The 223577-nt window shown below is 62.2% G+C and carries 214 protein-coding genes, 3 tRNA genes and 12 pseudogenes (2 of these 229 running past the window's edge); 104 read left to right on the forward strand and 125 right to left on the reverse strand.

The features are described 5' to 3' along the window. Together pgl and ACWNC0_RS16435 are read left to right on the forward strand one after the other, a co-directional pair. Positions 1–499 carry the 3' portion of a 6-phosphogluconolactonase gene (gene pgl, locus ACWNC0_RS16430; RefSeq protein WP_449473129.1) on the forward strand. Its footprint begins 191 nt before the window's first position, so only the last 499 of its 690 coding nucleotides appear in the window; its start codon lies beyond the left edge, outside the window; the stop codon is at positions 497–499. A 7-nt stretch (positions 500–506) separates the two neighbouring features. Then, positions 507–1646, forward strand: a complete 1140-nt coding sequence (locus ACWNC0_RS16435) for an aminotransferase class I/II-fold pyridoxal phosphate-dependent enzyme (protein WP_449473130.1) — start codon at positions 507–509, stop codon at positions 1644–1646. A 348-nt stretch (positions 1647–1994) separates the two neighbouring features. Here the strand turns inward: ACWNC0_RS16435 and ACWNC0_RS16440 are convergent. Next, positions 1995–2079, reverse strand: a tRNA-Leu gene (locus ACWNC0_RS16440). 198 nt (positions 2080–2277) lie between these two features. On the opposite strand from ACWNC0_RS16440, the gene zwf reads away from it, so the two are divergent. The 5 genes from zwf (at position 2278) to ACWNC0_RS16465 (ending at position 7831) form a co-directional block, all read left to right on the forward strand. Beyond that, complete coding sequence (zwf, locus tag ACWNC0_RS16445; RefSeq protein WP_449473131.1) at positions 2278–3753, forward strand: glucose-6-phosphate dehydrogenase; 1476 nt, start codon at positions 2278–2280, stop codon at positions 3751–3753. Further along, complete coding sequence (gene edd, locus ACWNC0_RS16450; protein WP_449473132.1) at positions 3746–5572, forward strand: phosphogluconate dehydratase; 1827 nt, start codon at positions 3746–3748, stop codon at positions 5570–5572. Before zwf ends, edd begins: the two co-directional genes overlap by 8 nt. 110 nt (positions 5573–5682) lie before the next feature. After that, entirely contained in the window at positions 5683–6648 is a 966-nt protein-coding gene (gene glk / locus ACWNC0_RS16455) for a glucokinase (protein ID WP_449473133.1), read from the forward strand. Further along, positions 6648–7265 (forward strand): bifunctional 4-hydroxy-2-oxoglutarate aldolase/2-dehydro-3-deoxy-phosphogluconate aldolase, encoded by a 618-nt coding sequence (eda, locus tag ACWNC0_RS16460; protein WP_449473134.1) that lies wholly within the window; start codon positions 6648–6650, stop codon positions 7263–7265. Before glk ends, eda begins: the two co-directional genes overlap by 1 nt. 53 nt (positions 7266–7318) lie before the next feature. Then, positions 7319–7831, forward strand: a complete 513-nt coding sequence (locus ACWNC0_RS16465; RefSeq protein WP_449473135.1) for a hypothetical protein — start codon at positions 7319–7321, stop codon at positions 7829–7831. A 122-nt stretch (positions 7832–7953) separates the two neighbouring features. Here the strand turns inward: ACWNC0_RS16465 and ACWNC0_RS16470 are convergent, their stop codons facing one another. The 4 genes from ACWNC0_RS16470 to ACWNC0_RS16485 are packed head-to-tail and all read right to left on the reverse strand — an operon-like array spanning position 7954 to position 10668. Beyond that, the gene (locus tag ACWNC0_RS16470) at positions 7954–8541 is read right to left on the reverse strand and encodes a gamma carbonic anhydrase family protein (RefSeq protein WP_449473136.1); all 588 of its coding nucleotides are present in this window, start codon (positions 8539–8541) and stop codon (positions 7954–7956) included. A gap of 4 nt (positions 8542–8545) precedes the next feature. Further along, positions 8546–9541, reverse strand: coding sequence for a porphobilinogen synthase (hemB, locus tag ACWNC0_RS16475; protein ID WP_449473137.1), 996 nt, complete (start codon positions 9539–9541; stop codon positions 8546–8548). 58 nt (positions 9542–9599) lie between these two features. Further along, positions 9600–10091, reverse strand: a complete 492-nt coding sequence (locus ACWNC0_RS16480) for a 2'-5' RNA ligase family protein (RefSeq protein ID WP_449473138.1) — start codon at positions 10089–10091, stop codon at positions 9600–9602. A 37-nt stretch (positions 10092–10128) separates the two neighbouring features. Next, entirely contained in the window at positions 10129–10668 is a 540-nt protein-coding gene (locus tag ACWNC0_RS16485) for a redoxin family protein (RefSeq protein ID WP_449473139.1), read from the reverse strand. A 96-nt stretch (positions 10669–10764) separates the two neighbouring features. On the opposite strand from ACWNC0_RS16485, the gene ACWNC0_RS16490 reads away from it, so the two are divergent. Then, the gene (locus tag ACWNC0_RS16490) at positions 10765–11184 is read left to right on the forward strand and encodes a sugar transporter (protein ID WP_449473141.1); all 420 of its coding nucleotides are present in this window, start codon (positions 10765–10767) and stop codon (positions 11182–11184) included. Between the two features lie 170 nt (positions 11185–11354). Here ACWNC0_RS16490 and mltG read toward each other — a convergent pair whose 3' ends face one another. From mltG to fabD, 5 genes are all read right to left on the reverse strand, one after another. After that, positions 11355–12326, reverse strand: coding sequence for an endolytic transglycosylase MltG (gene mltG / locus ACWNC0_RS16495; protein ID WP_449473143.1), 972 nt, complete (start codon positions 12324–12326; stop codon positions 11355–11357). 10 nt (positions 12327–12336) lie between these two features. After that, entirely contained in the window at positions 12337–13596 is a 1260-nt protein-coding gene (gene fabF / locus ACWNC0_RS16500; RefSeq protein ID WP_449473145.1) for a beta-ketoacyl-ACP synthase II, read from the reverse strand. Between the two features lie 174 nt (positions 13597–13770). Then, on the reverse strand, positions 13771–14004 hold the full coding sequence (locus ACWNC0_RS16505; protein ID WP_006950224.1) for an acyl carrier protein: 234 nt from the start codon (positions 14002–14004) through the stop codon (positions 13771–13773). 191 nt (positions 14005–14195) lie between these two features. Then, positions 14196–14936 carry a 3-oxoacyl-[acyl-carrier-protein] reductase gene (gene fabG / locus ACWNC0_RS16510; RefSeq protein WP_449473148.1) on the reverse strand — a complete coding sequence of 247 codons (741 nt, stop codon included), beginning with the start codon at positions 14934–14936 and terminating at the stop codon, positions 14196–14198. 18 nt (positions 14937–14954) lie between these two features. Continuing rightward, complete coding sequence (gene fabD / locus ACWNC0_RS16515; protein WP_449474640.1) at positions 14955–15890, reverse strand: ACP S-malonyltransferase; 936 nt, start codon at positions 15888–15890, stop codon at positions 14955–14957. A 171-nt stretch (positions 15891–16061) separates the two neighbouring features. Here fabD and ACWNC0_RS16520 point away from each other — a divergent pair, with 171 nt between their 5' ends. The 9 genes from ACWNC0_RS16520 (at position 16062) to rplI (ending at position 23508) form a co-directional block, all read left to right on the forward strand. Beyond that, positions 16062–17513, forward strand: coding sequence for an efflux transporter outer membrane subunit (locus ACWNC0_RS16520; protein WP_449473150.1), 1452 nt, complete (start codon positions 16062–16064; stop codon positions 17511–17513). Continuing rightward, complete coding sequence (locus ACWNC0_RS16525; RefSeq protein WP_449473152.1) at positions 17503–18930, forward strand: efflux RND transporter periplasmic adaptor subunit; 1428 nt, start codon at positions 17503–17505, stop codon at positions 18928–18930. Before ACWNC0_RS16520 ends, ACWNC0_RS16525 begins: the two co-directional genes overlap by 11 nt. Before the next feature lie 4 nt (positions 18931–18934). Next, positions 18935–19633 carry an ABC transporter ATP-binding protein gene (locus ACWNC0_RS16530; RefSeq protein WP_449474641.1) on the forward strand — a complete coding sequence of 233 codons (699 nt, stop codon included), beginning with the start codon at positions 18935–18937 and terminating at the stop codon, positions 19631–19633. Between the two features lie 181 nt (positions 19634–19814). Beyond that, entirely contained in the window at positions 19815–21020 is a 1206-nt protein-coding gene (locus ACWNC0_RS16535) for an ABC transporter permease (protein ID WP_449473154.1), read from the forward strand. 124 nt (positions 21021–21144) lie between these two features. Further along, positions 21145–21522, forward strand: a complete 378-nt coding sequence (locus ACWNC0_RS16540; protein WP_449473156.1) for an RcnB family protein — start codon at positions 21145–21147, stop codon at positions 21520–21522. Between the two features lie 144 nt (positions 21523–21666). Then, entirely contained in the window at positions 21667–22068 is a 402-nt protein-coding gene (locus ACWNC0_RS16545; RefSeq protein WP_449473158.1) for a BLUF domain-containing protein, read from the forward strand. A 160-nt stretch (positions 22069–22228) separates the two neighbouring features. Continuing rightward, positions 22229–22660 carry a 30S ribosomal protein S6 gene (gene rpsF, locus ACWNC0_RS16550; RefSeq protein WP_449473159.1) on the forward strand — a complete coding sequence of 144 codons (432 nt, stop codon included), beginning with the start codon at positions 22229–22231 and terminating at the stop codon, positions 22658–22660. 13 nt (positions 22661–22673) lie between these two features. Next, the gene (gene rpsR, locus ACWNC0_RS16555; protein ID WP_004212076.1) at positions 22674–22898 is read left to right on the forward strand and encodes a 30S ribosomal protein S18; all 225 of its coding nucleotides are present in this window, start codon (positions 22674–22676) and stop codon (positions 22896–22898) included. A 13-nt stretch (positions 22899–22911) separates the two neighbouring features. Next, the gene (gene rplI / locus ACWNC0_RS16560; protein ID WP_449473163.1) at positions 22912–23508 is read left to right on the forward strand and encodes a 50S ribosomal protein L9; all 597 of its coding nucleotides are present in this window, start codon (positions 22912–22914) and stop codon (positions 23506–23508) included. 243 nt (positions 23509–23751) lie between these two features. On the opposite strand, the gene ACWNC0_RS16565 is transcribed toward rplI, so the two are convergent. After that, positions 23752–24462 carry a helix-turn-helix domain-containing protein gene (locus tag ACWNC0_RS16565; RefSeq protein ID WP_449473164.1) on the reverse strand — a complete coding sequence of 237 codons (711 nt, stop codon included), beginning with the start codon at positions 24460–24462 and terminating at the stop codon, positions 23752–23754. 157 nt (positions 24463–24619) lie between these two features. Between ACWNC0_RS16565 and lgt the strand changes: the two genes are divergently transcribed. Both lgt and ACWNC0_RS16575 read left to right on the forward strand, forming a co-directional pair. Further along, the gene (gene lgt, locus ACWNC0_RS16570) at positions 24620–25522 is read left to right on the forward strand and encodes a prolipoprotein diacylglyceryl transferase (RefSeq protein ID WP_449473166.1); all 903 of its coding nucleotides are present in this window, start codon (positions 24620–24622) and stop codon (positions 25520–25522) included. Beyond that, the gene (locus ACWNC0_RS16575) at positions 25512–26582 is read left to right on the forward strand and encodes a class I SAM-dependent methyltransferase (RefSeq protein WP_449473167.1); all 1071 of its coding nucleotides are present in this window, start codon (positions 25512–25514) and stop codon (positions 26580–26582) included. The genes lgt and ACWNC0_RS16575 overlap by 11 nt, the downstream gene beginning before the upstream one ends. 54 nt (positions 26583–26636) lie before the next feature. Here the strand turns inward: ACWNC0_RS16575 and gmk are convergent, their stop codons facing one another. Next, on the reverse strand, positions 26637–27302 hold the full coding sequence (gene gmk / locus ACWNC0_RS16580; protein WP_196225878.1) for a guanylate kinase: 666 nt from the start codon (positions 27300–27302) through the stop codon (positions 26637–26639). Between the two features lie 54 nt (positions 27303–27356). Between gmk and ACWNC0_RS16585 the strand changes: the two genes are divergently transcribed. Continuing rightward, the gene (locus ACWNC0_RS16585; protein ID WP_449473169.1) at positions 27357–27929 is read left to right on the forward strand and encodes a DUF2585 domain-containing protein; all 573 of its coding nucleotides are present in this window, start codon (positions 27357–27359) and stop codon (positions 27927–27929) included. Here ACWNC0_RS16585 and ACWNC0_RS16590 read toward each other — a convergent pair. The 3 genes from ACWNC0_RS16590 to ACWNC0_RS16600 form a co-directional block, all read right to left on the reverse strand. After that, the gene (locus ACWNC0_RS16590) at positions 27926–28264 is read right to left on the reverse strand and encodes a hypothetical protein (protein WP_449473171.1); all 339 of its coding nucleotides are present in this window, start codon (positions 28262–28264) and stop codon (positions 27926–27928) included. The genes ACWNC0_RS16585 and ACWNC0_RS16590 overlap by 4 nt on opposite strands. A gap of 40 nt (positions 28265–28304) precedes the next feature. Beyond that, a complete protein-coding gene (gene fumC / locus ACWNC0_RS16595) occupies positions 28305–29687 on the reverse strand; it encodes a class II fumarate hydratase (protein WP_449473172.1) in 1383 nt (460 codons plus the stop codon). Between the two features lie 66 nt (positions 29688–29753). After that, positions 29754–30230 carry an SspB family protein gene (locus ACWNC0_RS16600; protein ID WP_449473174.1) on the reverse strand — a complete coding sequence of 159 codons (477 nt, stop codon included), beginning with the start codon at positions 30228–30230 and terminating at the stop codon, positions 29754–29756. 98 nt (positions 30231–30328) lie between these two features. Between ACWNC0_RS16600 and hisB the strand changes: the two genes are divergently transcribed. The 6 genes from hisB to ACWNC0_RS16630 all read left to right on the forward strand — a co-directional run bounded on the left by hisB (position 30329) and on the right by ACWNC0_RS16630 (position 34175). After that, positions 30329–30916, forward strand: coding sequence for an imidazoleglycerol-phosphate dehydratase HisB (gene hisB / locus ACWNC0_RS16605; RefSeq protein WP_196225873.1), 588 nt, complete (start codon positions 30329–30331; stop codon positions 30914–30916). Further along, positions 30913–31530, forward strand: a complete 618-nt coding sequence (gene hisH / locus ACWNC0_RS16610) for an imidazole glycerol phosphate synthase subunit HisH (RefSeq protein WP_449473176.1) — start codon at positions 30913–30915, stop codon at positions 31528–31530. The genes hisB and hisH overlap by 4 nt, the downstream gene beginning before the upstream one ends. Before the next feature lie 27 nt (positions 31531–31557). Further along, positions 31558–32295 (forward strand): 1-(5-phosphoribosyl)-5-[(5-phosphoribosylamino)methylideneamino]imidazole-4-carboxamide isomerase, encoded by a 738-nt coding sequence (gene hisA, locus ACWNC0_RS16615; RefSeq protein ID WP_449473178.1) that lies wholly within the window; start codon positions 31558–31560, stop codon positions 32293–32295. A 103-nt stretch (positions 32296–32398) separates the two neighbouring features. Then, positions 32399–33163: an imidazole glycerol phosphate synthase subunit HisF gene (hisF, locus tag ACWNC0_RS16620; protein WP_449473180.1), complete on the forward strand. Its 765-nt coding sequence runs from the start codon at positions 32399–32401 to the stop codon at positions 33161–33163. Between the two features lie 46 nt (positions 33164–33209). Continuing rightward, the gene (locus ACWNC0_RS16625; protein ID WP_449473182.1) at positions 33210–33530 is read left to right on the forward strand and encodes a phosphoribosyl-ATP diphosphatase; all 321 of its coding nucleotides are present in this window, start codon (positions 33210–33212) and stop codon (positions 33528–33530) included. Positions 33531–33602: 72 nt separating this feature from the next. Continuing rightward, positions 33603–34175: a hypothetical protein gene (locus ACWNC0_RS16630; RefSeq protein WP_449473184.1), complete on the forward strand. Its 573-nt coding sequence runs from the start codon at positions 33603–33605 to the stop codon at positions 34173–34175. On the opposite strand, the gene ACWNC0_RS16635 is transcribed toward ACWNC0_RS16630, so the two are convergent. After that, positions 34159–35076, reverse strand: a complete 918-nt coding sequence (locus tag ACWNC0_RS16635) for a histone deacetylase family protein (RefSeq protein WP_449474642.1) — start codon at positions 35074–35076, stop codon at positions 34159–34161. The genes ACWNC0_RS16630 and ACWNC0_RS16635 overlap by 17 nt on opposite strands. A gap of 59 nt (positions 35077–35135) precedes the next feature. On the opposite strand from ACWNC0_RS16635, the gene ACWNC0_RS16640 reads away from it, so the two are divergent. The 3 genes from ACWNC0_RS16640 (at position 35136) to ACWNC0_RS16650 (ending at position 37658) form a co-directional block, all read left to right on the forward strand. Then, a complete protein-coding gene (locus ACWNC0_RS16640) occupies positions 35136–36590 on the forward strand; it encodes a L,D-transpeptidase family protein (protein ID WP_449473186.1) in 1455 nt (484 codons plus the stop codon). Positions 36591–36596: 6 nt separating this feature from the next. Continuing rightward, positions 36597–36887, forward strand: a complete 291-nt coding sequence (locus ACWNC0_RS16645; protein ID WP_449473188.1) for a hypothetical protein — start codon at positions 36597–36599, stop codon at positions 36885–36887. A 90-nt stretch (positions 36888–36977) separates the two neighbouring features. Next, the gene (locus ACWNC0_RS16650; RefSeq protein WP_449473190.1) at positions 36978–37658 is read left to right on the forward strand and encodes a murein L,D-transpeptidase catalytic domain-containing protein; all 681 of its coding nucleotides are present in this window, start codon (positions 36978–36980) and stop codon (positions 37656–37658) included. Positions 37659–37834: 176 nt separating this feature from the next. Here the strand turns inward: ACWNC0_RS16650 and ACWNC0_RS16655 are convergent, their stop codons facing one another. The 6 genes from ACWNC0_RS16655 to ACWNC0_RS16680 form a co-directional block, all read right to left on the reverse strand. Then, positions 37835–38530, reverse strand: coding sequence for an ATP12 family chaperone protein (locus tag ACWNC0_RS16655; RefSeq protein WP_449473192.1), 696 nt, complete (start codon positions 38528–38530; stop codon positions 37835–37837). Then, positions 38527–38781: a hypothetical protein gene (locus ACWNC0_RS16660; RefSeq protein WP_449473194.1), complete on the reverse strand. Its 255-nt coding sequence runs from the start codon at positions 38779–38781 to the stop codon at positions 38527–38529. Before ACWNC0_RS16660 ends, ACWNC0_RS16655 begins: the two co-directional genes overlap by 4 nt. Next, the gene (locus ACWNC0_RS16665) at positions 38778–39437 is read right to left on the reverse strand and encodes an HAD-IA family hydrolase (RefSeq protein ID WP_449473196.1); all 660 of its coding nucleotides are present in this window, start codon (positions 39435–39437) and stop codon (positions 38778–38780) included. Before ACWNC0_RS16665 ends, ACWNC0_RS16660 begins: the two co-directional genes overlap by 4 nt. Then, positions 39434–40750 (reverse strand): RluA family pseudouridine synthase, encoded by a 1317-nt coding sequence (locus tag ACWNC0_RS16670; RefSeq protein WP_449473198.1) that lies wholly within the window; start codon positions 40748–40750, stop codon positions 39434–39436. Before ACWNC0_RS16670 ends, ACWNC0_RS16665 begins: the two co-directional genes overlap by 4 nt. Then, positions 40747–41130 carry a fluoride efflux transporter CrcB gene (gene crcB / locus ACWNC0_RS16675; protein ID WP_196225860.1) on the reverse strand — a complete coding sequence of 128 codons (384 nt, stop codon included), beginning with the start codon at positions 41128–41130 and terminating at the stop codon, positions 40747–40749. The genes ACWNC0_RS16670 and crcB overlap by 4 nt, the downstream gene beginning before the upstream one ends. A 61-nt stretch (positions 41131–41191) precedes the next feature. After that, positions 41192–41914: a hypothetical protein gene (locus ACWNC0_RS16680; protein ID WP_449473200.1), complete on the reverse strand. Its 723-nt coding sequence runs from the start codon at positions 41912–41914 to the stop codon at positions 41192–41194. A gap of 152 nt (positions 41915–42066) precedes the next feature. Between ACWNC0_RS16680 and ACWNC0_RS16685 the strand changes: the two genes are divergently transcribed. Continuing rightward, positions 42067–42288, forward strand: a complete 222-nt coding sequence (locus ACWNC0_RS16685; protein WP_196225858.1) for a hypothetical protein — start codon at positions 42067–42069, stop codon at positions 42286–42288. Beyond that, on the forward strand, positions 42285–43187 hold the full coding sequence (gene rarD / locus ACWNC0_RS16690; RefSeq protein WP_449474643.1) for an EamA family transporter RarD: 903 nt from the start codon (positions 42285–42287) through the stop codon (positions 43185–43187). The genes ACWNC0_RS16685 and rarD overlap by 4 nt, the downstream gene beginning before the upstream one ends. Positions 43188–43197: 10 nt before the next feature. On the opposite strand, the gene ACWNC0_RS16695 is transcribed toward rarD, so the two are convergent. Further along, positions 43198–44529, reverse strand: coding sequence for a dihydroorotase (locus ACWNC0_RS16695; protein ID WP_449473202.1), 1332 nt, complete (start codon positions 44527–44529; stop codon positions 43198–43200). A gap of 48 nt (positions 44530–44577) precedes the next feature. Here ACWNC0_RS16695 and ygfZ point away from each other — a divergent pair, with 48 nt between their 5' ends. Together ygfZ and ACWNC0_RS16705 are read left to right on the forward strand one after the other, a co-directional pair. Then, positions 44578–45315, forward strand: coding sequence for a CAF17-like 4Fe-4S cluster assembly/insertion protein YgfZ (ygfZ, locus tag ACWNC0_RS16700; RefSeq protein WP_449473204.1), 738 nt, complete (start codon positions 44578–44580; stop codon positions 45313–45315). Further along, entirely contained in the window at positions 45312–46073 is a 762-nt protein-coding gene (locus ACWNC0_RS16705; RefSeq protein ID WP_449473205.1) for a glutaminyl-peptide cyclotransferase, read from the forward strand. Before ygfZ ends, ACWNC0_RS16705 begins: the two co-directional genes overlap by 4 nt. Here ACWNC0_RS16705 and ACWNC0_RS16710 read toward each other — a convergent pair. Further along, positions 46070–46372: a plasmid stabilization protein gene (locus ACWNC0_RS16710; RefSeq protein WP_449473207.1), complete on the reverse strand. Its 303-nt coding sequence runs from the start codon at positions 46370–46372 to the stop codon at positions 46070–46072. The genes ACWNC0_RS16705 and ACWNC0_RS16710 overlap by 4 nt on opposite strands. A 125-nt stretch (positions 46373–46497) precedes the next feature. Between ACWNC0_RS16710 and ACWNC0_RS16715 the strand changes: the two genes are divergently transcribed. The 5 genes from ACWNC0_RS16715 (at position 46498) to ACWNC0_RS16735 (ending at position 49932) form a co-directional block, all read left to right on the forward strand. Beyond that, positions 46498–46830, forward strand: a complete 333-nt coding sequence (locus tag ACWNC0_RS16715) for a hypothetical protein (protein WP_449474644.1) — start codon at positions 46498–46500, stop codon at positions 46828–46830. Beyond that, entirely contained in the window at positions 46827–47072 is a 246-nt protein-coding gene (locus ACWNC0_RS16720) for a hypothetical protein (RefSeq protein WP_449473208.1), read from the forward strand. Before ACWNC0_RS16715 ends, ACWNC0_RS16720 begins: the two co-directional genes overlap by 4 nt. A gap of 106 nt (positions 47073–47178) precedes the next feature. Beyond that, complete coding sequence (locus ACWNC0_RS16725) at positions 47179–48108, forward strand: DUF808 domain-containing protein (RefSeq protein ID WP_449473210.1); 930 nt, start codon at positions 47179–47181, stop codon at positions 48106–48108. 43 nt (positions 48109–48151) lie between these two features. Beyond that, positions 48152–49528, forward strand: a complete 1377-nt coding sequence (locus ACWNC0_RS16730; RefSeq protein WP_449473212.1) for an MATE family efflux transporter — start codon at positions 48152–48154, stop codon at positions 49526–49528. An 83-nt stretch (positions 49529–49611) separates the two neighbouring features. Continuing rightward, complete coding sequence (locus tag ACWNC0_RS16735; RefSeq protein ID WP_449473214.1) at positions 49612–49932, forward strand: hypothetical protein; 321 nt, start codon at positions 49612–49614, stop codon at positions 49930–49932. A gap of 34 nt (positions 49933–49966) precedes the next feature. Here the strand turns inward: ACWNC0_RS16735 and ACWNC0_RS16740 are convergent, their stop codons facing one another. The 3 genes from ACWNC0_RS16740 to ACWNC0_RS16750 form a co-directional block, all read right to left on the reverse strand. Beyond that, positions 49967–50737 carry an ABC transporter permease gene (locus tag ACWNC0_RS16740; protein WP_449473216.1) on the reverse strand — a complete coding sequence of 257 codons (771 nt, stop codon included), beginning with the start codon at positions 50735–50737 and terminating at the stop codon, positions 49967–49969. Continuing rightward, complete coding sequence (locus ACWNC0_RS16745; protein ID WP_449473218.1) at positions 50734–51666, reverse strand: ABC transporter ATP-binding protein; 933 nt, start codon at positions 51664–51666, stop codon at positions 50734–50736. The genes ACWNC0_RS16740 and ACWNC0_RS16745 overlap by 4 nt, the downstream gene beginning before the upstream one ends. A gap of 64 nt (positions 51667–51730) precedes the next feature. Then, positions 51731–52360 carry a class I SAM-dependent methyltransferase gene (locus ACWNC0_RS16750; RefSeq protein ID WP_449473220.1) on the reverse strand — a complete coding sequence of 210 codons (630 nt, stop codon included), beginning with the start codon at positions 52358–52360 and terminating at the stop codon, positions 51731–51733. Positions 52361–52684: 324 nt separating this feature from the next. Here ACWNC0_RS16750 and ACWNC0_RS16755 point away from each other — a divergent pair, with 324 nt between their 5' ends. Beyond that, positions 52685–52987, forward strand: a complete 303-nt coding sequence (locus ACWNC0_RS16755; protein WP_449473222.1) for a glycine zipper 2TM domain-containing protein — start codon at positions 52685–52687, stop codon at positions 52985–52987. 69 nt (positions 52988–53056) lie between these two features. On the opposite strand, the gene ACWNC0_RS16760 is transcribed toward ACWNC0_RS16755, so the two are convergent. Both ACWNC0_RS16760 and ACWNC0_RS16765 read right to left on the reverse strand, forming a co-directional pair. Continuing rightward, a complete protein-coding gene (locus tag ACWNC0_RS16760) occupies positions 53057–53341 on the reverse strand; it encodes a hypothetical protein (protein WP_449473223.1) in 285 nt (94 codons plus the stop codon). A 134-nt stretch (positions 53342–53475) separates the two neighbouring features. Next, positions 53476–53883, reverse strand: coding sequence for an EVE domain-containing protein (locus ACWNC0_RS16765; protein ID WP_449473225.1), 408 nt, complete (start codon positions 53881–53883; stop codon positions 53476–53478). Positions 53884–53958: 75 nt separating this feature from the next. On the opposite strand from ACWNC0_RS16765, the gene ACWNC0_RS16770 reads away from it, so the two are divergent. After that, positions 53959–54903, forward strand: coding sequence for an isopenicillin N synthase family dioxygenase (locus ACWNC0_RS16770; protein ID WP_449473227.1), 945 nt, complete (start codon positions 53959–53961; stop codon positions 54901–54903). A 13-nt stretch (positions 54904–54916) separates the two neighbouring features. Here the strand turns inward: ACWNC0_RS16770 and ACWNC0_RS16775 are convergent, their stop codons facing one another. Further along, positions 54917–55300, reverse strand: coding sequence for a dihydroneopterin aldolase (locus ACWNC0_RS16775; RefSeq protein ID WP_449473229.1), 384 nt, complete (start codon positions 55298–55300; stop codon positions 54917–54919). Between the two features lie 110 nt (positions 55301–55410). Here ACWNC0_RS16775 and ACWNC0_RS16780 point away from each other — a divergent pair, with 110 nt between their 5' ends. The 4 genes from ACWNC0_RS16780 to ACWNC0_RS16795 are packed head-to-tail and all read left to right on the forward strand — an operon-like array spanning position 55411 to position 58339. Next, positions 55411–55929: a GNAT family N-acetyltransferase gene (locus ACWNC0_RS16780; protein ID WP_449473231.1), complete on the forward strand. Its 519-nt coding sequence runs from the start codon at positions 55411–55413 to the stop codon at positions 55927–55929. Positions 55930–55972: 43 nt separating this feature from the next. Next, entirely contained in the window at positions 55973–56539 is a 567-nt protein-coding gene (locus ACWNC0_RS16785) for a DUF1285 domain-containing protein (RefSeq protein ID WP_449474645.1), read from the forward strand. Beyond that, complete coding sequence (locus ACWNC0_RS16790; protein WP_449473233.1) at positions 56536–57147, forward strand: CoA pyrophosphatase; 612 nt, start codon at positions 56536–56538, stop codon at positions 57145–57147. The genes ACWNC0_RS16785 and ACWNC0_RS16790 overlap by 4 nt, the downstream gene beginning before the upstream one ends. Next, a complete protein-coding gene (locus ACWNC0_RS16795; protein ID WP_449473235.1) occupies positions 57128–58339 on the forward strand; it encodes a CCA tRNA nucleotidyltransferase in 1212 nt (403 codons plus the stop codon). The genes ACWNC0_RS16790 and ACWNC0_RS16795 overlap by 20 nt, the downstream gene beginning before the upstream one ends. Here the strand turns inward: ACWNC0_RS16795 and ACWNC0_RS16800 are convergent. After that, positions 58303–60054: a putative bifunctional diguanylate cyclase/phosphodiesterase gene (locus ACWNC0_RS16800; protein WP_449473237.1), complete on the reverse strand. Its 1752-nt coding sequence runs from the start codon at positions 60052–60054 to the stop codon at positions 58303–58305. The two genes, ACWNC0_RS16795 and ACWNC0_RS16800, sit on opposite strands and share 37 nt — an antisense overlap. An 84-nt stretch (positions 60055–60138) precedes the next feature. Beyond that, positions 60139–62427 carry a DNA topoisomerase IV subunit A gene (parC, locus tag ACWNC0_RS16805; protein ID WP_449473239.1) on the reverse strand — a complete coding sequence of 763 codons (2289 nt, stop codon included), beginning with the start codon at positions 62425–62427 and terminating at the stop codon, positions 60139–60141. A gap of 115 nt (positions 62428–62542) precedes the next feature. On the opposite strand from parC, the gene otsB reads away from it, so the two are divergent. From otsB to purC, 4 genes and pseudogenes are all read left to right on the forward strand, one after another. After that, positions 62543–63307: a trehalose-phosphatase gene (otsB, locus tag ACWNC0_RS16810; protein ID WP_449473241.1), complete on the forward strand. Its 765-nt coding sequence runs from the start codon at positions 62543–62545 to the stop codon at positions 63305–63307. Positions 63308–63459: 152 nt separating this feature from the next. Continuing rightward, positions 63460–65185: pseudogene (locus ACWNC0_RS16815) on the forward strand (glycoside hydrolase family 15 protein). After that, positions 65182–66588 carry an alpha,alpha-trehalose-phosphate synthase (UDP-forming) gene (otsA, locus tag ACWNC0_RS16820; RefSeq protein WP_449473243.1) on the forward strand — a complete coding sequence of 469 codons (1407 nt, stop codon included), beginning with the start codon at positions 65182–65184 and terminating at the stop codon, positions 66586–66588. Before ACWNC0_RS16815 ends, otsA begins: the two are co-directional and overlap by 4 nt. Before the next feature lie 148 nt (positions 66589–66736). Then, positions 66737–67519: a phosphoribosylaminoimidazolesuccinocarboxamide synthase gene (purC, locus tag ACWNC0_RS16825; RefSeq protein ID WP_449473245.1), complete on the forward strand. Its 783-nt coding sequence runs from the start codon at positions 66737–66739 to the stop codon at positions 67517–67519. A 79-nt stretch (positions 67520–67598) separates the two neighbouring features. Here purC and ACWNC0_RS16830 read toward each other — a convergent pair whose 3' ends face one another. Together ACWNC0_RS16830 and ACWNC0_RS16835 are read right to left on the reverse strand one after the other, a co-directional pair. After that, positions 67599–68351 carry a sulfite exporter TauE/SafE family protein gene (locus ACWNC0_RS16830; protein WP_449473247.1) on the reverse strand — a complete coding sequence of 251 codons (753 nt, stop codon included), beginning with the start codon at positions 68349–68351 and terminating at the stop codon, positions 67599–67601. Positions 68352–68404: 53 nt separating this feature from the next. Beyond that, positions 68405–68554 carry a hypothetical protein gene (locus tag ACWNC0_RS16835; protein ID WP_176502204.1) on the reverse strand — a complete coding sequence of 50 codons (150 nt, stop codon included), beginning with the start codon at positions 68552–68554 and terminating at the stop codon, positions 68405–68407. A gap of 126 nt (positions 68555–68680) precedes the next feature. Here ACWNC0_RS16835 and purS point away from each other — a divergent pair, with 126 nt between their 5' ends. Together purS and purQ are read left to right on the forward strand one after the other, a co-directional pair. After that, the gene (gene purS, locus ACWNC0_RS16840; RefSeq protein ID WP_449473249.1) at positions 68681–68914 is read left to right on the forward strand and encodes a phosphoribosylformylglycinamidine synthase subunit PurS; all 234 of its coding nucleotides are present in this window, start codon (positions 68681–68683) and stop codon (positions 68912–68914) included. Positions 68915–68917: 3 nt separating this feature from the next. Continuing rightward, entirely contained in the window at positions 68918–69592 is a 675-nt protein-coding gene (purQ, locus tag ACWNC0_RS16845) for a phosphoribosylformylglycinamidine synthase subunit PurQ (protein WP_449473250.1), read from the forward strand. Positions 69593–70165: 573 nt separating this feature from the next. On the opposite strand, the gene ACWNC0_RS16850 is transcribed toward purQ, so the two are convergent. The 27 genes from ACWNC0_RS16850 to ACWNC0_RS16980 all read right to left on the reverse strand — a co-directional run bounded on the left by ACWNC0_RS16850 (position 70166) and on the right by ACWNC0_RS16980 (position 96058). After that, positions 70166–70381 (reverse strand): hypothetical protein, encoded by a 216-nt coding sequence (locus tag ACWNC0_RS16850; protein ID WP_449473252.1) that lies wholly within the window; start codon positions 70379–70381, stop codon positions 70166–70168. 254 nt (positions 70382–70635) lie between these two features. After that, positions 70636–71160, reverse strand: a complete 525-nt coding sequence (locus tag ACWNC0_RS16855) for an A24 family peptidase (protein ID WP_449473254.1) — start codon at positions 71158–71160, stop codon at positions 70636–70638. After that, positions 71157–71984 (reverse strand): tetratricopeptide repeat protein, encoded by an 828-nt coding sequence (locus ACWNC0_RS16860; RefSeq protein WP_449473256.1) that lies wholly within the window; start codon positions 71982–71984, stop codon positions 71157–71159. Before ACWNC0_RS16860 ends, ACWNC0_RS16855 begins: the two co-directional genes overlap by 4 nt. Further along, the gene (locus ACWNC0_RS16865) at positions 71981–72814 is read right to left on the reverse strand and encodes a tetratricopeptide repeat protein (RefSeq protein ID WP_449473258.1); all 834 of its coding nucleotides are present in this window, start codon (positions 72812–72814) and stop codon (positions 71981–71983) included. The genes ACWNC0_RS16860 and ACWNC0_RS16865 overlap by 4 nt, the downstream gene beginning before the upstream one ends. A 25-nt stretch (positions 72815–72839) precedes the next feature. After that, complete coding sequence (locus ACWNC0_RS16870) at positions 72840–73811, reverse strand: type II secretion system F family protein (protein ID WP_449473259.1); 972 nt, start codon at positions 73809–73811, stop codon at positions 72840–72842. 4 nt (positions 73812–73815) lie between these two features. Further along, positions 73816–74820, reverse strand: a complete 1005-nt coding sequence (locus ACWNC0_RS16875; protein WP_449473261.1) for a type II secretion system F family protein — start codon at positions 74818–74820, stop codon at positions 73816–73818. Further along, complete coding sequence (locus ACWNC0_RS16880; RefSeq protein ID WP_449474646.1) at positions 74817–76178, reverse strand: CpaF family protein; 1362 nt, start codon at positions 76176–76178, stop codon at positions 74817–74819. Before ACWNC0_RS16880 ends, ACWNC0_RS16875 begins: the two co-directional genes overlap by 4 nt. Then, a complete protein-coding gene (locus ACWNC0_RS16885; RefSeq protein ID WP_449473263.1) occupies positions 76178–77389 on the reverse strand; it encodes an AAA family ATPase in 1212 nt (403 codons plus the stop codon). Before ACWNC0_RS16885 ends, ACWNC0_RS16880 begins: the two co-directional genes overlap by 1 nt. Positions 77390–77409: 20 nt before the next feature. Beyond that, a complete protein-coding gene (locus ACWNC0_RS16890) occupies positions 77410–78015 on the reverse strand; it encodes a TadE/TadG family type IV pilus assembly protein (RefSeq protein WP_449473265.1) in 606 nt (201 codons plus the stop codon). Positions 78016–78032: 17 nt separating this feature from the next. Then, the gene (locus ACWNC0_RS16895) at positions 78033–78560 is read right to left on the reverse strand and encodes a TadE/TadG family type IV pilus assembly protein (protein ID WP_449473267.1); all 528 of its coding nucleotides are present in this window, start codon (positions 78558–78560) and stop codon (positions 78033–78035) included. An 11-nt stretch (positions 78561–78571) separates the two neighbouring features. Next, complete coding sequence (locus ACWNC0_RS16900; RefSeq protein ID WP_449473268.1) at positions 78572–80140, reverse strand: pilus assembly protein TadG-related protein; 1569 nt, start codon at positions 80138–80140, stop codon at positions 78572–78574. Positions 80141–80159: 19 nt separating this feature from the next. Beyond that, on the reverse strand, positions 80160–80447 hold the full coding sequence (locus tag ACWNC0_RS16905; RefSeq protein ID WP_449473270.1) for a hypothetical protein: 288 nt from the start codon (positions 80445–80447) through the stop codon (positions 80160–80162). Between the two features lie 14 nt (positions 80448–80461). After that, entirely contained in the window at positions 80462–81847 is a 1386-nt protein-coding gene (locus ACWNC0_RS16910; protein WP_449473271.1) for a type II and III secretion system protein family protein, read from the reverse strand. 116 nt (positions 81848–81963) lie between these two features. Then, complete coding sequence (gene cpaB / locus ACWNC0_RS16915) at positions 81964–82890, reverse strand: Flp pilus assembly protein CpaB (RefSeq protein WP_449473273.1); 927 nt, start codon at positions 82888–82890, stop codon at positions 81964–81966. A 72-nt stretch (positions 82891–82962) separates the two neighbouring features. Next, positions 82963–83148 (reverse strand): Flp family type IVb pilin, encoded by a 186-nt coding sequence (locus ACWNC0_RS16920; RefSeq protein WP_449473275.1) that lies wholly within the window; start codon positions 83146–83148, stop codon positions 82963–82965. A gap of 895 nt (positions 83149–84043) precedes the next feature. Continuing rightward, complete coding sequence (locus ACWNC0_RS16925; RefSeq protein WP_449473277.1) at positions 84044–84826, reverse strand: DUF2569 domain-containing protein; 783 nt, start codon at positions 84824–84826, stop codon at positions 84044–84046. Positions 84827–85069: 243 nt separating this feature from the next. Next, positions 85070–85795: a sensor histidine kinase gene (locus tag ACWNC0_RS16930; RefSeq protein WP_449473279.1), complete on the reverse strand. Its 726-nt coding sequence runs from the start codon at positions 85793–85795 to the stop codon at positions 85070–85072. After that, positions 85795–86700 (reverse strand): hypothetical protein, encoded by a 906-nt coding sequence (locus tag ACWNC0_RS16935; RefSeq protein WP_449473280.1) that lies wholly within the window; start codon positions 86698–86700, stop codon positions 85795–85797. Before ACWNC0_RS16935 ends, ACWNC0_RS16930 begins: the two co-directional genes overlap by 1 nt. Positions 86701–87063: 363 nt before the next feature. Then, on the reverse strand, positions 87064–88980 hold the full coding sequence (gene uvrC, locus ACWNC0_RS16940; protein ID WP_449473282.1) for an excinuclease ABC subunit UvrC: 1917 nt from the start codon (positions 88978–88980) through the stop codon (positions 87064–87066). Between the two features lie 477 nt (positions 88981–89457). Beyond that, positions 89458–90072, reverse strand: a complete 615-nt coding sequence (locus ACWNC0_RS16945; RefSeq protein WP_449473284.1) for a F0F1 ATP synthase subunit B family protein — start codon at positions 90070–90072, stop codon at positions 89458–89460. Next, positions 90065–90559, reverse strand: a complete 495-nt coding sequence (locus tag ACWNC0_RS16950) for a F0F1 ATP synthase subunit B family protein (RefSeq protein ID WP_449473286.1) — start codon at positions 90557–90559, stop codon at positions 90065–90067. Before ACWNC0_RS16950 ends, ACWNC0_RS16945 begins: the two co-directional genes overlap by 8 nt. Before the next feature lie 85 nt (positions 90560–90644). Continuing rightward, the gene (locus ACWNC0_RS16955) at positions 90645–90872 is read right to left on the reverse strand and encodes a F0F1 ATP synthase subunit C (protein WP_021240110.1); all 228 of its coding nucleotides are present in this window, start codon (positions 90870–90872) and stop codon (positions 90645–90647) included. Between the two features lie 54 nt (positions 90873–90926). Next, the gene (locus ACWNC0_RS16960; RefSeq protein ID WP_196225809.1) at positions 90927–91712 is read right to left on the reverse strand and encodes a F0F1 ATP synthase subunit A; all 786 of its coding nucleotides are present in this window, start codon (positions 91710–91712) and stop codon (positions 90927–90929) included. Between the two features lie 46 nt (positions 91713–91758). Beyond that, on the reverse strand, positions 91759–92082 hold the full coding sequence (locus ACWNC0_RS16965; protein ID WP_449473288.1) for an AtpZ/AtpI family protein: 324 nt from the start codon (positions 92080–92082) through the stop codon (positions 91759–91761). Positions 92083–92256: 174 nt separating this feature from the next. Next, the gene (locus tag ACWNC0_RS16970; protein ID WP_449473290.1) at positions 92257–92658 is read right to left on the reverse strand and encodes a DUF1318 domain-containing protein; all 402 of its coding nucleotides are present in this window, start codon (positions 92656–92658) and stop codon (positions 92257–92259) included. Continuing rightward, positions 92655–92843, reverse strand: a complete 189-nt coding sequence (locus ACWNC0_RS16975; protein WP_196225806.1) for a YnbE family lipoprotein — start codon at positions 92841–92843, stop codon at positions 92655–92657. The genes ACWNC0_RS16970 and ACWNC0_RS16975 overlap by 4 nt, the downstream gene beginning before the upstream one ends. Beyond that, complete coding sequence (locus ACWNC0_RS16980) at positions 92840–96058, reverse strand: intermembrane phospholipid transport protein YdbH family protein (protein ID WP_449473292.1); 3219 nt, start codon at positions 96056–96058, stop codon at positions 92840–92842. The genes ACWNC0_RS16975 and ACWNC0_RS16980 overlap by 4 nt, the downstream gene beginning before the upstream one ends. Positions 96059–96188: 130 nt before the next feature. Between ACWNC0_RS16980 and radC the strand changes: the two genes are divergently transcribed. Beyond that, positions 96189–96884: a RadC family protein gene (radC, locus tag ACWNC0_RS16985; RefSeq protein ID WP_449473294.1), complete on the forward strand. Its 696-nt coding sequence runs from the start codon at positions 96189–96191 to the stop codon at positions 96882–96884. Positions 96885–96929: 45 nt separating this feature from the next. Here the strand turns inward: radC and ACWNC0_RS16990 are convergent, their stop codons facing one another. Continuing rightward, positions 96930–98276: a DEAD/DEAH box helicase gene (locus ACWNC0_RS16990; protein ID WP_449473296.1), complete on the reverse strand. Its 1347-nt coding sequence runs from the start codon at positions 98274–98276 to the stop codon at positions 96930–96932. A gap of 124 nt (positions 98277–98400) precedes the next feature. Then, positions 98401–98835: a hypothetical protein gene (locus tag ACWNC0_RS16995; RefSeq protein WP_449473298.1), complete on the reverse strand. Its 435-nt coding sequence runs from the start codon at positions 98833–98835 to the stop codon at positions 98401–98403. Positions 98836–98912: 77 nt separating this feature from the next. On the opposite strand from ACWNC0_RS16995, the pseudogene ACWNC0_RS17000 reads away from it, so the two are divergent. From ACWNC0_RS17000 to ACWNC0_RS17010, 3 genes and pseudogenes are all read left to right on the forward strand, one after another. After that, positions 98913–100351: pseudogene (locus ACWNC0_RS17000) on the forward strand (FAD-binding oxidoreductase). Positions 100352–100477: 126 nt separating this feature from the next. Beyond that, positions 100478–101266, forward strand: a complete 789-nt coding sequence (locus ACWNC0_RS17005) for a SapC family protein (RefSeq protein ID WP_449473299.1) — start codon at positions 100478–100480, stop codon at positions 101264–101266. Between the two features lie 287 nt (positions 101267–101553). Beyond that, positions 101554–101628: transfer RNA gene (locus ACWNC0_RS17010), tRNA-Glu, on the forward strand. 354 nt (positions 101629–101982) lie between these two features. Here the strand turns inward: ACWNC0_RS17010 and pobA are convergent. Beyond that, entirely contained in the window at positions 101983–103152 is a 1170-nt protein-coding gene (gene pobA / locus ACWNC0_RS17015; protein ID WP_449473300.1) for a 4-hydroxybenzoate 3-monooxygenase, read from the reverse strand. A 113-nt stretch (positions 103153–103265) separates the two neighbouring features. Between pobA and ACWNC0_RS17020 the strand changes: the two genes are divergently transcribed. Beyond that, on the forward strand, positions 103266–104153 hold the full coding sequence (locus ACWNC0_RS17020) for a helix-turn-helix domain-containing protein (RefSeq protein WP_449473301.1): 888 nt from the start codon (positions 103266–103268) through the stop codon (positions 104151–104153). On the opposite strand, the gene ACWNC0_RS17025 is transcribed toward ACWNC0_RS17020, so the two are convergent. The 7 genes from ACWNC0_RS17025 to ACWNC0_RS17055 all read right to left on the reverse strand — a co-directional run bounded on the left by ACWNC0_RS17025 (position 104114) and on the right by ACWNC0_RS17055 (position 110323). After that, positions 104114–105052: a Gfo/Idh/MocA family oxidoreductase gene (locus tag ACWNC0_RS17025; RefSeq protein ID WP_449473303.1), complete on the reverse strand. Its 939-nt coding sequence runs from the start codon at positions 105050–105052 to the stop codon at positions 104114–104116. The two genes, ACWNC0_RS17020 and ACWNC0_RS17025, sit on opposite strands and share 40 nt — an antisense overlap. 36 nt (positions 105053–105088) lie before the next feature. Beyond that, positions 105089–105454 carry a hypothetical protein gene (locus ACWNC0_RS17030; RefSeq protein ID WP_449473305.1) on the reverse strand — a complete coding sequence of 122 codons (366 nt, stop codon included), beginning with the start codon at positions 105452–105454 and terminating at the stop codon, positions 105089–105091. Between the two features lie 18 nt (positions 105455–105472). Further along, positions 105473–106321, reverse strand: a complete 849-nt coding sequence (locus ACWNC0_RS17035) for a class III extradiol dioxygenase subunit beta (RefSeq protein ID WP_449473307.1) — start codon at positions 106319–106321, stop codon at positions 105473–105475. Continuing rightward, the gene (ligA, locus tag ACWNC0_RS17040; RefSeq protein ID WP_404954720.1) at positions 106321–106725 is read right to left on the reverse strand and encodes a protocatechuate 4,5-dioxygenase subunit alpha; all 405 of its coding nucleotides are present in this window, start codon (positions 106723–106725) and stop codon (positions 106321–106323) included. The genes ACWNC0_RS17035 and ligA overlap by 1 nt, the downstream gene beginning before the upstream one ends. Positions 106726–106831: 106 nt before the next feature. Further along, complete coding sequence (locus tag ACWNC0_RS17045) at positions 106832–107857, reverse strand: amidohydrolase family protein (RefSeq protein WP_449473309.1); 1026 nt, start codon at positions 107855–107857, stop codon at positions 106832–106834. A gap of 347 nt (positions 107858–108204) precedes the next feature. Next, positions 108205–109107, reverse strand: a complete 903-nt coding sequence (locus tag ACWNC0_RS17050; protein ID WP_449473311.1) for a DUF1932 domain-containing protein — start codon at positions 109105–109107, stop codon at positions 108205–108207. Positions 109108–109171: 64 nt separating this feature from the next. Then, positions 109172–110323: a LysR substrate-binding domain-containing protein gene (locus ACWNC0_RS17055; protein WP_449473312.1), complete on the reverse strand. Its 1152-nt coding sequence runs from the start codon at positions 110321–110323 to the stop codon at positions 109172–109174. Positions 110324–110426: 103 nt separating this feature from the next. Between ACWNC0_RS17055 and ligK the strand changes: the two genes are divergently transcribed. The 6 genes from ligK to ACWNC0_RS17085 all read left to right on the forward strand — a co-directional run bounded on the left by ligK (position 110427) and on the right by ACWNC0_RS17085 (position 116340). Continuing rightward, on the forward strand, positions 110427–111101 hold the full coding sequence (gene ligK / locus ACWNC0_RS17060; RefSeq protein ID WP_449473314.1) for a 4-carboxy-4-hydroxy-2-oxoadipate aldolase/oxaloacetate decarboxylase: 675 nt from the start codon (positions 110427–110429) through the stop codon (positions 111099–111101). After that, positions 111094–112149 carry a 4-oxalomesaconate tautomerase gene (locus ACWNC0_RS17065; RefSeq protein WP_449473316.1) on the forward strand — a complete coding sequence of 352 codons (1056 nt, stop codon included), beginning with the start codon at positions 111094–111096 and terminating at the stop codon, positions 112147–112149. Before ligK ends, ACWNC0_RS17065 begins: the two co-directional genes overlap by 8 nt. Continuing rightward, positions 112146–113033, forward strand: coding sequence for an amidohydrolase family protein (locus ACWNC0_RS17070; RefSeq protein WP_449473318.1), 888 nt, complete (start codon positions 112146–112148; stop codon positions 113031–113033). Before ACWNC0_RS17065 ends, ACWNC0_RS17070 begins: the two co-directional genes overlap by 4 nt. A 201-nt stretch (positions 113034–113234) precedes the next feature. Then, positions 113235–114338 (forward strand): Rieske 2Fe-2S domain-containing protein, encoded by a 1104-nt coding sequence (locus ACWNC0_RS17075; protein ID WP_449473320.1) that lies wholly within the window; start codon positions 113235–113237, stop codon positions 114336–114338. A gap of 8 nt (positions 114339–114346) precedes the next feature. Continuing rightward, positions 114347–115309 carry a PDR/VanB family oxidoreductase gene (locus ACWNC0_RS17080; RefSeq protein ID WP_449473321.1) on the forward strand — a complete coding sequence of 321 codons (963 nt, stop codon included), beginning with the start codon at positions 114347–114349 and terminating at the stop codon, positions 115307–115309. A gap of 89 nt (positions 115310–115398) precedes the next feature. Further along, complete coding sequence (locus ACWNC0_RS17085) at positions 115399–116340, forward strand: helix-turn-helix domain-containing protein (RefSeq protein WP_449473323.1); 942 nt, start codon at positions 115399–115401, stop codon at positions 116338–116340. Positions 116341–116607: 267 nt separating this feature from the next. Here ACWNC0_RS17085 and ACWNC0_RS17090 read toward each other — a convergent pair. Continuing rightward, positions 116608–117630, reverse strand: a pseudogene (locus tag ACWNC0_RS17090) (IS110 family transposase). A 113-nt stretch (positions 117631–117743) separates the two neighbouring features. Continuing rightward, positions 117744–119039 carry a chloride channel protein gene (locus ACWNC0_RS17095; RefSeq protein ID WP_449474647.1) on the reverse strand — a complete coding sequence of 432 codons (1296 nt, stop codon included), beginning with the start codon at positions 119037–119039 and terminating at the stop codon, positions 117744–117746. A gap of 507 nt (positions 119040–119546) precedes the next feature. Between ACWNC0_RS17095 and ACWNC0_RS17100 the strand changes: the two genes are divergently transcribed. Then, positions 119547–119741, forward strand: a complete 195-nt coding sequence (locus ACWNC0_RS17100; protein ID WP_449473324.1) for a KTSC domain-containing protein — start codon at positions 119547–119549, stop codon at positions 119739–119741. On the opposite strand, the gene glmS is transcribed toward ACWNC0_RS17100, so the two are convergent. The 3 genes from glmS to glmU all read right to left on the reverse strand — a co-directional run bounded on the left by glmS (position 119728) and on the right by glmU (position 123790). Beyond that, the gene (gene glmS / locus ACWNC0_RS17105; protein WP_449473326.1) at positions 119728–121551 is read right to left on the reverse strand and encodes a glutamine--fructose-6-phosphate transaminase (isomerizing); all 1824 of its coding nucleotides are present in this window, start codon (positions 121549–121551) and stop codon (positions 119728–119730) included. The two genes, ACWNC0_RS17100 and glmS, sit on opposite strands and share 14 nt — an antisense overlap. A gap of 92 nt (positions 121552–121643) precedes the next feature. After that, the gene (locus ACWNC0_RS17110; protein ID WP_449473328.1) at positions 121644–122456 is read right to left on the reverse strand and encodes a metallophosphoesterase; all 813 of its coding nucleotides are present in this window, start codon (positions 122454–122456) and stop codon (positions 121644–121646) included. A gap of 41 nt (positions 122457–122497) precedes the next feature. Continuing rightward, complete coding sequence (gene glmU / locus ACWNC0_RS17115) at positions 122498–123790, reverse strand: bifunctional UDP-N-acetylglucosamine diphosphorylase/glucosamine-1-phosphate N-acetyltransferase GlmU (protein ID WP_449474648.1); 1293 nt, start codon at positions 123788–123790, stop codon at positions 122498–122500. Positions 123791–123945: 155 nt separating this feature from the next. Here glmU and ACWNC0_RS17120 point away from each other — a divergent pair, with 155 nt between their 5' ends. Then, on the forward strand, positions 123946–124614 hold the full coding sequence (locus tag ACWNC0_RS17120) for an HAD family hydrolase (protein ID WP_449473330.1): 669 nt from the start codon (positions 123946–123948) through the stop codon (positions 124612–124614). Positions 124615–124753: 139 nt separating this feature from the next. Then, positions 124754–125926, forward strand: coding sequence for a GGDEF domain-containing protein (locus ACWNC0_RS17125; protein WP_449473332.1), 1173 nt, complete (start codon positions 124754–124756; stop codon positions 125924–125926). Between the two features lie 54 nt (positions 125927–125980). On the opposite strand, the gene lpdA is transcribed toward ACWNC0_RS17125, so the two are convergent. The 10 genes from lpdA to ACWNC0_RS17175 all read right to left on the reverse strand — a co-directional run bounded on the left by lpdA (position 125981) and on the right by ACWNC0_RS17175 (position 138973). Further along, a complete protein-coding gene (lpdA, locus tag ACWNC0_RS17130; RefSeq protein ID WP_449473334.1) occupies positions 125981–127381 on the reverse strand; it encodes a dihydrolipoyl dehydrogenase in 1401 nt (466 codons plus the stop codon). Positions 127382–127514: 133 nt separating this feature from the next. Then, the gene (gene odhB / locus ACWNC0_RS17135) at positions 127515–128768 is read right to left on the reverse strand and encodes a 2-oxoglutarate dehydrogenase complex dihydrolipoyllysine-residue succinyltransferase (protein WP_449473336.1); all 1254 of its coding nucleotides are present in this window, start codon (positions 128766–128768) and stop codon (positions 127515–127517) included. A gap of 8 nt (positions 128769–128776) precedes the next feature. Continuing rightward, the gene (locus ACWNC0_RS17140; RefSeq protein WP_449473337.1) at positions 128777–131572 is read right to left on the reverse strand and encodes a 2-oxoglutarate dehydrogenase E1 component; all 2796 of its coding nucleotides are present in this window, start codon (positions 131570–131572) and stop codon (positions 128777–128779) included. A gap of 89 nt (positions 131573–131661) precedes the next feature. Continuing rightward, positions 131662–132546 (reverse strand): succinate--CoA ligase subunit alpha, encoded by an 885-nt coding sequence (gene sucD / locus ACWNC0_RS17145; protein WP_449473339.1) that lies wholly within the window; start codon positions 132544–132546, stop codon positions 131662–131664. Between the two features lie 98 nt (positions 132547–132644). Next, positions 132645–133607: a malate dehydrogenase gene (gene mdh, locus ACWNC0_RS17150; RefSeq protein WP_449473341.1), complete on the reverse strand. Its 963-nt coding sequence runs from the start codon at positions 133605–133607 to the stop codon at positions 132645–132647. Positions 133608–133879: 272 nt separating this feature from the next. After that, positions 133880–134992, reverse strand: a complete 1113-nt coding sequence (gene zapE / locus ACWNC0_RS17155; RefSeq protein ID WP_449473342.1) for a cell division protein ZapE — start codon at positions 134990–134992, stop codon at positions 133880–133882. Next, on the reverse strand, positions 134989–135450 hold the full coding sequence (locus ACWNC0_RS17160) for a PaaI family thioesterase (protein WP_449473344.1): 462 nt from the start codon (positions 135448–135450) through the stop codon (positions 134989–134991). The genes zapE and ACWNC0_RS17160 overlap by 4 nt, the downstream gene beginning before the upstream one ends. A 4-nt stretch (positions 135451–135454) precedes the next feature. Then, positions 135455–136243, reverse strand: coding sequence for a succinate dehydrogenase iron-sulfur subunit (locus ACWNC0_RS17165; protein WP_449473346.1), 789 nt, complete (start codon positions 136241–136243; stop codon positions 135455–135457). Between the two features lie 313 nt (positions 136244–136556). Further along, positions 136557–137339, reverse strand: a complete 783-nt coding sequence (locus tag ACWNC0_RS17170; RefSeq protein WP_449473347.1) for a nucleotidyltransferase family protein — start codon at positions 137337–137339, stop codon at positions 136557–136559. A gap of 47 nt (positions 137340–137386) precedes the next feature. Then, on the reverse strand, positions 137387–138973 hold the full coding sequence (locus ACWNC0_RS17175) for a peptidoglycan DD-metalloendopeptidase family protein (RefSeq protein ID WP_449473348.1): 1587 nt from the start codon (positions 138971–138973) through the stop codon (positions 137387–137389). 173 nt (positions 138974–139146) lie between these two features. Here ACWNC0_RS17175 and ACWNC0_RS17180 point away from each other — a divergent pair, with 173 nt between their 5' ends. From ACWNC0_RS17180 to ACWNC0_RS17195, 4 genes are all read left to right on the forward strand, one after another. Beyond that, entirely contained in the window at positions 139147–141750 is a 2604-nt protein-coding gene (locus ACWNC0_RS17180) for a helicase-related protein (RefSeq protein WP_449473350.1), read from the forward strand. Then, positions 141743–142039, forward strand: coding sequence for an RNA-binding S4 domain-containing protein (locus ACWNC0_RS17185; RefSeq protein WP_449473352.1), 297 nt, complete (start codon positions 141743–141745; stop codon positions 142037–142039). Before ACWNC0_RS17180 ends, ACWNC0_RS17185 begins: the two co-directional genes overlap by 8 nt. Positions 142040–142123: 84 nt before the next feature. Further along, the gene (fdxA, locus tag ACWNC0_RS17190; protein WP_375196194.1) at positions 142124–142462 is read left to right on the forward strand and encodes a ferredoxin FdxA; all 339 of its coding nucleotides are present in this window, start codon (positions 142124–142126) and stop codon (positions 142460–142462) included. 321 nt (positions 142463–142783) lie between these two features. Beyond that, complete coding sequence (locus ACWNC0_RS17195; RefSeq protein WP_097091261.1) at positions 142784–143311, forward strand: CarD family transcriptional regulator; 528 nt, start codon at positions 142784–142786, stop codon at positions 143309–143311. A gap of 121 nt (positions 143312–143432) precedes the next feature. On the opposite strand, the gene ACWNC0_RS17200 is transcribed toward ACWNC0_RS17195, so the two are convergent. The 8 genes from ACWNC0_RS17200 to ACWNC0_RS17235 form a co-directional block, all read right to left on the reverse strand. Further along, the gene (locus tag ACWNC0_RS17200; RefSeq protein WP_449473355.1) at positions 143433–143675 is read right to left on the reverse strand and encodes a hypothetical protein; all 243 of its coding nucleotides are present in this window, start codon (positions 143673–143675) and stop codon (positions 143433–143435) included. Between the two features lie 295 nt (positions 143676–143970). Continuing rightward, entirely contained in the window at positions 143971–144468 is a 498-nt protein-coding gene (locus ACWNC0_RS17205; RefSeq protein WP_449473356.1) for an asparaginase domain-containing protein, read from the reverse strand. A gap of 66 nt (positions 144469–144534) precedes the next feature. Beyond that, positions 144535–145347, reverse strand: coding sequence for a pyrroline-5-carboxylate reductase (gene proC / locus ACWNC0_RS17210; protein ID WP_449473358.1), 813 nt, complete (start codon positions 145345–145347; stop codon positions 144535–144537). A 9-nt stretch (positions 145348–145356) separates the two neighbouring features. Continuing rightward, the gene (locus ACWNC0_RS17215) at positions 145357–145863 is read right to left on the reverse strand and encodes a type III secretion system chaperone family protein (protein ID WP_196224098.1); all 507 of its coding nucleotides are present in this window, start codon (positions 145861–145863) and stop codon (positions 145357–145359) included. A 108-nt stretch (positions 145864–145971) separates the two neighbouring features. After that, positions 145972–146271 carry an accessory factor UbiK family protein gene (locus tag ACWNC0_RS17220; RefSeq protein ID WP_449473360.1) on the reverse strand — a complete coding sequence of 100 codons (300 nt, stop codon included), beginning with the start codon at positions 146269–146271 and terminating at the stop codon, positions 145972–145974. A 47-nt stretch (positions 146272–146318) separates the two neighbouring features. Continuing rightward, positions 146319–146867, reverse strand: a complete 549-nt coding sequence (locus tag ACWNC0_RS17225; protein WP_449473362.1) for a TspO/MBR family protein — start codon at positions 146865–146867, stop codon at positions 146319–146321. A gap of 178 nt (positions 146868–147045) precedes the next feature. Next, a complete protein-coding gene (locus ACWNC0_RS17230) occupies positions 147046–147783 on the reverse strand; it encodes a TlyA family RNA methyltransferase (RefSeq protein WP_449473363.1) in 738 nt (245 codons plus the stop codon). After that, positions 147783–149804, reverse strand: a complete 2022-nt coding sequence (locus ACWNC0_RS17235) for a protein-disulfide reductase DsbD family protein (RefSeq protein ID WP_449473365.1) — start codon at positions 149802–149804, stop codon at positions 147783–147785. The genes ACWNC0_RS17230 and ACWNC0_RS17235 overlap by 1 nt, the downstream gene beginning before the upstream one ends. Positions 149805–149882: 78 nt before the next feature. On the opposite strand from ACWNC0_RS17235, the gene ACWNC0_RS17240 reads away from it, so the two are divergent. After that, positions 149883–151529, forward strand: a complete 1647-nt coding sequence (locus tag ACWNC0_RS17240) for an alkaline phosphatase family protein (protein WP_449473367.1) — start codon at positions 149883–149885, stop codon at positions 151527–151529. Between the two features lie 264 nt (positions 151530–151793). On the opposite strand, the gene epsC is transcribed toward ACWNC0_RS17240, so the two are convergent. The 8 genes from epsC to ACWNC0_RS17280 form a co-directional block, all read right to left on the reverse strand. Next, entirely contained in the window at positions 151794–152804 is a 1011-nt protein-coding gene (gene epsC, locus ACWNC0_RS17245; RefSeq protein ID WP_449473369.1) for a serine O-acetyltransferase EpsC, read from the reverse strand. Between the two features lie 111 nt (positions 152805–152915). Then, on the reverse strand, positions 152916–154238 hold the full coding sequence (locus ACWNC0_RS17250; RefSeq protein ID WP_449473370.1) for an ATP-binding protein: 1323 nt from the start codon (positions 154236–154238) through the stop codon (positions 152916–152918). A gap of 8 nt (positions 154239–154246) precedes the next feature. After that, positions 154247–154957 carry a response regulator gene (locus tag ACWNC0_RS17255; protein WP_449474649.1) on the reverse strand — a complete coding sequence of 237 codons (711 nt, stop codon included), beginning with the start codon at positions 154955–154957 and terminating at the stop codon, positions 154247–154249. A gap of 194 nt (positions 154958–155151) precedes the next feature. After that, the gene (locus ACWNC0_RS17260) at positions 155152–156003 is read right to left on the reverse strand and encodes a TorF family putative porin (RefSeq protein ID WP_449473372.1); all 852 of its coding nucleotides are present in this window, start codon (positions 156001–156003) and stop codon (positions 155152–155154) included. A 289-nt stretch (positions 156004–156292) separates the two neighbouring features. Beyond that, complete coding sequence (locus ACWNC0_RS17265) at positions 156293–157789, reverse strand: SulP family inorganic anion transporter (protein WP_449473374.1); 1497 nt, start codon at positions 157787–157789, stop codon at positions 156293–156295. A 5-nt stretch (positions 157790–157794) separates the two neighbouring features. Further along, a complete protein-coding gene (locus tag ACWNC0_RS17270) occupies positions 157795–158493 on the reverse strand; it encodes a carbonic anhydrase (RefSeq protein WP_449473376.1) in 699 nt (232 codons plus the stop codon). 125 nt (positions 158494–158618) lie between these two features. After that, positions 158619–159329 carry a response regulator transcription factor gene (locus ACWNC0_RS17275; RefSeq protein WP_449473378.1) on the reverse strand — a complete coding sequence of 237 codons (711 nt, stop codon included), beginning with the start codon at positions 159327–159329 and terminating at the stop codon, positions 158619–158621. After that, positions 159326–159763, reverse strand: coding sequence for a hypothetical protein (locus ACWNC0_RS17280; RefSeq protein WP_449473380.1), 438 nt, complete (start codon positions 159761–159763; stop codon positions 159326–159328). The genes ACWNC0_RS17275 and ACWNC0_RS17280 overlap by 4 nt, the downstream gene beginning before the upstream one ends. Positions 159764–160014: 251 nt before the next feature. Here ACWNC0_RS17280 and ACWNC0_RS17285 point away from each other — a divergent pair. From ACWNC0_RS17285 to ACWNC0_RS17355, 15 genes and pseudogenes are all read left to right on the forward strand, one after another. Continuing rightward, positions 160015–161116: pseudogene (locus ACWNC0_RS17285) on the forward strand (glycosyltransferase family 4 protein). A 10-nt stretch (positions 161117–161126) separates the two neighbouring features. Then, entirely contained in the window at positions 161127–163346 is a 2220-nt protein-coding gene (locus ACWNC0_RS17290; protein ID WP_449474650.1) for an amylo-alpha-1,6-glucosidase, read from the forward strand. Positions 163347–163809: 463 nt separating this feature from the next. Further along, positions 163810–164178: a transposase gene (locus ACWNC0_RS17295; protein WP_449474651.1), complete on the forward strand. Its 369-nt coding sequence runs from the start codon at positions 163810–163812 to the stop codon at positions 164176–164178. 66 nt (positions 164179–164244) lie between these two features. Further along, the gene (locus ACWNC0_RS17300; RefSeq protein WP_449473382.1) at positions 164245–165135 is read left to right on the forward strand and encodes a LysR family transcriptional regulator; all 891 of its coding nucleotides are present in this window, start codon (positions 164245–164247) and stop codon (positions 165133–165135) included. A 90-nt stretch (positions 165136–165225) separates the two neighbouring features. Next, positions 165226–166455, forward strand: coding sequence for an amidohydrolase family protein (locus ACWNC0_RS17305; protein WP_449473384.1), 1230 nt, complete (start codon positions 165226–165228; stop codon positions 166453–166455). 18 nt (positions 166456–166473) lie between these two features. After that, positions 166474–167937, forward strand: a complete 1464-nt coding sequence (locus ACWNC0_RS17310; RefSeq protein ID WP_449473386.1) for a bifunctional 3-(3-hydroxy-phenyl)propionate/3-hydroxycinnamic acid hydroxylase — start codon at positions 166474–166476, stop codon at positions 167935–167937. After that, a pseudogene (locus ACWNC0_RS17315) lies at positions 167934–168366 on the forward strand (GlcG/HbpS family heme-binding protein). The gene ACWNC0_RS17310 and the pseudogene ACWNC0_RS17315 overlap by 4 nt, the downstream one beginning before the upstream one ends. Continuing rightward, a pseudogene (locus ACWNC0_RS17320) lies at positions 168363–169263 on the forward strand (VOC family protein). Before ACWNC0_RS17315 ends, ACWNC0_RS17320 begins: the two co-directional pseudogenes overlap by 4 nt. Then, positions 169263–170087 (forward strand): fumarylacetoacetate hydrolase family protein, encoded by an 825-nt coding sequence (locus ACWNC0_RS17325; RefSeq protein ID WP_449473388.1) that lies wholly within the window; start codon positions 169263–169265, stop codon positions 170085–170087. Before ACWNC0_RS17320 ends, ACWNC0_RS17325 begins: the two are co-directional and overlap by 1 nt. 25 nt (positions 170088–170112) lie before the next feature. Next, positions 170113–172458, forward strand: a complete 2346-nt coding sequence (locus tag ACWNC0_RS17330) for a TonB-dependent receptor (protein WP_449473390.1) — start codon at positions 170113–170115, stop codon at positions 172456–172458. Positions 172459–172522: 64 nt separating this feature from the next. After that, positions 172523–173362 carry an alpha/beta hydrolase gene (locus tag ACWNC0_RS17335; protein WP_449473391.1) on the forward strand — a complete coding sequence of 280 codons (840 nt, stop codon included), beginning with the start codon at positions 172523–172525 and terminating at the stop codon, positions 173360–173362. Positions 173363–173382: 20 nt separating this feature from the next. After that, positions 173383–174729: a family 1 glycosylhydrolase gene (locus ACWNC0_RS17340; protein ID WP_449473393.1), complete on the forward strand. Its 1347-nt coding sequence runs from the start codon at positions 173383–173385 to the stop codon at positions 174727–174729. After that, positions 174726–175667 carry an alpha/beta hydrolase gene (locus ACWNC0_RS17345; protein WP_449473395.1) on the forward strand — a complete coding sequence of 314 codons (942 nt, stop codon included), beginning with the start codon at positions 174726–174728 and terminating at the stop codon, positions 175665–175667. Before ACWNC0_RS17340 ends, ACWNC0_RS17345 begins: the two co-directional genes overlap by 4 nt. A 16-nt stretch (positions 175668–175683) precedes the next feature. Next, the gene (locus ACWNC0_RS17350; RefSeq protein ID WP_449473397.1) at positions 175684–179013 is read left to right on the forward strand and encodes a glycosyl hydrolase; all 3330 of its coding nucleotides are present in this window, start codon (positions 175684–175686) and stop codon (positions 179011–179013) included. A 74-nt stretch (positions 179014–179087) separates the two neighbouring features. After that, on the forward strand, positions 179088–180056 hold the full coding sequence (locus ACWNC0_RS17355; protein WP_449473399.1) for a nucleoside hydrolase: 969 nt from the start codon (positions 179088–179090) through the stop codon (positions 180054–180056). A gap of 81 nt (positions 180057–180137) precedes the next feature. Here the strand turns inward: ACWNC0_RS17355 and ACWNC0_RS17360 are convergent. Beyond that, a pseudogene (locus tag ACWNC0_RS17360) lies at positions 180138–180269 on the reverse strand (4-hydroxybenzoate 3-monooxygenase); the annotation flags it as partial. Here ACWNC0_RS17360 and ACWNC0_RS17365 point away from each other — a divergent pair. After that, positions 180255–180386 (forward strand): annotated as a pseudogene (locus tag ACWNC0_RS17365) (2-pyrone-4,6-dicarboxylate hydrolase); the annotation flags it as partial. The pseudogenes ACWNC0_RS17360 and ACWNC0_RS17365 sit on opposite strands and share 15 nt — an antisense overlap. A gap of 150 nt (positions 180387–180536) precedes the next feature. Here the strand turns inward: ACWNC0_RS17365 and ACWNC0_RS17370 are convergent. From ACWNC0_RS17370 to ACWNC0_RS17395, 6 genes and pseudogenes are all read right to left on the reverse strand, one after another. Continuing rightward, positions 180537–180918, reverse strand: a pseudogene (locus tag ACWNC0_RS17370) (tyrosine-type recombinase/integrase); the annotation flags it as partial. Between the two features lie 270 nt (positions 180919–181188). Then, complete coding sequence (locus ACWNC0_RS17375; protein WP_449473401.1) at positions 181189–182496, reverse strand: Hsp70 family protein; 1308 nt, start codon at positions 182494–182496, stop codon at positions 181189–181191. A gap of 105 nt (positions 182497–182601) precedes the next feature. Beyond that, complete coding sequence (locus tag ACWNC0_RS17380) at positions 182602–183078, reverse strand: YaiI/YqxD family protein (RefSeq protein ID WP_449473402.1); 477 nt, start codon at positions 183076–183078, stop codon at positions 182602–182604. A 19-nt stretch (positions 183079–183097) separates the two neighbouring features. Next, positions 183098–183781 carry a CDP-alcohol phosphatidyltransferase family protein gene (locus tag ACWNC0_RS17385; RefSeq protein ID WP_449473404.1) on the reverse strand — a complete coding sequence of 228 codons (684 nt, stop codon included), beginning with the start codon at positions 183779–183781 and terminating at the stop codon, positions 183098–183100. A gap of 216 nt (positions 183782–183997) precedes the next feature. Continuing rightward, complete coding sequence (locus tag ACWNC0_RS17390; RefSeq protein ID WP_449473406.1) at positions 183998–184294, reverse strand: hypothetical protein; 297 nt, start codon at positions 184292–184294, stop codon at positions 183998–184000. Positions 184295–184379: 85 nt separating this feature from the next. Beyond that, positions 184380–185201 (reverse strand): DUF1206 domain-containing protein, encoded by an 822-nt coding sequence (locus ACWNC0_RS17395; RefSeq protein WP_449473408.1) that lies wholly within the window; start codon positions 185199–185201, stop codon positions 184380–184382. Positions 185202–185394: 193 nt separating this feature from the next. Here ACWNC0_RS17395 and ACWNC0_RS17400 point away from each other — a divergent pair, with 193 nt between their 5' ends. After that, positions 185395–186177: an SIMPL domain-containing protein gene (locus ACWNC0_RS17400; protein ID WP_449473409.1), complete on the forward strand. Its 783-nt coding sequence runs from the start codon at positions 185395–185397 to the stop codon at positions 186175–186177. Positions 186178–186179: 2 nt separating this feature from the next. Further along, positions 186180–186521: a hypothetical protein gene (locus tag ACWNC0_RS17405; protein ID WP_449473410.1), complete on the forward strand. Its 342-nt coding sequence runs from the start codon at positions 186180–186182 to the stop codon at positions 186519–186521. A 169-nt stretch (positions 186522–186690) separates the two neighbouring features. Here the strand turns inward: ACWNC0_RS17405 and ACWNC0_RS17410 are convergent, their stop codons facing one another. Both ACWNC0_RS17410 and ACWNC0_RS17415 read right to left on the reverse strand, forming a co-directional pair. Continuing rightward, a complete protein-coding gene (locus ACWNC0_RS17410) occupies positions 186691–187353 on the reverse strand; it encodes a glutathione S-transferase family protein (protein WP_449473411.1) in 663 nt (220 codons plus the stop codon). Further along, positions 187350–188051, reverse strand: a complete 702-nt coding sequence (locus ACWNC0_RS17415) for a glutathione S-transferase family protein (RefSeq protein ID WP_449473413.1) — start codon at positions 188049–188051, stop codon at positions 187350–187352. Before ACWNC0_RS17415 ends, ACWNC0_RS17410 begins: the two co-directional genes overlap by 4 nt. A gap of 239 nt (positions 188052–188290) precedes the next feature. On the opposite strand from ACWNC0_RS17415, the gene ACWNC0_RS17420 reads away from it, so the two are divergent. The 5 genes from ACWNC0_RS17420 (at position 188291) to ACWNC0_RS17440 (ending at position 193592) form a co-directional block, all read left to right on the forward strand. Beyond that, the gene (locus ACWNC0_RS17420) at positions 188291–190492 is read left to right on the forward strand and encodes a TonB-dependent receptor (RefSeq protein ID WP_449473415.1); all 2202 of its coding nucleotides are present in this window, start codon (positions 188291–188293) and stop codon (positions 190490–190492) included. Beyond that, positions 190489–191595 carry a PepSY-associated TM helix domain-containing protein gene (locus tag ACWNC0_RS17425; RefSeq protein WP_449473417.1) on the forward strand — a complete coding sequence of 369 codons (1107 nt, stop codon included), beginning with the start codon at positions 190489–190491 and terminating at the stop codon, positions 191593–191595. Before ACWNC0_RS17420 ends, ACWNC0_RS17425 begins: the two co-directional genes overlap by 4 nt. After that, positions 191576–191710, forward strand: a complete 135-nt coding sequence (locus tag ACWNC0_RS17430; protein ID WP_449473419.1) for an ATP-binding protein — start codon at positions 191576–191578, stop codon at positions 191708–191710. The genes ACWNC0_RS17425 and ACWNC0_RS17430 overlap by 20 nt, the downstream gene beginning before the upstream one ends. A 9-nt stretch (positions 191711–191719) precedes the next feature. Continuing rightward, the gene (locus tag ACWNC0_RS17435; RefSeq protein WP_449473421.1) at positions 191720–191959 is read left to right on the forward strand and encodes a hypothetical protein; all 240 of its coding nucleotides are present in this window, start codon (positions 191720–191722) and stop codon (positions 191957–191959) included. Positions 191960–192554: 595 nt separating this feature from the next. Then, positions 192555–193592, forward strand: a complete 1038-nt coding sequence (locus ACWNC0_RS17440) for a helix-turn-helix transcriptional regulator (RefSeq protein ID WP_449473423.1) — start codon at positions 192555–192557, stop codon at positions 193590–193592. Here ACWNC0_RS17440 and ACWNC0_RS17445 read toward each other — a convergent pair. After that, positions 193584–195308, reverse strand: coding sequence for an N-acyl-D-amino-acid deacylase family protein (locus tag ACWNC0_RS17445; protein WP_449473425.1), 1725 nt, complete (start codon positions 195306–195308; stop codon positions 193584–193586). The genes ACWNC0_RS17440 and ACWNC0_RS17445 overlap by 9 nt on opposite strands. 275 nt (positions 195309–195583) lie before the next feature. On the opposite strand from ACWNC0_RS17445, the gene ACWNC0_RS17450 reads away from it, so the two are divergent. Beyond that, positions 195584–196486: a TauD/TfdA dioxygenase family protein gene (locus ACWNC0_RS17450; RefSeq protein WP_449473427.1), complete on the forward strand. Its 903-nt coding sequence runs from the start codon at positions 195584–195586 to the stop codon at positions 196484–196486. A 588-nt stretch (positions 196487–197074) separates the two neighbouring features. Here the strand turns inward: ACWNC0_RS17450 and ACWNC0_RS17455 are convergent. Both ACWNC0_RS17455 and ACWNC0_RS17460 read right to left on the reverse strand, forming a co-directional pair. Further along, entirely contained in the window at positions 197075–199219 is a 2145-nt protein-coding gene (locus ACWNC0_RS17455; protein WP_449473429.1) for a TonB-dependent receptor, read from the reverse strand. Positions 199220–199258: 39 nt separating this feature from the next. Then, positions 199259–201025 (reverse strand): alkyl sulfatase dimerization domain-containing protein, encoded by a 1767-nt coding sequence (locus ACWNC0_RS17460; RefSeq protein WP_449473431.1) that lies wholly within the window; start codon positions 201023–201025, stop codon positions 199259–199261. 172 nt (positions 201026–201197) lie between these two features. Between ACWNC0_RS17460 and ACWNC0_RS17465 the strand changes: the two genes are divergently transcribed. The 7 genes from ACWNC0_RS17465 to katE all read left to right on the forward strand — a co-directional run bounded on the left by ACWNC0_RS17465 (position 201198) and on the right by katE (position 211155). Beyond that, the gene (locus tag ACWNC0_RS17465) at positions 201198–203540 is read left to right on the forward strand and encodes an arylsulfatase (RefSeq protein ID WP_449473432.1); all 2343 of its coding nucleotides are present in this window, start codon (positions 201198–201200) and stop codon (positions 203538–203540) included. 5 nt (positions 203541–203545) lie between these two features. Further along, positions 203546–205285, forward strand: coding sequence for an arylsulfatase (locus ACWNC0_RS17470; RefSeq protein ID WP_449473434.1), 1740 nt, complete (start codon positions 203546–203548; stop codon positions 205283–205285). Positions 205286–205397: 112 nt separating this feature from the next. Then, the gene (locus ACWNC0_RS17475) at positions 205398–205868 is read left to right on the forward strand and encodes a hypothetical protein (RefSeq protein ID WP_449473436.1); all 471 of its coding nucleotides are present in this window, start codon (positions 205398–205400) and stop codon (positions 205866–205868) included. Between the two features lie 109 nt (positions 205869–205977). Beyond that, complete coding sequence (locus tag ACWNC0_RS17480; protein ID WP_449473437.1) at positions 205978–207264, forward strand: TetR/AcrR family transcriptional regulator; 1287 nt, start codon at positions 205978–205980, stop codon at positions 207262–207264. 80 nt (positions 207265–207344) lie between these two features. Further along, positions 207345–208268 (forward strand): formylglycine-generating enzyme family protein, encoded by a 924-nt coding sequence (locus ACWNC0_RS17485; RefSeq protein ID WP_449474652.1) that lies wholly within the window; start codon positions 207345–207347, stop codon positions 208266–208268. A 257-nt stretch (positions 208269–208525) separates the two neighbouring features. Then, positions 208526–208792, forward strand: a complete 267-nt coding sequence (locus tag ACWNC0_RS17490) for a hypothetical protein (RefSeq protein WP_449473439.1) — start codon at positions 208526–208528, stop codon at positions 208790–208792. Positions 208793–208920: 128 nt separating this feature from the next. After that, complete coding sequence (gene katE, locus ACWNC0_RS17495; protein ID WP_449473441.1) at positions 208921–211155, forward strand: catalase; 2235 nt, start codon at positions 208921–208923, stop codon at positions 211153–211155. 75 nt (positions 211156–211230) lie between these two features. Here the strand turns inward: katE and ACWNC0_RS17500 are convergent, their stop codons facing one another. The 8 genes and pseudogenes from ACWNC0_RS17500 to ACWNC0_RS17535 form a co-directional block, all read right to left on the reverse strand. After that, a complete protein-coding gene (locus ACWNC0_RS17500; RefSeq protein ID WP_449473442.1) occupies positions 211231–211908 on the reverse strand; it encodes a TadE/TadG family type IV pilus assembly protein in 678 nt (225 codons plus the stop codon). A gap of 11 nt (positions 211909–211919) precedes the next feature. Next, positions 211920–212252 carry a hypothetical protein gene (locus ACWNC0_RS17505; RefSeq protein ID WP_449473444.1) on the reverse strand — a complete coding sequence of 111 codons (333 nt, stop codon included), beginning with the start codon at positions 212250–212252 and terminating at the stop codon, positions 211920–211922. Positions 212253–212397: 145 nt separating this feature from the next. After that, positions 212398–213544 (reverse strand): annotated as a pseudogene (locus tag ACWNC0_RS17510) (IS3 family transposase). A gap of 389 nt (positions 213545–213933) precedes the next feature. Further along, positions 213934–214010, reverse strand: a tRNA-Arg gene (locus ACWNC0_RS17515). Positions 214011–214044: 34 nt separating this feature from the next. Then, positions 214045–214518 carry a DUF1178 family protein gene (locus ACWNC0_RS17520; RefSeq protein WP_449473445.1) on the reverse strand — a complete coding sequence of 158 codons (474 nt, stop codon included), beginning with the start codon at positions 214516–214518 and terminating at the stop codon, positions 214045–214047. After that, positions 214515–215344, reverse strand: a pseudogene (locus tag ACWNC0_RS17525) (carbon-nitrogen hydrolase family protein). The gene ACWNC0_RS17520 and the pseudogene ACWNC0_RS17525 overlap by 4 nt, the downstream one beginning before the upstream one ends. Before the next feature lie 5 nt (positions 215345–215349). After that, positions 215350–215607, reverse strand: coding sequence for a glutaredoxin 3 (gene grxC / locus ACWNC0_RS17530; protein ID WP_449473447.1), 258 nt, complete (start codon positions 215605–215607; stop codon positions 215350–215352). 44 nt (positions 215608–215651) lie between these two features. After that, positions 215652–216400: pseudogene (locus ACWNC0_RS17535) on the reverse strand (double zinc ribbon domain-containing protein). Positions 216401–216444: 44 nt separating this feature from the next. Here ACWNC0_RS17535 and ACWNC0_RS17540 point away from each other — a divergent pair. Further along, entirely contained in the window at positions 216445–217293 is an 849-nt protein-coding gene (locus ACWNC0_RS17540) for a class I SAM-dependent methyltransferase (protein WP_449473448.1), read from the forward strand. Between the two features lie 103 nt (positions 217294–217396). Here the strand turns inward: ACWNC0_RS17540 and ACWNC0_RS17545 are convergent, their stop codons facing one another. Continuing rightward, positions 217397–218365 (reverse strand): acylglycerol kinase family protein, encoded by a 969-nt coding sequence (locus ACWNC0_RS17545; protein WP_449473449.1) that lies wholly within the window; start codon positions 218363–218365, stop codon positions 217397–217399. A gap of 6 nt (positions 218366–218371) precedes the next feature. Then, positions 218372–218866, reverse strand: a complete 495-nt coding sequence (locus ACWNC0_RS17550; RefSeq protein WP_196224118.1) for a DUF2141 domain-containing protein — start codon at positions 218864–218866, stop codon at positions 218372–218374. A gap of 136 nt (positions 218867–219002) precedes the next feature. Here ACWNC0_RS17550 and lptF point away from each other — a divergent pair, with 136 nt between their 5' ends. Next, positions 219003–220214, forward strand: a complete 1212-nt coding sequence (gene lptF, locus ACWNC0_RS17555; protein WP_449473450.1) for an LPS export ABC transporter permease LptF — start codon at positions 219003–219005, stop codon at positions 220212–220214. Positions 220215–220217: 3 nt separating this feature from the next. After that, the gene (gene lptG / locus ACWNC0_RS17560; RefSeq protein ID WP_449473452.1) at positions 220218–221318 is read left to right on the forward strand and encodes an LPS export ABC transporter permease LptG; all 1101 of its coding nucleotides are present in this window, start codon (positions 220218–220220) and stop codon (positions 221316–221318) included. 83 nt (positions 221319–221401) lie between these two features. On the opposite strand, the gene ACWNC0_RS17565 is transcribed toward lptG, so the two are convergent. After that, complete coding sequence (locus tag ACWNC0_RS17565) at positions 221402–222469, reverse strand: fatty acid desaturase family protein (RefSeq protein ID WP_449473453.1); 1068 nt, start codon at positions 222467–222469, stop codon at positions 221402–221404. A 142-nt stretch (positions 222470–222611) separates the two neighbouring features. On the opposite strand from ACWNC0_RS17565, the gene ACWNC0_RS17570 reads away from it, so the two are divergent. Beyond that, a protein-coding gene (locus ACWNC0_RS17570; RefSeq protein ID WP_449473455.1) for an N-acetyltransferase crosses the window boundary here: on the forward strand, positions 222612–223577 show its 5' portion. Its footprint extends 195 nt past the window's final position; 966 of the gene's 1161 nt are visible here — the first part of the coding sequence; its start codon is at positions 222612–222614; its stop codon lies beyond the right edge, outside the window.

A 223577-nucleotide genomic window follows, 5' to 3' on the forward strand; every position in this document is an offset into this window, starting at 1 on the left:
GACGCTGGTCGATGAGCGATGGGTCGCACCCGATCATGCGGACAGCAACGAGCGGCTGGTTCGCGAGACGCTGTTGCAAGGCGCAGCGGCGAAGGCGCGGTTTGTGGGCATGAAGAATGACGCTGCGGATGCCTTTGCGGGGCAGGCTGCGTGTGAAGCGGCACTGGCGGAGCTGCCTTGGCCGCTCGACATCGTGCTGCTCGGCATGGGCGAGGATGGGCATACGGCTTCGCTGTTCCCGGAGGCGAAGGAGCTGGCCGAGGGGCTGGCTACGAGCGCGCTGACGCTGGCCGTGACGCCGCCTGCCGCGCCGCATCAGCGCATGTCGCTTAGCGCCAAGGCCATCCTGAAGAGTCGGCATATCTTCCTGCAAATCGGTGGCGCGGCGAAGAAGGCGGTTTATGACCGCGCGCTGGCTGGCGGGCCAGTTGAGGAGCTGCCGATCCGGGTGGCGCTGTGCCAGCATGGCGTGTCGGTCGAGGTCTGGATTTCGGAGTAAGGCGCGCATGATTGCGCAGATTGATCCTTTTCATGCCATCGCCATTGGGGTGGAGGCGCATCGGCTGGAGGCCGAGGGGCGGTCGATCCTGCATATGGAGTTCGGCCAGCCTTCGACCGGCGCGCCTGCCGCTGCGATTGCCGAGGCGCATCGGGTGCTGGACAGCGATCCGATGGGCTATTGGGAGAGCCCGGCGCTGAAGGAGCGGATCGCGCTGCTGTATCGGGAACGCTATGGCGTTGCGGTGGCCGCGGAGCAGATATTGCTGACCTGCGGCGCTTCGCCCGGCTTGGTGCTGGCGCTCAGTTGCCTGTTCGCGCCGGGCGCGCGCGTTGCGACAGCGCGGCCGGGCTATGTCGCTTATCGCAATACGCTGAAGGCGCTCTATCTCGAACCGGTCGAAGTGGATTGCGGGCCTGCCGAGCGATACCAGATCAGCGCGGTGGCGCTGGAGGCGATGGAGCCTGCGCCCGATGGCGTGATCATCGCGAGCCCGGCCAATCCGACGGGCACGATCATTCCTGCTGACGAAATGGCGCGAATCGCAGAGGTTTGTGCGCGGCGCGGGATCAGAATCGTGTCGGACGAGATTTATCACGGCCTCTCCTATGGCGAGGCGGCGCATTCGATGCTGGAGTTCGCGCCCGACACGGTGGTCGTGAACAGCTTTTCGAAATATTTTTCCATGGCCGGGTGGCGGCTTGGTTGGGTGGTGTTTCCGCAGGCGCTGGTCGAGGCGGCGCGGGCGCGGATGGGGAATTTGTTCCTGACGCCCCCTTCCCTCGCCCAGCATGCGGGGTTGAAGGCGTTCGATTGCCTCGACGAGCTTGAGGGGCATGTCGCGAATTATCGGCGGAACCGGGAGTTGCTGCTGGCGGCGCTGCCTTCGCTGGGGTTGAAGGAGATCGCGCCGCCGGATGGGGCCTTCTACATCTATGCCGATGTGGGGCATTTGACGGATGACAGCCTCGGCTTTTGCCAGCGGTTGCTGGAGGAGACCGGGGTGGCGACGGCGCCGGGTATCGATTTCGATCCGGTGGATGGGCACCGGCATATCCGCATCAGCTTTGCCGTGTCGACGGACAGGGTGGAGGAAGCGATCAGGCGGCTGGTGCCATGGTTTGGGGCGCAGCGGCAGCGGGTTTAGTTTTTTCCACTCGGAGGCGCGGAGGAAGTTCGGAAAGGTCTATGTCATCCCAACGAAGGTGGGGATATCGTGAGGCTAAGCCGTGCCGTATCGCCCGAGATGCCAGCTTTCGCTGGCATGACGTAAAGTTGTTTATGACGTGAAGCTGTGGGGGTCTCTGCTCACGAATACGGCTGGGTGAATGTTGACTCGCTGTTTGATCCATTATGGATGGACCGCTGCCGATTAACTGGAATTGTCATCTTTTTGCGCTAGGGAAGCCCCGCGACCCGAGGCTTTTACCTGGTAAAAGTCCCCTTGGCCCGGCGGCTTCGTGCTGCCGGGTCATTCTTTTGTCGGTGGGGAGGATGGTGCGGGCGGTCGGAATCGAACCGACACTCCTTTCGGAACCGGATTTTGAGTCCGGCGCGTCTACCAGTTTCACCACGCCCGCATGCATGGCCTGCCCGCGCCAAATGGCAAAATCAGCTGCCAGCGTCCAGACAAAAATCAGATCGCGTGCATGATAAGGCTGTCGGGCGGTTGCAGGGGCGGCTGTGCGCCGATAGCCTGCTTGCGTAACGAAACCGTACCGCTATAGGACCGTTTCGTGCAGACCTGAAAAATTCCTCCCAACGGAAAAGGGCATCCTTTGACCGATCCGTCTGCCACATTCCTGCTTTTCGGTGCCACCGGCGATCTGGCGCACCGCATGATCTTTCCGTCGCTCTACAATCTGCTTAGCGACGGTCTGCTGCCCGATGACTTCATGATCGTGGCGTCGGGGCGTACGGAGATGGATGACGAGGCGTTTCGCGCCGACATCGACAAGGCGCTGCAAAAGTTCGTCGGCGCTGATCGCTATGATGCGGAAGTCGCGGCGCGGCTGAAGGCGATGATCGGGTATGAGCCGGTCGAAGCGGGGAACCCGGAGCAATTCAAGAAGCTGGCGAAGCGGCTCGATGGACGGGCGGAGCGCGGGCTGTCGGTCTATCTTTCGACGCCCCCTTCCCTCTTCGCGCCCACGGCGCAGGGGCTGGCCGAGGCGGGACTGATTACGCCGACGACGCGGATCGCGATGGAAAAGCCGATCGGCAAGGACCTCGCTTCTTCGAAGGAGGTCAACAACGGCATCGGCGCGCTGTTCGACGAAAGCCAGATTTTCCGGGTCGACCATTATCTGGGCAAGGAGACGGTGCAGAATTTGCTCGCCTTGCGCTTTGGCAATGTGATGTTCGAGCCGCTGTGGAACGCCACGGCGATCGACCATGTGCAGATCACGGTCGGCGAGACGGTCGGGCTGGAAGGCCGGGTTTCCTATTATGACGGCGTCGGCGCGCTGCGCGACATGGTGCAGAACCATGTGTTGCAGATCCTGTCGATCATCGCGATGGAACCCCCTGCCCGCATGGACCCCACCGCCGTGCGCGACGAGAAGGTGAAGGTGCTGCGATCACTGCGCCCGATGACGGCGGAGACGGTGAAGACCAACAGCGTGCGCGGCCAATATACGCCGGGCGCGGTCGGCGGTGAGATCGTCACCGGCTATAGTGACGAATTGGGCAAGGCTTCCGACACCGAAACCTTTGTCGCGTTGAAAGCCCATATCGACAATTGGCGCTGGCAGGGCGTGCCTTTCTATCTGCGGACGGGCAAGCGGATGCCGACGCGCCAGTCGGAAATCCAGATTCAATTCAAGCCTGTGCGGCATTCGATATTCGGCCGCGACGGGCAACATTCGGGCGGCGGTTCGGGGCTAGAGCCCAACACGCTGATCATCCGGCTTCAGCCCGACGAATATATCCGCCTGCTGATCATGAGCAAAAGGCCGGGGCTGGAGCGAGACGTCCATCTGGAAGAGGTGACGCTGGACGTGTCGCTGACCGCCGCCTTTGCCGGGCAGCGGCGGCGGATTGCCTATGAACGGTTGATCCTGGATCTGCTGGCGGGCGACCAGACTTTGTTCGTGCGCCGGGACGAGGTCGAGGCGCAATGGACATGGATCGATTCCATCATCGACGGCTGGAAAGAAGCGGGGGTGAAGCCTTCGCCCTATGCTTCGGGGAACTGGGGGCCGTCTTCGGCCATTGCCCTGATTGAACGAGACGGAGCCAGCTGGCATGACTGATCTTCATCCGGTGATCGCGAAGGTCACCGAACGCATCGTAAAGCGGAGCGCGCCGCGCCGCCGCCAATATCTGGACCTGATCGAGCGGGGCCGCGACGCCGGGACCAACCGCGCGCAACTGTCCTGCGGCAACCTCGCCCATGGCTTTGCGGCGAGCGGCGAGGACAAGCCGGTGATCCGCACGGGCGGCGCGATGAATATCGGCATCGTCACCGCCTATAATGATATGCTGTCGGCGCATCAGCCCTATGGCCGCTACCCCGAAGCGATCAAGATCGCCGCGCGTGAGGTGGGCGCCACGGCGCAGGTCGCGGGTGGTGTCCCGGCGATGTGCGACGGCGTAACGCAGGGTCAGGCGGGCATGGACCTGTCGCTCTTTTCTCGCGACACGATCGCGCTGGCGACGGCGGTGTCGCTCAGCCATGCGATGTTCGAGGGTGCGGCGCTGCTGGGCATATGCGACAAGATCGTGCCGGGGCTGCTGATCGGCGCGCTGCGGTTCGGGCATCTGCCGACGATCCTGATCCCCGCCGGGCCGATGCCGTCGGGCCTCGCCAACAAGGAAAAGGTCCGCATCCGCCAGCTTTATGCCGAGGGGAAGGTCGGCAAGGATGAGCTGCTGGAGTCCGAAAGCGCCAGCTACCATGGCGCGGGGACCTGCACTTTCTACGGCACGGCGAACAGCAACCAGATGATGATGGAAGTGATGGGCCTGCACATGCCCTGCGCGTCCTTCGTCAATCCGGGTACAAAGTTGCGCAGCGAACTAACGCGGGCGGCGGTGCATCGGCTGGCCAGCATCGGTTGGGACGGCGATGATTACCGGCCGCTCGGCCATTGCATCGATGAGAAGGCGATCGTCAACGCCATCATCGGCCTGATGGCCACCGGCGGATCGACCAACCATGCGATCCATGTGCCAGCGATAGCGCGGGCGGCAGGGATCAGCGTCGATTGGACCGACTTTGCGGAAATTTCCGATGTCGTGCCGCTGCTGGCGCGGGTCTATCCCAACGGCGCGGGCGATGTGAATAATTTCCACATGGCTGGCGGCATGTCCTTCGTCATCCGCGAGCTGCTGGACAACGGACTGCTGCACCGGGACATCATGACGGTCGCTCGGGCCGACCTGACCGATTATGGCAAGGAGCCGGTGCTGGAGGATGAAGCGCTGCAATGGCGCGACGTTCCGGTATCGCGCGATGACGCCATCCTGCGGCCGGTGACGAGCGCCTTCAGCCCTGATGGCGGCATGCGCCTGCTAGCGGGCAATCTGGGCCGCTGCGTCATGAAGGTGAGCGCGGTCGAGAAGGAACGCTGGACCATCGAGGCTCCGGCGGCTGTGTTCCACGATCAGGACGATGTCCTGCGCGCCTTCAAGGCGGGCGAGTTGGAACGCGATGTCGTCGTGGTGGTCCGTTTCCAAGGGCCGCGCGCGAACGGGATGCCGGAATTGCACAAGCTGACCCCCGCGCTGGGCGTATTGCAGGATCGCGGGTTCCGCGTGGCGCTGGTGACGGACGGGCGCATGTCGGGGGCTTCGGGCAAGGTGCCCGCTGCCATTCACCTGTCGCCCGAAGCTTTGGGCGGCGGGCCGATCGCCAAGCTGCGCGATGGCGACATGGTGCGGGTCTGTGCTGACAAGGGCTTGATCGGGGCGCTGGTCGATGCGGCGGAGTGGGACGCGCGCGAGATGCCCGTGCCGCCGCCGCCGCCCTATGACACGGGCCGCGAACTATTTGCGCTTTTCCGCCATCATAGTGATCTGGCGGAAAGCGGCGCGTCGCCGATTCTGGCTGCGATGGAAGCTGAATTATAATCCCCCACCCGTCATGCCAGCGCATTGCTGGCATCTCCGGCGAGAGGGCACGGCCCGGCCTTACGAGAACCCAGCTTGCGCTGGGATGACGCCATGATTGGAGTGGTCCTATGACCGACATCATCGCTGCCGACATTGGCGGTACAAATGCCCGCTTTGCTCGCGCCAAACTGAGCGCGCGGAACGTGCCCACATTGGGCAAGGTGCGGAAATACAAGGTTGCGGACTTTCCCAACCTGCAAGCCTGCTGGGCCGCTTTCGCGCATGATGAAGGCGGCAATCTGCCCAAGGCGGCATCGATCGCCTTTGCCACCGCGATCGGGCGCGATGTTATCAAGCTGACCAACAGCAGCTGGATGATCAGGCCCGACACGCTGGACGAGGAACTGGGCCTGAAGCAGATGCGGCTGGTCAATGATTTCGAAGCGGTAGCGCATGCCGTCGCGCGCCTGCCGGACGACAATCTGCCGCTGCTGTTCGGGCAAGACCGGCCTTTCCCCCGCGACGGCGGCGTTACGGTGGTGGGTCCAGGCACGGGCCTTGGCGTCGCGATGATCGCGTTCGACGACGGCGAGCCGCATGTGATCGCGACCGAAGGCGGACATATCGACTTCGCGCCGCTTGATACGCTGGAGGAAAAGATCCTCGCCTATCTGCGCGACAAATTCCTGCGCGTGTCTACCGAGCGGGTCGTGTCGGGGCCGGGCCTCAACAATATCTACAAGGCAATGGCGACCATCGGTCATGACCGCGTCATCCTGATGGAAGATGCCGAATTGTGGCAGGCAGCCATTGACGGCACGGACGAGTTCGCCCGGGCGGCGTTCGATCGCTTGTGCCTTTGCTATGGATCGGTCGTGGGCGACCTGGCGCTGGCGCAGGGACCGAACGCAGTCGTGCTGGCGGGCGGACTGACGCAGCGGATGCGCGGCTTGCTGCCACAGAGCGGCTTTCATCGGCGCTTCGTCGCCAAGGGGCGGTTTGAAAGCCTGATGGCGACGGTGCCCATCCGCCTTGCCGTGCATGAAGAGATTGGACTTTACGGGGCGGCCGCCGCCTTTCGGGAGAAGAAATAATGTCGCTCAGCGTTGAACAGGTGATGGAGCTGGCGCCGGTCATCCCGGTGCTGGTGGTGGATCGGGTGGAAGACGCGCTGCCCATCGCGCAGGCTCTGGTGAAGGGCGGCTTGCCTGCGCTGGAAGTCACGCTGCGCACGCCCGCTGCGCTGGACGTGATCCGCGAGATGGCGAAGGTCGAGGGCGCGGTGGTCGGCGCTGGCACCGTGCTGAACCCGTCGCAGCTGGACGCGGCAATGGAGGCAGGCGCGCGGTTCATCGTCAGCCCTGGCCTGACCGAACCGCTGGGCAAGGCGGCGATCGCGGCGCGGGTGCCGTTCCTTCCCGGAACGGCCACGGCGGGCGACATCATGCGCGGGCTGGACCTGGGCCTTACCCATTTCAAATTTTTCCCGGCGGAGACTTCGGGCGGGCTGCCCGCTTTGAAGGCGCTGGCCGCGCCCCTTCATGTCGCGCGCTTTTGCCCGACGGGCGGGATTACGGCGGAAAGCGCGCCGAAATGGCTGGCCGAACCCTTTGTGAAGTGCGTCGGCGGTAGCTGGGTCGTGCCCAAGGGGCCGGTCGATGCCGCGAAGATCGAGGCTTTGGCGCGTGAGGCTGCGGCGCTGCCGCGCTGACGTTTCGCGCTGCCGCCATTGCGCAGCGGGATTTCCCGCCCTAGATCAGCGCCATGATCCTGCGTAGGCTGCTCCCTTCCATCGCCCTTTTCCTTTCTGGCTGTGCCGGGACGCTGACGGGCTATCCTTCACTCGCCAAGCGGGCGGTGGAGAATGCGCCGGTGGGAGAAGCTCCGGCTGCTCCGGTGCCGGTTGAGGCCGATCCGGCTTTGCGGGCGCAGGTTGACCGATTTGCGGCGCAGGCGCAGGCGGGCAGTGCGGCGTTCGACAAGGCATGGCCCGGCGCGGATCGGGCAACGCGAGCTGCTGCGGGCGCGGCGGTGTCCAGCGAATCCTGGGTCGCGGCGCAGCTTGCTATCAGCGCGCTGGAGGCGGCGAGAAACGATAGCGTTTCGGCGCTCGCGAGCCTCGACACGCTTTATGTCGAGCGCAGCAATGCGCTGGCGGAGGGAAAAGCTGGGGGCGGCGTCGAGCAGATCGATGCAGCGCGCAAGGTGGCGCTGGCGATCGTGGATGCGCAGAATGACCGGATCGATGCAGTGAAGGGGCGGTTGGCTCAGCCTTGAGTTTTAAGGGCTATGCGAACGTAAGATTTCCGTTCGGGCTGAGCTTGTCGAAACCCTTTTCTGTTGTTCAAGAAAGTGAGACCCTTCGACAAGCTCAGGGCGAACGGATGCAAGTATGTGGTTCAGGCGTCCGCCTTCAATGCGCCCTTGTGCGCTTTCGCATTGTGGACATAGCGGTCAACGCCTTCGCGCATATTGATCAGCGCTTCGTCGGTGAGGTCACGAACATATTTGGCCGGGCGACCGGTCCAGAGCTGACGGTGCGGGACCGTGCGGTTTGGCGCTAACAGCGCTCCGGCGGCCAGCATTGCATCGCTTTCGATGACGCAGCCGTTCATCACCACCGCGCCAAGGCCGACGAACGCCCGGTCCTTGAGTTCGCAGCCGTGGATCATCGCCATATGGCCGATCAGGACATCATCGCCGATGATCGTGGGCCAGCCGTCCGGCCTGGCGGGATCGGGGCCGTCGCAGTGGATGACGCTGCCATCCTGGATGTTCGTGCGCGCGCCGATGCGGATCGCGTTCACGTCGCCGCGGACGACGCAATTATACCAGATGCTGCTGTCGGGGCCGATCTCCACATCGCCTATGATGCGCGCGCCGGGCGCGATGAAGGCGCTGGGGTGGATGACCGGGGTCTTGCCGCCAAAGGTCAGGATGGTAGCGCCGGGATGATCGGCATGGGCGGCGTGCGGATGATCGGGCATGGCGTCAGGCTCCCAGCAGCCGCGCGGCGTGGAGCGCGTGATAGGTCAGAACGCCCGAGCAACCGGCGCGCTTGAACGCTAGCAGCGTTTCCAGCACCAGCGCGTCGCGATTGCCCACTCCCGCAGCGACGGCGGCTTCGATCATCGCATATTCGCCCGACACCTGATAGGCGAATACGGGCACCTCGAACCGGTCCTTCACCCGGGCGATGATGTCGAGATAGGGCAGGCCCGGCTTCACCATGACGCTGTCGGCGCCCTCCGCGAGGTCTAGCGCGACTTCGCGCAACGCTTCCTCGCTGTTGGCCGGGTCCATCTGGTAGCTTTTCTTGTCGCCCTTCAGCAGGCCGCTGGAGCCGACGGCGTCGCGGAATGGGCCGTAAAAGGCGCTCGCATATTTGGCGGCATAGGCCATGATCTGGACATTGGCGTGGCCTTCTTCCTCCAGCGCCTCGCGGATCGCGCCGACGCGGCCGTCCATCATGTCGCTGGGCGCGATGATGTCCGCGCCCGCCGCCGCCTGATTGAGCGACTGGCCGATCAGCACATCGATCGTGGCGTCGTTGATCACATAGCCCTGCTCGTCGAGCAGGCCGTCCTGACCGTGGGCGGTATAGGGATCGAGCGCGACATCGGTGAGGATGCCGATGTCCGGCACCGCATCCTTGATCGCGCGGATGGCGCGGCACATCAGGTTGTCGGGGTTAAGCGCTTCTTCCCCATCATCACTACGGCGGTCAGCCTGCGTGTTGGGGAACAGCGCGAGACAGGGAATGCCAGCGTCGCGGGCTTCCCGCGCGCGGGCCACCATGCCATCGACCGACCAGCGCGAGACGCCCGGAAGGGACGCGATCGGTTCCTCCACCCCCTGCCCTTCCGTGACGAAGAGCGGCCAGATGAGGTCGCTCGGGTGCAGGCGATTTTCGGCGTGCAGCGCGCGGGTCCAGGCGGCGGCGCGGGTGCGGCGCAGGCGGAGCGCCGGATAAGAAGCGTGGGTCATCGGCGGGGTTTAGGCCGCCCGGACCACCCGATCAAGGTTCCGCTGTGCCATGTCGGAGCTATGTAAGGATGCGCGCGGAACGAAAGCTCACCTTCTTGGCGAGATCCCACGATCCATCGCTGCGATAATACCAGGCCGCTAGACCCGCGATGCGGAGCGGGCGGGGACGAAACTCTGCCTTCAACTGATCAGCAAGTGCGCGAGCGAGCGATGGCTCCACCTTATTTTGGACGGTGATGTGCAGGCGGGGACGCGCTTGATCCTGCGGGGTGAGCAGGCCGCGAAAAGCTTCGGCCAGTTCGTCCCGAATGGCGAGCAGGCCGTCACTATTAAGGCCGAACGCGACGCCCCGGCCGAGTAACATGACGCCGGTTATCATCGCGAGCGGCGACGGCGCGGCGCAAAGCCCCTTCATCCGGTCGCTCAATTCCGGCAGCAGCGTCGGCGGCAGATGATGGAACAGCGAAATATGCGCAGGCACCTTGTTGCGTTCCGGCGGGAAATGGGCGCGGCGGAGGCCATCCGCCCAGGCGAAATCCTCCGCTCCCATAAGCGCCGTCAATAGGATCGGCGCGGTGCCCGTGCCTTCAGCCAGCCGGATGTTCCTTTAGCCATTGCAGCACCGGTTCCGGGCTTGTCTGGCCATAGGGATCGTCATCCTCTCCGATATCGTTGATGCCAGGCTCCTCGAACCAGGCGACCACCTGGCCGTCATCGACCACCATGGCGTAGCGCCAGCTCCGGTCACCAAAGCCCAGATGATCCTTCTTCACCAGCATGCCCATGCGGCGCGTGAAGTCGCCCGATCCGTCGGGCAGCAGCTTCACATTCTTGATGCCGAGATGCTTGCCCCATTGGTACATGACAAAGGAATCATTGACCGAAATGCAGTAGACATCGTCCACTCCCAGCGCCCTGAAATCGTCGTAGAAGCGTTCGAAAGCAGGGCATTGTTCGGTCGAACAGGTCGGGGTGAAGGCACCCGGCAGCGAAAATACGACCACCCGCTTACCCTTGAACAGGTCGCCCGTCTGGACATCCTGCCAGCGGAAAGGATTGGGGCCGCCAACGCTTTCGTCGCGCACGCGGGTCTTCAGCGTTACATCAGGTATGGAACGTCCGAGCATTTCATCATCTCCCGGTCAGCATCGCTTTCACGCGGTGAAACGCATCTATATGATGGTCGGCTACGTGGGCAAAGGCTTCAGGGAGGGGAAACTCATATGAGCACGTCACGATCCTTCAAATTCATCGCAATCGGCCTGCTGATCTGGAATTTGATCGGCGTGGCGGCCTTTGCCATGCAATATGGCGCTGATCTGGCGACGCTGGCGGAAAGCGATCCCTACACCGCTCGCATCTTTGCAGAGATGCCGGATTGGGCTTGGGCGGCCTATGCTGTTGCGGTGGGCGCAGGGACGGCTGGAGCCATGCTATTGTTGCTGCGGAAGGCGGCGGCAGTGGCGTTGTTTGCGCTGTCGATGGTCGCTGTCGTGGTGCAGTTTGGCTACAGCTTTTTGGGCACCGATTTGTGGACGGTGAAGGCCGCGGCGGCGGCGGTGTTTCCGGCGGTGATATTCGCCATTGCGGTTGGGCAGTGGCTTTATTCGATTCGGTTGAGGGCGCAGGGTGTGCTGCGGTGAACTGAGCAGAGTAGGCGCTATTTCGGCCCCACCATCGTTCCGCGGCGGTCGTTCAGTCGCTTCATCCTTCCGTCATGCCAGCGGAGGCTGGCATCTCTCTCGATTGCTCTCGCCCTAGCCGGGGAGATCAGAGCGTTCGCTGGGATGACGAAAGAAATCGTTAGCGTTGCTCAAAGCTCTCCGCGCGCCCGACGGATTTCGAACCATTTGCGGACATTCTCATTATGCTGCTGGAGCGTGTCGGCAAAGATATGGCCGCCCTTTCCGTCAGCGACGAAATAGAGCGCCTTTGTTTCGGCGGGATGCAGCACGGCCAGGATCGACAGCTTGCCGGGATTGGCAATCGGCCCCTTGGGCAGGCCTGTCATCGCGTAGGTGTTATAGTCGTTAACCGCAGCGATCTCCGACTTCTTGATCCGGCGGCCGAGCGGCTTGCCCTTGGTGATCGGGTAGATGATCGTCGGGTCGGCCTGAAGCATCATCCCGGCCTTCAGACGGTTGCCATAAACGCCCGCGACGGTGGGCCGCTCAGACGGGACGGCGGTTTCCTTTTCGACGATGCTCGCGAGGATGATCGCCTCTTTGGGCGATTTCGCCACGCTATTGGGCGCGCGCTCGGTCCATAGCTTGGCGAGAGTGCGCGTCATCGCGTCCTGCATGCGTTTGAGCACAGCGACGCGGCTTTCACCCTTGTCGAACGCATAGCTGTCGGGAAGCACGCTGCCCTCGGCGGGGACCGAGACATCCCCGGTCAACTCGTCATTCGCCATCAGCCGTTCATGGACCATTATGGAAGGCATGCCCTCCGGAATGGTGACGAGGCGGGTCAACGTCTTGCCGCCTTGAAGGATCGAGAAAATGTCGGCGTTGCTGGCGCCCTTGGGGATCAGGAATTCGCCCGCCTTGATCGACTTTCCACGCCCGAACACCTTGGTCCGGGTGAGGAATGCGTCGGCGGAGCGCACCGCGCCCGCCTGTTTCAGAAGGACTGCGGCGTCCGCTACGGTCGCTCCATCAGGTACGATGACGGTGACGTCGCGCGGCGCAGGCCCCGCTTCGGTCCAGCCATAAACGAAGCGGAATGCCACGAAGGCAGCGACGGCCAGGCCGATCGCAAGGATAACCAGCCCGAACCGCCGCATGGCTCTATCCTCAGATCGCCTTCATGATGAGCGACGCATTGGTGCCGCCGAAGCCGAAGCTGTTGTTGAGGACGGCGCGCACCTTCCGCTCCTTGGCCACGTGCGGGACAAGATCGACGCCCGCGCAGCTTTCGCTCGGCTCATCAAGGTTGAGCGTGGGCGGTACGATCTGGTCGCGCATGGCGAGAATGCAGAAGATGCTTTCCACCGCGCCCGCACCACCCAGAAGGTGACCAATCGCCGACTTGGTGCTGCTCATCGACATGGTCGAGATATTGTCACCGAACAGCCGCTTGACCGCGCCCAACTCCAGCTCGTCACCGAGCGGGGTCGAAGTGCCGTGCGCGTTCACATAGTCGATGTCCGCGAGGCTGAGGCCCGACTTCCTGAGCGCCATTTCCATCGAACGGTAGCCACCACTGCCCTCTGGATGCGGCGCCGTGACGTGATAGGCGTCGCCGGACAGGCCATAGCCGATCACTTCGGCATAGATGTGAGCGCCGCGCTTCTTGGCATGCTCATATTCTTCGAGCACGACAACGCCCGCGCCTTCGCCCATGACGAAGCCGTCGCGGTTGACGTCATAAGGGCGGCTCGCCTTTTCCGGCGTGTCGTTGAAGGCGGTCGAAAGAGCACGCGCCTGGGCGAAACCGGCAATACCGATCGGGCAAATCGCGCTTTCCGCACCACCCGCCAGCATGACGTCGGCGTCATCCATCGCGATCATGCGCGCGGCGTCGCCGATCGAATGCGCGCCGGTCGAGCAGGCAGTGACCACCGCATGGTTGGGACCCATGAGGCCATATTTGATCGAGACCTGACCGGAAATCAGGTTGATGAGGCGGCCATGGACGAAGTGCGGGCTAACGCGGCTCGGCCCTTTGTTGGCCAGCACCAGCGATTCGCTTTCGATGCCCGGCAGGCCACCGATGCCCGAACCGATCGAGCAACCGGCGCGCAGGCGCTCCTCCTCGCTCATATTGTCGAGGCCCGCATCGCGCAGCGCCTGGCTGGCGGCGGAAATGCCATAGACGATGAAAGGATCGACCTGACGCTGGATCTTGTGATCGACATCCAGGCTCGGATCATAGCCATATTCATGGTCTGCGGGCTTCACTTCGCAGGCGATGCGGCACTTATATTCGCTGGCGTCAAAACGCGCGATCGTCGCAGCGCCGGACTTCGAAGCAAGGATGTTCTTCCAGGTAGTTTCGACATTCCCGCCAAGCGGGCTCACCATGCCGAGGCCGGTTACGACAACGCGACGCATATATCTGCTCCGAAAATCTTCATAGGTTTGGGCCGCTCCTTAGCTGCTTCGAGAGCGCTTGTGAACGGTGCACCAGATACGAAAAGGCTCCCCGAGACCGGATTCGCCGGACAGGAGGAGCCATTTCCTTCAAAAAACGCAGGCAGCCGACCCCCGGTCAGCCGCACAACATTCTTACTGCTTGCTGTCGATATAATCGATCGCGTCCTTGACGGTGCCGATCTTCTCAGCTGCGTCGTCGGGGATTTCCACGCCGAATTCTTCTTCGAACGCCATCACCAGCTCAACGATGTCGAGGCTGTCTGCGCCCAGATCATCGATGAAGCTTGCATCCTCGGTCACCTTTTCGGCTTCGACGCCCAGATGTTCGACGACGATTTTCTTAACGCGATCCGCGGTCTCACTCATGAGTGGTCCTTTTTACTGGGTATCGTTGAGGTTGTGAATATTTGTTAAGGCATGCCCTAGAGGCAAGCCCCGACGGAGGCAAGAGGCAAGAAAAGATCGAAACGCATGATTCCCGCCCTTCCATGCGCCTGAATGGCACAAGGCCGTCCAATTGCGATGGATGAGTGGCCGCTTTCTGCCTCTTTCAAGGTTCAGATCATCGCCATGCCGCCATTAACATGCAGAGTCTGGCCAGTGACGTAGCCTGCCTCACGGCTGGCGAGATAGACAACCGCAGCACCGATATCCTCGCCTGTGCCGAGGTCGCCTGCGGGGATCTTCTGAAGGATGGCGCCCTTTTGTGCATCATTGAGCGCGTCGGTCATTGCCGAGCGGATGAAGCCGGGCGCGACGCAGTTGACGGTGATGCCCCGGCTCGCCAGTTCCTGGCCCAGCGACTTGGACATGCCGATAATGCCAGCCTTTGACGCGGCATAATTGGCCTGACCGGGATTGCCGGTGACACCGACGATCGAGGTGATCGAGATGATGCGGCCGAAGCGCGCCTTCATCATCGGCTTGGCAGCGGCACGGGCAAGGCGGAAGGCGGCTTCCAGATTGACCGAGATGACATCGGACCATTCCTCATCCTTCATCCGCATGATGAGGTTGTCGCGGGTGATGCCAGCATTGTTGACTAGAATGTCGATCTTGCCGCCGAGCGCTTCCACGGCCTGAGCCACGAGGCCGTCGACTGCTGCGGGATCGGACAGGTTGCAGACCAGCGTCTTGTGATCACCGCCCAACTCCGCCGCGAAGGCCTTGAGCTTTTCTTCATTGCTGCCCGAAAGCGCGAGCGTCGCCCCCTGCGCCGCCAGCGACCGGGCAATCGCTGAACCGATACCACCGGAAGCGCCGGTCACCAGCGCGGTCATGCCTGTCAGATCGAACATAGCTTTTTTATCCTTATCTTAGAGAGCGGCGAGCGCCGCCTCGATGTCGTCCATGGTGACGACGCTGCGGACGGTGGCGTCGGGGGCGATGCGCTTGACCATGGGGCCGAGCACCTTGCCGCCCAGTTCGACGAACTCGGTCACGCCCGCGTCCCACATGGCAGCGACGGATTCGCGCCAGCGGACGCGGCCGGTCACCTGTTCGACCAGGCGGCGCTTGATTTCCTCGGGGTCTGCGATCGGTGCGGCGAGGACGTTGGCATAGACGGGGAGCAGCGGGGTGTTGATGGCGGCCTTAGCCAGTGCCTCGTCCATCGCTTCCGCAGCGGGCTGCATCAACGGGCAATGGAAGGGCGCCGAAACGGGGAGCAGCACGCCGCGCTTGATGCCATGGTCCTTCACCAGAGCAACGGCGCGCTCGATTGCGCCGCGATGGCCGGAAATCACCACCTGGCTCGGATCATTGTCGTTCGCGACGGTGCAGACTTCGCCCTCGGCCGCTGCATTGGCCAGCGCCTGCGCCTTTTCGATGTCTGCGCCAAGCAGGGCCGCCATCGCGCCTTCTCCAACCGGGACAGCCGCCTGCATCGCCTGGCCGCGCAGTTTAAGGAGGCGCGAAGTCGTGCCGATGTCGAAAGCTTCGACGGCGCAGAGCGCGCTATATTCGCCAAGGCTGTGCCCAGCGACGAAATCGCCCTTTTCCGCCAGCGAGAAGCCGCCTTCGCGCTGCATCACCCGCAACGTCGCCAACGCATTGGCCATGATCGCGGGCTGCGCATTTTCGGTGAGGGTGAGGTCACTTTCGGGGCCTTCCACCATGATGCGGAACAAATGTTGCGACAGGGCGTCATCGACCTCCTGAAACAGTTCCTTCGCGGCCGGGCTTGCTTCGGCCAAAGCCTTCCCCATGCCAACCGACTGGCTACCCTGCCCCGGAAACAGAAATGCCCTCATCATTCACCTTCTGACGCAAGGACGCCTGCAAAAGCGCCGTTTTTCAACATCGTTACACTTTGAGACACAAATGCCGTTGAGACATCAGGTCCCTTTCGGCAGTTTCCCTGACTGGACCGCCTCAACCCCCAAGGTGGCGTCCCTTTAACGACGACGGAGTGCAAGGAAAAGGTGCGATATCGCATTGGCTGGATCAGCGGGACGGCTTTGACGCTCTCGGCTTGCGCGGCGGGGCCTGACTATCGGGCGCCGCAACCGGCTGCATTGGGGGTGCCGGGCAGCTATTACACCGATCCTGTGAGCGGCGCTCTGAGCGAGCCGGAGCTGGCAAGCTGGTGGACGCGGTTGAACGATCCGGTACTTACGGGGCTGATCGACCGGGCGGTAGCCAGCAACCTCGACATCGTGCAGGCGCAGGCGCGGTTGCGGCAGGCGCGGGAGTCGCTGGTGCAGGCGCGGGCGGCCTTCCTGCCGCAGGTCAACGCGTCGGGTTCTGGCGGGCGGAATTATTCCAATCGTAGTGGCGGCACGCGCGTCATCGACGGCAATGTCGTGTCCGCCGGATCGGACAGGTGGAGCAGCAGCTATTCGCTGAGCGCCAATGCGAGCTGGCAGATCGACCTGTTCGGCGAATTGTCCCGTTCCGCCGAGGCCGCGCGCGCGGATTTGGCCGCGTCCGGCTATGACCTTGCCAATGTGCGGATGACCATCATAGCCGAACTGGTGACCAACTATATTCAGGCACGGCAGGCGCAGGAGCAGTTGCGCATCGCCCGCGAAACCCAAGCCATTCAGCAGGATAACTACAACATCGCCAACTGGCGGCTTCAGGCTGGGCTGGTTTCATCACTCGATGAGCAGCAGGCCCGCGCTCAGCTAGCCCAGACGAATGCGGCGATCCCGCAGCTGGAGGCCAACCTGCGCGGCAGCCTGAACCGCATTGCCGTGCTGACCGGGCAAGCGCCGGGCGAAGCGACCCGCGCGCTGGAAGCCCCTGCCCCGATCCCTGTTGCTTCTACCATGATCGCGACGGGCATTCCTGCCGATACGCTGCGCCAGCGGCCCGATGTAAGGGCGGCTGAGAGGAATTTGGCGGCGGCGACAGCGCGGATCGGCGTGGCGCAGGCACAGCTTTACCCGTCGCTGGGGATCAGCGGAAATATCGGCACCAACGCAACCAGCATCAAAAGCCTGTTCGACATCATTACCGGCGGTGTCTTCGCCAATGTCGCACAGGCCATTTTTGATGGAGGACGGCTGGCTTCGCAGGTGCGATCACAAAGGGCCGCTACGGATGCTGCTTTTGCCGCCTATAAGCAGAGCGTGCTGACCGCGCTTGAGGATGTCGAAAATGCCATGGCGTCCCTGAACAGCGCCCGCCAACGCAAGGCCGAGCTCGCCACCGCCTTCGACGCGTCCAACAATGCAGCCCTGCTGGCGCGCAGCCAGTATCAATCTGGGCTGATCGATTTTCAGACGCTTTCCAACACCGAAACCACGCTGTTGAATGCGCGCAACAGCCTTGCGGCTGCGCAAGCCGATGAGGTCCTTGCCATCGCCCAGCTCTATAATGCGCTGGGTGGCGGCTGGCAGAATATGGACAACCGCCCCAATGAGCAATGATGTGAACACGGAGAAGGATCTGGACGAATTTCTCGGCGCGCGTTCCGAAAAACCCTGGCGCAAATGGGTGGTGCGAGGCGCGGTGGGGCTGGCGCTGGTGATAGTCATCCTGCTACTCGCGCGCTGTTTTTCGGGCGAGGACAAGCCGAACTTCGCCACGCGGGAGGTGCGACGCGGCGACCTGACGGTGACAGTCTCGGCCACCGGCAATTTGAAGCCGATTAATCAAGTCGATGTGGGTTCCGAACAGTCGGGCAAGATCACGCGCGTCTATGTCGATGTGAATGATCGCGTGACGAAGGGGCAGCGGCTGGCTGAACTCGACACGCGGCGTCTGGTGGATTCGGTGACCCAGAACAGGGCGCAGGTGGCTGCTTCGCAGGCGAGCGTCAGCCAGGCACAGGCGCAGGTCGCGCTGGCCAAGACTACGCTGGACCGGCAACTGAATGTCTTCCGCCTGTCGGGCGGGCGCGTACCTGCCAAGACGGAGTTGGACGCGGCGCGGGCTGATTATCAGTCCGCCTTGGGCAATCTGCGCGCGCAGCAGGCGCAGGTCAGTGTGTCCCGCGCTCAGCTTGCCACGGCGCAGACCAATCTTTCCATCGCGCAGATCGTGTCGCCGGTAACCGGCGTCGTCCTGTCCCGCGACATCGAGCCCGGCCAGACGGTGGCCGCGTCCTTCAATGCCCCGGTGCTGTTCACCATTGCCGAAGACCTGACCAAGATGGAGGTCGAAGTCGCGGTCGACGAAGCCGATGTCGGTCAGGTGAAGGAAGGGCAGGCGGCGACTTTCGCCGTCGATGCCTTTCCCGGAAAGAGCTTTCCCGCTCGGGTGACGCGGGTCAATGTCGGCTCCAACGCTTCGAGCAGTTCGTCATCCTCATCAACAGGAAGCAGCACTACCGCCAGCACTAGCGGAACCGTGGTGGCTTACACGGCGGTGCTAGGTGTCGATAACAAGGATGAGACGCTGCGCCCCGGTATGACGGCGACCGCCGACATCGTAACCCAGCAGCTGAGCAACGTCCTGCTGGTTCCCAACGCCGCATTACGGTTCAAGCCGAGCACTGGCGCCGGTCAGGGTGGCGGCATCACCAGCCAAATCGTGCCTAGCTCTCGCCGCTTCCGCCGTGGCGGCGCCAATCGGCAGGTCAGCTTCGGCATCGGCAGTAGCCAGACCGTTTATGTCGTGGGAGAGGACGGGAATCCCAAGGCCGTGCAAGTGACCGTCGGCGCCAGCGACGGCGCGCGTACGGCGATCACCGGCGGCGCGTTAAAGCTGGGGATGCGGGTCATCACGGGCCAGTTGGCGGCAGGGCAGGAACCGCCTTCCGAGGACACGAACGGTGGCGGCCAGCGGCGTGATCGTTCTGGCGGCGGCGAACAGCGCGGCACCGGACGGCAGAGCGGAACCTGACACGGTGGCTGATCCGATCATTTCCCTGCGCGGCGTGACCAAGATATATGGTTCGGGCGCCACCGCCTTTCAGGCGCTAAAGGGTATCGACCTGGACGTTGAGGAAGGGGATTTCGTGGCGGTCATGGGGCCTTCGGGTTCGGGCAAGTCCACAGCGATGAACATTATCGGCTGCCTCGATGTACCCAGCAGCGGCGAGTTCCTGTTTAAGGGACGCCATGTCGAAACGCTGGACCGCGACCAGCGGGCATTGCTTCGCCGCCGCTATCTGGGCTTCGTGTTTCAGGGCTTCAACCTCTTGTCCCGGACGAGCGCGCTTGAGAATGTCGAACTGCCGCTCCTGTATCGAGGCGAGGACAAGAAGAGCCGCTATGACGCGGGGATGGCGGCGCTCGACAAGGTGGGATTAAAAGAATGGTGGGACCACACGCCCGCTGAACTGTCTGGCGGCCAACAGCAGCGCGTCGCCATTGCGCGGGCAATCGTGACGCAGCCTGCCGTGCTGCTGGCCGACGAGCCTACGGGCAATCTCGATTCGGAGCGATCGATAGAGATCATGGAACTGCTGGCCGACCTCAACCGGAATAGCGGCATTACCGTGATGATGGTTACGCATGAACCCGACATGGCCGCCTATGCGCGTACGATCGTGCATTTCAAGGACGGGCTGGTGGAGCGGATCGATACGGGGGTGACGGCGTGAGAGTGACCTTCTTCAAATCTTCGCCCCTCCGGGGAGAAGGATACGGAGCCTTGGCGACGAAAGCGCCTAGGCGAAGTTGGATGAGGGGGGATCGCGCGTCCCCTCCCCCTCTCCAAGTCCGCCTAGCTGCTGAAGCAGCAAGGCTCCCTATCCTCTCCCCTGAAGGGGCGAGGAAAACGGGATGCTAGGCACGACCGTCACCCTGGCGTTCCGGGCGATCAACCGGCACAAGCTGCGCAGCTTCCTGACGACGCTGGGGATCATCATCGGCGTGGCGGCGGTAGTCACCATGGTGACGCTGGGCAATGGCGCGACGGCGGCGGTGCGGGAGCAGATCAGTTCGCTCGGCGCCAATGTGTTGCAACTGCGGCCGGGCCAAGGCTTTGGCCGGGGCGGCGGTGGACCTAGACCGCCAGACTTCAAGCCAGCCGATCTGACCGCGATCGAGAATCAACTGACGGGCGTTCGCGCCGTCGCGCCGCTGGTGCAGTCGAGCGGCACAGCCATCTATGAGGGCAGCAACTGGTCGACCACCGTCTATGGCACGACCGCTTCCTATTTCGAGGTGCAAAGCTGGAAGGCTGACGCGGGCCGTCTCTTCATGCCGGAGGAGGAAGAGGCGGGCAAAGCCGTCTGCATCATCGGCAATACAGTACGCACCAACCTGTTCCAGGGAAGCGATCCCACGGGCAAGCGCCTGCGCATCAAGGGCGTATCCTGTCAGGTCATCGGCGCACTGGCGACACGCGGCCAAGGGGGCTTTGGCGATCAGGACGATGTCGTCGTCATGCCGATCAAGTTCGTGCAGCGCCGCTTCACCGGCGACCGCGACATCAGCCAGATCATGATCGCGGTGGACGATGCCTATGACACCTCCACGGTGCAGTCGAGCCTGGAAGAATTGATGCGCGAACGGCGCAAGGTGAAGCCGGGGGCGGACGATAATTTCAACGTCTTCGATACCAAGCAGATCAGCGATACGCTGACGGGGACGACCACCATCCTGACGCAGATCGTCGCGGCGGTAGCGGCGATTTCTCTTCTGGTGGGCGGGATCGGCATCATGAACATCATGCTTGTGTCCGTAACGGAGCGCACTCGCGAGATCGGCATCCGCCTCGCCATCGGCGCGGTTGCGCGCGAGGTGCTGATGCAGTTCCTGGTGGAAGCGATCGTTCTGTCCTGCCTGGGCGGGCTGATCGGCCTGATCCTCGCGCTAATCGCGTCGATTGCCATCGCCCCGCTGATGCAGGTGCCTTTCATTTTCGATGTGAAGGTGAACATGATCGCCTTCCTCTTTTCGGCGGCAATCGGGGTGGTGTTCGGCTATTTCCCGGCCCGGCGGGCAGCGGCGCTCAATCCTATCGACGCCCTGCGGCACGAATAGGCTCTGTTACAATTTCAGACAGTTGAACCGTCCCACTGGCACAAGCTTGCGACAAGTCCGGCCTAAATCTGTCTTCAACGCCGAAGCAAAGGCGCGACAGATTAAGAGCAAAGGAGCAAGTGAGATGATCAAGAAACTGCTGATGACGCTGGCCGCAACGACGATGGTGGCAAGCCCCATGGTCGCCGCGCAGGCGCAGGCCGCGCCGCATCGCGAAATGACCCGCGTCGTCCATCAAGGCCCGCATGGCCGCACCGTAGTCAAGCATAGGGTGGTCAAGCACAAGACGGTCGTGCGCAAGAACGACTATCGCCGCTGGGGCAAGGGTCAGCGCTTCGACCGCCGCTATGCCCGCGATTATCGCGTGATCAACGATTATCGCGACTATCGCCTGAACGCCCCGCCGCGCGGTTATCACTGGGTCCGTTCCGGCAATGACGCCGTGCTGGTCGCGATCACCAGCGGCATCATCGGCGCGGTGATCGGCAGCGCGATCCGTTAAGGCTTCGCTCCACCGAGCGGCCAGAAAGCGCCCCGGGGACCTCTCTCCCTCCGGGGCGCTTCATGATCTATATCAAACATAATGTTTAAACCGTTGAGGATTAAAAACGCTTGGCAAGGGGCTCGATATTTTCCGGGAAGCAACATGTCCTTGTATCAGATCATGTATATCAGCAGCGCGACAGGCGCCGTCTCACCCAGCCAGTGCGCGACGATCGCGCAGGCTGCTTCGCGCAGGAACAGTGGCGAAGACGTGACCGGATTGCTGCTCTACAATGGCAAGCGCTTTCTCCAGGTGCTCGAAGGGCCAAAGGACAATGTCGAGCGGATCTATAACCGGATCGGCCTCGATGACCGCCACCGGGGGCTCGTGATGCTGCGCAAGCAGGAGATCGATGCCCGTGAGTTCGGTGAATGGGGCATGGCCTATGACGACCCCTTCCGTCCTTCCGAGCCTTTGAAGCACAAGGTCGCCGCGTTGCTCGACCGGGCGGGAGCCTCCACGCGGGCGCATTTCATCGGCACGGCCGAGATGCACCGCAACTGAGAAGTCTTCCTTGCCAACCCGGCGCATTTCCGCCATAGGCGCCGCTTCGCGTGGGCCGGGGTGACTCGGATCCTGTGCGAAAAATGCTTGAGACGACAGCCGGAGGGGCGTTCCACATGGGGTGGGCGTCAGCGATCGGCCAACAGATGAGGCAATACCCATGGCTCTTTACGAGCATGTGTTCCTTGCGCGCCAGGATCTGGCACAGGCGCAGGTGGACGCACTGGCGGAAACCGCCACCAAGATCGTCGAGGATAATGCTGGCAAGGTGACCAAGGTTGAAACCTGGGGCCTGCGCAGCCTCGCCTACAAGATCGCCAAGAACCGCAAGGCTCACTATGTGATGCTGAACATCGACGCCCCCGCTGGTGTCGTCGCGGAACTGGAGCGCCAGACGCAGATCAACGAAGACATCATCCGCTACATGACCGTCAAGGTCGATGAGCTGGAAGCTGGCCCGTCGGTCATGATGCGCAAGCAGGAGCGTTCCGAACGTGGTGATCGCGGCCCGCGCGGCGATCGTGGCGATCGTGGCCCCCGCGAAGATCGTGGCCCGCGCCGCGACCGCGAAGAAGCCCCGGCTGGCGAATAAGGAGATCTGAACAATGGCACGCCCGTTTTTCCGCCGCCGCAAGAGCTGCCCCTTCGCCGCCAAGGATGCGCCGAAGATCGATTACAAGGACGTCCGTCTGCTGCAGGGCTTCGTGTCCGAGCGCGGCAAGATCGTCCCCAGCCGCATCACTGCGGTGTCCGCCAAGAAGCAGCGTGAGCTGGCCCAGGCCATCAAGCGCGCCCGTCACCTGGGCCTGCTGCCCTACATCGTGAAGTGAGGGAGTAAGACTCATGGAAATCATTCTCCTCGAACGGATCGAGAAGCTGGGCGCCATCGGTGACGTCGTCACCGTGAAGGACGGTTACGCTCGTAACTTCCTGCTGCCCAACAAGAAGGCGCTGCGCTCCAACAACGCCAACAAGAAGGTCTTCGAAGCCAACCGCGCGAAGATCGAAGCCGACAACGCCGCCCGCCGTGGCGACGCTGAAAAGGCTGCCGAGGGCGTCAACGGCAAGCAGATCGTCCTGATCCGCCAGTCGTCGAACGCCGGCCACCTCTACGGTTCGGTCGCCGTCCGCGACGTCGTCGAAGCACTGCAGGCTGACGGTGTCACCAACGTCACCAAGGCGATGGTCGTGCTGGAACGCCCGATCAAGACGCTCGGCGTGTTCGACGTCAAGGTTGCGCTGCACCCCGAAGTCGCCGTCACCATTCAGGTGAACGTCGCTCGCTCGCCGGAAGAAGCTGATCTGCAGGCGCAGGGCGTCGACGTGATGGCCGACCTGTTCGAAAAGGACGAGGCTGGCTTCACCGAAGATTATGATCCGAACGCGGAACCCGGCGAAATCGCCGTGGAAGCGGAAGAAGCTCCGGCTGAAGAAGCCTGAGTTTCCACAACGGACCAAAAAAGAAAGCCGCCCCTAACCGGGCGGCTTTTTTGTTGGTTGGTTAGCGGATTGCTGAATGTTGTGATCCTGCTAGAACTGGGCGTTCATTATTTACATAGGAAAGCCGCTAGGAAGCCAGATTGTCGAAGCGGTTTCCTGTCGAAAAGACAGAGCCCTTCGCCGGGCCTAAGCGAACGGACGGGTCGGAGTAAAATTCGGCCCAGGCGCCCACCCGATAGCGCTTCAATAATCGATGCGGATCTGCACCTGCGAGACATCGACGCCCGCGTGTTTCGCGACTTCTCGCTTCGCTGAGTCGATGACATCATGAAGCTGCTGACCCAGACTGGCATTGCCTGCCCCTGCGGGACCATGGGACGGCGCGACCGCCTCACCCACAAGCAACTGCTGCTCGGTCAGGCCGAATGCCTGGGCGAGCGCGATCAGACTCCTTCGCCGGGGCATGGTCTTGCCCACTTCCCACGCCCACAGCGATGGTTTGCTGAAACCCGTCAACTTGGACAATGCTTCCCGGCTGAGGCCGCGTTCGCGGCGCAACCGGCGCAGACGCGCAGGAAACATTTCAGGGCTTTGCGCATCGGCGGCATGGTCGATCGGCCTGCCATTGCTGCGCACCGTGCTGCGAAGCCGGGTCGCGCTGACAGCGGCTTGGGGGAGCGCCTCATCGAAACGGCATCCAAATAACGGTTCATCCTGCCACACGACGCGGGCGGAGACGGAACCCGCTTCGGGCAGGGACAAAAGCACGCCTTGGCCAAGCTGCAGTTTTGAGCTGGTTTCAATCAGCATCCCCGCCGTGGAGATATCGTGAACCACGACGTCGGCCGATCCCTCGCCCAGTGCTTCGGCCACCTCAAGGCGAATGGGCCAACGAATATCGGCGCGCTTGTCGCCGGGCTCGGGGGATTGCTCCATGATCGGATCGATAGCCATGCTATGATACTCGCATTTAACGGGTTTACAGTAAGTTAATGCCTGAAGCGGTTTGGACCGATCCGAGCCATTCTTCCCCCGCCCCATTCTGTTCAGCCGTCATCCCCGACCCGGATGAAAATAACAGCCCCCTTTCCTCTTTACCCTATCCTGCTCTATGGCGAAGGCCATATTTCCGAAGGGGACCGACAACTTGATCCTAGACCTTGCCGCCGCAGCTTCGGGCGCCATTCGTTTCGATCAGCTGGGGCTAAGCCCGGTCGCGCTCGACCTCGGCTTCTTCACGCTCAAATGGTACAGCCTTGCCTATCTGGCGGGCATATTGATAGGCTACTGGTATCTCCTGAAACTCATCGCCCAGCCGGGTTCTCCCATGGCGCGGCGGCATGCCGATGACATGATCTTCTATGCAACGCTCGGCATCATCATCGGCGGGCGGCTGGCCTATGTTTTCTTCTACCAGCCCGAAATCCTGGGCAATCCGCTCGACATCTTCAAACTGTGGAACGGGGGCATGTCCTTTCATGGCGGGGCGGCTGGCGTATCGCTCGGCATCCTTTACATGGCGCGGAAGGAAAAGCTGTCCTGGCTACGTATCCATGATTTCGTCGCTTGCTGCGTGCCCTTCGGACTGTTTTTCGGCCGCCTCGCTAACTTCGTGAATGGCGAACTGTGGGGCAAGGAAACGGATGTGCCGTGGGCGATCATCTTCCCGACCGGTGGCCCCTTCGCCCGCCATCCGAGCCAACTTTACGAAGCCTTTTTCGAAGGTATCATACTGTTCCTCATCCTCGCCTTCGCCTTCTGGAAGACGCGCGCGCGCTACAAGCCGGGAATGCTGGTGGGGATTTTCCTGCTGGGCTACGGCATATTCCGTTTCGGCGTGGAATATTTCCGCGAAGCTGACGCGCAATTGATGGAATTTGCGGCGCGCACTGGTCTTCACATGGGCCAGTGGCTATGCGTGCCGATGATCCTCGGCGGCCTATACCTGATAGCAACGGCAAAGGGCCGCCGCGTTCGCGTGGAGCCGATCGCGGGGAGCGCGAGTGTCAGCTGAACCGCTGACCCTCGCCCAGCGGCTGGCTCGGCAGATTGACGCCGGGGGGCCAATTTCGGTCGCACACTATATGGCCGAGGCGAACCAGCATTATTATGGCACGCGCGATCCTCTGGGAGCGGCAGGCGATTTCACCACCGCGCCGGAGATCAGCCAGATGTTCGGCGAACTGGTCGGCCTGTGCCTGGCAGACCTGTGGATGCGATCGGGCAGCCGTCCGAACGCGCTTTATGTTGAGCTTGGTCCGGGGCGCGGCACCCTCGCGTCCGATGCGCTGCGCGCCATGGGCAATGCGGGATTGACGCCCCAACCCCATTTCGTCGAAACCAGCCCAACACTGCGCGAGCGGCAACGCGCGCTCGTCCCGAACGTCTTTCACCACGACAGCGTCGCCGCCTTGCCGGACAATGCGCCGCTACTCGTCGTCGCCAACGAGTTTTTCGACGCCCTACCCGTCCGCCAGATCATCCGTTCGGGTGACGAATGGCGCGAGCGTGTCGTCATCTGCCCTGATGAGACCGACTCGAATTGTTTCGAAGCCGTGCCGGGCTATCGGCGGGTCGAATCGGGCATTCCCGCCATCGCGGCGGACGCTCCCGACGGAGCGATCATTGAAATAGCGCTGGCTGGGACCGCCATAGCGCTGGAACTGGCGCAGCGGATCGCGCGGCAGGGCGGCGCCGCAATCATCATCGACTATGGCTATGAAGGTCCAGCGATCGGCGACACGTTGCAGGCCGTGCGCGGACACCAGTTTGCAGACCCTTTCCTGGAACCGGGCGAAAGCGATCTTACGACCCATGTCGATTTCACCATGATCGGCAATATGGCGCGGCAGGCGGGCCTGCGAGTGCTGGGGCCGGTGAACCAGGGTGAGTTGCTGCGAAAGCTAGGCATTGATGCGCGGGCCGATCAGCTCGCGCGCACATCCCCCGCGCGGGCGGCGGAGGTGGAGGCTGCGCGGCTACGACTGACTGCCGAAGACGCCATGGGGACGCTGTTCAAGGCGATGGCCTGGGTGCATCCGGATTGGGCGGAACCGGCGGGATTTGAGAGGTAAGATCAGCCTCTCGCCCCCGCTCGAAACCAACAGAGTCGGGAAAACTAGGCTTCCTCAATCTTCCTGATGATAACGGCTCAACCGGCGGATGAAGCCGATAAGGCCGGTCTGGCGGCTGCGCTTCATGCGCTCTGCATGAAGGATCGTCTGAACCCGCCTGAAGCAATCCTCAGCATCGACATTGCAGAGCACATAATCATAGCCGTCCCAATGCGCGATTTCATTGGCCGCGCGGGACATGCGGCCTTCGATCACTTCCTCGCTGTCGGTCGCACGGCCGCGCAGGCGGCGTTCCAGCTCTTCCATGGAGGGAGGCAGGATGAATACCCGCACGACATCGCCGCCGGCGATCTGGTGCAGCTGCTGAGCGCCCTGCCAGTCGATGTCGAAAAGTACGTCGCGGCCGCTCTTCAACATGGCCTCGACAGGCGCGCGCGGCGTGCCGTAGCGCTGGCCAAAGACGTGCGCCCATTCGAGAAATTCATGCTCCGCCGTCATCCGGCGGAATTCCTCCAGATCGACGAAATGATAGTCCTTGCCGTCCACTTCGCCCGGACGCATCGGCCGCGTGGTGGCAGAAACGGACATGGCAAGGTCCGACTCAGCAGCCAGAAGCTTGCGCGCGATGGTGGATTTGCCCGCGCCGGAAGGCGAGGAAAGAACGAAGAGCACGCCACGCCGCTTGAAATCGGGCGCCTCTATAGGGATGCTGTCGGCCATGGCCGCTAGTGACGCCGTGGAACGCGTTTGGCAAGAGGCCGTGAAGGGGGACGATTGTTGAGACGCAAGGCACTACGCAACCGCCGGGGCTTCGTTGCCGCCGGGATCATCGTACTGCTGACCTGCACGCTGCTGTTCCTGATGGCGCGACCGCCCATCTGCACTTGCGGCCATGTCGAGCTTTGGCATGGGGCGCTGGACAGCGGTAACAGCCAGCATATCGCCGATTGGTACAGCCTCAGCCATGTGATCCACGGCTTCGTCTTCTACGCAGGGGCGTGGGCGTTGATGCGACGGCAACCGATTGGCCCACGCTTTGCGCTGTCGGTGCTGGTCGAATCCGTATGGGAGATATTGGAGAACTCGCCGATCATCATCGACCGCTACCGCGCGGCGACGATTGCTCTGGGCTATAGCGGCGACAGCATCCTGAATTCGATGAGCGATATCGGCATGATGGCGCTCGGCTTCCTCTTCGCGGCCCGTGCGCCGGCCCTCGTGACGATATGCGCTGGCATCGCACTGGAAATCATCGCGCTAGTGGCGATCCGCGACAATCTGACGCTCAACGTGCTGATGCTTGCCTGGCCGATTGAAGCGATAAAAAGCTGGCAGTCAGCCCTTTAGGCCTTTTTCGTGCGGGCTTCGGTGATCGGCACCGGTTCGTTGCTAAGATCAGGCAGCGCCTTCACCGCACGCTTGCGATCGACTTCGCGCTTGGTCTCATAGGCTTTGCCAGCAAGATAAGCGCCGGTGACGAACAGCGCGCCCAGCGGATAGCGCATGATCAACCGCTTGGCGCCCATGCCCGCGACGAGTCCGACCACGCCCTTCTTTCCGGTCGCCGCAGCAACGCGGGCCGCGACGACGGCCGCGCCCAGCCGTGCCGTCTTTCGCAGCAGCCCTGCCTTGCGCGGCGGGCGGACGGTGACAAGCGGCTGTTTGGAAGTGATCTTCTTCATATGGCGATCAATGTATCGCAGGACGGGCGGTTCCGCCAGTTCACACCATATTTTCCGGCCGGACCAGCCGATCAAAACTTTCCTCATCGATCAGGCCAAGGGCAAGACCCGCCTCCTTGAGCGTGAGCCCTTCTGCATGCGCATGTTTCGCGATCTTCGCGGCATTGTCATAGCCGATCTCGGGCGCGAGCGCCGTCACCAGCATCAGCGACCTGTCGACCAGCTCGGCAATGTGCTTCTCGTTCGCCTCCAGCCCCTCGACGCAGCGTTCTGCAAAGCTATCCATGCCGACGCTCAGCAGATGGATGGAGCGCAGAACGGCAGCGCCGATCATCGGTTTGAAGACATTTAATTCCAGATGCCCCTGAAGGCCGCCGATCGTCACGGCCTGATGATTGCCGATCACTTGGCTCGCCACCATGGTCAGCATCTCGCACTGGGTCGGATTGACCTTGCCGGGCATGATGGAACTGCCCGGTTCATTGGCGGGAAGGTCCAGTTCGCCGAGCCCGGAACGCGGCCCGCTGCCAAGCAGGCGGATGTCGTTCGCGATCTTGGTGAGTGCAACGGCCAGCGTGGCAAGGGTCGAGGAGAGATGGACCAGCGGATCGTTGGAGGCCAGCGCCTCGAACTTGTTATCCGCCGTGCGGAACGGCAGGCCGGTGATCGCCGCGATCTCCTTGGCCATGGCGACGTCGAAGCCCTCGGGGGCGTTCAACCCCGTGCCCACGGCGGTTCCCCCTTGGGCGAGGGCCATCATCCCGTGCATCACGGCAGGCTCGATCCGATTGCGACAGCGATACAGCTGATGCGCATAGCCCGAAAATTCCTGCCCCAGCGTCAGCGGCGTCGCGTCCTGAAGATGGGTGCGGCCAATCTTCACGATGCCGCCCCATGCCTGCGCTTTATCGTCCAGAGCCTTATGGAGCCGGTCGAGCGCCGGGAAAAGCTGCTCCATCGCGGCGCGCGCGGCGGCGATGTGAAGCGCAGTGGGAAAGCTATCGTTGGACGACTGCCCCATATTCACATGATCGTTCGGATGAACGGGTGACTTGCCACCCCGCTTGCCTATCAGCGCTTCGTTGGCAATGCCCGCGATCACCTCATTCACATTCATGTTGGATTGGGTACCGCTGCCGGTCTGCCAGATGACGAGGGGGAATTGGTCGTCATGATCGCCCGCGATCACTCGGGCGGCGGCCGCCTCTATCGCCTCGGCCAGTTCCGGCGCCAATCCCCCCGTGCGATTGACCCGCGCCGCAGCCTGTTTGACGATGGCGAGCGCGTGGACGATCCCGATCGGCATGCGCTCCATCGCTCCGAAGGGAAAATTTTCGATGCTGCGCTGGGTCTGCGCGCCCCAATAGGCGCTTGCGGGCACTTCTATGGCGCCGATGCTGTCGGTTTCGGTGCGGCTTTCCATGCAAAGGCTCCCGGAACGTAAAGTCAGGTAGCCAATCTGGGAGGTAAGGCGGCTATCCGCCAGCCCTTATTTCTTCTTGCCGAAATCCACAGTCACGACGTTGGAGCCGTCTTCGGTCGTGACCAGCGGCGCGTCATTCTCCGCTTCCTCATGCGGCTCGGGCAGTCCGTCCGACTGCACCTGGAATTGGAGCGCGAAATTCACTGCGGGGTCCACGAAGGCCGTGATGGCGGCAAAGGGTATTACAAGATGCGACGCAACCTGATTGAATGTCAGGCTGACCTCGAACCCATCGCTGCTGACTTTCAGATCCCAGAATTTATTCTGAAGGACAATCGTCATCTCGTCCGGGAACCGCTCCACCAATTGCTTGGGGATCGCGACTCCGGGAGCCTGCGTCTTGAAGGTGATGTAGAAATGATGCGAACCCGGCAGACCGCCAGAATGCTCGACTTCGCCAAGCACGCGGCCGACCACGGCACGCAGCGCCTCCTGCACGATTTCGTCGTAGGGAATCAGGCTGTCAGGCAAGTCGTCGCTCATCCCCCATTGTCCTAACGGCGCGGCGCGGCTGGTCAAGTGCGCCCCGCACATGCAACGCCACATTGCATGCCGCCCCCACTTCGGTATAGGGCGCAGCCATGCGCACGGCCGAAATTCACCGCAACACTGCGGAAACGCAGATCGACGTGACCGTCAATCTCGACGGAACGGGCATCTATACCGTCTCCACCGGCATCGGCTTTCTCGATCACATGATCGAGCAGCTGTCGCGGCATTCGCTGATCGACATGACGGTCAGCACGGTCGGCGACCTGCATGTCGACCAGCATCACACGACCGAGGATACGGCAATCGCCATCGGCGAGGCTGTTGCCAAGGCCTTGGGCGACAAGCGCGGCATCACCCGCTACGGCAGCGTCTATTCGCCGATGGACGAGACGCTTTCGCGCGTGTCGCTCGACATTTCTGGCCGTCCCTGGCTGGTGTTCAACGCGCCCTTCACCGTGCAGCGCCTGGGCGAATGGGACACCGAGATGATCGAACACTGGTTCCACAGCTTCGCGCAGGCTGCCGGGATCACGCTGCACGTCGAAAATCTCTATGGCAGCAACAATCACCACATCGTCGAAAGCTGCTTCAAGGGGCTCGCCCGCGCGCTGCGGCAGGCGGTGGAGATCGACCCGCGCAAGGCGGACGCCATCCCGTCCACCAAGGGGATGTTGTGACTGCGCTAGCCCTCATCGATTACGGCGCAGGCAACCTCCATTCGGTCCATAATGCCCTGCGCAAGGCGGGGGCGGAGGATGCCGTCATCACCGCCGACCCTGAGGTAGTGGCGAAGGCTGACCGCATCGTCCTGCCGGGCGTAGGCGCCTTCCGCGCGTGCATGGATGCACTGTCAGCCATTCCCGGCATGATCGGCGCGATGAACGAGGCAGTGGGCCAGCGCGGCACGCCCTTTCTTGGCGTGTGCGTCGGCATGCAACTGCTCGCTGATGCAGGCGAAGAGTTCGGACGGCATGAGGGGTTAGGCTGGATTCCCGGCACGGTTCGGCGGATCGAGCCGACCGATCCCGCGATCAAGGTGCCGCACATGGGTTGGAACAAGGTCGTGCTGAACGGCGCGCCGCCTCTGCTGGAGCCGGGCGAAGCCTATTTCCTGCACAGCTATCATTTCGAAGCTGCCGACCCCGCCCATGTCGCCGCCATCACCGATCATGGCGGCCCTCTGGTCGCTGCCGTCGCCCGTGACACGATCATCGGTTGCCAATTCCATCCGGAAAAGAGCCAGACCTATGGCCTTTCCTTCCTCTCCCGTTTCCTGAAGTGGCGTCCGTGACCCCACTTCGCCCGTTCGGATATTGATATGAGCCTGATCGTCTTTCCCGCAATCGACCTCAAAGGCGGACAGGTCGTCCGCCTGGCCGAGGGCGACATGAACCGCGCCACCGTCTATGGCGACGATCCCGCCGCGCAGGCGCTGATCTTCGCGAAGGCAGGGGCCGAGCATCTGCATGTCGTGGACCTCGATGGCAGCTTTGCGGGCCATGCGGTCAATGCCGAAGCGGTAGAGCGCATCGTCGACGCCTTCCCCGGCCATGTGCAACTCGGCGGCGGCATCCGCAATCGCGAGGCGGTGGAGCGCTGGTTCGACCTTGGCGTCTCGCGCATCGTGATCGGCACGGCCGCATTGAAGGACCCAGCCTTCGTCAAGGCGGCGGCGCGCGACTTTCCGGGTGGGATCGTGGTTGCCGTCGATGCACGGGACGGTTTCGTCGCGACGGACGGCTGGGCCGAAAAGTCCGACATGCCCGTCGCGGACCTCGCCCGCCGGTTCGAGGATGCGGGCGTCGCCAGCCTGCTCTTCACGGACGTAGGCCGGGACGGCTTGCTCAAGGGCTGCAATATCGACGCGACCGTCGAGTTGGCGCGCGGCACGGATATTCCCGTGATTGCCAGCGGCGGCGTGGCGGGAATCGCGGACATTCGCGTGCTCAGCCTGCATGCAGACGAAGGCATCGAAGGCGTCATCACCGGGCGCGCGCTTTATGATGGGCGGCTGGACCTGAAGGCGGCGCTGGCGATCGCGAAGGCTGCGGCGTGACGAACCGGTTCCTCCCCGGCGTTCGCTCCGAGCGCAGTCGAGAAGCTCTAACTCAGCAGTTCTCGACTACGCTCGAACCGAACGGATGTTGGGAATTCGAAGCATGACCGTCTGCACCCGCGTCATCCCTTGCCTCGACGTCGCCAATGGCCGCGTGGTCAAGGGCGTGAACTTTGTCGACCTGCGCGACGCTGGCGATCCAGTCGAGCAGGCGCGGGTCTATGACGCGGCTGGCGCGGACGAGCTGTGCTTCCTGGACATCACCGCCACCCATGAGGCGCGCGGCACCATATTGGACGTGGTGCGCCGCACCGCCGAAGTCTGCTTCATGCCCGTCACCGTCGGCGGCGGCGTGCGCAGCCCGGAAGATGCGCGAGCCCTGCTGCTCGCGGGCGCAGACAAGGTGGCCGTCAACAGCGCCGCAGTAGCGCGCCCCGAAGTCGTGGCCGACATCGCCGACCGCTTCGGCAGCCAGTGCATCGTCGGATCGGTCGATGCCCGGCGCGTCGGCGACAACCGCTGGGAAATTTTCACCCATGGCGGCCGCAAGCCGACCGGCATCGACGCGGTCGAACATGCGGTAAGGCTGGCGCAACTCGGCGCGGGCGAACTGCTCGTGACGTCAATGGACGGCGACGGCACGAAGCAGGGCTATGACCTCGCCCTCACCCGCACCATCGCCGATGCCGTGTCCGTTCCCGTCATCGCCAGCGGCGGTGTCGGCACGCTTCAGCATCTGGTCGAAGGCGTGATCGAAGGTCATGCCAGCGCAGTGCTGGCCGCCTCCATCTTCCACTTTGGCCAGCACACGGTAGCCGAAGCGCACCAGGCGCTTGCCGCTGCGGGCGTGCCCGTCCGTTCGCGATGAACAACTTTTCATTGACGCATTTGGCGGTGAAGGCTTGATGGACGGCATGCGCTCGACACTCTTCGATCTTGAAAAGACCATCCGGCAACGGCGTGCCGCTGACTCATCCCAATCCTATGTGGCCAAGCTGACCGCACGAGGCCGGGGCAAGATCGCTCAGAAGGTCGGCGAAGAAGCCGTGGAGACGGTGATCGCCGCCATGGCATCCGATCGCGAAGGCGTGATCGGCGAAAGCTCCGATTTGCTGTTCCACCTGATGGTTCTCCTGGCAGACCTCGACATTCCGCTGGACGCTGTGCTCGATGAACTGGACCGCCGGGAAGGCGTATCCGGGATCGCGGAGAAGGCTGCGCGCCCGCGAGATTGATACACAGCCGGAAAGAAATCCGCCCATCGGCGTTTCCTGATCTGCCTCAAGGCAAACAGGGAGAACGACGGCATGGTAAGAACGATCGCGGGCGGCATATTGGGCGGCTTCGCTCTTTTCGTGATCCGCTTCCTCTTCTGGCAGACGCCGCTCAGCGCTCTTGCCTTTCACCGCACGGGTGAAGCCCCCGGCGCGAACCTTCAAGCAGCACTGGCGCAGTCTCTGACGCAGACCGGAACCGGCGTCTATATCGTCCCCGATCCGGCGACTGCGCAGGGCACCATCCTGTATGGCAAGGGGCCAATTGCGACGATCTTCTACAACAATAGCGGCTTTCCGGTGACGGATAGTGCCGCGCTGATCGGCGGGCTCATCCTCGCCCTGATCACCGGGCTACTCATCGCCCTGGCGCTGAGATTCGCGGCGGTGGACTTCGGCAACCGGGCGCGCATTACCCTGCTTTCCGCGCTCGCGGCCGTGCTTTGGCTGGACATAGGCCAAGCCGTCTTCAACCACGCGCATTGGGGATATAGTCTCTACCTCGCATTCAGCGACTTCATCGCGCTGGCTGCCGCAGGACTTATCGCGGCTCGACTGATCGTGACGGCTCCTGCCGCATCGGTTAACGCTACGACGATGCACTAAGCCTCGTGCCCGCCTCCTCCGCCAACCGGATCATGCAGGCGGCGTGACGCTCTGCCACCACCATCCTGTCCTCGCCATAACCCCCACCCATGGTACTGGCGAGCGGGATGCCCCGGTTGCGCGCTTCCTGCATGACGGTGCGGTCCCGCGCTTCCAGCCCCGCATCGCTCAGCGCCAATCGCCCCAGCCTGTCGTCAGCATGCGGATCGACACCGGCCTGATAAAGAATCAGGTCAGGGCCAAAACTATCCAGCGTCTGGGGCAGCACTTCCATCAACGCCGCGAGATAATCCGCGTCGCCCACGCCATCGGGAAGCGCCACGTCCAGCGACGACCGCATCTTGCGCACCGGAAAATTCTTCTCCGCATGGACGGACAGCGTGAAAACATCGTCCCGCCCCTCCATCAGCTGCGCGGTGCCATCGCCCTGATGCACGTCGAGGTCGAGAATCAACACCCGCCGCGCATCCCCTTCCCCGATCAGGCGATTCGCCGCGATGGCCAGGTCGTTGAACACGCAATAGCCCGCGCCGCTGTCGTAAAGCGCATGATGGCTGCCCCCGGCCGCGTTGGCGGCATAGCCGTGAACCATCGCCAGCTTTGCCGCGGCCCAGGTTCCGCCGGGAGACAGCATCGACCGCCGCATCACCCGTTCATTCACCGCAAAACCGATCCGCCGCTCCTTTTCGGGCGGCACATTCAGACTGGCAACCTCCTCGACATAGGCCGTGTCATGGACTGCTTCGATCCACTGGCGGGGCATGATCGCGGGTTCATGGACGGTAAAGGCGGCGCCACTTACCCTAAGTGCTTCCATAACCAGCCCATATTTATCAAAACGAAAGCGGCTGCCGCCTGTGGCAGGGGAAACATAGGCAGGATGGTGAACGACATGGAGCATCATCTTTTTTCCGCGATCTCGAGTTTGAACGATGAGGGCTTTGCGCTATCTGGTCCAGCATGAACCGTCCCAATTTGATCCGTTTCAGCCTCAGCTCACTCATGGGCATTGCCGCAGCACCCGTGCTCGCGCAGCCGCCTGCGATTGTGCCGACGCTGCCCGCGCCCACTCCGCCGGTCATCGCGCCGCCCGCTATGGTGACGCCGCCGCCGGTGCCGATTCCGGCTCCATCGGCCGCGCAGCAGGCTTGGCTCAACAATTGGTTGAAGGGCGGCGCTGAACAGGGCCTGATGGCGCGCAACAAGGCGACCGGCGTCCTGAGTGGCGACGCCTTGGTCACCGCCGTTCTCGACAGGGCCAAGGCGCTCAGCACCGGCAGGGTCGATACCGCCGACTTCCTGGACATCTGGGCCTTGCGCCCTGCGGCCGTCGATCCGCGCCCCGGCCTTGCCCGCGCCATTGCCGAAGACCGCCTGCCGCAATGGGCGGCCACCCTCACGCCGCCCTATTCCGGTTATGAGGGACTGCGCCGGGGCCTTGCCAATTATGAGCAAATCCGTGACGCCGGGGGCTGGCCAGTCCTCGGCGCGAAATCCGCGCCCGACGCGGTGCTCATGCGCCTGGCCATCGAGGACAAGAGCGTTCAGCCCGGCGAAAAGCTATCCGACGCGCTTCAGCGGGCGCAGCGCCGCTATGGGTTGAACCCCACCGGCCTGCTGGACGCCCGCACGCTCAAGGAACTCAATGTTCCGGTGGAGGAGCGCATCGCCGCCATCATGGCGAATATGGAACGCTGGCGCTGGATGCCGCGCCAGCTGCCGGTCAACCGCGTGCAGGTGAACATCGCCGCCGCCGTTCTCACCCTGTTCGAAGGCGATCAGCCCGTCACCTCTATGCGAGCGGTCACCGGATCGCCAGACAATGCAACGCCGATGCTGACATCCAGCATCCATTCGATCGTCGTCAATCCGCCATGGAACGTGCCTTCCTCCATCGCGAAGAAGGAATTGTGGCCCAAGGGCCGCGCCGCCCTGCTGCGCCAGGGCTACAAGATCGTCGGCACGCCTGAGACCGGGGAGCGGATCGTTCAGCCAGCGGGTCCCGGCAGCGCGCTCGGGCGGTTGAAGTTCGACTTCAACAATCCCTTCGCCGTCTATCTGCACGACACGCCTGCCCGCGCGAAATTCTCAAGCTATGACCGGCTCGCGAGCCATGGCTGCATCCGGCTTGAAAAGCCCGTTCCGCTCGCGGAATTGATGCTGCAAAGCGACCCCAACCTCGCTGGCAAGGTGCAATCGCTGATCGACACCGGCAAGACGCAGCGCGTGCAATTGCCCAAGGAAGTGGCGGTGTATCTGCTCTACTGGACCGCTTTCGCCAGCAGCAACGGCACCATGAACTTCCGATCTGACCCCTATGGCTGGGACAAGCTGCTCGCCCAGAAGATCGAGGCATCCAGCCGCCGGCTAGATCCCACCGCCGCCCCGGCGCCCACCATCGCATCGAAGGATTAAGACCCCATGCGCAAGATTGCCCTCGCCGCCCTCGCTGGCGCGCTCGCCCTCTCCGCCTGCGGGAAAAAGGAAGAGCAAACGCCCGCGACCAACAACATGGTCGAACCTCCGGTTGAAAATGTAATCATCGAGGAACCGGAAGCTCCGCTGCCGCCAGCCAACAACGCTGTGCAAGCCCCGGAACCCGCGCCGCCGCCAAGCATTACCGAGAAACAGCAGATCCAGGACGATGCGGAAGCCACCGGCATGACCGCACGGCTGGACCAGTCGGCCGAGGGAAGCAACTCGTCCAATTGAGCCGAAGGCTGGCTGCCTTCGGACGAATGGCGGCCGCCCATTTGCACCCTGCCCTTTAAGCGGGCGCAGAGCTTTGCTATATTGCGATTCATGGATCGTCGCAGTTTTACGAAGGCCGCTTTAAGCGGACTCGCCTTTTCATTCCTAGCAGACAGCGCCGGACGCGCGGCCGTGACGGCCATGCCACAGCCTGCCGCACCAGTGCCGCCGCCTGTTACCCCGCATCCGGTTACGCCCTTGGCGCAGCAGCCCTATGCGCGGCTGCTGGACCGGGCAAAGGCGGCGCTGGACGAACATGCGCATATGTTCGAACTGCGCGACCGGATCGCGCTGGCCGATTTCAACGCCCCCTCGCGTGAGTTGCGTTTCCACATCGTCGATCTCGTCGGCGGTCATTCCAGCTCCTATCTGGTGGCTCATGGCCGGGGGTCCGATCCGGGACATTCCGGTTGGCTGCAAACATTCTCCAACGAGCCCAATTCGCTGGCGAGTTCGGCGGGCGCGTATAAGACGGGGCAAATCTACGAAGGGCAGCACGGCCGCGCCATGCGACTGGCAGGGCTCGATTCGCAGAACAACAATGCTGAGATGCGCGCCATCGTGATCCACGGCGCCGATTATGTGAGCGAAGACCATATCGCGTCATGGGGCAAGATTGGCCGCAGCGAAGGCTGCTTCGCCGTCGCCCAGCATATGTTGCCGCAACTGCTCGGGCTGCTTGGCCCGGGCCGCATGGTTTATGCGAACAAGCTCACGGCAATGGGGGCTTGAGAGGGGCGCACGCACCGCTGGCAAGAATCTTAGACCCCGCTCTAGCTAATCAGTTTTTCCTCACCCCGTTCGCCCTGAGCCTGTCGAAGGGCTCTATTTCTTTTAAGAAGTGGAGGGTTCGACAAGCTCAGCCCGAACGGGACTAAAAGGTGGTGCCGGTTAAATCCAACTCTGATCTATCGCGCCACCAACTCGCAAAAGCGTCGGGCCATAGCGAACTCATCCCGCCGTCTGGCTGATCGGGCGGCGGCTTCGGCATCCTCGCCCCACTGTTCGACTTCCCAGGCCTCATCTATTTCCGAAGCGGTCCAGATCGTATCGGCATCATGCCCGCCCTCGACGATCGCCAGGCCGCAGACCAGCGAACCCGACAAGGTCACGAGCGTGGACAATCCCGCTAGCGTGAAGGGATCATAGGCTTTCACCGCCGCATCCAGCCGCTCCAAAGTCTCAGGCGGTTGATCGACCGGAATGATGCCTTGGGTCACGCGAAAGGTGACGTCATAACGCCGCCGCGCCCAGTCCAGCAGCGGGTCCCACGCCGCTGCCTCCCGCGACACCAGTTCCGCAGGCCCTTCGGCGCGGTAGCAGAGCAGATCGCTGGTCCCATAATTGGCGATGCCCGAAGCGAAGCTCTCGCGATTGGGCGCAATCTGGTCGATGGCCCCGTTGGCAAGGCCGGTGAACGGCATCGAGCGCGGATCGACCATATCACCCTGCCCGCGCCATTCCTCGGCCACAGCCTCCGCCAACCCCACGGTCGGCAGGGCCAGCGCCGCGCGCGCGGGCGTTCGCACGGGGCGCCCGTCCAGCTGGATCTCATGCCCAGCCTCGCCGGAAATCACCGCGACATCCTTGTAGAAGCGCCTCATTGCGGCGGCTTCCGAAACAGGGCCAGCAGCAGACGCGGCACGATGATGAACTGAAACAGGCCGACCAGCACGAAGATCATGCCCATCGCCTTGGCCTTGCTGCCCTGCACCCAGCTAAAACGCTCCATCAGGATGAGGAAGCCGAACATCACGAGCAGGGCACCCGAAAGGCGGAACATGCCAAGCGCGAAGTGACGCTGGCGCGCGACCTTTTCAGGATCGACGGGAGGGGGAGGAGGAAAGTCGGTCATGCTGCGCGGATATGGTTCCTGAGTTCATCGCTGTCCATCGCCACGGCATGCGCGCCAGCGGCAATGAGATCGGCAGGCAGATGATAGCCCCAGCCGACCCCCAACGCCCTCGTTCCCGCGCTCAGCGCCATGTCGATGTCATAGCTGGTGTCGCCGATCATCACCGTCGTTTCCGGACTCGCGCCCGCTTCCGCCATGGCGGTCAGCAGCATGGACGGATGCGGCTTGGACGGATGCCGGTCGGCGGTCTGAAGCGTCACGAAATGCGCATCAATGCCATGATGTGCCAAGCAGAGAGTCAGCCCACGATCCGACTTGCCCGTCGCCACGCCCAGCAGCCATCCGTCGGCATCCAGTTCCCGGATCAACTCGGCTATCCCCGGATATAGCGGCTCCGACACCGCATTATCGCGGCGCATCTGCTGAAAAGCGCGCTTGTAGCTTTCCGACAGATGGTCATGGAAATCCGCTTCCGCTTCCGGCAGCAGTCGCGCGATCGCCAACGGCAGCGAGAGGCCGACCACGGACAGGATCGTATTCCGGTCAGGCGCTGTCAGCTTCTCGCCCTCAAACGCCAGCGTCATGGCAGCGCAGATGCTGTGCTGGCTATCGACCAGAGTGCCGTCGCAATCGAAAACGGCGAGGCGGTTGCTCATTTCTTGCGGGGGCTCGCGCTACCACCCGATCCGCGCGACCGCCGTTCCCCACGACGCTCCTTGCGCCATTGCTTGGCATGGGCACGCGCCGCCTTCTTCTCATCCTCGCGGGTCGGCGCGCGGGCGATTTCCTCGTCCAGCGGCAGGTCACCCGCGTTGATGTCAAAGCCCAGCGATATCAGGCTCGCCGCAAAATGCTCGGGCAGATCGGCGCGCACATCGACCCGGCCACCATCGGGATGATCGACGCGGATGCGGCGGGCGTGCAGGTGCATCTTGCGGCTGATCGAGCCGGACAGAAAGGCCTCCTTGCCGCCATATTTGCCGTCGCCGACAATCGGATGCCCGATAGCCGCCATATGCACGCGCAACTGGTGCGTGCGACCGGTATGCGGTTGCAGCTCGACCCAGGCGGCGCGATTGCCCGCGCGCTCGATCACGCGGTAGCGCGAACGGGCGGGCATCCCCTCTTCCTCATCGACATGCATTTTCTCGCCGCCGGTGCCGGGCTGCTTGGCGATGGGCAGTTCGATCATGCCGTCATTGATCGATGGCACGCCCATGACGATCGCCCAATAGACCTTGCGCGCAGTGCGGCTGGAAAAAGCCTTGGCGAAATAGGCCGCCGACCGCGCCGTGCGGGCGACCAGCAACGCGCCGGACGTATCCTTGTCCAGCCGATGGACCAGCTTGGGCCGCTGATCCAGCTCATATTCCAAAGCGTCGAGCAGGCCATCGACATGCTCGTCGGTCTTGGTGCCGCCCTGCGTCGCCAGGCCCGGCGGCTTGTTGATGACGATCGCCTGCGCGTCGCGATGGATCACCATATTCTGTGCGAAACTGATCTCGTCTTCGCTCAACTCCGGCCGGACGCGGCGCGGCTTGGTGGTCTCGACAGCTTTGGGCTCGGCGGGAGGAACGCGGATCAGCTGGCCCTCAGCCACCCGATCGCTCGGCGCGGCGCGCGCGCCATCAACCCGCAACTGACCCGTGCGAGACCAGCGCGATACGCTGTTGAAGCCGATGTCGGGCAAATGCCGCTGGAACCAGCGATCCAGCCGGATGCCATCATCGTCCGCGCCCACGCGGAACTGACGCACATCCAGCGAAACGCCTTTACCCGTAGCAGCAGCCTTGGGCGTTGTGGCCTTGGCCAGAGCAGGCTTGGCGGCAGTTTTCGCCGGTGACTTGTGCGCATCAGGCTTGCGCGCCCGCGCCGCCTTTGCGCCACCACGGGCGCGGCCGGGTGCGCCAGCGCCGGGCTTGCCCCCACGCGAAGGGCCGGAAGGCTTACCGGGAGGACGCCCCTTCATGCGACGCTCCGCATCATGCCAAGGCCAAGGACCAGCGCGCCGACCGCCGCGATGACTGACAGGGCGGCATAGCTCATCGCCATGCCCAGCTGCCCGCGCTCAATCATCAGCACGGTCTCCAGACTGAATGAGGAAAAGGTTGTGAAGCCACCAAGAAGCCCGACCGCCAGCAACAGGCGTAGGGCTTCACCCGATGCGCTGCCGAACCGTGCCAGCCAGCCCGCAAGCAGACCCATGGCAAAACCGCCCAGCACATTGGCGGCAAAGGTGCCCCAGGGCCATTGCACACCCGGCAGCATGTGACCGGCAAAGCGGCCCAGCTGGTAGCGCGCCAGCGCGCCAACCGCGCCGCCGCCCATGACAAGGAGGATATTGTTCATCCCGCCCGCCCTAGAGGCAAATCGCAGTAAAGAAAATGGCGGCGCGCGCCTTTCTGCGCGCTTACCGTCCCTTGTCGGCGATTATATCGACATTCGTCCGCCCGCCCGACGCATCGGTGAAGACCAGCAGGAAGGCGGCGCCATCGTCCTTGCGCGTGCCGCCAAGCACATGACCGCCGCCCATAACCGTGTGTTCGGCGTCAAATCCGGAACGCCGCGCCTGCGTATAATAATAATCCATGACGTTCTGGCGGGGCACTGGCGTCACAAAAGTGGCCGCGCGCAGCGTACAACCATTTTTGTCCGCGCCCGCCGCCTCCGTCAGTTTAGCGCCCGGATACACGCCGAAGGGATCGGGCAGTCGGCTGGCCCACTGCATGCCATAGGCCAGCTGCTTTCGGCAGAAGACATTGCCGCCGGGCTTGTCCTGACCTTGAGCGGCGGAGGCCAGCGCAGCCGCTGGCTCCTTCCCCTCACCTGCCGTCGGAGCAGGTGTCGCGAGCAGTTTGCCACCGGCGAGCTTCACCGATTCGGCCAGTGCCTTAGCCGCATCGCCCCTCAGCTTCGGCAAACCCGCGATGGCAGGGCGTCCGGATTGACCCGTCAATTTGGGATCGACCGTGATCTTCCCTCCCAATGCCTCCTGCAAGGCAGGGTCCACCGCATTGTTGGTCAGCTGGGCGTCGAGGGCGTTGAGATCAGCCTCCTTGTCCCCCTTCCCGCAACTCGCCAATGGCAGCGCGAGCAGCACGGCAAGGGCATAGACAGAACGGAAAGGCGGCATGGCTTAACTCCTTTGTAAACAAGAGGTGAATGTCAGGAGTTAATTTTTCGTTAGTGATTTTGGTAAATCGCTAAATTTTCCCATGCCATTAAGATGCGAATGGCATCCGCGCCCATCTTGTCTCCGGGCGGAACAAGGCCCATTTCATCGCGATGCTAAACGTCCTCTCGGTCCTGATCGGCCTTTTCGCCCTACTGCTGATGATCCCGGCATTCCTGCCGCTTCTGGGGATCGCCAACTGGCTGCTGGTGCCGATCGCACTGTTTGGCGCCGTGATCGGGATATTATCGACCCGTAACAGCGGCCGCAACCTGTGCCTCATCGTCGCGGCGATCGGTGCGTTCCGCCTGTTCCTGGGCGGAGGCATTTTCTGAACCCGCATGATCAGCAGCTAAGGACGGGCCTGATCGCTGCGGTGGCGGCCTATGGGCTCTGGGGCCTGCTGCCCATCTTTTTCAAGCTGCTCCACGCCGTGACCCCGGTAGAGGTCGTGGCGCAGCGGGTCATATGGTCGCTCGTCCTGATCGTCGGCGTCCTGGCGGCACGGCGGAATCTGAGCGCGCTTGGAGCAGCATTGCGCGACAGGCGGATCGTCCTGCCCCTCACCGCTTCCGCGCTGTTCATCGGGTTCAACTGGCTGGTCTATGTATGGTCGGTCAATAACGGCCACGTCATCGCTGCCAGCCTTGGCTATTTCCTCAATCCACTGGTCAATGTCGCGCTCGGCGTCCTGGTGCTGAAGGAAAGACTGCGGCGTGGGCAAGCCATAGCCATCACGATTGCTGCCGTGGGCGTGGCCATCATGGCGGCGGCGGCCTTCACCACCCTGTGGATCAGCGTCGGTCTGGCGGTCAGCTTTGCCTTGTACGGCCTTGTCCGCAAATTGACCCCGGTTGCGCCGATGGTTGGCCTGGGGGCGGAAACGCTGCTGCTTGCGCCGCTCGCTCTTGCATATCTGCTGTGGCTGTGGGGCCATGGTGGCATCAGCCTTGGGCAGGACAGCTATACCAGCAGCCTTCTGATCTTCTCGGGCGCCTTGACGACGGTGCCGCTGATCCTGTTCGCCATGGCTGCGCAGCGCCTGCCGCTTACGACGCTCGGCCTCATCCAATATCTCGCGCCCACGCTGCAATTCCTGTGCGGCGTGCTGCTCTATGGGGAGAAACTGACGCAGGGACAGATGATCAGCTTCGCGCTGATCTGGCTTGGCCTCATCCTGTTCGCAACCGACAGCCTCGCTGCCGCCCGCAAGAACAGGTTGGCGGCGGCGTAGGCCGAGGCGTTCAGGCGAATTCGGTCGCCTCAAAGCGCACGGCCTCACCCACCGCCTCATTGGCCAGAGTATCGTCCCACATGACTCGGTTTCCGCGCACGATCGTCCCCACGGCCTTGCCGGTGAGGTCCATGCCTTCAAAGGGCGACCAGTTGCAGCGCGAGGAAAGCCAATCACTGCCCACCGTCCACCGTTTCTTGAGGTCCACCACCGTGAAGTCGGCATCATAGCCAAGCGCAATCCGCCCCTTGCCGACAAGCCCGAACACGCGCTGCGGCCCAGAAGAGGTCAGTTCGATAAACCGCCGCAGCGACAAACGCCCCTCCGCCACATGGTTGAGCAGCAACGGCACCAGCGTCTGGACGCCCGGCATGCCACTGGGCGATCCGGGATAGGTTTTCGCCTTCTCCTCGATCGTATGCGGCGCATGGTCGCTGCCCAGTACATCGGGCACGCCCTGGTTGAGCCAATGCCACAGGCCATCCCGGTGCGAAGCCGAGCGGATCGGCGGGTTCATCTGCGCATAGGTGCCAAGTCGGGGATAGGCATCCTCTGCCGCCAGCGTCAGATGCTGCGGCGTCACTTCGCAGGTGGCGATATCCTTATGCCCGGCGATATATTCCAGCTCCGCAGGCGTCGTCACATGCAGGATATGGATGCGCCGCCGCGCCTGACGGGCGAGACCAATGATCCGCTTCGTCGCGATCATCGCGCTTTCATCATCGCGCCAGACCGGATGAGAGGAAGGATCGCCATCGACCCGCAAATCCTTGCGCGCATTCATCCGCGCCTCATCCTCGGCATGGATGGCAACACGCCGCGTGCCGCTCGCCAACACGCGTGACAACGCCGCGTCATCGTCCACCAACAGGCTGCCGGTCGATGCGCCCATGAAGATCTTCACGCCAGCCGTGCCGGGAATACGCTCCAGTTCCTTCAGCGCTTCGGCATTGTCCGCCGTCGCACCGACATAAAAGGCGTGGTCGCACCACATGCGGTGATGGGCGCGGGCCAGCTTGTCATGCACACGCTCGGCGCTGTCCGTATTCGGGTTGGTGTTCGGCATCTCGAACACAGAAGTGATCCCGCCCAGCACGGCGGAGCGGCTGCCTGATTCAAGGTCTTCCTTATGCTCAAGGCCCGGCTCGCGGAAATGCACCTGGCTGTCGATGCAGCCGGGCATCACGTCCAGCCCGGTGCAGTCGATCACCTCGCCCGCATCGCCAAGCGACGATCCGATCGCCACGACCTTGCCGCCGCGCACGCCGACATCGGTCTGCTCGGACCCGCCGGGCGTGTGGACGGTGCCGTTCTTCAGGATCAGGTCGAAATTCTGGGACATGATTGCTCGCCGCTTGGATATGGTCGGCGTCTGTCCTACCTAAAGCCGATGACCGGCACCACCCTAACCGACCGCGCGCTACTCAGAATTTCGGGCGAAGAGGCGCGGTCCTTCCTGCAAGGCCTGCTGACCCGCGACGTCCTGACGCTCAAGGCGGACGAACCACGCTGGTCCGGGCTCCTGACGCCGCAGGGCAAGGCACTGTACGACTTCATTCTATGGGCCGATGGCGACGATGTGCTGATCGATTGCGAGGCGGCGCAGGTCGACGCGCTGGCCAAGCGGCTCACCCTCTACCGCCTCCGCCGCAAGGTGACGATTGCGCGGGAAGAGTCACTCGCGGTCCACTGGTCTTTGGAAGCCACTGACAAGCCATCCGACCCGCGCCTCGCCGACCTCGGCCATCGCTGGCTCGCTCCGCCCACATCGGGCGACGCCTCCACCCCCTTCCGCGCTCACCGCCTGTCGCTCGGCGTGTTCGAAGGCGCAGGCGAGCTTGGCCAGGATCAGACGCTCTGGCTGGAAACCAATGCGGGCGAATTGCGTGGCGTGGACTTCGACAAGGGCTGCTATGTCGGTCAGGAAAACACCGCCCGCATGCATTATCGCAGCAAGGTGAACCGCCGCCTTGTCGCCGTCCCCTTGGCCAACGCCGACGAGAAGCGCCAACGCGCCGCCCTGCCCGACCTTGGTCTATCTATCGAACTGCGCCGCGTGGAAGACATCGAACCCTCGACCCTGCCCCCATGGCTCGCCGCCGCGATCGCGGAGCAAGCCGCCGAATGAAGCGCCTCTTGCTCGCCCTGATCGGGGCCGTCAGCTTCTCCGCACCCGCATGGGCCGACACGCCCTGGACGCTGGTGAAAGCCTATCCTCACGATCCCAAAGCCTTTACCGAGGGCCTCTTCTTCCACGACGGCGCCCTCTACGAGAGCACCGGCCTGGAAGGCCAATCGGAAATCCGCAAGGTCTCGCTTGAGGACGGCAAAGTCCTTGAAAGCCGCACCCTCGCTCCGCAATATTTCGGCGAAGGCATCGTCAACTGGAAAGACCGGCTGATCAGCCTAACCTGGCGCCATCGTCAGGGCTTCGTATGGAAACTCAATGACTTCTCGCCACTTTCCCAGTTCCGCTATGAAGGCGAAGGCTGGGGCCTGACCCAGGACGGCCACAGCCTGATCATGAGCGATGGCACCTCGCAGCTTCGCTTCCTCGATCCCGAAACACTTGGCGAGACGCGGCGCATCACGGTCACGTTTAACGGCCGTCCGGTCGAGCGTCTGAACGAACTGGAATATGTGAAGGGCGAGCTATGGGCGAACATCTGGTATGACACCCGCATTGCCCGGATCGATCCTGCGACCGGCACCGTCATCGACTGGATCGACATCGCCCCCCTCATCCGGGAAAGCGGCGTGGCTGATAGCGAAGGCGTACCCAACGGCATCGCCTATGACCAAAAGCGCGACCGCATCTTCGTCACGGGCAAATATTGGCCAAAGCTGTTCGAGATACGCCTGAAAAGCCAAGCAAGGACGCGCTAACTAGCCTTCTTGCGTCGCGTCTCCCACCCCTTCTTCGCCGCCGCAGATCGATCCGCCGCCGAACGCCCGGCCGAAGCGGCGCCACCTTTTTGACCGCCCTTGCGCGAGGAAACATGGGTGTCAGGCTTCCCCCGCCCAGACCCGGACTTGTTTCCGCCGCCTGATTCCTTGTTCACCGTCGCCCAGGCCCGCCGTTCCGCCTCCTTGCGGGAAACGCCGCGATCCTCATAGCCTTCCTCGATATGTTCGGCCTTACGCTTTTGCTTGTCGGTATAACTGCCCTTGTCGCCACGCGGCATGATCGGTCTCCTGTCAGCAGTCCCCACACCGCCTTCCAACGATCATTCGGCCATCGCGTTCACAACGCTGCGCTTGCGTCACGAAACCGGCGGAACGGAAGCTGATGGGCGGGCGTTCCCCGGCTATGGAACAGCGCACCCTTATCGAACGGCTGGCCCGCCATCTCGCCGCGCATGAACCCGATCAGTGGCAGGCGCACGTAGCCGACGCGGCCAGCATCCTCGCCATCATGAAGGACCCTGACCCTGCCATGCGCGAGGCAGGTGACGAAGCCCAATGGCGCGCGATGATCAACGCTGCGCTTCGGGAGCGGTGGGCCGTCACCACCCATCCCGGCGGCGATCATGCTGAACCCGGCACAGATGAAGAAGGCGAATTTTCGCTTCATCCCCATGGCGTTACCCAGGACCGTGCCGACTGGGTCCATGTTCATGACAGGCAGGAGAAATCATCATGAAGGGGTTATTGAAGCTGGCATTTCTCGGCGGGCTGGGCGCTGTGGCATGGCGTAGCTGGAAAGACCGGAAGGCCCCAGCTGAGCTTGACCATCGCGCGCCTGTCGGATCGTCGGGACTCATCCGGGATGCCGGTCCCGCAGAACAGCATATCGCGCCAAGTGACTGGGACATGATCGACGAGCAGGCGGACGAATCCTTCCCGGCCAGCGACCCGCCCGGCAACTATCGCGGCATAGCCTGACCTGTCCAACTGGCGCGGTTGTTGCCCCTGCCTGACCCGGCCTCTATGAGGCGGGAAAATAATTGCCGCGCGTCGGCATCCAGCTACAAAAGGGGAAATCCAACAAATGCCTTCGGGTCTCATCGCGCTGCTCGACGACGTAGCGGGAATAGCCAAGCTCACAGCCACGTCTCTGGACGATGTCGCCGCAGCTGCGGGCAAGGCCGGGTCGAAGGCGGCCGGGGTCGTCATCGACGACGCGGCGGTGACGCCCCGCTATGTCATGGGCCTGACGCCGGATCGCGAGCTTCCGATCATCTGGAAGATCGCGCGCGGATCGCTGCGTAACAAGCTGCTGTTCCTCCTCCCCGCCGCCCTGCTGCTGAGCGCCTTCGCGCCCTGGCTTCTCCCGCCATTGCTGATGCTGGGCGGCGCATTCCTCTGCTTTGAGGCGGTCGAAAAGCTGCTGGAGGCGGTTCAAGGCGGGCATGACGTCGCGCAGGAAGCGCTCACCACCCACAGTTCTCAGGAGCTGGAGGACCAGAAGGTTGCGGGCGCCATCCGCACCGACTTCATCCTTTCCGGCGAGATCATGGCAATCGCGCTCGGCACCGTGGCAGCAGAACCGCTTTGGGAACAGGCGCTGATCCTGGTCGTCGTCGCCATCCTCATCACAGCGGGCGTCTATGGCGTCGTCGGTTTCATCGTGAAGATGGACGACATCGGCCTGCACCTCGCCGAACGCCCCTCATCAACGACGCGCGCCGTGGGACGCGGGCTGGTCCATGCCATGCCCATCCTGATGAAGATCCTGTCCGTGGTTGGTACAGCCGCCATGTTGTGGGTCGGCGGGGGCCTGATCGTTCACGGGTTGCATGAGTTTCACTGGGACCTGATCCCCGGCGCCATCCACCATGTTGCGCAAAGCGTGGCGGCCACCGCGCCCGCCATCGGACCTTTCCTGGATTGGACCGTGAACGCGATCGGCGGGGCCATCGTCGGGCTGGTGATCGGTGGGATCATCCTTGCAGTGCTGCACCTGTTCAAAAAGCACTGAAGCGCGCGGCACGCCGGACACTCGGCCAATGCAGAACTTAAAAATGCCCCAAACCCATTCCCCCTGGCGTGTAGAGGCAGTCGCCCTGCTCGCCCTTGCGCTGCCGATGATCGCGGGGAATGTCGCCTGGGCGGGGATAGCCGCGACCGATCTTTTGCTGATCGGTCGTCTGGGCGCGCAAAGCGTCGCGGCGGGCGCGCTCGCCATCAACCTGTTCCAGGCCCTGCTCATATTCGGCATGGGCCTAGTCACAGCAGCCGCGCCGCTGATCGCCAATGAGCGTGGCCGCCGCCGCCATTCCGTCCGCGACGTGCGCCGCACGGTCCAACAGACGCTGCGCGCCGCCTTTCTCTTCGTACTGCCCGCCTGGGCGCTGCTCTGGCAGAGCGAAGCCATCCTTCTGGCCATGGGGCAGCAGCCCGACCTTGCCCATCAGGCCGGAGTCATGATGCGCGGGCTGCAATGGGCGCTGCTTCCCTTCCTAGCCTTCTCGACGCTGCGTAATTTCATGTCGGCGCTGGAGCGGCCGGTCTGGGCCGTGGTCGTCATGCTGCTTGCCATACCCTTCAACCTCTTGGCGGGCTGGGTTCTGATCTTTGGTAAGCTGGGCATGCCAGCCCTTGGCCTTTTAGGCGCGGGACTGGCCGGCACCCTCTCGTCTTGCTTCCTTTTCCTTAGCCTTCTGACGGTGATCCTTATCGACCGGCGCTTCCGCCGCTATCGGGTGATGGGCCGCTTCTGGGCTCACGACAGGGACCGGCATCGCGCCGTCTGGGCGCTGGGCCTACCGATCGCGATCACTGTGGGTTTTGAGACGACGGTGTTCAACGCCTCGGCCTTGCTCATGGGCCTCATTGGCCGCGATTCCCTCGCCGCGCATGCCGTCGCGATTCAAATCGCCGCGCTTCTCTTCATGGTGCCCATGGGAATTGGTCAGGCCGCCACGGTACGAGTCGGCCTCGCTCAGGGACGCGGCGATGCTGCCGAAATCGGACGCGCGGGCTGGCTCGCCCTCCTCCTGGGCTTCGGGTTCGCATTCGCCGCCGCCATCCTGCTTATCACCGTGCCCCGTCTGCTGATCGGCGCCTTCCTAGACCTGAACGATCCCGCAAACACTCGAACGGCGGCGCTGGCCGTCAGCTTCCTCGCCGTGGCCGCACTGTTTCAACTGGTGGATGCCACACAGGCGGTCGCCGCCGGTGTCCTGCGCGGTCTGCACGATACGAAGGTGCCGATGATCTTCGCGCTGATCGGCTACTGGATTATCGGCGTGGGCGTGGGAACAGTCCTCGCCTTTCCGCTCGGGATGAAGGGCCTCGGCATATGGCTGGGCCTCGCCAGCGGCCTTGGTGCCGTGGCACTACTGCTCCTCATCCGCTGGACGATGCGGGAACGTCTGGGCCTTGTCAGCTCATCCTGAAAAGCGCCCGGATGCACTTTGCGTCGATATTGCGGCGCACAAAGCAATTGAAGACAGGCTGCGAATCGGTAATGACGAAAATCATGACTGCCCCGACGACCATTTTCGAAGCCATCGCGCTTCAGAAATGCCTGAAGGCGACCTACAATAAATTGGTCGTCAAGCTGGCGCCCCACATCCTTTACACGCGCCATGATGAGATGTTCATCGACGCCGTGACGGTGGAACGCGAAGGCGGTCCGCCGCGCGAACTGAAGCTTGGCACATTCAAGCTGGCGGGCCTCAACGACGTCACCGTGCTCGATGAGACTTTCGAGGCGATGTACGGTCTCTATAATGAGACCGACGACAAATATAAGGGCGTGACCCTTTTCGCCGTCGCGCCCGAGAGCGCAGCCGCCTGAGAGCCGACGGAGCGGCCCCGGCAGGCCGCTCCTTTCATTTCTTCAGCCGATAGCCGGTACGGAATACCCATCCGATAACTGCCAGGCACACCGCCAGCATCCCTGCGATGAACAACAGGCTGAACTCGATCCCCACGTCCCCCCGACCGAAAAAGGTCCAGCGGAAGCCCGACACCAGATAGACGATCGGGTTGAACAGCGTCACCGTGCGCCATGGCTCGGGCAGCATATGCACCGAATAGAAAGCGCCACCCAGAAAGGTCATCGGCATGATCAGCAGCAGCGGTATAACCTGCAACTGCTCAAAGCTCTGTGCCCAGATGCCCAGGATGAACCCGAACAGGCAGAAGCTGACCGCGATCAGCACCATGAACGCCACCATGGCGATCGGATGCTCGACATGGACATCGACGAACAGATGCGCCGTCACGAATATGATCGTGCCCACGCTCAACGCCTTGGTTGCCGCCGCGCCGACATAAGCGATCACCGTTTCCGTCGCCGATACCGGGGCGGAAAGCAGCTCATAAATGGTGCCCGCGAATTTGGGCATGTAGATGCCGAAGCTCGCGTTGAAGATACTCTCAGTGAACATCGACATCATGATCAGGCCGGGCACGATGAACGCCGCATAATCGATGCCGTCAATCTGCGTCATACGCGACCCGATCGCGCCGCCGAACACCACGAAATACAGCGATGTCGTGATCACCGGCACCAGCAACCCGGTCAGCAATGTGCGGCTGAACCGATGCAATTCGAATTTGTAGATCGACCAGATCGCCCGATAGTTGAAGCCGCTCATGCCACCTTCTCCTGATGGACCAGGCTGACGAAAATATCCTCCAGGCTGCTCTGCTGCGTGTTGAGGTCCTTATAGCCGATGCCCAGGTCGCCCAGCGTCCGCAACAATGAGGACACGCCCGTACGCTCGGCACGCGTATCGAAAATATATTCGATCTCATGGCCGTCGGACTTTAGCGACAAATCCCATTGGCTCAGCTCTGCCGGAAGCTGGTGCAGCGGCTGGTTAAGCGCCACGGTCAGGCTCTTCTTGCCCAGCTTCTTCATCAGCGCCGTCTTTTCCTCGACCAGGATCAGCTCTCCATTGTTGATCACGCCCACCCGGTCGGCCATTTCCTCGGCCTCCTCGATATAATGGGTGGTAAGGATGATGGTCACCCCGGTCTGCCGCAGCTCACCAATAAGCTTCCACATGTCCCGCCGCAGCTCGACATCGACCCCCGCTGTCGGCTCGTCCAGAAACAGCACGCGCGGCTCATGGCTCAGCGCCTTGGCGATCATCACCCGCCGCTTCATGCCGCCCGACAGTTCAAGCATCTTGTTGTTGCGCTTGTCCCAAAGCGACAGGTCGCGCAGCACCTTCTCGATATGGGCGTCGTTGCGCGGCTTGCCGAACAGCCCACGGGAAAAGCGCACCGTATCGATCACCCGTTCGAACGCGTCGGTGTGCAGTTCCTGCGGCACCAACCCGATCGCGGCGCGCGATCCGCGATAGTCGCGCACGATGTCGTGCCCGGCGACGGTCACTGTCCCACCGCTGGGCCGCACATTGCCGCAGATGATGGAGATCATCGTCGTCTTGCCCGCGCCATTGGGGCCTAGCAGGGCGAAAATCTCGCCCTCCTCAATCTCCAGATCGATGCCCTTGAGTGCCTGAAAACCCGATGCGTAGCTTTTCGTCAGCCCGGAAACGGTAATGATGGACGCCATGCGCGCAAAAGCCCCTTTTTATCTGCACGCCAAGATAGGGGCGCCGGGTCCAAGCGCAACCGGCCTATTCGCCTCGCCGATGAAAGCGAAAGACGGTGGCTGGCGGAAAATTGCGAACCGTCTGTCCTACCCGCGCGACTTCCAGGTCCAGCGCATGCAGCACGTCACGGCTAACCGGCGGCCGCGTCGAATAAGTGAACTGGATAAAGCTGCCGCCCGGCCGCAGCATACGAAACGCTTCGGACAGAATGTCGGCATGCACATGGCGGTCCATCGCCAGCAGCGGAAGGCCGCTTATCACCGTCTGATATTGCCCCGGCTCACCAGCCGCCGCCGTCGAGACGATCTGCGCTGGCGTTTCAAGCACCGACACATGCGGAAAGTGCCGCCGCAGCCCGCGCGCAAAGGCGGGATTGATCTCCACCACCTCCAGCTTTTCCGGCGGCAGGCCCGTCTGCAGGATCGCGCGGGTGAACACGCCAGTCCCACCGCCCAGTTCCATCACCCGGCCATCCAGCGGGTCGATATGCGCTACCATCAGCCGGGCAAGATAGCGGCTGCTCGGCACCACCGAGGCGGTTTGGCGCGGCTTCTTTACCCAGGCGGCCAGGAAATCCAGATATTCCGTCGCCCGCGCCCGGAATTCGCTCCGGGGCATGGCGACTGCCCGGCCGCGTTTGGACTTGTCATGCATGAGCGAAAGGCGACCGGAAACATGTCATCGCGACTCCCCTTAGCGAGCCTGAAGCGCGCCGTCGATTGGCTTTAACATGTCTATAGATGGCAAATTTTTCACTTGTGCGGCGCGCGTCGCGATTCCCACCGGGACCTGCCCGCAAGCCTTCCCGAACAAATATGCAGGATAAGACTGAAGGTGATCGCCTCGAGATCCTGCCCCACATTACAAAAGTCAAAAATAATAGTTGATAATCAATATATTACATCGTTGCCGCAGGTTCATGCAACCTCCTCCACTATGAGCGGGTTCAACAGCAAATCATTGTTTCGGAGGAGAATTATGCGCAAAGCCATTATCGCCCTGTCGGCCCTTTCGATGGCCATCCCTGTGTCCATGGCGATCCCGACCGACGGGGCCAGCGCCCGGAAGCATCACCACTATCGCGAATGGCGCGGCCGCGACGGACGGACATATTGTCGCAAGTCCAACGGCACGACCGGCCTTATCGTCGGCGGCGTAGGCGGTGCCCTTGTAGGCCGTGCCATCGACACGCGCGGTGATCGGGCCACCGGCACGATCTTGGGCGCTGCTGGCGGCGCGCTGCTCGGCAAGGAAATCGATAGCAAGCGCCGCTGCCGCTAATCTGCCAACACATAAAAGGGCGGCTCCCGATTGGAAGCCGCCCTGTGCAAATTCCTAAAGTACCGCCGCTTACTCCGAGGCGGCTCCGCGAGCCTCATCGACCTTGAACGCAACCGGTCGGCCGCCAGACACGCCGGACACCTTGCCGTTCTTGATCGCCAGGTTAAACGCAACGGCATCCGGATAGCGGCGGCCTGACACGAGCCGACCCGTCTTTGTATCCTTCACCTGATAGACATAGGTGTAGCCTTCATGGGTGAAGCGCTGCTTGCCTTCTTCCGCATGGACGGGGGCAAGGGCAGCGGCGACGGTGCCGACTGCACCGATAAGAATGAATTTCGACAGCATTCGCATAGGTTTTCTCCTTGTGAATGCCGATCAAACACCTCTGCATTTCTGTTCTGTTGGTGTCGAACCTATGGGCCAGACACATGCGCGCAATCGCAAAAGGCGGATCACCAGTTGCGCCTGGCGCAACCGGCCACGCCTCAAGCCTCCGACATCCCCAGGATGTGACGGAACTGCGCTTCGGTCACAGGGGACACGGACAGGCGCGACTGCCGCAGCATCACCATATCGGCCAGCGCCGGGTCCGCCTTCATCGCCTTCAGCGTAACGGGCTTCTTCAGCTTTTCCTTGGGTGCGACATGCACCGCGATCCACTTGCCGCTTTCGTCGGTGCTGTCGGGCGCGGCTTCCTCGACAATCTCCATGATGCCGACCGCTTCCACACCAATATTGCTGTGATAAAAGAAGGACAGGTCGCCCTTGCGCATCGCCTTCATGTTCAGCTGCGCGGCATGGTTGCGAACGCCATCCCACTCCGCCTTTCCTTTCTCGACCAGGTCGTCATAGGAAAAGACATCGGGTTCCGATTTCATGAGCCAATAGTTCATGATCGCCTCCTTGCATCAGCCGCCCGGGCCGATCAAGGATCGGACGGCGCCAATTGACAGAAGGAAAGCCGAAACTTGCCGCACGCACCGCTGGAACAGGTTCCACTGTTGTCCCTCACCGCGATGGCTAAGCCGGATTTTGCAACAGCGCTCGGCGATTCGTTCCGGCAATTCGGCTTCGCCATGGTGAAGGACCACGGCATGGATGCCGCCCTGATCAACGATGGCTGGAGGCTCGCCCGCGCCTTCTTCGCCCTGCCGGAGGATGTAAAGCGCCGCTACGATGCCAGCAGCAATGGCGGCCAGCGAGGCTACACGGCGTTCGGCAGGGAAATCGCCAAGGGCGCGAGCGAGAATGACCTCAAGGAATTCTGGCGTGTCGGTCGCGACCTACCCGCAGGACACCCCCTTGGCGCCACCATGCCGCCAAACATCTGGCCCGAAGAAATACCGGAATTTCAATCCACTTTAAGCCGTCTTTATGCAGAGTTCGACCGCATAGGCGCCCAGCTTCTTGCCGCGATCGCCCTCTATCTCGACTTGCCCGAACACTGGTTCGACGACGCTATCGAAAACGGCAATTCGATCCTGCGCCTGTTGCACTACCCGCCAGTTTCGCCCGAAGCCCCGGGCATCCGCGCGGGCGCGCATGAGGATATCAACCTCATCACCCTGCTGCTCGGCGCCGAGGAAGGCGGCCTGGAGATCAAGGACCGCCAGGGCAACTGGCTCCCCGTCGTACCGCCCCCCGGCGCGCTGGCAATCAATGTCGGCGACATGCTGCAACGCCTGACCAACTATCGCCTGCGATCAACCAGCCACCGCGTCATCAATCCTCCGCCGGAGCGGCGCGGCGTCGCGCGCTATTCCATGCCTTTCTTCCTGCACCTACGCCCGGATTTCCTGATCGAACCGCTGCCGCAATGTGTCGATGCGGACCACCCGCGCCGGGACCCGCCGATCACCGCGCACGACTATCTGACCGAGCGCCTGCGCGAGATCGGACTGGTGAAGGGCTGAGCGCCCGAAAGGCCTATTTACGCCACCGACCAAGCGTGATGCCGATTTCCTCACCCTTCTCGCTCAGCGCCAGCTTGATGATCTTCACCTCGACATGCAGCACCTTGTCATCCTGAAGCAAGATGGTGTCGATGATATGGTCCGCCACGGCCTCGATCAGCGTGAAATGCTGTCCTTCCGGCAGCGCGCTCGTGGCGGCATGCTTCAGGTCCATGTAATTTTTCGAACGGGATAACGGCGTATCCAGTTCATAATGGTCAGCGACCTTCAACTGCGCGCGGATGGAAATGCGCAGCGGTTGCGGCAGATGGGTTTCTTCCGAATAGATGCCCGTCAGGACATCGACGTCCAGATGATTGACCTCCAGCGTCAGAAAATCGTCAAATCCGCGGTCCATGGCTTTCCTGCTGCTGGCGATGGCCAGAATAGACTTTAATTTTGCGGAACAGGCGTTAATCCCGCCGCTCCGGCGCGGTCCATGCGCCATTGACAGCGGATCGGCAAGACGTGTCTCATATTGTGCCCCTTAACATCGTGGCGGAAGAGGCGATTGAGCAACTGCTCGACGCCGCCTTCGGTCCCGACAGGCACGGCCGCACAGCCTATCTGATCCGCGACGGCATGCCCTGGGTGCCTGAGCTGTCCTTCGGCATGATGGATGAACATGGCGAGCTGGCCGGTTCGCTCCAAAGCTGGCCGGTGGCGCTCACCCATGCCGACGGAACGCAGACACCGCTCATCATGGTCGGCCCGGTCGCTGTCTCCCCCACCCTCCAACGCACCGGCCACGGCCGCGCGCTCATGGACGCGGTCGTCAATGCCGCTCGCGCCCACCATAGCGATCCGCTGATGATGATCGGCGATCCCGAATATTATGGCCGCTTCTGGGGCTTTTCCGCTGCATCCACGGGCGGCTGGAGCTGCCCCGGCCCCTATGAAGCGCGCCGACTACTCGCTCTTTCGGTCGATGGAGCCGCGATCGGCGGCGAAGGGATGCTTGGGCCGCGAATCACCACTCCAATGTGATTTCCCTTTTGCCTTCGGCGCCGCGCGATCCTATCTCGACGCCATGCCGATGGACCCGCCCCCCGATCTTGCCAACCTGTCCCTGGCCGACATAGCCCGCCTGGCCGAGGAAAAGCGGCTGCCGCCCGTCGAAAAGTGGAATCCCGACCATTGTGGCGACAGCGAAATGCGCATCGCCCGCGACGGCACATGGTTTCATCAGGGTTCGCCCATCGGCCGCGAAGCCATGGTCCGCCTCTTCTCTACGATCCTGCGGCGTGAAAAGGACGGCTCTTATGTCCTTGTAACACCAGTTGAAAAACTGTCGATCGAGGTGGACGACGCCCCCTTCCTCGCCGTCGAGCTAAAGAGCGAGGGCGAAGGCCGCAATCGCGCCCTCGCCTTTCGCCTCAACACAGGCGACCTGATCCCCGCAGGCCCCGAAAACCCGCTCGTGATCCGGGAATCGGCGGATGGCCCGCACCCCTATCTGCACGTACGTCGCGGGCTTGAGGCGTTGGTCAACCGCAGCGTCTATTATGAGTTGATGAACCTCGCGCTGGACGAAGCAAGCGATCCGGTTGGCCTCTGGAGCAATGGCGCTTTCTACCCATTGGACGGCTCCGCATGACCTTGGCCGACCGCGTCCGCGCCGCGCTTGCCGAAGGACATGCGCGCGAAGTCGGGCTCATGCTATCGGACACACGAGATCCCCGCATCGATGGCGAACTCGTTCTTGCGCCCGCCGCCGTGCTCGTCGCCATCACTGACCGACCGGAACCCGGCCTTATCCTTACCGAGCGTGCGGCTTTCCTGCGCAAACATGCGGGGCAGATCGCCTTCCCCGGCGGCCGCGTCGATCAGGAAGACGCCAGCGAAATCGCCGGAGCGCTGCGGGAGGCGCACGAAGAAATCGGGCTGCCCCCTGACATCGTGGATGTCATCGGCACGACCGACCGCTATCACACCTTCACCGGCTTCGACATTGTGCCCGTGCTGGGCGTCATCCCGCCCGACCTGCCGCTCATGCCGCAGGAAAACGAGGTCGCTGACTGGTTCGAACTGCCCCTCTCCTTTGCGCTCGATCCCGCAAACCGGGTCAGACATTCTGCCCATTATCAAGGTGTTGAACGACATTATTATGAAATAATGTGGAATGATCGCCGTATCTGGGGCATCACCGCCGCCATACTCGCCAACCTGTCGCGGAGGCTTGATCTTGACCGCATTATTGCCTGACGCCGATTGGCGCCACCGGCCCGGCCTTGACGGCCTGCTCGTCGCGTTGGGGGCGGAACAGGGCCTTGCCCGCTATGTCGGCGGCGCGGTGCGCGACGGACTGCTTGGACTTCCCGTCAACGATCTCGACATCGCCACGGCGCTGGAGCCGCAAGAGGTGATGGAGCGCCTGAAGGCCGCCGGGATCAAGGCCGTGCCCACGGGCATAGACCATGGCACGATCACGGCGGTGATCGGGGGCTGGCCGGTCGAAATCACCACCTTGCGCCGCGACGTCAGCACGGACGGCCGCCGTGCGACCATCGCCTACACCACCGACTGGCGGGAGGATGCGGCACGGCGCGATTTCACCATCAACGCGCTGTACGCCGATCCCTACACCCACGAAGTGACCGATTTTTTCGGCGGCGTTGATGACCTGGCAGCAGGCCGCGTCCGCTTCATCGGCAGCGCGGGTGAGCGTATTGCCGAAGATCATCTACGAATCCTGCGCTATTTCCGCTTCCTCGCCCGCTTCGGCCGCGACACGCCTGATGAGCAGGCATATGCCGCCTGTCGCACCGCCGCAAACAGCCTGATGGCCCTGTCGCGTGAGCGTATCGCCGATGAGCTGATGAAGCTCCTCGCCCTCCCCGATCCTTTCGCCTCGCTCCAATTGATGATCGAAGGCGGCATCCTCGTTCCTGTTCTTCCGGAGATCGACAGGGACGGACTTGCTCGACTGGGGCAGTTGATCGCGCGGGAAGCCGACGCTGGCATTCCGTACGCAGCGCTGCGCCGGCTGGCTGCCCTGCTCCCCCCCGACGCGCGTACCGCTGATGCCGTGGGCGCCCGCCTCAAACTGTCCAACAAGGCGCGAAAACGCCTCGTCCTCGCGCTGGAGCCCCATAAGGCGGCCCCATCGCTCAGGGCGCTCGCCTTCACCATCGGCGTCGAAGGTGCAATCGATCGCATCCTGCTCGACCCCACGGCATCCCTCGACAGCATCGCCTCGCTCGAAGGCTGGACGCCACCGCAACTGCCGATCGGCGGAGGCGCCCTGATCGCGCGCGGCCTGCCGCCCGGCCCCGAAGTCGCCAAGGCGCTGGGCGAGGTGCAGCGTATCTGGGTAGAAGAAGGTTTCCCGGAGGCAGGTCGGGTCGATCAGATCGCGGATCAGACCGTTTCGAAATTCCAGCGCGCGCGCCAGTAATCGAACGCGTCATTTTCGGGCATGGGACGCGCGAAGTAAAAGCCCTGCCCGTGGCTGCATCCCATGGATTGCAGCCCATGGGCCAGTTCCTGCGTCTCCACCCCTTCGGCGGTGACATGCAGGTTCAACGATTCGGCCAGCGACAGGATCGTGCGAACGATCGCCTGCTTGTCCTTGTCATCCAGCATGTTGGTCACAAAGCTGCGGTCGATCTTCAAAATGTCGATCGGCAGGCTGTGCAAGCTGGCAAGGTTGGAATAGCCCGTGCCGAAATCGTCCATGGCGATCGGCATTTGCAGGTCCTTCAATGCAACCAGCAGCTTCCGCGCCTTGTCCGGATCGGCGATGATCGCGCTTTCCGTCAGTTCGACGGTCAGCCGCCTGCCCGACACGCCTGAATAGCGCAGCGCTTCCTCGAACATCGACGCCACATCATCCCGCGCCATCTGGATCGGCGACAGGTTCACATTGACCCCGACCGGCATTGCCTGTCCGAATTTCGCGTCCCACCGGCTCAGCGCCTGCGCCGCCTCATAAGCCGCCCACCGGCCGAGAGGCGTGATGAGGCCGCTTTCCTCGGCAACCGCAATGAACTCGCACGGGGAAACATGACCCAGTTCAGGGTCATTCCACCGGGCGAGCGCTTCAAATCCGGTAATCTCCCCCGTCTGCAACTGAATGAGCGGCTGATATGCCAAGGTAAGCTCACCTTGTGTCAACGCGGTGCGCAGGCGGCTTTCGATGGAAAAGCGCCGCTGCGCTTCCTTCAGCACGCCGTTGCGGTAGATCTCCACCTTGCCGCTACGCTTGGCGATTTTCACCGCCGCCTGCGCCTTGCGGATTATATCGTCGGGGTCATCGTCCAGGCTTGTCGCCAGAGCACATCCGATCGCGCAGTCGACCCGAATTTGCAGATCACTGAGGCGGATCGGCGAATTCAGCGCATCCCTTACCCTCTGCACGATATGAAGACAGTCGGACAAACCATTGTTCAATCTAGCGAATATCGCAAAGTCATTGCCGCCGATCCGCGCCAGCACATCGCCCTGCCGCAGGCTCGACTTCAAACGCTTGGCAACCGTGATCAGCAGTTCATCACCCGCCATCGGCCCCAGCGATTCGTTAACCCGGCTAAATCGGCTGAGATCGATCGCGATGATCCCGAACTGCGAATTGCTCGGCCATGGAGAATTGCGCAGTCGGTCTTCGATCTCCTCGCCAAATCCCGTACGGTTCGGCAGCGCTGTCAACCCGTCGGATAGCAATTCGCGGCGTAAATTCCGTTCGGTCACGCGATCGCTAGTGCGGTCCAGCGCGGTGAAGAGAATGAGGTGCGCCGCTTCGTCAGTCGAGGGCAGCAGCCCGGCGGTGCAGGAGAAATATTCCGGCCCCAAAGGACCATCACGCCGCAATTCAAACGTGGCGGAGACGCTTTCCGAAAGCGCAACCTCAATGATCCGTTCGCGCCAGTCCTTGCAATAGGGCGACTTGGCGCCGGTATCGCCCCTGTCCAGGAAGCTGTGATAAAAAGTCTTGTTAACAGCAACGATCGACAAGTCATTGTCTTTAAAACATAACATGGCTGCGGCGTGCGGCATCGCCTCCAACCAATGCTCCATCTCCGCCAGGCAGCGCAGATGCGTGCGCTCGAACCTCGCGAGGAGGTTGTCGTCCAGCCTTTGACCTGGCCGAATACGCGCTGGCACCGTTTTCATGCCACCGGATTAGATACCAGTGGTAAATTTTCAGGAAATGACCCGATGTAATTTCAAGAAGATATGCGGCTCGTTACGCATTCATCAAAATCGGTTGTCTCGCGGGAAGCCAACCGGCGGCATCCGCCCGGCCGCCCCGCGCGCAACGCGCCACGGCGTCATGTCGGCCTCGGTTCGGGTGCGCCCGCTTCCTCCGCCCATCGCCCAGCTTAAGCCATCGCTCATCCGGAAAGTGACGGCATCCGACAGGCCGCCATCGCGATAACGCTGCATCTGCACGCCCTGCCCGCGCGACATGCGCGGCATTTCGACCAGCGGGAACACCAGCAGTTTGCGATTCTCACCGACCACGGCGACGCTGTCCGCCTCTGCCCCAATGATGTGGACCACCGTCAAGCGAGAGCCCGGACGCACATTCACCACCTGCTTGCCCTTGCGCGTCTCGGCAATGACATCCGCGACCGCCGCGACAAAGCCCCTGCCGTCCGATGCAGCCAGCAACAGCTCGCTTCCTGTCTTCGCTGGGAACAGCGCCACGATGTCGCCCTGATCATCCATATCGACCAGCGACCGCACCGGATCGCCAAATCCGCGCCCGCCCGGCAACTTGTCCGCCCCCAGCGTGAATATGCGCCCGCTCGCCGTCGCCAGCAGCAGCTTGTCGGTCGTTTGCGCATGAAAGGCGATTTTCGGCCCGTCGCCTTCCTTGAACTTCAACGTGTCCGCCGAAGAAAGGTCGCGATGACCGCTCATCGCCCGTATCCAGCCGCGCTCCGACAGAATCACGGTGATCGGCTCGCGCTCGATCATCGCCTCCAGCGGAATTTCGCGCGCGGGCGCCGCTTCCTCCACCAAAGTCCGCCGCCTGCCGATATCGCTCTCTGGCGAATAGCGCTTGCGTAGTTCCGCCAGGTCTTTCTTCAGCCGGTTGCGTTGGCGCGTCGGACTTTCGACCAGCTTGGTAAGCTCGTCCCGTTCCTTGAGCAGCCCCGCATGCTCGCGCCGCAGCTCCATCTCCTCCAGCTTGCGCAAGGAACGCAGCCGCATGTTGAGGATGGCTTCGGCCTGCCGGTCGTTCAGCCCAAATTCCTCCATCATCACCGCCTTGGGCTCATCCTCCGTCCGGATGATCTCGATCACCCGGTCGAGGTTCAGATAAGCGATGATATAGCCGTCGAGCAGTTCGACCCGCGCGGCGATCTTGTCCAGCCGATGCTGCGCGCGCCGCACCAGGACGTCGATCTGGTGCTTCAGCCACTCGATCAACACCTGCTTCAGCCCCAGAACGCGCGGCGTCCGGCTCGCGTCCAGTACGTTGAGGTTCAGCGGAAAGCGGTTCTCCAGGTCAGTCAGCCGGAACAGGCTGTCCATCAGCACATCGGAATCCACCGTCCGCGCCCGCGGTTCAAGGACAATGCGGATCTCCGCGTCGCTCTCATCCCGCACATCCGCCAATATCGGCAGCTTCTTGTCGTTGATCAGCGCGGCGATATGCTCGATCAACTTGGACTTCTGCACCTGGAAAGGGATTTGCGTCACCACCGCCACCCAGGTTCCGCGCCCGCCATCTTCCTTGTGCCAGCGCGCCCGCGTGCGGAACGACCCCCGCCCCGTCGCATAGGCTTCCGAAATGATGGAAGCGTTATCCACCAGCACGCCGCCAGTCGGGAAATCCGGCCCGCGCACGACCTGCATCAGGTCGGCATGTTCAGCATCCGGATTTTCGATCAGCAGGCTCGCGGCATCGATCAGCTCGGACACATTATGCGGCGGAATGCTGGTCGCCATGCCGACCGCGATGCCACTTGCGCCATTTGCCAGCAGATTGGGGAAAAGGCCGGGGAAAACCTCCGGCTCTTCATCCTCGCCATTATAGGTGGGCCTGAACTCGACCGTTCCCTCGTCCAGCCCGGCCATCAAATCGGCCGCCGCCTGCGTCAGCCGCGCCTCGGTGTAGCGCATGGCCGCCGCATTATCGCCGTCGATATTGCCGAAATTCCCCTGCCCATCGACCAAGGGCGTGCGCAGGGAGAAATCCTGCGCCAACCGCACCATGGCATCATAGACCGACGTATCGCCATGCGGGTGATATTTGCCGATCACGTCGCCCACGACACGCGCGCATTTCTTGTAGGATGTCGTGTTGCGCGCCGGATTGGCGACCAGCACATCCGGCGGCGCGCCGCCCGGTTCCATCTTGAGCAGCCGCATCGCCCACAATAACCGCCGGTGCACCGGCTTCAATCCATCGCGCAGGTCCGGCAGCGACCGCGCCGTGATCGTGGAAAGCGCATAGACGAGGTAGCGCTGGGACAGCGCTTCGTCGAACGGGTGATCCTTGATAGCGTCGAACGGGTCGCGAAAATCGGTCATCGCGATCGGAATAGCAGCGCAACGACAAAACGGAAACGGGGATTACAGCCCCGAAAAATTCACCTCCTCCGCTTCCGGGGCTTGCACATTCGCCGCCACGCGCCAATTTGCGCCCGTGTCCGATTCCAACCCACCTCCTGTCATCGCCCTCCCGCCGCCGCCTGCCTCGCTGCTGACTGGCGCGGCGCTGTTTCTCGACTTTGACGGCACCCTCGCGCCGATCGCCGCTACACCTGACGGCGTGGTCGTGGATGGCGATCTGCTCACCCTGCTCGGCGAATTGCGCGATGTGCTGCAAGGCCGTCTGGCTATCGTCAGCGGCCGGTCGATCGTCACCTTGCGCGATCTCGGCTTCGCCAACTTCCTGCTTGCCGGAACGCACGGACTGGAATTCGCCCAGCCGGGCGAACAGGTCGAAGCCGCCCCTCGTCGCCCGGCGGTCGATGATGCCGAAGCGGCCTTCCACAGCTTTGCGGACGGTAAGCCCGGCATATTGGTGGAACGCAAATCGATCAGCGTTGGCCTGCATTTCCGTGGCGCACCCCAATGGGGCGAGCAGGCGGGCGAACTGGCCAGCGACCTCGCCGCCAAACTTGGCCTCGCCGTGCAACCGGGCAAGATGCTGTTCGAACTGCGCCCCGGCGGCGCGGACAAGGGCAGCGCGGTCCACACGCTGATGGCCCGCACTCCCATGGCAGGGGGACGCCCGCTCTTCATCGGCGACGATGTCACGGATGAGGAAGGCTTTGCCGCTGCCACTGAACTGGGCGGCGCGGGCATTCTGGTCGGCCCGCCCCGGACGACACTCGCCGCATTCTCTTTGGAACAGGTTGCCGCTGTCAGGCATTATCTCGCGCGGGGGGTCGTCAGGCCCGGCTGAGCCATGGCTGGCGCCCCCTCGTTCGAATGAGCCAGGGGGGCAGACCGATAGTCAGGACCAGTAAAACGCATTCCGCCGGAAACGAACGCACTCTCGATCTCTGGCCCATCGGCAATTGCCAGGCATCCGCGCTGATCGATCGCGCTGGGCGGATGATATGGGCGTGCGTACCCCGCGTGGACGGGGACCCAGTCTTTTCCGCCCTTCTTGATGATAAGAGCTGGGACGCGCCAGACGCGCGCGGCTTCTGGGCAATTGAATTGGAAAACTGCGTCAGCGTCGAGCAGCATTATACCCGCAATACGCCCATCCTCGTGACCCGCCTGACCGACGATCACGGCAATGCCATAGAGCTTTACGACTTCTGCCCGCGCCATCGCCACATGGGCCGCATGTATCGGCCAGTGGCGTTCGCCCGGATCGTCCGACCCGTGGCAGGCAGCCCCCGCATCCGCGTGCGGCTTCGCCCGACCACGTCCTGGAATTCGGAAAGCGTGCCGATCAGCTATGGCTCAAACCATATTCGGCTCGTCCTGTCCTATATGGCTATGCGCATGTCGACCAACGCGCCCATCGGCCTCATTTCCCAGGAAAGCTGGTTCCGGCTCGAACATGACATGCACTTCTTCCTCGGGCCGGACGAAAGCTTTTCGGATGCGCTTCGCCCCGAAGTGGAGCGGATGCTGGACGACACCATCCACGAATGGCAGGTTTGGGTCCGCGGCCTCGCCATTCCCGCCGAATGGCAGGAAGCGGTCATTCGCTCGGCCATCACGCTCAAGCTTTGCCAGCATGAGGAAACCGGCGCGATCGTCGCCGCGCTGACCACCAGCATCCCGGAACATGCCGAACTCGGGGCGCAACTGGGACTATCGCTACTGCTGGATACGCGACGCTTATTATACCGTGGAGGCACTGAACCGGCTCGGCGCGCTCGACGTGTTGGAAAGCTACCTCGTCTACCTCCGCAACATCGTCGACGGCGCAAAGGGCGGTCACATCCAGCCGCTCTATGACGTGCGCGGCAACGCCACGCTGGAGGAACGCGAGGCGCAGAACCTTCCGGGCTATCGCGGCATGGGGCCGGTTCGCGTCGGCAACGCCGCCTATTCCCAGATTCAGCATGACGCCTATGGCCAGATCGTGCTGTCCTCGGTTCAGGGTTTCATCGACCAGCGACTGCTTCGCATGGCGAGCATGTCCGACTTCGAATCCTTGGAAGCGGTCGGCGAACGCGCATGGTCGGTCTATGACCAGCCCGACGCTGGCCTGTGGGAACTGCGCACCCGCGCGCATGTGCACAGCTACAGCGCCGTGATGTGCTGGGCCGCCTGCGACCGCCTCGCCCATGCCGCCGCCGCGCTCGACCTGCCCGAGCGGGAGGTTTATTGGCGCGAACGGGCCGAGATCATGAAGGCGCGCATCCTGCAATCGGCCTGGCGCAGCGGCAGCAACGCCATCTCCGCCAATTTCGAGGATGATGCCCGCGACGCCTCGCTGCTTCAGCTTCTGGACCTGCGCTTCCTAACCGCCGACAATCCGATGTTCGTCGGCACCTTGAAGGCGCTCGAAAAGGACCTGCGCCGGGGCAATGACATGCTGCGCTACAGCACGCCGGATGATTTCGGGGAGCCCGTCACCGCCTTCAACGTCTGCACCTTCTGGCTGATAGAGGCCCTCCACCGCACCGGCCGCACGGAAGAAGCGCGGCTGCTGTTTGAAGAAATGCTGTCCCGCCGCACCGCCGCCGGGCTATTGTCGGAGGATATCGATCCCGCGACAGGGGAATTGTGGGGCAATTATCCCCAGACCTACTCATTGGTCGGCATCATCAACTGCGCCGTTCTGTTGAGCAAGCCGTGGAGCGTTATGCGATGAGCCGCCTGATAGTCATTTCCAACAGGGTCAGCAGGCCCAACAAGTCCGGCAATCAGGGTGGCCTTGCCGTGGCGCTGGCACAGGCGCTGCGCGAAAGCCGGGGCATCTGGGTCGGCTGGTCAGGCGAAGTCACCGAAAATTTCACTGGCCATATCGGCTTTTCCGAAGATGAAGGCGTAAAGACGGCAACGATCGACCTCGAAGAGCAGGACGTCGACGAATATTATAACGGCTATGCCAACAAGACGCTGTGGCCGCTCTTCCACTTCCGCATCGACCTTGCCGAATATGCCCGCGATTTCGAGGGCGGCTATAACCGCGTCAACCACCGCTTCGCCGACACGACCAGCCCGCTGATCGAGCCCGAAGACATTATCTGGGTGCAGGATTATCACATGATTCCGCTCGGCCAGATGTTGCGCGACAAGGGGCATAACAACCGGATGGGATTCTTCCTCCACATCCCATGGCCGCCCACGCGTCTGCTGGTGTCCCTGCCCCATCATACCAAGCTGGTGCAGACCCTGTTCGCCTATGACGTCATCGGCTTCCATACCGAGGAATGGCTCGAATCCTTCCGCCATTATGTGGAGCGGGAGATGAACGGGACGGTAAATGGCGACTTCGTCACGCTGGGCGACCGCACGATTCAGGCGATCGCCTGCCCCATAGGCATCAACGCGCAGGAATTTTCCAACGCCGCCGTCAGCGAACCCGCGCGGGACATGTTCGAACAAGTCCGCCGCTCATTGCAGGACCGCGCGATGATCGTTGGCGTGGACCGGCTCGACTACAGCAAGGGGCTGGAGGAAAGATTTAGCGGCTATGCCCGCTTCCTCAAGGACCATCCCGAACATCATCGCAAGGTGGTCCTGACGCAGATCGCGCCGCCCTCGCGAGGGGAAGTGGAAAGCTACCAGCACATCCGCTCGACGCTTGACGCCACCGCCGGACGCATCAACGGCGAATATAGTGACGTGGACTGGACGCCGATCCGTTACGTGAACCAGGGCTATCCGCGCGACAAGCTGGCGGGCATCTATCGTGCCGCTCGGATCGGCCTCGTCACCCCGCTGCGCGACGGCATGAACCTTGTCGCCAAGGAATATGTCGCCGCGCAGGACCCGACCAATCCCGGCGTCCTCATCCTCTCCCGCTTTGCTGGCGCCGCGACCCAGCTAAAGGACGCGCTCCTCATCAACCCTTACAGCCCGGAGGAGATGTCGGACGCCATCACCCGCGCCCTCGCCATGCCACTGGATGAACGCAAGCGACGCTGGCGTTCGATGATGGATTGCGTCGAGGAACAGGACATCAGCTGGTGGCGCCGCTGCTTCACCGAACGCCTGATGGCCGTACGTCGCGACGATGAGCAAGCGGCAGACGTCGAAATCGCGCACTGAACCCACGACAGTTCGCCGCCAGATCAGCGCGCTAATTGCACCCCTGTCTGCTTTGGTCTATGGGCCAGCCAGCAGCCCCGGCACCCGCTGATCCTCTTCGATTCGCGTTGCCGGGGCACATTCTTTTCTCGGGAAGACAGGAACGCGCATGGCCCGTCGCCGCCAGATCTACGAAGGCAAGGCAAAGATCCTTTACGAAGGCCCTGAGCCCGGCACGATCATCCAATATTTCAAGGACGATGCCACCGCCTTCAACGCGCAGAAGAAGGGCACGATTTCCGGCAAGGGCGTACTCAACAACCGCATCTCCGAGCATATCTTCACCCTGCTCGGTCAGATCGGCGTGCCGACCCACTTCATCCGCCGCCTCAACATGCGCGAACAGCTCGTCCGCCAGGTTGAAATCGTGCCGATCGAGGTCGTGGTCCGCAACGTCGCCGCCGGTTCTTTGAGCAAGAAACTGGGGATTGAGGAAGGCACGCAGCTGCCCCGCACCCTCATCGAATATTGCTACAAGGACGATGCGCTGGGCGACCCACTCGTGTCCGAAGAGCATATCGCCTGCTTCGGCTGGGCCACGCAGGAAGAGATGCACGACATCGCCGACATGGCGATCCGCATCAACGACTTCATGTGCGGCCTATTCGCGGCCATCGGCATCCGCCTTGTCGACTTCAAGCTGGAGTTCGGTCGCCTGTGGGACGGCGACTTCAGCCGCGTCATCCTGGCGGACGAAATCAGCCCGGACGGCTGCCGCCTGTGGGACATGAACACCGGCGAAAAGCTGGACAAGGACCGCTTCCGCCGCGACCTCGGCGGTGAAGTCGAAGCCTATCAGGAAGTCGCCCGCCGCTTGGGCCTCCTGCCCGAAGGCGCGGACACGACTGTCCTAGACCTCGACACCCACCGCAAGAAGCGCAGCAAGGACTAACCGTCTCAAATCCTCCCCATCGATAGATGGGGAGGGGGACCGCTCGCAAAGCGAGTGGTGGAGGGGAATAGCGCGCCGCTCACCCCACCACCGCATCCACCATCAACTTCACCCCCAACAGCACCATCAACACATAGATCAGCGTGTAGAACCGCGCCGGATCAACCTTGCGCGCCAGCACCACCCCTGCGTAAGTCGCGCCAATGGCCACCGGCGCCAGCATCGCAGTCGCCGTCAAATTGGCCCGCGTAAACTGCCCCAGCGCCGCATAAGCAGGCACCTTGATCCAGTTCATGATGGCAAAGGCAATCGCCGTAGTGCCGATCAGCGTGTCGCGCGCCAGCCGCTTGGGCAGCACCCACATCTGAAATGGCGGCGCTCCCGCATGCGCGATCTGGCTGGTAAAGCCGCTCGCCACGCCCAGCAACGTCCCGACCCAATTCGGCGAACTGGACGGCAACACAACCTTCCCGCCCCGCTCAACCCACAGCCTCTGCGCGCCAAACAGCGCAGAAATGAAACCGAGCGCCCCCAACACAGCCGTCTCCGGCACCCGCGCGGCGAACAGGTAACCCAGCCCCACGCCGACAACCATGCCCGGCATCATCACCTTCAATATATGCCGATCCCAGCTATGCCGGAACGACCAGACGCTCACCGCATCCTGCAATATGAGGATAGGCAGCATGATCGCCGCCGCTCGTACCGGATCGATGCCCAGCGCCATGATCGGCATGGCCAGCGCCCCTGCCCCGGCAAAGCCACCCTTGGCGAGGCCGGAAAGGATCACCGCCACGATCGCGCATGTATAATAAAGGTAATCGCCGCTCATCGCCCCGCCCTAAAGCAGAGGAGCGCTGAAGCGAACAGCTTTTCCAGCTAAGCTCAGGCGCTAGCCCGGTATCCGATCAGAACACCGAAGGCAAAGGTAGCCAGCAGGGCCAGCTGCACACGGCCATGCGGATCGTCATAGCCGACGATCTGCTGCCCAAAGGCGAAAAGCCCCACAAACATCGCCAGTGCAAGACCAGCCATATTCAAAACCCTCTATCCCGTCCCGAAACCATAGCGCCGTCTCGCTAATAAAGGGATAATGCCTTGCTTGGCGCGGCGCAGGGGACTAGGGGGTGCGCCATAGCAATCCACGGAGTTTTTGGCCTCATGAAAGCCCGCATCTTCGTCACCCTAAAGGGCGGGGTTCTCGACCCGCAGGGCAAGGCGATCCACCACGCACTCGACGGTCTGGGCTTCTCGGGCGTCAACGACGTGCGCGCGGGCAAGCTCATTGAGCTGGGCCTGGCCGACGGCACCAGCGACGATGATATCGACGCCATGTGCCGCAAGCTGCTCGCCAACACGGTGATCGAAAACTACCGCATCGAAAAGGTGGCCTGAGCCATGAAGAGCGCCGTCATCGTCTTCCCCGGCAGCAATTGCGACCGCGACCTCGCCGTGGCTTTCGAGGCGGTGAGCGGAGAAAAGCCGGTCATGGTCTGGCATCGCGACACCGAATTGCCCGAAGGCATCGACCTGATCGGCGTGCCCGGCGGCTTCTCCTACGGTGACTATCTGCGCTCCGGCGCCATGGCCGCGCGCTCGCCCGTCATGCAGGCGGTGGCCAAGGCGGCCGAACGCGGCACCTATGTGCTGGGCATCTGCAACGGCTTTCAGGTGCTGACCGAAAGCGGCCTGCTGCCCGGCGCCTTGCTCCGCAACGCAGGCGGCCATTTCGTCTGCCGCGATGTCGCGCTGACCGTTGAAAACGCCCAGAGCGCCTTCACCAGCCGCTATGCCGCTGGCGAGACAGTGACTTATCCCGTCGCCCATCATGACGGCAATTACTTCGCCGACGCCGCGACGCTCGACCGCTTAGAAGGCGAAGGCCGCGTCGCCCTGCGCTATGGCGAAGCCGTAAACGGCTCCGCCCGCAACATCGCCGGCATCCTCAACGAAGCAGGCAATGTGCTGGGCATGATGCCCCACCCCGAACGCGTGATTGAGGCCGCCCACGGCAAAACCGACGGCCGCCGACTGTTCGAAGGTCTGGTAGAGGGACTGTTGGCCCGCGCCTGATTTCCGGCACGCGCTACCCTCCCCCACGCCCAGGTCCCTGATCCAACCACCCAACACCCGTCATCCCAGCGCACGCTGGGATCTCAGGAGGCTGGGCAAAACGCCATCAACTTACGCTGGCATGACGAGATTGGGACTGTCGCCTTATGACCAGTTCACGTCCTTCTGACGCGGCGACCGCCTGCTTCAAAGCGGTCACGTTTCAAGACCGCGATGATCTTCTCGTAAGCACGAGCGAGGGCATCATGTTGCTGCCGGTCCATCTCGCAGATTGCACCTGCCGCGCTACATTCTGCCAGCTGTTGTCGGCGTTGTAAGTTTATGATTTGCTGCATTACCGCGACCTGTAGGATGCAGGAGGTTGGCGCGAGACGTGCGCGGCCGAGCGCTTAATCTCGCCGGTAAGAATTTTATTCTTTAACAACAGGCGAACTTGTTCGGCGTCCCTTCCGTCAAGCAAAACCACTCTCGAACCACCCGACGCCAAGGTTTCTATCGTTGAAATGCGAAAACTGTGCGCGGCGCAAATCTTCTCGATCTCAGCCACGCTCGCCGTCGTGTTGACAACCCGACTCATGAATGTTGTCCTTCGCCACCAAAGGGATATGGGGCAAAAGCTTTTCCACTATTCACCGGGCCTGTTCTGTAAGGATAGTCATGGGCACGAATGCGCCGGGCATAGCTCCTGGCACGAAATCGATGAGCGGAACGCGCGAAAATACACGTCGCCGCCTGCTCTTTTAAAAGCTCGATTTGTTCATTTTCCAGTAGATTATTCAGATCTTCCATGGGCACACTTCAGCAGGCAAGCGGGAGCGCGATGGTCTCTCTGTCAATACGAAGGCTTGCGGGCTGATTTCGCTCGATTACGCCTCTTAACAGAATATTTTTACTTTGTCGCATCATTTGCGAAAGGCTATTCGACAGCATAAATCCGTTACAGTCGATCCGCTCCATCCAACACATTCCCTCCCGCGGGGGTTAGGGTGGGCGCGAGCGCAGCGAGCTTCCGCGTCAGCCCTCTCAACAATGCCAATGTTGCGCTACTTCAGGCCCCTCACAAACGCAGGCAGATGCGCGACGCCGCTAGGATTAGGCCCCGCCATATACAGCGCCATCACCGTCCCCAGCGCAATCGCCACCCCATAAGGGATCGGCCCGCCCGGCGCGAAGATCGCCATTGAAGACCCTTCGCGCACCGTTCGCGGCACCATCCGCCGCCCAACCATGATCAGCAACGCCAGCACGCCTCCACCGACCGTCACATAAACAAACCAGGGCAGCGCCGCGCCCCAATCGAACCACAGCGCGCACGCCGCCAGCAGCTTGATGTCGCCCCCGCCCATCCATCGCATCGCGAACATCAAGCATCCGAGCGCGAACACGGCCAAAAACAGCGTGCCATTCTGCCAGATGTCATTTTCCCATCCGGCCAACGCTACCCAAGGCACGAACAACCCCATCACCAGCAGCGGAAAGATGTTGGATATCCGCAACCGCGCAATATCCTCGATCGCCGCGCCCAATAAAACCAACGACAGCGCAATCAGGACAAGGTCCTTCGTCATGGCCTTGCCCCCATCCCAGCTAAAGCCGCAGTCGCCTCCGGCTGAAAACTCTCGGACTCCGTGACCGCGCGGCTCAGATAAGCCCGCGCCTTCACCGCGTCCCCCATGCGCAACGCCACCTGACCCGCATCGCTCAGCCGCTTGGCCCAGCTATTGGCGTCATCGGCAGTGCGCCTTTCTATGTCGCGTCCGGCCATCACCTGAGCGGCATCGCTATGCGCGATAAGGCGCGCGTCATCGGGCGCCATGTCCCGCGCCTTGTCGAATATGGCGATCGACTTGTCCGCCTGTCCCTGTGCCATCAGCGAAAGCCCATAATTGTTCAACACCTGCACCGGCCTGTCGGTCAACTGAAAGGCCCGCTCATAGGCGGCGGCACTCAGGGCCCAGGACTTTGCCTTGTCATAAGCGACGCCCAGCGCGTTCCAGGCCCGCCAACGCGATGCACACTGATCGACCGCACGACGCAGCGCCTCTGCCGCCTGATCCGCCCGGCCCAGCCGCAACCTTGCGATACCCAGCCCTTCATCGTTCCGGCAATCCGCCGTTCCCGCCTCGCCGATCGCGGAAAAGCGCGCCTCCGCCTCCGCATCCTGTCCCTTGGCCAGAGCCATTTGCGCCACTGCGATGTCGATGCCCCGCTTGTCCTGCGCCTGCGCCCCGTCGCGCCATTGGCCCAACATCAACTCGGCCTGTACGATACGCCCGCCTTCGATCGCGTCATCGATCAATCGGCCATAGTCCAGAGCCGCTGCGGGCATCGTCTCGGCTGCTGTCGCGCCGGGGGATATGGCCGCAGCCGCCAGCAGCAGCAGGATGCTCATCCCCGGCCTCCGCTCCACGCCCATAGCTTCTGGAACAGGCTGTCCGGCTCATCCCCGCCCGCCATCGTCGCGCAGGGGCGTGACGCTCCCGCACTGGTCCCATCCTTGGACTTGCCACACCCTGCCACCGTGACTTGCACGGGCGTGGGCAGGGTCGTGATCGGCGCCGCCAACGACCGCGAGAGGGATATGGCTGGCGCCGCGCCAGCCCCGTCCGCTACGGTCACGATCGCGGTATTCAGTTGCGCGATGGCCCGCCCCGGCAACGCAGCCTGTGCGACGGCCGTTGACACTGTGCGCAGCCGCACCTCGCCCATCGAAACCCGCTCCAGCTCCAGCCCGGCCGCCCGCACGGGTGGCGCCGGACGCTTGCCACCGTCCATCGCGATCTGCGCCAGCGTCGGGCGGCGCGCACCACCAGCTTGCACGCCCTGCCCGATCTCAGCCAGCAAGGCGTTTGCTTCTCCCTGCAAACCCTGCGCATTCAGGCTGCGCGCGAAGTTGCGATGGATGCGCTCATCCATGGGAGCGCGTGCCAGGGCCAGCTCGAAATAATCCCGCGCCAGATCATGCCGCCCCATCGCCGCATAGCTGATCGCAACGCCGTTCAGCGCGTTTGCATCGGCCGGGTCCTGCCGCATCGCCCGCCGGTAAGCATCGAGCGCCAGCGCATATTCTCCCCTCGAAAACAGCAGCTGCCCCCGCGCGATGGCTTCTTTCCCCGTCGCCGTCGCCTCAACGTTCACGGGTCGGATAGCCACGTCCCGGTTGGGCGAACTGCATGCCGCGCTCGCCAGCATCAGCGAGATCGCCACTGCCTGTCTCATCATGCCCCGTCCCCCCTCTTGGTTTCCGCTACCGGCTCAACACCGGCAGGATTTCCCTCACCACCCGCACCACGGCGGGCAGCATCAGCACCCCGATCATCACCGGCAGCATGCACGCGACCAGCGGCACTGACAGCAGCACCGGCAAGCGATGCGCCTTCTCCTCCGCCCGCATCCGCCGCTTCTCCCGCATCTCCGCTGCATAGACGCGCAACGTCTGCCCGACGCTAGACCCCAGCTGGTCCGATTGGATCAACAGCGTCGCGAAGGACCGAATTTCGTCCACATCCACATCATCCGCCATCCGCCGCAGAGCGTCCGCCCGGCTCATCCCCGCCCGCAGTTCCAGCACGACCTTGCCCAGCGCCTGCGACACCAGCGGGTGCGAGATGGCGAGCTCACGCCCCACCCGATCCATCGCCGCTTCCAGCCCCAGCCCCGCCTCGACGCACACCAGCATCAGGTCCAGAGCATCGGGAAAGCCGTGGATGATCGCTTCCTGCCGCCGCGCAGCCTTGGCCGAAATGAAAAGGTTCGGCAGATACAGCCCCAGCACCGCAACGGCAGTCGCCATGAAATACAACTTCACCGGGCTCGGCGGCTCGGGCTTGTTGAGCGACATGAGCACCAGCACAGCAGGCAGCGCCAGCGTCAGCACCAACCGGATGAACGTAAAGATCTTCGGCGCCTCGGGCGAAGGATAGCCCGCCGCGATCAACCGCTTGCGCAAGCTGTCATTCTTCGTATCCGCCAGCGAAATGCCCAGCTTCTCGATCCGATCGACCAGCTTCTTCCATTCGCTATTGTTGCGCTCGTTACGCAGCGACTGCCCACCGCCCTGCACCGCGCTACCGACGTCGCTCACAACGTTCAGCCAACTCCGCACCCTGGACGTACGCGCGACCGCCTCCGTCACGCCATAGACGATGGCCACGATCGCCACGAACAGCAGCACCAGCAACACCGGCCGCAATTGCGAAATAAGGGCAAGGTCCAGCATCAGGTCAGACTTTCAAATCAACCATGCGGCGTATCGTGACGAAGCCGATGATGTAGAGGATGATCAGCCCGGAAAAGCCAAAGATGAACATCGGGTCCTGCGCAATGTCCAGGTAGAAGGCCGGGTTGAGCAGGAACAACGCCACGAACGCCAGGATCGGCAACGCCGTCAGCATCACCGCCGTCATCCGCCCTTCGGAACTCAGCGCCCGCACCTTCAGGAACAAGCTCGCCCGCTCCCGGATCACCAGCGACAGATTTTCCAATATCTCCGCCAGGTTGCCGCCCGTCTCCGCCTGCACCGACAGCGACGTCACGAACATGTGCATCTCGTTCATGTCCCACCGCTCGGCCATGCGCTGCAAAGCATCGCGCAGGTCGGAGCCATAGGTCACCTCGTCGACGACGATGCCGAACTCGCTGCCGATCGGGTCGCGCATCTCCTTGGTCAGCAGGTCCAGCGCCGCCGCGATCGGATGCCCCGCGCGCAGGCCACGCACGAAAGTATCGAGCGCGACCGGAAACTGCTCTTCCATCTTCTTGCGCCGCCGCTGGCTCAACCGGCTCAGGACCATGATCGGCAGCAGCACGCCCAGCGACACGGCGAAGGCCCCCGCCATCACGATCATCCCCGCCGTCATGCCATAGCCCGCCGCCAGCGCGCCGATCACCACGATCAGGAACAGCACCCCCGTCGCAATCGCCATGAAGGTCAGCACGACGCGCGCAGGCACGCTCAGCCCCGCGCCATGCAGCGACCGCACCACGCTCAAAGCCATCCGCCCAAAGACGCTATCATGGTTGAAGTTCAGACTGTCGTCATTGCGCCGCAGCCGGGACAGGACCGTGCTGCGCTCAAACCCTGCCGCGATCATCTTCAGCCGCTTGTTGACGACCCGCTCAGTCCCGGCGCGCGCCCGGAACCAGCTATGAACCCCCTCGATCGTCAGGATCACCGCCGCGAACAGCAGCACCAGCACAAAGGCACGGATGTAGATCGGATTGATCATTGCACCACCGCATCAGGACGGAAGAGTTCGGCGGGCAGGTGAATGCCCCGGTCGGCCAGATCGCTCATGAATTTCGGGCGGATGCCGGTCGCTTCGAAATGACCGCGCACCATGTCATTCTCGTCACGGCCCGTCATCTTGAAGCGGAAGATTTCCTGCATGGTGATGACCTCGCCCTCCATGCCCGTAATCTCCGAAATGCTGAGCAACCGCCGCCGCCCATCCGACAAACGCCCCACCTGCACGATGACGTTCAGCGCCGAAGCAATCTGCGCCCGCGCCGATCGCGGCGAAATGTCGATCCCGCTCATGCCGATCATCTGCTCGACACGGGACAGCGCATCGCGCGGCGTATTCGCATGGACCGTGGTCATCGATCCATCATGCCCCGTATTCATCGCCTGAAGCATGTCAAACGCCTCCCCGGCGCGCACTTCGCCCACGATGATCCGGTCCGGCCGCATACGCAGCGCATTCTTGACGAGATCGCGCTGCGTGACCTCGCCCCGCCCCTCGATATTGGGCGGCCGCGTCTCCAGCCGAACAACATGCCGCTGCTGCAACTGAAGCTCCGCCGAGTCCTCGATCGTCACGATCCGCTCGGCCTCATCAATGCTCGCAGACATGGCATTGAGCAGCGTCGTCTTGCCCGAACCCGTGCCGCCGGAAATCAGCACATTGCGCCGCGAGGCTACCACCGCCGACAGCACCTGCGCCATCGGCGCGGGCACGCTGCCCAGCTCCGAAAGCCGCGCCATGCTGATCGGCACCTTGGCGAACTTACGAATGGACAGCAGCGATCCATCGACCGCCAGCGGCGGCACCACCGCATTGACGCGCGAACCGTCCGCCAAACGCGCATCGACAAAGGGCGAAGCCTCGTCCACGCGCCGCCCGACCGCCGCCACGATCTTCTGGATAATCCGCAGTAGATGCTTCTCATCCTTGAACCGCGCCGCCGTCTCCACCAGCCGCCCGCCGCGCTCGACAAAGACGATCTTGTGCCCATTCACCAAAATGTCGGTGACGCTATTATCCTTCAGCAGCGGCTCCAACGGCCCCAGTCCCAACAGCTCATCCAGGATATCGGACACCAGCCGCTTGCGCTCTTCCAGGTTCAGCGCATGCTTCTGCAACGCCAACTGCTCATGGACGATCTCGCCCACTTCAGCCTCGACCTGCGCGCGCGACATATTCTCCAGCGCCGACAGGTTGATAAGGTCGATCAGCTTCTGGTGCAGCGCGACCTTCAGCTCGGTATGCCGGTCCTCTTCCCAATGGACCAGCTCGGTATCGGTCGGCCCCACATCATCGCGGGAATCGCCAAAGCGGCTTTCGCCTTTCCGGATCTGCCACATCACCCTTTCTCCGCCTGACGCCGCGCCTCGACCGCCTGCACCGTGCAATCGACGATATCCTGCATGTCCTTGCAAATACGGCTGCGCGCCTTCAATTCCTGGATCAGCACCCCCTGATCCAGCGCAGAGCTGACCAGCGGAAAGTCGTTCGCGATGCTAAGGTTCACCGGATGATCCAGCGCCGCCGCCGCATCCTCCAGCCCGATCGCGCGGAACAGCTTCTTCTCGACCCGGTTGGCGATCACATGAATGCGCGACGGTTCGATATCCTGATCCCGCAGCAAGGCGATCTGCCGCCGCGCCTGCCGCAAGCTGGCGATGGTCAGCTCGCACACCAGGAAGATCACCTCCGACCGCGCCACCAGCGACATGGACCAGTTCGTCCAGTTGCCCGGCAGGTCCAGATAGATGGTATCATAATTGCGCTGCGCCAGTTCGATCACGCGGAACACCTGATCGGCATTCACCGCCTCCAGCGGCATGATGTCCGTCGGCGCCGTCACGACATGCAGCCCGGTCGGCGTCTCGACCGTGACAGAGCCCAGCAGCTCCCGGTCCACCCGGTTGCCACCCTGCAACAGGTCCGCCAGCGTCAGCGGAGAGGAGATGCTCAGGAACGTCCCCGCATTACCGAACTGCACATCGAAATCGAACAGGCAAACCCGCTCGCCCGTCTGTTTGGCGTTGCGCGCATGCAGGCTGGCCGCCTGTGTAGCGATCGTCGTAGCCCCCACACCGCCGACGCTCTTGATGATCGACACCAGTGCGCCCGTCTTGACGTCACGCCCGCCCTTAGTCGCAATCTCTCCCCGCAGCTGGTCGATGATCGATGACAGCTCACTCGCCTGCAAAGGCAGCGCCACCACATCGTTGATCCCACTGCGCAGCAAGGCGCGCACCAACGGAATCTCCGCATTGCGCACGGCGGCCACCACCAGCAGCGCCGGATGAGCCGCCCGCAAAGCCGCCAGCCGCCGCGTCGACGCGTCATCGTCCGGCTGCACCTCCAATATGACGGCCTTCGCCTCCGCCACCAACGACTGCGGCAACGGCGCCCCGGCAGGCAACATGGACAAGGTCAAGGACTGCCCGCTCAACTGATCCCCAAGAATATCGGAAGCCGCCACCTCCTGCTCCGAAAGGATCAGATGAATCCCCTCATCCCCCACATTGAGTGTCCAGCTCTCGGCCGCTTCCGCTGTGTTCGTCACGATGCCCAAGATCTTGTTCCTCAATTTGCTACCTGGCCCGTATAGGTCTGCCCGCTTTCCATAGTGAGAGCGGCGCTAAAGGCCGGAAGAGATATCGTGCCGTTGAAAAGTGAAAGGAGGATTGGCCGGAACGTCATCCCCTTGATCCGAACTGTGACCAAAGGTGCGATGTCCGGACCATTTGGGTCTCCGGAGTATCCAATCCCTGAATTGCTGTAGAGAACTTCCACGTTTGCGGGCGCCAATTCAGGCAGGAACGCCTGCATTCGGCTAACAATCTTTGTGAAGGCCGTCGAATTATACGGTGTTATGAGGGAATTGCAGGCGCTCCCGGTGCAAGACTCACAAGTTGTCGAGTTGCAGGTCATAGAAGCGAAATAGGACGTGCCTATCGCTTCGCCCTGCGCAATCGCGCTACCGCCCGTTGCAAAGCTGTATGTCGCGATGCCGGTGGCCACCGGATCGGTCACGACGGCATAGCGCACCCCCATTTGGGTAGCTTTTTCGGCGCGGTTCCAAGTCCACATTACGCGCCCGACATCGATTATGCCCAATAAAAAGATCAGCAACAAGGGCAGGACCAGAGCGAACTCAGCGGCTGAGGAAGCGCGGGTGTCACGGACCAATAGGGCGCTTGATGCTTTCATGAGCCCACGACCGGAGACTCAGACCGAGCGTTGAGATACAAGGTACCGCTTCCGAACCCGAGCTTGTTGAACAGTGAACGATATTGCAACCGGTGAGCCGCGTCTGTCGTCGTCTGCACTTTCACGACCGGAATGAAATTCAGTCCATCGTAAATGCCGGACGGACTGACAGTGGTGGCGTCAACACAGTCGTAAGTCACTTTAATAGTTTCCGGATCTGTCCACCCATCGAGCCGGGCGCTCCCGCCGCTCAGTTGTCCGGTTCGCACGAGATTGCGCGTGTTCACCTCGATGCTTCCCCCCGGACTGTTATCGGTCGAAGCGCTAGCGCAGGAGTAATTTGAAAAACTGAGGCGGCCGGCATAGCGGGCACCATCCCGAACCGCCTTGACGACGACATGCTCGCTCAGAAAATAGTTGCCCAATTCGAACGAACCGAACATCAGCGCGATCAGAAACGGCGTCACCAAGGCCATTTCAGCGGCAGACGAACCCGATCGATCTCTCAGAAGGCGCGTGAACATCTGTCCGCCCCTCATTCGATCAGGCGCGGGGTGTCGCGCCTCGTTATTTGCGGCGCCCCGCCGCCCTCGCCGGTTCCAGATGCCCCGATCACCTCGACGTACACGTCGTTGCGGCTCGTATAGCTGTCCGAACATCCGTTTTTATTGCCATCGCATTTTGTGCGATCCAGGCTCGGCTCGACCATGAACACGTCGATATATCCGGTGACCGGAATCTTTTTACTGCCGTTCAATCCGGTCGTCTTGGAAACGGTGCGGCAATTCACGACCGCAGCCGTCAGGCGGCGTCGGTCTGTACCAGTCGTGCTGGGCACCACCCCGGGGAAGTTGCACTTACCGGCCTGAGGCGTGCTGTATGCCGCCAAGCTCGCATCGGCAGCCGTGACCTTCGTTGTCAGTCGAGTCGAGGTATCCTGCGCTTCCCACATGTAGGTCTGGTAACGCGTGACGTTGGGACCCAATCCAGTCGTATTTTGCCAGTCCAGCCCCGGATGATTAGATCTGAAATATGCAGCTCTATCCCAGGCACCATTCCCTATCCGTGAAGAATAGTTCCCCGATCCAATTGAATGCATCATATCGCGCGGGAAACCCATAATTTCCGGTGTGATCGATGGATCGAGCGCAGCGGCGGACGACGGACGGTATCGCTTGCTCGCGTAATTGGCGTCCGTGGCTGGATTTTCCTGCCATGAACAATTTGAGCTCCGGACGACGTCCTTGCGCACGTTGGTGGACGGTGAGCAGGGCGGGCTTTTGCAGGCGGAGTTATTGCCGGGCAAGAAATCGAACCGCATATTGAGGGAGTCACGAACCGCATTGAGGATATTGCCGGTTTCCGTGGTGACGTTCTCGGTAGGGGCGCAATTGGCATAGAGAGCGTTTGACGCAAGCGCCTCCGCAACGCTGTTTGCCCCCCGGCCCGCCTGATCGACGAAGCCGAAATTGCCCGGCCCCCATTGCGTGCCGCCCTCTCCCATGACGATGCCGGTACCCGACGGGATGGCGGTCGGATAATAGGGATCGTTGTTATTGATCGGCTCGTCAGGATTGCAGATGAAGAAAGGCACCGCGCCACAGATCGCTGATCCTACACCTGCATAAGCCTTCGCGGCCACGGGTCCCGACGAAATGACCGAAACGATCGGCGTCAGAGCATAGAATGCAGACCGCGAACCAACCGTGATTTCTACAAAATTCGCCGTGGCATCACTCGTAGCCGCCACGGACTTGTCCTTGGTATTGTAGAACTTGATGGCGCCGACCGCGTCACAATCGGGTTCGTTTGCGATGGTTATCTTCGGCAGGCTTCCGTCATTCGCAAACCTGCTATCGTTGGTGATCAAATTTCTCGCGGCATTCGCTGCTCGACTACATGCCCCGCTGGCTCCATCCAGCTGCGTCGCCGCTGCCAGCGCTGCCTGGTCCGCCGCATTCTGCAACTCGCTGTCCATGCTGGCGAGCCGCGCATAATCAAACGCGATGCCACCCGCCGCAATCAAACCGAAAAGCGACAGGGCCACAGTCGGCGCCACCGCACCGCTGGTTGACCTTAGCAGGCTGTTCCGACGGGCAGACATGGATCGAAGCCCTCCCCGCTTACCGGCCGCCCGAGCCGCCACCGCCGCCGCCAGACCCGCCGCCAGTGCCGGAGGTCGTGCTGATCGTCGCGGGCTTCTTCACCTTGTCGGTGCGATAGCGTTCCACCGCCGCCGCGCTGCGCTTGCCTTCGCCCCCTTCGACGAGCGTGCCTTCATAGCGCGGCTCCGGGTTGATCACCTGCAGCGCATAGTTATTCCGCACCGCCCCGCCAAAGGTCGGGTCGTTCGCCGTGCATCCAGCCAGCGCCGGAACGACCAGCATGGCGGCCAGGGACAGTCTGCGCATGGTCTCACTCCCGCTCATAGTTCATATCCGCTCTGGCTCGCCCCCGCCGGGGCCTGAGCCGGTGCCGGAGCAGCCGCCGCCGGAGCAGCAGGAGCAGGCACCGCTTGGCGCTTCTCCGGCGGCATCGCGTCAGGGTTAAGCGGATTGATCCCCACCGCCTTGTCCGTCCGCCCCATCAGGAACAGGTCCAGCTCGTTGGGATTGCCCACCCGGTCGGTCGGCAGGCTCACATCCTCCGCCCGCATCGGCTTCACCAGCCGGGGCGTCACGATCATGACCAGCTCGGTCTGCTGCTTCTGAAAGCCGGTCGAGCGGAACAGCGACCCGATGATCGGGATCGAACCCAATATCGGCAACTGCCGCACCGTATCCTGAAAGTCGTTGCGCAACAGCCCGGCAATCGCAAAGGACTGCCCGTCGCGCAGTTCGACCACCGTCTTGGCCCGCCGCGTCAGCAAGCCCGGCACCACCAGCCCGTTGATCGACACCGAAGCCGAAGGATCGATCGAGCTCACTTCCGGCTCAACCACCAGGTTGATGATCCCGTCGCTCAAAACCGTAGGCGTAAAGCCCAGGCTCACACCGAACGGCTTGAACTCGACGGTAATGCCATTATTGCCATTGCCGCCCCCGCCGCCGCCATTCTGCACGACCGGGATCGGAAACTCACCGCCCGCCAGGAAGGACGCCGTCTCACCGGACAGCGCCACCAGCGTCGGTTCCGCCAGCGTCTTGACCAGCCCCTTCCTCTCCAGCGCATCCAGCGCGGAAAACAGGTTCAGGCTGCCAATCTTATAGGCCCACGTCCCGACACCAAACGCATCGGACAAGCCGTCCAGCTTGATGGTGGGAACACCGTCATTATTGGTCGGGATGATCGAATCCCCGGCCAGATTGCCGATGCTGCCCGCCGTCCGATTGCCGGTGAAGCTATGGTTCAGCCCGATCTGCTTCGCCGCCTGCCGGTTCACTTCCGAAAAGCGCACCTCCAGCATCACCTGCTGCGAAGCACCCACCGACAGCATGTTGACGACCTTCTCGTCACCGCCCGCATAGGTCCTGGCGATCTGCACCGCCCGATCGACCGCCGAAGCGCTCGACACCGTGCCCGTCAACACCACCGCATCGTTGGAGATGCGCGCGCCGATCTGCTCGCCGGGGATCAACTCCGCCAGCTGCCGCTTCAGCGTCACGACATCCGGCCCCACCGCCACATCGACCACCGCGATCAACATGTTGCGGCTGTCATAGAGGGTCAGGCTCGTCGTCCCCACCTTCTTGCCCAGCACATAGAGCGACCGGTTGGTCAGCGGCAATATGTCCGCAACTTCCTGATTGCCCACCAGCGCCTTGGAAAAAGCGCGATCAACCGTCAGCACCTGGCTCTTGTTGAGCGGCACGTCCAGCTGCCCTGCATGATCCACATTGCTGGCGGTCAGCGAAGCGATCTGGGCCCTGGCCGGGCGTCGCCGCCCCTGCGACCAGCGCTGCCCCCAGCGCCAGCGCCCTCATGGACTTACTGCGAACCATAGCGCTTCACCTCATAGCTGGTGCCGGTCGTGCCGCGCACGATTTCGACCGATGCGGTCGCGGGCAATGCGGAAACATTTCTCGGAACGCTGCGCCGGGGCGCACGCATCCTGGGCATCGGAGCCGGCGCGAAGCCAGCCTCCGCGATCCGCGCGCGTGGGCCGGAGAAGCCCCCGACATAGGCGCCGTCACGCAAATCCTCGATCCCCACCGTCTGCACGGCCGGGTTGGGCTGGTCCGTCACATTGCGCAGCACCAGCGTCAACTGACCAACCTGCTGGCCCAGGACCAGCTTCTGCGCATCGACCTGATTGACCTCCAGCGTCGCGGTCTTGCCGACCGCCGGGTCTTTCGAACTGTCATTGGCATTCTGGTCGATGGCGATGATACGGGTGTTTTGCAGCAGCACGTCGGTTATCTGCTGGCTGCCGCCCGCGCCGTCCTGCGCCGTGCGCGTGACGAAGACATCGACAGTATCGCCTGGCAGCACGAAGCCGCCAGCCGCCGCCACGTCGCTCACGCGAACCGCGACTGCACGCATTTCGGGCCGCAGCACACCGGACATGGTGGCACGGCCTCCTTCTGCGGACAGCTTGGATGTCAGGATCGGCTCACCCGGCTCGATCTGGCGCAGCACAACCCGCTGCTTGCCAAGGGAGGTCAGCTGTACGGGATCGCGAAAAGCGCCCGGCGGCACGGAAGCCGCGGGCCAATCGACCACCCTGATCTTTTCCGGAGTAACCGCCGTGCCAAAGGCCAAAGGCATCGACGCAACGACGACCTTGACCATGCCAGCCTGCGGAGTCGCCTGCGCTTGCTCCGCCTTGCTCAGATAGGTGTTGGCGATGAAAACCGCCGCGAGACCCAGCAAGATCGCGAAGCCAAGGATTATAAGAGATCTACGCTGCCCCACGACAACTCCCCCCGGAGTTGTGAAATGCTGACAGTCGACCGGCCGAAACCGATCGACTGTCAAAAAATATATTCAGCAAGCCGTGCTGCTCGGAGTTCTCGTAATGCAGTTGCTAGCCTTATTCATAGCACCCGAAATGGAGTTACCGAGCCCATATGCTGCGACAGCAATGCCGCTGCCTACGATTGCCAGGATCAGCGCATATTCAGCCGCCGAAGCCCCACTCTGATCATTGATCAGCTTCTTGAAGAAAGTCATGTCTTTTCCCCTATTATTAGCAAGCAGAACCATTGCTGTTGCTGATGCAGTTTGACGCCCTACTCATGGCGGACGAAATTGAGGTACCGAGCCCATATGCCGCCACGGCAATACCGCTGCCAACAATGGCCAGGATCAGCGCATATTCGGCTGCCGAAGCGCCGCTCTGGTCACACCAGAGTGTCCTGAAAAAAGTCATGTTTGTTCACCCCTACTGCGCCGAAAGGCATTCCGGCTGCTCTTGCACAGTTCTGCGGGGGGGGGCCTTTGCCACCTGGCGACCCCAGCGGTGGTTTCTCCACTCGCCAGGCAGTTGGGCAGTTCCCGTAGAACTTGTCCCCAAAATGACCCAAAGCTGATGCAAGTCAACATGGTAAAAAAAGGCTATATTTTACAATATCTTAAAGCAATTTTTTGTTAACCATTTTTGATTTCTGTACCCGACTTTGCAAGTAACGCGGCTGAATTGCTTAATATATCCTTGGTTATATATCGCTTGAAATCTACAGAAATTCGCCCATTTACTTTTAGGCATTTTTCCATTTCTATCAATATATCTTGCACAAATAAAAATAAAACCACGAATAACGCAAATCTATACTTTTGCTTCTTAGCAGTATAAAGGTCTAATTAACGATATATATCCATGGCTCTTGGTGATCCGTCGGACCACATGCTCGCCACCAATAGCTCCACCAACCCTTCCGCCCCGTCACCTTTTAAGGGTACAGCCTCGCACTACCGCTCGGCGTCGCACCTCACGCTCCATCGCAAATCAGCACCAACCCGCCGCGCCTTACAGCCCGCGAATCACCCGCATTTTTTGGAAAACAACTCGGCCCGGCTCCCTGCCCTGCCGAAGCACGCAATCAGTTCGGGATCACCCCAACGCTCTTCAAGCGCTCACCCGGTTGCGAAAAGTCACGTTCACCCGCTCCGACAGCAGCAGATAGGGCAGCCATAGCGCCGCGCTGATCAGCACCTTCTTGATATTGCCGGTCAGCAAATCGACCAGCGCCAACTCAACGGCATGGGGCACATCCCCGACGCGCGCCACCAACTGCGCAATGCCCAACTGTGCCATCAGGTCCACGCCCCACACCATCACCAGAAAGCGGGGGAACAGAGGCACCATGCGCAACGCCATGGCAAAGGCGAACATGTAAAGGCTGGACAGCAGCACTACATCCGCCAGCATCACTGCATACAGGCTGACGAACCATGTCGGCGCATAGCTGCCCAGCGCAGGCACGGCGCTCAAAAACTCCAGCGTCCGCACCGGCACGTTGAGCGCGATGCCCAGCAATAGCGACGCCATCACGCCATACAGCCCGAATTGCGACATCTCGCGTGCCTTCAGGCAGTCGATCTTGCGCCACCGGCCGACCTTCGCCAACCGAAAGCTCGGCTGCGCATGCACGCGCCCGGCCGGAAACAGCTTCAGGCCCAGCAGCAGGGTAGCCACCGGCGCGCCTACGACCAGCAGATAGGGCAACAGCCCCGCTTCGCTCGTCCAGGGAACTCCCGCATAGGGTGTAGCCGGAAAGGCCAACCGCAGCCCGCAGGCAAAGGCCGCGATCACGACCCAGGCGGCAATGATGCGCTCCAGGTTCAGCTGCAACGACAGCACCAGCGCCACGCTCTTGCGGTAAAGATGATTCTGAACCAACCGCACCATGGAAACCCGGACCTCCGCCCCGCCAACTAGAATGGCCGACTATCAATCATTCTGGTTAACTCACGGTAAAACGCCTCACCACCCCAAATGGTTCTGCCCATTAATCCTCCCCATGCCTGCATGGGGAGGGGGGACCAGCGAAGCTGGTGGAGGGGAAAACGCGCAACGTCGCCAAAACTGCGACATTCACATTATTCCGCTCAACGGCAGCCACCCCTCACTTCCGCGGCACAGTAATCTGAATCATCGTCCGCCCCCCAGATTGTGCAAATACACCTCGCCCCCCAATCCCTGTATCCGCCGCATCAACGATCGCGACTGCACCGCGCCGGTCGACCCCAGCCTCGCCAGATTGGGCACCCCGTCATCCGTCACATGCAACGCGATCCGGTTGCCCGCCGGTCGCAGGGAAAATTCCATCGTCCGCGCTCCGGCATGGCGCACCGCATTGGCGACGATCTCGCGCACGGCAAAGCTCAGTTCCCGGCCGATCATCGCACTGGTGGCGCAATTGCCCTCCTCCACGCGCAGGTCGCACTCGATGCCCCATTGCTGCGCCAGCGACCGGACGACCATCGACAGTGTTTCGGGCAGATAGGCAAAATCATCCTCATCCCGAACCGGATTGATGATCCATCTTATGGTGCCGATCTGGTCCTTCGCGATCTGATCGATAGTGCGCAGCACGGGAATAGCATCCTCTACCGTCCCGTTCAGCACCGGCGCGGCCTGATAACGAATGCTGGCCAGCGCCTGCAGCACGCTGTCATGCAACTCCCGCTGCAACCGCTCACGCTCCCGCGCGCCTGCAATGACATGGGCCAGGTCCAGGCTGTTGCGGACCATCAATTCCTCGCACGCGCTTTCGAACACCCGCTGGGCGATCGCCGCCACATCCTCATGCGTCGGATCGTCCAGTTGAACCGCGCCCACTGCCTCGAACGTGCCCAGCGAAACGAGCAGCGTCATCACCGTTTCGGCATCCAGCAGAACCGCCAGGCCCGACCACTCCGCGTCAGGAGCTCGATCTGGCTGACACCGTCCTGCGAAAGACTGATCGACGCGCCACGGCGGCGGTCATGCCATCCCGTCTCGACCGCCAGCAATGCGTCGCTACCCTCCGGCATGCTGTCGCCGGAGCGGCTTGATGCAAAACGATAGGGTTCCGTGCTGGCGGTACGGAACAGCAACGCGCCATTTTCACCGCCCGTCGCGATCTTCAACGCCTGCAACAGAAAGGCGCCAGCCCCGCCCTTCGCCAGCGTCAGACTGCCTTCCGTCAGCCTCCTTGCCCGCTCCTGCTGAAGCAGCTTTTCGCGGCGCGGGCCTAGCAACATGCCCGTCACCGTGATCACCACCGCAAGGTAGAGGACGCGCAACGCAACCCGCTCGGCATCCGGTTCGGATGGAACCGCGACCCAATCATTCACCCACACGATCAGCATCGCGGTCATCGCTGCAAACGCCCCTACAAACAGGTGGAAGCGCCGCCGGACGATCAGCGCGATCTCAACCACGACGAACAGGCTGCCGGGAAAATAGGGGCTGGTCGATGCGTTGGTGACGACCAGCAGCGCCAGGAACAGCAGAGCATCCAGGCACACCACCGGTTTGCGGATGCGCAATTCCGTGACCCAGGACCGCCCGGACAGGATCAACGCACCCACCGCCAGCAGCAGCATGGCGGCGATGATGCCGTTCTCCGCAGCCTCCGCCCAGGACCGGGGCGTCGCGAAGACAAAGCTAACAAAGCCATAGACGCTGGCGAGCACAAGCCGCGTGACGTCCAGCATGCGCCATGGCCGAAGCGCCGACGGGGCGAACGAACGCCCCCTCCCCAAGGTTCGCAGCAGTTCGGCATGTCTTCTGATCATGCTCTCACAACTCCGCCCGCCTATCTTATAGGACTGGATATATGTCTTCGGATAAGTATCTTTTGACTTCACTTAATAAGGGTGAAGTGAATCTAAAGGATATATCCGGGCAAGAGCAATGATAGATTGCAACGGACGTAGTAAATTAGCGAAATCACTCCGCGACGATGAACGAAAGCTCATCTTCTTCACGACCCCTTCTCCCGAACCCGCGCCATGATTGTCAGCGTCTGACCCGACCATCGCAGGCTCGCCTTCATTACGCAAGGGCAACAGGAAAAATCAGGGGCAAAGTCAATCACATGCCCCGTTGATTGTTTCGACACCGAAACAAGATTTCAGAAGATGATTCTTCTCGCCATCTCATCCATGAAAATAATCAAAAATCTGCTGCGCCACAGCTTTCGAAACACCCGGCGCTTTCAGCAAATCCTCCAGCGCCGCGCTTTTCACCGCCTTCGCCGTTCCAAAATGCATCAACAGCGCCCTCTTTCGCGACGGACCAATTCCCGGCACCTCATCCAGCGAACTGGTCGAAATCGCCTTGCTCCGCTTCTGCCGGTGCGCCCCGATCGCAAAACGATGCGCCTCATCCCGCAATCGCTGAAGGTAGAACAGCACGGGATGATTGATCGGAAAACTAATCTCCCGCCCATCCGGCATATGGAACACTTCCCGTCCATCACGCCCATGATGCGGCCCCTTCGCGATACCGATCATGCAAATATCCTCGATCCCCAAATCTTCCAGGATCGCCCGCGCCGCCGACAACTGCCCCTTACCGCCATCGATCAGCACCAGGTCGGGCCATTCCCCACTATCGCGATCAGGATCTTCCCGCGCCGCCCGGCCGAAACGCCGCTCGAACATCTCCCGCATCATCGCGAAGTCGTCGTTAGATGTTTCGGGGTTCTTCATGTTGAACTTGCGATAGGCGTTCTTGCGGAAACCTTCCGGCCCCGCGACCACCATCGCGCCCAGCGCATGGCTCCCCTGGATATGGCTGTTGTCATAAATCTCGATCCGGTCAGGCACGCCATCCAACCCGAATGTCTCGACCATCTCTTCCAGAATCTTAGCCTGCGTCGTCGTCTCGGCCAGCCGCCGGTCGAGCGCCTCCACCGCATTGCGCTGCGCCTGCTTGATCAGCCGCGTCCGATCGCCGCGCTGTGGGACCTCGATCCGCACCTTGGACCCGATGCGCTCCGTCAGAGCCTGCGCCATCAATTCACATTCCATCGGCGCGCGGTCGGACAGGATCAATTTAGGCGGCGGCACTTCCTCGTAAAATTGCGCCATGAAACTCGCCAGCACCTCATCTTCTGCCACTTCAGCCGTGTGGACAGGGAAGAAGCTGCGATGTCCCCAATTCTGCCCGCCCCGAATGAAGAAAGCCTGGATGCACATCGAACCACCCTTCGTCGCCAGCGCGAAGATGTCCGCATCGCCCAGCCCTTCGGCGTTGATCGCCTGGCTACCCTGAATGAAGGTCAACGCCTTAAGCCGGTCGCGCAGAACGGCGGCCTGTTCGAAATCCATCGCTTCCGAAGCGGCCTGCATCGCCTCGCCCAGCTTCTTCTGCACGGCAGTCGATTTGCCGCCCAGGAAATCCTGCGCATCCTTCACCAACTCTGCATAGCCCGCCTCGTCGATCCGCTGGACACAGGGCGCCGAACAACGCTTGATCTGAAATAGAAGGCAGGGCCGCGACCGATTGGCAAAGAAGCTGTCCGTGCAACTTCGCAGCAGGAACAGCTTTTGCAGCGCATTGATCGTCCGCGTCACTGATCCCGCGCTGGCGAACGGCCCATAATAGCGCCCCTTATATTTGCGCGCACCACGATGTTTCTGGACCCGAGGAAAATGATGATCTTCCCGCAAAAGGATGAAGGGGAAGCTTTTGTCGTCGCGCAGCAGCACATTGTAAGGCGGCCGGAACCGTTTGATCAGTTGTGCTTCCAGCAGCAGCGCCTCGGCCTCGCTGTTGGTCGTCACGATCGTCATCGACCGTGTTTGCGCCACCATGCGCTGCAATCGCTTTGGCAGGCGATCCACCTGCGTATAATTCGCCACCCGATTGCGCAGCGCCCGTGCCTTGCCAACATAGAGAACGTCACCGCGAGCATCCTGCATCCGGTAAACACCCGGCCGCGTCGGCAGAGTCTTTAGCGTGGTACGGATCGCCTCCACCCCTGCCTCGATATCCGGCGTGCCTGCTCCGCGTACGGTGAAGCTGGCCTTGTCCTCATGAAAACGGTCGGGAGATTGGGGATGCGACATGGGTGCAGAGATAGCGGTGACACAGACAAGCGCAATGGCTGGGCGCCGCTTCCTGAACCTTGGAGTCTAAATCAGCGCGAACCACCTTGACCATCTTCGGCCTTGTTCACGCGTGATTAGACGCCCGCGATATCCGCCCCCCCTTCCAACATCGGAGCGCGGATGACCGGAAATAATCGTAGAGACTTTGATCCTCGGCAACCCGGAGATGCTCGACATCCGCATGGCCAGGGAATCGTTTCCGAGATCCGGATCGTCGGCGTGCACGATATTCAAACTGCTCATAACCGGACGCAGGGGAGCGACACCAAGCTCCGCATGGTCATCGACAACAGCGGGCTTGCCGGTCAATCTTCTATGGTCGGCACATCGCGCGAGATATTAGCTGGGAACACACAAGGCCGATCCACATCCAGACATAAAAAAGGGCCGGTGCGACAAACCGCATCGACCCTTTTTAAGACGAAATCGTCGGCTTCAGATGCTGGGGCCAAGACCCTTGATTGCGCTATCCACCAACTGCCGATCCGCGCCCGCGTCATGGTTCTGCGCGATCAGCGTCGCAGCCGCGCTGGTGGCAGCGTTGACTGCCTTTGTACGGATGCCCGCAATGGCAGAGCGTTCCGCTGCACCGATCTTGTCCTCGGCCATCTTTTGGCGACGGGCAACCAGCGCTACCGCATTGGCCTTGGCGTCTTCGAGCAGCGTTGCCGCTTCGCTCTCGGCCGACTTGCGCATCGCTTCGGCTTCACCAGCCGCATTGGCCAGCTTCGCTTCATATTCAGCCTTCAGCGCGTCAGCCTCGGCGCGCAGCTTTGCAGCTTCCGCCAACTGTTCCTTGATCTGGGCGATCCGGCCGTCGAGCACATTGCCGATCAGCGCGGGGACCTTCTTGACCAGGAGGATCAGGATGAACACCGCCATCGCCAGGCTGACCCAGGCGGTCGCGTCCATGCCGACGGCCTTCGGGTCAGTGTGCGGCGCCACGCCTTCATGCGCGACGGTGCCCACCGGTTCCATCCCTTCGGAGTGAATTGCGTCGTCAAGATGCGGAGGCGTACCTTCGCTATGCTGTGCTGCTGCCTCAGCCATGGGCCAGTGCCGCCTTTACTGCGTTGCGGGCCGCTTCGTCCGACGCATTCACGCCGGAAATACGAGCGACCATGTCGCGCGCCGCTTCGGCGGCGACGGTTTCAATCTCTGCCATCGCTGCCTGGCTGGCCGCCTGGATGCGGGCTTCGGCAGCGCCGATCCGCGTGGCGATTTGAGCGTCGGCGGCAGCAAGCTGTCCTTCGGAAGCCTTCGCAGCTTCCGCTTTCGCACGGGCCAGCGTTGCCTGGGCCGCAGCCCTGCTTTCCGCATCGCGGGTGCGATAATCAGCCTCTGCCTCATCGGCGCGGGCGAAGGCAGCCTTGGCTGCGTCCAGATCACCTGTGATCTTCGCGTCGCGCGCGTCGGCCGTCGCCTGAACCTTAGGGACCATACCCTGGCCTATGACGAAGAAGACAAAGCCGAATGTCAGCAGCATCCAGAAAATCTGAGATGCATAGGTTTCGGCAATTTGCGCGATTTGAGGCATTATAGGTCCGTCCGATCAGGGCGCCGTCAATTCATGCGGACGGGCGGGACAGCGACAGCCGCCCTGCCCGTCCGCCGAGCGGTTGTCAGGCCACGAATACCAGGATCATGGCGATAACGAACGCCAGCAGACCCAGAAGTTCGGCTGCGGCGAAACCGATGAACAGGCGGCCCTGCTGGCCGTCAGCGGCGCCCGGATTGCGCAGCGCGCCTTCCAGGAACGATGCGAACACGTTGCCCACACCGAGCGAGGCGAGGCCCGCACCAATCGCGGCCAGGCCAGCACCGAGCAGCTTTGCGGCTTCTGCGTCCATGTCGTAAACTCCCTTTTCTAAACTCGAACAAATGGTTGGAAAAATAGTGGAAACTTAGTGGAGGTTCTCGGCGTCGTTCAGATAGACCGAAGTCAGCAGCGCGAACACATAGGCCTGGATCACCGCCACCAGCACTTCCAGAGCGCTGATACCGATCATCAGGATGAAGCTGGCGGAACCGACCGTCAGGCCATATCCGGCACCCGCGTTGGAGCTGTTGATCACGAACCCGGCCAGCACCTTGAGCAGAACGTGCCCGGCGGTCATCGCAACGAACAGTCGCAAGCCAAGGCTGAACGGCCGCACCATGAAGGACACCAGCTCGATCGGGAAGATCACCGGGATCATCGGCAGCGGCGTACCATGGGGCACGAACAGCGAGAAGAAGTGCAAGCCATGCTTCCAGAAACCAACGATCAGCACGATCGAAAAGCTCAGGATCGCGAGAACGCCGGTAGCCGTGAAGTGACTGGTGAAGGTGAAGGGATGCAGACCGATCAGGCCGAGCGGCAACAGGCCAAGCAGGTTCGCCAGCAAAATGAACATGAACAGCGAGAAGACATAAGGAATATACTTCTTGCCGCCTTCACCCACATTGGCGATCAGCAGGCTTTTGATGAAGCCGGTCATATATTCGACCGCCATCTGCCAGCGGCCGGGCACCAGCTCACGCTTCATGCCGCCGATCACGAAAATCCACAGCACCACAGCAGCAGCCACCATGTAGAGCGCGCTGTTGGTGAAAGCGATGTTGAAGCCGCCAAGCGACAAGTGATCCGTACCGAACAGCGGTTCGATCGCAAACTGGTGCATCGGATCGATTTTGCCGGATTCTGCCACGTTGACCCCTGTAACGTCTTGTATTCGGACTAAGATAAAAGCGCCCCTATTCGCCGGGACGCTTCGTCGTCGTCAATCTGATGATGTTCCTGAAAGCGACCACGATCCCAAGACCGAGGAAAGCCAGCAGGAGCCAAGGGGATGTTCGCAGAAAGTAGTCCAAAGTCCCACCAACCACGGCACCACCGGCAAGACCGCCGATCAGTTCTGCGAGAACCCTGTTGCCCAGGCGCGATCCATCATCGCCCTGTTGCTTAGTGGTCCCCTGTCTGACCTTTTCGGCTCGTTCGGCCTTCGCGATCCGCTCCTCAAGGGAAGTGATGCGCTCGTCCTCATTTGCCGGGTCTTGCCCGGGCACATCCTGCGTCATGGCCGTTCCTTTTCGTTCAGGCAGATAAGCCAACGTCAGGCGGCATGGCGCGTGCGGTTGCACCCGTCAAGGCGCGGCCCGTTTAGAAAGGGCTTTCGGGATAGTCAACCGTAGTTGGACAGGAGAATTGCGCTTCCGCCGGGCACAGCGGCGAAACACCCCGCAGTCGCGTAATTACCCGGCGGTCGCGCAATAGCTCGGCAGAGCAATCGGCCCGGCACCCTTGGTTTGCCAGGGTCCCGCGCCCACGCGATAAACCTGGCCCTGCTTCACGCGGTTGCTCAATGTCTGGCAACCCGTGGCTGCCGCCATATCCTGAACCGTGACGCCTCGCTTGCTGGCAAGGTCGGTGTAGGCCGCGCGCCGCTTGATGTTGATCGATTCGACTTCCGATCGCACCGCCGCGCTCACCGATCCAGCAATGCCCAGATAACCGTCCGCCTGTTCGCCCACGGCGCCCTCCGCCATAGCAGCAGCAACCGCGCCCGACTGCGCGCGAGCGGGCGCGCTCGCGACAAGGCCCGTGGCCAGCACGACGGCGGCACCTGCGACGATCATCAAAAGCTTGCGTGTCATTGCGGGAACAACTCCGGGTTATTCTGGATAAGATCCTGTGCATCGCGCTGAAGTCGTACGACGACCTCCTGCTGCACCTTTACATTCAGGTTGATTTCGATCGGCTTGTCCGGTGCCTTCACCTGGATGCAGCCCGTCAGGGCCAAACCGGCGAAACCCGCCGCAAAGATAGCTTGTGTCTTCATTTCTGTTCCCTGTTTCTCACAGTGTCGCTTTCCGCAGGGTTAACTGCAATCCCTTGGCGAATCTTCTCCTGCATCTGATCCCCTATGCTGTTCTGGATTAGCATAGTGGGATCGATGAAGGATTTTGCCGTGCCCAGCAGGCCGCGAAATGGCGCCGCGATGCGCACATTGAAGATGAAGGGCAATCCGGTCAGGTTGCGCGCCATACCCGCCGGAACATCGCCCAGCTTCCCCCGGTTGACGCCGTTGAACACGACATTGGTCACCATCTCTCCATCCAGCGCGCCGTCCATCAGGATGGTGAGGCATTTATATTGCATATTCTTGAGCGCGTCGAAGGCCAGCTTGCCCATCACGCCCAATTGCTCGTTCGAAACCGGCCCGACATAGGACAGCGTTCCCGACTGGCGGTTGGGATCGCACGGCACCGTGGGCAGCACCCCTTCGGGCATGATGAGCGGCGGCATGCCCTGCTGCCTTGCGGTCAGCACGCCCCCCGCGACGCGCCCGCCCTGAGCATTGAAGATCAGCGGCATGATCCCGTCGAACGTGCCTGTGGCCGATATATTCTCAAGCTCCATCGTCTGGATGAAGGCACCCGCATCAATGCCGATGACGCGGAACGTCAGATAGCGGTCCACATCCGCGCTGAAGTCCATTGTCGTGGGCAACAGAACCAGTTGCCCTCCGGAAAAGGGCCAGCCGCCGCCCTCGATGCGGACCTTCTGCCCAGGCTCCAGCCGGTAGCGGACAAGGCCATCGCGCACTTCGACGCCAGGATTGACCATCCTGATCCGCATTTCCTGCCCCGGCGCACTCACCAGCCCCAGCAGATCGGTAAAGCGCAATTCGCCGGTCATTCCCTCGACGGGACCGAACGCCGCCGCCAACTTGGCGTTATCGGTGCGGAACACGCCATCGCTGGTCACCTCCGTGCCGTTCCACCGAATGTGCCCTTCGCCCGTTACCGTCGCATTGACGTTGGCGACAACTCCCAGCGCCAGGCGGGTCACGTCCTCTGGCTGCAAATTGGGACCGAACACCAACCCCGGCACGGTCAGGTCGGCGTTGCCCCGGCCGGAGCCCAGATCATGCGCGATGTCCGCACGCGCCACCAAGGCATCGTTGCGCGGCGCCCGCAACGTTCCTGTCGCCAGGATTCGGCCGTCCCGCAAGCTGAGCGCGAAGTCCGGCACCTTCAACGGCTCGAACCGTCCCGGCGTCTGGGCATCGCGCACCATCACCGACGCGGCGAGCTTCAACACGCCTCGCGTGAAGCTCCATTCGCCCGCGCCATCCTCCACAATCAGCGGAACGGAACCGATTCGCGCGTTGGTCCCTACCAGCCTTCCCGTCAAACCCTGCGCCGTAGCCCTGCCGGTCAGCGTTTGCGCGACCAGGCGTACCGGAGATGCTTCAGGCCCGATCGCCAGTTCGGCCCGAGATAGCGAAAAGCCTTCCCGACCGATGGCGACCCTTGCCCGCTCTGCCGACAGCCGCATCGGACTCTGGCCGCTCCGTCCTCGCAGGTCGAGATCGCGAATCTCGGCCCCCGCGCTCACCCCGCCCGGCCCCGTTGCGACCAGAGCGCCGCCGCCGATTGGGCACAGCGTCTGCCGGGTACGCCCGACCGAAAAGCTGCCGTAGCGCGCCTCTTCCAACGCCAACGGCACGCAGCGCCGGTTGATCGCGATCGACCCATCAGCATTCAGCTGTCCCGCGACTGGCAGCACAAGCCCGCGCAGACGTCCGCCGGGCAGTGGGCCGTCCAGCCTTGCCACCGTTGAAAAGAGCGTATCTCCCCCAGGTCCGGCGGTGAAACGTACCGGATCGAGCGCCAGCCTGGCGTCACGAGCCGCATATGGGTCGATAAAAAGCTGTCCACCCAATCCGCCACCCGGCCGCCGTGCCAGCCGCAGTGCAGCCTTCGGCAACCCGCCCCCGTCCGTCGTGAGCGCACCATCCAGCGCCCAGTCGACAGCCGTTCCCTTACCCGGCCAGGCGATGGTCACCCTGCCATCGCCGGGAATCGCCACGCACGCGCCGCTGCGTGATTCGAATCCACTGTTCGTCAGCACGACGCTTCCACCCTGGCCGCTTTGCGCGAAGGCCAGGCTGGTTCGCAGCACATTATCCTCCCCGGCGCGGCCCACCGCATCGGCCAGCCGTTGGGCCAGCGGCGCCAGAGGCGTGCCCGCCGCAGACCGCTTCAACCCCGCCAGAGGATCACGTCCGGAAAGGCTCAGTTGATGCGCCGACAAACGCCCGCTGGCTTGTGACTTACCTTTTGCGACGCTCCAAGCGCCGACAATCTCGGACTGACCCGCCTTGAGACCCGCCATACCCAGTGCCGCCGCGCCGATCCGCGCACGGCCAGCCGTCTCCAATGCATTGCCATCAAAGTCGATCCGCCCGCTGGGTTTCGCCAGCACCATCCCAGAGGACTTCAACGCCTCCGCTCCCAATACGACATGGCCGTTCCATCGATCCAGGGCCTTGCCGATCCAGACGTCTATGTCCGCTCTCGGCTTCGCTGCGCCGGTCGCGCTGTTCCTGCATCCAAGAGCCGTCGCCTGCGCCGGTCCAACCAGATGCGGTCGCTCATTCCTTATCGCGACATCCAGCAAGGCGGTCATGCCCGCCACGTTGCACCCCGCGAACGCCGCCCGTGGCATCGCGGCGGCAAGGCGGCCATCGAAGCCAGACCTCAGATTACCCTTACCGTCGATCTGCATGCCGACTACTCCGGCGTCGGTATCAAGCCGCATGCGCGCATCGCGCAGCGCAAGGGCGATGTCCGGCAGGCTGAACGGTGCTTTGGACGCAGGATCGCGGAACTTGTCCAATTCTCCGAGCCGGAGCACCCCATCACGATAAGAACCGTGCAGCCGCACGCCCCCGGCCCTCACGGCCGCGACATGCGGAGACAGGCCTGTGAAGGCCAGATCCACTTCCACCCACAGGGCAGTCAGATCGGGATTCGCCGGATCGCCAAGGACGATATTCTCGATACGCTGGGTGCGCAGGCCAATGTCCTTCAGGTCATAGCTTGCTTGGACGCCGCGCCGGTTCATCTCTCGCCCAATGAAATTTTCCGCGATCGGCGCTCGCTGGGTCCACAACGCAACAAGGATCAGCGCCAGAGACCCCGTCCCTACGCCCAGCCAGCGTAACCAGCCGCGGCGAACTCCCTCTTCGCCGTCCTCAACTTCCATGCTTATGGCCAACCCCGGCTTTCACACTCGATCCGTAACGCCTGCATAACGTCTGACGCTCCCTAAATATCCTTGCCCGATTTTTGCGCAACGCATAGGCCCATTTCTCTGAACGGGGGATTATAAGGCATTGGCGGACAGGGAAGTTGTGGTCAGCCATGACGGCGTGGGGCATCGCGCCCGGCTTCGGCAGAAGCTGGCGGAGAGCGGCGGCGATGCGCTGCACGATCACGAGCTTATCGAATATCTGCTGGCCCTTGCCATTCCCCGCCGCGATACCAAGCCGCTCGCGAAGGCGTTGCTGCGTGAATTTGGCGGCATCGGCGGCTTGATGACCGCCGATTGGCAGGCGATCGCGCGCGTCCCCGGCATGGGCGACACCAGCATCGCCGCTGTCAAGATCGTGCATGCCACCCTTCTGCGCATGCTCCGCAATGAGGTGTCACAGCGTCCGGTCCTTGCAAGCTGGCAAGCCCTGCTCGACTATCTGCGTGCCGACATGGCCTATCTCCCAGTGGAGCGCGTTCGCGTGCTTCACCTCAACAGCCGCAACATGCTGATCCGCGACGAACATATGGGCGACGGCTCGATCGACCAGGCGGCCATCTACACACGCGAAGTCATTCGCCGCGCCATCGACCTTGGCTCATCAGCGCTGATCCTGGTGCACAACCACCCAAGCGGTTCTCCCGAACCCAGCCGTCAGGACATTGAGATCACGCGCCAGATTGCGGAGGCAGGCAAGCGCCTCAACATCGCGGTGCATGATCATATCATCATCGGATCGCAGGGACACAGCAGCCTGCGCGCGATGGGGCTATTGTAGGGCCGTCCTTCTTACCACCGGCAGGGAGGACGTTCCACGGATGTCCTAACCCTCGAACCCCACCGAAAGAAATTCAGGCACAGGTCCGTTCCAGCCCTCATCCGGACCTTCATCCCGAACATCGGCGCGACGCGACTTTGAACCATTATCCTGCTGGCGGGCAGGACGAGGCTCTTCCCGCGGTTCGTCATCCTTGCGCTTGGCGGGCTTGCGCTCCACCTTCCGCTCGCTATTCCGGCGCGGCTCTTCGGCCTTATCCCCCTTTGCAGCGGCAGCAGCGGGGGTGTCGATCGTCTCGATCTTCTGCCCGATCAGCTTCTGAATATTATCGATCGCCTCGGCATCTTCCGGGGTCACAAAGGTATAGGCGACACCCGATGCCCCCGCACGCCCGGTACGGCCAATACGATGAACATAATCGTCCGGATGCCAGGGAGCATCGAAATTGAAGACGTGGCTGACGCCCTTGATATCCAGCCCGCGCGCAGCGACATCGGACGCTACCAGGATATTCACCGATCCCGCCCGGAACCGCTCCAGTTCGGCAATTCGCGAAGACTGATCGATGTCTCCATGAATCTCGCCCGACTTGAAACCGTAGCGCTGCAGGCTCTTGTTCAGTTCACGAACCGTGGTCTTGCGGTTGCAGAAGATCACCGCGCTGAGCACTTCCTCCTGCTCCAGCATCGCGCGCAGCGCTTCGCGCTTCTTGCGCGAATCAACCTTCACCAGCCTCTGGGTGATGTTGGTGGAGGCAGTGGCGGGCCGCGCCACCTCGATCGACTTGGGATTGCTGAGGAACCGATCCGCCAGCTTCTTGATCGGCGCGGGCATGGTCGCTGAAAACAGCAGTGTCTGCCGCTGCGAGGGCAATTTGGTGCAGATTTCCTCAATGTCCGGGATGAACCCCATGTCCAGCATGCGGTCAGCTTCATCGATGACCAGCATCGAACAGCCGTTCAGCAATATCTTGCCGCGCTGGAACAGGTCCATCAGTCGGCCCGGCGTGGCGATCAGCACATCGACGCCCTTTTCCAGGGCTTTGAGCTGATCGCCCATCTGCACGCCGCCGATCAGCAGCGCCATGTTGAGCTTGTGATATTTCCCGTATTTCTCGAAATTCTCGGCAACCTGCGCCGCCAATTCGCGCGTCGGCTCCAAAATGAGCGAACGCGGCATCAACGCACGAGCCCGGCCATGAGCCAGAATGTCGATCATCGGCAAAACGAAGCTGGCAGTCTTGCCCGTCCCCGTCTGCGCGATGCCGATAATGTCCTTCATCATCAGTACGGGGGGGATCGCCTGCGCCTGAATCGGCGTGGGCGTATCGTATCCGGCCTCGTTAACGGCCTTCAACAGTTCATCGGAAAGGCCGAGATCGGCAAAAGTCATTCAATTGTCCGGGACAGAGGCTCTTCCGCAACGCGCTCATGCATCACGGAAATCGCGCGCGCCTTGCGGAAATATTGGTATCTTGTCAAGAAAATCGCGCATCGGAGCGCGTTTCGACAGGCGGTCAATCGTCCCCGTCCGCCTCTTCCAATCGCCGAAAACTGTCGATCACGCAACTAAGCCCGCTTCGCGCCTGCAATTCATCGCGCCCGGAACAAAGCGACCCATCCTCATCCGGCTCGACGTAAAATCCCGAGTAGAAGCCTGTCGAACTGCACCCCCGCTCCAGCCGAGCCCTATAGCGGTGATTATCTGCCAACAGCAGATCGACGCCATTATCCACAATGACGCTGGCTGACCGGATCGACCGCAAGGCGATGCAGCGCGGCCCCTTCTTTTCCTTCCACGCACGCCCCGCCTGCGGAGCAATGCGCGCGGGCGCTCGTCCCTTTTTCGCCATTGGCACGCGAATGATGATCCGTTGCTCGATAGACATCTGCGCCAATTGCACGGGCTCACTCACGGGCGCGACAAGGAGCAACAGGACGGAATGAAGCAAATCGAACCCCTTTTGGGGCGGCACGCTATGGGCCGGTGGTTGAACCGTCGATGAATTCCGGGGCATAGCATTGCAGTATGATAGGGCAAGACATCATCGATAGGTTCATAGCCTTGCTGGGACCGAAAGGCGTCGTCATCGACGCGGACGACATCGCTCCCTGGCTCACAGACTGGCGGGGACGTTTTCACGGCGCCGCTGCCGCCATTCTCCAGCCCTCCAATACGGAGGAAGTTGCCGCGACCGTGGCGCTCGCGGCGGAACTTCACGTGCCCTGGTTCCTCAGGGCGGCAATACCTCAATGGTCGGCGGCGCGACTCCTCCGGATGACGGGTCAGCACTTATCCTGTCTCTGCGCCGGATGAACCGCATCCGCTCCCTTTCTCCCGACGACAATCTCGCAATATGCGAAGCAGGCGTCATCCTCGAGACCCTGCACGATGCTGCGGAGCAAGCCGGGCGCCGCTTCCCGCTCAGCCTCGGCGCGAAGGGATCGGCGACGATCGGCGGCCTGATATCGACTAATGCCGGCGGCACTCAGGTGCTGCGCCATGGCACGATGCGCGCACTTGTCGAGGGGTTGGAGGCAGTCCTCCCCGACGGCACCATCCTGCATGGCCTCGACGCGCTCAAAAAAGACAATCGCGGCTATGACCTCAAACAATTGCTGATCGGCGCGGAAGGAACGCTCGGCATCATCACCGCCGCCTCGCTCCGCCTCGCCCCTGCCATCGCGATCCGCGCAGTCGGCTGGGTGGGCGTCCGCTCCCCCGCCGATGCGCTCGCCCTGCTCCGCCTGAGCGAAAGGCAATTGGGGGACAGCGTCGAGGGGTTCGAGATTATCGCCGACGATGGTCTTGGCCATGTCCTGTCCCACATTCCCGGCACCCGATGCCCGATCGAGACGCGCACGCCCTGGCATGTGCTGATCGAAGTCGATCATCCCGACCTGTCCAGCCCATCTCCGACCGAGCGCCTTGAAGGAGCGCTGGCGCAAGCACTCGAACAAGGACTCGCTGTCGATGCCACGATCGCCGCCAATGATGCTCAGGCAGCGGCGTTCTGGCGCCTGCGCGAATCGCTTTCCGAAGCGGAGAGGGCGCAAGGACCGGCGCTGCAATTTGACATCAGCGTGCCCGTGGCCCGCATGCCCTCCTTCATGATCGACATGGCCGCGGCGGCCGAACGCACCTTCGCGGGAACCACCGCCTCCTCCTTCGGTCATCTTGGCGATGGCAATGTCCACTTCCATGTCCGCGCACCCAAGGGAACGACGGACGGCCCTGCCTGGATCGCGGCAGAAGGGAAGTCGATCAACGCCTTCGTCCATGATGCCGTTGTCGCGGCGGGCGGCTCCATTTCGGCGGAACATGGCATCGGCCAGATGAAACGGGCCGAACTCGGCCGCCTTGCCAGTCCTGCCCGGCTACATGCCCTGCGCGCGATCAAGGCCGCGCTTGATCCCCTTGGCCTCATGAACCCGGACAAGCTGATCCCCCGTCCCGAAGAGGGCTAGAGGCAGCGGGGCGGCTCGACAAAGCAATTGCCTCCCACCCACAAGGTCTTTATCGCCCACACCCAGTTTTTAGGAAAGGCAGTGCAGCCAACATGCGCTGCTTCGATAGGATGGAAGAACAGCATCATGGCTAGCGCGCCCGCCAACAATCTCCCCGTGTTTTACAACGACCTGCTCCCGCTCAGCAGCGTCGATCATGCGAGCTATCGCAGCCGCTCGGTGGAGTCCGCGCCTTTCCTCACGAAGCAGCATGCCGTTCCCCTGACCGTCGATGAATTCGTCGCGGCCCAACGGTTCGTGCCGATCATCTTCTCGGCTGGCGACGAAGCGGTGCCGCTGGCGCTGATGGGCCTTAATGAAGGCGTCAACACCTTCCTCGACGATGAAGGCAAGCTGCGCGGTCCCGCCTATGTCCCCGCCTATGTCCGCCGCTATCCCTGGATGCTGGCGAAGCTGCGCCCCGACACCGACGAACTGTCGCTCTGCTTTGATCCCACCAGCGAAGCGGTCGGCGAGTTTGAGGAAGGCCAGCCCCTTTTCGAAGATGGCAAGCCGACCGAACTCACCCAGGGCGTTCTCAAATTCTGCGAGGATTTCGAACAGGCCGCCGCGCGGACTGGCCAGTTCATGAAGGACCTGAAGGAACTGGACCTGCTGATGGACGGTGAAGTCGCCATCCAGGTGCCCGGCAACGATCAGCCTTTCGTCTATCGCGGCTTCCGCATGGTGAATGAAGAAAAGCTGCGCGACATGCGTGGCGATCAACTGCGGAAGATCAGCCAGAACGGCATGCTGCCCCTTATCTACGCGCATCTTTTCTCGCTGCAGCTGATCCGCGAAGTTTTCGAGTCGCAGATCACGCAGGGCAAAGGTCCCATTTCCGTCCCGGCAGCGCCCCAGACCGCCGACGCATGACGCTATAAATTAACCTGCATCAATAATGCGATAGAAAAGGTTTCTGCTCGCCACTTGAAAGTGAGCGGGACCTTCTTTATCTTCCAAACATACGGCGCACCTGCCCCCCTTTCGGGTGTGTCGTATGGGCGCCTCCCCCTTTTGGAGGCGTCTCCTCCCTGAACCTTGGCCACCCCATGTAATACATGGGGTGGTTTTTTATGGGCCGAACGGGGCAAGTGGTTTCGCTTGACGGCGAACCCCTCTCCCCCTAAACGCCACCGCCTGCCAGCCGCCCGAGCGGCCGAGGCCCCTTCGTCTAGCGGTTAGGACGCGGCCCTCTCACGGCTGAAACACGGGTTCGATTCCCGTAGGGGTCACCACTTACCTATCTGGGCGCAGAATGCTGCGATGCAGCCTTCCTTGACCTCTCGCTGGTGCAGCGAGACGAGAATGGCACAGCCGGGGCGGCACCCCAAGACAGACGCTTATTACCTCCGCAGACAGATGCCTGAAAACCTGCATCCTGCCTTCGGCATGTGGGCGGTGCAGAAGCAGCCGGCCATCTTTCGCCAAAACAGGGAATGTCGCGCAGATCGAATCCGGTCAGGCTTTGAAAGGCCGCGCCCCGGCAGGCTGACAATCTGTGAAATCTTATGTTAAATGTATCGATCGGACATTTGAATGTTCCGCGTGATTACCGCGGGATCGTCTTCATTGTTTTACCCTAAGTCCTTTCAAAGCGGCAATCCCACATAATTTTCCGCGATAGCCGCCTGCGCCGCCCTGGAAGAGGCAATATAGTCCAGCTCAGCAACCTGCATTCGCCGGTCAAACGCATCCATTTCCGGAAAGCGGTGCATCAGCCGTGTCAGTTGCCAGGAAAATCGTTCCGCTTTCCAGATCCGCGTCAGCGCCTGCTGGGAATAGCCCGCTACCGCGTCCCCGTCCCCCCGCCGGAACCATCCAGTCAAGGCCGCCGAAAGGTAGAATATGTCCGACGCCGCGAGGTTCAGCCCCTTCGCTCCCGTCGGCGGCACGATATGCGCGCTGTCCCCCGCCAGCATCAGCCGCCCATATTGCATCGGCTCGAATACGAAGGATCGCAGCGGCGCGATCGACTTTTCCAATGCTGGCCCGCGCACCATCCGCGCACCCGCTTCAGGCCCCAGCCGCACTGCCAGCTCATCCCACAGCCGATCGTCCGGCCAATCCTCGATCCGTTCATCCAGTGACACCTGAATATAATAGCGGCTGCGCGTCCCCGATCGCATGGACGCCAGCGCAAAGCCGCGCTCATGATTGGCATAGATCAGTTCGTCATCGCACGGTGGCACATCCGCCAGGATGCCGAGCCAACCGAACGGATATAGCTTCTCATAGGCGGTCGCTACGCCAGCCGGTATGGCTCGCCGCGAAGGACCGTGAAAGCCGTCGCACCCGCAAATGAATTCAGCATCTATCCGCTCCTGTCGACCATCCTTGCTATAGGTCAGGTACGGCGCGTCGCTGTCAACGTCATGCAATGCCACGTCAGCCGCTTCGTAGATGATCTCCAGACCGCGCCCGGTCGCCGCCTCCATCAGGTCGCGGGTAATCTCCGTCTGGCCATATACCATGACCTGCCGTCCGGTCAGGCCCGCGATATCGATGCGGATCGACCGATCGCCGCTGGCCAGGTGAAAGCCGTCATGGGGCAACCCTTCACGATGCATCCGCTCGCCAAGGCCCAGCCGGTCCATCAAATCCGTCGTGGTCCGCTCCAGCACGCCTGCGCGGATGCGGCCCAGGACATAGCTGGGCGATGCTCGCTCCACCACGATGACCTCCAGCCCCTCTGCCCGCAGCAAATGGCCGAGCAGCAGCCCGGCAGGCCCCGCGCCTATGATGGCGACTTGCGTCCTCATGACATCCTCTTCGCAGCTTTCCGACGCCGCGCATGATGCGCCCGATGCTGCTTGCGGGACATGGGCGAACTGTCCTATGACTTGGACGATCCAGCAGCTTTCCAGACGTAGCCATGACCACCCCCGTTCCCAGCTTCTACCTCTATGGAGAACCGCAACGTAGCGTTGCGGAAGGCTTCGTACATGTCGAAAGCCTGGACGACCGCTCCCGCCCCAGCGAGTGGACGATCCAGCCGCATCTCCATCGCGATCTCAACCATATCATCCTCATCGCCGAAGGCGGCGGATCGATGCGGGCGGATGGCGAAAGCGTCACATTTGAAGCGCCCTGCCTGCTGCTGATGCCGGCCGGGATCATCCACGGCTTTTCCTGGCACCGCGACTCCCGTGGCTGGGTCATCACCATTGCCGACAGCTACCTCCACCACCTGCTGGAGCGTGACGCCGACCTCCAACCGCTCTTCCGCGCACCCCGTGCCATCGCCGTGCCCAGCGCCGCCGAAGTGGAAACCCGCATCGGCGCGCTCGCCCGCGAGCTTGCATGGTCCGGCCCTGCCCAGCGCGCGGCGGTCGAAGCGCTCCTCCTCTGGCTCATGGTCCAGGCGCTGCGCCACGCCGCCCTGTCCGACGCCAGCGCCAGCAGCGGCGGCCGCCAGGCCCGTCTCGTCGCCCGCCTGCGCGATCGGATCGAACAGCGTTTCCGCAAGCGGGAGCCTGTCGCTGCCCACGCCCGCGCGCTGGGCGTCAGCGAAACCGCGCTCCGCCAAGCCTGCGCCCGCGCCGCAGGGCTCTCCCCTGCCGCCATGCTCGACGAGCGCGCCTTGCTCGAAGCCCGCCGCCTGCTCCTTTATTCCAACCTGTCGGTCGCGGAGGTCGGCTATGCCACGGGGTTTGAGGACCCCGCCTACTTCTCCCGCTTCTTCGCCCGCCACACGGGCCGCTCACCCCGCGACTGGCGCGCTCACCCCAGCTGCTTCTCCAACTCCCCCAGCACCCGATAGCAGTCGAACACCTTCGCCACGCTCGAATTAGGCTCCCGCCCCTCACGGATCGCGCTCACAAATTCGCGGTCCTGCAACTCAATCCCGTTCATCGACACGTCCACCTTCGACACGTCGATCGGCTCTTCCTTGCCGTTCACCAGGTCATCATAGCGCGCAATATAGGTGCCCGTGTCGCCGATATAGCGAAAGAACGTCCCCAGCGGCCCATCATTGTTGAAGCTCAACGAAAGCGTACAGATCGCCCCGCTCTCGCTCTTCAACTGGATCGACATGTCCATCGCGATGCCAAGCTCAGGATGGATCGGCCCCTGCATCGCATGCGCGTCCACGATCCGCCCCGCCTGATAGGCGAACAGGTCCACCGTATGCGCCGCATGGTGCCACAACAGATGGTCGGTCCATGACCGCGCCTCACCCTTCGCATTGATATTCTTGCGCCGGAAGAAATAGGTCTGCACATCCATCTGCTGGACGTTGAACGCCCCTGCCTTGACCTGCTGATGCACCCATTGATGGCTCGGGTTAAAGCGCCGCGTATGCCCGACCATGCAGGTCAGTCCCGTCTCTTCCTGCTTGCGCAATACCGCCTGCGCATCGGCCCAACTATCGGCCAGCGGTATCTCAACCTGAACATGCTTGCCCGCATCCATGCAGGCAATCGCCTGTTCCGCATGCATCTGCGTCGGCGTGCACAGGATCATCGCATCGACATCATCGCGCGCCAAAGTCTCGGCCAGCTCAGTCGTGGCATGCCCGATCCCATATTTTGCCGCGATCGCCTGCGTCGGCTCCAGATTGCGCCCAACCAGCGAGGTGACGGTCACGCCGCCGATAGTCTTCAGGCCATCCAGATGCTTTTCACCAAAAGCCCCCGCACCGGCCAGCGCGATTCTCATACTCTAACTCCTCATCTTACTGGCCGCGCACTCTGGCTATCGCTGCATCAGCGCGCGCATCACCGTCATGAATTGCTGATAGGTCTGCCCCACATTGGCTGCGGACTGACTGTATGCCGGGTTCTGCCGGTCGATTTCGACGACTGGCCAATCCGCCTGGTGCAGCGCTGTCGCCGTCCGGAACTTGCCAAAGGCATCGCGAAACCGACGGCTATCCTCATGGGACAGGTTCAGCTGCGCATCCGCCTGGCACAATCGGTTGATCTGTTCCTGCAACGTGCGCCGGGCCTGCAAATATTGCTTTTCCCAGCCCGGCTCCGCACCGGTGGATAGCTCCCCCAGCTGCTTATGCACCTGCTCCAGCCTGACCAAGGCATCCTCGATGTCGGCGCGCGCCATCATCCATCCCTTCGATTGTCGTTATGAATCGTCGGGTTTCAACACCAGATGCCCGACCGCCGTATTGGATGCGGGAACATGATAATGGCGATGCAGCGGCGTGACCTTCTTGCCCAGCGCACCGCGCATGATCAGCCACATCACCATCTCGATCCCCTCCGATCCGGTTTCCCGCAGATATTCGATATGCGGGATGGCGCGCAACTGCCCATTATCTTCGGCACTTAACAGGTCCAGGAAGCGATTGTCCCACTCCGCATTGATCAAACCCGCGCGCGGCCCCTGCAACTGGTGACTCATCCCGCCCGTGCCCCACACCTGCACGTTCAGATCCTCGGGGAAACTCTCCACCGCCCGCGCGATCGCCTCGCCCAGCATCCAGCAGCGATTGCCCGACGGCGGCGGATAGGTGACGACATTGACGGCCAGCGGAACGACCTTGACCGGCCACTTGTCTGGCTGATTGAACATCAGGCTCATCGGCACGGTCAACCCATGGTCGACATCCATCTCATTGATGATGGTCATGTCGAACTCATCCAGGATCAGGCTCTGCGCGATGTGCCAGGCCAGGTCCGCATGCCCCTCCACGTCCGGCACCGGCCGCGGCCCCCATCCCTCGTCGCAAATGCCATAGCGATCCGCACAACCAATCGCGAAGGTCGGAATGATCTTCATGTCGAACGCCGACGCATGGTCATTATAAACCAGTATCACGACATCCGGCTTTTCCTGCGCGATCCATTGCCGCGACCAGTCATATCCGGCGAACAGCGGCGCCCAATAGGGCTCTCCCACCTTCCCATTGTCCATCGCCGCGCCGATCGCCGGCACATGGCTGGTCCCTACGCCAGCGGTAATGCGGGCCATCAACGTTTCTCCCTTATCGAACGCTGGCCTTCTGGTGATCGCCCTCCGGCAATCATCATGGCCTGATACTCTTCCGTGCTCATGCCGGTCATGGTTCCCACCGCCTGCAAAAAGGACATGCCGTCGGTCGAAAACACCTTGGCCAGGAAATAGATATTGCCCCCCAGATCCAGGCAACGATTATAGTCGCGATCCAAAATCGCCTGCCGCTGATCTTCGGTCATCGGCCATTCGTTCAGATAGGCGCGCTCGTCCGCCTTCCACCGTTCGCGATTATCGCCTTTCATCAGGCTCATCGCGAACTGGTTCATCCAATAACCCTGCCGCGCGCGCTTTCCGGTATAGACGCGCGTACCGGGTATATCGTCGAACTCGGCCAGATATTCATGGATATCAACGCTCATCGGCGGTTCTCCAGACAAAGAAAAATCCATCTCCCGCCCCGTCCTTCCACAGCAAGGACGGGAGATGGAGCCACCCCCCACAGGGATAAATGGGGGGTGTGGAAGCTCACAGGCCGCGCGCCTTCAACTGCGCGTCCAGACGGGGGAAGACACGACGGGCATTGCCCTCGAATATCGCGTGCCGTTCCGCATCGCTGATATCCAGCGCATCGACATAGCGCTTGGTATCGTCGAAATAATGGCCGGTCGTCGGATCGATCCCGCGCACCGCGCCGACCATTTCCGAACCGAACAGGATGTTCTTGTTGTCGATCACATCGGCCAGCAAATCGACGCCCGGCTGATGATAGACGCAGGTATCGAAAAAGATGTTGTTCATCAGATGCGTGTCGAGGTTCGGCTTCTTCAGCATGTCCGCCAGCCCCCGATACCGCCCCCAATGATAGGGCACCGCCCCGCCGCCATGCGGAATGATGAAGCGCAGCGTCGGAAAATCCGCGAACAAATCCCCCTCCAGCAACTGCATGAAGGCGATCGTGTCCGCCGCGATATAATAGCCGCCGGTCGCATGCATCGCCGGGTTGCAGCTGCCCGACACATGGATCATCGCCGGAACGTCCAGCTCGACCATCTTCTCGTAAAAGGGATACCAGTAACGATCCGTCAGCGGCGGATGCTGAAAATGCCCGCCGCCCGGATCGGGATTAAGGTTGCATCCGATAAAGCCCAACTGCGTGACGCAACGCTCCAGCTCAGCAATGCTGTTGCCCATGTCGGCCTTTGGCGACTGCGGCAACATGCACACGCCAGCGAAAGTCTCGGGATACAACCCCACCACCCGCGCGATCAGGTCATTGCACCGCATCGCCCACTCCCGGGCGACCTCCGCATCCCCAACATGCGGCGCCATCGCCGAAGCACGCGGAGAAAAGATCGTCAGGTCCGCGCCCCGTTCCCTGATCAGCCGCAGCTGGTTGGACTCGATCGTGTCGCGAATTTCGTCATCGCTGATGTAGGGATAAGGCGGCGCAGCAACGCCCGCCTTGAACGTCGCCTTCTGCTCTTCCCGCCAGCCATCATGCCCCTTGGGGAGCACGGTATAATGGCCATGGCAGTCGATAATCAGGCTCATTCGTCTCTCAGTCCTTCAATCACAGCATTCACACATCGCCGTCATCGGCCAGTTTCCGTCATCCCAGCGCAAGCTGGCATCTCATGCCTCATTCTACCCCCACCAAGCTCGTCACCCCGGGCCTGACCCGGGGTCCCGCTTCTCATCCCCGCGCACTCAGCCAGCGAGACCCCGGATCAAGTCCGGGGTGACGAAGGGGATAAGCGCCCTCGCCCAACTCCCGTCATCCCAGCATCTTCCGTCATCCCAGCCCCTCCCGTCATCCCAGCGAAAGCTGGGATCTCGTGCCTCCAGGCCGAACCCAAGCCGCATGAGATTCCAGCCTGCGCTGGGATGACGAAACTCCCTCAAGCCGCAACTGCACTCCCATCTCGGGCCAAACCATCACGCCGTGCCAAAACCACCGCAAGCTTCCCGCTCAACCCGTCCGGCACATCCGTCACCCCAAGCGCCCCGATCGCCCGCTGCCGCTCCACCGCACCACGCGTCATCGCAGCCCCGGTGCCAAGCGCCTCCAGCGTCTTCACCACCTCTTCCATCTCGGCAGCACGGCGCAGCCCATGAACCAGCATCCGCTCCAGATTATAATCCGCCCGCTCGCCCCAAGGCCGCGCCTTCTCGCTCGCGTCCAGCGACGCCAGCAACTCATCACGCACGCCCGCCGCCTCCGCCGCCAGCATGCATTCCGCCGTCAGCGCCTCCAGTCCCTTGACCATCACCGACCGGATCATCTTGATCGCGGACGCACGGCCCACCGCGTCTCCAACCACGCGCACATTGGCAAAGCCCAGCGCCTGCAACCGCGCTGCGGCCTCTTCCGCCGCACCGCCGCTCAACAACAACGGGACGGACAGCGCCGCCGGACGAACCGGCGCCATGACGGCCGCGTCGACATATCGTCCACCCGCCGCCTCGATCGTCCCCGCCGCTTCCTGCTTCGTCTGCGGCGCCACGCTGTTCATGTCGCAATAAATGGTGCCCGGCGCGATGCACTCCGCCGCCGCCTCGGCAACCGCCAATGCCTGATCCGCCGTCACCAGCGAAATCACCAATCCCACGCCGGAAAGCGCATCTTCCAGAAAGCGCGCGCCCAGCACATGGGCGTCCGCATAGCTGGCGATCATCGCGTCACGCGCTGCGGCGTCTTCGGTCTTGCTGTCGAATATATGCGCCCGCGCGGCCCAGCCCCCTGCCAATGCAAAGGTCAAACCCGCCTCGCCAAATCCGATCAGACCGACTTCCTGCTCCATGCGCCAAGGGATGGCCCATCCCTATCGGCGTCGCCAATCGAATCCCCGGCATCCTCATAAGTTTTTACGAACTTATGCCTTCAACTTCCTGATCGATCGCCGCCATGAAACAGTGTTGCAAGCGGGTCGGCCGCCAGTCCGTTCTGGTGGTCAGCCCGATCATGCGGCTGATCGCGCCGGGCGCGGGACCGATGTCGATCACCATCCCGGCGTTCAGTTCCAGCGCCATTTGATCGACCGACAGCATCGTCAGATAATCGCCATTCACCAGCAGTTCTCGGATCGTCATCACCGATCCGCATTCGATCGGCACGGCAGGCAATTCGCCGCCCAGCGTCTCCACCATCTCCCGCCATAACTGTCGCAACGGCGTCCCCTCCGGCGGCAATATCCATGGGAAACGCCGCAGAGCATCCGCGTCCCATCCTCGCGCCAGCGGATGCCCGGCCCGCGCCATGATCGTCGGCCGATCCTCGAACAGCGGCTTTTGCACAAGGTCCTGCCCGACCGACGCATCACGCAGCGCGCCGATCATCATGTCCACCTCGCCATCGCGCAGCGGGCCGACCAGTTCGGCATGCGACCCTTCATGGACGCTGATATGCACCTGCGGGAACTCGCGCCGAAACCGGCTGATCACGCGGGGCAGCAGCCTTGCGCGCGACAGCGGCATTGCGCCCACCACGACCCGCCCGCTCTCCTGCCCTTTCAGCGCCTCGATCTCTTCCAGCCCCGACCGCAATTCCGCCAGCGCCAGCCGCAACCGCCGCGCCAGCGCTGCCCCCGCATTCGTCAGCGCCACGCCCCGCCCGCGCCGCTCCGCCAGCCTGTATCCCATCGCGAGGCCAAGGTCGCCCACCGCCCGATGCAGCGACGGCTCCGTCACGCCTGCCTCGGCCGCCGCCGCCGCATAGCTCCCCGCCCGCGCCAGCGCGACAAAGGCCCGGATCTGCGCCGCCGTCGCCCGATTGCTGCCAATCAGCCGCAACGCCGCCTCCAGCCGGGGGGCAAGCCTTGCCGCCGCTTCCGTCGGCGTCATGCCGCCCGGATGCCGCTCGAACAGCGGCAGGCCCAGCTGCGCCTCCAATTTGGCGATCCCCTGCGTCACCGCAGGCTGCGTCAGATTGACGGCACGCGCTGCCAGGCTGACCGTCCCCTGCGCGACCACGGCGGCGACGGCAGACAGGTGCCGGATATTGAACTGATCAGGTGCCATCACGAACACTTAGCAAAAACTAATGCCAACGACACAGTTTAAATTTGAGCAACCCGTTTCTTTTCGCCACTTCCTTCATGCTTTCGCCAAAGGAGCAAATCGCATGTCCGGCATCGTCGTCCAGAATATCGACCGGGCGGACCTTTCCATCATCGACGCCCTCGCCCATTGCGGCGTCGCCACCGTCCACGAATCCCAGGGCCGCACCGGACTCCTCGCGCCGTACATGCGCCCGATCTATTCCGGCGCCCGCATTGCCGGCAGCGCCGTCACCATCTCCGCGCCTCCTGGCGACAACTGGATGATCCACGTCGCGATCGAGCAGCTCCGCGAAGGCGACATCCTCCTCCTCGCGCCCACCAGTCCCTGCACCGACGGCTATTTCGGCGACCTCCTCGCAACCTCAGCTCAGGCGCGCGGCTGTCGCGGCCTCGTCATCGACGCAGGCGTGCGCGACGTCCGCGACCTCACGCAAATGAACTTCCCTGTCTGGTCAAAGGCGGTCCATGCCCAGGGCACGATAAAGGCGACGCTCGGCAGCGTGAACATCCCCGTCGTCTGCGCCAATGCCCTCGTCAATCCGGGCGACATCATCATCGCCGACGATGACGGCGTCTGCATCGTCCCACGCGCCAACGCCGCCGCTGTCCTCGAAAAGGCCCAGGCCCGCGAAGCCGCCGAAGAAGCCAAGCGTGTTCGCCTGGCTGCTGGCGAACTCGAACTCGACATCTACAACATGCGCCCGCGCCTTGAAGAAATGGGCCTCAAATATGTCTGACTCGGCCCGTGTCATGTGGATGCGCGGCGGCACGTCAAAGGGCGGCTATTTCCTCGCCGAAGACTTGCCAGCCGACCCCGCCATTCGCGACAGCTTCCTTCTGCGCATCATGGGTTCACCCGATCCCCGGCAGATCGACGGCATGGGCGGCGCCGATCCGCTGACGAGCAAGGTGGCCGTGGTCAAAAAGTCGGCGCGGCCCGGCGTGGATGTCGACTATCTTTTTCTCCAGGTCTTCGTTGATCAAGCCATCGTCACCGACGCGCAGAATTGCGGCAACATCCTTGCTGGCGTTGGCCCCTTCGCTATCGAACGCCGCCTGGTCGAGGCGCAGGATGGGGAGACCCGCGTCGCCATCTACATGGAAAATACCGGCCAGACCGCGATCGCGACCGTGCAAACCCCGAGCCGTATCGTCCGCTATGACGGCGACGCGAAGATCGACGGAGTCCCCGGCACCGCTGCCCCTATCCCGCTGGAATTCCGCGACACCGCCGGTTCTTCCTGCGGCACCTTGCTCCCAACCGGCAATGTCTTCGATGAGGTCGAAGGCGTTCGCGTCACCCTGATCGATAACGGGATGCCTTGCGTCGTCATGAAGGCGCAGGACTTGGGCATAACCGGCTATGAAGATCGCGACGCGTTGGAGAAGGACACCGCCCTGAAGGCTCGCATCGAGAAAATCCGTCTCGCCGTTGGAGAGCGCATGAACCTTGGCGATGTAAAGGAAAAGTCGGTGCCCAAGATGATGCTGGTCGCACCCTCGCGCCACGGCGGCGCGATCACCGTGCGCAGCTTCATTCCCCATCGCGCCCACGCCTCCATTGGCGTGCTGGGCGCAGTCAGCGTCGCCACCGCCTGCCTCATTGAAGGCACGCCAGCGGCAGAGCTTGCCGCCATTCCCGATGGCAGGATCAAAAGCCTTTCGGTAGAGCATCCCACGGGCGAAACCACCTGTGTCATGGAACTGGACGATCAGGACAGGGTCGTCAGCGCCGCCTTGCTGCGCACCGCCCGAAAGCTGATGGACGGAGAGATTTTTGCATGACGGATCGTGTTGTTAGCTGGCACTCCAATCCCTCAGTGCCTCGCTTCACGCCACCTCCGGGCGCGGTCGACGCGCATTGCCATGTCTTTGGCCCAATGGCGCGGTTTCCATTCAGTCCCAAGGCGAAATATCTTCCGGAGGACGCAGGGCCGGATATGCTCTTCGCGCTTCGGGACCGGCTGGGCTTCTCCCGCAACGTCATCGTCCAGGCGAGTTGTCACGGAACGGATAATGCCGCGACTTTGGACGCCATAGCGCAGTCAAACGGCAAGGCGCGTGGCGTCGCAGTGGTTGACCCGGAAATCAGCGACGCAGAACTTGAAACGCTGCATGAAGGCGGCATCCGCGGAGTACGGTTCAACTTCCTCAAGCGCCTCGTCGATGACGCGCCGAAGGACAAGTTCCTCGAAGTCGCCCGCCGCATCGAGCCGCTTGGATGGCATGTCGTCGTCTATTTTGAACCCGACCTTCTGGAAGAACTACGCCCTTTCCTGGACGCCATTCCCACCCTCATCGTCATCGATCATATGGGCCGTCCGGACGTCACCCAAGGGCCGGACGGCATCGACATGCGCGCTTTTCGCGCCCTGCTCGACAGCAGGGACGACATCTGGACCAAGGTCACATGTCCCGATCGGTTAGACCCGCAAGGCCCCCCGTGGGACGATTTCGCAAGGACCGTCGCCCCTCTGGTCACGGATTATCCGACCCGCGTGCTTTGGGGCACCGATTGGCCGCACCCGAACATGGAAAAGGCAATTCCCGACGACGGCGCGCTGGTCGATATGATCCCGCGCATCGCGCCCACCGCCAGCCTCCAGCATAGTCTGCTCGTCGCCAATCCCACCCGGCTTTACTGGCCCGAGGAAATGGCTGACGATTAGTTTACAGTCGAAATGCTCGACGGGAGCCGGTTCTCGAAATCGCGGTCTTGATCCATGGAAGTCCCCATGCGCGCACCCCTTACGGCGCTGCTTCCTAGTCCCAACTTTTGTGCTCTCCTGTCCGCGCAAGCCCGGACGCGCCGATCTATCCTGACAGCGAAAAACGGCTCGACGACGAGCTGAAATAATGCGGAGAGGCAGATGTTCCTTAAGAATTGCTGGTATGTAGCCGCCTGGAGCAGCGAGATCGGGCGCACCCTGCTGGAACGTCAGATCTGCAATGAATCGATCGTCTTCTACCGCGCGGAAAATGGCGATCCGGTCGCTCTCGGCAATGTCTGCCCGCACCGCTTTGCGCCGCTAAGCGCCGGAAAGCTGATCGGCGATGATGTCCAGTGCGGCTATCATGGCTTCCGTTTCGGGACGTCGGGCGGCTGCACGCGAACGCCGCTGATCGACGGCGTCATCCCGGCGAAGATGCGGGTGAAGCGCTTTGCCGTGGTTGAACGCTACGACATGATCTGGCTGTGGCTCGGCGATGCGGATCATGCCGACGAAAGCACGATCCCCGATTTTTCCTGCAACAATCACCCGTCCTTCCGCCGGATCGAAGGCATGATGGAGGTCGCGGCCAACTATGAGCTGATCAGCGACAACCTGCTCGACCTGACCCATGCCGAATTTGTGCATGAGGGCGTTTTGAACAGCGAGGCGCTGACCCGCAGCAAGTTGGAAACACTCCAAAGCGGCACCACGGTCTGGTCCAATCGCTGGGCGCATGACGGCGCGGCACCGCCCGCCTGGGCCGCCGCTTTCGACCATTATGCCGAGAATGTCGATCACTGGGCCTATATGCGCTGGGACCCGCCGGGCAACCTGCTGCTCGACGTCGGCGTAACCCCGGTGGGCAAGACGCGAGATGAGGGCGTCTGGCTCTATGGGTGCGACCTGTTGACGCCCAAGGATGCGACCTCCAGCTGGTATTTCTGGTCCTTCGCCCGCAACTACAAGGTGGACGATCCGTCGGTCGACGAGATGTGGCGCGCCGCGATCGAGATCGCCTTCGTCGGGCAGGACAAGCCGATCCTGGAAGAACAGCAGCGCATGATGGGGACCCGGACGCTCGATGAGATGGGACCGGTTATGGCGTCAGCCGACGTCGCGGCAACCCGCGCCCGCCGGATCATGAAGAAGCTGATCGCCGAGGAGGCGCAAGGCGCCCTGCCACAGCCCGGCGCGGAATCGCCGCTCAACCTGCTGAGGCGAAAGGCTGGCACGCGACTGCCGGTCGAACCTGTGGTCTGAGGCAGGTCATGGCAAAGCTGGCTGACGGGCTGACGCTCGAAATCACCGGACGCATGCTGCTGGCTCCGGATATCGTGCAGATCGACCTCGCACGGGCTGACGGCGGCGATCTGCCGCCCTTCGCGGCAGGGGCACATATCGACGTCCTGGTGGATGAAGGATTGGTGCGGCAATATTCGCTGTGCAACAACCCGGTCGAGCGACATCGCTATCAGATTGCGGTGCTGCGCGAACGGCAATCGCGCGGCGGATCGGCTCGGGTGCATGACGCCTTCCACCCGGGGCGACAGGTAATTGTCGGCACGCCGCGCAACCTGTTCGCGCTGGCCGAAGGAGGTAGCCGCTATATATTGATCGGCGGGGGCATTGGCATTACCCCGATCATGTCCATGGCGGCGGCGCTGGCGAGCGAAGGGAAGTCTTTCGACTTGCATTATTGCTGCCGGAGCCCGGCAAGCGCCGCCTTCGGCAGCGCCGTGGACGCGGCAGGCGGACGCACCTATTTCAGTCGGCATGACGGATCGCCTCGCTTCGATCCGGCGGCGGCGCTTGGGTCCCCCGGCGCAGACACCCATATTTATGTGTGCGGCCCGGCAGGCTTCATGAACGCCGTGCGGGACGAGGCTCAGCGACTTGGCTGGGCGGATGCCAGCATCCATCGCGAACTGTTCGAAGCGGCCGAACCGCTGGTACAAGCAGGCGACAAGCCCTTCGATGTGCGCATTGCCAGCACGGGCGCGACCTTTACGATCGCACCCGGCACGTCGGTTGCCAGCATTCTGGCCGATGCGGGGGTCGACGTCCCGATCAGTTGCGAACAAGGCGTGTGCGGTACCTGCGTCACCGGCGTGCTGGAAGGGTCGCCGGATCATCGGGACAGCTATCTGACCGACGATGAACGGAACGAAGGAAAGCTCTTCACCCCCTGCTGCTCGCGAGCGCTATCGCCGCTGTTGCTTCTCGACCTCTAACCTAACGTCCTTGTGGCGCGTCCCCGCCTTTCCCGCTATCGTCGCGGCCGAACGCGCGATCGACGGCGCGGGAAGGAGACGGACTGCGGGTGAATGGCCCCGGCTATCACGTATCGACCGCCGCGTTGGACGGCGCGCCCGCCTTTGACCATTGGCACGGGCAGGTGCAGGCGCATGTGACGCCCATCGACATTCGCGTGCCGGATCGCACCACATTCCGCGGCGAGCTGCGGCAGCAGCATATCGGCGACGTGCAATTCTCCGTCATCAACGCGACCAGCCAGGAAGGCGTGCACGACGCCAGCGGACGCCACGGCGCGTCGCCGCGCTTTGACCTTGTCTATATGCGCAGCGGCGGCATCACCCTGCGCCAGAACGGCCGCGAAGCCACTCTGGACGCGGGCGAGGCCCTGTTGTTCAGCCATCTCGATAATTTCAGCTTTGTCACATCGGCATTTTCGGAAGCCTATCTGGTCGCCCTGCCCAGCGCCTGGATCGAACGCTGGCTCGCCGATCCCTATGCCTGCACCATCCGCCCGCTGATCGGATCATCGCCATGGGGCGCTGCGATCGACGGGCTGTTGCACAGCGTCGCCCATGCCGTGGAGGAAGGACGGCCCCTGCCCGCTCACCTGATCGCTGACCAGCTTGGCGGCTGCCTGGCGCTGATGTGCGATGGGATGGCGGGCGAGGAAACCACACATCGCCGCCGCCTGATGCACCAGATCCGACGGACGCTGACCAGCGGCTTCGCGGACCCGGACCTGACGCCCGCGACCATCGCCGCGCAGCACGGCATTTCGGTCCGCTATCTCCACAGCCTGTTCGCCGCAACGGGCGGCAGCGTCGGGCGCGAACTGCGCACGATCCGCTTGGGCCGCGTCCGCGCGATGCTGGAGGACAGGGCGTGCCGCAGCCTGACCGTCAGCGAGATCGCTTATACGTGCGGCTTCAATGATCCGGGCTATCTCGCCCGCTGTTTCGCGCAGGAATATGGGCGTTCGCCGACGTCTTTTCGGAAGGACGGTTAGGGGCTCAGCTTCTTTCCGTGTAAATTACATCACCGTTCGCCGTGAGCCTGTCGAAGGCAGACGGTCTTCTGTGGATGGCTCCCGCGTTGCAAGCGTCAAGTGATGACTGGCGTTCCGTCAGGTGCAGTCGTCTGTCCGGCCTGTTGATGCAGTCGGTGTAGACTGCTGGCCCTGATGGTGTCCGCGAACAAGGTCCTATCGGTTTTGCCATCACATCCTTCGCTCTCACAACCTCGTGAAGCTGATCTCCTCAGCTAAGTTCTTGATCTATGCTGCCGCCAGCATAGGCGCATGCCCGCGTTCGAACACGCCGCCGCGCGCCATGACCGCCCATGCGATCCGCGCCATTTTGTTGGCAATGGCGACCGAGGCGACGCGCGCGGGCTTTGTGGCGAGCAGAGCGACGAAACGCGGATCGATCGTGCCGGGTTTCTCCTTGGCGTATCGGATCAGCGCGATTGCGCCGACGACCAGGAGCTACCGCAGATATCTGTCGCCCATCTTGGTAATGCGCCCTAAACGTTCCTTGCCGCCACTGGAGCTCTGCCGTGGGGTCAGCCCCAGCCAGGCAGCGAACTGGCGCCCTGACGAGAACTGGCCTGGATCGGTCACCGACGCGGCGAGCGCGGTCGCGCCGATCGGTCCGATACCACGGATCGTCGCTAGGCGCCGCGACCTGTCGTCGCTCCGTTCCAGAGGGGCGAGACGCAGGTCAAGCTTGCGCAACTGGACATGAATCTGGAGCAGTTGCCCGGCCAGCATGCCGACGACGTTCGCGGCTTCGACTGGCAAGTCGAGCTCGGACTCGCCGTCAACGATCTGTCGCGCCATCTGCAGTGCCTTCACGATCCCGACCGGGAGGGCGGTACCCAGCTCGGCAAGCACGCTGCGCATCATGTTGACCAACTGCGTGCGCTGCTTGATCAACAGGCTACGCACGCGGTGCAGCGACAACGCCGCCTGCTGCTCGCGCGACTTGATGGGCACAAACCGCATTGTCTGGCGTGTGACCGCTTCGCAGATCGCCTCGGCGTCGGCGGCATCGTTCTTGCCGCGCTTTACATAAGGCTTCACGTACACCGCCGGCATCAGCCGCACCTTGTGACCCAGCCTAGTCAGTCCGCGCGCGCAGTGATGCGACGTCCCGCAGGCCTCTGCGCCTACCAAGCAAGACGGCAGCATCTGGGATCGCCGCAGCGCCTTGCGAATGACGACCTCACCGGTCGCGCTGATACCGTGAACCTGAAAAACGTTCTTGGCCAAATCCAGGCCGATCATGCTAATCTCCATGGCGGGTGGCTCGGGTTGCGTGACAGCAAACCCATCTTGGCACCTAGATGCCGTGAGCGGGAGCCATCCACCTCATCCACCTGCGGAAGGCGCCTGGGCAAGATGGACATTATCTAAGCCCGCTTCGCCTCGTGTGAAGTGGAGCGGAACTGCCCGGACAGAGCGTGATAAAGTTTTTGGCGACAAATCATGGTGCTGACGGCATCCGCGATCAACGCCGTCGCGAACAAGGGTAAAATCATGGTCCGGTCGGCCGTCATCTCCATCATGATGATCACAGCAGTCATCGGCGCCCGAACAACACCTGTAAAATATCCAACCATACCAAGCAGTACCACGGCGCCTGAAGGACTGTTGGGGAAAACGGAGGAAATCAACTGACCAAGACCAGCTCCGACCGACAGCGACGGGGCAAATATGCCGCCAGGAGCGCTACTAAGCGCTGTAGCAAGGGTGGAGATAAACTTCGCCGGGCCAAAGCTCATGGTCGAACCGTGGCCAACGAGGAGAAGTTTGGTGGTTTCGTAGCCGGTGCCCCATGTAAGGCCATTCGTGACGCAGCCCGTGATGGCGACGATTAGCCCACATCCCGCCGCGAACATGACAGGACGAGACCGAATACGGATCAGCACTGGGTGGCGCGGCCATGTAGCCGCGATAAGAATGCGGGAGAAAATACCGCCGAAAAAGCCTCCAAGCACTCCCGCTATCGGCGCAATGAGAAGCATAGCCCGGAGCGGCAGATTTCCGTTCATCGCCCCGAAATACACATAGTCTCCCGCCAGACCGAGGCTCACCAATCCCGAGATCATCACTGCGGCCATCACCATAAGGGCCACTTTCTGCTCAAACGCAGATGCCAGCTCCTCGATCGCAAACGCAACCCCGGCAAGCGGGGTGTTGAAAGCTGCCGCCACGCCTGCCGCGCCCCCCGCGATAATGATACCGCTCGAGACGGGCACCCGAAGCCAGCGATGAACCGCGACCATGAGTGCCGCGCTGATTTGTACGGTTGGACCTTCGCGTCCTGCCGATCCACCGACGAGTAGCATGCTGATCGTGCCGCATAACTTGGCCCCAGCCGTCTTCAGCGACAACAATTCCCCCCCCGCATGCAGGTCTGGGTTATGACTGGCGGCCATCACCTGCGGGATGCCAGACCCACGAGCAGCAGGAAAGAAGCGCAGCGTGGCATAGGCGACTGCCGCGAAGACCAAGGGCGTGACGATGAGAGGCGCATAGCGCGAGATCGTCACTACTTGCAGAAAAATATTTTGAGAAAACTCACCCATCCGAGCAAAAACAATAGCCGCCAGACCGAGTATGATGGCGCCTGCAACGGCAGCCAACCGGCTGTGGACGGCAGCGATATGTTTGCCGGTCAGTGGGATACGAATAAACGGGCGCATGGCTTGGAAATTATCTGGAATGTAGAAATCATATGCCCCCGGAGACACCTCCCACGCTGCGAAGCGGGCAGTCCGGCCGTGAACATCCACCTCATAAACGTCAAAGCCATGAATTGGCTTGGAATAAAGGGGGCGTGGAAGTGAACTTCGCCGATTCTGCGCCAACGAGGAAAAATGCGGCCACTCTTTGAATCGTCCAAAGGCCATTCTACGCCTTGGGATCTTACGCCCAGAGGATTCCAATCCATCGACATGGATTATCCCTTAACGGAACGTAGGCTCATTGGAACGGGAAATTGACCACGGAGCGGCAACAAATGGTCGAAAGCCTACCCTCCTCATTTCGTCATGCCAGCGCATGCTGGCATCTCGGTCGATGGCGCTCGACCTCGCTCACGAGATCCCAGCTTGCCGCTGGGATGACGGAGAAAGGACAGCTGCACGGGACCGAAACCATGCCACCGCTCGAACATGAAACATCTTAGGCCATCGATCATTACATAAGCCGTGCCATCCACAGCCATTCGCGAATTTCACTATAACGCGGCCGAACACCGGCTGGACGTCCAGTTCATCAGCGGAAAGCGTTACAGCTATTTCGATGTGCCGGAAAATCTGGCTGCGGAGATGACCAAAGCGACCTCGAAAGGCGGCTTTTTCAACCACCACATCCGTGATCGCTTTCCCTTCACTCGACGGTGACGGACTTCGCCAGATTGCGCGGCTGATCGACATCGGTCCCCTTCGCCACCGCCACATGATAGGCCAGCAACTGCACCGGCACCGCATAGACCATCGGCGCGATCAGCGGATGGACCTTGGGCATGGTGATCGTAGCGATGCAGCCCTCGCCCGCCGCCTTCACGCCGTCATAGTCGGAAATCAGCACCACCTTGCCGCCGCGTGCCTGCACTTCCTGCATGTTGCTGACGGTCTTTTCAAACAGCGGCCCGCTGGGCGCCAGAACGATCACCGGCACCTTGTCATCGATCAGCGCGATCGGGCCATGCTTCATCTCGCCGGCGGCATAGCCTTCGGCGTGGATATAGCTGATTTCCTTGAGCTTCAGCGCCCCTTCCAGCGCCAGCGGATAGTCCGGCCCCCGGCCGAGATACAGCACGTCCCGCGCCCCCGCGATCAGGTGCGCCATGCCCTCGATCGACTCATCATAGGCCAGCGCGCCGTTGAGAGCCGCAGGGGCTTCGGCGAGGTGACGGACCAGCTCCTTCTCCGCCTTGGCATCCAGCCGCCCCTTGGCTCGCGCAAGATTCGCCGCGAACGCCGCCAGCACCGCCAGCTGGCACGTAAAGGCCTTGGTCGACGCGACACCGATTTCCGGCCCGGCATGGGTCGGCAACAGCAAGTCAGCCTCCCGCGCCATCGTACTGGTGGGCACGTTGACGACCGCCGCGATCTTCTGCCCCTCGCTACGGGCATGGCGGAGAGCGGCCAGCGTATCGGCGGTTTCGCCCGATTGGCTGATGACGATCATCAACCCGCCATCCTCCATCACGGGCGCGCGGTAGCGGAACTCGCTTGCCACATCGATATCGACGGGGACGCGGGCGAATTGCTCCACCCAATATTTGGCGACCATCCCGGCATAATAGCTGGTTCCGCACGCAACGATCGTAACGCGGCGGATCGCGCCCAGGTCGAAATCCGGAATGGGCAGCGACACCCGGTCTTCCATCCGCTGGAGATAGGATTTCAACGTCTGAGCGACGACCACCGGCTGCTCGTAAATCTCCTTGAGCATATAGTGGCGGTGATTGCCCTTGGAGATCAGCTCGCCCGTCACGCCGGAAATGGTGATCGGCCGCTCGACAGGATTGTTGTCCTTGTCAAAAATCTCCGCGCCCTCTGCGGTGATGACGACCCAGTCGCCCTCCTCCAGATAGGCAATGCGCTGCGTCAGCGGCGCCAGCGCCAGCGCGTCGGAACCCAGATAGGTCTCACCCTCGCCATAGCCCACAACCAACGGCGAACCGAGCCGCGCGCCGATCAGCATGTCGGGATGACTGCGGAACAGGATGGCCAGCGCAAAGGCGCCATGCAGGCGGGGCAGCACCTGCGCCACCGCGTCCTTCGGCGAAGCGCCCTGCTCCACCAACTCGCTCACCAGATGCGCGACAACTTCCGTATCCGTTTCGCTATCGAAACGACGTCCGCGGCTGGTCAGTTCCTCCCGCAGCGGCTTGAAATTCTCGATGATCCCATTGTGCACCAACGCCACTTCCTTCGTGGCATGCGGATGCGCATTGCTCGTCGTCGGCGCCCCATGCGTCGCCCAGCGGGTATGTGCGATCCCGGTCGTCCCCGGCAGCGGATTATTCGCCAATTCCTTCACGAGATTGGCGAGCTTCCCCTCAGCCCGCCGCCGCTCGATCGCGCCCTCATAAACGGTCGCGACCCCCGCGCTGTCATAGCCGCGATATTCCAGGCGCCTCAGCCCATCGACCAAACGCTCCGCCACATCGTCCTTACCGATGATCCCGATGATACCGCACATGAATCCTGAGCCTCAAAGCTATGCAAACAAACGACCAACCCGTTTCGCGCCCACCTATGCCATGATCGACGGATCAGCGACAGGGTAGACAGTCATTCTGGACGAATTGTAACCAGCCAGACATCTGGCGGCGAAAGCAGCCTGATCGGCAGGCCACTGGTGCCGATCCCCGCCGACACGATCATGGATTTCGCATCGTCACGATAGACCCCGCAAGCATAGCGGGTGCCGAAGCGGGACGGCACATAGACAATCCCAGCAAAGGGCAGCGCCACCTGACCACAATGCGTGTGCCCCACCATCGCCAGCAACGGCCTGTCGGGCAGGGAAGGAAAAACGTCTGGCCCGTGGGAAAGGACTATCTGAGCGCCGCCCATATCCTCCATCTCCTGCAACACGCCGGGGACATCCGGGCGGTCAGTGTAAATATCGCGCAACCCGCCGATCACCAGCGGCCCCCGGCGCACGGCCTGATCGGTCAAAAGGGTGATCCCGATCCGCCGAAAGAGGGCGCGCCATTGGGTGCGGCTGATCTTCGCGTAACGGCGCGCGTCGTGATTACCGAGCACCGCCAGTACACCCATCGGCGCACGAAGAGCTGAAAAGGGCGCGATACTCGCGACCGGATCATAAACCGCACCGCCCTTATGATCGCCGATATAGTCCCCGCCCAGCAGGATAAGATCGGGCTTCAGACCGTTCACCTGACGCACGATCCGCGCCATCCTATCGGGACTGTTATCCGGTCCCGACAAATGAGAATCGGTCATCAGCGCGACCGTCAACGACCGTCGCGGCGCGCCTTCCGGAAATGGTAGCGCGATCTCCATCCGGCGCACCACCGGCGTGGCCCGCGCATTAGCGATAAGCCAGATGCAAGAGCCTGCCGCAATCAGGCCCAGCATCAGCAGCGCCCAAAGGCACCCTCTACGACCAGATGGGGATTTCACTTGGCCGCTTTGCGCGCCTGCATTCCAGCGCGGAACCGCGCCGCCCATCCGGGCTTGCCCTCCTGCGCGGGCCGGACGAGGCAAAGAGCGTCCGCCTCCACCTCCTTAGTCACCACACTCCCTGCGCCGACGATCGCGCCTGCCCCGATCTTGACCGGAGCGACTAGCGCGCTGTTGGAGCCGATGAACGCCCCCGCGCCGATTTCCGTCTTATATTTGAAAAAGCCATCATAGTTGCAGGTGATCGTACCCGCGCCGACATTGGCGCCTGCCCCGATGGTGGCATCGCCAATATAGGACAGGTGATTGACCTTCGCGCCTTCGCCCAGCTCCGCCTTTTTGACTTCGACGAAATTGCCGACCTTAGCCTTCGCGCCAATTTGGGCACCGGGACGCAGTCGCGCATAGGGGCCGATCTCGGCACCCTTAGAGATGGTTGCGCCCTCAATGTGCGAGAAGGCGTGGATGACCACATCGTCGGCCACCGTCACGCCCGGCCCAAATACGACATTCGGCTCGACCATGACATCGCGGCCAAGTTCGGTGTCATGCGCGAAGAATACGGTTTCCGGCGCTACCAGCGTCACGCCATCACGCATCGCCTCGCTACGCCGCCGGTCCTGCCAAGCAGCCTCGATCACCGCCTGTTCCGCGCGGCTGTTCACGCCAGCCACTTCCCACGCCTCGGTTTCGATGACGGCACTTTGAGCGCCGGGCAACATGATGATGTCGGGCAGATAATATTCGCCCGCCGCATTGTCGTTGCCGATCTTGTCGAGCAGGACAAAAAGATCCGTGGATCGTACAGCCATCAGGCCGGAGTTGCACAGCGTCACCGCCCGTTCCGCCGCGTCGGCATCCTTATATTCGACCATCTTGCCGATGATGCCTTGGCCGTTGGTAATGATCCGCCCATAGGCGCCCGCGTCCTCGGGTCTGAAGCCCAGCACCACCGCGCGCAGGTCATCTCCCAGGTTCAGCCGGTCCAGCATGGCCCGCATGGTTTCCGCCCGCACAAGCGGCACATCGCCATACAGGATCAAAATGTCACCCGCAAAACCGGCAAGCGCGTCATGCGCCTGGGCAACCGCGTGGCCAGTACCCAACTGCTGCTCCTGCACGGCGATCACCGCGCCAGTTCCGGCGACGGCGGCTTCCACTTGCTCACGGCCCGCGCCAACCACGACGACCTGCCGCTCGGGCTGAAGCTCCGCGACACTGGCCAACAGATGCAGCAACATTGGCCGACCCGCGACCGGATGGAGCACCTTGTGCTTGGCTGACTTCATGCGCGTACCCTGCCCGGCGGCAAGGATGATGACGGCGAGTGGGCGGGTGGCGGTCACGGCGGAACGCGTCCTCTTTAGCAGGAAGGTTATGAATCTGATCGCTCTCTGCCACGTTTGCCTTGCCTTTGCCACCGGAGAGGCCGCATGAGCCGCGCATGATCAGCATTCCCTTCGATATAGTGGGTTTCGACCTCGACGGCACCTTGCTCGACACGAGCGGCGACCTCGCCGCGGCAGTCAATTACGCGATCGCGACGGATGGCCGCCCGCCTTTTCCCGTCGACGCCATCCGCCCGTTCGTGGGCAAGGGCGCGAAAGTCATGCTGGAACGGGCGCTAACCGCATCGGGCGGCTATGATGACGCCCTGCTGGCTCGGATGCTGCCGACATTGCTCGATTATTATGAGCAGAATCTTGCCATCCATTCGGTCCCCTATCCCGGCCTCATGAACGCGATGGAAGCTTTGGACAAAGCGGGCGCGAAGCTTGCGATCTGCACGAACAAGGCTGAACGCTTCACTATTCCCCTGCTCCATCAGATCGGCCTTTCCGAACGTTTCGTCAGCGTCATTGGCGGCGACACGCTTGGCGTAGCGAAGCCGGACCCAGCGCCGATCCACGAGATGATCGCGCGCGCTGGCGGCGGCCGCACGATATTCCTCGGCGACACGATCAACGATATCGCGGGCGCTCGTAACGCGGGAGTGCCAAGCATAGCGGTCAGCTTCGGCTTCCTCGACGGCCCCGTCGAACAACTGGAAGCAGACGCGGTCATAGATCATTTCGATGAACTGATGCCGCTTCTCGAAGGTTGGCCAGGCTGATCGTCAGCCGTTTGATCCATAGCGGATGAACATCTCGTCGATTTTGGAAGTATTTTTTAAACAAAGGCTTATACCGCCGCCCCAACGGCGGCTTCGTGCCTGCCGATCCTCCGGGTAACATCAGGTAAAGGCAGTCAGCATGGGAGAAAATTTCGCTTTCTTCCTGCCGATCATGATGGCCAGCTTTAGCATCGCGTTCCTGATCATCTGTAACTGGCATGTGCGGGCCGCTGCCTGGTGGAGCGCGGCCTTCTTCTGCGTCGCTGCGGGATTTGCGGCACCCGTCGGTTTTGCCGCAATGCCGGACCCTGTCTGGAGCATCATCGCTGATCTGCTGTTTGCCACCGGGTTCCTGCTTTTCGGTCAGGCCCTGTTGCAACGCTGGCGACCATCCTGGCTTCTGACGGCGCGGCTGATGATCTGGGGCGGCTCGATCCTGCTGTGCATCCTCGCCTATGCGATGGACAATCTACCGCTCGAACTGGTCGCCTCGGACTTTGGCTGCTTTCTCCTGATCGGACTTCCTCTTGTCGCGGCGAAGGATCACTTGCGTACAGGGGCCGATCGGACGTTGTTCGCCGCTGCATCGCTCGTCGCATTGGATAATTTCGTTCGCGGCACCACTGTCCCGCTCACGCTGTCGGAGAATGGCGACTTCCTCACCAGCGAATATGCCTTTTTGATGCAGGCGCTTGCATGCATATTCGGCTTGTTTCTCGCGTTCGCTGCTCTTGCGACGCAGGTGATCGACATACTGAGTCGCTATCAGCGGGAAGCCATGGTCGATCCGTTATCCGGCCTCTTCAATCGTCGGGGATTCGATGACGCCATCCAGCGTAGGCAATCGGATAGACTGCCCGCAGGAAGTCTCCTTGTCTGTGACATCGACCATTTCAAGACCATCAACGACGAATATGGCCACGCATCCGGCGACCAGGTGATCAGGGCGCTTTCGCGTCTTCTAACCACATTGGCTCCGGAGGGCGCGGTCGTGGCCCGCTTCGGTGGAGAGGAATTTGTCCTATTCCTACCGGGCATCAATGCAGCACATGCGGCGGAGATCGCGAACAAGCTGCGCGAAGGCTTCACCGCGACGATTGCAAAGCAACTACGGCTCAGCCGTCCATTGACTGCCAGCTTTGGCCTATCGACCACTCAGCGCAGCGACACGTCAATCCACGACACCATCGCTCGCGCGGATGATGCACTCTATGACGCAAAGGCGCGTGGCCGGAACCGGGTCTGCATCCGGCGCGCGCTATCCTCACCAACCATAGCGGCGGCGTCCACGCCCCGCATCGCCAGCGCCTGAAAAGCAGAAGGGCCGCACAGCGGCGGCCCTTTCCAACTTCGCCAAAGGCGCCGATCACATGTGGATCGGCTTGCCCATGACCGCCATTGCGGCTTCCTTGATCGCTTCGCTATGCGTCGGATGCGCGTGGCAGGTATAGGCAATATCCTCGCTCGATGCCCCGAATTCCATCGCCTGTGCCGCTTGCGCGATCATCGTGCCAGCCACGGTCGCGATGATCCACACGCCCAGGATCCGGTCGGTTTCCGCATCGGCGATCACCTTCACAAAGCCGTCGGGCTCATGATTGGTCTTGGCGCGGCTGTTCGCCATCATCGGGAACTTGCCGACCTTGACCGCACCGCGCTCCTTGGCGGCTTCCTCGGTAAGGCCGACGCCTGCAATCTCCGGCTTCGTATAGACCACCGACGGGATCACCGCATGGTTCACGATCCCGGTCAGCCCGGCGATATTCTCGGCGACGGCAATGCCCTCGTCCTCAGCCTTATGCGCGAGCATCGGGCCGGGGATCACATCGCCGACGGCCCAAACACCGGGGACCTTAGTTGCAAAGTCATGATCGGTTTCGATCTGCCCGCGCGCATTCAGCTCAAGGCCGATCTTGTCGAGACCCAGTCCATCTGTATTGGGACGGCGGCCGATCGACACCAGCACGACATCAGCCTCGATCGTCTCCGAAGCCCCGCCTGCGGCAGGCTCAACCGTCAGGCTGACGCCCTTTTTATGCGCCTTGGCGCCCGTCACCTTGGTGCCGAGCTTATATTCGAAGCCCTGCTTTTTGAACATCTTGTTCGCTTCCTTGCGAACCTCGCCATCCATGCCCGGCAGGATCTGGTCGAGAAATTCGACGACCGTCACCTTCGACCCCAGACGGCGCCAGACCGAACCCAGTTCCAGCCCGATGACGCCCCCGCCGATGACGACGAGGTGATCCGGAACCTTGTCCAGCTCCAGAGCGCCAGTTGAATCGACGATCAGGCCCTTGTCATTTTCCACTTCGACGCCTGGCAGCGGCGTCACGGAGGAACCCGTCGCGATAATGATATTTTTCGCGGTCACGGCCTTGCCCGCGACATCGACCGTGTTCGCGCCGGTAAAGCTCGCACGCCCGTTCAACCAGTCGACCTTGTTCTTTTTGAACAGGAATTCGATGCCGCCCGTCAGGCCCTTCACGGCATCCTTGCGCTGGCCCTGCATGGTATCCAGATCAAGGCTCATCTTGTCGATCTTGACGCCAAGCTTTGCGAGCGCGCCACCTGCGGCCTCCTCATAAAGCTCCGACGCGTGGAGCAGCGCCTTCGACGGAATGCAGCCGACATTCAAGCAGGTGCCGCCCAGTGTCTCACGGCTCTCGGCGCACGCAGTCTTGAGACCCAGTTGAGCCGCGCGGATGGCCGCGACATAGCCCCCCGGACCCGCGCCGATCACCAGGACGTCATAATCGAAGTCAGCCATCTCAATCTCCGTTCGCCCTTGTTCCGAGCCGCTTGTCTCGTCCCAACCTGTCAAAGGGCATTACTTTTTCTTTCGTCCCCTAGAAAGGACAGGGCTTCAACAGGCTCAGCCCGAACGGAATGAAAGGTTGATCTTACAGGTCGATCAGCAGACGGGTCGGATCTTCGATCGCGTTCTTGACCGCGACCAGGAAGGTCACCGCTTCACGACCATCGATCAGGCGATGGTCGTAGCTGAGCGCCAGATACATCATCGGACGGATGACGATCTGACCGTCGCGGACGACAGGACGATCTTCGATCCGGTGAAGGCCCAGAACAGCCGACTGCGGCGGATTGATGATCGGGCTCGACAGGAGCGAACCGAACACACCGCCATTGGAGATGGTGAAGGTTCCGCCCTTCATATCTTCCATGGTCAGCGTGCCTTCCTTGGCCTTCTTGCCAAAGCCGCCAATCGTCTTTTCGATGTCTGCGACGCTAAGGCTTTCCGCGTTGCGGATCACCGGCACGACCAGGCCGTTCGGGGCCGACACGGCCACCGAGATATCGGCGAAATCATTATAGACGATCTCGTCGCCTTCGATCTGCGCGTTGACGCCCGGAATGTCGCGCAGCGCCATGCAGACGGCCTTGGTGAAGAAGCCCATGAAGCCCAAACGGACACCATGCTTCTTCTCGAACAGGTCCTTATATTTCGCGCGCGCTTCGATGACATTTGTCATGTCGACGTCATTATAGGTGGTGAGCAACGCCGCGTTATTCTGCGCTTCCTTCAGGCGTTTGGCGACCGTCTGGCGCAGGCGCGTCATCTTGACGCGCTCCTGACGACGGCTCGGGCCAGCAGTAGGCGCCTCGGCAGCAGGCGCGGCAGCCGGTGCAGACGCCGTCGCCTTGGCCGTGCCCGCAGCTACGGCGGCCATCACGTCATCCTTCGTTAGGCGGCCGTCCTTGCCGGTGCCCTTGATCTTGCTTGGGTCGAGTCCATGCTCCAGCACCAAGCGGCGAACGGCTGGAGACAGCGTCAGGTTGCCGCCCTCATCCTCATCGACCGGCGCCGAAGCCGCAGGAGCAGGAGCAGGCGTGGCAGCCTCTGCCTTGGCAGCCGGAGCGGAAGCCGGGGCAGCTGCGGGCGCCGCAGCAGCAGCCGCGCCCTCGTTGATCATCGCCAACAGCGCGCCGACGTTCACCGTGTCGCCTTCCTTGGCGATGATGTCGCCCAAGGTTCCCGCGACCGGTGCGGGCACATCCACCGCCACCTTGTCGGTTTCCAGGCTGACGATCGGCTCATCGGCCTTCACCGCCTCGCCGGGCTTCTTCAGCCACTGACCAACGGTCGCTTCGGTAACGGATTCGCCCAGCGTGGGGACTTTGACTTCAGTTGCCATGAGCTGTGTCAGCCTTTCTTCTGGCGGCGGATTTCTTCACGAACGCTGTGACCCAGCGCATCGGCTACAAGGGCGCCCTGTTCGGCGACATGGCGCTTGGCCAGACCCGTAGCGGGCGAAGCGGCAGCCTTTCGTCCAGCATAGCGAGCGCGCATCGGCGCCTTGCCGGCAAGGCCCAGCGCTTCCTCGACATAAGGTTCGACGAAGAACCATGCGCCATTGTTACGCGGCTCTTCCTGGCACCAGACCACCTCTTCCAGGTTGGTCATGCGCTTGATGCGCGTGGCCAACGCTTCGGTGGCGAAAGGATAGATCTGCTCGATACGAACGATCTGAACATCCTTGTCACCCGCCGCGTCGCGCGCTTCGAGCAGATCATAGAAGACCTTGCCGGAGCACAGGACCAGCCGCTTCGTGTCAGCGTCCGCCGCTGCATGCGGATCGGACAGGATGCGCTTGAAATGCGTCTCCCCCACAAAATCCTCGGCCTTGCTCACCGCCAGCTTGTGCCGCAGCAGCGACTTCGGCGCCATGATGATGAGCGGCTTGCGGAAGGGGCGCAGCATCTGACGGCGCAGGACGTGGAAATAATTGGCCGGCGTCGTGATGTTGGCGACCTGAATATTCCCTTCCGCACACAGCTGAAGGAAGCGTTCCAGACGCGCCGAGCTATGCTCTGGCCCCTGCCCCTCATAGCCGTGGGGCAGCAGGCAGACGAGACCGTTCGAACGCAGCCACTTCGTCTCGGACGAGGCGATATATTGGTCGAACACGATCTGCGCGCCGTTAGCGAAGTCGCCGAATTGCGCTTCCCACAACACCAGACTCTTGGGGTCAGCCAGCGCAAAACCATATTCAAAGCCGAGCACGCCATATTCAGACAACGGCGAATCCAGCACCTCGAACCGGCCATGCGGCACGGTCGAAAGCGGGATATACTTCCTCTCGCTATCCTGATCGACCCAGACAGCGTGACGCTGGCTGAACGTGCCGCGCCCCGAATCCTGGCCCGACAAGCGGACACCATAGCCTTCGGACAGAAGCGATCCGAAAGCGAGCGCCTCACCAGTAGCCCAGTCGAAATTCTGGCCTGACTTGAACATTTCCGCCTTGGCGTCGATCACGCGCTTGAGCGTCTTGTGGACGTTCAAACCTTCCGGAACGGTGCTGAGCGTTTTGCCCAGGCTATCGAACAGCTTCTGGCTGATCGCGCTTTCGACATTCTGGCGCGATGTTTCGGCGTCGGCCGGCTTGTGCAAACCCGACCAGCGGCCAGCGAACCAGTCGGCCTTATTGGCCTTGTAGCTCTTGGCCGCCTCAAACTCTTCTTCCAGATGATTGACGAAGTCGCCCGTCACCTTGTTGACGAAATCATCGTCAACCACGCCTTCCGCCTTCAGGCGCGCCGAATAGACGTCGCTGACGGGGGGATGCTGGCGAATCTTCGCGTACATCTGCGGTTGCGTGAAGCTCGGTTCATCACCTTCGTTGTGACCGAAGCGGCGATAGCACCACATGTCGATCACGATGTCGCGATGGAAGGTCTGGCGATATTCGATCGCCAGCTTGCACGCGAAGGTCACAGCTTCCGGATCGTCGCCATTGACGTGCAGGATCGGCGCCTGAACACCCTTCGCCACATCGCTCGGATAGGGCGAACCGCGCGAGAATTGCGGGCTCGTCGTGAAGCCGATCTGGTTGTTGACGATGAAGTGGATGCAGCCGCCAGTATTGTAACCGGAAACGCCGGAGAAGCCGAGGCATTCCCAGACGATGCCCTGACCAGCAAAGGCCGCGTCGCCGTGGATCAGCACAGGCAGGACCTGCTCATGCTTCTCCAGATCATCGCGGAAAGTCTGCTGCGCGCGGACCTTGCCCAGAACCACGGGATCGACGGTTTCGAGGTGCGACGGGTTGGGCACCAGCGACATGTGCACCTTGATGCCGTCAAATTCGCGGTCGGTGGAGGTGCCGAGATGATATTTCACGTCCCCCGATCCGCCGACATCCTCGGGGTTCGCAGTGCCGCCCGAAAATTCGTGGAAGATGACGCGGAAGCCCTTGGCCATCACATTGGCGAGTACGTTCAGGCGGCCGCGATGGGCCATGCCGTAAACGATCTCGCGCACGCCCAGCGCACCGCCATGTTTGATGATGGCTTCGAGCGCGGGGATCATGGACTCGCCACCATCCAGACCAAAGCGCTTGGTGCCGACATATTTGCGGCCCAGGAACTTTTCGTACTGCTCGCCCTGGATCACCTTGGACAGGATCGCCTTCTTGCCTTCAGGCGTGAAGTGAATCTCCTTGTCCTTGCCTTCCAGCCGGTCCTGAAGGAACACGCGTTCCTCGACATCGGCAATGTGCATATATTCCAGGCCGACATTGCCGCAATAATTGGCACGCAGGATCGCGACGATCTCGCGCACTGTGGCATATCGCAGACCCAATGTGCCGCCCAGATAGATCTTCCGCTCAAGGTCGGTGAGACCATGATATTCCGGGGTCAGGTCTGCGGGCAGTTCGCGCTGGGTAAGCCCCAAGGGATCGAGATTGGCCGCCAAATGGCCGCGCACGCGATAGGTGCGGATCAGCAACTGGGCACGGATCGCATCGTCAGCGGCGCTGACTGCGTCGGCGTCAGAGACTGACTTGCCCGCAGCCTTGGCGGCAGCCTTCACCGCCACCTGCATCTGCGTCGGATCGAGCGCACCGGTCAGATCATCAGTGTCCGCCAGCGGCCAATTGGGGCGTGCCCAGCTCGGCCCGCGTTCCGTTTCAAAGTCCTGGTTCTCGTAACCCATGCCTTAAGTCCCATGCCGACCGCGTGCAGTCGCGAAGCGGGGTATCAAAGACGGCCGGGGTGCAGCCCGGCCACCTTGTCTGCCTTTGCTTAGCCCTTCAGGACTTCGACAAGCGTCGAGCCCAATTCGGACGGGCTGGCGGCGACCTTGATCCCGGCGGCTTCCATCGCCGCGATCTTGCTTTCCGCGTCGCCCTTGCCGCCCGACACGATCGCACCGGCATGGCCCATGCGGCGGCCCGGAGGCGCCGTACGGCCAGCGATGAAGCCAGCCATCGGCTTCTTGCGGCCACGCTTGGCTTCGTCGATCAGGAACTGAGCCGCCTGTTCTTCTGCGTCGCCGCCGATTTCACCGATCATGATGATCGATTCGGTCGCGTCGTCGGCCAGGAACAGCTCCAGCACGTCGATGAAATTGGTGCCGTTGACCGGATCGCCGCCGATGCCGACAGCCGTGGTCTGGCCCAGGCCCGCATTGGTGGTCTGGAACACGGCTTCATAGGTCAGCGTGCCCGAGCGCGATACGACGCCGACGCTGCCCTTGGAGAAGATCGAACCGGGCATGATGCCGATCTTGCATTCATTGGGGGTCAGGACGCCGGGGCAGTTTGGACCGATCAGACGCGACTTCGAACCCGACAGGGCACGCTTCACGCGAACCATGTCCAGCACCGGAATACCTTCCGTGATGCAGACGATCAGCGGGATTTCCGCATCGATCGCTTCCAGGATCGAATCGGCTGCGAACGGCGGCGGCACATAGATGACGGATGCATCGGCGCCGGTCTTCGTCTTGGCTTCGGCAACCGTATCGAACATGGGCAGGCCGATATGGGTCGTACCACCCTTGCCCGGCGTAACGCCGCCGACCATCTGCGTGCCATAGGCCAGCGCCTGTTCAGTGTGGAAGGTGCCGGTCGCGCCGGTCATACCCTGCGTAATGACCTTGGTGTTCTTGTTCACCAGAATGGACATGTCAGTCCCTTTGCATTCTGTGGAGGTGGCACTTCAGGTGAAGGCGGCACACCCCAGGCTGCTCACTCACCTGGGGTATGTCGGTGCAGCTTTTTGGCTCAGGCGAGCGAAGGGTCGATGCCCTTGCAGGCTTCCAGCAGTTCCTTGACGGCATCGACGGACACCTGAAGGTTCGCCTTGGCCTCGTCATCAAGTTCGATCTCGATGACCTGCTCGACACCGTCCTTGCCGATGATCACGGGCACGCCGACATAGAGGTTGTCGACGCCGTACTGACCAGTCAGGTTCGCGGCGCAAGGCAGCAGGCGCTTCTGGTCGAACAGATAGGCTTCCGCCATCGCGATGCCGCTCGTGGCGGGCGCGTAGAAAGCGGAACCGGTCTTGAGCAGACCGACGATCTCGCCGCCGCCCGAACGGGTGCGCTGAACGATAGCGTCGATGCGCTCCTTGGTGGAACGGCCCTGCTTGATGAGGTCGGGGATGGGGATGCCGGCGACGGTCGAATATTCGACGACCGGAACCATCGTGTCGCCATGGCCGCCAAGAACGAAGCTGGTCACTTCCTTCACCGACACCTGGAATTCTTCGGCCAGGAAGTGGCTGAAGCGCGCAGAGTCGAGAACGCCCGCCATGCCGACGACCTTGTTGTGCGGCAGGCCGGAGAATTCGCGCAGCGCCCACACCATCGCGTCGAGCGGGTTGGTGATGCAGATGACGAAGGCGTTGGGGGCGTTATTCTTGATGCCCTCGCCCACGGACTTCATGACCTTTAGGTTGATACCCAGAAGATCGTCGCGGCTCATGCCCGGCTTGCGGGCGACACCGGCGGTAACGATGATGACGTCGGCGTCCTTGATGTCGGCATAGTCGTTGGTGCCGATGATCTTCGAGTCGAAACCTTCGACCGGGCCGCACTGCGACAGGTCGAGCGCCTTGCCCTGAGGAACGCCTTCGACCACGTCGAAGAGGACGATGTCGCCCAGACCCTTGAGAGCGGCGAGATGCGCAAGCGTACCACCGATATTGCCAGCGCCGATCAGCGCGATCTTCTTACGGGCCATATGCAATCATCCTCCAAGCACGGAAATTGGGATTGCCCGCCCGCTTAAGCCGATCTCATTAATGATTCAACCAACTAAACGGGGTTTGAGAGATTTATCTTTGCAATTCATTCGCAGTTGCATTAATGACCTTTTCGCCCCTGTTCGTTACGCGCTTCTACCCTGGCGCTGACTTGTCCCGCAGCGGCCACCTGCCGGGCGCTTCCTCTCAGAAGGAAGCGTCCGGGCCATTTTCAATGTGATGAATAAATACCCCGCAGCGCCGAACGGTGCTATTTCGGGCCGTGCCCGAGAGCGAGATAGTCGTCCGACTGCATTTCCATCAGACGCGAAACCGTACGTTCGAATTCAAACGCTCCGTCGCCGCGAGGATAAAGCTGCGGGGGCTCCGCATCGGCCGATGCGAGCAGCTTGACCTTATATTCGTACAAGGCGTCGATCAGCGTGACGAAGCGGGCGGCTTCGTTACGGTTCTCAGTCCCCAGCACCGGGATGCCGACGAGGATGACGGTATGAAAGCGCCGCGCGATCGCCAGATAGTCCGGCGCGCCGCGCGCCTCAGCACATAGGCGCTTGAAGGAAAAGACTGCCACGCCCTTCAGGCTCTTTGGCACGTGCAAGGTGCGCCCACCCTGCACCTTTACGTCCTCCACAGGAACCTTTGCCCGATCCTCCACCGGATAGTCGGTAAGGCGGAAGAACGCCTCGGACAGCGCCTTGGTAGCCGCTGGACCATTGGGCGAATGCCAAAGCTGCGCGTCGCCCAAACGATCCAGCCGGTAGTCAGTCGGTCCATCCAGGGTCAGGACGTCCAGACGATCTTTGATCAGGTCGATGAACGGCAGGAAAAGCTGACGATTGAGGCCGTCCTTATAGAGTTCATCCGGCGCGCGGTTGGAGGTCGTGACGACCGTCACCCGCTTGTCCAGCAGCCCGGTGAACAGACGTGACATGATGGCGGCGTCGGCCATGTTGTTCACGACCATCTCGTCAAAGCAAAGCAGCCGCGCCTCTTCGGCGAGCGAGTCCACGACCGGAGGGATGGGATCACCCTTCTCCGCCTTGCGAACCTCCGCCAGCCGTGCATGCACGTCGAGCATGAATTCATGGAAATGGGCGCGCTTCTTGCGCTTGACCTGCACGGTGTCGAAGAACAGGTCCATCAGCATCGACTTGCCCCGGCCGACGCCACCCCACATGTAGAGACCGCGTGGCGGCTCAGGCGCCTTTCGCAGCAATTTCCACAAGGTCGACCCGCGTGGCGGTGCCGCTTCCAATTCCTGCTGAAGCGCGTTCAGCCGTGCTGCGGCGGCCTGCTGATCCGGATCAGGACGCAATTCCCCGGCCGCGACGAGCGCGCGATAACGCTCGATAACGCTGATCATTTGGGAACCGGCACCTTTCGCACCGTGGCGGTCGAGGACGCGACCAGCCCGTCATCCTGATGCAGGGTCAGCCGCATGAAGAATAAGCGCCCGGTTTCCTGCAAAACCTCGACATCGGCGCGCAACGGCTGGCCGACTTTACCGGAGCCGCAATATTGCATGGAAAGATCGACAGTGACGGCAGCAGCCTGCTCGGGACGCCCCATGGCCGCCAGCGCCGCAAAATAAGCATGGTCGGCAAAGGCGGCGAGAAAGCCGCCATGCAGCGCGCCGTTGCGATTGGCGTGCGACTGGCGAGTTTCCAGCATCACCGTGGCGCGGCGATCACCCGCACCTTGCGAATAGCTGGGGCCGACCGATGTGCTAAGGAATGTCTCTGGAACCGGATCATTCCAGCGCAGCCAGTCAGCCCAAGGGCCTTCCAACACCAGGGTTACAGGACCAGCATTATCGTCCACTGGATTAAAGCTGCCGTTCGACCATCATCTTCTTGGTCTCCGCGATCGCCTTGGCAGGGCTGAGACCCTTGGGGCAGACATTCGCGCAGTTCATGATGGTGTGGCAGCGATAGAGGCGGAAGGGATCTTCCAGCTCATCGAGACGCTCGCCAGTATATTCGTCACGGCTGTCGGCCAGCCAGCGATAGGCCTGAAGCAGGATCGCCGGGCCGAGGAACTTGTCGGAGTTCCACCAGTAGCTCGGGCAGCTGGTCGAGCAGCAGGCGCACAGGATGCACTCATACAGGCCGTCGAGCTTTTCGCGGTCTGCGGGCGACTGGAGCCGCTCCTTGCCGCTGGGCGCGGGGCTGACGGTTTGCAGCCACGGCTTGATCGAATTGTACTGCGCATAGAAATGCGTGAAATCGGGGACGAGGTCCTTAATCACATCCATGTGCGGCAGCGGCGTGACGCGCACTTCCTTGCCCGCGCACTCCTCGATCGAGGTGGTGCAGGCAAGGCCGTTCTTGCCGTTCATGTTCATCGAACAGGAACCGCAAATGCCTTCGCGGCACGAACGGCGGAAGGTCAGCGTCGGATCATATTCATTCTTGATCTTCAGCAGCGCGTCGAGGACCATCGGACCGCAATTGTCGAGGTCGATCTCGAACGTGTCATAGCGCGGATTCTGACCCGAGTCGGGATCGTAGCGATAGACCTTGAAGCTCTTGACGTTGCTTGCACCGTCAGGCGCCTTGTGGGTCACGCCCTTACCGGAAATCTTGCTGTTCTTGGGCAGGGTGAATTCGGCCATGGTTTAAGATGTCCTCCGTCCGCGCCGATAATTATATGGGGGCGCGCGCCAGAGGCCCTTAGCGCCTCGTTCCGCCATTTGCTACCCATCAAAGCAGCAAAAGCATGAAGCGATTTTTGACGGTTAGAGTAGAGAGCGTTCAATCTGAATCTCTCGACCCGTTCGGGCTGTTTGAACGAGCCGCCTGTCTCGTTCAAATGTCGAAGCCCTTTCCTTTCTGAAAAGATAGTGAAGCCGTTGGCTTCGCCGGCCTTCGGCTCTACAGGCTCAGGGCGAACGGATGAGAGGAGAGGTGGCGGTATAAAAGCACGAATTACGCACGGCCGCTCAATATCTGTTCGATAAGCACGACATCCTCAACCTTGTCCGCGTCGATGCAGGCTTCCGCCTTGCGCATGGGCACCAGTCGGGCGACGAGGCCAAAGCGACGGCCGATACGCGCTATGCCGCCATGTAGCGTTGAGAGGCGCAGCACCGCACCGAGCAAGGCGACCGGACCGAATGCGGAAAGGATCTTCCAACCCTTTTTGCGGTCCTGCTCAACCTCTTGCCAAAGGGCGATGACGGCGCGAGCTTTGGCACTGCCGAACCAGAAGAGGTTGGCGCCGGACCACCAGCCGTCCCTGAATTTGAGCCAGGTGCGGCGAGACGAGGGATAGCGGGCAAGCAAGGCCGCTCGTTCGACCATCGCCACCGCAATGTCGGCCCCTTCTGCCTCGGCTACAAATTGGTCGAGCATGTCGGCGTCGAGCAGAACATGATCCGCGGTGGTGACGAGCAACGGAAAAGGAAGATCAGGTCGTTCCAGGAGGCCCAGCAATGTGGACGCTATACCGCTGCCGCTCTGTTCGAAGCGGACGCGCGGGTCTTCGCCGAGCCAGGCAGTGGCGGGATCGGCGCGATATAGCTCCGGCGTCTGGGTGAGAATGACGACTTGTCCGACCGATGGATGCGCGAGCAGCGCCCGCGCGGGGTAATTGATCATCGGCTCGCCCGCCACAGGCGCGAGAGGCTTGACCGCAACCCCGGCCGCATGCGCCAGAGGATCGGAACCGGGGCGCGATCCGGCGAGCAGCAGGGCGGTGATCTGGGTCATGGAGGCGGGTTAGCGAAGCGGCCTAATTACGGGAAGCAGCTAAATTCTTACAGGGTGGGCGCGGCAGCCTGAGGCTTGTTTTGCGCGATGGTGACCGGCACGCCGACACGCAGGCTCTTCAACTGCCTCAACCGGTTCCGGAAAGCCGCCAGTTCTCCCCCGGCAAGCTGAGCAGTGGTGGTGAATTTGACCGAAAGCGGGTTCACCGTTTGGCCGTTGCGATACAGTTCGTAATGGAGATGCGGGCCAGTCGAAAGGCCGCTTGAACCGACATAGCCGATCACCTGCCCCTGACGGACGCGCTGTCCATAGCGCGCGGCGATGCGGCTCATATGGGCGTATCCGGTGGCAAGGCCGTTGCCATGTTCCAGCCGGACATAATTGCCATGACCGCCATGACGTCCCGAATAGGACACGACGCCATCGGTCGCGGCATAGATGGGCGAGCCATAGGCGGCGGCAAAGTCAATGCCCGCATGCATGCGCGTATAGCCAAGGATGGGGTGGCGGCGCATGCCAAAGCCAGAGGACATACGGCCTTGCACCGGCGCGGACAGCACGCCGCGCCGTTCCCCGACGCCGGACGCTTCGAACCATTGGCTGCGGCCGTCGGTCGTCCATTTGAGCATGTCGATGCCCCGGCCGCTGGCACGGTGGAGGCCAGCGAACAACAGCTCGCCTACCTCGACATCCCCGGTTGCCGCCCGGCGATATTCAGTGATGATGTCGTAGCGGTCGCCGCTGTGGATCGACCCCAGATCGACTTGCTGCGCAATGACACGCAGGAAGCTCTGAATCGCCTTTGGCGGCGCGCCAGCCGCGCGCGCGGATTGATAGATGCTGTCGCCGATCACGCCCTGAATGCGCAGAGGCGTGTCATCGACATGGATGGCCGTTCGCTTCACTTGCAGCAGCCCGCCCACGCGATTGATCTCCAGCGCCAGGTCGAGCCGGGCGCGGAAGGCGAGATGGTCCAGCGGCCGGGGCATGTCGCGGCTGGCGCGGCGGCCAAGCACGATGTCGAGCGGCGTGCCCGGTTTCAGGCCCTTAGCTATATCGCCGCTGGCGAGCGCCATGACCTGAGCGGCGTCCGCATTGCTGACCCCTGCCCTCGCCAAGGCCCGGCCAAGCGAATCACTTCCACCTATTTGCGCGCGCAATTCGATCTGCGGACGTTCGGGCGTTTCGCGCAGAGGTTGGACGGCGTCGGTCGGCCCCATGCGCCGTCCGCTGTCCGCGCCCATGGCGAGCGGCGTGATCATCTGGCTGCGCACTTCTTCGAACTGCGGCTGAGCGAGCAGTGGCTCCGGTTCGCCGGGCAGAGGCTGAAAGCCGGGGGAGAGGTACAGCGCCGATGCGCAAAGTCCAAAACAGGTAGCAAGCCCGCGAAACCATGTACGGCTGCCCACTCGCTGGCCAAGATCGGGGACCAGTTCGACCTCATCAGCCCAGTCGCGCAGGCGGGTGCGCCAGTCACGCGCGTCGGCGGTCGTAAACGCCCCCTTGCCGATGGCGTCAGTCACCCAAAGGGAAGCGGATGCGCCCCCCTGCTGAGGACTGAGCTGGCTACCGTGAAACACTTGAAAAAGCCCCCCACGGGCTGAAATTTCGCCCGACCCCCGCCGCGCGTTCATGGGCATTGTTGTGAACGCATAGGGTTAAAGTCAAATAAAGACGGATTTTTTAACCATATTCACGCGACGAAACGTGCCCTTCAGCCGTTGAACAACGCAAGCTGCACAGCTCAAAGGAGAATCGCGCCCTTCCCCTTGCTCTCGCTGCACTCATCCCCGACATAGAGAGGATCATGGCTCAATTTGCCCGATCGCCCGTCACAGCCGTGCTGGGTCCCACCAATACCGGCAAGACGCATTTGGCCGTCGAGCGCATGTGCGGTCATTCCAGCGGGATGATGGGCTTTCCGCTCCGTTTGCTGGCGCGCGAAGTTTATGACCGGGTTGTTGCCATCAAAGGCCCCGGTCAGGTCGCGCTGATCACGGGGGAAGAGAAGATCGTCCCTCCGGGCGCGCTTTATTATCTCTGCACGGCCGAATCGATGCCGCTGGATGGTGACTATGCCTTTGTCGCGCTGGACGAGGCGCAACTGGGTTCCGATCCTGAGCGTGGGCATATATTTACCGACCGACTGCTGCGGGCGCGTGGTCGGGAGGAGACCATGATCCTGGGGTCGGCCAGCATCGGCCGGGTGGTGAAAGCACTGGTGCCGGGTGTGGAAATCGTCAGCCGCCCGCGCTTTTCCACGCTGTCCTATGGCGGGGCGAAGAAGCTGTCGCGCCTGCCGAAGCGATCGGCCGTCGTCGCTTTCTCGGCGGAGGAAGTCTATGCCGTGGCGGAGATGCTGCGGCGTTTTCGTGGCGGCGCTGCCGTCGTTATGGGCGCGCTGTCGCCGCGCACCCGCAATGCTCAGGTGCAGATGTTCCTGAACGGTGAGGTCGATTATCTGGTTGCGACCGACGCGATCGGCATGGGGCTCAATCTGGACGTGGCGCATGTCGCCTTCGCATCGCTGCGCAAGTTCGACGGGCGGCGGACGCGGCGGCTGACCGTATCGGAAATGGCCCAGATCGCGGGCCGGGCCGGGCGTCATCATAAGGACGGCACATTCGGCAGCCTTGGCCATGAAGATGGCGACGCGGCCTTCACGCCCGAAGAGATAGAGGCGATCGAAGCGCATCGCTTCCCGCCCGTCGAGCAACTCTTCTGGCGCGAAGGAAAGCCGCGCATGGACAGCGTCAGCCGCCTCATCATGGAGCTGGAGACGCGCCCCGACCGTGACGAGCTGCGAGCAGCGCCCGAAGCGGTGGACCTGGCGGTGCTCCGGCGGCTGTCCGACGATCCGCTGGTCATCGACCGGGTTAAGGGAAAGAAGGCCGTCGAGAGACTGTGGGCAGCATGCGGATTGCCCGATTTCCAGAAACTGGGTGCGGAACATCATACGCGCACCGTGAGCCGCATCTGGCGTTTCCTGTCGGAGGGTCAGGGCCACATTCCGCGCGACTGGTTTGCTCAGCAACTGGCGCGGCTCGATTCGGTGCAGGGCGACATCGACACGCTGTCGGGGCGGATCGCCGCCGCCCGCACCTGGTCCGATATCGCCCACCGCCCCGACTGGCTGGCCCATCCGGCCGAGATGGCAGAGCGAACGCGCGCTCTGGAGGAAAGGCTTTCCGACGCCTTGCATACGGCGCTGACACAGCGTTTTGTCGACCGCCGCACCGCTATACTGTTGCGCGACATGGGGCAGGACGCCAGCAATTTGCCTGTCGATGTGGAGCAGGACGGGACGGTCTGCGTCGATGGTGAGACGATCGGGCGACTTGACGGATTTCGTTTCTCGGTCGATCCGGCTACGCGGCATCAGGATAGAAAGATGCTGCTGGCGGCGGCGGAACGCCGTCTTGGAAGGATATTACGAGTGAAGGCTGACGAATTGCTGGGCGCGCCCGACACTGATTTCGTGCTGATGGACGAGCCGGGACAGGCGCCGGGTATCGGTTGGCAGGGCAATGCCGTGGCGGCGCTGCTCGTCGGCCCCTCGCTGCTGGCGCCGGAAATACGGCTTGATCGTGGCCTTCTGGCGCTTGGCCAGGATGTGCAGAAGCAGGTGACCGCGCGCCTCACAAGCTGGGTGGAAGCGCAAAAGGAAAAGCATCTTCTGCCCCTGGTGAAGATGGCGGCCAGCGCGGCCGACCCGGAAGTTCCTGCGGTGGTACGGGCGGTGTTCGCTCAATTGGCCGACGCTGGCGGCGTCATGGCGAGGATCGATCTCGATTCGGCGCTCAACCATCTGGACAAGGACCAGCGTCATCTTCTGCGTCGTGCGGGCATCGATATTGGGGTGCTCGACATCTATCATCCGGGCCTTCTGAAGCCCGGAGCGGCACGATGGCGCGCGGCGCTGCTGGCGGCACGCATCGCCAAACCATGCCTTCCCCTGCCCCTGCCCGGCCTGACGCTGATCCCCACGGGCGAAAAGGCGGAACAGATGGGCGCCCGGATCGCTGGCTTCCGCGGCTTCGACGATCAGATGCTGCGAATCGACATGGCGGAACGCATGGCTCGCGCCGCCCATGAAGCGATCGCGAAGGGCGAGGCCTTCACCGCGCAAAGCCCACAGATCGTCTCGCTCGGCCTCAACGAACCTGCTTTCCTGCAATTGATGCGCCTGGCTGGATTCCGCCCTGTCGAGGCAACGACCGAAGGCGGCGCGAACTGGACATTCCGGGGGCGGCAGAAGGCACGGCCGGATCAACAGCACGCCCGTGGGCCTAACCGGCGCAGCGCACCTGCGCGTGGCGCGCCTTCCCGCCCCGCTTCGACTGGAGCGGCGGCGCCAGTGGGCAACAATGCCTTTGCGGGCCTGGCGGAGCTTCTTGGCCGCAATGGCTGAAGGGGCGCCCCTCGGTAATCATGGACCAAGCCTGCGCATCGACAAATTCCTGTGGTTCGCCCGGCTCGCCAAAAGCCGGTCGGTGGCGCAGAAATTGGCCGAAGAGGGTCATATCCGCCTGAATGGCCGCCGCATCGAGCGCGCCCATTCGCCCGTGCGCGCGGGCGATCTCATCACATTTCCCCACCCCAGCGGGGTACGCGTGGTCCGTGTCGTGGAGCTTCCGGGACGCAGGGGGCCAGCGCCAGAAGCTCAGACATGTTATGAGGAACTGAAGCTGGGCGATTAGGGAGACAAAAATATCCTCATTGACCTTCGCGCGCGCCGAGCATAGCAGGGCCGCCGCTGTCGAACCCCTATAGAGTGCTGATCCATGACCTATGTCGTGACCGACAACTGCATCCGCTGCAAATATATGGATTGCGTCGAGGTCTGCCCCGTCGATTGTTTCTACGAGGGCGAGAACATGTTGGTCATCAATCCCAACGAATGCATCGATTGCGGCGTGTGCGAGCCTGAATGCCCTGCCGAAGCCATTCTGCCCGATACGGAGAATGGCCTGGAGAAGTGGCTGGAACTCAACACCAAATTCTCGGCTGAATGGCCCAATATCACCGTCAAGGGCGACGCCCCTGCCGACGCCGATGATATGAAGGGCGTCGAGAACAAGCTGGAGAAGTTCTTCTCGCCCGAGCCCGGCTCTGGCAGCTGATCGGACGCTTCGGTGAAGAGCAGGGCGGCGTGTCCAGACGCTGAAAGTCCATCGTTTCCGATCATCATATTGATACCAGATCGTCCTTGACGAACTACCCCTAGCGTTTCGGCATGAGGCTCACTCCCGGATTTTGCGTCTGGGGGTGGCAATTTTGTTACGAATCTGCTAAATAAGGGTCAAGAGGCGGAAACGGTCGCATTCCGTCCTGGAGTATTTGCTCATGTCCTGACGGTGGCGCCGTGGAATCCTCGGCTTGTGCTACTCTGCGCATCTGTGACGCGGCGATATCCGTCCCCGGTAGAATTAGAAAGGTTTCAAATGGCTGCCAAGGCGCTGTCCTTTGACGTTGGTGATTATGTTGTTTACCCCAAACACGGTGTTGGCCGGGTGGTCGAGCTGCAAAAGGAGCAGATCGCGGGCATGGAATTGGAGCTTTACGTGCTCCGGTTCGAAAAGGAGCGCATGACGCTTCGCGTGCCGACCAACAAGGCCGAAGGCGTCGGCATGCGCAAGCTGTCGTCGAACAAGACCCTGGAAGAGGCCATCGAAACGCTCAAGGGCAAGCCGAAGGTCAAGCGCACCATGTGGTCGCGCCGCGCGCAGGAATATGAAGCGAAGATCAATTCGGGCGACCTGGTGTCGATCGCCGAGGTGACCCGCGACCTCTTCCGCGCTGACGATCAGCCGGAGCAGAGCTATTCCGAACGACAGATATTCGAAGCCGCTTCCAGCCGCCTCGCTCGCGAACTCGCCGCAATGGAAGAAACGGATGAGCCCAGCGCTCTCAAGAAGATCCTGCGCATCCTGAATGAAGCCGCACCGAAATATGCCAAGGTGGAAGGCTGATCTGAATTCAACCGAGCCGACAACGGCAGGTAAATGGATTTAGAAAGGGCGCTCCGATTGGGAGCGCCCTTTTTTATGCATGCCACGTCCGGGCGACAGCTTTTGCGAAAGCCGTTCCTGCTTATTCACCCTTCGCGCTGTCGGCTGCGTCCTTTGCAGCGCTTCCAACATCGCTCGCCGCTTGGCCGACCTGCGTGGCAGCGCTCTCAACCGCGCTATCCTTGCGCGTCTGGCTACTGATCAGGAAAAAGGCGGCAATCGCCACCACCACTACCAGCAACAGCACCGCAATCGCCGTGCCGCCACCGCCGCGCCGTTCAACTATCGTAGTCGTCGTCGCTGGACGCTCCCGATAATCGGCCATGAATATCCTCCTCATCGTTACGCCACCCGCACGAATAATACGCAATAGCGGAGGCGGTTCCTGCATTATGCTCAGTCGGCGCGACGGCAGTCTATTCTCGCGCAGAGCCCGCAGAAGGCGCAGAGAAAAATCTGCATTCCCGCGCGCGCTCTGCGCGAACGATATTCACGCGGAGGCGCGGAGACGCGAAGATGACGTTAAAACAACGGCCTCACTCCAGCGCCAATCCCTCCTGATACGGTAAGCGCCCGCAGCATTGGCAGAAGGCACGCAAAGCTGATGCGGATGTCGATGCTTATCGCGGGACGAACGCGCCTTTTGCGCGATCCTTGACCACCTGATCCGCCCGAAACACCGATCCGCTCATGCTGATGTAGATACCAGGATCGGCAATCTGAGCCGTCGCGAACGCCATGCCGAGGTTGAAGCTCGCGTCGCTTTCACCAAAGCGTGCGGGGGCGAGCGCGCCGACAAGCACGATCGTCTTGCCCTGCACGCCCTCAAGCGCCTTGGCTGTGTCCGTCATGGTATCCGTGCCATGAGTGATGACAATATGGCTTTCCGCCGCTGAAAGAACCCGCTCGCGGATCAGCGCCCGGTCGGCATCATCCAGTTCCAGACTATCCTTGCGCGTCACCTCTTCTATGCGAAAGGGACGCTTCACCCCGCCTATCTGCAACAGTTTCGCGACGACGCTTTCGCCGACCTTATAATCCGACAAGGCATCGAAATAGATTTTGTCGATCGTTCCGCCCGTGGTGAGAACCAGGATCGGCGTATTCACAGCCAGCATGGCGAACTCCCAACTTAGGCACGTACATTCAGTCTAAACGCGCCGCCATCGGATCGGAACCGCGGATCAGCGCGCGCGGGCGATTTCCTCGCCCCGATCGCGGGCGGCAGCCAAGGTGTCGATAAGGAGTTTCAACAGCCGGTCGTCCGCGTCGAGGACGTTCAGCCCTTCGCGCGTCATCCCGCCGGGGCTAGCCACGCGGTCGGCCAATATCGCGGGGCTTTCGCTTGCTTGGGCAGCAAGGCTCGCAGAACCTTGGACGGTGGCGAGCGCCATCCTCGCGGCCTGATCGGCCGAAAGCCCGATCGCTTCCCCGGCACGCGCGAACGCATCGATGAAGCGGAACAAAAAGGCGGGTCCACAGCCTGACAGGGCGGTCAGAGCGTTGAACTGGCCTTCGTCTTCGATCCACTCGGCGGCACCTAATGGCGCAATGAGCGCGTCCACTTCCCCACGGGCTGAGTGGGACACCTCGCCGTCGGCGTACAATCCAGTGACTCCCTGCCCCAAGGCGACAGGCAGGTTAGGCATCGCCCGGACGATGTCCTGGGCCACCGGGAAACGCTTACGCAGATCCGCAACCGGCGTTCCGGCCAATATCGAGACAATGCGCGTATCAGCCACGCAAAGAGGCGCAAGCGACGCTGCTACATCGTCAAGCTGATAGGGCTTCATGCCCAACAGCATTGTCGCGTGAGCGGGCAGCGATGCAGGATAGCCCGTCACCACCCGCACCCCGTCCGCGACAGCACGGCCGCTCGGGCGCAACACGATAACGCTCGCCGGATCAAGACCGCATGCCAACCATCGGGCAAGCATTTGTCCAGCCATATTGCCGCAGCCAACCATGAACAGGTGCGCGGGCCAAGCTTGCGTCATGGACAATCCTCAGGCTTCGCCGCGCGTCTCGATCAGGCTGGCGGAAATTGCCTCCGTGGGGCTCTTGCCGCCCCACAGGACGAACTGGAACACCGGGTAGAAACGCTCGCATTCGTCGATCGCGGTCTCAACCAGTATCTGCGCCTGATCCAGAGTCAACACGCCTCCCGCGCCCAGCAGAGCGCCGTGCCGGAACAGCACGATGCCACTGGAAGACCAAAGCTCGAAATGGCCGAGCCAAAGCTGCTCATTGATCAGGCCCAGCGTTTCGTAAATCGTCGCCCGCTTCTCCTCCGTCACGCGGATGTCGGGCAGGGCGAGCAGTTGCAGCACCTGATCTTCGTCGCGCCAGATGCCGCGCAGCTCATATTGCGCCCAGCTACCCTGCGTGCTGGCGACGATTTCATCTTCGCCGACCTGATCGAAACTCCACCCATTCGCTTCGAAATAGGCGGCCAGCATATCGATCGGCGCGGCCTCCTGGCCGCCATTTTCAAATTCGTCGCTGTCCATCATTGGCTGGCCATAGAGCATTTCCCGGCGGCAAGGAAACCACCGACTGAGGGAAACGCATCAAAATAGGCGATCGTTGCAGAAAACCAACGGACAGGCGGCAAAGCCTACTTATTCCGCGTCGCCTGCCTTGGGCTTTGGCGAGCGGACGGTCTTTGTCACCGGTTCACCCGACCGGCCTTCCAGCGCGTCGATCCGGGCCTTCAGCAATTCGACCTCTTCACGGGCCGCCGCCGCCAGCGCCTTCAGGGCATCGAATTCTTCGCGGCTGACGAAATCCACGCCGCCGATCCACTGCTTGGCCTTTTCCCGGGCATTGGTTTCAAATTCCCGGCTCATGCCAGCGACTGTTCCCGCAGCGCCGTTCACCAGCTTGGCAAGGTCGTCGAAAAAGCGGTTTTCGCTCTGCATGGTCTGAATGTCCTAGTTTGCTGGCGCGAATGTGCGCCACGATGATGTCATATCTGGGTCTTGAGCGCGGGCGCGACAAGGGTCTCAGCATCCGGATTGAGGCGCCCGATCTCATAATTCAGCGTCGATGCAAAGCCCAGCCATGCCAGATAAGGCAGCATCAGCAGTCCCGCGACCCGCCTGATGCGCCAGAACAGCCATGCGGTCACAGCCACGGCGATGAAAAGGACGATGATCAACCCAAGCGCATTATCGACCTGATGCGCGCGGAAGAAAAGCGGCGACCAGACGAGGTTTAGCGCCAGCTGGATCAGGAACAGGATGATGGCCACCCCCCTGCCCCGCGCTCCCCGCGCATGAATGACGATGGCCAGGGCAAGCCCCATCAGGATGTAAAGGATCGTCCAGGCGACACCAAAAGCCCAGCCGGGCGGCATGAAGTCCGGCTTCACCAGCGCGTCGAACCAGCGATTGCCATATCCGCTATTGGCCAGCTTGCCCGACAGGAAGCCCAGGAACACGATCGCCGGAACGGTGACCAGCGCCCAGCGCAGATAGGCCAAACGCAACTGACCGGGGGACGCGATTTCGTTCATCGTCGGCGCAGCTCCACTAATCCTCACTCGGCGGCCTCGGGCGAATCCTTCCGGGCCTTGTCAAGCCGCCAGTGACCGGTTTGCGGTGAAACACTTCATCCCGCAACCGCGAATAGAGGTGGAAGACCGGCATCTGTCACAAAATCAAACGCCTGCCGGGCTATGAGCAAGCCCGCGCCTAGCCGTCCAGCCGCGCGCCGATGAGAAACTCGACATTGCCTTGGGGGCCGGTGATGGGGCTTGGTGTCACGCCCAGCACCGTCCATCCCTTCGCAGTCAGCCACTGGCTGACCTCTTCGCAGACGCGGGCATGGATGGCGGGATCGCGCACGACGCCGCCCTTCCCGACCTCTTCCCGACCAGCCTCGAACTGCGGCTTGATGAGGGCAACGAGATGCGCGCCCGGCCGGGCAAAGCTGAGCGGCCGGTCCAGCACCTTCGCCAGCGAAATGAAGCTGGCGTCGCATACGATGATATCGACCGGCTCCGGGATATGATCGGCCGTCAATATGCGCGCGCTCGTCTGCTCATGCACGACCACGCGCGGGTCGGATCGCAGCTTCCAGGCAAGCTGGTTCGTCCCGCTGTCCACCGCATAGATCCGCACCGCGCCGTTGGTCAGCAGCACGTCGGTAAAGCCGCCGGTCGAACTCCCGACATCAATCGCGACCATGCCAGTCACATCCAGCGCGAAATGATCGATGCCGTGGGCAAGCTTTATGCCTCCACGCGACACCCAGGGATGATCGCGCCCCTTCACCTCCAGCGCGGCATCCTCCGCAACCTGCTGCCCCGCCTTCTCGATCTTCCTGTCGCCCAGAAAGACAAGGCCCGCGAGAATGAGCGCCTGCGCGCGCGCCCGGCTCTCGGCCAGCCCGCAATCGACCAGCAACTGATCCGCGCGCAGCTTCGCCATCAGCGCACCAGCCCGGTCAGCGTGGACACCGTCAGCAACTGCGGCAGCACCTCGGCGGATTTTCCCGGAACATACCAAAGGTAGAGCGGCACGCCCGATCGTCCCTGCGCTTCCAGAAAGCGTGTGATGGCCGGGTCCGCACTCGTCCAGTCACCGACCATCACCGTCACGCCAGCCTTGGCAAAGGCATCCCGCGTTTCAGCCCGGTCGATGGCGGCAGCCTCATTGGCCTTGCAAGTCAGGCACCAGTCGGCGGTGAAGTAAAGGAATACCGGCTTTCCAGCGGCACGCAGCGCGGCCAGCCGCCCCTCGTCAAAAGCCATAGCGCCATCCTGAACCTGCGCAGCACCAGCCATGCGCGCAGGCAGCATCACCATCCCTACGCCGAGCAGCAGCGCAGCACTCAGCATGACGATCAGCCCGCCCCGCTTGCCGCGGTGCTGACGCTCCCCCAGCCACCATAGCAGCAGCGCCAGCAGCAACGCCGCGCCAAGACCGATCGTCATCCCCGGCACGCCGCGCTGTTGCCCCAGCAGCCAACCCAGCCCCAGCGCGGTCAGGAACATCGGGATCGACAATATTCGCTGGAAAGTCCCCATCCACGCCCCCGGCCGTGGCAAACGCCCCCGAAGCGCCGGCATATAGGCGAGCAACAGGAAAGGCAGCGCAAGACCCAGGCCCAACCCCGCAAAAACCGCAAGCGCCGCCCCAACAGGCAGCACCAGCGCCGCCCCCATCGCCACCCCCATGAACGGCCCGGTGCAAGGCGTGGCGACGAAAGCGACCAAAGCGCCGGTCCAGAAGGAACCCGCAATGCCCTTCTTCCCCGCCAGCTTCTCACCGCCTCCAAAGGCGCTCAATTCAAACAATCCCGCAAGGTTGAAGGCAACCGCCGTCACCAGCAGCAACAGCAGCAAGATGACGCGCGGGTCCTGCAACTGAAACGCCCAGCCCACCGCCACGCCCGCTGACCGGATCGCCAGCAGCAACCCACCCAGCACCAAACAGGTGAGAATAACGCCAGCGCCATAGGCCAGCGCCTCCCGCCGCACCGTCGCCTCATCACCCCCAGCGCGCGCCAGCTTGAGCGCCTTCAGCCCCAATATCGGAAAAACGCACGGCATGATGTTGAGCAACAGCCCGCCCAATATCGCCCCGCCAAGCGCGATCAACACCGTGCGCAGCAGGTCTGAACTAGCTCCAGCTACCGCGCCGGGGCGAGCCGTCACCAGAAAGCCGACATGGTCCCCGGTGCGCAGGACCGCCTGAACGGCACTGCCTTTAAATCCCTGCCCGGCCTCAGTTTCGATCAGCAGGCGGTCGCCCTGACGATGGACCGATTGAGGCGCGGCATAGCGGACGACACCCTCTTCCAGCGGAAAAAGATGCACGTCAGACGCCGCAGCTTCACCGGGAAAGGGAATCGACATCCGCAGCTTGCCATCGGCAAGGGCATAACGCCCCTCACTCCCGAGCGGCCGGGGCAGATGCGCCCGCCAACCATCAAACCGGGCCTGCATCGGGGACGCCACTACGCCATCGCCCGCGACCAGATCCAGTGCGATATCGGCGCTCTCGGGCACGCAAATCTTGTCTGTGCAGGCGAGCCACTCCGCTTTCCCACGGATTGGCAGACGCGTCCCTTTCGCCACCTCAGGCGCGACATTCAAGGGCGCGAGGAGCGCATAAGGCCCCTCATAAACATGGTTCATCAGCCCGGAAATGAGCAGCGTCCCGGGCACCGGATAGCGCAATGCCCCAATGCTCACGCCCTTGGGCAGCACCCATTTTACGGTCATGCCCAGACCCGCATCACCCGGATTTTGCCAATAGCCATGCCAGCCAGCCTCTGGCGTCATGGCGAAGGCAATGCTGCTGGTCCGGCCCGGAGCAGGCGCATCGCTTTCGGCGACCAACTGCGCGGCGATATGCGGCGCACCCGATCCGAATGCGCCCTGGGCGCTGGCAACAGGCGCGATAAACAGCGCCAGCGTCATCAGGAGGACATGGAAAATCCGCATCGGGCCTCTGTTCGCAAGGATCACAGCGGGCTAGGTCGGCATGGTTGCGCCGTCAAGGCACAGAAGGGATCGGAAAAGATGTTCAGGAAGACGCTTCATACCCTCCTGCTGCTGGCACCTTTGCCCGCGCTGGCCCAACCTGCCGCGCCACCCGCCCCTTCCGATGCTCCGCCACGGCTCATCATCGCAATCTCGGTCGATCAGTTTTCGGCTGATCTGTTCAACGAATATCGCCCCTATTATAGCGGCGGCCTCAAGCGCCTGAGCGAGGGCGCCGTGTTTCCGCGCGGATATCAAAGCCATGCCGCAACCGAAACCTGCCCGGGCCACAGCACCATCCTGACCGGCAGCCGACCGTCACGCACTGGCATTATCGCCAATAGCTGGATCGATCAGAACGCCGCCCGGCCGGACAAGACGATCTACTGCGCGGAGGATGAGAAACAGCCGGATAGCAGCAGTTCCAAATATATCCCCTCCCCCGTCCATTTGCGCGTCTCCACGCTCGGCGAACGCATGAAGGCAATCAATCCCGCCGTCCGCAATGTGTCCATCGCCGGAAAGGATCGTGCGGCGATCATGATGGGCGGCGCGAAAACGGATCAAGCCTGGTGGCTGGGGCCGAAAGGCTATGTCAGCTATCCCGGCACGCCAACGCCACCGTTGGTCGCACGGGTGAACGAAGTGTTCGCACAACGGCTGGCTGAGCCCAATCCCGGTTTTGACCTGCCCCCGCAATGCGCCGCCAAGGATTTTCCCGTGAACGCTGGCACGCGGGTTGTCGGCACCGGCCGCTTCGCAAGGCCCGCCGGTCAGTTCGGCGCATTCCGCGCGTCCCCTGAGCAGGATGCCATGACCCTGGCCTTCGCCGCTGCCGCCATCGAAAGCATGAGCCTTGGCAAGCAGGCCCAGACCGACCTCATCTCCATCGGCCTCTCGGCGACCGACGTCATCGGCCACGCCTATGGAACAGAAGGAACCGAAAGCTGCATCCAGATCGATCGGCTGGACCGCGAACTGGGCGCCTTCTTCGACCGGCTCGACAAGCTGGGCATCGATTATGTCGTGATGCTCACCGCAGATCATGGCGGCCATGACCTGCCGGAGCGCCATCAACAAAATGCGATGCCGATGGAACAGCGCGTCGATCCGGCGCTCATGCCACGCGCGCTTTCAGAGGCAGTGGCCGCCCGCACCGGCGTAAACGGCAAGGGCTTGATCCAGGGCGATGGGCCGTCGGGCGACCTATATTTCGACCGCAATCTCTCCCGCGCCCAGCGCGCCAAGGTTGAGGCCGCCACACTCGCCCTGTTGCGCGCGCATCCGCAGGTCGAAACCGTCTTTACCAAGGCGCAGATCGCCGCAGCACCGTCTCCATCCGGTCCGCCGGAAAGCTGGAGCCTGCTTCAGGAAGTGCGAGCCAGCTTCGATTCCGAACGCTCGGGCGACCTCATCCTGCTGCTGAAACCGCGCATAACGCCCATCGCTGATCCTTCGCATGGCTCTGTGGCCACGCATGGCTCGCCCTGGGACACGGATCGGCGCGTCCCGATCCTCTTCTGGCGCAAGGGCATCCGGCATTTCGAACAGCCGCTCGGCGTCGAAACGGCTGACATCATGCCGACGCTGGCGGCGCTCATTCATCTGCCCGTCCCCCGTAACGAGATAGACGGCAGGTGCCTCGACCTGCTCGCAGGCCAAGGCGACAGCTGCGCCGCTGATTAGAGCAGCGTGCACAAAAGTCGGAATCGGTTTTGCGCAAAAAAAAAACGCGACGACAAATAACTTGAGCGTCGCGCCTTTTATCTGAATCCCTCAACCCGTTCGCCCTGAGCTTGTCGAAGGGCTTTCCTTCTTTTTAGAAAGGGAAGGGCTTCGACAAGCTCAGCCCGAACGGTAACATAGGGTGATTCTGATTAAGGCCCGATGTGACAACAAATAACTAGAGCGCACGTCTTGCGCCCAATTGAACGCAGCGCGCTCTAAGGGTCAAATATTCTCCGCAAAGCCGTCCCGTTCCGCGTCCATCAGGGCGTGAACGCGGTGAGGCGCGGACACTTCGACCCGGCTGGTCACCTCATATTGCGCCTTTGCCTGACGCACATTGCTGTTCGCGGGAACACTGTCGGTCAGCCAGACATTGCCGCCGATCACTGACCGGCTGCCTATGATGATGCGGCCCAAAATGGTGGCGCCCGCATAGATCACCACGTCATCCTCGATGATCGGGTGTCTGGAGATCGCCTTGGCCAACGCCCCCCTCTCATCGGCAGGAAAGCTGCGCGCGCCCAGCGTCACGCCCTGATACAGCCGCACCCTGTCACCCACTATGGCCGTTTCGCCGATGACGACGCCGGTGCCATGATCGACGAAGAAGCTGCGACCGATCGTTGCACCCGGATGAATGTCGATACCCGTGCGCGAATGGGCAATCTCGGAGATGATACGGGCGACCAGCGGCGCGCCCAGATCATAGAGGCGATGGGCAAGCCGATGGTGGATGATCGCCAGCATCGATGGATAGCAGATCAGCACCTCGTCCACGCTACGCGCGGCGGGATCGCCCAGAAATGCCGCTTCGACATCGGAATCGAGCATGTCGCGCAAGCCAGGCAGGCTTTGGGCAAAGTTGCCGATGATGCGCGCGGCTTCGCCATCGATTTCGGCTGGCGGCCTGCCATGCATGTTATAGAGAAGCTCAAGGCGTATCTGGCCGTAGAGGCGGCTGAGCGCCGTCTGCAACGTCTGCGCTACAAAGGCGTCTTCATTATGGGTGCGAATGAAGCTCGGACCAAGGCGCAACGGAAACAGCGCGCCGCATAGCGACGTCATGATCTTGGCAAGATTGGCCCGTGACGGAAAACCCTCCGCGCCATATTCGGCATGATGCTGCTGCGCCGCGCGCCAGCCCGTGCGAACCTTTCCAAGATCGCTCACCAGCCGATCCAGGTCCCAATAGCCTTCCAGCAGTTGATCTTCGCTTTCGCCGTCTGCGGTCATATGCGCCTCTTGTTCAACGAAAGCTGGCATAGACCGCCACCAGCCGATCCGATAAACGAGTTTTGCTTGTCCCCGCGATGCTTCTTTTTAACCCGAAGCGTCGGCCCGGTTTCAGCGGATAAGCTTGGCACCGGCGATATGCAGGCGGATTTCCACGCTCAACCCGCCTTCGGCCCGGTTTTTCAGAACCAGGCTGCCGCCTTCCTGATCGACCGCCTTCGCCACGATCGCAAGGCCCAGTCCCAGGCCCCGGGTATAACGCCCCCGCGCCTCATCCAGTCTGAAAAAAGGCTTCAACACCTCCTCCAGCTTATCCTCCGGGATGCCCAGACCATCATCCTCCACCCGGATCACCACCTCGCCGTCGCGGCGCTCGACGCTGACATAGGCGCGCTGGCCATAATGGAGCGCGTTCTCGACCAGATTGATGACCGCGCGGCGCAGCAGGAGCGGCCGCACATCCATTTCCAGATGATCCGGCCCCTCATAGCTTACATCGGCCCCCTGATCCTGAAAGCTATCGACCACCGTCGCCACCGTGACCGCAACGTCCGCCCGCACAGGCGGCTCGCCATTTTTTTCGCCGCCCAGGAAGGCGAGCAGCGATTCGATCATCGCCCCCATTTCCTCAAGATCCCCGGCCATCGCGTCGCGCGCCTCCGCATCGCGGATTCCCTCCAGCCGAAGCTGCAAGCGCGCCAGCGGCGTGCGCAAATCGTGCCCGACGGCGGCCAGCGTCTCGGTACGTTCGGTGATCAGGCGATGTATACGCGTCTGCATCGCATTGAACGCCCGGATCAGGTCCCGCACATCGCTGGTCCCGCTTTCCGCGACGACGACCTCATCGCTCAGGCCAATATGCTCGGTCGCCTTGGTCAGGTCCTTGAGCGGCGCCAGCGTCCGCCGGATCAGCATGCCCCCAGCCACCATCAGCGCCACCAGCGGAATGAGCGCCAGCCCCATCCGCCCGATGGTAAAGGTCCACTGCCCCCCGCTATGCCGCATCCCGAAATAGAGCCAGCTGCGATCGGGCAACTGCAAGCCGCCATTGATCTGCGACACCCGCCCGCCGGGCGACGCAAGGCGCAGCCAGAGACCGGACTGTTCCAGGCTCGGTTCCCAAGCGATGATCTGACGCCGCATCCGCTCAAGCTCTGGCGCCAGAGTTGGCGCGGGCGGCGAGGCCGGAGTCCAGTGGATGTCATAGCGATCGGTGGTAAGCTGGATCGCCATCGCATGCCGGTCGTTCGGCGGCTGTTCCGTCACCAACTTGCGCGCGATCACCAGATGCTCGGCCAACCGCCGAGCCTCGTCATCCTGCAAGGAAAGATGCCCGGCCCGCTCATAAATCAGCGTGCCCACCGCAAATTCCAGCGTAAGCGCCAGCAGCAGGATCGCCAGCAGCCGCCCCACCAGACCCAGCGACCGGCTCATATGCAAGCTCAAGCCCGGCTGACTTCCGCGTTGAACATATATCCCACGCCGCGCACCGTCGTGATAGGCGCCGCCGCGCCTTCGGTCGACAGCTTGCGCCGCAACCGGCTGACCAGCACATCGATGCTGCGGTCGGAGCTATCCCCCATCCGCGTGCGCGACAATTCGATCAGTCGCTCGCGCGCGATGACCCGCTGCGGATGGCTGAGGAAGGAACCGAGCAGGTCGAACTCCGCGCCCGTCAGGTCAACGATCGCACCAGTTGGGGAGCGCAGTTCCCGGCGCGGGAAGTTGACGACCCAGCCGTCGAACCGCGCCTCATTCTCCCGATGTTCGTCGGGTCCACGCTCCACGCCCACGCGGCGCAGGATCGCCCGGATCCGCGCGATCAGTTCGCGTGTGCCGAACGGCTTGGGCAGATAATCGTCCGCGCCCAGCTCCAGACCCACGATCCGATCGGTCTCGCTGCCCTTCGCGCTGATGAAGATGATCGGGACGTCGCTCTTGCGCCGGATCTGGCGGCACAGGTCGATGCCGTTGGTACCCGGGAGCATGACATCCAGCACGACCAGATCGACCGGTCCTGCGTCAAAGGCCACCCACATTTCCGGCCCCGAAGAGGCAGGACGCACCTGATACCCATGTTCCTGAAGAGCGCGCGCGGTCAGCGTGCGCAGCGGCGGATCGTCCTCGACAAGTATGATCGTGGGGGCGGTCATGCCGGAAATGTTGCGCAACTAAAACGGCTCATAGCGCCTGAAGTAGGGGCGGCTTCCAACAGGGTCAACCGGACGTTACCGCAGAAACCCTCGGAAACAGGTCCAGCAACAATTTGTCATGACAGGGACAATTTCGCCGCCATGACGAGCAAGAATGCCATGCCGGGCCTCATGAAAGGCCCGGCATGATTTCATCAGAAAGCGGCCGACAGGGAGAATACCACCTGGCTGCGCGCGATCGACTTGCCGAAATTGTCACCGTCCTGAACCATGAAGTTCGGGCGGATGTAGGTTTCGTCCGAACGCTTGATGTCGGTATCGACATAGGCGACGCCGAGCGTCAGCGGCGTGCCGGGGATCGCCACGTCCGCGCCGACCAGCCAGTCGAGATACTTGCCCGTGGGTGCGATCGACGTGCCGTTCGGACCAAGGCCGGGGTTACCGTCCGAATAGCCCAGATGCGCCTTCAGCGTGACAGGCGTGCCCGGCACTGCGCCGCTAACGTCACCCCAGATGTACAGATTGTCTTCCTTGTCGCCCGGATTGTCGATTCCGCTGGTGGCGGTGCTCTGCCAGTTGCCCAGCGCCTGCTGCTTGGGCGCATAGGCGACGCCGAGCAGACCCTTGACCGGGCCGAGCTGGCTCGAAAGCTTCACATAAGGCTCAGCGAAGTCGGTCTTGTCCGCGCCCGACGGGTACATGTACCAAGTCAGGCCGACGTCCAGCGTCGCGCTGCCCAGCGGGATGGCATAGCCAGCGAACAGATCCAGTTCCATGTTGGAACCGCCGAACTGACCCCACCCGGAAAGGTTCGAGGCCCAGGTGCCGACATAGGCGCCGCTTTCATGGGTGGCTGTGATGCCGCCCTGAATGGCCATGCCCTTGTCGCTCTGCGACACGCCACGGAAGCGATAATCGGAAACCAGCGCAACGCTGCCCGAAACGGTGACGGGACCTTCGGCCTCTTCCTGAGCGAAGGCCGGAGCGCTCGACAACAGGGCAATAGCCGCACAGGCCATCTGCAACTTAGCGATTTTCATGAACATTCCCCTTTTTCGGTAAGAATGTTCCGTCCTGCGTCCGCGCTGGCCCAAAGGTCTGAATGCCCTGGATCCCGGCGGATTGACAGCAGGCTAGGGCGCGCCCGGATGAAGGGGAATGGACTTTTACCGCAAGTGCGAAGGTGACATTCAGGCCGTGCCATCAAAGGCACGGTTATTTGCTGATGGCGTTCCAAACATGTCTATTTGATTTCCTGATCACATCCAGACATGAAAAAGCCGCCGCACCTGGAAGGGGTGCGGCGGCTAACGACGCCTGATGGAGGGGGTAGGTTCAGGCGGCGAGGTTACGTAGGCGTCCGGTTGCGCCCGCCAGTTCGACGCTGGCTCCGGTGCCACGGCGGCGGTCCATCCATTCCCGCACCATTTCGGCGCAGGTATGATCGATATGGAGCAGCCGCTCGACGTTCAGGATGACTGGACGTTCGGCGGGAACCGACTCCAGCTTTGCGGACAATTTGGGAAGTGTCAGGAAAGTGGCCGTGCCATGCAGGGCCAATTCATGCGCGTCATCCCGCCGGTCCTCATCCATGCCCAGCCGCAAACGGCGCGCATGGGGCAGCAGCTCAAGCAGCGACAGACCAATACCCACCAGCACGCCCGTCAGCAGGTCCATCGTGACCACCATGATCAGCGTCACCGCCCACACCACGGCGGGCAGCGGGCCATAACGGTGAAGCAAGTGCTTCACATGGTCCAGGCTGACCAATCGAACGCCGGTCACGACCAGAATGCCTGCCAGCGCCGCCATCGGAATCTCACGCAGCAACCAAGGCAGCAACGCGACGAAGCCGAGTATCCAGATGCCGTGCAGGACAGCGGACATGCGGGTCTTGGCACCCGCCTGGACGTTCGCGGAACTGCGGACGATAACGCCGGTCATCGGCAAAGCGCCCGCAACGCCGCACAGCAGATTGCCTACCCCCTGCGCGCTCAATTCGCGATTATAGTTGGTCCGCACGCCATCATGCATCCGGTCCACCGCAGCGGCCGACAGCAATGTTTCAGCGCTGGCGATGAACGCGATCGCGATCGCCGTCGTGATGACCGTCGGGTTCATCAACTGCTGAAACAGCCCTTCGCCCGGCAGTGTCACCGCTGCGACGATCGATTCCGGCACCACTACGCGGGCCACCGGCAGGCTGAACAGAAATGCCACCAGCGTCGCCAGAACCACGCCGACAAGGGCGCCGGGCAGCAGCTTCATCGAAGCAGGGCGGATCTTTTCCCAACCCAGCATGCCGCCAATGGTGACAAGACCCACGGCAAAGGCGGTCGCTGCGTCCTGATTGCTCAGGCCGAAAAGCTGCCCCGGCATCGCGATCAAGTTGGCAAGCCCGCTGGAAAGCGGCTTGTCATCGAACAGGACATGGAACTGCCCTACGACGATCAGCACGCCGATGCCCGCGAGCATGCCGTGAACGACGGCGGGCGAAATGGCGCGAAACCAGCCCCCGACCCTCATCAATCCGGCGATGACCTGGATAGCACCGGCAAGGATCAGGATCGGTCCCAGCGCGGACAGGCCCTGCTCGCGCACGATTTCAAAGACGATGACGGCAAGGCCCGCCGCGGGGCCGCTGACCTGCAAGGGCGAACCGGCCAGCAGGCCGACGACGATGCCGCCGATGATGCCTGTGATCAGCCCCTTCTCCGGCGGCACGCCGGAGGCGACCGCGATGCCCATGCAGAGGGGCATCGCGACGAGGAACACGACGATGGATGCGGTGAAGTCGCGGCTGAACGTGCCGCCGGAAAGAGCCTTCAGCATGAGGCTTACTCCGCGGCCATGGCGATGCTGGTTTCACCAGCAAGGCGCCGCGCCTGTGCCTGTGCGACAGGAAGCGGATCACCTTCGCGCATGGGCATGAAGCGGCCGGTTTCCCCGTCGAGCCCAAGAACCTGGCCCGCATGAATATCGACATACCAGCCGTGCAGCGCGATTTCCCCACGCGCCACGCCCGCCGCCACCGACGGATGGGTGCGCAGGTGGTTCAACTGCACCACGACATTTTCCAGCGCCATGTTGCGCAGTTTTTCCGCGTCACCCAGATCGGACGGATAATTCTCGCGGCACACCTTTTGCGCGGCATGAGAGTGACGCAGCCATGCGGCAACATTGGGCATCGACGTCAGGTCGGCATCCGTTGCCAGCGCCTTCATCGCGCCGCAGTCGCTGTGTCCGCACACGATGATGTCGCGCACGCCCAGAACCATGACGGCATATTCCACCGTCGCGGTGACGCCGCCGAGCTGGCTTGCATGCGGGGGCACGATGTTGCCCGCGTTGCGACACACGAACAGATCGCCGGGATCGGCCTGCATGATATGTTCCGGCACGATGCGGGAGTCGGCGCAGGAAATCATCAGCGCCTTGGGGCTTTGTCCGTGATTGGCAAGCTGGTTATAAAGCGTGCTCTTGTCCGGAAAGACCTTGCTTTCGAAACTGAAGACGCGACCGATAAGCTCGTTCATGGCTTCTATCCTTCTTTTTGGTTGCCGATCAGGGGGCGGATCGGCGCTATTTCAAGGATAGGTACGTGCCTTTGCTGCGTCGCAGCGGCTTTGTTAAATAGTGTGTCTGACTGGATTTTCTGTCGTCACTGCCGCTCGACAGCAGCGCTCAGCATATATCCCGCCCCCCGAACGGTGACGATCGGCGCGGCCCTGCCACCAACGCTCAGCTTCCGCCGGACCCGGCTGACCAGCACGTCGATGCTGCGATCGGACGATGGCGCATCGCGCACACCGGCCAATTCCATGAGCCTGGCGCGAGGGATCACTGTCTGCGGATTTTCCAGCATGACCTGGAGCAGTGCGAATTCGGCGGCGGTAAGCTCAATCGGCTGGTCGGCCTCGTCCTTCACTTCACGCCGCGCGAAATCGACCTGCCACCCGTCGAACCGGGCGAGCGTACTGGCGCGCAGGCCGATCAGCCGCTCCTTTTTGCTGCGACGCAGCACCGCGCGCAGCCGGGCGGCCAGTTCACGGGTCGAATAGGGCTTGGACATATAATCGTCGGCCCCCAGTTCCAACCCCACCACCCGGTCGACCTCGCTGCCGCCCGCGCCGACCAATATGATCGGCACGTCGCTCCGTTCCCGGACGTCACGGCACAGGTCCATGCCATCGGAACCGCGCAGCGCCGCATCCAGCACCAGCACGCCCACAGGCGCGGTCTTGATCGCATTCCAGATGTCGGATGCCGACGCCGCAGGCAGCGCGCGAAAACCGCTCTGCTCCAGATATTCGCGCACCTGCTGGCGCTGTTCGGGCTTTTCCTCGGCAATCAGGATCAGCGGTGAACTCATCCGCCCTTCACTGACAGGCTGCGAAGGCCATCAAGCTCACCCTGGATAACTGCGCTGTCGCCCTGCGCCGCCGCCAGCGCCTCGCCAGCGCGCGCCTGCGCGTAGCGCCCGATTGCCGCGTCGATCTGGCCCCTCGCGCTTGCACAGTTCCCGGCGTAGCTACCCGATAGCGGGGTGAAGCGATGGATGGCCTTACCCATCGCGGCAATCGCATTGCCTTCTGCCGTCACCGAGCGGTTGACGCCCAGTTCGGCCTGCCAGCGGCAGACGGGCGTGGTCGGACGGTTGGCGAAACGCGATTCGACCTGTCGGACATGAACCGTCGATACCGTTTCGTAGCTCGTCCGATAGGCTGTGGACGCATGGCTGATGTCCGCACTGTGGACCGGAGCGACGACGGCCATGACGGCAGCGGAAGCGAAAATGGAAAGCATGCGAAGAAACTCCTTGGCATAGGAAGCGCTTGCCAAGGCATAGGCGGGGCAAATGTCTCTGAAATTTTCCGAATGTTACAAATTGTTGCTGCACACGCGGAAACGCTTCGGCGCGGCAAGGCATTTTTACGCGCCAAAATCCATCATGGTTTGAACAGCGCATGCAACTCGCCCGGCGCTCAGGCTTTTAACCCTCGTCAACGGCCGCCCGCGCCTTTGGCGCCTTCATGGCCAATGATGAGGATTGCTGAATGAAAATCGCTCAAATCGCTCCCTTGGCCGAAAGCGTACCGCCGAAGCTGTACGGCGGAACCGAGCGCATCGTTTCCTACCTAACCGAAGCATTGGTCGATCAAGGACATGACGTGACATTGTTCGCCAGCGGCGATTCCGTCACTCGCGCGGAACTGGTGCCCGTCACGGACATGGCGCTTCGCCTCAATCCCCATGTTCGCGACGCCATTCCCTATCACATGATGCTGCTGGAAGCGGTGCGCCAGCGCGCCGATGAGTTCGATGCGCTGCATTTCCACATCGACCTTGTCCACATGCCACTGGTGCAGGACATCGTCGGCCGATGCGTTACGACGCTGCACGGCCGTCTCGACCTGCCGGACCTGCGCCCTTTCTACCAGACCTTCCGTGATCACAGCCTGGTTTTCCATTTCCGATCACCAACGGCTGCCTATGCCGCCCGTGAACTGGGCAGGCACCGTCTATCACGGTCTTCCCGCGAACCTTCTACCGCCGAAAGTCGACAGCGATGACGGCTATCTCGCCTTCCTCGGCCGGATATCACCGGAAAAGCGGCCCGACCGCGCCATTCGCATAGCCGCCCGTTCCGGGAGGCCGCTCAAGATCGCCGCCAAGATCGACAATGTGGACAAAGCATATTGGGAGGCGGAGATCGCGCCGCTCATAAACCTTCATCCCAACATTCATTTCGTCGGCGAAATCAATGAAGCGCAGAAGGCTGACTTCCTCGGCGGCGCCAGCGCCCTCCTCTTCCCGATCGACTGGCCCGAACCATTTGGCCTCGTGATGATCGAGGCGATGGCATGCGCGACCCCCGTCATCGCCTTCCGCTGCGGATCGGTTCCCGAAATTATCGACCATGGCGTGTCGGGCTTCATAGTCGATACGGAGGATCAGGCCGTCGAAGCCGTTTTGCGTCTCGGTGAACTCGACCGTCGCGGGGTACGCGCCGCCTTTGACGCACGTTTCACGGCAGACCGGATGGCGGCCGACTATGTCTCGCTTTATCACGGCCTGCCTGGCGCGCGCACCGATGCCGCCCGGCTTCGTCGCGAGCGCGGCGATGAAGCGGAGCTTCACCTTCAGGTCGTCGGATAAGGAGAGTCGCATGACGGCGAGCCAGTTGCAGCCAGAAGCCTTGGCCACGGAACCGGCAAAGTCCCTGTCCCAGCAGCAGACCCAGTTCTTTATCCCGGCCACCGCTTCGCTCCACGAAAGGCGTCCCCGAACGCTGAAGCATGGGGACAGCTTCGCGGTCTTCGACCATAGCGGCGATGCGATTGCCGGACCGGGGAGTCCCGAAGGGCTTTACCACCGCGACACCCGGCACCTGTCGCACCTATATATGACGATCAACGGACTCCGGCCCATATTGCTGAGTTCCGCATTGCGTGACGACAATGCCATGCTGACCTGCGACCTCACAAATCCCGATTTTTCAGGCGACGATGGCAGGGTCGCGGTGGAACATGACCTTATCCACCTGCGCCGCACAAGGTTCCTCTGGGACTCCGCCGTCCACGAACGGATCACGATCCGCAACTTCGACACCGAAGCCCGAACGGTGAAGGTGGACATGAGCTTCGCTGCCGATTTTGCCGATCTGTTCGAAATTCGCGGCATGACACGCATACGGAAGGGGACCATGAAGCCCCCCGTCGTGGGAAGCGCCGACGTTCTCCTCGTCTATGAAGGCCGCGACGCCAAGACCCGCGAAACCCACCTCTGCTTTGATCCGGCGCCTCAAGAGCTCACCGAAAGCCATGCCATGTTCGAGGTCATGGTCCCGCCCGGCGAACGGCGCACCTTGTACATGCGCATTGCATGTGAGCGGGTCGAATTGACGCAAGAACCCTTCTCACGCCAGTTCCTCAAAACCCTTCGCGAATCCATGAAGTCGTTGAAACAGGCAAGGGCGCGCGGCGCGACCGTCCGCTCCTCGAACGCTCTTTTCGATGAGGTTACGCGCAGGTCCGTTGCGGATATCACCATGCTATCCACGGACACAGAATTTGGCCCCTATCCCTATGCGGGCATTCCCTGGTTCAGCACCGTGTTCGGCCGAGACGCCATCATCACCGCGCTGGAGACGCTTTGGTATGATCCCGCGATCAGCCGCGGCGTGCTCGGCTATCTGGCCAAGCATCAAGCCACCGCGTTCGACCCGGCAGCGGACGCGGAGCCGGGGAAAATCCTGCACGAAGTCCGCCATGGTGAAATGGCGGAACTGGGCGAAGTGCCGTTTCGCCATTATTATGGCAGCATCGATTCAACGCCGTTGTTCATCATGCTGGCTGGCGCTTATCTGGAACGAACAGGCGACCGGCCCTTCATCACCAGCCTGTTGCCGCATCTGGATGCGGCCCTCGAATGGGTCGATCAGTATGGCGACCGCGATGGGGACGGCTTCGTGGAATATGGGCGGCTCACCGATCAGGGCCTGACCAATCAGGGCTGGAAGGACAGCCATGACTCGATCTTCCACGAGGATGGCTCGATCGCGCGCGGCCCCATCGCGCTCGCGGAGGTCCAGGCCTATGTCTACGGCGCCTGGAGAGCCGCCGAGGCCATCCATCGGGCGATCGGCGATGCTCAACGCGAGTCAGACTACGGACTACGCGCCGACCATTTGCGCGACCATTTCGATGCGGCCTTCTTCGACCCGCAACTTGGCACCTATGTGCTGGCGCTGGATGGAGAAAAAAAGCCCTGCCGCGTTCGTTCTTCCAATGCCGGGCATGTGCTGTTTACTGGCCTCGCGCGGGAAGAGCGCGTGGAATCGGTGGTGCGCACGCTAATGGCGCCAGCCTCCTTTTCCGGATGGGGCGTCCGCACCATCGCATCGACGGAAGCGCGCTACAATCCAATGAGCTATCATAATGGCTCGATCTGGCCTCATGACAATGCCCTCATTGCGGCAGGCTTTTCCCGCTATGGCTATAAGCGCGAGGCGGCACAGATATTCGAAGGACTCTTCGCGGCCGCCACCTATGTGGATCTCATGCGGCTACCGGAACTCTTCTGCGGATTTCCCCGCCGCCGCGCGCAAGGGCCGACCTTCTATCCCGTGGCCTGTAGCCCCCAGGCATGGTCCGCCGCAGCGCCTCTGTCACTGATCCAGTCGAGCCTGGGTATCGGCTTCGACGTAGCAGGCCCTGAAATCTCCCTGCGCGAACCAGCCCTGCCGCGATTCCTCGACGAACTGCGGCTCTATGGCCTGCGCATTGGCGAAGCATCGATCGACATCGCCTTTGACCGGATGGGTGACAAGGTCGTGGTAAAGCCCCTCGACCGAACAGGCGCGGCGCGAGTGGTGACAATCGCTTGAGGCTTATGCCTGACGGCTCCGCGTCATCACAGGCTGCTAAAAATGGTGCAGGACGCATTCCAGAGCGAACCCGTCTCTTCCCTGCATTTCCCTGATATTGCCGTGAACTGCATTTTCGTCTGGAAATTGTCGCCATTCATGCGAAGAAAATGGCGGAAATCTGCCGTTCTGAAGAGAGATTTTCCTAGTCTCGCCAGCAGGGATTCTCTCCTTCGATTGCAGGGAAAAGCGGCAAGTCAGCAGGGAAGCTCATGTCGCCCGGCATGATCTGAAAAAAATCGTGCCGGTGTCAAACGTTGGTAGGCGCGAAAGGTCAGGACGTGGTTCTGACGCTCTCCACCAAAGGAGAACGATTATGATGCAGCGCGCAACGCGCGTACCCACTCCAAAAAGCAGATCGGCCAGATCGCCAGGAGTATCAGGAAGTTCGGATCCACCAACCCGATACTGATCGACGAGGAGGATCGGATCATCGCCGGGCACGGCCGCGTCGAGGCGGCAAAGAGCCTCGGAACGCCGGGCCTCGGCCTGGATCTTCGGCGCCATCTGCCCGGCTGAAGGAAAGGCGGCCGGCATTGTCATGCCCCACTGCAACAGCGAGGCGATGGGCTTGCACCTGGAAGAGATCGCCTTCCATGTCGCGCCTAGCGCGCACGCCGTAATCCTGCTCGACCAGGCCGGATGGCACGGCTCGAATGATCTGATCATCCCCTCCACGCCACCAGGCGTTCGCAGATGCCTCTGGTGTATGATTTTTAGGTACCGCGTGATATCTGCCGTCCAATATTTGCCTTCACTTCATCTAGATAGATCGAATACGCTCGATCCGTGATCCGTACTCTTTTCGGAGACCGAGTTAATCCAAGTCGTTGCTGTATTGGAGGGCTAGACGCTAAGCATGATTGATCCTCGCGCCCTTCGCACCTTCCTGGCCGTATGCCGGGCCAATTCGATCAGCGGAGGCGCCCGGCTGCTCAACATTTCACAACCATCCGTATCGATCACCATCGCCCAACTGGAACAATCGATCGGCGCCACCCTGCTGGAACGGTCGCGCGCAGGCATCGCGCTGACGGCGGAAGGCCGCGTGCTTCTTCGCCGCGCGCAGGCGATGGAGGGGTTGCTCAAAGACGCCGAGGAAGAATTGCGCCTCTCCCGCCAGGGCATTGCTGGGCCGCTGCGCGTCGGCGGCACGCCGGGCGCGTTGGTCAGCCTTCTGCCCGGGGCCGTCCGCTTTCTTGAGGAGGATGTTGGCAGCTTCGCGCTTCATGTCATCGAACGGCCCGATCCCGACCTCGCCACGCTCCTCCGCCAGGGCGACATCGAACTCGCCTTCGTCACCACCGGCATGGATACGCCGCCAGACGATCTGGACGAACTCACCTTTTCCCAGGATCCCTTTTCCCTGATCGTCGGGCGGGCCAACGAACATCTGCCGAGCGAAGTGTCGTTGAAGGACCTAGCCGATCTGCGCTGGGTGTTGCCCGAAGCACGCGGCGCATTCCGCAGGCAGGTCGATGCCCTGTTCCTCGCCGCCGACGCGCCGGTGCCCAACAGCAGCATCCGCTGCGACTCCCTGCTGACGACGAAGGCTATCGTGCGCAGCAGCAGTCGTGTCACCATCCTGCCCATGCAGGTCGCCGCCGCGGAACTGTCCATCGGCGTACTCCGCGCCATCGCCATTCGTGAGGCTGCTTTCCCCCGCAGCATTGGCATCCGCAAGTTGAAGGGTACCCGCCTGTCCGGTCTGGGACAACGCCTGCTCGACTATTTCATCCATAGGCCCTGACTATGGTATTAGTAAAAATGATTATTTTTCCTACGGACGAATAAGGCGCATGTAAGCCCCGGCAAACAAAATATGCCGGGAGAGGACAACATGCGGCAGCTGATCCACAACGTGCGCATCTTCGATGGCAGCGGCGCTGCCAGCGCACCGGGCGCCGTCCTGATCGATCAGGATCGCATCGCCGCCATCTTCCCCGCCGACGCTGACCTGCAGTCCATCGCCGCCGACATCCGCATCGATGGCCATGGTAACACGCTCATGCCCGGCCTGATCGACGCGCATTGCCACCTAACCTGGGGCAGCTCGGTCGAACATATCTACCACCAGTTCATCCTGCCGCCCGAAGAGCTCAAGACCGCCGCGTGGCGCAACTCCCGTGTCCTCCTCGATCATGGCTTCACCAGCGTCTATTCCGCAGGCGCGCTGGGCGAAGGCATAGAGCCCGAACTCGCCCGCGCCATCGCAGCAGGCGAGACTCCCGGCCCGCGCCTGATCCCCTCGACCTTGGAACGCAGCCCCGAAGGCGAACAAGGCGTGGAGACGGGCAACGTCTTCAACGGCCGTGGCCCTGAAGCGATGCGCGCCTTCATGGACCATTGCCGCGACACGGGCGTCAAATCGGTAAAGCTCGTCATTTCCGGCGAAGATGCGCTGAAGCCCGGCTCGGCGCAGGACATCCTCTACACCGATGAGGAAATGCAGGCGGCTGGCGAAGCGGCCAAGGCGAACGGCCTCTGGATCGCCACCCACGCCTACACCCCGCGCGCCATCGACCTCGCGCTCGAAGCAGGCGCGCGCATCCTCTACCATTGCTCCTTCGCCGACGAAGCCGCGATCGATGCGCTCGCCGCGCACAAGGACGAGATTTTCTACGCCCCCGGCCCCGGCGTCTCAGTCGCAGCGCTGGAAGCAACGCCCCCACCCCATATCGACATGAGCGCGATGAAGGCCAGCGCCACCCAGCGCATGCAACTGGAAGCAAGCCTCGTCCCCGAACTCAAGCGACGCGGCGTGCGCATCCTGATCGGCGGCGACTATGGTTTCCCCTTCAATCCCCATGGCCGCAACGCCCGCGACCTCCAGCATTTCGTCGATTATTTCGGCTTCACGCCCGCCGAGGTCCTGAGCGCAGCAACCATGCTCGGCGGCCAGCTCATGGGCGAGCAGACCGGCCTGATCAAGCAAGGCTATCTCGCCGACCTTCTTCTGGTCGATGGCGACCCCACGCAGGATGTCGCCATCCTTCAGGACCCCGCCCGTCTGCTGATGATCATGCAGGGTGGCCGTCTCCACAAGTCCGTCCAGCCCGTTTCCGCCTGAAAGAACTGACCCCGTAAGATGTTCGACGTAGCGATCATCGGTTGCGGCCCGGTAGGCGCCTTTGCAGCCAATCTCCTCAGCAAGGCCGGCCTGTCCGTCCTTGTCGTGGAGCAGGAGGCGCACCCCTATCCCCTGCCCCGCGCCGTCCATCTCGACCATGAGATGATGCGCCTGTTCCAGTCCGCAGGCGTCATTGATCGCGTAGCGGGCGATATGCGCGAAACGGAGGGCCATCTTCATGTCGGCGCGGATCATGGCGTCATCCGCTACATGGGCACGGTCGGCCGCCCCCGCCCCTTCAGCTGGTCCAACGACTATTTCTTCTACCAGCCCGAACTGGAAGAGCATCTGCGCGAAGCCCTCGCCGCCTATCCCAATGTCACCCTCCTGCTCGGGACGGCGTTCGAAGGGCTGGAGCAGGACGCTCAAGCCGTCACCCTCCACCTGTCCGGCAACCGCACCGAAAGCGCCCGCTATGTCATCGCCTGCGACGGTTCACGCAGCGCCGTCCGCAAGGCGCTCGGCATAGCCCTCGACGATCTGGATTTCGAGGAACCCTGGCTCGTCGTCGATGCCGAAGTCGACGGCCCGGTCCGCTTCCCCGACCTGTGGGGCGTACCGGAAGCCGCCGACCTGCAAAAGCTCTCTGTCATGATGTGCGACCCCAAACGCCCCGCGACCATTGTGCCGGGCCGTGGCAATCACCGCCGCTGGGAGTTCATGCTCCTCCCCGGCGAGGATGACGCCGTCATGATGCAGCCGGGCAATGTCGCCGCCCTCGTCGCCCCCTACCTCACCGGCGTGCCGCACAAGATCGTCCGCGCCGCCACCTACCGCTTCCACGGGCTGATCGCGGAGCAATGGCGTCAGGGCCGCGTCTTCCTCGCCGGGGACGCCGCGCACCAGACACCGCCCTTTTTCGGCCAAGGCATGTGCCACGGCCTGCGCGACATAGCGAACGTCGCCTGGAAGCTGGAACTGGTGCTGGCGGATCGCGCGCCCGCCACACTGCTCGACACCTACCAGACAGAGCGCGACCCCCATGTCCGCGCCGTCATCTCCGCCGCCGTCGCCGCAGGTCGCTACATCTGCATGCTCGACCCGGATCAGGCCGCCGCCCGCGACGCCCAGATGCGCGAAGCCGCCACGGGCGCGAAGCACGGCACCGCCGCCGACCTCATCCCCGCCATCGCACAAGGCGTCGTCGCCACCGGCACCCCCGGCGCAGGCGAACGCTTCATCCAGCCGAGCGTGGACGGCCAGCTACTCGATGACATCACCGGCAGCGGCTGGCGCCTCTTCGCGAGCGAGCCGATCGACGCCCCCGCGGAAATCACCGTCGTCCCCGCCAATGGCGCCATCGCCGACTGGCTCACGGCTCACAAGGCGCAAGCCGTCCTCGTTCGCCCAGACCATTATGTCTTTGGCACCGGTACGCCCGCCGACCTCCTCACCCAATGGCAAGGAAAGCTCCGGCCATGACCCTCACCCTCGCCCAAGCCCGCACTATCCTGGACGCCGCGCTCGCCCACGCCCGCGCGCAGCAGGCGCAGCCGCTCGCCATCATCATCCTCGACGCAGGCGCGCACCCCATCGCCTTCGCGCGAGAGGATGGCGCGAGCCTGTTCCGTTTCGACATAGCCAGGGCAAAAGCCTCGGGCGCGTTGGGGTTGGGGGCGGACACACGAATCATTGCGACCCGCGCCGCTTCCAACCCCACCTTCTTTCAGAGCGTGGTGGCCGTCACTGGCGGCCAGCTCGCTCTGTCAGCCCGGCGGCGTCATCATCCGTGACTTGGAAGGGCGGATGATCGGCGCCGTCGGGACCAGCGGCGATACCGGCGACATGGACGAAGCCTGCGCCATCGCTGGCATCGCCGCCGCTGGCCTCACTCACGGAGACGCAAAATGAAACTGCGCAGCATCGAACTGGCGCTGCCCCACGCCGCAGAGGCCGCCGCCTTCCTCACCGACATCTGGGGCATGGCCCCCGCCGAAGTGCGAGGCGGCACCCATTATCTGCGCGGATCGGGCAGCTTCCCCTATCTCGTCGCGCTTGAAGAGTCGGCGGAACCCCATGTCCGCTCCACCACCTTCACCTGCTCGCCCGAACGGCTCGAAGAACTGAAGGCCAGCGTCACGAAGGCGAACCTCCCCGCCAGCCCTGTCACTTCGAACGATCCCGGCAATGGCCACGGCATCATCGTCGAACTGGCCGAGGGCGAGCTGCTCCGCTTCCTCACCGATACGAGCGAAGTCGCGCCGATCGAAGGCAAGGATCTCCCCGTCAAGCTCACTCATGTGGTGTTCAACGCCACCGACGCCGAAGCCACCGGCCACTTGATCGAGGAAGCACTACGCTTCCGCGTCTCCGACCGGACGAAGGGCATGGTCTTCGTCCGCTGCAACGAGTTCCCACCACTCGACCGCCTTCGCCCGCGCGGGCTTTTCCTCCCTCAACCATATCGCCTTCGAGATGGCCGATATGGACGCAGTCATGCGCGGCATCGGCCGCCTGCGCGATCATGGCATGGCCCCCGCCTGGGGTCCCGGCCGCCACGGCCCCGGCGCCAACGTCTTCGCCTATTTCATCGCTCCCTTCGGCCCGGTGATCGAATTCTCCACCGCCGTCGAAAAGGTGCCCGACGACTACAAAGCCGGAGCCCCCGAAGACTGGACCTGGCCCGAAGGCCGCATCGATCAGTGGGGCATGTCCGACAAGGATCTCACCGGCCTCCGCGCCGCCGAGGAGAAATTCCGCCACCGCCGCGACTGGGCTCCGCAGCCCCTGAACGAGGAACAAGTCTGATGCGCTACGTGAGTTTCCGTCGCCCCGACGGCACCCCCAGCTTCGGCCGCCTGGACGGCGACGCCATCGTCGAACTGACCGGCGCCCCCAGCCTGAAAGCCGCACTCGCCGCGGGCAACCTCGCCTCGCTAACCGAGGGCGCCAGCTACAACCGCAACGACATCGTCCTGCTCCCGGTCATCCCCGACCCGGCCAAGATCCTTTGCGTCGGCCTTAACTATGCCGAACATGTCAAGGAAACCGGCCGCGAGCAGAAGGAGCACCCCGCAATCTTCGTCCGCTATGCCGACAGCCTAGTCGCCGACGGCCAGCCCATGGTGAAGCCGTCCGTCACGACCCGCTTCGACTATGAAGGCGAACTGGCCGTCATCATCGGCAAGCCCGCGCACAAGGTCGCCCGCGCCGACGCCATGGCCCATGTCGCCGGTTACGCCTGCTTCAATGACGGCTCCGCCCGCGACTGGCAGCGGCACAATATCCAGTTCACACCCGGCAAAACCTTCCCCGGCACCGGCGGCTTCGGCCCCGCGCTGGTGACGCCGGACGAGGCGGGCGACATCAGCGCCCAGCGCGTCCAGACCCGCCTCAACGGCGAACTGGTCCAGGATCAGCCGATCAGCGACATGATCTGGGATATCGCCACCGTCATCGAATATATTTCCGCCTTCACGCCCCTTGCCCCCGGCGACGTCATCGCAACAGGCACTCCCGGCGGCGTCGGCGATAAACGCACCCCGCCGCTCTACATGAAGGCCGGGGACAAGGTCGAAATCAGCATCGGCGTCATCGGCACGCTAACCAACCGCATCATCGACGAACAGTAATCAACAAGGGGAGAGGATCAACGTCATGAGAAAGTTCACCACGCACATAACCTTGGGCAGCGCCAGCCTGCTCGCCATCGCGACGCCTGCATGGGCGCAGGAAACAACCGCGCCGCAAGCGGCCGAGCCCGTCGCCTCGACGGACATCATCGTCACCGCCACCCGGCGCGCCGAACGCCTGCAGGACGTCCCACTCGCCGTGTCGGCTCTTAGCGGTGACCAGCTTGCCGCGACCGGCTTCAAGGACCTCACCAACATCGCCTACACCTTTTCGGGCGTGCAGTTCGGCACCACCCCCAACGACGCTGGCTTCCGCGTTCGCGGCGTCGGCACGCTCGGCGGCTTCACCAGCGCGTCCGAAGCGCCGGTCGGCCTGGTGGTCGATAATGTCGTCATCGGCTTCGGTAGCCCGGTCAACAGCCTTGGCGATCTGGAACGGATCGAAGTGCTGAAGGGACCGCAGGGCACCCAGTTTGGCAAGAACGCCTCTTCGGGCGTCATCAACATCACGACCAAAAAGCCCGAACTCGGCGAATTCAGCGGCAATGTTTTCGCCTCCTATGGCTCGTTCGACGAGCGCGACATTCATGGCGCGGTCAACATTCCGATCGGCAGCAAAGCCGCGCTCAACATCTACGCCTTCGACCGCGCCTATGACGGCTTCATCAAAAATGTCGTCCGTGATGAAACATGGGGCGGCCAGCATTATTATGGCACACGCGCCAAGCTGCTGGTCGAGCCCACCGATGGTCTCTCGGTCACCCTGATCGGCGACTATTCGCGCCAGAAGCAGAAGGGACCCGGCCAGACCTGGACCCTCAACAAGCTCTCAGCCGCTCAGACCGCTCCGGGCGGCATCGCTGGCGTGCCCTTCGTCAATCTCGCGGCGCTGGGCGTCACGCCCGGCCTGCACAATGAAGAGTCCATCGAAGATGGCGCGGGCTTCTACGACGTCGAAAATTACGGCGCCTCGCTTCAGGTCGATCTTGAACTGGGCGATCATACCCTGACCTCTGTATCGGCCTGGCGCGAATTCAATGAAGCGCCCTTCACCTATGCGATCGACGGCCTTCCCTATGAGAAGTTCTTCGCCAAGTCGAAGGGCGAAACCAAGCGCTTCTTTTCGCAGGAACTGCGCCTGACATCACCCCAGGGCCAACCGCTTGAATATATTGCGGGCCTGTTCTTCTCGCGGCAGAAGACCGGCCTTGGTGGCGGCCAGAGCGCGATCTTGCGTCCGGCGCTGCCCTATTCGACCTTCCCGACCGTCTCGATCACCGCAGGCTATAACGTCACGCGCACCACATCGGACAGCGCCGCGTTGTTCTTCGACGGCAAATATCATATCACTGACACGCTCAGCCTGATCGGCGGCGCGCGCCTCACGCGGGACAAGGTTAAGGCGCTGAACTACTCCTATGCCGATCCGGAACTGGCGCCGTTCGATCCGCCTTCGCCCGCCAATAATTTCACACCGTCGGGCACAGCGCCTTACGACGTTCGCGCGCCGCAGACCGGCCGCGCAAAGAAAACCGACATTTCGGGCCGCGCGGGCCTCGAATATAAGCCCAACCGCGATCTCCTCTTCTACGCCACCTACGCACGCGGTTATCTGGGGCCGACGGTCACCTTCTCGGGCCTCACCGGCACCCGCAGCACGGTCGCGCCGCAGACGGTGGACGACATCACGGCGGGCGCGAAGATGCAGTTCCTCGACCGCACGCTGACCGTCAACCTCAACGCCTTCTGGGACAAATATAAAGATCTTCAGACGTCGGTCTTCGATGGTCAGGAATTCCTCACCGAAAATGCCGGTGGCGCGGAAGTGAAGGGGTTTGAAGTCGAGCTGGTCGCCCGTCCTTCCAAGACCTTCTCGGTCAACGCGTCCCTCACCTATTCGGACGCGAAGTTCACCGATTATGTGACGGCCTGCCCGACCGTGTTCGTCGTTTCGGGCACCGCAGCGACGGTCTGCAACGCCTCGGCAACGCCGGGTCAGTTGTTTGACGCCAGCGGGGAAGTCCTGCCCGGCTCACCCAAATATAGCGTCGTGCTGGGCGCGAACTGGGAATATCCGGTCACCGACCGCCTGACCTTCGACGCGTCCGGCAACCTGTCCTTCCGGTCCAAGACACAGAATGCGGTGGGTGACAAGAATACCATCCAGCCCGCCTATGAAGTGGTGAACCTCAATCTTGGCATAGGCGATGCGGACGGCGCATGGCGCGTTGGCGGTTTCGTGCGCAACCTGTTCGACGTCGATTTCAACTCGGCAATCCTTGGCCTCCCCTTCTCGGACGGCGGCTACGTGAACTGGCGGACTCGTGAAGCCGAGCGCACCTTCGGCGTGTCGTTCGAAGCGCGTTTCTGATCAAAAGCTGGCGGGCGGTCCAAATGAGATCGCCCGCCTCTGTTGCCAGCTAAGGACGAAACGGATGAGGCACGATATCGCCGCCATGGGCCAAGCCCTCGGCCCTGACATTCTAGCCCGCTGCACCGCGTTATTCGATGCGGAACAGAGCACCCTCGCCGCTCGCATCCCCGCCACCGCGACGGACATCCCCTATGGCCCCCACGAGCGCCACCGCCTCGACCTCTACCGCCCGCAATCCACATCCTCCGCTCCCATCCTCATCTTCCTCCACGGCGGCGGCTTTCTGAAGGGCGACAAGGGTGGCGATCAAAGTTGGCCCAACGCCAATGTCGGCCGCATGGCGGCGCAGGCGGGTTTCATGGGCATCGTCCCCAACTACCGCCTCGCGCCCGACCACCCGTGGCCCGCCGGTCCCGAAGACGTTGCCTCCATCATCGCCTGGACGAAGAGCAACGCCGCCCAGCATGGCGGCGACCCCAGCCGCATCGTCCTCATGGGCACCTCGGCAGGCGCGGTCCATGTCGCGGGATATTTCCAGCGCCACGGCGCCACCGATATCCGCGCCGCCATCCTGCTCTCCGGCCTCTATGGCTACACCCCGCTCGATGAACGCGACACGCTCTATTATGGCGACCCAGCACTCTACCCCGACCGCATGCCGCTCGAAGCCGTGGCCTCGACCCCCCTCCCGCTCTTCATCGCCTGCGCCCAGCATGACCCCGCCCGCTTCCAACAGGAATTTCTCGGGCTGATGCAGGACCGGCTCAACCGCCACGGCGCCATGCCGCGAGCGATGATCGTCAGCGGCCACAATCATTACAGCCTGCCCATGCACCTCGGCACCAGCGACCGCCGCCTCGCCGACGAAATCTGCGCCTTCATCAAAGACACAACAAACTAACCCGAAAAAGGGAGAGAGACATGATCGACCGCCGGACCCTAATCGCCACCGGCGCGGCTCTCGCCGCCAGTCCCGCGCTCGCAGCCGCAGACCGGCTGAGCGGCCGCCGTTTCCCGCAGGGCTTCCTCTGGGGCGCCTCCACCGCCGGGCATCAGGTGGAGGGCAATAATGTCGCCAGCGACCAGTGGTTGCTCGAAAATATCAAGCCCACCATCTATTCCACGCCCTCGGGCGACGCCGCCAACAGCTTCGCCCTGTGGCCCCAAGACATGGACCTCGCCAAGGGCATGGGCCTCAACAGCTATCGCTTCTCCCTCGAATGGGCGCGGATAGAGCCCGAACCCGGCCTCTTCTCCATCGCCATGCTCGATCATTACAAGCGCATGATCGAAGGGGCACGGGAACGCGGCCTGAACCCGGTCGTCACCTTCAACCATTTCACCGCGCCGCGCTGGTTCAGCGCCATGGGCGGCTGGACCAACAGCGAAGGCATCCAGCTCTTCAGCCGCTTCTGCGACCGCGCCGCCCGGCATCTGGCAGGCGGCATCAGCCACGCCATCACCTTCAACGAACCGAACATCCTCCTCGTCCTGCGCGCCGTGGTCCTGCCGCCTCAGGTCATGGAGGCGCAAAAGGCGATGCTCGCCGAAGCAGCCCGCCGCATGGGCACGCCCAAATTCACCGCGCTCAACGCCGCCAACATGGACGATCTCGACGCCATGCAGGCAAACCTCGTCCCCGCACACAAGGTTGCAAAGGCTGCGATCAAGGCCGTGCGCGGCGACCTACCCGTCGGCCTCTCCCTCTCCATGTTCGATGACCAGGCCATCGGCCGCAACAGCCCCCGCGATGCCAAGCGGCGGGAGCTCTACGGCGCATGGCTGGAAACCGCGCGGGCCGACGACTTCCTCGGCGTCCAGAATTACGAACGCAATATGTGGAGCGACAAGGGCAAGCTTCCCCCGCCCAAGGGCGCGCAACTCAACTATTCCGGTGCGGAAGTCTATGCCCCCTCCCTCGCCGGGGCCGTCCGCTACGCCCATGAAGCGACCGGCGTCCCCATCTTCGTCACCGAACATGGCGTGGGCACCGATGACGACAGCATCCGCGCCCGCTTCATCCCCGCCGCCCTCGCGGAGCTGCAAAAGACCATCGCGTCGGGCGTGCCCGTCATCGGCTACAGCCATTGGTCGCTTATCGACAACTTCGAATGGATCTTCGGCTATCGCCCGAAATTCGGCCTCCACAGCTTCGATCCCACCACCTTTGTCCGCGTTCCCAAGCCCAGCGCGACCGTATATGGTGCAATCGCACGCTCCAATGCGATTTTATGCACAGAACAGATAGAGAGGAGACCCGTTCGATGAAGCGCCCGGCCCTGACCACCCTCGTCCTGACCACGCTCACCTTGGCGATCGCCGCCCCCGCAGCCGCGCAAATGCAGCTCACGCCGATCGCCAAGCCAAAGCTCGCCGAAATCCCGCTCTATCCCTCCGCCAAGGATGCCGACAACGAACAATGGGAGCATTACAGCGTCCGTTATGGTCAGCTTCACATGGAAAATGACATTGTCCGCAATGTCACGCGCCCGACGATAACGCCCTATCTCCCCAACCCTGCAAAGGCCACTGGCGCAGGCGTCGTGGTCGCGCCCGGCGGCGCTTTCCTTCAACTTTCCATGGTCAGCGAAGGCGAGGAAATCGCCCGTTGGCTCGCTGCCCAAGGCATCGCCGCGTTCGTCCTCAAATACCGCCTAAACGAATCCCCCCGCGACGCGAAGGCCTACGGCACATTCATGGGCCAGCGCATGGCGCAGGCAACCAAGCCCGGCGCGGTGGACCAAATCAAGGAACCCCGCGCGACGCAGGACGCGCTGACCGCCCTCGCGATGATCCGCAGCCGCGCCAAGGAGTTCCGCGTCGATCCCGCCCGCGTCGGTATGATCGGCTTTTCCGCCGGAGCCATGACCGCGCTCAGCGCCGCGCTGGAGGGCCAGGGCGACGCCCGCCCCGCCTTCATCGGCTATATCTACGGCCCCATGACCGCCGTCACGGTCCCTGCCGACGCCCCACCGATGTTCGCCGCCATCGCCATGGACGACGGGCTGTTCAAGAAGCAGGGCTTCGCCATCGCCGACGCCTGGCGCAATGCCCGCCGTCCCGTCGAACTGCACGCCTATGAACGCGGCGACCACGGTTTCGGCGCTGGCCGCCCCGGCACCACCTCGACCGGCGTTCTACCGCAATTCGCCGACTGGCTGCGGATGCACGGCTGGCTGGCCGACGCCCCCGCTACCGCCCGTTGATCCAAAGGATACCGGCATGAAGACCCGCGCCCTTCGCCTTGCGCTGCTGCTCGCCTGCACCGCCTTCGCCAGCCCGCTGCTCGCCGACGATCTGGCGGACGGTTTCCACAATCCGCCACAAAGCGCCCGGCCGCGCGTCTGGTGGCACTGGATGAACGGCAACATCACAAAGGAAGGGATCGACAAGGATCTCGATTGGATGGCGCGCATGGGAATCGGCGGCGTCCAGAATTTCGACGCCAGCCTGGAAACGCCGCAGATCGTGCCCAAGCGGCTTGTTTACATGACGCCGGACTGGAAAGACGCCTTCGCCCACGCCGTCCGCACCGCTGATGCCAAGGGCTTGGAATTCGCCATCGCCTCCTCCCCCGGCTGGAGCGAGACGGGCGGCCCCTGGGTCAAGCCCGAAGACGCGATGAAAAAGCTCGTCTGGGCGGAGACCACCGTGCGGGGTGGCCGCCGCGTTACGGGCGCGCTGCCTCAGCCACCCGCAACCGTCGGCCCCTTCCAGAGCGCATCCTTGCCCCCCGCCTTCGAAGGCATGGGCGGCTCGAAAACGCTCGCCCCACTCTATCGCGACGTCCGCCTGCTCGCTTATCCGGTAAAGCCCGCCAGCCTGCCCCGCCCGCAAATGCGTCAAGGCGACGGCACCGCCATCGATGCCGCCGCGCTCGACGATGCCGATCTCAATACCACCGCCCAAATCACCACCGGCACCCCCGATCAGCCCGGCACGCTGATCCTCGACTATGGCAAGCCCGTCACGGTCCGCTCCGCCAGCCTCTTCGTCCCCAATGCCAAGCCGCCCTTCCGCGACCCCGCCTACCGTCCGGTGCTAGAGGCGGAACAAGGCAGCGACTGGCGCCAGGTCGGCGACTTCCCCCTTTCCGAAGCCGCTACCACGATAGCCTTCCCCGCCGTCACCGCCAGCCGCTTCCGCATCGTCCTGCGGCGCAACGACGCGCCCCGCGCGCCCGGCCTTGGCGACGGCGTACCGGGAGCCGTCACCATCGACTTCTTCGCTAAGCCGTCCAAACCAAAGCTGGCCATCGGCGCGCTCCAGCTATCCGCCGAACCACGCCTCGACCGCTTCGAGGCCAAGGCGGGCTTCACCATCCTGCGCGACTACGCCGCCCTCCCCGCCGGATCATCCTCCACCGCTGGCGCCGTAGACCCATCGAAGGTCATCGACATCAGCAGCCATCTACGCCCCGACGGCACGCTCGACTGGACCCCGCCTTCGGGCAGCAACTGGCGCATCCTCCGCCTCGGCTATTCGCTGCTCGGCAAGACCAACCATCCCGCCACCGCCGAAGCGACCGGCCTTGAAGTCGACAAATATGATCCCGCCGCCGTGCGCCGCTACATGGAAACCTATCTCTCCATGTATCGCGACGCCGTCGGCCCCGGCTGGATTGGCGCAAAGGGCATCCGCGCGCTCGTGACCGACAGCATAGAGGTCGGCCCCTCCAACTGGACGCCGCGCATGGTGGAGGAATTCACGGCCCGGCGCGGCTATGATCCCCTGCCCTATCTGCCCGTCCTCACCGGCGCGATCGTCGGCTCGCCCGCGCGTAGCGACGCCTTCCTCCACGACTATCGCCAGACGCTGGCCGATCTTCTCGCCGACGCCCATTATGGCACCATCGCGAAGGTCGCGCATGAAAATGGCCTCATCCTCTATGGCGAAGCGCTGGAGGATGTGCGCCCGGTCCTGGGCGACGACCTCACCATGCGCAGCCATGCCGATGTGCCGATGGCCGCGCTCTGGACCTGGAACCGCGATGCAAAGCCCCGCCCAACCCTGCTCGGCGACATGAAGGGCGCGGCATCGGTCGCCCATATCTACGGCCAGAACATCGTCGCCGCCGAATCCATGACATCCGCCATGTCGCCCTGGGCCTTCGCGCCTTCGGACCTGAAGCGCATCATCGACCTGGAATTCGCGTCCGGCATCAACCGGCCGATCGTCCACACCTCCGTCCATCAGCCGGTCGATGACAAGGTGCCGGGCCTTAGCCTCATGATCTTCGGCCAATATTTCAACCGGCATGAAAGCTGGGCGGAAATGGCGCGGCCCTGGGTCGATTACATGGCCCGCACCAGCTTCCTGCTTCAGCAAGGTCGCGATCACGCCGATGTCGCCTGGTTCCATGGAGAGGACGCGCCGATCACCGCCCTGTTCGCGACCGCAGAACCGGCGGGATTGCCCAGGGGCTATGGTTATGACTTCGTCAACGCCGACATCCTCGCCAATGTTCTGAAGGTCGAGGATGGCCAGCTGGTCGCGCCCGGCGGAGCTCGCTACCGCGCCCTCTATCTCGGCGGATCGAGCCGCGTCATGACCCTGCCCACCCTGCGCCGCATCGCCGCGCTCGCCGACGCAGGCGTCCCCATCATCGGCGAAGCGCCCCAGCGCGACCCCGCCATGAAGGATGATCCCGCCGCCTTCGCCGCGCTTGTCGATCGCTTGTGGAAAGGCACCACCACCGCCAAGCCGCGCATCATCCCCGCTCAAGACCCGGACGCCGCCCTTGCCCGCATCGGCATCGCCCCTGATTTCCGCGTCACCGGCGGTGCGCCCGACAGCGAATATCGCTTCGTCCACCGCACGCTGCCGGACGGCGAACTCTATTTCGTCAACAACCGCCAGAACCGCGCGGAAAAGATCGAAGCCCGCTTCCGCGTGACCGGCCGCCAGCCCGAAATCTGGCGCGCGATCGACGGCACGGCAGCACCTGTCTCCTACCGCACCGAAGGCCAGGAAACCGTCATCCCGCTGGACGTCGGCGCAGAGGATGCCTTCTTCATCCTCTTCCGCAAGCCCGCCAGCGCCCCCGCCACGACGATCCCCGCGCCCAACCCACGCCAGATCGCAACCCTGGACCAGCCATGGCAGATCAGCTTCCAGCCCGGCCGGGGTGCGCCCGCCACCCTGCCGATGCCCCAACTCACACCACTCAACGAAGCGAGGCAAGAAGGCGTCCGCTACTTCTCCGGCATCGCCGCCTACACAAGCCGCTTCACTCTGCCCAAAGCCGCAAAACGCGGCCAGCCACTCTGGCTCGATCTTGGGAAGGTAGGCGACCTCGCCGAAGTCCGCGTCAACGGCCAGCTTGCCGGGACCAGCTGGTTCGCCCCCTATCGCCTCGACATCGGCCGCTTCGTCAAATCCGGCAGCAACCAGTTGGAGGTGAAAGTCGCCAATCTCTGGGTCAATCGCCTCATCGGTGACAAGCAACCCGGTGCCAAAACCATAACCTTCACCGCCGCTCCTACCTATAAACCGAACGCGCCCCTACGTCCGGGCGGTCTGATCGGTCCGGTGACGCTGTGGACCAAGTGAAATCTCAGGCTCATCGCGTGGACCGCAGGGGATTTATAGGGTCGGCGGCCGCCCTATTGGCGGCGCTTCCCTCTATGCTGCGGGCCGCTCCATCGCGCCGGTCTTCGCTGGCGCGGGTCATCATCGACAATGACTTTGCCGGAGATCCCGATGGCTTGTTTCAGCTCGCCCATCATCTTCTTTCCCCCTCCGTGAATATCCCGATCATCGTCAGCTCCCACCTGCCCCCGGCCTTCGGCGGCGCGTCGTCTGCAGCGGACGGCCTGGCGAAAGCAAAACAGCTACTCGCTGTCCTGAAAGCGCCCAGGACGCCACATCTGCTGACCGGATCGGAAAGCTCGATCGCCTCGCGTGACGCCTGGAAGCCCAGTCCCGCCACCGCCGCGATCGTTCGGGAAGCCATGCGCGAGGACACAAATGAGCCCCTCGTCTACGCTGCGGGCGCGGGGCTGACCGAACTTGCCCTCGCATGGCTCGTAGAGCCACGCATCGGCCGCCGACTGAAGCTTGTGTGGATCGGCGGACGCGAACATCCTGGCGTCGCCTATCCGCCTCCGGGTCCGGATGAGGCCGAATTCAATTTCTCGATCGATCCCCTGGCAGCGCGGCTGATCTTCAACGAATCCGATATCGAGATCTGGCAAGTCCCGCGCGACGCCTATCGGCAGCTGCTGTTCAGTTCGGCGGAAATGCAGGACCTCGCCGCCTCAGGGCCGCTTGGCCGCTTTCTGAAGCTGCAAGTGGACGAAATGGACTCTAAACTCGCGGCGATCCCTGCATTTTCCAGCATGCCCTCGTCAGAAGTTATTGGGCTCGGCGACAGTGCGCTGGTGACGCTCACAGCGCTGTTGCCGCCCATCCAGCCCGATCCATCGTCGAGCCGGTACATTCTCCAGCCGACCCCTCGTTTGACTTCCGATGGCACCTACATCGCCAGGCCGACCGGCCGACCGATGCGTGTTTACACCTCGATCGACGCAGGCCTTACCATTCGCGACATGGTGCACAAGTTCAGGCGGCCACAGGTTCACCGGGAGCATTGATGGGGGCGAGCCGCTATGATGCTGTGCCAGAGCAGTCGAAAGTGAGACAAGGGGCGCGTGAAGGCCCCTTGCGCCACCATTATAGCGGCTGCCCCTCTCCGACCGCATCGACTTCAGCGCAAAGCCATGTTCATGATTGGCGTAGATCAGCTCATGCTCGGATGGCGGCACATCGGCCAATATGCCCAGCCATCCGAACGGATAGATTTTCTCCTAAGTGGTCGCGAGCACTTGGTCGATAACGCGCCCAAGGACAAGTTCCTGGAAGTCGCCTGCAGCATCCAACCCTTGGGCTGGCATGTCATCGTCTATTTCGAAGCCGACATATTGGGTAAGCGTGGACTGGAGGCCGCGGATCAGGCGGCTTCGGCGATGGGTTGCTGATCTGGACGCCAGTTCCACGGCATGAATTCATCCTAGCGGGCAGCAGGCCATTCGCCCGCAATCTTGGCGATAACGTCGGCGATATGTGATTTGCGTGATCCGCGCGCCTTGGAAAGGCAAAGTCATCGAGAGAACCGCAGCGAAGTTCGAGCCACTTGAGCAGACTGGCGCGAACATCGTCCATCAGTTCAAACTGAACTGGGCGGCCGGTCTTTTGCTGAACAACGGTGGCCCTGGTCCGGATTTTGCGATCACAAACAATGTCACTGATCCGGATTTTCACCAGGTCGCAGCCGCGCAGCTTGCTATCGATAGCCAGATCGAAAAGCGCTCGATCTCGAAGTCGTCGGTGTCGATCAAGGAAGAAACGGACTGCCCAAATCTGGCGGGGCTTGAGGGCTCGCTTGGCGCCAACTTTTCGTCCCGCGTTTCATGACACTCGCTCGCGAGCGGCGGGATCAAATTCTGATAATCCAATGACACTTCTTCTGTGGCCACGATGGCCACAGGCAAAACGCGTCAACGCGAGACCGACCCTTTGCGGTCATTCAGCCACTAACTTCCCGACCTTCGGGGCGGTCGGTCTGCTTTTTTTGATCCTGTAGGCTCAGCCAATGACAGTCTGATAAGGAAACTGAGCAGTCAGCGGACCTTCTGCCTTGCCAGGACCACTGCTGAGTTGACGTTTTTCATCAGCGACGGCTGCATCCATGATCCTGATCGGCCATACAGGCACCCATGCCACGTTTTAATGCGCGCTGACCGCGGCCCATTCGGCAATGTTTGTTTCCTGACCGATCAGCGCCAAGCCATGAGCGATCGACGTCAGTTCATCGCCACCCGCGATGCGGTCGGCCGCGAAACGCTCTTCAAAAAGGCGCCGGACGGCAGGGATCAGAGAGGAGCCTCCGGTAAGAAAGACCTGATCTATCGCCTGGGGCCCGATCCCCGCTTCGGCAAGCGCCGCGTCTACTGTCGCGCCGATGCGGTCGAGGTCCGGTGCGATCCACTGTGCAAAATCCGCACGGCTGACATCTGCCTCTACACGCACGCCAGCACGATCGAAATGAAAATGCGCATGCTCTTCGCTGGAGAGCGTGCGCTTCAATCGGGCGACCGCGTCATACAGTGGGTAACCCAGCTCATTTTCCACGACAGCGATCATACGGCCTATCGCTGCGGGATCGGCCGCGGCCCGCTTCAGCTTCTGCAATTCGGCCAGTGTGCGGCGATTATGCATCAGCGCAAGGCGAGCCCAGTCGCCAAAATCGGCGAAATGGCCCGCAGGGATCTCCAGCGACTTGCCCATCGATGCATAGGTACCGCCTTTGCCCAGCATGGGCAGCACCAGCTTGTCCATGATACGATAGTCGAAGCGATCACCCGCTATACCAATGCCCGCGGAGCCAAGCGGTATACAGCGTTTCGCCGCACCCGGCGCCTCGATCCGCACCACGGAAAAGTCGCTCGTGCCGCCTCCGAAGTCGGCGACCAGCAAGGTGGCGGGTTTGGTCAGCCGCGCGGCGAAGCTGAAGGCAGCGCCCAGCGGTTCGTAGACATAATGCACTTCGCGCTCCAAAGCGGCGAACATGAGGTCGTAGCGCTGGCGAGCCAGCATATCGTCTGGCCGTTGCCCTGCATAACGGACCGGGCGGCCAACGACGACCCGCGGTGGCAACAGTTTGAGTTCATCGGCCGCATGTGCCCGCAGCCGCTCCAGAAAAATATGGCCGAGTTCCTCGAAGCGCAATCGCTTTTCGAAGATGGTTGCGTGTTCGAACGCCTTGCTGGCAGCGACGGATTTGAAGGATTGCAGAAAGCGGCTGCCCTGAGGAAAATCCAGAAACTCGGAGATGGCCCATGGCCCAGCTTCCCGCGCGATGCCGCCCGGCACGCCGCTATCCTCCCAGAAACAAAGCGCGGAGCGGAAGATGGGACCGGCATTACCAGAGGCTGGATAATGCACCAACATCGCCTCGCCATCCGCGCAGCCTAGCGCGACAACCGAATTGGTGGTTCCAAAGTCGATGCCAATCGAACGAGGAGACGAAATCATGTTATCGCCAATGCAATTGGGGAAAGGGCAACACCGGCCCGACCGGTGGGGCGGGGCCTATCGCAGGCACAAGCGCCCGACGCAACCTTTACGATATCGCGGACATTAGAGCGGGCGGGCCACCGCACGGCGCTGTATAGCGAACAAGCGAACCAGCGTTTCATCCAGTGCGGAGAGGAACCGCGACCGGTCAACTTTGCTGAAAGCGGCGGGCCCACCAACATGATCGCTGCCAGCTCTCAAATCAGCCATGATCGCGCGAACCGCTATGGCATTGCCGATGGACGCGTTCGTAAAGGGCTTGCCGGTGGGAGAAATTACCGCCCCACCCATTTTCAGGCAGCGGTCAGCCAGCAGAATATCAGCCGTGATGACTACCGTTCCGGCCGTCACCCGCTCGGCGATCCAGTCGTCCGCCGCGTCGAACCCGTCGCTGACCACTGTGCGGCTGATCAGGGGATGACGGGGTATCCGCAAGGGACTGTTGCTCACGACAGTGACAGGCACGGCATGGCGAAGGGCAACCTTGTAGATTTCATCCTTTACCGGGCAGGCGTCGGCATCAATTAGAATTTGGATCATCGGACACCAGCATGGCGCATCATCTTCCACCACCCTCGGCCCGGGCGAGGCGCCGTCCGGTGGTGATCGTCTGAATGATGAACAGCAGGATCAGGATCAGGCCAGCTGCTCCCACAAAAACATCAAAGCCGGACAGCGCTCCAAAGATACCGGGACCTGACCCGAGCACCATCATCATCACCGTCAGTGCGATCAGCATCAGTCGCAATTCTGTGGGTCCAGCGGCGAGATAGGACAGCTTGAACTCCCCCAGAACACGGGCGGAAAGATAGGCATGGATCGACAGTAACAGATAACCGGCCAGGGCCACCAGCGCGACGTTCATGGTTACGAAGGGACTAAGGCCCATGCCTGCAAGGATCAGCAGTGTTGCCAACCCATCGCAGCTATGGTCGATGAAGTAACCGTAGGAGGGACGCTCAATATGGCGATAGCGCGCAATGCTGCCATCCATCGAATCCCCGAACCATTGGACTACATAGCCGACGATGGCGAGTAGCAGCCAAGAAGCTGCCAGACCACTGGCGACATAACCCACGAAGATCATGAAGGCACCAACCATACCCAGCAAAGTCAGCCGATCAGGCGTGACCCACGGCGGCATCTGGCTGCACAGCCAATTCAGCAATCGGCGTTCCCTGGCGGCTAACCAATTTCCCTGTATTCTCGATAGGGAAGGCGCGGTCTGTAATGGGATTGTCATACGGCCTTATGAGGCCGTACGTTTCTATGAGCAACGTGCGAATGTTTCCGACCTGAAGGCAGCGGCATGAGCGGCAAATCTCGGCAGAGCACGCCCCTTTGTAGCCGCTCAGCAGCTAATTTCTGGCACCCAGCTGCGGACGGTCGGGTTTTCCTGCTCGACCGCCGACGATCAGCGCTTGGCAGACGCGATCGAGAAGCTGCCCGGTAGTTCAGCTCAATTTCCGTTCACAATCTTGTCGCGCTGGTCAGCGGAGAGCGCGTCCGCATTGATGTCGGACTCGTCGATCGCTTCTTCCTTGGCTTCGCCTTGTTCCCGCGTGGCGTCAGCCTTGGCCTGCATCATGTCCTCGGCCGTTCCGGTCATATTGTCGGCCATGGCGTCCATCCTGTCCGCCCTGTTTTCCATCGCCTCCTGCGCCTGTTCGCCCAACTTGTCGTCTCCTTTGCCGCCACAGGCTGCCAAAGCCAGGCTGAGGCTCGCGGCGCAGGCGAAGATAATTGTGCGATGCATGTCGTCTCTCTCATTTTCCATCCAGGCCATAACCCCTCAACCCAATGTCGGATCCCAGAGGCAGATCGGGAGGCGTGAACAATCCTTACAAATTCGGCGTAACGACCTTGAGACGGCGATATCTCGCCTCCACGAAGCTGAAGATGCCGAACAGCGCCAGGCCGGTCGCAACTATCAGCAAAAGTGATGGCCCATGATCCTGCTCACGCAGTTCCCGGAGCGCCGCGCCAAGACCGCCTGCCTCTTGTGGATCGCGGTTGAGCAGTACGTTAATCAGGAACCATGCGATCATAGCAAAGACCAGCGCCCGCGCGGCATAACCTGCTTGTCCGATCCAACGAACCTGACGGGGGGCAGGCACATCGCCGTCCAGTTCGTCGAAATTCGCCTGATACGCCTTGACGCCCTGAGCCACCGCGACGGCAAGGAGGGAAAGTGCCACGAAGGCCACCAGCAGCGGACCTGCGGGCTGCTCCAACAGCCAGCCGGACCAGCTTTGAGCGGCTTCGTCGCCCGGGCTGCCTAAGGATGCGGGGGCTTTTCGCAACGCCAGGCGTGCTGCCGTCACCGCAAGACCAGCGTGGACAATGCCGCTCAAGGCATAGCCAAGTCTTTCGAACTTTCCCTTGAGATCGCGCGATCGCATTTCGGGATCGAGGATGGCCTCGGTCAGACGCCAGAAGGCATAGCCAGCAAAGCCAAGAGCGCAAAGAGCGAGGAGCAAGCGACCAAGCGGCGCATCGGCAAGCGTACCCAGGACGCCCTGATTGTCACTTGGCTGCCCCCCATCGAATGCGACGTCCATGGCGAATACGCCAATCAGAAGATAAACGAGGCCGCGCGCCGCAAAACCCAGCCGGGCAAACAGGGTGAACCAACTCCCGGAACCGTCGTACTTTGTTCTCATCGCGCCTCCTGGTCATGGAACGCCAGGGAGCCGACGAAGTTGCCGAGGCTGATTGCGACACCGTCGGCGCACGGCAGCAGGTCGGCCAGGCAATGTATGCCGATCATCCAAAGGCGCCAGCAAGATCGTTCCTGCTGCGATGAAACCAGAGCAGCGTGGCAACGTTACGCTGACACAACAAGGAGAGAGGCTGATGAAATGGTGCGTCTTTCTGGCGATCGCAGCGAGCGCCACATCCGCCGGGCAGGCGCAGTTGCCTGCTGCAAACCCGGTGCTCGCCCCTGAGGAAACCTTGCTGGTGGTGAGCGGAGAAGGACAGAGCCGCCGAGTGCCTGATGTGGCCGTCTTCTCAGCTGGCGTTGTTACCCAGGGCAAGACGGGCGGCGACGCGCTCAGTGTCAACGCAATGCGGATGGATGAGGTGGTCAAAGCCTTGAAACGTGCCAGCATTGCGGATCGCGACATCCAGACATCGGCGCTTTCCCTGCAGCCGCAATATTCCAGTCCGGATCAGGAGGCCCAAATCCGGGCAAGAATGACGCGCGAGCCCTATGTCGCGCCGGCACAGCCCCAGGCGCCCCGGATCATCGGCTATGAAGCGCGCAACAATGTGCAGGTGCGCGTCCGCAAGCTGGGTGAAATGGGGCGGATCATCGACACTCTGGTCCAGGCTGGCGCCAATCAGGTAGACGGCCCGTCCTTCACGCTGGACGAGCCCAAGGCCGCGCTCGACGAAGCGCGGACGGCGGCGGTGCGCGAGGCCCGGTCTCGCGCCGAGCTTTACGCGCGGGCGGCGGGGTTGCGCATTTCCCGCATCCTGTCGATCAGCGAGGGCGGAGGCTATTATCCCCAGCCGATCATTGTCACGGGCCGCATGGCAGGAGCGCCCCCCGCGCCGCCGCCGCCAAGTCCAGTGGCACCGGGCGAGTTGATGCTCGGCGCAACCGTCTCCATCCAGTTCGCGCTTCGACCCTAGGCGTGAAGCTGACGGCCTGGCCCGCGATGATCGCCGGGTCGCTCCTGCTTGCAGGCGGGCCCGCTGCAATCCATCGGCATGGGCCTGATCAGGGGGTCTTCTGTGCGCTGGGCAAGTCAAAGGACGGGTTTGACATCTATTGCCCACAGCCAGTGCTCAACGCCGGGTGGCCAGCACCCTATCTGTTCGACCGGCCGGGTATCTCGGTCGAGAACAGTATAGGCGTTGTAGAGGATGATTTTCGGTTCTGGCCGTTCGTAGCAGACACGGCCTTTTATGGGCTGCTGCTCGCCGGATTGGGGAACAGAGGGCGGCAAGTCCGGTCTCGGCGGAAGCGAGGATAAGGGGCGGCGGGTTCACGACGGTCATGTCCGCGCGGCACAGCGTCAGCATTCCTTCATCTTGCGCTCGGATGTTCGCTTCGGAACGATGATGGTGAAGAGATGATGTGGCGAGATTGGCCTTCGCACTGAGCGTGCTGATGCTGCTGTGCGCTTGTGACCGGGGCTCCCATCAATGCGGCCAATCGGCTGGTTTCTTGCCGGTCTGGCCCGCTTGCAGGGCATCCAGCGCCCGCTTGAATGCCGGGCGTGCCATGCCCCGCGCCACATAGGCTCCGAGCGTAGGATAATTTGCGAGGATCGCGCCATCGACATGACGCAGGACCTGAACCATGAGCAGATCGCCCGCGCTAAAATCGCCATACAGCCAGTCCCGATCACCCAGCGCGGCAGCGAGTTCGCCAAGACGCACCTTCAACCGTTGCAGCACGCTTGGCCAGCGATCTTCAGCCCAGCTTTGCTTCGCGTCTATAATGCGAGCGATCACCTGATCCCATACTACTGGCTCGACGGTATTGAGCGCTGCGAAAATCCAGTCAATCGCGCCTGCCCGATCGGCCGGATCGTCGGGCAGCAGGCCCGGCCAGCGCTGCGCGATGTGCAGAACGATTGCACCAGATTCGAATTGAACGACGTCGCCCTCTTCATAGGCGGGCACCTGTCCGAACGGGTTGCGGGCACGATGCTCCGGATCCTTTTGCTCACCCCAGTTCAGATAGCGCACGTCATAGGGCTGGCCGACTTCCTCCAAAGCCCAGCGGACCCGCATGTCGCGTACAAGGCCGCGCCCTTCGTCGGGCGCCCAATTGTAGGCGGTGAGTACAGGTCGGGTCATGCCGATTGGTCCGGCATGTTTTTCATATTTTCCCTCCATTCGTCATAGGCCGCAGGGGGAGAGCCGGTGAAGCCCTCGAACTGGCTCGCGAGCGCTCGCTGAAACGCCGGGCGTGCCGTGCCGCGCTTCACATAATCCACCAGCTTTGCCTGTTCGGTCAGCAGCGGATCATGCTCGATGATACGAAGCACCGAGATCATCATCAGGTCGCCTGCCGTGAAAGCCCCGTCAAACCATTCTTCATCGCCCAGTCGGTCAGCGGTTTCCTGCAACCGCTCCCGGATGCGGGTCTCGACGGCCGGGCGGCGCGGTCTGGACCAGGGTTTGTCGGCTTCGAACAGGTCGATGATGGACAGGTCCATGATCAACGGCTCGACCGTATTGAGCGCAGCAAACATCCATTCCGTTGCCCGGGCTCGGCCGGCGGCGTCGGCGGGAAAAAGGCCATCACGTGTGCTCGCAATGTGGTGGACGATCGCGCCGCTCTCGAACAGCGTGAGGTCATCCTCCTCCAGGGTCGGAACCTGTCCATAAGGTTGACGTCTGCGGTGCCCGGCTTCCTTCTGTTCGCCCTGGCGCAGATAGCGGACATGATATTCCTCGCCGACTTCCTCCAGCGCCCACCGTACACGCAGGTCGCGGACTTGCCCTTTCGCGAAATCGGGCACCCAGTCGAACGCAGTGATGGTAACCGCCATATCGTCCTCTCTCGGAATCCGCCGCTCGGCCGCCGGGCTTTAGCGGGATGCCGCCGTCATCGCGACAAACAATGACACACAAATATGATTTGAGTCGGCATAAATATTCAGAGTTCGCCGACGCATATCAAGCATCGCGCACGGATCGGCGCATCGCGCCCAACCTACCTCACTAAATGCGACTGACTTGCATTAGTATCAAACATTCAGTAGCGAGCGCCAGGAAAACGGGGAACTCGATGCAAAAGACCATTCACGCTCTTCTGACAACCTGTGCGCTTGTGGTCACGGGCTCGGCATTCGCGCAATCGCCAGCCGGGTCGGACGGCGAGGCGGCTGCCCCGATTATCGTCACCGCCGCGCGCAGCATCCTGCCTGTCAACGCCCTGCCGCTGACGATCGACGTGATCGATAAAGAAATACTCGACCAGCAGATCGCCATTTCCGGTTCGGTCACCGACGCTGTGGCGACGCTCACTCCTTCCTTCTCCCCCACGCGCCAGAAGCTGTCCGGCGCGGGCGAGACATTGCGCGGCCGATCGCCGCTTTACGCGATCAACGGCATCCCGCAATCGACGCCGCTACGCGACGGCGGGCGCGATGGCTTTACCATTGACGGTTTCTTCGTGGACCGCGTCGAACTGATCTACGGCTCCAACGCGCTGCAGGGGATTGGCGGCACCGGCGGTATCGTCAATCAGGTTACGGTCGGCGCGCCCAAACAGGAAGGCCTCAGCGGCCGGGTGCTGCTGCAAGGGACGGCGGACAACAAGTTCCACTCCAACGGCATGGGCGGCAAGGCGGGCGGCCTGTTCCAGTATAAGGCGGGCGATTTCGACGCGACAGTCGGCGCGACCTACGAAAAGCGTGGCGTCTTCTACGACGGGCAGGACCGCCGCGTCGGCCTAAACCTGACGCAGGGCGAAACGCAGGATTCGCAGGCGACGAATGTCTTCGCGCGGTTGGGCTATGCCGTATCAGCGACCGGCCGCATCGACCTCATCGCCAGTCGCTTCGAGCTGAAGAGCGACGGCGATTACATTGCGGTCCTCGGCAACCGCCCGGTGGGCTTGCCGACCAGCGCCACACGCGGGGCTTCTCCCGGCGATCCAGCGGCCAACCGCACCGAAAGCATCGCCTTGTCCTACACCGACAGCGCGCTTTGGGGCGGCAATTTCATCAGCCAGCTTTTCTTCAACCGCTCCCGCGATACCTTTGGCGGCGAAAACCGCGATGCCACCGGCAAATATATCGCCTCCTTCCAGGACCCGAGCATCGCGCCGGTCGGCGATCTGTTCGATCAGTCGCAGAACCGCTCCCGCAAAATGGGCGCCAAGTTCAGCTATGAGCGCGCCGTGCCGGGGTTAGAGGCTCTGACCGCTACCCTCGGCTTCGATGCGCTGTGGGACAAGACCCAGCAGCAATTGATCGCTACCAACCGCGTCTGGGTGCCGCCCGCCGAGTTCCGCAGTCTCGCCCCCTTCGTGCAGACCAACCTCAAGCTGTTCGACGGACTGGTCCGCATCGCGGGCGGCGCGCGCTGGGAAAATGTGCAGATCAAGATCGATGATTTCCACACCCTCGCCCAGACCACCCAGACGCTCCCCGCCGGGCAGCGCTATTGGGGCGGCGTCGATGTCGCAGGCGGCAAGCCCAAGTTCGACGACCTGCTGCTGAACGGGGGTGTCATCCTCGAACCGTGGGACGGAATCCGCGCCTACGCCAGCTATGCCGAGGGCTACACAGCACCTGATGTCGGGCGGATCACGCGCTCGATCAATCTGACCGGCATCGACATCGACAGCTATCTTGCGATCGAGCCAATCGTCTCCAACAATCGCGAGATCGGTGTTGAAGTGAAGCGCGGACCGTTCGACGGGTCAGCCACCTATTTCTGGTCATCCAGCGATAAGGGCCAATTGCTCGTGCCTGGCACCGGCCGCAATTTCGACGTCCAGCGGCAGCGCATCGAGATCGAAGGGATTGAAGTCAATCTGCGCAGCCAAACACCGATCTCGGGCGTGAAGCTCGGCATCGGCTATGCCCATATCGAGGGCCGCTATGACAGCAATGCCGATGGTGCGGTCGATACCGATCTGGACGGCGTCAATATCTCACCTGATCGCGTAAACCTGTCCGCGACCTATAATCGTGGTCCAGTTTCAGCGATCCTCCAGACGCAATATTATCTCTCGCGCAGCTTCCATGCCGACGCTGGTGTGACGCAGCCCGATCCGCGCAACAACTTCGGCGGCTACGCCGTTACCGATGCCAGCATTCGTTACCAGACCGGTTTCGGCGGCGTCCGGCTGAGTGTGCAGAACCTGTTCGATAAATTCTACATCGATTACAGCAGCGACACGCGGCTGCCGTCCGACAATCTCGCTTATTTCGCGGGACGAGGGCGCAGCTTAACACTGAGTTGGGATTATAATTTTTGAAGATCCTCGACATCCTGCACCGCTGGATCGGCGGGTTGATCGGCCTGGTACTGGCGGTGCTGGGACTGTCGGGCGCGCTGCTGGTGCACAAGGATGCCTGGGTGATGCTCCCCCATGCATCCGATGTACTGGTGCAGGACGGCGCGGTCATCGCCCGGACGGTCGAGCGGGTCATGGCCAACCCCGCCTGCCGACCGGAGATGATAAGCTTTGCCGGGCCGAATTTCGGCCTCGACCGACTGCGCTTCTCTGACGATTCCGGCGCTTATGTCACTCAGGCAGGGGATCTGGTGACACGCTGGGACAGCCAGTGGGAGCGGCCGGAACTTTGGCTGTTCGACCTCCATCACCATCTCTTCGCTGGCGACGTGGGCGAGACGGTCATCGGCCTCGCCGCGCTGCTGGGGATGTTCTTCGTGGTATCGGGCGTCATCCTGTGGATCCGGACGCGCAAGACCTTCGAATTTCGCCTTTTCCCCAGGCGGCTCAGCCGCCCCGCAATCGTGCGCCAGCATCGCGATCTGGGCGTGATTGCTGCGCCCTTGCTGGTATTGGCGTTTCTGACGGGCTCCATATTGGTTTTCCGTCCCATGGCGGCGCTGATCCTTGGCCCCTCCGCGCCCGCGCAGATCGATGCCAGCCTGAAGCCACCCAAGGCCACTGCTGTACCGCTAGGCTCAAACCTCGACTGGCGCGCAATGATCGCCACGGCGCATACGCGATTCCCCGACGCGGAGCTGCGCAGCCTGTCGCTGCCTCGCAAAAAGAGCGGCCTTATCACCCTGCGCATGAAGAAGCCGGAAGAATGGCTACCCAACGGCCGCACGACCCTGTGGTTCGCGGCGGACAGCGGCCGGCTGATCGCGGCGCGAGACGCATCGCGTCTGCCTGTAGTCGTGAAAATCTATAATATGCTCTATCCACTACACGCGGCTAAAGTGGGTGGTTTGGCCTATCGGCTGGTGATGACCTTCGCCGGTCTGGCTCTCACGCTGTTGGGAAGTCTGACCCTCTGGTCCTTCTGGTTCGCTCGAGGCCGAACCCCAAACATGCTTCCGCGATCCGCCGACAATCCCAAACCTCTTGTTACCAACGCCAGGTAAGCCACGTATCTCGGTCTGCGTCACGGATACTGGTACTGGAATTCCAAAAGACATCGCCGCTCGCATCTTCGATCCCTTCTTTACGACCAAGCCAATCGGCCAGGGCACAGGCTAGGATCTTTCCATGACCCACGGCTTCGTGCCGCAGTCTGGCGGGCAGGTTCGGGTGTACAGCGAACCCGGGGATGGCACCACAATGTGCCTGTACCTTCCGCGCTTCTTGGGTGAGCTCGTCGATGATGTCGCCGAGATGCAGGAAGAAATTCCTGAGGTCGGTGCTGGCGAAACAGTGCTTGTGATTGATGACGAACTGACCGTTCGCATGCTGATCGTGGAGGTCCTGGAAGACGCGGGAAGACCCTGATCGAGTCTCTGGGCATACCCAAGTTCCTGCGCACCAAGGGGGCTTCCGGCTATCCAGATCTGCTGGTCGGCGGGCCGGGCTTTTGCTTCCCTGTGTTGCGGTGGAATGGTCGAGCATACAGCCGACATCATTTCGAATATGAGGGCAAGTCTTGCCGAGCGCGGTCGTGATGGTGATGGGAAACTCGACCCTTCTTTGCCGTTTAGGAGAAAAATTTCGCTGCTCCGGTGCGGACTGTCCGCTTGTCCATGCTGAGCACCCCGAAACTGGCCACTCGCTGGCGGTCAGGCTCGTTCCGCCGCTCGCAACGCAGGCAACAGTGCCGCTGGTCATTAATCTGATGTGCTTTGCAAAGTGTGGAAGTCCACATTGCCAACGTCGCCTGGGCCGTGATTAACTGTGACTGGTCGATCACAGGATGGACCATTAGCGACGAGGGACTCGCCAAAGCTGCTCTCGAACAATCGGGCTAGCCTGTCGCGCGCCTACCCTTGCACCGGATGATGAGGATGCTAAACCTTGGATCAGCCGGTCTCCGATCCCATAGGCCAAAGCTATCTCGAACAGCCGCCTCCCAGTTGCCGATGCTGGCACATTGCAGTCCCGCGAAACGCTGCTGAACGCGCTATACGCTAGTGCGTCGGAGGTCCCCGCCTGGGTCAGCTTCACGCATGCTGCGCGTGAAGTTTTCGGCTGTGAACATGCAGCGGTAATGGTGGGCGCATGCGGCGTTGAGGTCGCTGTCGGCGCCTATTCAGATGATGCGGTGGCAGCGGAGATCGAAGCGTTCTTCGCAACCACAATGCTGGAACCAAACAGCGGCGTGCACAGCCTCCCGGCCCTTGGCGGTGCGCATGTCACGCTCCTGCCCGTCGCCGATAGTCAGAAGCGAAGTGCAACGATCATATTGTGGCGGCAGAGTGAAAGCGCGCCCCTTTCCGCGCCGCAGGAACAGCTGCTTGCGTCCCTGTCGGAACCTTTGCGCCGCAGCTTGCAGATTTACTACCGGATCATGGATCTGGCGCGGCGCGGCATGTTGAGTGATCTTGCACTCAACACCAGCCGCATCGGCGCTGCTCTCGTAAGCAGTGATGCGGAGTTGATGCTGGCCAATGATGTGGCGGACCATCTGCTTGCGACCGGCGGCGGCTTGCGTGTCGTGGGCGGCCGCTTGCAAGCTGAAAGCGGAGAGGAAACCCGCGCGCTGCTTGCCGAAATCAGGCGTTGCGCGCTGGCCCAGGCGCCTGAGCCCGATTTGCAGAATTATGTGCCCATGGCCTTTTCCCGCCGCGACCATGACTTGCCGCTGACGATCATCGTCCGGCCAGGTCCCGGCTATTTCCCGCTGCGCCAGCCCAACCGGCGGACGGCCATCCTGGTGCTGCGTGATCCGGCAGCGCAGGCTGCCTGGCCAGCAGAAACACTCGCCCGCCTCTTTGGCCTCAGCGCTGCCGAGGCGCTGCTCGCGAGCAAGCTGGCAAAGGGCGCGAGCCTTGAGGAAGCGGCGATGGAACTCGGCATCAGCCGCAACACCGTGCGGTCGCAGCTGCAAAGCATCTTCCTCAAGACTGGCATCAATCGCCAAAGCGACCTGATCCGGGCACTGCTGAATTCGGCCGCGACCTCAGCCTAAATCAGGCTCAGCACGCCCCCCGCGCACGAGGCGGCCCGGCAGCACGCCGGTAGGCTGCCCATCGCGCAGCACGATCTCGCCCGCTAGCATGGTGACATGATAGCCATCGGCCCGCTGCGTCAGCCGCCGTCCGCCTGCCGGAAGATCGAACGTCACCTCTGGCGCGTGCAGGCGAAGCGATTTCAGGTCGATGACGTTGATGTCCGCCCGGTATCCGGGCGCAAGCACGCCGCGATCGTTGAGGCCGATGAGCGAGGCCGGGCCGCGCGTCAGCGCAACGACTGCGCGCTCCAGCGGCACCCGCCCATAGGCGCGATCCCGCACCCAATGGGTCAGCAGGTGCGTCGAGTAGCTCGCGTCGCAGATCGCGCCATAATGCGCGCCCCCGTCGCCCAACCCCATCACCGCGTCAGGGTGCATCAATATCTTCCCCATCCCATCCAGATTGCCTTCGGCATAGTTGGAGATGGTGAGGTACAGTTGCCGCTTGCCATCCCGCTCCAACAGCATGTCGTAAGCAAGCTCGGCTGGCGTGATGCCCATCGCCTCTGCCCGCCCCGCCATGCTTTCATCCAGCGATGGTTCGTAATTCGGCGTGTCGGCAAGCGGGAAGATACGGCCAAAGTCATGGACGAAGTTGGTCAAGGCATTGCCCGGGTCGGGCGTGAGCGGGTCCGAGAGGATCGCAGCCCTCACCTCCGGCCGCCGCAGCTCCGCGATCTTGGCTTCGAACGGCAGCTTGGCGAGCGATCGGTAGGTGGGGCTGGTACAGAAGGGATGCAGGGTGAGTTGGTGCCCCATCACCGCGCCCGTCGCTCGGCCCAGAACCTGTACGCCGATGCGACAACCGGCTGCGTTGGCGGCGCTGATGCGCGACATCAACCTGCTGCGTTCCGGGTCTTGCGCCGTGCCGCTGACGGGAAAAGTGATCGGCCGACCCGATTTTTCGGCAATGCGGGTCAGCATGTCGAATTCCGCCTCTTCATCGGCGAAATCGCTGACGAACTGGAAGGTGCCGCCACCCGCCGCCGTCATGGCGTCCGCCAGCGCCTGGAGCTCGGCTTCCCCAGCTGTCAGCGTGGGAATGAGATTGCCGTCGATCGAACGGTGGAACATCGTGCGGGATGTGCCGATGCCCATCGCGCCCGCCGCAATCCCGTCCTTGACCAGCGCGGCCATGCGGGAGCGGTCCTCCGCCGTCGCTGGCTCGCGCGCTTCGCCCCGCTTGCCCATCACATAGACGCGCAGCGCTGCGTGCGGGATAAGCGCGGCGACATCCGCGTCGAATGCCTTGTCGCCAATGCTGTCGAGATATTCGGGGAATGTCTCCCAATTCCAGGGCAGGCCCTCGGTCAGCACGGGGTTCGGAATATCCTCCACGCCCTCCATCAGCCGGACGAGCCCCTCGCGCTGCTCCGCGCGGCACGGGGCAAAGCCAACGCCGCAATTGCCCATCAGTACCGTGGTCACCCCATGCTCGGTAGATGGGCGCAGCCGGGAATCCCAGGTTACCTGGCCATCATAATGGGTATGAATATCGACGAAGCCGGGCGTCACGATCATGTCCGTAGCGTCAATCTCTTCGACCGCATCGCCCAGATCCATGCCCACCGCAGCGATGCGATCGCCGATGATCCCGACATCGGCCCGCCGGGCTTCGTTGCCCGTGCCATCGACCACCAGGCCATTGCGTATCAATATATCGAAGCCGCTCATTTCATTGCTCCTCGCCGTCGCCGTCTTTGCGGCGCGATCATGCTGCTTGTCCTATCCACTGATGTTAACAACAGAGGGCGTACCCGCCTTCATCCAAACGGATGATCGCCAGTCTTCACGCCGTTTTTCGCGCCGTCGTGCCGATCATTCATTTGCATGATGACAGTCGTGAAGCACCGATTGAGAATAGCACCATCACAACAGTTCGGCGGTCTCCCGCCTGCATCAGGCGGTCGCCAAAACGGGATCAGACTGAATCAGAAGAGGTGCTTGCAATGATCGAAACAAAAAAGCTCGGCGCGATCGGGTTGGAAGTCATCGGCGTAGATGCTTCCAGAGCGATCAATGAGGATACAGCCCGGCAACTTGTTGCGCTGTGGCGGGAAGAAGGCGTTCTGCTGTTCCGGGGCGTCGGCGTCGCGCCTGAACTTCTGCTCAACCTCAGCCGGTGCTTTGGCGAACTGGAACCGCATCCCGTTCCCGACCTGCGCCTGCCCGAACATCCCGAATTGATCCTCCTCACCAACAAGGGTGGGCCGCGCGGGCCGGTCTATGCGTTTGACGGCGTACCGACCTATGGCCGGATACCCTGGCATACTGATCTTGCCTTTCAGGAAGTGCCCAATGCCGGGGCGCTGCTCAACATGATGGAGAAGGCGACGATCGGCGGACGCACCGCCTGGCTCGACACCGCAGCGGCCTATGACGCGCTCGATGAGTCGCTCAAGCGCCGTATCGAGGGCCTCGAAGTACGCTTCGAATTTTGCACCGACCTCAGCCGCGTTCGCTTCGGCAATGAAAATGGCACGCGCGTCGGCGAAATGAAGATGAACTTTCCCGATTATCCGCCACAGGCAAGGCCGCTCGTCTGGAAGCATCCGCACACCGGCCGCACGATTATGAATATCTGCCCGCTGAACCTGCAATCCATTGTTGGCATGGATCAGGCGGAAAGTGATGAACTGCTCCAGACCCTGATCGACCAGCTATGCCAGCCGCGGTTCATCTATGAACATGATTGGGCCCAGGGTGACATCATCCTGTGGGACAATTACCGGCTGATGCATCGCGCCGAAGGACATCCGCTGGACGTCATCCGGGTCGTGCACCGGACGACATTGCGTGGATCGGCGAAGGTCGGGCGAACGATCGCTCCACACGCCGCGCTCGTCGCTTGAGGCGGTGCGCGCCGCCTGCCCTGACAACAGAAATTTGACACCGTGATCAAGGGCTTAGGCTTCGCCGCAGCGACAAAGGAACGAAGATGAAGCACAGATCCTCCTTGGAAAATCGTGGCAAAAGATCGGAAGTTCCGCGGTTAGCGGAAGCAGAAACCGCCTCGTAGGCTGTTAAAACTTGCAGCCTGCATGTTTACGAGCTGCTACCGGCAGCAACCTTGCGCCGTCCCTTCATGATGATGGCCCATCAAGGGACCTCTTACACGCGTTCGATGCTTAGACGGTTTCAGTGCAAGTCACTCGTGGCACGATCGCACTGGCTTACGAGCAAATAGGCTCTCACCCTCGCCTCGTGAAGACTGCAGTTCCAGTGGCGACCATCGCCAACCATCGCGGCTGCGTTCGGCGGCGATCTAGGCGAGTTCGGCGTAAAAGAGAAACAACTTGCGTCAAATGTTATCAGGTCACACCTGGTGCTGGGTGCCGGACACCTGATCATCTGAGTGCTTGTGGCAGTATCGACCGAAGCGATAATCCGACGATTGCGGGTGCCGAGCCAAAAAATCAGTCTCGACACCGCGGCATCGTTCAATACTCAAACGTAAGTTCAAGCCCATAAGTGCGCGGATCGCCGAAGATCGCGCTTGGCAGGCCGCCGTTGAAATGGGCGATATAATATTCCTTGTCGGTCAAATTCTTGCCAAAGGCCGACAGACGCCAGTTGCCGAAGCCCACCGGAATATCGGAAAGGGTGAGGCGGGCGTTGAGCAGGCCATAGTCTCCGATTACATAGCGCGGATCGGCTGTGGACGTCGAAACCTTGCTCTTGAGGAAATAGTCGACATTGGCCGTGAGGATACCGATGGGCGTATCGGGGAAGCGATATTCCAGCGAAGTCGTCAGCGTATGTTTTGGCGCTTCGACAAAAGTATAGCGAGACGTGATGTCGTTGCCCGCTTGATCGAGGATCTGCTGGAACTTGGCATCCAGATAGGCATAGTTGACTGAAAGCGTCAGCGCATCGACCGGCTTGGCGATCAGGTCCAGTTCGAAACCCTGTATCCGGGCCTTGCCTGCGTTGAACACATCGGTGATCGCGACATTGGTCGGGTCCGACTGGATATTGGTCTGGATATCCTTGTAGTTCGACCGGAACAGGGCGAGGTTTGTCTGGAGATGATTGTCGAGCCAGCTCGCTTTTACGCCCAATTCGAAGGAATCGAGCGTTTCCGGCCCAAAGCCTTCATTGAAGCGCGTGATGCTGCTGGCGCGGATATTGTAACCGCCGGTCTTATAGCCACGCGCATATTTGGCGTAGATGTTGAGGTTGGGGGTGGCGTTATAGCCGATGACGAAGCTGGGGCTGAGGTTGGAGAAATGATTCTTGCCCTCGCCATGAGGCAGCACGGTCGGCGCGCCTGCCGCGGGAACGATCGTCTGATCCAGCGTTGCTTCACGCTCGTCACGCGACCAGCGCAGGCCACCGGTCAGGTACAAGCCTTCCACGAAGGCGGGACGCAAGGTCGCCTGGCCGTAGAGGGCATAGGCGCGGTTGTGAATCGTCGCGACGCGATCCACGCGGGGACGGCCCGTTATCGCCGAATAATCGGTGCTTTCGCCATTTTCGTCGAAATAATAAGCGCCAAGGACATAATCCAGCCGGCGATCGAGAGCAGAGCCGACAAGTTGCACTTCCTCGCTCCATTGATCCTGCTGCTGATCAAAGCCAGTCAGGATCAACGGGAATGGGCCGACGACGCCGGTCAGATAATTCTGATTGGTGACGCTGGAGAGCTTCCGATAGCCGGTGAGCGATTTCAAGGTGACGTCGTCAGCCACTTCCCAGCTGATGGTGAGGTTATGACCTTGAGACGTGGCATCGTTCGGCATGAGGTTGCGCACAAAGGGCGACCCCGCCGTTGGCCGGCCGGCCTTACGCGGGTAGAAGGGCGCCGCGGCCATGAAGACGGGTGTGTCGTTGATGTCGGAACGGTCATAGGTGTAGCGCAGTTGCAGAGCATCGGTCGGCTGGAACAGAATGGCCGCGCGATAGGCGTCGCGGCGCTGATCGCCCCAGCGGTCGACGCCGGTGCCCGGATTATCGACAAAGCCATCCTTCTGGCTGTGCAGATAGCCCAGTTCGACCGCCAGCTTGTCACCCACCGGGATGTTTACGCGGGTGCGCGACCGAAACTGGTTGTAGTTGCCGACGGCGAGGGTTTGCTTCGCGGAAAACTCGTCCAGTTCAGGCGCGCGGGTGATGTAGTTGATCGCGCCGCCCGTCGCATTGCGGCCATAGAGCGAACCCTGCGGCCCCCGCAGCACTTCAATCCGCTCGACCTCCGCAACTTCGGCAGAGAGGCCCTGGTTGCGGGCGATGTAGATGCCATCCAGATAGACTGCGACGCTGGGGTCCACGGTGATCTGGTCGTCATTATTGCCGATCCCGCGAATGAAAACGCGAGCCGTTGTCGCGCTGTTCGGATGGGGAGTCACGGCAAGGCTGGGGACCAGCGTGCGCAGGTCGGTGATGTCGGCAATGCCCTTCTTTTCAATGTCGGCGCCGGTCATGGCCATCATCGATATGGGCGTTTTCTGAAGGGATTCAGATCGCTTTTGGGCGGTGACGACGATCTCCTGGATGCCCCCGCCATCCTCTTCCTGGGCGAGCGCGGGTGAGGCGCAGGCGAAAAGGCACAGTGCCAGGGCGTGGCGTGAAATAGCGTTGTTCATGATAGTTCCTCCCTGTTGTACGATGTTGTTTCGTACTGGTTAGCGTATGACGAGATTGATCGGGGTGACGGTGAGGTCGAGCGCGGCGAATATCTGCCCGAGCGCGGACGACCCTGCGCCGGAGATTGCGCCTGTTTTCACCAACGCGTCGACGGACTGGCTGCCGGAGACTAGATCTCCCAGCGCAGTGCACTCCAGATTCACGACGGGCATGGTCCCCGCCTGGCCCCGCCGAAACTTCAAGGTGCTGTTACGCAGTTCGAGAAGCCATGGGTCGCTTTCTCCAGCGATGGCCAAGGCGACGGCATGGTCGCCAGCCCCGGCCCGCTTCGGATCGACCTTGTAGCGGATCTGCTCGAGCATCAGCGCCACCGGCATCTTACGGATATTGTCCGGGTTCATGTAGCGCGCGGTGAGGCCCGCCTGCTGCAGCTTTCCTTCCAGCTCCAGCGCGCCCATCAGGTAGAAGCCGCGCCGGTTGCTGTTATAGGTGGCGTAGCCCAGCTTGCGGAAAGCAGCGGCCTTCAGGCGACGCGCGTCCATATCCTGATGGTCGATGGCGATGAGCAGCGTCGTCAGCTCCGCAGCCCATTGCGCGTCGCCCTGTGCAAAGGCGCGGTTAGCAGTGGCAAGGACCGGCGCTCGCCCGCCCATCAGCGCCACCTCTCGCCGCGCGCGCTCCACACGCGGAGTGGGCGCAAGATCGGTCGCATCGCCGGAGAACCAGCTGATATAGCCGACATAATAGCTGCGCGCGGCATCGGCGACGGTGCCATAATATTCGGTCGTATAGGGTTCCGAACGCAGCCATTGCGGCAACGGTCCCAATGCATCGGGTAGTTCATCCTCCGTGACGCCCTTGTTGATCAGGCGGATCGTCTGGTCATGCGTATATTGGATTGCATCCTCATAGCGGGTCAGCAGAGCCTTGATCTGCGGCGCGCCCTCCACGACCGGCCCATGCATCGGCACCATCCAGGCCGCGTCATAGCGCTCCATCCGGCGCAGCGCCTCGATCCAGCGATTGGCGTCGCGCATCTTGGTGCCGCGCATCGAATGGAGGTTGGGGAAAGTCGGCCCCTGCACCTCGTCGCCCGAGATCAGCACCTGATAGTCGGGAAGCCATGCTGCGATATGCGAAGCTGCCTCCCCGCCGGTATGGAACAGGTGCAGCTTAACCCCAGCGATTTCGATGTCGCGCGCGCCGTCCACATCGACGAACTGCGTGGGTGGGATATAGGCGGACTCATTCTTTCCAGCCGCGCCCAAGCCGCCACAGCAGCCGACATGAAAATCCTCAGCCTCCTTCCCGGTCAGGCTGAAGCCGAACATATAAGCGGCGCGGGTGGCGACGATCGGCAGCGTCGCAACGCCTTCATCCGACAATTCCTTCAGGAAATTGGAGGCGGCATAGATCGGCACCTTGCCGCTGGCGACGTCGGCCGGGGTTGCGAAGACCCCTGCTCCATTCACATGATCGGGATGATGGTGCGTGTAGATGATCGCCTTGATCGGCTTGGTCGAGATCTGCGCCCTTATCTTTGCAAGGGCGGCGGTCGCGACATCGCGGTTCATGCCGGTGTCAAGGAGGATCAGCCCGTCGCTGCCTTCGACGACGACGATGTTCATGCCCTGAAATTCGATCTGCCAGACCGGCGTCTTTCCTACATGCGTAACGCGCTCCTGAAACAGGCGGGCATGCGCGGTGTAATTGGACGGCGCGGAAAAGGGCACGTTCAGGTCTGGCGCATGAGCGAGCGCAGGGGTGGCTGCGCCGGCCAGCAGCAGGGCTGTCAGGATGCGCATCAGATCGACGCTCCCGGCGCATGCGGCAATTGTCGAATGCGCCGTCGATCGGCGCAGCAGGTCGAAACCCCGCGGGTCATATACTCTCCTATCGTTCATTTTGTCGTTTGCTCGCTTGTACTGTACGAAACGATTCCGTACAAGATACAAAACAGGATGGAGTGGATGAGCGATGCCAAGACGTTCGGAAATGAGAGTTGGCGCGGGATTTCTGGCGGTTCTGCTGGCTAGTGCAGCGCCTATCGCGGCGCAAACCGTGCTACCACGCGCACCCGAACCATTTGCGGGCAAGATCGGGCAGACCTATGCCGATTCGGTCGCGGCCTTCCCCAAGCCGGTGACCGCGCCTGCGGGAGCACCCAATGTTCTGCTGATCCTGACAGACGATGTGGGCTTTGGCGCGGCATCCACCTTTGGCGGGCCGATACCTACGCCCAATCTGGATCGGCTGGCGGCGCGCGGCCTGGTCTATAACCGCTTTCACACGACAGCCATGTGTTCACCCACGCGCGCTTCGCTGCTGACCGGGCGCAACCATCATGCGGTAGGCAATGCCGTAGTCAGCGATATCGCCACCGGCTATCCCGGCTATTGGTCCATGATCCCGCGCAGCGCCGTCACGGTCGCCGAGGTGCTGCGCCAGAATGGCTACAACACGGCGATGTTCGGCAAACATCATAATATCCCGGCGCAGGAAGGCTCCATCGCAGGCCCCTTCGATCAATGGCCGACGGGGCTAGGCTTCGAGCAGTTTTACGGCTTCCTGGGCGGCGACACGGAACAATGGACGCCCAAGCTCTATCGCGGCAATGCGCCCGCCGAGCAGAAATATGACAAGGACCCGACCTACATCCTGGACCGTGATCTGGCGGACGAGGCGATCGGCTATGTCCACGCGCAGAAGGCAGCGGCGCCCGACAAGCCCTTCTTCCTCTATTATGCTCCCGGCACCGCGCACGCCCCGCATCAGGCGCCAGCCGACTGGATCGCGAAGTTCCGGGGTCAATTCGACCAGGGATGGGACGCGGTTCGCGCCGAAACCTTGAAGCGCCAGATCGCGATGAAGATCGCTCCGCCAGGCACCAAGGCCACGCCGCGCATCGGTGATATTCCCGCTTGGGACAGGCTGAACGCCGACCAAAAGCGCGTCTATGCGCGGATGATGGAAGTCTATGCTGGCATGCTCGCCTATCAGGACGCGCAGATCGGCCGCCTGCTGGACGAGTTGGACCGCATGGGCGAGAGCGGCAACACGCTCGTCATGTTCATCGAAGGCGACAATGGCGCGTCATCCGAAGGCGGAATGGCGGGGAGCACCAATGAGCTGGGCACATTCGCCAACGGCGCGACAGAGGACATGGCCTGGCTCAACAGCATGATCGACAAACTGGGCGGCAAGGACAGTTACGGTCATTTTCCGGTCGGCTGGGCCTGGGCGACCAATGGACCCTTCCCATGGATGAAGCAGATCGCCTCTCACCTTGGTGGAACACGCAACGGCATGGTCGTGTCCTGGCCCGATCATATCAAGGCGCGGGGCATCCGTTCGCAATTCACCCATGTGAATGATGTGATGCCGACGATTTTGGAAGTGGCGGGGATCAAGGCGCCCGAGAGCGTCAATGGCATCGCGCAGCAGCGGATCGACGGCGTCAGCTTTGCCTATAGCTTCGATGCGCCCCAGGCTGCGGAGCGGCATGATACCCAATATTTCGAGATGATCGGCACGCGGGCCATCTATCACAAGGGCTGGATGGCCAGCACCACGCCCGCCCGCATGCCATGGAAGATGGGCGAAGTTCTCAGTTCTCCCCTCGATTATAGATGGGAACTTTATGACCTGAACAAGGACTATGTGCAGTCCCGCGATCTGGCGGCGCGCTATCCGGAGAAGCTGAAGGAGTTGCAGGCGCTCTGGACGGCAGAGGCGCAAAAGAACAACGTGTTCCCGCTCGATGGGCGGCAATCGCTCGACCGTTCCTCCGCTTCGAAGATCGCCTTCGCGCCGCGCCGCAAGAGCTTCACCTATTGGGGCAAGGGGATCAGCGTAGCTGAAGGCGCGGCCCCCATGATCCGCGGGCGTTCGTTCGAGATCGTCGCCGATATCGACATGCCCTCGGGCGGCGGCAACGGCCCGCTGGTCGCGCAGGGCAGCAAGTTCGGCGGCTGGAGCTTTTACCTGAAGGATGGGAAACCAGCAGCGCACGTGGCGTTGACACAGCAGCCCAGCCATCAATGGGACGTCGCGGCGGCCACACCGATCCCGGCGGGTCCGGCCAAAATCAGCTATGCGTTCGACTATGACGGCGGCGGCTTCGGGCGCGGCGGGCTGATGCGCATCAGCGTCAACGGCAGCGAAGTCGCGCGCGGGCGGATCGAGCGGACCTTCCTGATCCCCGCCGGGCTCGGCGAGACCTTCGACATTGGCGACGACACGGGGGCGACGGTGATCGACTACCCGAACGGCCATTCATTCAACGGCGAAGTCCGCAAGATCGAGGTATTTCTGAAATGAGAAAAATGCTTGCCGCAGCTTTGCTTGCGAGCGCGTCGCCGCTTGCCGCGCAAACGGTATTGCCGGCCCCGGCTGCTCCGTTCGCGGGGAAGATCGGGCAGACCTATGCCGATTCCACTCCCGCCTTTCCCAAGCCCGTTACCGCGCCCGCCGGAGCGCCCAACGTGCTGCTGATCCTGACGGACGATGTGGGATTTGGCGCGGCATCCACCTTTGGCGGGCCGATCCCGACGCCCAATCTGGATCGGCTGGCGGCGCGCGGCCTTGTCTATAACCGCTTTCACACGACGGCCATGTGTTCGCCCACACGCGCTTCGCTGCTGACCGGGCGCAACCATCATGCGGTGGGCAACGGCATCGTCGCCAATCTGTCCACGGGCTTCCCGGGTTATACCAACATATTGCCGAAAAGCGCGGCGACAGTGGCCGAGGTGCTGCGGCAGAATGGCTATAATACCGCCATGGTCGGCAAGCATCATAATGCGCCGGAAGCTGATGTGTCGCCAGCAGGGCCGTTCGACATGTGGCCAACAGGGCTTGGCTTTGAACATTTCTACGGCTTCATGTCGGCGGAGACCAACCAGTTCACCCCGGCCCTGTATCGCGGCATCACGCCCATACCCACGCTGAAGGAAGGGGTGCTGGACAAGGCGCTCGCCGACGAGGCGATCCAATGGATCCACAATCAGAAGGCGTCCGCGCCAGACAAGCCCTTCTTCCTCTATTATGCGACGGGCTCAGCGCATGCGCCGCTTCAGGCCCCCGCGGATTGGATCGCGAAGTTCAAGGGCCAGTTCGACAAGGGATGGGACGCCGTGCGGGCGGAAACCGTCCGCAGCCAGAAGCGGCTCGGCATCATACCCTCCGCCACGCAGGACACGGCCCGGCCCGACGGCCTGAAGGCATGGAGCGATCTGACCCCCGAGCAGCGTCGGATCAACGCGCGCTTCATGGAGGTCTATGCGGCGATGCTCGCTTATCAGGATGCGCAGATCGGCCGCGTCCTCGATGAACTCGATCGCATGGGGGAAAGCAACAACACGCTGGTGATGTTCATCGAAGGCGACAATGGCGCTGCCGCCGAAGGGGGAGAAAATGGCAGCTCCAACCCTATGTCCGCCTTCGCCAACGCCATGCAGGAGGATGATAGGCTGCTGCTCGCCAATCTCGACAAGATCGGCAGTCCAGATGCCGTCGCCAACTGGGGTTATGGCTGGGCCTGGGCGACGGACGCGCCGTTTCGCTGGTTCAAGCAATATGCCTCTCATCTTGGCGGCACCCGCAACGGGCTGGTCGTGTCCTGGCCCGATCATATCAAGGCGCGCGGAATCCGGTCGCAATTCACGCATGTGACCGATGTGATGCCGACGATATTGGAAGTCGCCGGTCTGAAGACGCCTGATGTCGTCAATGGCGTGGCTCAGCAGCGGATCGATGGCGTCAGCTTCGCCTACAGCTTCGACGCGCCCAAAGCGCCCGAGCGGCACGACACCCAATATTTCGAGATGATGGGCAACCACGCCATTTACCATCAAGGTTGGCTGGCGAGCAGCACGCCCATCAATCTGCCGTGGCAGCGCGGCGACGGCTCGGTCCTGCCGAGCCAATATAAGTGGGAGCTGTATGATCTGCGCAAGGACTTCTCTCAGGCGCATGATCTCGCGGCGAGCCAGGGCGCGAAGCTGAAGGAAATGCAGGCGCTTTTTCAGAAGGAGGCGGAACGGAACCAGGCTTCTCCCGCTTGACGACCGGCTGACGCTCGCGCGGTTCCAGGCGGCGGAGAGCCAGCGGCCGCATCGATCGACCTACAGCTATTGGGGGGCGGGCATCAGCATCCCGTCGGTCAGCGCCGCGCCGTTGCTGGCGCGCAGCTTCCGCATCACGGCCGATATCGACGTGCCCAATGAAACTGCAACCGGCGCGCTCGTGGCGCTGGGCAGCAAATTCGGCGGTTGGAGCTTCTATCTGAAGGACGGTCGCCCCATTGCCCTGATGGCGGCATCGCAGCTGGCTGGCGACCAGTCGCAGGTGGCGGCGGCGCAACCGCTTGCAGCCGGGCAACAGCGGCTCGTCTTCGACTTCCGCTATGATGGCGGCGTCAATGCCGGCGGCGAGATGACGATCAGCGCCAATGGCGACATTATCGGACGGGGCCGCATCGCGCGCACCATTTCCAAACTGCCGGAGATGAGCGACACGCTGGACATCGGCTTTGACGCCGACACGCCGGTCACTTCCGACTATGCGGTCGGCGAGCATTTCCCCGGCCGGATCAGGAAGGTGGACATCGCCGTGGGCAAGCCGGGCGCTGGCGGTGAAGCGCCCTGAACGGCGAGCCCCTGACGCCTGCAGTCCCGCGCGACCGCAGGCGTCAGGAGCCGCTTTTCGGCTTTGCCCGTTGACGTCGCGCCCTTTCCCGCCGTTAAGATGATCCCGCATGGTCGAAATCACTCTTCATCCCGATAGCGCCGAGCGCGACGGCAGGACGCAAATCCTTGACGCAGCCGGCGAAGTCTTTCTGTCCGAGGGCTTCGAACGCGCGAGCGTCGACAGGATTGCCGCCTTCGCGCACATGAGCAAGCAAAGCATTTACGAGCTTTATCCCAACAAGCTCGCCCTGTTCGAGGCCGCCGTCCGCAACAAGTTGAACGGCGCGTGGCTCAGCATGACCAATATCGACAACGGCATGGATGCCGAGGACACGCTGACCCGGTACGCCATGCGCCTGTTCGAAGGTTTCGCCGAACCGGTGAATTTCGGACTGTTCCGCGCCAATATCGAGGCGGCGAACCATGTGCCGGAATTGGCGGCGGAATTGCACGAAAGGCGACTGGCATCGTCTCAACCCCTTGCCTTTTACCTTGAAGCGTTGATCGAGGGCGCGGTGATCGTGCCGTGCGATCCACTCGCCATGGCTATCCGCTTCGGCGGCGTGGCGGTGGAAGGCGCGCGCTATTTTCTGGGCAAGGCGTTGCCGGGCAAGGCCGCGCAGAAGCGCATTGTGGATCAGGCCGTGCGAATGTTCCTGGACGGATATCGCAGCGTGCAGGACGCGGCCGGGGACAAGGCCCCCTCCACGCCCATCGAGCCGCCCGCCCGCGAAGGCGTCACCGCGCTGCGGCTGCCTGCGGAAAAGCTGTTGGCGCTGCTGGATGCAGCGACGAGCGAATTTCTGGAATATGGCTATCGCCGCGCCAGTATCGACCGCATCTCGGCGGCGGTAAGGGTCAGCAAGGCGACCATCTACCGGCAGTTCGGCAACAAGGAAAATCTGCTGCGCTACATCGTTCAGCGCGAAATTTTTGCCGCCAGTCATCAGCCGTTCGAGCTGCTGCCCGCGAGTACGGACCCGGAAATCGCGCTTGTCGCTCTGGCGCGTCAGGCGCTGGACCGTCATCTGGAACTGGCAAATATCCGCATGCACCGGCTGCTGATCGTGGAAGCCGATTTCATCCCCGACCTTGCCCAGCTATTCTATGAAGGCCGGGTACGCCGCCTGGGCGAGGCGCTGGAGCAGCAACTGGAAGCGCTGGGCCTGCCCCGCCCCAGCCAGTCGGCGACGCGCATGTTTTATACGCTTGCGACTTTCGCCGTTCGCTTCTTCACCGCCATGACGCCGCCGTCGGAAGCAGACCGCGACATTTACGCTAGAGAGTGCGCCGGGCTGTTCCTGAATGGGCTGCGCGTTGGCAGTAGGCAAAAGGCGATCGCGCAAGCAGATTGAGATTCGGAGCATCGATGCGTCAGTTTTCCAAGCAAAAGGCGATGCGATCGTCACGGGCAGCTCAACCCGACACCAGTGGCATGCGCTGGGTGGAAGGGGGCGTGTTCGCGATGGGGTCTGAGAATTTCTACCCCGAAGAAGCGCCGGTGCGGCCCGTGCGCGTCGATGGCTTCTGGATCGACGAGACGCCTGTCACCAATCGCGAATTCGCCCGCTTCGTCGACGCCACGAACCACAAGACGCTGGCTGAAATCGCGCCTGATCCCAAAGACTATCCGGGCATGCCGATCGACATGGCGCGGCCGGGATCTTTGCTGTTCCACCGTACGTCCGGGCCGGTTGACCTGCACGATCCCAGCCAATGGTGGGACTTCGCGTTCGGCGTGGACTGGCGGCATCCGCATGGCCCGGACAGCAATCTGGACGGGTTGGAGGATCACCCCGTTGTGCATGTCGCATTAGAGGATGTGCGTGCTTATGCGAAATGGGCAGGCAAGTCGCTGCCGACCGAGGCCGAATGGGAATATGCGGCGCGCGGTGGGTTGGACGGGCAGGATTATGCCTGGGGCGATCAACTGGCGCCCGATGGAGCAATGCTGGCCAATTATTGGCAGGGCGCTTTTCCATTCGCGAATACTCTGGACGATGGATGGGAAAGGACTTCCCCCGTTCGCAGCTATCCGGCGAACGGTTTTGGCCTTTACGACATGATCGGCAATGTCTGGGAATGGACCATCGACTGGTATGCCCAGCCAAAGATTGAAAGCAAGGCGCGCGGTAGCTGCTGCATACCCGCAAATCCACGCGGTCCGACGCGGCGCGAGAGCATGGACGCAGTGAATGCGATCCCGCGAAAGGTCGTGAAAGGCGGTTCGCACCTTTGCGCATCCAATTACTGCCAGCGCTACCGCCCGGCGGCGAGACATGCGCAGGCAATCGATTCATCGACCAGCCATGTAGGTTTTCGCTGCGTGGGCTGGCGCATGATGCCACCGACAACTTAGCCGTCCGCGACGGGCTACAGGCTTTCGGCATCGCGGAGCAGGGCTATGTCCACCACTGCTATGCGGCGGCAGTCTTTGACCCCGCGGGAAAGGTGGCATGGCGCGATCAGCTTCGACCCTTTATGGTCGTTCAACCGCCAACTTCTCCATTCCAGCTGTCGACCGTCCGCTTCCCCAATTTTTGTATACCCAAGTTTGCCGATTGGTCCGCCGGTTGCGCCGATCCTCCATGTCGGCTTTCCACACAACCGCGCGCTATGCCTCTGCGCGTACCGGAAATCCCGCTCCTGCCCGGCTTCGCATCCTCAACGGCCGTTGGGCCGCATCGCGAAGCTCCGATCGGAGCCGCTGTTGCCATTCCCTATCCGTTCGTCGCCGATGTCGGGCTGGGGGAAACATGGCTGTCCGAACAGTCTTGGGCTGTCAGCGACCTGACACAAGGCCATGAGTTTGTCAGCGGAGAACTCTTCAGCGGCTTTGGCTTTCCTCCCGGCGTTATGCTCCGACGCTTCGGACGCGAGTGACCAAGACGTCTCTCTTAATTTTTCACGGTCGGCAACTCCGACCAGTCTTCCGGGTTCATGTCGGGATATGTGCGGCCGGCTGCTGTGTCTCGTCGGCTCACCATCTCCACGATTGACAAGGAGCCGTCATGGCGAAGAAGTCTGCACCGTCCAAAGCCTCCTCGAAAGCATCTCCCAAATCGGCTGGGAAGCTGGCACCCTCGGGTCTCGCGGGCGCCGATCTGGGTGGAGAGTCGCCACAAAAAGCGGCACCCGTCCCCGCTGACGCCGCCATCTCCCTCTCCTATGCCGAGAAACAGTCCGAAGGTGGCGAAACGCATCAGACTGCAGGGAGCGACGTAGCGACGCTCACCACGCAGCAGGGTATCCCGGTCGCAGATGACCAGAACAGTTTGAAGCAAGGAGCACGCGGGCCAACGCTGCTGGAAGACTTCCATTTTCGGGAGAAGATCTTCCACTTTGACCATGAGCGCATTCCTGAGCGCGTCGTGCATGCGCGTGGCTATGGCGCGCACGGCTTTTTTGAACTGACCGACAGCCTGGCCGATGTCAGCCGCGCCGATATTTTCCAGCGGGTGGGCGAAAGGACGCCCGCCTTCGTCCGCTTTTCGACCGTCGCCGGTTCGAAGGGATCATTTGATCTCGCGCGCGACGTGCGCGGCTTCGCGGTCAAGATCTACACGCAGGAGGGCAATTGGGACCTGGTGGGCAACAACATCCCTGTCTTTTTCATTCAGGATGCGATGAAATTCCCCGACCTGGTTCATGCGGCCAAGCCCGAGCCGGACCGCAACTTCCCTCAAGCGCAAACCGCTCATGACAATTTCTGGGACTTCATCAGCCTGACGCCCGAAAGTTTCCACATGATCATGTGGGCCATGTCGGATCGGGCAATTCCGCGGTCCTTCCGCACGATGGAGGGCTTTGGCGTTCATACTTTCCGGCTGCTCGATGCGGAGGGCCGGTCCACCTTCGTTAAATTCCATTGGAAGCCCAAGCAGGGCCTGCAGTCGGTGGTCTGGAACGAGGCGGTCAAGATCAATGGCGCTGACCCCGACTTTCATCGCCGGGATCTGTGGGACGCAATCAACGGCGGCGATTTTCCCGAATGGGAGCTTGGCGTTCAACTGTTTGACGATGCCTTCGCCGACAGCTTCGACTTCGATATTCTCGACGCTACGAAAATCATACCGGAAGAACTGGTGCCCATCCGGGTGATCGGTCGGCTGGTGCTCGACCGGGTCGTCGACAATTTCTTTGCCGAGACGGAGCAAGTCGCTTTTTGCACTCAAAACGTCCCGCCCGGCATCGATTTTTCCAACGACCCGCTGCTGCAAGGACGCAACTTTTCCTATCTCGACACCCAGATCAAGCGTCTGGGCGGACCAAACTTCACGCATATTCCGATCAACGCGCCCAAATGCCCGATGGCCCATTTCCAGCAGGATGGCCACATGGCCATGCGTAATCCGAAGGGACGCGTGAACTATGAGCCCAACAGCTGGGGGCCCACACAAGGCGGGCCGCGCGAAAACCCAGTTCGTGGATTCAGCAGCTTTGCTGAAACTGCGGACGGCCCCAAGCAGCGCGCGCGATCGGAAAGTTTCGCCGACCATTACAGCCAGGCGCGGCAATTCTTTATCAGCCAGACCCCTGTCGAACAGAAACATATTGCCGATGCGCTCGTCTTCGAACTGTCCAAGGTCGAACGTCCCGACATTCGGTCGAGGACGGTGTCCCACCTGCTCAATGTCGACGAGACACTGGCGGTGAAGGTGTCCGATGGCCTTGGCCTGCCTCTGCCCGATCCGGCCGTGACCGCACGCAAGCCTATCACCGACCTGCCGCCTTCCGACAAGCTCAGCATCGTCAAAAACGGTCCGGGTAGTTTTCGCGGTCGAAAGCTGGGCATCCTGCTGAGCGACGGAGCGGACGCAAAATTGCTCAAGGCGCTGATCGATGCAGTGGATGCAGAAGGCGCCATGTTCGAGATCATCGCCCCGAAGATCGGCGGGGTAACCCTGTCCGATGGGACGCGGGCAGCTGCCAAGCACAAGATTGACGGTGGGCCGTCGGTGCTGTTCGATGCAGTCGCCATCATCGTGTCCGCTGAGGGGGCAGCGCTGCTGTCGCTCGACGCGGCAGCCAAGGATTTCGTGACCGACGCTTTTGCCCATTGCAAATTCATAGGGATCAGCGCCGAGGCAGAGGCAATCTTCGCCAAGGCTGGCATCGCCAGCGATCTGGACGAGGCCTGTCTGCCGCTCGGCAAGACCGACGACGCCCGCACGTTCATCGCGGCGTGCCGCCCGCTTCGCTACTGGCCACGTGAACTAAATGTCGACCTTGACGCGAACCCATAGCCCAAAGCGCAGCCTGCACAGTCTTAGCGCTCAGCGCCCACTTTCACACGCCGTTATCCCGGGAAGGACGCAGAGTCAGGTGCAGGTTGAAGGCGTCACGTTTTCGCTATTATAAACTTGGGTAATATCGCGACTGTCACGAACATTAAAGGCTGAAAGCTCTGTAATATCGTGAAGTGGTAAAGAAACAATCGGCATCAAGCGCTTGTAGGTATAATGGATTTCCACCACCATCACAGCAGTTCCCGCAGCTGCCTTGATCTCCTCACCCGTCGGCCCCATGCCCGCAAAGCTCGTACCCGTAGCCCCCGTGCCTTGTGGCCCATAAGCGGAGTGATATGCATCGCCGCCAAAGCACCGTTGCCATTTGATGGTCTGACCACCATCGGGGTTGGTCTGCAGGCTGGAAAGCACGATCTTACCATTTTGGCCGAGGCCTAGTTCAGACGCCTGTAAGTCGGCACCGATAAAAACGTCATTAATTTCTGCCTCGCTGACCGGCTTGTTATTGATAGCGCTTTGAGAGCCCATGCGCGATGCATTGTCCGCCACCATTCCGGAGATTTCGCCTATCTTCTTGACCGTCAGAGCATAGTTGATGAGTTCAAGGCCTGAAGTGGCAAGTATCAGTAGCAAAGGAAACGCTATTGCAAACTCCGTCAAGGCTATTCCAGATTTACAACGGACCAGACCACCTAGTCGATGAGCGATCCCATCAATCACGCTTTGTGACCGCGAGAGAAGAATATTCATCAACAAGATCCTCAACATTTTCCGATCAGCGGCTCTGCCTGCTTATCAAAGGGCTGGTTGTGCAATATGGTGCGAGAGGTCATACTGACCCTGGGGCTCCATCCCAAAAGTGTGGCCATCGGGAAAACGCGATCATATTGCAGGGTTACCGAATAGATGGTGACATCCTTGGCGCCGCCTTGACCCTGTACCCCGGAATCTGCATCCCTGACACCGTTGCGGTTGGCGTCGTCGAAGCCCTCATTGTTGTTGCAGATGCCGTCACCATTAGAATCAATAAAGGATTCAACCCGGGATTGCGCTCGGCCATAGGATTTGAATGCGAGCCGTTCAAAACTGAGCATACCTCCGCTCACCAATTTCTTTACGGCCCCTTCAACGCCCGCATCCAGCAAGGCACGATTGGTGTCGGTGGCAGTCTCCAGTGCCGACGCTCGCCCCGCGGCCTGAACTGGACATGTAACGGTTTTGTGCCGGTCACTTATCTCATTATGCCACCTTGGCTTCGAAGGCGAGCGGGCTAATGCCGCCCAGATATGAATGGCGACGACGGGCGTTGTAGAAGCCGTTGATGTATTGGAAGATGGCAGCTTCTGCCTGCCGTCGCGTTGGCCAGCGCTGCCGCCAGATGAGTTCCGCCTTCAGGGATTTGAAGAACGTCTCGACGGAGGCATTGTCGTAACAATTACCCTTGCCGCTCATTGATGGACGCAGGCCATAGGCCTGCAGCTTTTTCTGATAATCGTAAGAACAATATTGGCTGCCGCGATCCGAATGGAAAAGGCAGCCCTCTGGTGGCTGGCGCAGGCGTACCGCCATATCCAGTGCCCTGATCGCCAAATCCTTCTTCATCCTGTCGCTGACAGCCCAGCCCACGACGCGGCGGCTATGCAGATCGAGGATGACAGCGAGGTAGAGCCATCCCTCCGACGTCCAGATATAGGTGATGTCGCCGGCCCATTTACGGTTGGGCGCATCGGCGGCGAAATCGCCGTCCAGCCAGTTTGCCGCGACACCCAGGCGATGGTGGCTGTCTGTCGTAACCTTGTGTTTGCGCGTGCGGACCGGCCTGATCCCGTTGATGTTGGCTACGCCGCCCTTCGGGTCATAAGGCGCCCGACCCGGCGCTCACCCACATCGAGCCCCACCTCTTTTAACTCCATCGTCATGCGAGGACGGCCGTAGCTGCCAAGGCTCAGCCTGTATTGTTCGCGGATATGAGCCAACACCTTCATGTCCGTCCGGCCCCGGCAACTGATCGGGCGCGAGCGCCAGGAACGATAGCCGCGTTCACTGACAAGCATGACACGGCAGAGCAGTGCAACGGGCCAGCGATGCCGCCAGCTATGCACGAAAGCGAACTTCACGGCCTTTGGCTCGCGAAGAACTGCGTGGCCTTTTTTAGGATTTCCCTCTCCTCCCGCAGCACGCGGTTCTCAAGGCGAAGCCGTTCATTCTCGCGAGCCAGATCTGCTTGCGGCGCTGAAACCAGATCACTGGGCCGATACTGCGACACCCACTTGTTCAGCGTCGATTTGCCAACCCCCAAATCCAACGCGACCCGCTCCCGCGGCAACCCACTGGTCAGCGCAATCCGCACCGCCTCCTGCTTGAGCTCCTCGCTATGTTTGATCATCTCGTCGGTCTCCTTGAACGAGCTTTAAACTCTCAAGTGACCGGCACAAAACCGTTACATGTCCAATCATCAGCGCCATCATCCATGGTACGCAGCCGGCCAGCCTCACTCGCAGGCAACTGGTGCGCACCGATCGCATCCCACTGAGCTGGTCAGCTCAAGAGCGGTTGTTCGGGTTCGCCTGAAGACAACCCTCCCTCAAACGTCCAAAATTCTTGAGGCACCAACATCGGCGCCTGGAGATGTCGGGCTTTGGCAGGCGGCGCCATTAGGGCAATCTGGTCTCCAATTGCCCCAGAGCCAAACACACCCTCACAACCCACGGATAACGCGTGAGTAATTCTGACCGTCGGCCGGTCTCCCGGACACTGGCGATTCTTGGAAAGGAGTGGTGCACCCGACGGGATTCGAACCCATGGCCCTCAGATTAGGAATCTGATGCTCTATCCTGCTGAGCTACGGGTGCCCGGTGACGGCTCTATGCTGCGTCGCAGGCGCGGTCAATTCTTCGCTTCGGGCGGCACGACCGGAAACAGCAACGGAGCAACCTCCACGCCTTCCGATATCAGCGCGCGCGCCTCCTCGGGTGCAACTTCGCCGTGGATGCTCGCCCGGTCCTTCTCACCATAATGCATGGCGCGGGCATGTTCGGCGAACCCTCTACCGACCCAGGTCGAATCTTCCAGAACCTTTGACTGCGCCTGCGCCAGTGCCTGCATCATCTCACGCATCCGAATTTCGTCGCCTGCCATGGCCACCGGCGCGGTCGAGGTAGCAACCGGCGCTTCCGCCCTGCGGCTGTTTCCTTTGGCGGCAACAGCGGGCGCCATCAATGCCTTGGATACCTCCGCATCGCCGCACATGGGGCAGGCCAGCAGGCCGCGCGTCACCTGATCCTCATAGTCCGCGCTCGATCCGAACCAGGCTTCGAACACATGGCCATGGGCGCCGCATTTGAGGTCGAAAACAATCACGAAATGGTCACATCCGCTGGAAGGTTACGCCGGTTGGCAATCGCAGGCACGCGCCCGCGCACGTCCTCTACGCGCGACAGGTCGATCTCGGCAAGGGATAGTCCCTCCTCCTCTCCCATGTCGAGCAAGACATCCCCCAAGGATCGATGACCAGACTATGGCCGTAAGTTTCCCGTCCGTCCTCATGGCGGCCGGTCTGCGCGGCCGCTATCACGAAACACCCAGCCTCGATCGCACGGGCGCGCAGCAGGACATGCCAGTGCGCCTGCCCGGTCGGCACGGTGAACGCGGCAGGCATCAGCAACATCGTGGCGCCCGCATTGGTGAGAGTGCGATAAAGGTCGGGAAAGCGCATGTCGTAACAGACCGACAACCCCATCCTTGCCCAAGGCGTATCGACCGCCACCACCTCTTCCCCCGGCCGATAGACCGACGATTCCCGCCAGCTTTCCCCGGTCGCCAGATCGACATCGAACAGATGGATTTTGTCGTAGCGCGCCCGAATGCCGCCCTTGTCATCGATCATGAAGCTGCGGTTGACCCAACGGCCATCGCCACCTTCTTCGTTGAGCGGCAAGGAACCAATATGCACCCACAGCCCATGCCGAGCAGCCGCCTCGCGAACGGCGTTTAGCACCGGATCGTCAGCCTCACTGCGCAGGGTATCCGCAGCCCGCGCCCGGTTTCGATCCAGATAACCCGCCATTTCCGGGGTGAACAGCATATCCGCGCGCTGTTCGGCCGCGCGTCTCGCCATCTCGACGATGGCGGCCGCATTCGCGGCGGGGTCGATCCCGCTCGTCATCTGGAAGATCGCGGCCCGCATGGCGCTTACAGCCCTAGCAACGGGTTCAGCTTGCCCTGACGATCCAGCGCCGCCATGTCGTCGCTGCCGCCAATATGCCTGCCGTCGATGAATATCTGCGGCACCGTGGTCCCGCCATTGGCGCGATCCAACATTTCGCCGCGCTTCGGGCCGCCCATCGTGATGTCATATTCATCAAAGGCCACGCCCTTGCCCTCCAGCAGCGCCTTTGCCCGCGCGCAATATCCGCACCATGCCTTCGTGTAGATTTCGACCTTCGCCATTCGATACTCCTTGCGCGCTGAAATTGTGGCTGGGCGAGCCTTTGTCAATCAGTGCCTTCCGCGCCTTCCGGCAAAGCCCGCGCCCAGCACAACAGATGAACGCTCGACGCCCCGCCACGTTTCAGCACCCGCGCGCAAGCAGCCCCAGTCGCGCCACTGGTATGGACATCGTCGATCAGCAGCACCGCCCTGCCTTTGACGCCATGATCCTTAGCCAGTGCAAAAGCACCCGCGACAGCCTTGGCCCGCTGCCGCGCATGCATGCTCCGCAGCGGCTGCGTCGCACGGACTCGAAGCAGCGCATGCTTGTCCACCGGCAGCCCTGAAGCCCTACCAAGATGATCCGCGATCAGCGCCGCCTGATTGAAGCCCCGCCACCACAGCCGCCACCGATGCAACGGCACCGGCACGACTAACGGCGGTGCATCGAAGGCGGGCAAGCGCCGAGCCATATGCCGCGCGATCAGCCGCGCCAGACCGATGCGCCGCCCATATTTCAGCCGCAACGCCACCGTCCGCGCGACATCGCCATAGGCCAGCACCGCCCGCGCGCTGTCGAATGGCGGCGGATCGGCAAGGCAGGCGCCGCATGCCGCGTCCCGCCCCTATCATGTTCGAACGGCACGCCACATCGCGCGCAGCAGGGCTCGCCCAGAAAGCGCATCCCGCTCCAGCATGTCAGGCAAAAGGCATCGTCGGCATTGACGATGACGCCGCATCCGGGGCAACGCGGCGGCAGCGCATAGTCGAGCGCCGGGCGAACAGCGCTCTTGAGAAGAGAAGCGAGATGCATGATCGCCCTTGTTCCCGCTCCGGCACCGATGCACAAGGGCCGCCATGAGCCAGCCCGACATCTTCGACCGCACATTGCGCGCCAGGCGGCGGGACCGGATGATGCCGCATTTCGCCGAGCATGACTTTCTCTATCGCGCGATGCTGGACGAATTGCTCGACCGGTTGGCGGATGTTCAGCGTGACTTGTCCGAAGTTCTCGTCATCGGCTGCCCCGACGGCAGCGCTCGCGCCGCGCTTGAAACCATGGAGAAGACGGTAATATGCACCGACCCCGGCTTCGCAGCCGCGAGCGCGCAGGGCGGCGTGCAGGCGGAAGAAGACGCGCTCCCCTTCGCCGACGACAGTTTCGACCTGATCATCGCCTGCGGCACGCTCGACAGCGTCAATGACCTCCCCGGCGCGCTCATCCTCATGCGGCGCATCCTGCGGCCCGACGGCCTGCTGCTCGCGGCCTTTACCGGCGCGGGCACCCTGCCCCGCCTGCGTACAGCGCTGATGGCCGGAGAAGGCGATCGCCCCGCCCAGCACATCCATCCGCAAATCGACGTGCGCGCGGCGGGCGACCTGCTGAGCCGAGCCGGTTTCGCCATGCCAGTGGCGGACAGCGAGACGCTGACCGTGCGCTACGGCGACATATTACGCCTGATGCAGGACCTGCGCGGTATGGGCGCAGGCAATGTGTTGGCGTCCCATCCCCCGGCGCTGCGCCGCGAGACATTGATCGGCGCGAGCCAGCACTTCTCGGCCGCCGCAGATGCTGATGGGCGCACTGCGGAGGATATGGCGATCCTGTATCTGAGCGGGTGGAAACCCGATTCCAGCCAAGCCAAGCCAGCCCGGCGGGGCAGCGCGACTGTGTCACTGGCGGATGCGCTCAAGCGGAAGGGATAACCTCTCCCCTATTCCCGTTCGCCCTGAGCCTGTCGAAGGGCTCAATTTTTAAAAAAGAGAAGGGCTTCGACAAGCTCAGCCCGAACGGAGTTGAGGGCAACCCTCAAGCCGCCAGCCGCAGGAAAGGCACCGGCTCCGTCGATCGCAACACGATCGGCTTGCCTTCCGAAGCCTCAAACAGCTCACCGTCAAGAATGACGCTGCTTCGGTCGCCCTCGATCCGGATGATATCGCCCTGTTCCAGATGCACGCCCTGCACCTGCGACTTGCCGACCCGCCGGGTGATGCTCGCCCAGGCCAGCCGCAAAAGCGCGGCCAGACTCTGGTCCACCGCCATCAGCTTCATGTTCCCGCGACGGCTGTCCCCTGCCTGCACGCCCAGCAGCAGCCGGTCGAGCGTCGTCACGATAAGCACGGCAAAGCGCCCCGCCAACTGCCCTTCCCGGATCAGCGAGATGCGCACCGGGTGGCTGGATTGCGGCAGGAACCGCGCTCGAATGCCGAAAACCAACGACACCAGCACCGCTATCACCGTCAGGAAATGGCTAAGCCCATTGGACAGGCCAAGCGGATAAATCTGGTTACGGCAGTAAAGCATGTAATCGGCAAGCCCCGCGCCGCCCAGGAACATGCCCAGCACCGGCCGCGATTCCGCCCCTCCGTCGGACAGCGCGATCAGCTCGCGCGCCACGACATGATCGTCCACGCCCGCCTTGGCGATCTGAACGATGCGCTCCAGCGCCTTGATCGGATCGCCATGGATGCCAAGGTCGAGCGCGATCAAATTGGTCTTGCCATTGGGCAGCACCGCGATCGGCGGCACGCGGCCCTTGAAATGCTCACCCTGATACAGTTCCGTCAGCGCCGCCTGCACCGTCCCGTCGCCACCATTGATGACGATGACCACCGGATCGACGCGCGCGATGGTTTGCAACGCGCGGCCGATCTGATCGACATGCTCCACCTCATAATGGAAGATGTCGGGATTGCTGGCGCAGTAACTGCGCACGCGCGGCAGCGTCTGCCGGTTGCCCGTCGACTTGGGATTGGACAGAAGCGCGACCCGGACCATCAGAACTCACATATACTGAAGTTTAATGGTGATCCGCGTCACACCCGGACCAACCTTCACCGCAGCCTTTTCGACCGACGGCTTGCCCAGGTTGAAGATGCTGATCGACGGATTGTTGGAAAAACCGCCGCCGTCGCGCGAAATGCTCGTCTTGCCATTGCCGTCCCGGTCGTGCCGGACTGCAATCGCATATCTGCCCGGTTCGGGCACCGGCATGCAGAATCGCATCCCGTCACTGCCGGGGCGAACCGCCGTGTCGATCCGATTCAACCACGCACCCTTCGCCAGCCAGGCACTTTTGGTCGCGGGATAGGATTGCACGCGGACCTTGCCCGTCGCGGCGGCAAAACCCCGAACGTCGATCAGCAGCGCCGGACCCTTCGCGGACGGACCACAACGATCCAGCTCGTTCCCGATTTCCTGCCCGTGAGCCAAGGCCGGGATAGAGGCAAACACCGCCCCAGCCGACAAAAGGCCCATCGCAACTTTGAACATGACCATCCAACTCCGTGAAGCTATAGCCGCCCGATGAAACCGGACGGCGAGCCCCTGTTCGCCCCCGCGAACTTCATTTCCGTGACTCTGCTATGGGCGGGGTTTGCGGCCAAATCATGGTGATGGGACGACCACATAGAGAATGCTGACCGCCACCGACCGATATCTCGCCCGTCTGATAGCGCTGCCGATGCTCGGCACGCTGGTCATTTCCGCGATGCTGCTGGTGCTCGACAAGATGCTCAGCCTGTTCGACTTCGTCGCGGCGGAGGGCGGCCCCGTCAGCGTCGTGTGGCGCATGCTCGCCAACATGATGCCGGAATATCTGTCACTCGGCATTCCGATCGGCCTGATGCTGGGCATATTGCTGGCGTTCCGGAAGCTGGCCCTGTCATCGGAACTGGACGTCATGCGCGGCGTCGGTCTGTCCTACGGCCGATTGCTGCGCGTCCCCTATATGTACGCGATCGCGCTCGCCCTCCTCAATTTCGGCATCGTCGGCTTCGTTCAGCCGCTCTCCCGGCACGCCTATGAGGCGCTGCGTTTCGAACTGCGCTCGGGCGCTCTAGGCGCATCGATCAAGGTCGGCGAGTTCACCAGCCTCGGCAAGCGCATGACCCTGCGGATCGAACGCAGTCTGGATGAAGGCCGCAACCTTCAGGGCATCTTCGTGCGCGCCGCTGGCAAGGATGGCCAGACCGTCGCGGTGACCGCCGCGCAAGGCAGCTTCCTGGCGACGGACGATCCCGATACCATCATCTTCCGCTTGCGCGATGGGGTGTTGGTCAACGACGCGCCCAAATATAAGTCGCCGCGTATCCTTTCCTTCTCCAGCCACGATCTGCCGATCGACCTGCCGCAGATAGAGCGTTTCCGCGGACGCAGTGTCGACCGGGAAAAGACCATTCCCGAACTTGCTGTGATGGGCCATGACCCCGCGACACCCGAAAAGCTGCGCAACGAAATCCGCGCCAACTTCCACTTCCGTCTGGTGGAGGTGGCGATGATGATGCTGCTGCCGCTCGCCGCGCTTGCCTTCGCCATCCCACCCAAGCGTTCGACATCGGCCTTGGGCGTCTTCCTCTCGATCATCTTCATCGTGACCTATCACAAGATCAACGAATATGGCCAAGGCGTCGGCTCACTGGGCAAAGTTGATCCGATCATAGCGCTCTGGACGCCATTCCTGCTGACGGCCGTACTGATCATGTGGATGTATCATGTCGTGGCGCACCGCCCCGGCGGCCAGCCGATCGGCGCCCTCGAATATGCCTTTGCAAAGCTCGGCAAGCAGATCGCGAAACTGCTTCGCTTCGGGCGAAAGCGGGTGACCACCGCGCAGGGAGCAGCCTGACCCATGCAGTTCGACTTCTTCCCCTCGCCCCAGATCAGCTGGTATATGGCGCGCCTGTTCCTGACGCGGACCTTCGCCGTGCTGGCGCTGCTGGTCGTCGTGCTGCAAACGCTCGACTTGCTGGGCGAGTCAGGGGACATCCTGGCCTATGCCGGTAACGGCGATGCGCAGCTGTGGCATTATGTCGGCCTTCGCATACCGCAGATCATAGCGCGCTTCCTCCCTTTCTCGGTGCTTCTGGGCACGCTCATCATGCTCGCGGGCATGAACCAGAATAGCGAGATCGTGTCGATGAAGGCGGCGGGCCTGTCCGCGCATCAGATATTGGCGCCGCTGATCGCCTCCGCACTCGGCGTCGCCATCATAAGCTATGCTTTCAACGAACGCGTGGTAGCCCGCGCAACCGCTTCGCTCAGCGCTTGGCAGGCCGTCGATTATGGCCCCATTCCCACCGACAGCGGCGTAAAGTCGAACCCTTGGGTCCGTGACGGCAACAACCTCGTCACCGCCGCGATCGTCGCGGGTCGGGGCAATAATGTGCAGCTGCGCAAGGTCGAGATTTTCAACCGCCTGAACAACAGCCTGACGACCATCGTCCAGGCCCCACGCGGCCATTATGACGCGGCGAGCAAGAGCTGGTTGCTGGAGGATGCACGCCAGTTCGACGTTGCGCGCGGCACGGAACGGCAGGCTGGCACCGTCCGCTTCGGCCATGCGATCCGCCCCGACCAGTTTACCCTGGCAAAGGTCGATCCTGACGCCCTGACTTTCTCGGAACTGCGCGCCGCCATCGCCGACCTGCGCGACGCGGGACGTCCGACCGCGGAACTGGAAGGCAGCCTGTGGCACAAGCTGTCCGGCCCGCTTTCGGCCTTGCTGATGCCGATCCTTGGGTCCGTCGCCGCCTTCGGCCTGGCGCGCTCGGGCCAGTTATTCGTGCGCGCCGTGATGGGGATGGCCCTCGGCTTTGCCTATTTCGTCGCCGACAATTTCTCGCTCGCCATGGGCAACCTCGGCGCCTACCCGCCCATCCTCGCGGCCTGGGCGCCTTTCTTCCTCTTCCTGCTCGTGGGCGAAACGGTCCTGTTCAGAACGGAGGAATAAGCCTCTTTTCAGTCCGTCATCCCAGCGTTGAAATGAGGCGCGTGAACTCATTTCAACTGGGATCTCAGGCCCAACGAGGCGGCTTAACGCCGAACCATAGTACTGCGCGCAATCTTCCCCACCAGCGGCCACATGCCCGCATAATTGCCGCGATGGTAAGGCGAATCCTCGCCCAAGGCCGCGACCAACCGCGCATGCGCCTTGCCCAGCGCGTGATAAGGCACACTCGGCAGCAGGTGATGCAGCGCATGATAGCGCAGCCCCACCGGAGCCCAGATCGCTGCCAGCGGCGAAGGCGGCGGTACATTCACCGAATCCAGATATTGCGCCGTCACCGTCATCGCGTCGCCCTCATTCTCCCAAAGGTGCGCGACCAGCGTACGAAGCTGGTTGATGACGGTCATACCCGAATGCACAGCCATATAGACGAGCAAAGGCTTCCATCCGAAGGCGAACACGCTGCCGACCAGGGCAAGCGCAAACAGCGAAGCGCCCGCCTCCTGCCAAAGCCAGCGGCGGCGAAACTCCCCTTCCGGCGCGCGACGGCGATAGGCCGGGTTGATCGACAGCGCCGAAAACTCCGCAACGACCTTGCGCCGTAGCGCGGGCACGAAGAGGCTGAGCGGCGCCAACACGCCATAGCGCAGGATCAGACCCACCGGCGCCAGCGACGCGATCAGGATGAACAAAGGCAGCGACCACGGCTTCATCAACGCCAGCGGCAGATATTCCGGATCGTTCGCCGTCCCGTAGCGGGTGCGCGCATGGTGCTGCGTATGCACATCCTCATACATGAAGGACGGGATCATCAGCGGAATGCCGACCAGCAGGTTCCAGCCCAGCCGGAAACCCGGAAGCGCGTCCCTGCGGATATGCGTCAGCTCATGGATGAAGCTCGCCGCCCGATAAAGCGCCAGCATCGCCACCAATCCGCACAACAGCGCCAATGCGACATTGTTCGCCACGATCGCTCCGGCAAGCGCCGCATAGCCGATCAGCGCCGACGCCAGCAGGTCCGGCCAGTAAATCCTCGGGTTCGCCACCGCAAATTCGCGCGACAGTTCCGCTGCGGCGCGCAGCATCGCGGCGTCATCCGGAATCGAGGCGCGCTTGACGGCCGCGCCCGCTATGATGGGATCATGCACAGTCATGCAGGCGCTCCTAAATGGTAAATGCGCTGAAATCGTGGCAGCGGCATGACAGCTTCGCCTTGGTACGTCATCAGGCGTGCTCCGGATTGACAATCCCGTAACAAGCGCCGAACTGCTCCGGTCCTTTAGCGAAAGCTCTGCCGTGGCTACTCCGAATCTGGTAATAACCCCCGTCACTTCCAAGGCCGACAAAAAGGCGTTCGTGGACTTGCCATGGCGCCTGTACGCCAATGACCCCAACTGGGTGCCGCCGCTCAAGAGCGAAGTCTACGGTGTCATAGAGCCCAGCAAGAACCCCTATTTCGGCCATGCCGAGGCGCAATATTTCCTGGCCCGCCGCGATGGTCAGGTCGTCGGCCGCATCTCCGCCCATATCGATCATCTCGCGCTCGCCCAGCCGGTCGAACAGGGCATGGGTCCGGGCACCGGCAATTTCGGCTTTTTCGAAGCGGAGGACCCCGAAGCCGGAAAGGCGCTGATCGAAGCGGCGGAAAGCTGGCTCCGCGCCAAGGGCATGACCCGCGTGCTAGGCCCCATTTCGCTCTCGATCTGGGAAGAACCGGGCCTTTTGATCGAAGGCCATGACCATCCCCCCACAGTGATGATGGGCCACAACAGCCCCGCTTATCAGGCGATGATCGAGGGCGCGGGCTACCAGCCCGTCAAGCAGCTCAAGACGTACGAACTCGACATCACCAACCCCTTCCCGCCGCTCATCCAGCGGATCGTCTCCTCCGGCGAAAAGAGCGACCGCATCCGCATCCGCCAGGTCGACAAGTCAAAATTCGATGCCGAGGCGGCCATCCTGCTCGGCATCCTCAACGACGCCTGGGGCAGGAATTGGGGTTTCGTCCCGATCACCGACGCCGAAGTGGCGCATACCGGCAAGAAGCTGAAGCCCATTGTGTTCGAAGACCTGATCATGATCGCCGAACTCGACGGCGAGCCGGTCGCCTTCATGATGACCCTGCCCGACCTCAACGAAGCGACCGCGCCATTGAACGGCTCCCTGCTCCCCTTCGGCTGGGCCAAGCTCCTCTGGTGGCTGCGCAAACCGCAAGTCCGCACCATGCGCGTACCGCTGATGGGCGTGGTCCAGAGGCTCCAA

Source organism: Sphingobium chungangianum, from assembly GCF_977014255.1.

What these genes read in the sequence shown, in the direction of transcription:
- ACWNC0_RS17415 (WP_449473413.1), bottom strand. Translation starts at nt 188,051, where the DNA reads ATGGCGGTTACCATCACTGCGTTCGACTGGGTGCCCGATTTCGCGAAA.
- ACWNC0_RS16640 (WP_449473186.1), top strand. Translation starts at nt 35,136, where the DNA reads ATGAACCGTCCCAATTTGATCCGTTTCAGCCTCAGCTCACTCATGGGC.
- ACWNC0_RS17255 (WP_449474649.1), bottom strand. Translation starts at nt 154,957, where the DNA reads ATGACCGCCCCCACGATCATACTTGTCGAGGACGATCCGCCGCTGCGC.
- ACWNC0_RS16625 (WP_449473182.1), top strand. Translation starts at nt 33,210, where the DNA reads ATGCGCTCGACACTCTTCGATCTTGAAAAGACCATCCGGCAACGGCGT.
- ACWNC0_RS16870 (WP_449473259.1), bottom strand. Translation starts at nt 73,811, where the DNA reads ATGCTGGACCTTGCCCTTATTTCGCAATTGCGGCCGGTGTTGCTGGTG.
- rpsF (WP_449473159.1), top strand. Translation starts at nt 22,229, where the DNA reads ATGGCTCTTTACGAGCATGTGTTCCTTGCGCGCCAGGATCTGGCACAG.
- ACWNC0_RS17075 (WP_449473320.1), top strand. Translation starts at nt 113,235, where the DNA reads ATGTTCCTTAAGAATTGCTGGTATGTAGCCGCCTGGAGCAGCGAGATC.
- ACWNC0_RS16660 (WP_449473194.1), bottom strand. Translation starts at nt 38,781, where the DNA reads ATGACCGACTTTCCTCCTCCCCCTCCCGTCGATCCTGAAAAGGTCGCG.
- ACWNC0_RS17170 (WP_449473347.1), bottom strand. Translation starts at nt 137,339, where the DNA reads ATGACCCAGATCACCGCCCTGCTGCTCGCCGGATCGCGCCCCGGTTCC.
- ACWNC0_RS17260 (WP_449473372.1), bottom strand. Translation starts at nt 156,003, where the DNA reads ATGTTCATGAAAATCGCTAAGTTGCAGATGGCCTGTGCGGCTATTGCC.
- zapE (WP_449473342.1), bottom strand. Translation starts at nt 134,992, where the DNA reads ATGATCAGCGTTATCGAGCGTTATCGCGCGCTCGTCGCGGCCGGGGAA.
- ACWNC0_RS17055 (WP_449473312.1), bottom strand. Translation starts at nt 110,323, where the DNA reads ATGGCACCTGATCAGTTCAATATCCGGCACCTGTCTGCCGTCGCCGCC.
- purC (WP_449473245.1), top strand. Translation starts at nt 66,737, where the DNA reads ATGGCCCGTCGCCGCCAGATCTACGAAGGCAAGGCAAAGATCCTTTAC.
- sucD (WP_449473339.1), bottom strand. Translation starts at nt 132,546, where the DNA reads ATGTCCATTCTGGTGAACAAGAACACCAAGGTCATTACGCAGGGTATG.
- ACWNC0_RS16875 (WP_449473261.1), bottom strand. Translation starts at nt 74,820, where the DNA reads ATGATCAATCCGATCTACATCCGTGCCTTTGTGCTGGTGCTGCTGTTC.
- rplI (WP_449473163.1), top strand. Translation starts at nt 22,912, where the DNA reads ATGGAAATCATTCTCCTCGAACGGATCGAGAAGCTGGGCGCCATCGGT.
- ACWNC0_RS16650 (WP_449473190.1), top strand. Translation starts at nt 36,978, where the DNA reads ATGGATCGTCGCAGTTTTACGAAGGCCGCTTTAAGCGGACTCGCCTTT.
- ACWNC0_RS16880 (WP_449474646.1), bottom strand. Translation starts at nt 76,178, where the DNA reads ATGTGGCAGATCCGGAAAGGCGAAAGCCGCTTTGGCGATTCCCGCGAT.
- ACWNC0_RS16590 (WP_449473171.1), bottom strand. Translation starts at nt 28,264, where the DNA reads ATGAAGAAGATCACTTCCAAACAGCCGCTTGTCACCGTCCGCCCGCCG.
- fabF (WP_449473145.1), bottom strand. Translation starts at nt 13,596, where the DNA reads ATGCGTCGCGTTGTCGTAACCGGCCTCGGCATGGTGAGCCCGCTTGGC.
- crcB (WP_196225860.1), bottom strand. Translation starts at nt 41,130, where the DNA reads ATGAACAATATCCTCCTTGTCATGGGCGGCGGCGCGGTTGGCGCGCTG.
- ACWNC0_RS16665 (WP_449473196.1), bottom strand. Translation starts at nt 39,437, where the DNA reads ATGAGCAACCGCCTCGCCGTTTTCGATTGCGACGGCACTCTGGTCGAT.
- ACWNC0_RS17545 (WP_449473449.1), bottom strand. Translation starts at nt 218,365, where the DNA reads ATGGTCCGGGTCGCGCTTCTGTCCAATCCCAAGTCGACGGGCAACCGG.
- ACWNC0_RS16895 (WP_449473267.1), bottom strand. Translation starts at nt 78,560, where the DNA reads ATGTTCACGCGCCTTCTGAGAGATCGATCGGGTTCGTCTGCCGCTGAA.
- ACWNC0_RS17435 (WP_449473421.1), top strand. Translation starts at nt 191,720, where the DNA reads ATGACCCACGGCTTCGTGCCGCAGTCTGGCGGGCAGGTTCGGGTGTAC.
- ACWNC0_RS16955 (WP_021240110.1), bottom strand. Translation starts at nt 90,872, where the DNA reads ATGGACGCAGAAGCCGCAAAGCTGCTCGGTGCTGGCCTGGCCGCGATT.
- ACWNC0_RS17225 (WP_449473362.1), bottom strand. Translation starts at nt 146,867, where the DNA reads ATGAACGAAATCGCGTCCCCCGGTCAGTTGCGTTTGGCCTATCTGCGC.
- ACWNC0_RS17340 (WP_449473393.1), top strand. Translation starts at nt 173,383, where the DNA reads ATGATCGACCGCCGGACCCTAATCGCCACCGGCGCGGCTCTCGCCGCC.
- gmk (WP_196225878.1), bottom strand. Translation starts at nt 27,302, where the DNA reads ATGGCCGACAGCATCCCTATAGAGGCGCCCGATTTCAAGCGGCGTGGC.
- ACWNC0_RS16635 (WP_449474642.1), bottom strand. Translation starts at nt 35,076, where the DNA reads ATGCTCCATGTCGTTCACCATCCTGCCTATGTTTCCCCTGCCACAGGC.
- ACWNC0_RS16535 (WP_449473154.1), top strand. Translation starts at nt 19,815, where the DNA reads ATGCTAGGCACGACCGTCACCCTGGCGTTCCGGGCGATCAACCGGCAC.
- ACWNC0_RS17185 (WP_449473352.1), top strand. Translation starts at nt 141,743, where the DNA reads ATGGCTGAAGGGGCGCCCCTCGGTAATCATGGACCAAGCCTGCGCATC.
- ACWNC0_RS16705 (WP_449473205.1), top strand. Translation starts at nt 45,312, where the DNA reads ATGAAGCGCCTCTTGCTCGCCCTGATCGGGGCCGTCAGCTTCTCCGCA.
- lptF (WP_449473450.1), top strand. Translation starts at nt 219,003, where the DNA reads ATGCTGACCGCCACCGACCGATATCTCGCCCGTCTGATAGCGCTGCCG.
- fdxA (WP_375196194.1), top strand. Translation starts at nt 142,124, where the DNA reads ATGACCTATGTCGTGACCGACAACTGCATCCGCTGCAAATATATGGAT.
- fabG (WP_449473148.1), bottom strand. Translation starts at nt 14,936, where the DNA reads ATGTTCGATCTGACAGGCATGACCGCGCTGGTGACCGGCGCTTCCGGT.
- ACWNC0_RS16930 (WP_449473279.1), bottom strand. Translation starts at nt 85,795, where the DNA reads ATGACGCTGCTCGTTTCGCTGGGCACGTTCGAGGCAGTGGGCGCGGTT.
- ACWNC0_RS16735 (WP_449473214.1), top strand. Translation starts at nt 49,612, where the DNA reads ATGACTGCCCCGACGACCATTTTCGAAGCCATCGCGCTTCAGAAATGC.
- ACWNC0_RS17045 (WP_449473309.1), bottom strand. Translation starts at nt 107,857, where the DNA reads ATGAGCCTGATTATCGACTGCCATGGCCATTATACCGTGCTCCCCAAG.
- ACWNC0_RS17025 (WP_449473303.1), bottom strand. Translation starts at nt 105,052, where the DNA reads ATGAGAATCGCGCTGGCCGGTGCGGGGGCTTTTGGTGAAAAGCATCTG.
- ACWNC0_RS16695 (WP_449473202.1), bottom strand. Translation starts at nt 44,529, where the DNA reads ATGTCCCAGAATTTCGACCTGATCCTGAAGAACGGCACCGTCCACACG.
- ACWNC0_RS16745 (WP_449473218.1), bottom strand. Translation starts at nt 51,666, where the DNA reads ATGGCGTCCATCATTACCGTTTCCGGGCTGACGAAAAGCTACGCATCG.
- ACWNC0_RS16725 (WP_449473210.1), top strand. Translation starts at nt 47,179, where the DNA reads ATGCCTTCGGGTCTCATCGCGCTGCTCGACGACGTAGCGGGAATAGCC.
- ACWNC0_RS16505 (WP_006950224.1), bottom strand. Translation starts at nt 14,004, where the DNA reads ATGAGTGAGACCGCGGATCGCGTTAAGAAAATCGTCGTCGAACATCTG.
- ACWNC0_RS16935 (WP_449473280.1), bottom strand. Translation starts at nt 86,700, where the DNA reads ATGATCAGAAGACATGCCGAACTGCTGCGAACCTTGGGGAGGGGGCGT.
- ACWNC0_RS17485 (WP_449474652.1), top strand. Translation starts at nt 207,345, where the DNA reads ATGCGCTGGGTGGAAGGGGGCGTGTTCGCGATGGGGTCTGAGAATTTC.
- ACWNC0_RS16480 (WP_449473138.1), bottom strand. Translation starts at nt 10,091, where the DNA reads ATGGGAGCGGAGGATTTCGCCTGGGCGGATGGCCTCCGCCGCGCCCAT.
- glmU (WP_449474648.1), bottom strand. Translation starts at nt 123,790, where the DNA reads ATGAAGTCAGCCAAGCACAAGGTGCTCCATCCGGTCGCGGGTCGGCCA.
- ACWNC0_RS16760 (WP_449473223.1), bottom strand. Translation starts at nt 53,341, where the DNA reads ATGCGAATGCTGTCGAAATTCATTCTTATCGGTGCAGTCGGCACCGTC.
- ACWNC0_RS17265 (WP_449473374.1), bottom strand. Translation starts at nt 157,789, where the DNA reads ATGCTGAAGGCTCTTTCCGGCGGCACGTTCAGCCGCGACTTCACCGCA.
- ACWNC0_RS17465 (WP_449473432.1), top strand. Translation starts at nt 201,198, where the DNA reads ATGCCAAGACGTTCGGAAATGAGAGTTGGCGCGGGATTTCTGGCGGTT.
- fabD (WP_449474640.1), bottom strand. Translation starts at nt 15,890, where the DNA reads ATGAGGGCATTTCTGTTTCCGGGGCAGGGTAGCCAGTCGGTTGGCATG.
- ACWNC0_RS16655 (WP_449473192.1), bottom strand. Translation starts at nt 38,530, where the DNA reads ATGAGGCGCTTCTACAAGGATGTCGCGGTGATTTCCGGCGAGGCTGGG.
- ACWNC0_RS17505 (WP_449473444.1), bottom strand. Translation starts at nt 212,252, where the DNA reads ATGCTCAGTTTTGAACGGCTCGCATTCAAATCCTATGGCCGAGCGCAA.
- lgt (WP_449473166.1), top strand. Translation starts at nt 24,620, where the DNA reads ATGGCGAAGGCCATATTTCCGAAGGGGACCGACAACTTGATCCTAGAC.
- lptG (WP_449473452.1), top strand. Translation starts at nt 220,218, where the DNA reads ATGCAGTTCGACTTCTTCCCCTCGCCCCAGATCAGCTGGTATATGGCG.
- katE (WP_449473441.1), top strand. Translation starts at nt 208,921, where the DNA reads ATGGCGAAGAAGTCTGCACCGTCCAAAGCCTCCTCGAAAGCATCTCCC.
- ACWNC0_RS16865 (WP_449473258.1), bottom strand. Translation starts at nt 72,814, where the DNA reads ATGATGAGACAGGCAGTGGCGATCTCGCTGATGCTGGCGAGCGCGGCA.
- ACWNC0_RS17300 (WP_449473382.1), top strand. Translation starts at nt 164,245, where the DNA reads ATGATTGATCCTCGCGCCCTTCGCACCTTCCTGGCCGTATGCCGGGCC.
- otsA (WP_449473243.1), top strand. Translation starts at nt 65,182, where the DNA reads ATGAGCCGCCTGATAGTCATTTCCAACAGGGTCAGCAGGCCCAACAAG.
- ACWNC0_RS17290 (WP_449474650.1), top strand. Translation starts at nt 161,127, where the DNA reads ATGACGGCGAGCCAGTTGCAGCCAGAAGCCTTGGCCACGGAACCGGCA.
- ACWNC0_RS16950 (WP_449473286.1), bottom strand. Translation starts at nt 90,559, where the DNA reads ATGCCTCAAATCGCGCAAATTGCCGAAACCTATGCATCTCAGATTTTC.
- ACWNC0_RS17470 (WP_449473434.1), top strand. Translation starts at nt 203,546, where the DNA reads ATGCTTGCCGCAGCTTTGCTTGCGAGCGCGTCGCCGCTTGCCGCGCAA.
- edd (WP_449473132.1), top strand. Translation starts at nt 3,746, where the DNA reads ATGACTGATCTTCATCCGGTGATCGCGAAGGTCACCGAACGCATCGTA.
- ACWNC0_RS17390 (WP_449473406.1), bottom strand. Translation starts at nt 184,294, where the DNA reads ATGCATCGCACAATTATCTTCGCCTGCGCCGCGAGCCTCAGCCTGGCT.
- glk (WP_449473133.1), top strand. Translation starts at nt 5,683, where the DNA reads ATGACCGACATCATCGCTGCCGACATTGGCGGTACAAATGCCCGCTTT.
- ACWNC0_RS16860 (WP_449473256.1), bottom strand. Translation starts at nt 71,984, where the DNA reads ATGAGCATCCTGCTGCTGCTGGCGGCTGCGGCCATATCCCCCGGCGCG.
- ACWNC0_RS17335 (WP_449473391.1), top strand. Translation starts at nt 172,523, where the DNA reads ATGAGGCACGATATCGCCGCCATGGGCCAAGCCCTCGGCCCTGACATT.
- ACWNC0_RS17540 (WP_449473448.1), top strand. Translation starts at nt 216,445, where the DNA reads ATGAGCCAGCCCGACATCTTCGACCGCACATTGCGCGCCAGGCGGCGG.
- ACWNC0_RS17460 (WP_449473431.1), bottom strand. Translation starts at nt 201,025, where the DNA reads ATGCGCATCCTGACAGCCCTGCTGCTGGCCGGCGCAGCCACCCCTGCG.
- ACWNC0_RS16715 (WP_449474644.1), top strand. Translation starts at nt 46,498, where the DNA reads ATGGAACAGCGCACCCTTATCGAACGGCTGGCCCGCCATCTCGCCGCG.
- ACWNC0_RS17220 (WP_449473360.1), bottom strand. Translation starts at nt 146,271, where the DNA reads ATGCAGAGCGAAAACCGCTTTTTCGACGACCTTGCCAAGCTGGTGAAC.
- glmS (WP_449473326.1), bottom strand. Translation starts at nt 121,551, where the DNA reads ATGTGCGGTATCATCGGGATCATCGGTAAGGACGATGTGGCGGAGCGT.
- ACWNC0_RS17345 (WP_449473395.1), top strand. Translation starts at nt 174,726, where the DNA reads ATGAAGCGCCCGGCCCTGACCACCCTCGTCCTGACCACGCTCACCTTG.
- ACWNC0_RS17235 (WP_449473365.1), bottom strand. Translation starts at nt 149,804, where the DNA reads ATGCGGATTTTCCATGTCCTCCTGATGACGCTGGCGCTGTTTATCGCG.
- ACWNC0_RS16965 (WP_449473288.1), bottom strand. Translation starts at nt 92,082, where the DNA reads ATGACGCAGGATGTGCCCGGGCAAGACCCGGCAAATGAGGACGAGCGC.
- ygfZ (WP_449473204.1), top strand. Translation starts at nt 44,578, where the DNA reads ATGACCGGCACCACCCTAACCGACCGCGCGCTACTCAGAATTTCGGGC.
- ACWNC0_RS17565 (WP_449473453.1), bottom strand. Translation starts at nt 222,469, where the DNA reads ATGACTGTGCATGATCCCATCATAGCGGGCGCGGCCGTCAAGCGCGCC.
- ACWNC0_RS17375 (WP_449473401.1), bottom strand. Translation starts at nt 182,496, where the DNA reads ATGATTTCGTCTCCTCGTTCGATTGGCATCGACTTTGGAACCACCAAT.
- ACWNC0_RS16800 (WP_449473237.1), bottom strand. Translation starts at nt 60,054, where the DNA reads ATGAAAACGGTGCCAGCGCGTATTCGGCCAGGTCAAAGGCTGGACGAC.
- ACWNC0_RS17175 (WP_449473348.1), bottom strand. Translation starts at nt 138,973, where the DNA reads ATGAACGCGCGGCGGGGGTCGGGCGAAATTTCAGCCCGTGGGGGGCTT.
- purQ (WP_449473250.1), top strand. Translation starts at nt 68,918, where the DNA reads ATGAAGAGCGCCGTCATCGTCTTCCCCGGCAGCAATTGCGACCGCGAC.
- ACWNC0_RS17330 (WP_449473390.1), top strand. Translation starts at nt 170,113, where the DNA reads ATGAGAAAGTTCACCACGCACATAACCTTGGGCAGCGCCAGCCTGCTC.
- ACWNC0_RS17215 (WP_196224098.1), bottom strand. Translation starts at nt 145,863, where the DNA reads ATGATGGACAGCGACGAATTTGAAAATGGCGGCCAGGAGGCCGCGCCG.
- ACWNC0_RS16685 (WP_196225858.1), top strand. Translation starts at nt 42,067, where the DNA reads ATGCTAAACGTCCTCTCGGTCCTGATCGGCCTTTTCGCCCTACTGCTG.
- ACWNC0_RS17275 (WP_449473378.1), bottom strand. Translation starts at nt 159,329, where the DNA reads ATGAGTTCACCGCTGATCCTGATTGCCGAGGAAAAGCCCGAACAGCGC.
- ACWNC0_RS17550 (WP_196224118.1), bottom strand. Translation starts at nt 218,866, where the DNA reads ATGGTCATGTTCAAAGTTGCGATGGGCCTTTTGTCGGCTGGGGCGGTG.
- ACWNC0_RS17480 (WP_449473437.1), top strand. Translation starts at nt 205,978, where the DNA reads ATGGTCGAAATCACTCTTCATCCCGATAGCGCCGAGCGCGACGGCAGG.
- ACWNC0_RS16730 (WP_449473212.1), top strand. Translation starts at nt 48,152, where the DNA reads ATGCCCCAAACCCATTCCCCCTGGCGTGTAGAGGCAGTCGCCCTGCTC.
- ACWNC0_RS17140 (WP_449473337.1), bottom strand. Translation starts at nt 131,572, where the DNA reads ATGGGTTACGAGAACCAGGACTTTGAAACGGAACGCGGGCCGAGCTGG.
- ACWNC0_RS16470 (WP_449473136.1), bottom strand. Translation starts at nt 8,541, where the DNA reads ATGCCCGATCATCCGCACGCCGCCCATGCCGATCATCCCGGCGCTACC.
- ACWNC0_RS16465 (WP_449473135.1), top strand. Translation starts at nt 7,319, where the DNA reads ATGATCCTGCGTAGGCTGCTCCCTTCCATCGCCCTTTTCCTTTCTGGC.
- ACWNC0_RS17305 (WP_449473384.1), top strand. Translation starts at nt 165,226, where the DNA reads ATGCGGCAGCTGATCCACAACGTGCGCATCTTCGATGGCAGCGGCGCT.
- mdh (WP_449473341.1), bottom strand. Translation starts at nt 133,607, where the DNA reads ATGGCCCGTAAGAAGATCGCGCTGATCGGCGCTGGCAATATCGGTGGT.
- ACWNC0_RS17205 (WP_449473356.1), bottom strand. Translation starts at nt 144,468, where the DNA reads ATGCTGGCTGTGAATACGCCGATCCTGGTTCTCACCACGGGCGGAACG.
- ACWNC0_RS17270 (WP_449473376.1), bottom strand. Translation starts at nt 158,493, where the DNA reads ATGAACGAGCTTATCGGTCGCGTCTTCAGTTTCGAAAGCAAGGTCTTT.
- ACWNC0_RS16925 (WP_449473277.1), bottom strand. Translation starts at nt 84,826, where the DNA reads ATGGTGCGGTTGGTTCAGAATCATCTTTACCGCAAGAGCGTGGCGCTG.
- ACWNC0_RS17420 (WP_449473415.1), top strand. Translation starts at nt 188,291, where the DNA reads ATGCAAAAGACCATTCACGCTCTTCTGACAACCTGTGCGCTTGTGGTC.
- ACWNC0_RS16980 (WP_449473292.1), bottom strand. Translation starts at nt 96,058, where the DNA reads ATGGAAGTTGAGGACGGCGAAGAGGGAGTTCGCCGCGGCTGGTTACGC.
- grxC (WP_449473447.1), bottom strand. Translation starts at nt 215,607, where the DNA reads ATGGCGAAGGTCGAAATCTACACGAAGGCATGGTGCGGATATTGCGCG.
- ACWNC0_RS17165 (WP_449473346.1), bottom strand. Translation starts at nt 136,243, where the DNA reads ATGGCCGAATTCACCCTGCCCAAGAACAGCAAGATTTCCGGTAAGGGC.
- pobA (WP_449473300.1), bottom strand. Translation starts at nt 103,152, where the DNA reads ATGAGGACGCAAGTCGCCATCATAGGCGCGGGGCCTGCCGGGCTGCTG.
- mltG (WP_449473143.1), bottom strand. Translation starts at nt 12,326, where the DNA reads ATGCGGCGGTTCGGGCTGGTTATCCTTGCGATCGGCCTGGCCGTCGCT.
- ACWNC0_RS17080 (WP_449473321.1), top strand. Translation starts at nt 114,347, where the DNA reads ATGGCAAAGCTGGCTGACGGGCTGACGCTCGAAATCACCGGACGCATG.
- ACWNC0_RS17020 (WP_449473301.1), top strand. Translation starts at nt 103,266, where the DNA reads ATGACCACCCCCGTTCCCAGCTTCTACCTCTATGGAGAACCGCAACGT.
- eda (WP_449473134.1), top strand. Translation starts at nt 6,648, where the DNA reads ATGTCGCTCAGCGTTGAACAGGTGATGGAGCTGGCGCCGGTCATCCCG.
- ACWNC0_RS17395 (WP_449473408.1), bottom strand. Translation starts at nt 185,201, where the DNA reads ATGAGAACAAAGTACGACGGTTCCGGGAGTTGGTTCACCCTGTTTGCC.
- fumC (WP_449473172.1), bottom strand. Translation starts at nt 29,687, where the DNA reads ATGGAAAGCCGCACCGAAACCGACAGCATCGGCGCCATAGAAGTGCCC.
- ACWNC0_RS16765 (WP_449473225.1), bottom strand. Translation starts at nt 53,883, where the DNA reads ATGAACTATTGGCTCATGAAATCGGAACCCGATGTCTTTTCCTATGAC.
- ACWNC0_RS17385 (WP_449473404.1), bottom strand. Translation starts at nt 183,781, where the DNA reads ATGACAATCCCATTACAGACCGCGCCTTCCCTATCGAGAATACAGGGA.
- ACWNC0_RS17410 (WP_449473411.1), bottom strand. Translation starts at nt 187,353, where the DNA reads ATGACCCGACCTGTACTCACCGCCTACAATTGGGCGCCCGACGAAGGG.
- ACWNC0_RS17455 (WP_449473429.1), bottom strand. Translation starts at nt 199,219, where the DNA reads ATGAACAACGCTATTTCACGCCACGCCCTGGCACTGTGCCTTTTCGCC.
- ACWNC0_RS17030 (WP_449473305.1), bottom strand. Translation starts at nt 105,454, where the DNA reads ATGATGGCGCGCGCCGACATCGAGGATGCCTTGGTCAGGCTGGAGCAG.
- ACWNC0_RS16710 (WP_449473207.1), bottom strand. Translation starts at nt 46,372, where the DNA reads ATGCCGCGTGGCGACAAGGGCAGTTATACCGACAAGCAAAAGCGTAAG.
- ACWNC0_RS17400 (WP_449473409.1), top strand. Translation starts at nt 185,395, where the DNA reads ATGAAATGGTGCGTCTTTCTGGCGATCGCAGCGAGCGCCACATCCGCC.
- ACWNC0_RS17380 (WP_449473402.1), bottom strand. Translation starts at nt 183,078, where the DNA reads ATGATCCAAATTCTAATTGATGCCGACGCCTGCCCGGTAAAGGATGAA.
- ACWNC0_RS16755 (WP_449473222.1), top strand. Translation starts at nt 52,685, where the DNA reads ATGCGCAAAGCCATTATCGCCCTGTCGGCCCTTTCGATGGCCATCCCT.
- hisA (WP_449473178.1), top strand. Translation starts at nt 31,558, where the DNA reads ATGAGCCTGATCGTCTTTCCCGCAATCGACCTCAAAGGCGGACAGGTC.
- ACWNC0_RS17070 (WP_449473318.1), top strand. Translation starts at nt 112,146, where the DNA reads ATGACGGATCGTGTTGTTAGCTGGCACTCCAATCCCTCAGTGCCTCGC.
- purS (WP_449473249.1), top strand. Translation starts at nt 68,681, where the DNA reads ATGAAAGCCCGCATCTTCGTCACCCTAAAGGGCGGGGTTCTCGACCCG.
- ACWNC0_RS16785 (WP_449474645.1), top strand. Translation starts at nt 55,973, where the DNA reads ATGCCGATGGACCCGCCCCCCGATCTTGCCAACCTGTCCCTGGCCGAC.
- ACWNC0_RS16920 (WP_449473275.1), bottom strand. Translation starts at nt 83,148, where the DNA reads ATGACTTTCTTCAAGAAGCTGATCAATGATCAGAGTGGGGCTTCGGCG.
- rpsR (WP_004212076.1), top strand. Translation starts at nt 22,674, where the DNA reads ATGGCACGCCCGTTTTTCCGCCGCCGCAAGAGCTGCCCCTTCGCCGCC.
- ACWNC0_RS16970 (WP_449473290.1), bottom strand. Translation starts at nt 92,658, where the DNA reads ATGACACGCAAGCTTTTGATGATCGTCGCAGGTGCCGCCGTCGTGCTG.
- ACWNC0_RS16565 (WP_449473164.1), bottom strand. Translation starts at nt 24,462, where the DNA reads ATGGCTATCGATCCGATCATGGAGCAATCCCCCGAGCCCGGCGACAAG.
- ACWNC0_RS17325 (WP_449473388.1), top strand. Translation starts at nt 169,263, where the DNA reads ATGCGCTACGTGAGTTTCCGTCGCCCCGACGGCACCCCCAGCTTCGGC.
- ACWNC0_RS16670 (WP_449473198.1), bottom strand. Translation starts at nt 40,750, where the DNA reads ATGAAGGGGCGTCCTCCCGGTAAGCCTTCCGGCCCTTCGCGTGGGGGC.
- lpdA (WP_449473334.1), bottom strand. Translation starts at nt 127,381, where the DNA reads ATGGCTGACTTCGATTATGACGTCCTGGTGATCGGCGCGGGTCCGGGG.
- ACWNC0_RS16525 (WP_449473152.1), top strand. Translation starts at nt 17,503, where the DNA reads ATGAGCAATGATGTGAACACGGAGAAGGATCTGGACGAATTTCTCGGC.
- ACWNC0_RS17490 (WP_449473439.1), top strand. Translation starts at nt 208,526, where the DNA reads ATGCCTCTGCGCGTACCGGAAATCCCGCTCCTGCCCGGCTTCGCATCC.
- ACWNC0_RS17445 (WP_449473425.1), bottom strand. Translation starts at nt 195,308, where the DNA reads ATGAGCGGCTTCGATATATTGATACGCAATGGCCTGGTGGTCGATGGC.
- ACWNC0_RS16990 (WP_449473296.1), bottom strand. Translation starts at nt 98,276, where the DNA reads ATGACTTTTGCCGATCTCGGCCTTTCCGATGAACTGTTGAAGGCCGTT.
- hemB (WP_449473137.1), bottom strand. Translation starts at nt 9,541, where the DNA reads ATGACCCACGCTTCTTATCCGGCGCTCCGCCTGCGCCGCACCCGCGCC.
- ACWNC0_RS17035 (WP_449473307.1), bottom strand. Translation starts at nt 106,321, where the DNA reads ATGGCCCGCATTACCGCTGGCGTAGGGACCAGCCATGTGCCGGCGATC.
- ACWNC0_RS17355 (WP_449473399.1), top strand. Translation starts at nt 179,088, where the DNA reads ATGCTGCGGGCCGCTCCATCGCGCCGGTCTTCGCTGGCGCGGGTCATC.
- ACWNC0_RS17180 (WP_449473350.1), top strand. Translation starts at nt 139,147, where the DNA reads ATGGCTCAATTTGCCCGATCGCCCGTCACAGCCGTGCTGGGTCCCACC.
- ACWNC0_RS17240 (WP_449473367.1), top strand. Translation starts at nt 149,883, where the DNA reads ATGTTCAGGAAGACGCTTCATACCCTCCTGCTGCTGGCACCTTTGCCC.
- ACWNC0_RS16835 (WP_176502204.1), bottom strand. Translation starts at nt 68,554, where the DNA reads ATGGCTGGTCTTGCACTGGCGATGTTTGTGGGGCTTTTCGCCTTTGGG.
- ACWNC0_RS16545 (WP_449473158.1), top strand. Translation starts at nt 21,667, where the DNA reads ATGTCCTTGTATCAGATCATGTATATCAGCAGCGCGACAGGCGCCGTC.
- ACWNC0_RS16905 (WP_449473270.1), bottom strand. Translation starts at nt 80,447, where the DNA reads ATGCGCAGACTGTCCCTGGCCGCCATGCTGGTCGTTCCGGCGCTGGCT.
- ligK (WP_449473314.1), top strand. Translation starts at nt 110,427, where the DNA reads ATGTCCGGCATCGTCGTCCAGAATATCGACCGGGCGGACCTTTCCATC.
- ACWNC0_RS16645 (WP_449473188.1), top strand. Translation starts at nt 36,597, where the DNA reads ATGCGCAAGATTGCCCTCGCCGCCCTCGCTGGCGCGCTCGCCCTCTCC.
- ACWNC0_RS17065 (WP_449473316.1), top strand. Translation starts at nt 111,094, where the DNA reads ATGTCTGACTCGGCCCGTGTCATGTGGATGCGCGGCGGCACGTCAAAG.
- ACWNC0_RS16630 (WP_449473184.1), top strand. Translation starts at nt 33,603, where the DNA reads ATGGTAAGAACGATCGCGGGCGGCATATTGGGCGGCTTCGCTCTTTTC.
- ACWNC0_RS16740 (WP_449473216.1), bottom strand. Translation starts at nt 50,737, where the DNA reads ATGAGCGGCTTCAACTATCGGGCGATCTGGTCGATCTACAAATTCGAA.
- ACWNC0_RS16600 (WP_449473174.1), bottom strand. Translation starts at nt 30,230, where the DNA reads ATGAGCGACGACTTGCCTGACAGCCTGATTCCCTACGACGAAATCGTG.
- ACWNC0_RS17250 (WP_449473370.1), bottom strand. Translation starts at nt 154,238, where the DNA reads ATGAGCCGGTCGCTGGGTCTGGTGGGGCGGCTGCTGGCGATCCTGCTG.
- ACWNC0_RS17195 (WP_097091261.1), top strand. Translation starts at nt 142,784, where the DNA reads ATGGCTGCCAAGGCGCTGTCCTTTGACGTTGGTGATTATGTTGTTTAC.
- hisF (WP_449473180.1), top strand. Translation starts at nt 32,399, where the DNA reads ATGACCGTCTGCACCCGCGTCATCCCTTGCCTCGACGTCGCCAATGGC.
- ACWNC0_RS17120 (WP_449473330.1), top strand. Translation starts at nt 123,946, where the DNA reads ATGATCAGCATTCCCTTCGATATAGTGGGTTTCGACCTCGACGGCACC.
- ACWNC0_RS17110 (WP_449473328.1), bottom strand. Translation starts at nt 122,456, where the DNA reads ATGCTGGGCCTGATTGCGGCAGGCTCTTGCATCTGGCTTATCGCTAAT.
- ACWNC0_RS16945 (WP_449473284.1), bottom strand. Translation starts at nt 90,072, where the DNA reads ATGGCTGAGGCAGCAGCACAGCATAGCGAAGGTACGCCTCCGCATCTT.
- ACWNC0_RS16435 (WP_449473130.1), top strand. Translation starts at nt 507, where the DNA reads ATGATTGCGCAGATTGATCCTTTTCATGCCATCGCCATTGGGGTGGAG.
- ACWNC0_RS16750 (WP_449473220.1), bottom strand. Translation starts at nt 52,360, where the DNA reads ATGCATGACAAGTCCAAACGCGGCCGGGCAGTCGCCATGCCCCGGAGC.
- ACWNC0_RS16850 (WP_449473252.1), bottom strand. Translation starts at nt 70,381, where the DNA reads ATGGAAGATCTGAATAATCTACTGGAAAATGAACAAATCGAGCTTTTA.
- ACWNC0_RS17230 (WP_449473363.1), bottom strand. Translation starts at nt 147,783, where the DNA reads ATGGCGAAGCTGCGCGCGGATCAGTTGCTGGTCGATTGCGGGCTGGCC.
- epsC (WP_449473369.1), bottom strand. Translation starts at nt 152,804, where the DNA reads ATGACCGCAGACGGCGAAAGCGAAGATCAACTGCTGGAAGGCTATTGG.
- parC (WP_449473239.1), bottom strand. Translation starts at nt 62,427, where the DNA reads ATGACCGATTTTCGCGACCCGTTCGACGCTATCAAGGATCACCCGTTC.
- uvrC (WP_449473282.1), bottom strand. Translation starts at nt 88,980, where the DNA reads ATGTCGCATCCCCAATCTCCCGACCGTTTTCATGAGGACAAGGCCAGC.
- ACWNC0_RS16485 (WP_449473139.1), bottom strand. Translation starts at nt 10,668, where the DNA reads ATGCTCGGACGTTCCATACCTGATGTAACGCTGAAGACCCGCGTGCGC.
- ACWNC0_RS17050 (WP_449473311.1), bottom strand. Translation starts at nt 109,107, where the DNA reads ATGGAGCAGGAAGTCGGTCTGATCGGATTTGGCGAGGCGGGTTTGACC.
- ACWNC0_RS17125 (WP_449473332.1), top strand. Translation starts at nt 124,754, where the DNA reads ATGGGAGAAAATTTCGCTTTCTTCCTGCCGATCATGATGGCCAGCTTT.
- ACWNC0_RS16775 (WP_449473229.1), bottom strand. Translation starts at nt 55,300, where the DNA reads ATGGACCGCGGATTTGACGATTTTCTGACGCTGGAGGTCAATCATCTG.
- hisB (WP_196225873.1), top strand. Translation starts at nt 30,329, where the DNA reads ATGCGCACGGCCGAAATTCACCGCAACACTGCGGAAACGCAGATCGAC.
- ACWNC0_RS16720 (WP_449473208.1), top strand. Translation starts at nt 46,827, where the DNA reads ATGAAGGGGTTATTGAAGCTGGCATTTCTCGGCGGGCTGGGCGCTGTG.
- proC (WP_449473358.1), bottom strand. Translation starts at nt 145,347, where the DNA reads ATGACGCAAGCTTGGCCCGCGCACCTGTTCATGGTTGGCTGCGGCAAT.
- odhB (WP_449473336.1), bottom strand. Translation starts at nt 128,768, where the DNA reads ATGGCAACTGAAGTCAAAGTCCCCACGCTGGGCGAATCCGTTACCGAA.
- ACWNC0_RS17200 (WP_449473355.1), bottom strand. Translation starts at nt 143,675, where the DNA reads ATGGCCGATTATCGGGAGCGTCCAGCGACGACGACTACGATAGTTGAA.
- ACWNC0_RS16680 (WP_449473200.1), bottom strand. Translation starts at nt 41,914, where the DNA reads ATGCCGCCTTTCCGTTCTGTCTATGCCCTTGCCGTGCTGCTCGCGCTG.
- ACWNC0_RS17005 (WP_449473299.1), top strand. Translation starts at nt 100,478, where the DNA reads ATGGCTAGCGCGCCCGCCAACAATCTCCCCGTGTTTTACAACGACCTG.
- ACWNC0_RS17280 (WP_449473380.1), bottom strand. Translation starts at nt 159,763, where the DNA reads ATGCTTTCCATTTTCGCTTCCGCTGCCGTCATGGCCGTCGTCGCTCCG.
- ACWNC0_RS17500 (WP_449473442.1), bottom strand. Translation starts at nt 211,908, where the DNA reads ATGAATATTCTTCTCTCGCGGTCACAAAGCGTGATTGATGGGATCGCT.
- ACWNC0_RS16855 (WP_449473254.1), bottom strand. Translation starts at nt 71,160, where the DNA reads ATGACGAAGGACCTTGTCCTGATTGCGCTGTCGTTGGTTTTATTGGGC.
- ligA (WP_404954720.1), bottom strand. Translation starts at nt 106,725, where the DNA reads ATGAGCGTTGATATCCATGAATATCTGGCCGAGTTCGACGATATACCC.
- ACWNC0_RS17095 (WP_449474647.1), bottom strand. Translation starts at nt 119,039, where the DNA reads ATGCGCCCGTTTATTCGTATCCCACTGACCGGCAAACATATCGCTGCC.
- ACWNC0_RS16540 (WP_449473156.1), top strand. Translation starts at nt 21,145, where the DNA reads ATGATCAAGAAACTGCTGATGACGCTGGCCGCAACGACGATGGTGGCA.
- ACWNC0_RS16975 (WP_196225806.1), bottom strand. Translation starts at nt 92,843, where the DNA reads ATGAAGACACAAGCTATCTTTGCGGCGGGTTTCGCCGGTTTGGCCCTG.
- ACWNC0_RS16900 (WP_449473268.1), bottom strand. Translation starts at nt 80,140, where the DNA reads ATGTCTGCCCGTCGGAACAGCCTGCTAAGGTCAACCAGCGGTGCGGTG.
- ACWNC0_RS17450 (WP_449473427.1), top strand. Translation starts at nt 195,584, where the DNA reads ATGATCGAAACAAAAAAGCTCGGCGCGATCGGGTTGGAAGTCATCGGC.
- ACWNC0_RS17310 (WP_449473386.1), top strand. Translation starts at nt 166,474, where the DNA reads ATGTTCGACGTAGCGATCATCGGTTGCGGCCCGGTAGGCGCCTTTGCA.
- ACWNC0_RS16790 (WP_449473233.1), top strand. Translation starts at nt 56,536, where the DNA reads ATGACCTTGGCCGACCGCGTCCGCGCCGCGCTTGCCGAAGGACATGCG.
- ACWNC0_RS16830 (WP_449473247.1), bottom strand. Translation starts at nt 68,351, where the DNA reads ATGAGCGGCGATTACCTTTATTATACATGCGCGATCGTGGCGGTGATC.
- ACWNC0_RS17350 (WP_449473397.1), top strand. Translation starts at nt 175,684, where the DNA reads ATGAAGACCCGCGCCCTTCGCCTTGCGCTGCTGCTCGCCTGCACCGCC.
- ACWNC0_RS16490 (WP_449473141.1), top strand. Translation starts at nt 10,765, where the DNA reads ATGAGCACGTCACGATCCTTCAAATTCATCGCAATCGGCCTGCTGATC.